Raw genomic sequence first — 226,783 nt, forward strand, 5'->3', positions numbered from 1 at the left:
GCTCCGGCGATCAGCCGCAGGAGGGTCGACTTGCCGGAGCCGTTCTCGCCGATGACGGCGGCCTTCTCGCCGGGCCGCAGGGTGAGGGAGACCTGGTCGAGCACGACGCGGTCGCCGTAGGCCTTGCCGACGCCGCTGAGGGCCAGCTGGGAGACGGGAACGGTGGCGCTGGGACGCATGGGATTCCTCGGGGTACGTGGGCCTTCTTCCTGACGCGGGGAACGCCTGACGGGCGGCTCCGCGAGGGCCGCGTCCGTCCGGCGTACCGGGAATCAGAGGAAGAAGTAGTGCACGTACATGGGAACAGCCTACCGCGAACCGGACCGTCTCGTCTTCTGGATGGTCAGGAAGGCCGCGCGCCGGGGCGGCCGGCGCCCGACGGCCGATGACCGGCCGCCGGGCAGCGGGACGGCTCAGACCAGCGCGTTCTTGTAGAAGATGCTGGAGCGCCGGTCGCCCTCCACACCGGTCGCGAAGCCGAGGAAGAGGCGGGCCTCGCCCGCGTCGGTGCGGTAGACCGCCAGGCCCTCGGGCTCGCGGTGGTGCAGCGTGGATCCGGCCTTGGTGAGGACCGGCCCCTGCTTCACGGTGCCCGTGTTGATGTCGATGCTGGTGAGGTAGGAGTTGCCGTCACCCACGGGGGTGCCGGGCTCGGGGTAGGCATCGCCGGTCAGGTAGTACATGTACGAGCCGTAGAGGGTGTAGCCCTGGGGAGTTCCGGGGATCGCCGGCTGCGCGAAGTCGACCAGCGGCGAGCCGAAGTCCCTCGTCTGGAAGGCGGAGAGGGGGTACACGGCGATGCGCTTCCCGGCGCTGGTGTGATACCGCACGATCATGCGCTGGTAGACGGGGTCGACGGAACACGTGTACTCGGTGGCCCCGGAGATCGGCCGGTAGGCGGCCGAGGCGGCCGGAGAGGCCAGGGTGGTGTTGGCCTTGTACGTGATGGGCGCCAGCGCGGTGCCGTACCCCTTGGTGTTCGCGGCGCACTCGATCCACAGCTCGGTGCCGGAACCGCTCGGCAGCGCGGCGAAGGCGACCCCGTGGCCGAAGCCGTCGAGGTGCATGTACGAAATGTAGTTTCCGTCGAAGTCCATCTTGTTGATGCACAGGTCGCCGTCGGCCTCGGAGCTTCCGCTCCGCTTGGTCGCCACGAACAGGAACTTGTTCTCCCAGTCGAAGGCGAAACTCTGCTGGACCCGCGCGCCGTGCGTGTCCTTGGACCGGAACAGGTCGTGCGACGGCTGCGTGAGATCGAACCGCTTGGTGGCGGCCACGGCGGCGGAGGCGGACGGCGCACCGACGCCGAGCCCGAGCGCCGCGAGCGAGGCGCCGGCGCCGGCGCGTATGAGGCCGCGGCGGGAGAGGGGGAAGCCGGAGGTGTGGTTCATGGGGGGACTCCAGAGCCATGGTGCGGATGCGGAACACGTGATGCTACTTGTGTCCGGCCGAGGTGACGGACCCGGCCCCGATGGGCAGTTGTGCGTTCGACACGCACGAACACGGAGTGCCGCGATCCGGTTGACGCCGTGCGACGGGCGGCGTGGAGGCCCTTGTGGGAATCCGAGTCGTCGGGTGCGGCTGTATGCGGGCTTTGTGGCTGGTTATGATCGGCGCCTGTCGCTCGCGCGATCCCGCCCCGACGCATCCCGAGGACCGATGTCTCCCATATCCGAAGGCACCCCAGGGCCGTCGAAGGCCCGAAGACGGCGCACTGTGCGCCTGCGTACGATGCTCATATGGCTCGCGGTCGTCCCCACCGTGGCCATGGGCACCCAGGTGGCGGTGACCGCCGAACGGCTGCTGGTACAGGCCGACCACCTGCGCGACGACCTGGCCGCCAGCAAGCGGATCGGTGAGCCGCTGTTCCGGCTCATGGCCGAGCTGCAGGCCGAACGGAAGATGACCGCCGCACGGTGGGCGGGCGCCCCCGTCCGCGACGCCGACCTGCGCGAGCGCAGGGCGGCCACCGACAAGGCCGTGGCCGAATTCCGCCGGCTCTCGGCGGACGCCGACGGCAGTCCGGAGTCCGGGCGGACCGCGGAACACCTCCAGGACGTCAAGACCCGCCTCGACCAGCTGACCTCCCACCGCTCGCGCGCGGACGCGCGCAGCGGCGTGGCCGCGCAGGCGATGGCGTACTACGACGAGGTCATCGACGGCATCACCGGCCTCTACCAGGGGGCTTTCGGCCACGCCGAGGACGCCGGGCTCCAGCAGGCGAGCCGCCCGGTCATCGCGATGCTCTCCGCCTCCGAGATGCTGGCCCGCCAGGACACGATCCTCACGCTGGCCGGTCCGTCCAGGGAGCTGACGCCCGCCGCTTTCGGCGAGTTCCTGAACGACGCCGGGGCGCACCGGCACCTGTACGACACGTGGGTCGTGCCGTACCTGCCGCCCGAGGACAAGCAGACGTACGAGCGCATCACCGCCTCGGACGCCTGGAAGGTGAAACTCCGCGTCGAGAACGCGGTCATCGCCCAGCACAAGATCACCGATTCCGGGATGAAACTGCCGGCGGACGTCGCGGACTGGCCGGCCGCGCACCAGGCGTTCTCGGCGCAACTGGCCGAACTCAGCGCCCAGCGCTCGCGCGACCTGCTGGCGCAGGCCGACAGGAAGGCCGCCGAGCTGGAGAGCGACGTCTTCTGGCTGGTCGGCGGCAGCTCCGGCGCGCTGTTGCTGGTCATCGCCGTCGTCGTGGTCACCACCCGTTCGGTGCTGCGCCGGCTGCGGCGCCTGCACGAGCGCACCGTGGCCATCGCCGAGGAGACACTGCCGGACGTCGTCGCCCGGCTGCACCGCGGCCAGAGCGTCGATGACGACGCCCTGCCGGCGGTGAGCGGGGACCGGGACGAGGTCGGGCAGGTCAGTGACGCGTTCGCCCGCGTCGTCGCGGTGTCCGTCGACGGCCACCGGCAGCTCGCGGCCGAACGGCACGGCTTCGGCATGTTCGCCTCCGGCATCGCCTCGCGCACCGGGAACCTGGTCAGCCGCCAGCTGAGCCTCACCGAGGATATCCAGGACACCTTCGGGCACGACGAGGCGCTGCTCGCCGAGTTGATGCGGTCCGACCAGCTGACCGTCGGCATGCGGCGGCAGGTCGAGAACCTGCTCATCCTGTCGGGCGGCGAGATCCCCGACCCGCACACCGAGCCGATGCGGGTCGCCGACCTGCTGCGCGAGGCGGCGGCGGAGGTCGAGGACTTCCGGCGGATCGAACGGCACGCGCTCGACGAGGCGAGCGTCGAACCGAGCGTCATCAGCCAGATCAGCCACCTGCTGGCGGAGCTGCTGGACAACGCCACCCGGTTCTCCCCGCCGAGGTCGAAGGTGGTCATCCGGGCCGAACTGCTCCCGGACGGGCTGTCCGTGGAGATCGAGGACCGCGGGCCGCGCGTGGGCGAGGCCGGCTACGAGGAGATGAACCGGCGCCTGCACACGGCGCCGCCCTACTCCGAACTCGCCGAGAACGCCCACCGGCTGGGCCTCTTCGTGGTCGGCCACCTGGCCGACCAGTTGGGGGCCACGGTCACGCTGCGGCGTTCGGTGTACGGGGGCACCTCGGCGGTCGTCGTACTGCCGGGCGACCTGCTGGCGCGGACGGCCGCTCCGGCCCCGTCCCCCGCCCGCGAGTCCGCCGCACCCGCGCCCGCCCCCGTCCCCGTACGGCGGGCCGCGCCCGAGCGGGTACCGCACCCGGCCGGCACCGAGCGGCCGGAGCCGTCCCCCGCACCCGCGTTGGCGCAGCGCACGCCCGCGCCGCGGCCCGCGACCGCGACCGCGACCACGGCAGGGGCCGGGGCCGGCGGGACCCGCCCGGCGCTGCCGGAACGCGTCCCGCAGACGCACATGACCAGGCAGTTGCGCGCACCGCGAGCACCCGAGCCGGAGCCGGGCCCCGGCACGGACACCCCCGAAGAGGTCGCCGACGCCTGGGCGGACTACGAAGAGGGGACGCAGAAGGTGGAAGCCGAGCTCAGACAGGAACAGGACCAGCGATGACGACGACCCCCAACTCCCCGACCTCCAGCACCGCGGCGTCGAACGACGCGATCTTCAGCGTCCTGGACAACCATCTGAGCCGGATCGCCGGCATCCAGGGAGCGGTGCTCCTCTCCAACGACGGGATCCCGCTGACCGCCTACCTCCTCGACCGGGACCAGTCGGAGCGCATGGCGGCCGCGGCCTCCGGGATCGCCGCCACGATGAAGGCGATGTCCCGGGAGGTGGACGGCGGCCGCGTGATCCGCCAGCTGGTCGAGATGGACGACCGCTATCTCTGCGTCGTCGGGTGCGGGGAGGGCAGCACCCTCCTCGTGGTGACCTCCCGCAAGGCCCGCCTCGGCGAGCTGGGCGGCGAGGCCGTACGGACCGCGCAGGCGCTCGGCGAATGGCTGGGTACGCCCGAGCGTACCCAGGCGCCGACGCCGTAATGCCCGAGCCCGAGATGCCGGAACCCGAGATGCCGGAGCCCGGTCACTCCGAGCCCACAGGGTCCGAGTCCGCAGGGTCCGAGTCCGCAGGGCTCGGACCCGAGGCGCCGCAGCGCGGCGGCCGGCGTACCCGGTTGTACGCGCTGACGGACGGCCGGACCGCCGCACCGCACACGGTTCTCACCATGGACACCACGATCACGGCGGCCGTCGGCGCGGAGGCCCAGGGCGCGCTGCCCACCGAATGGCAGGCCGTCCTCGCCATGTGCGCCCGCCCGGGCGGGCTGGCGGTCGCCGAGATCGCGGCGCGGATGCGGATCCGGCTCACCCCGATGACGCTGCTGCTCGGCGAACTCGCGGACCGCGGGCTGATCCACCACCGGCCGCCCCTGCAGGGGGCGGAGACCACCAACGTCCACATGCTCATGAGAATCAGGGACAACCTTGCCCGGATATGATGGATACGACCCGTCTGCCGCCGCTCCTGCCGGACAGGCGTCGCCTGTCAAGATCCTCATCGCGGGAGGCTTCGGCGTCGGCAAGACGACCCTGGTCGAAACGATCTCCGAGATCGAACCGCTGCGTACGGAGGAGCGGCTGACCGCGGCCGGAGTGGGCGTCGACGACCTCGACGGCATCGAGTCCAAGGCGCTCACCACCGTGGCGATGGACTTCGGCCGGCTCACCCTCACCGACGCCGAGGTCGTCCTCTACCTCTTCGGCACTCCGGGCCAGGAGCGCTTCTGGTTCATGTGGGACGACCTGCTGGCCGGCGCCCTCGGTGCGCTCGTCCTGGTCGACACGCGGCGCCTGGACCGCAGTTTCCCGGCCATCGACTTCTTCGAGAGCCGCGGGCTGCCGTTCGTGGTGGGCGCGAACTGCTTCCACGGCGAACAGCCCTACACCGCCGAGGAGATCGCCGCCGCCCTGCACCTGCGGGACCCGGCCACGCCCGTCCTCCTGCTCGACGCCCGGGCCCGTGCCGACGTACGCGACGCCCTCCTCGCCCTCCTCGACCTGCTGATCACCGCGGCGGACGCGGCGTAGGGGTCAGGACGCCACCTCCACCCGCGCGCGGGCGCCGGCCCCCTGCAGTACGGCCCGCCGGCGCCGGGACGGCATGCCCAGCGTCGGGTTGGCGACGCCCCAGGCCGCGCCCTTGCAGATCAGTTCCTTGTACACGGCGGCCACACGGCCCGTCAGGGCCCGCTCGACCGACCGGTCGTCGGCCGTGACGAACTGGATCAGGCCCTCCTTGCGGCCGAGCGAGACGCACTGCTGGAAGTAGCGGATGGGAACGCGGGGGACCTTGACACCGGCGAGCCGGGCCGCGATGGCGTCGGCGGCCTGCCAGGCCATGGGGACGCCCGAGGCGCAGGACATGCGCAGCGGCTTGTCGCCGGGGCCGGTCGCCACCGCCGCGTCGCCCACGGCGTACACGTCGGGGTGGGAGACCGAGCGCATCGTGCTGTCGACGACGATCCGGCCGCGGTCGCCGAGCTCCAGGGTGCTGGCCGCCGCGATCGGGTGGACGGCGAAGCCGGTGGTCCAGACCGTGGCCGCGGAGGGGATGGTCCGGCCGTCGGCGGTGGTGACGGCGTCCGCCTCCACCGCGTCGACCGCGGCGTGTTCGTGGACGGTGATGCCGAGCCCGTCCACCACCTTGCGCAGGTGCGTGCGGCCCTTCTCGGAGAGCCAGTCGCCGAGGGCGCCGCGGATGGCCAGGGCGACGTCGAGGTCCGGGCGGGCCTCGGCGATCTCGGTGGCGGCCTCCAGGCCGGTCAGGCCGCCGCCGACCACGACCACGGGCCGGCCGGCGTGCAGGGCGGCCAGGCGGTCGCGCAGGCGCAGGGCGCCGGGGCGGCTGGAGACCTCGTGGGCGTGTTCGGCGGTCCCGGTGACGTCTCCGGGGTTCCAGCCGCTGCCGAGGGCGTAGACCAGCGTGTCGTACGCCAGCTCCTTGTGCCCGGAGCCGTTCGCGGCCGTGACCGTGACCGTCCTGCGGTCCGCGTCCACGGCGGTGACCTTCGCGATCTCCAGGACCACCCCGGTCCCCGCGAACATCTCGGCGAACGGCCGGGGGCTGAGGTCCTGGCCGGCGGCGAGCTGGTGCAGCCGGACGCGCTCGACGAAGTCGGGCTCGGGGTTGACCAGGGTGATGCTGACGTCCTCCTGGTGGAGCCGCTTGGCGAGGCGGCCGGCGGCGGCGGCGCCGGTGTAGCCGGCTCCGAGGACGACGATGCGGTGCTCCATGTGCCTGCTCCTGTCTGGGCGGGGCTGCCGGTGTCCGGCGTGGTCTCGCCCCTTGAACCGGGCAGCCCCGCGATTCCTGACAGGATCGGAAAGTGACCTGCGTCACACCCCCTCAGAGGGTGTGGAGCGGCCCCTCCCCGTGGTCCGCACGGGCCCACAGCTCGGTCGCGCGGACGAGCTTGTCCGGGTTGACCTGGCTGCGGATCGCGACGATGCCCTCCTCGGTGACCTCCAGGCAGGTGATGGTGACGACCCGGCCGTCCACGACCGCCACGAAGGCGGGCCCGCCGTTGGCGGTCGTGGCGTACACCTCGGGCACACCGCCGACCAGGGCCCGCTTGGCCTTGCCGGGCTTGAACAGGCCGCGCAGGAACGTGGCGACCGCGAGCGCGCCCTCGAACGCCTTCGCGCGGGCCGGAACCTTCCCGCCGCCGTCGCCGACCGCGATCGCGTTCTCGGTGAGCAGGCGTACGAGGGGTTCGGTACGGCCGCTGGTGGCCGCGGCCAGGAACTCCTCGACGATCCTGCGCGCGGCGGCCTCGTCGATCTCGGTGCGCGCCCTGCCGTCCGCGATGTGCTTCTTGGCCCGGTGGTAGGTCTGCTGGCTGGCCGCCTCGGTGATGTCCAGGATCCCGGCGATCTCGCGGTGCGGGTAGTCGAAGGCCTCGCGCAGCACGTACACCGCCCGCTCGCCCGGCGAGAGGCGCTCCAGCAGGACGAGGACGGCGTACGACACCGACTCCCGCTGTTCCGCGGTGTCGGCCGGGCCGAGCATCGGGTCCCCGGTGAGCAGCGGTTCGGGGAGCCACTGGCCGACGTACGTCTCGCGCCGGGCGCGTGCCGAAGTGAGCATGTTGAGGCAGAGGTTGGTGAGGACCTTCGTCAGCCAGGCCTCCGGAACCTCGATGCGCGGGACGTCGGCCGCCTGCCAGCGCAGGAACGTCTCCTGCACGGCGTCCTCCGCCTCGCTCGCCGAACCGAGCAGCCGGTAGGCGATCGCCTCCAGCCGGGGCCTGGCGGTCTCGAACCGGTCCACGTCACTCATGATCAGGGCCATGACCGCGATCCTAGGCGCAGGCGCCGTCGCGCGCGTCCCCGCGTGGCATGGGTGGTTTCCACATTCCCCGCGCGGTAACTGTAGTGACGCACCACATGTGCCGCTGACCTGGGCGTTCCTATGGTGTGGCGACACGGAAACGTCCCCGCACCCTCCGGAAGTGGTACTCATGGCCGCCTCTGCCACACCCTCCCCAACGCCCGGCTCCATCAGGCGCGTCGTCGCCGCGAGCCTGGTCGGGACCACCATCGAGTGGTACGACTTCTTCCTCTACGGCTCCGCCGCCGCGCTCGTCTTCAACACCCTCTTCTTCCCCACCGCCGACCCGCTCGTCGGCACGCTGATCGCGTTCGTCACCTATGCCATCGGGTTCCTCGCCCGGCCCCTGGGCGGGGTGGTCTTCGGGCACTTCGGGGACAAGCTCGGCCGGAAGAAACTGCTGGTCGTCAGCCTGCTGCTGATGGGTGGTTCGACCTTCGCGATGGGGCTGCTGCCCACGTACGAGTCGATCGGCGTCGGCGCGCCCGTGCTGCTGACCGTGCTGCGGCTGGTGCAGGGGTTCGCGCTCGGCGGGGAGTGGGGCGGGGCCGTGCTGATCGTCGCCGAGCACGGGGGCGAGCGGCACCGGGGGTTCTGGGCGTCGTGGCCGCAAGCCGGGGCTCCCGGCGGGAACCTGCTGGCCACCGGTGTGCTGGCGCTGCTGGCGGCCGTACAGTCCGACGCGGCGTTCCTGGCCTGGGGCTGGCGGATCCCGTTCCTGCTGTCCGGGCTGCTGGTACTGGTGGGGCTGTGGATCCGGCTGTCGGTGGCGGAGTCGCCGGTCTTCCTCGCCGCACGGGCCAAGGCGGAGGCCGAGGCGGCGCAGGGCGTGAGGGAACGGCCGCCCGTGGTCGAGGTGCTGCGCCGCAGCCGGCGCGAGGTGCTCACCGCCATCGGCACCCGGTTCGGCGAGAACATCTCCTACTACGTCATCACCTCCTTCCTCCTCGTGTACGTCACCGTGCACCTGGGCCTGCCCAAGAGCACCGCCCTGAACGCCGTCCTCATCGGCTCCGCCGTCCACTTCGTCACCATCCCGGCCTGGGGCGCCCTCTCCGACCGGATCGGCCGGCGGACGGTCACCCTCATCGGCTCGGTCGGCATGGCCGTGTGGGCCTTCGTCTTCTTCGCGCTGCTGGACACCAGGTCCTTCGCGGTCATCACCCTCGCCGTCACCGCGGGACTGCTGCTGCACGGGGCGATGTACGGCCCCCAGGCGGCCTTCATCTCGGAGATGTTCGACACCAAGGTCCGCTACTCGGGCGCCTCCATGGGCTCCCAGCTGGCGTCGGTCATCGCCGGGGCGCTCGCCCCGATCATCGCCGTCGAGCTGCTGAAGGACTACGACTCCTCGCTGCCGGTGTCCGTGTACCTGTGCTTCGCCGCGCTGGTCACCACCCTCACCGTGTACTTCGCCCGCGAGACCCGGGGGCGGGACCTCGCCGCCGCCTCTCCCGGTGTCCGGGTCGTCGGCTAGCGTCGAGGCGGCACCCGTGGGCGACCGGGCCCGAACTCCCGGTCCGGTCCCGTCCCGTCGCGAAGGAGAACACTGGTGGTCACCCCGTACGGCGGTGGCGGCGGCGCCGACCCGGCGGTGGCCGGGCGGCTGCTGCGGCTGCTCGACCTGCTCGCCCAGGGCGGCGGCACCGAGGAGTTCGCCCGGCCCGCCGCCGAGGCCCGCGCCGCCGGGGCCCCGGCCGAGGAGCTGGCGCTGCTGGCGAGGGCCACCGACGCCGCGCTCGGGGTGCACCGCGCGCTGGGCCAGCACCGGCGCCGCGAGGCCGAGCTGGAGGCGCTGTTCGACACCGCCGGCGACCTCGCGGCCCTGCGCGACCTGGACTCCGTACTGCGCGCGATCGTCCGGCGCGCCCGCAAGCTGCTGCGCACCGACGTCGCCTATCTGACGCTGCACGACCCGGTGGCCGGGGACACGTACATGCGGGTCACGGAGGGGTCGGTGTCGGCCGCGTTCCAGCAGCTGCGCCTGGCCATGGGCGACGGGCTGGGCGGGCTGGTCGCGCAGACCGCCCGCCCGTACGCGAGCACCGACTACCGCACGGACACCCGGTTCCGGCACGTGGCGGCCATCGACAAGGGGGTGGACGAGGAGGGCCTGTGCGCGATCCTCGGTGTTCCCCTGAGCCTGGGCACCCGGGTCATCGGGGTGCTGTTCGCCGCCGACCGGTCGCCGCGCGACTTCGCGCCCGACGCCATCGCGCTGCTGGCCTCCCTCGCCGACCACGCGGCGATCGCCATCGACAGCGCCCGGCGGCTGGAGGAGACCCGGGCGGCACTCGCCGAGCTCGACGCCGCCAACCGTACGGCCCGCGCGCACAGTTCGGCGATCGCGCGGGCCGCCGAGACCCACGACCGGCTCACCGACCTTGTCCTGCGCGGCGGCGGGGTGGCCGAGGTGGCGCGGGAGATCGCCTCGGTCCTCGGCGGCCGCCTGGTGGTGCACGACGCCGACGGCGCGGAGCTGGCCCGGGTGGGTCCCCACGGGGGCGGCCGCCCGGGGGCCGGGGAGGACGTCTCCGCCCATCCGCCGTCGGCCGAGGCGGTCGCCGCCTCGCGCGGCGGCGGGCGTGCCGTGTGCGTCGAGGGCGGGGTGTGGGTCTGCGCGGTCCTGGCGGGGCCGGAGCTGCTCGGCGCCATGGCGCTGACCGGCCGTGCGGACCTGGGCGACGCGGACCGCCGGCTGTTCGAACGCGCGGGTCTGGTCACGGCGTTGCTGCTGCTGATGCGCCGGTCGGTCGCGGAGGCCGAGGACCGGGTACGGGGCGAGCTCCTCGACGATCTCCTCACGCCACCCGTCGGCACGCCGCCCGTCGGCACGCCGGACGGAGGCGGCGACGGCGCGGGCGGCGCCGGGCTCGGGCTGCGTGCCCGGCGGCTCGGCGTCGACCTGGGCCGGCCGACGTGCGTCCTGGTCCTGCGCTGCGATCCCGCCGCCCGCGCCCGGCTGGTCACCGAGGCCGCCCGGCAGGCCCGTGCGCTCGGCGGACTGGCCGGACCGCACGGCGGCCACGTCGTGCTCCTCGCGCCGTGCACCGACCCGGGCCCCCTGGCCGTCGCGCTCGCCGAGGACCTGGGGCGGGCGGTCGGCGCCCGTGTCACGGCCGGCTCGGCCGGTCCCGCCGCCGGACCCGGACAGATCCCCGCGGTGTACGCCGAGGCCGTGCGGTGCGCGGAGGCGCTGCACACCCTGGGCCGGGCCGGCGAGGGCGCCGCCCTGCCCGACCTCGGTTTCGTCGGGGTGCTGCTCGGCGACCGGACGGACATCCACGGCTACGTGACGCGGGTCCTGGGCCCGGTCATCGACTACGACACCGCGCGCGGGACGGAGCTGCTGCGCACCCTGGACGCGTACTACGCCCAGGGCGGCAGCCTGTCGCTGGCCAAGGACGCGCTGCACGTCCACGTCAACACGGTGGCGCAGCGGCTGGAGCGGGTGGCCCTGCTGCTCGGCCGGGACTGGAACGCCCCCGGCCGCGCCCTGGAGAACCAGCTCGCGCTGCGCCTGCACCGGCTGCTGACGCCGTAGCCGCGGAGGCCGGGCGGGGACCGGGCCGGAACCGGGCGGGAACCGGGCGGGAACCGGGCGGGGGTTCAGCCGCGCCGATGGGCCGTGAGCAGCAGGTACTCCCAGTCCATGGCGCCGTCCGCGGCCATGTGCTCGCGCGCGAGGTCGGCGAGGTCGCGGTCCAGTGCGGCGACCTTGTCGGGGTCGTCGGCGACGGCGCGGTACACGGCGATGGTGGGACCGTAGGTGGCCTTGAAGAACTCGCGGAAGTCCTCGGCTCCCGAGAACCGCTCCACGCGTACGGTCCGCCGGCGCGCGTCGATGTCGATGACGCGGTCGCCGAGCAGCGTGGCGACGTGTTCCTCGTCGCCCCACAGCGGCGGCGGCTGGGCGCCGGGCGGGGGCGGCGGCGCGTACGGCTTCATGGTGGCGAACATCCGGCCGATGAACCCCTGCGGCGTCCAGTTGGCCAGCCCGATCGTGCCGCCGGCGCGGCAGACGCGGACGAGTTCGTCCGCGGCCCGCTGGTGGTGCGGCGCGAACATGATCCCGACGCAGGACATGACGACGTCGAACTCCCCGTCCGCGAACGGCAGTGCCTCGGCGTCGGCCTCCCGCCAGTCGAGCCGGGCGCCGCGCACCTTGGCGATCTCCCGGCCGACGTCGATCAGTTCGGGCGTCAGGTCGGAGGCCACGACGTCGGCGCCGGCCAGGGCGGCGGGGATCGCGGCGTTCCCCGAGCCGGCGCCGATGTCCAGCACGCGGTCCCCGCGCTGCACGCCGGAGGCCTCGACGAGCTCGGCCCCCAGTCCCGGGATGACGTGCGACGCCACGGACGGGTAGTCGCCGAGCGCCCACATGGCGCGGTGCTTGGACTTCAGGACACGGTCGGCCGCGGCCTCGTCGGCGGAGGCGGTGGGGTCGGTCATGCCAGCCATCATGCGTCGCGGCCACCGGCGTGCCCGGCGCGCCGCGTCCGGCGTGTCGCGTCCGGCATGTCGCGTCCGGCATGTCGCGTGACGAGGAGGTTGTGGCGTTTGGCTGGTTCTGGTGCGTGCACGATAGATGCCTTGGGCATGTAATGGCCTTGGCAGACGGAACCATCGCATTTCGAGGTGCCTCATGACAGAAGCCGTTGCCTTTCCCCAGAGCCGCAGCTGTCCCTACCACCCGCCCACCGCCTACCAGCCCTTGCGCGAGACCCGCCCCCTCTCCCGCGTCAGCCTCTTCGACGGCCGCTCGGTGTGGGTGGTGACCGGACACGCCGAGGCGCGCGCCCTGCTGTCGGACCAGAGACTGTCCACCAACCGGGAGAACGCGGCGTTCCCCGCCGCCTCCCCGCGCTTCAAGGCCCTGACGAACCGCCGGACGGCCCTGCTCGGTCTGGACGACCCCGAGCACAACGTCCAGCGCCGCATGCTGATCCCCAGCTTCTCCGTGAAACGGACGGCCGCCCTGCGCCCCCGCATCCAGGAGACCGTGGACCGGCTGATCGACGACATGGTGGCCAAGGGCCCGCGGGCGGAGCTGGTCAGCGCCTTCGCCCTGCCCGTGCCGTCCTCCGTGATCTGCGCACTGCTCGGGGTGCCGTACGAGGACCACGACCACTTCGAGGAACTGTCCCGGCGCCTGCTGCGCGGTCCGGAGGCCGCCGACGTCGGCGACGCGCGCAGGCGCCTGGACGCCTACCTGGGATCCCTGATCGAGCGCAAGCGTGCGGAACCGGGTGACGGCCTGCTGGACGAGCTGATCGCGGAGCGGCTGGAGACCGGCGAGATCGGCCTCGAGGAACTGGTCGCCGTCGCCCTGGTCCTGCTGGTCGCGGGGCACGAGACCACCGCGAACATGATCTCGCTCGGTACGTTCACCCTGCTGCGCCATCCGGAACAGCTGGCCGAGCTGCGGGCGGACCCGTCCCTGATGCCGGCGGCCGTCGAGGAGCTGATGCGCTTCCTGTCGATCGCCGACGGGATGCTGCGGGTGGCGACCGAGGACATCGAGGTGGGCGGGACGGTCATCGCCAAGGACGACGGGGTGGTCTTCACGACGTCCGTCATCAACCGCGACGAGGACGTCTATCCGGAACCGGACACCCTGGACTGGCACCGGTCGGCCCGCCACCACGTGGCGTTCGGCTTCGGCATCCACCAGTGCCTGGGGCAGAACCTGGCCCGCGCCGAGATGGAGATCGCGCTGGGCACCCTCTTCGCGCGCCTTCCCGGACTGCGGCTGGCCGCACCGGCGGAGGAGATCCCGTTCAAGCCCGGGGACAGCATCCAGGGGATGGTCGAGCTCCCCGTGACGTGGTGAGCGCGAGGGGCCCGGCGGACGCGCGGGACGCCGTACGGATCGCGATCGACCGGGAGCGGTGCATCGGCGCGGGGCAGTGCGCGCTGACCGCACCCGAGGTGTTCACGCAGGACGACGACGGGCTCAGTGCGCTGGTGCCGGGGCGGGAGGACGGCGGGGGCAGTGCCCTCGTCCGGGAGGCGGCGCGCGCCTGCCCGGTGGCGGCGATCGCCGTCAGCGCGCCCTGAGCACTGCCCACCGGCCCCTGACCACTGATCCCGTGTCCGGGGCGGGGTGCGGCCGTCACGGCCCCGCCCCGCCCGGTGCCGTGTCCGGGGCGGCGAAGGCCCCCGCGCGGGCGGCCGCGGCCGCCGCCGCGGCCGCCCGGCGCGGCAGCCCCGGGTCGGGGTCGTCGCGCAGCAGGAGCAGCAGGTGGTAGAGCGGCGCCGTCGCGGTGACCAGCAGCGCGTGGGCGTCGGTGGCGGCGTCGAGGTCACCGCGCGCGACCGCGCGGGAGACGACCGCCGCGCACCGCTCGTACCGGTCGGCCCAGAAGCGGGCGAGCGCCCCGGCGGCCTCCGGCGACCGGAACGACGCGGCGATCAGCGCCGCGGTCACCGACGGACCGGCGGCCAGGGCGTCGTAGACCTCCTGGTTCAGCGCGGTCAGGTCACCCTCCAGGGAACCGGTGTCGGGCGGGGTCCACGTGTCGTCGGCCGCCGCCGCGTCCAGTACGTCGGCCAGCAGTCCGCCCACGTCCCGCCAGCGCCGGTAGACGGTGGTGCGGTGCACTCCGGCGCGCTCGGCGACCGCGTCCACGGTCAGCGCGTCGTACCCGCCCTCGACGAGCAGCACGCCCACCGCGTCGAGGACCTGGGCCCGGACCCGGGCACTGCGGCCACCGGTCCGGCGCCGGGCGGGAGCCCCGCTCGGCGGCCCGGCCGACGGTTCGACAGGTGGTTCGACAGGTGGTTCGGCAGGTGGTTCGGCAGGTGGTTCGGCAGGTGGTTCGAAATGACCACTTGCAGGGGTCGATGTATCCATGGCACGATTCTAACGCAACATCCGTCGCGTTAACCCTCTCGAAGGAGTCCCCCGTGCTCATCGACCGTCACACCGCCCGCACCGCCCCCTCCCCCACCCCCTCCGCACGAAAGAAGCCGCATGCCTGCGCAGCTCACCGCTCTTGACGTCACCAAGTCCTACAACGGCCGCCTCGTCCTCGACTCCGTCTCCTGCACCGTCCCCCCGGGCGGGCGCCTGGGCATCGTCGGCGAGAACGGCTCCGGCAAGTCCACCCTGCTCCGGCTGCTGGCCGGCGCCGAGCGCCCCGACCAGGGCCAGGTCGTCGTCCGCGCCGACGGCGGCATCGGCCACCTCGCGCAGGAGGAGACCCTCCCCGCCCACCTGACCGTCCAGCAGGTCATCGACCGGGCGCTGGGCGAACTGCGCTCCATGGAACGGCGGATGCGCCACCTCGAGGCGCAGATGGCCGAGGGCGACACCACCGTCCTCGACGCCTACGCCGACCTGCTCACCGCCTTCGAACTGCGCGGCGGCTACGAGGCCGACGCCCGCGTCGAGCGGGCCCTGCACGGCCTCGGCCTCATCGACCTGCCCCGCGACCGCGTCGCGGCCGGCCTCTCCGGCGGCGAACAGGTCCGGCTGCGCCTGGCCGCGCTGCTCGCGGCCGCTCCCGAGGTCCTGCTCCTCGACGAACCGACCAACCACCTCGACGACGCCGCGCTGACCTGGCTCGAGGACCACCTGCGCACCCGCCGCGGCACCACCGTGGCCGTCTCCCACGACCGTGTGTTCCTGGACCGGGTCACCACCGACCTGCTGGAGGTCGACGGCGATCTGCACCGGGCCGTGCGCTACGGCAACGGCTACGCGGGCTACCTCGCCGAACGCGCCGCCGACCGGCGCCGCCGCGCCGAGGCCCATGCCGCCTGGCGGGACGAGGTGGCGCGGCTGCGCGAGAGCGCCGCCACCACCGCGCGCCGGGTGGCGCCCGGCCGGACCATGAAGGACGGCAACAAGATGGCGTACGACCGCGCCGCCGGACGCGTCCAGCAGTCCCTGGCGAGCCGGGTCCGCAACGCCGAGGAGCGGCTGACGCGCCTGCTCGCCGCCCCCGTGCCCGCCCCGGCCGAACCGCTGCGCTTCGCCCCCGCCCTGCACACCCCGCTCCCGCGGCCGGGGGACGGCCGGCCCTCCTCGCGCGCGCTGATCGAGGCGGACGCCGTCGAGGTCGCCGGGCGGCTCGCGCCGGTCGGTCTGACCCTGCGGGCGGGCGACCGGCTGCTGGTCGACGGACCCAACGGGGCGGGCAAGAGCACCCTGCTGAACATCCTGGCGGGCACGGCGGACCCCACGCACGGCCAGGTCGTACGGCGCGGCCGGACCGGCCTGCTCGCGCAGCAGACCGACGTGGGCCCGGCCGGACGCACGGTGCTCGAGGCGTACGCCCACGGCCGCGCCGGGACGCCCGAGGAGCACACCGAACGGCTGCTGTCCCTGGGCCTGTTCGCCCGGGACCGGCTCGACGTACCCGTCGGCGCGCTCTCCGCCGGGCAGCGGCAGCGCCTCGCCCTCGCCCGCCTGGTGAGCGAACCGCTCGACGTGCTGCTGCTCGACGAACCGACGAACCACCTCTCCCTGGCACTGGCCGAGGAACTGGAGGCCGCGCTCGCCGAGTTCCCCGGTGCGGTGGTCCTCGTCAGCCACGACCGGCTGCTGCGGGAGCGCTGGACGGGCGACCGGCTCACCCTGCGGGCCGCGACCGCCGCCCTGGTCCCGGCGACGGCCTGACCCGCCCGCTGCCCACGGTCACCCAGCCCTTCCGTCCCTCCGCTCATCGCCCCACCCGCGCAACGACGCCCCGGCACGTCGACCCACCGATACGTCGACGTGCCGCCCGAAAGGAACCACGTGCCCCGCACCACCCACTCCACCCACCCCACCGACCCCGCTCTGCGCACCTTCCCCGTCCCCGACCCCGCCTCCGGCCCGTACGCCCTGGCCGCCGGCCCCGACGGCGCCCTGTGGTGCACCCTCGTCCACGCGGGCCGCATCGCCCGGATCACCCCCGACGGGGAGGTGACGGAGTTCGCCCTGGACTCCCCCGACTGCGGGCCCTCCCTCATCACGCCCGGTCCCGACGGTGCCCTGTGGTTCACGCGGATGCGGGACCACCGCATCGGCCGGATCACCACCGACGGCCGGTCCCGTTCGTACGAGCTGCCCACGCCCGGCACCGGACCGTACGGCATCGCCGCCGGGCCGGACGGGGCCCTGTGGTTCACCCAGCTGCACAGCGACCGGATCGGCCGGATCACCACCGACGGCGAGGTCAGCGAGTTCCCGCTGCCCGTCGAAGGCGCCTTCCCGTCCTTCATCGTGGCGGGCGGCGACGGCGCGCTGTGGTTCACGCTCAACCAGGCCGGCGCCGTCGGCCGGATCACGGTCGACGGGGAGGTGACCGTGATCACGCTGCCGACGCCGGGTGCCGCGCCCGTGGGCCTGACGGCCGGCCCGGACGGCGCCCTGTGGTGCGCCGAGATCGGTGCGGGCCGGATCGCCAGGATCACGCCGGACGGCGAGGTCACCGAGTTCCCCCTGTCCGACCCCGGCTGCCGGCCGCACGCCGTCGCCGCCGGGCCGGACGGGGCCGTGTGGTTCACCGAGTGGGCCGCCGGCCGGGTCGGGCGCGTCGACGCGGGCGGGGAGGTCACCGAGTACGCGCTGCCCGACCCGGGCTGCGAGCCGCACGGCCTGGCCTTCGGGCCGGACGGGGCGCTGTACACGGCGCTGGAGCGGGGCGGGATCGCCCGGCTGGAACTGCGGTAGCGGGGTGAGCGGCGGGTCGGGCGAGTAAAATGGCCGGACGCTGACGATGGTGCCGGGGCCCGTACCGAAGGGGTACGGGCCCCGGCCCGTTCCGGGCGCCGGAAGCACCGGGACAAGGAAGGTTTCTCCATGAACGCACGGCACGAGTTCGCGCTGCCGGAAACGGTCACTCCAGGGCTGCCGCCCGTGGAGTCCTTCGCCGAGCTCGGGCTGCCCGCGGACCTCGTGGAGCGGATGGCCGCCCTGGACGTGACGAAGCCCTTCCCCGTCCAGGCAGCGACCCTCCCCAACGCGCTGGCCGGCCGGGACGTCCTCGGCCGCGCGCGCACCGGCTCCGGCAAGACCCTCGCCTTCGGGCTGGCGCTGCTCGTCCGTACGGCGGGACGGCGCGCGGAGGCGAAGCGGCCGCTGGCGCTGGTCCTCGTACCGACGCGCGAGCTGGCCCAGCAGGTCTCCGACGCGCTCACGCCGTACGCGGACCTGCTGAAGCTGCGGCTGGCGACGGTGGTCGGCGGGCTGTCGATCGGGCGGCAGTCGTCGGCGCTGAAGGCGGGTGCCGAGGTGGTCGTCGCGACCCCCGGACGCCTCGCCGACCTGGTCTCGCGCCGGGACTGCCACCTGGACCAGGTGCGGATCACCGTGCTCGACGAGGCCGACCAGATGTGCGACCTGGGCTTCCTGCCGCAGGTCACGGAGGTCCTGGACCAGGTGCGCCCCGACGGCCAGCGCCTGCTGTTCTCGGCCACCCTGGACCGCAACGTCGACCACCTGGTGCGGCACTACCTCACCGACCCGGTGGTCGCGACGGTCGACCGGGCGGCGGGCGCGGTCGCCACCATGGAGCACCATGTGCTGCACGTGCACGGCGCCGACAAGTACGCCACCGCCACCGAGATCGCGGCGCGCGACGGCCGGGTGCTGATGTTCTTCGACACCAAGCACGCCGTCGACCAGTTCACCCGGCACCTGCGGGGCAGCGGGGTGCGGGCGGCCGCGCTGCACAGCGGCAAGTCCCAGCCGCAGCGCTCGCACACCCTCGACCAGTTCAAGAACGGTCAGATCACGGTCCTCGTCGCGACGAACGTCGCCGCGCGCGGCATCCACGTCGACGCCCTCGACCTGGTCGTGAACGTGGACCCGCCGGCCGACCCCAAGGACTACCTGCACCGCGGCGGCCGCACCGCGCGCGCCGGCGAGTCGGGCCGGGTGGTCACCCTGGTCACCCACGGCCAGCGGCGGGACGTGAACAAGCTGATGTCGGACGCCGGCATCCGGCCCGTCGTCACCCAGGTGCGCTCGGGCGAGGCCGGGCTGACCCGGATCACCGGCGCGCGGAAGCCGCCGGGCGTCCCGCTGCCCGGCAGCACCGCTCCGGCGGGGAACGGGGCCAAGGCCGAGGGCCGGGCGTTCCAGGGCCTCGGCACCGGCTCGGGCCGCCCCAAGGAATCCCGCAAGTCCGCGGAGGCCCGCAAACTCGCCGAGGCCCGCAGGGCCGCCCGCGTCCGCCGGGGCGGGTAACGGCGTCCGCCGGGGCGGGTAGCGACGTTCGCCCCGCTGGGCGCCGGGCGGGCCGGCACCTCACTGCGGTCCGACCTGGCATGATCGTCCGGCACAGGTGTCGAGGAGGGGCGGGGACGGCCGTGGAGCATGACAGCGAGACGCAACGGGCGGTCAACGCCCTGCTGGCGCTCGTCGAGCCGGAGGACGCGGCCCGGCTGCGGGAGCGTACCGGGGTCGGGGCGCCCGGGGAGGGCATGCCGGATCGGTGGGCCGCCGGCCGGCAGATCGGACACACCGGCGTGCCGGCCTCCGCGTACCTGTGGATGCTGGAGAAGGACGACCCCGAGATCAACACGCTGGTGTACCGGACGGACCGGGCCGGGCGGGCGGTCCGGCGGGACATCCGGCGCGGGCTGCCCTTCGCCCCCGGCGCGCGCGGACAGCTGGCCGTCTCCCGGGACGTGCTCCTCTGGTCCGAGCCGGAGGGGCTGCGGGACTTCGGGCCGGACGGTGTGGTTCCGGCACTGCGGCGGGCGACGACGATGCGTCAGGGCCGGGCGGCGGCCGACGCGGTCCAGCGCGCGGACTGGGAGCGGGTCGTGGCGGCCGACGCCGAACAGGCTCTGCCGGGGTACGCGCGCTGGGCGCTGGCGCTGCGCATCGACTGCCCGGACGAGCTGCGGAAACGGTTCTCCGGCCATCCCGGCTTCGCGCACAAGATGCGGTGGGGCGGCATCGTCGACGGCCCGGCGACGTACGCCCTCACCTCGCGGCCGGCCCGCGACGTGCTGGCCCTGCTGGAGGCCGGGCGCTGGGCGTTCCCGGCCCGGCTGCCGCAGGCCCAGGAGGTGCTGCGGCCCCTGGTGCACGGCTCGCTCGGCACCGGCACGGAGGCCTGGGCGGTCCTGGCGCAGCTGCTGCCGACGTTCACCGGGACCGTGCCCGAACTGATCGTGACGGCGGGCGCGATCGCGTAACGCGCCCCGCGCGCCGGGCCGGTGCGGGAGGCACGGAAGGGGGCGGAGCGGCTGGATTCGAACCAGCGTGTCCCGGATCTGGAGTCCGGCGCGACTGCCTCTGCGCTACGGCTCCGCCCTTGCCGGTGATCCTACGGCGAAACTCCTTCGCCCGGTGTCAGCGGCCCCTGGTAACCATGAGTGCGTACGGAGGGGGTGGCTCAGGAGATGGCGTACGGGGAGCGCGGCGGCGGGCCGGCGCGCCACGTGGTGGATCTCGCGGACCGGCGCGCGCTGGAGCGGTGGCGGCCCGCCGATCCCGCGGTCGTGGAGCGGGCACGGCAGCTGAAGGAGGCGGCGCTGCTGGACTTCGGTCTGAGCGGCTCCGCGGTGGCGTCCTGGCTGTACGCCAAGTGCCGGCACCAGATACCGACCACCGCGGTGGACACCGCGGCGGTGGTGGCGAGCGGCGACGGCAGCTGCCTGCTGCTCTACAACCCGGACTTCTTCGTCGGTCTGGGCCTGGACGGCGTGAAGTTCGTGCTGTTCCACGAGGCGCGGCACCTCGTCCACCGCCACCTGTTCGTCGAGCCGGAGCTGCGCGCGGACCCGGTGTTCACGCTCGCCGCCGAAGTCTCCATCAACCACGTGGCGATGGCCCGGCTGGGCCGCACGGGCCTGCCGCTGCTCGACGGCGAGCCCACGGGTATCGATCCGCACGCCGTCCACGCGGCGTACGAGGAGGACCTGCGGGCGCACGGTCTGGAACCGCTGGAGTACGCCGAGTTCATCGCCACCGACATGTCGGTGTACGGCGAGCTGAAGCGGATGGCGCACCCGCCGGTGCCGCCGCCGGTGTGCGTCCGTCTCGCGGACCTCGCGATCCCGGCGGACCAGCGGACCGTCGACACGACCGTCTCCTCGGTCCTGCTGAACTCGCTGCTGGCGGCCCGCCGCGGGCACGCGGTCGCCGAGCAGGAGCTGAACGACCTGCTGGAACGGACCGACGGGGCCACCGAGCGGGTCTCGCGGCTGTGGGACCTGCTGGGCGCCGGTCTGCTGCGCGGGCAGACGGCGCGCACCGGCCGTGTCGACTGGTGGCAGCGCTGGCTGGTCGACGTCCTGGGGTCGAAGCTGCGCGAGGGCGAGCGGCTGGTGTACCCGAAGAAGCGCGGGGCGCTGCTGGCCGCGCTCGGGCTCGACCCGATGCTGTCGCGGCGCGGTCCGGTGCGGCAGCGGGTGCTGGTCATCGCGTACGACACCTCGGGCTCGATGCCGCAGCACGTCGTGACCTGGCTGACCGAACTGGTGGGCTCCATCGACGGGGTGGAGGCGCACTGGCTGTCGTTCGACGGCGTGGTGATGCCGTTCGTGCCGGGCGAGCGGGTCCTCGGCGGGGGCGGTACGAGCTTCCAGGCCGTCGCCGACTACGTCGAGGGGCGCACGGCCGTCGACGGGCGGCCCTTCGAGACGTCCGCGGACGCCGTGGTGGTCCTCACCGACGGATACGCCCCGCACATCACGCCCGCCGAGCCCGACAAGTGGATCTGGCTCATCACCGAGGGCGGCGACGACTGGCCCGAGGCCCACACTCCCCCGATGGCCTGCCACCGGGTCACGACAGGATCGACATGAGCGGGATGACCGAGATGGCCGGGACGACCGGGACGACCGGGACGGCTGGGACGACCGGGAAAAACACCATGACGGCGGAGCCGGCTGCGGCCGTGGCCGCGGCGGCCGTCCGGGAGTGGCGGGCCAATGCCACGTATCCGCGGCCACCGGACGGCTGGACGGGGGTGTCCCGGCTGGAGTCGTTCATCGACGCGATGATCGACATGGGGCAGACCGGCCAGGTCTTCGGCGAGCACGGCATCGGCAAGACCTCCACGTTCTTCTCCCACGTCGCCGAGGCCTACCCGCACGCCGAGCTGGTCCTCGTACCGGCGGCGAACCTCACGCCGGACGACCTGCTGGCCAACGCCCCGGTGCGGGACGCGGAGACCGGCCGGCTCGTGCTGCGCCAGCTGGTGATGGGCCGGCTGAAGCCCGGCCGGCCGTTCGTCCTGCTCATCGACGATTCGCTGCAGGCGGGCGAGTCGATCCAGTCGCAGCTGATGCAGGTCGCCTGCAACTGGACGCTGGGCGAGTACGACCTGCGGGCGCTCGGCTGCATCGGGGTGTTCCTGACGGACAACGAGTCGCTGGCGGAGACGGCGGCGCGGCGCAGCGATCTGGCGATCCTGGACCGGATGGTGACCCTGCGGATCACCGCCAACGACACGGCCTGGCGGCTGAAGCTGGCCGCCGCGTACCCCACCTGGGACCTGAACGGGGTGTACACGCTGTGGGCCTCGCTGGGGCCTCACTTGCGCGAACTGCTCTCGCCGCGCACGCTCGAGCACATCCTGGCGAACGCCCGGGAGGGGTTCCCGCTGCGCTGGGCGCTGCCCCTGGTCAACGGGGAGCGGCTGCGGCTGGCCGAGCCCCGGGCCGACGGCCGGCCGGGGCCGGACCGGACCACCGAGATCCTGGACCGGATCGCGCGGGAGCTGGGCGTACCCAACCCGGCCTCCATCCCCGACCCGGTCCGCCGGGTGGTGCGCGCGGCGCTGCGCAACCGCTGGAGCGTGCTCCTCCAGGGCCCGCCGGGATGCGGGAAGACCGAGTTGGTGCGGCAGACCGTCCGGGAGGGACTCCAGGGGCGTGAACCGCTGTACTTCTCGCTGCCCGTGACCAATGTCGAGGACCTGTGCGCACCGGTCCCGGCCGCCGACGGGTCGCTGGACAACCTGCTGGCCGCCCCGTTCACCGCGCCGGGGCCGAAGGCGATCGTGTGGGACGAGTACAACCGGCCCAAGGACAAGGCGGCGTTCGCCAAGCTGATGGAGATCACGCAGGAGTGGTCGCTGGCGGGGCAGCCGATCGAGGGGCTGCGCGCGCAGATCGCCGTACAGAATCCGCCGTACCACCTGGGCCGCAAGCTGCTGGTGTCGCGCAACAACATCGCGCAGGCGACGCGGTTCACGGCCTCGCTGACGGTGGAGCCGCAGGACATCCCGGCGAACGAGTGGCTGATCGCCAGGTACGGGCCGGTCGCCGAGACGGTGCTGGAGTGGTGGAAGCACGACATCGACGAGGAAGGCCGGGCCTGGGTCACCAAGCGCACGATCGAGCGGCTGGTGAAGCTGCATCTGCGCGGCCTGCCGCTGGAGATGGGCCTGGTCTATCTCGGGGACGGTGAGTACGCGCCGGTGTCGCTGACCGCGCTGATCGACCGGCTCGAGGACCGGCCGGTGACGGGGCTGCGGGAGCTGGCCGGACAGGTGGACGTGTGGGAGCGGCGGCTGCGCCGGGCGGCACAGGGGTCGGTGGAGGGCGGTGACGCCAGTGACGTGGTGCACCAGGTCATCGCCAACGCCGAGCTGTCCCAGCTGAAGAAACACCGCAAGGAGGTGGCCCGGCTGGTGGCGCTGCTGCCGCCGAAGCTGCGCTCGACGTACCTGGTGGGGGCGTCCGAGCAGCACCAGCGGTTCTGGATCGGGATATTCACCGGCCTGGCGAAGGGCTGAGGCCCGGGCCGCCCGGCTCCCGGGGCGTGGGGGGTGCCGTGCGGTGGACGCTGCGTACGGCGGCGACGTCGGCCGCGAGCGCCGGCATCGGCAGGTGCGCACTGAGCGCGTCGAGGCGGTGCCGCACGCTGGTGGCGATGCCCCGGCCCAGGACGTAGCGGGTCGGGGTCGCGGCGCCGGGGGCGGCGTCGAGGATCCGGTGGGCCTCGCGGCTGCGCATGCCGGTGTGGGCGAGCACCAGGTGGGTCAGCCGGTGTTCCCGCCCGGCGAGTGCGGTCCCGATGGCGGTCGCGGCGGCGGTGTCGATGCGGTTGTCCGCGGCCCCGAGGGTACCGGCGGCGCGGACCCGGCCGAGGTCGAGGAGTTCGACGCCCGCGTCGGCCGCGGCGGCCACCAGCCGGGCGGCGGCTTCGGGCCCGATGCCGTTGCTGGCCACGGAGAGGCGGGCGGTCCGCCCGTACGGCGCCCGCCGCAGCGCGTCGGCGAGCAGCAGCGCGCCCGCGTCGCCCAGTCCGGCGGCGGAGGTGTACAGCTCGCCGACCGCTCCGGCTGCGATCAGGGCGGCCAGGGGGGCGGCCCCGGCCCGGCCGAGCGGGTTGCCGCCGAGGAAGAGCCGCTCGACGCGCCGGCCGGCGGCGGCCGCGGTGAGCAGCGCCTCGGCCAGCACGGCGGCCCCGGCCGGGTCCAGGCCGGTCTGGACCAGGTCGAGGGTGCGCAGCTCGGAGGCGGCGGCGATGAGTTCGGCGGCGGCGTGACCGCCGCCCGTGCCGAGGGGGTTGCGCTTGAGCCAGACGCCGGTCACGACGTGCTCCGAGGCCAGCAGGCTGCCGGCGATCCGGCAGGCGCCACCGGCGGTGATGCCGTTGCACCCGAGGTAGAGGGTCTCGACGCCCGTGCCGGCGGTCCTGTCGGCGACGGTGGCCGCCCCGTCGTCGCCGAGGCCGTCCGTACCGAGCAGCAGGTGCCGTACGGGCGTGGGGCCCCGGCGGCCGCCGTCGCGCAGTGCTTCGGCGATCAGGGTGGCGCCTTCGGGGCCGAGGGCCTGCTTGCAGAGGTCGAGCCGGCCGTCGGGCAGGGCGGTGCCGGCCGGGAAGTCCAGGCGGCGGTCGGTGGCGCCGCCGCCGCGCAGCCAGCCGAGGAGCGGGCCGAGGTCGGCGAGGGAGCGGGGCAGGACGTCGGGCACGCCGGCGAACCCCGCCACCGGCCCGGTCCCGGCCGACTGCTCGGGCGCCGGCCCCGGCACCGTTTGGTTCAGCGGCACTGTCTCGTGCAGCGGCAGCGCCCGGTTCAGGGGTTCGGGCGCGGGTCGCGGCGACCGCTCCCGCGGCTGTCCGTCGCTCACCATGCCGCCTCCTGGTAGTCCTTGAGGAAGACGCCCGCGACCGGATCGCCCGCCTCGCCGCGCACGATGGGGTCGTACACGCGGGCGGCGCCGTCGACGATGTCCAGCGGTGTGCGGAAGCCCGCGGCGGCGATCCGGTTCTTCGTCGGCACGGGGTTCTCGTCGGTGATCCAGCCTGTGTCGACGCTGCACATGTGGACGCCGTGCAGGGCGAGCTCGGGGCCGCTGGTGCGGGTGAGCATGTTGAGCGCGGCCTTGGCCATGTTGGTGTGCGGGTGCCCGGACATCTTGCGGCGCACCGCGAACCGGCCCTCCACCGCCGTCACATTGACGACGTAGCGGTTCGGGCGGGGCGAGGCGAGCAGCAGCGGGAGCAGCCGGTCGACGAGGAGGGCAGGGGCGAGCGCGTTGACGAGCTGGGTCTCCAGCAGTTCGGCGGGGTCCAGCTCGCCGATCCGGGCCGACCAGGAGTTGGCGGGCGCGAGATCGGGCAGCAGGCCCGCCTCGTCCGTCTCGCTGTCGTCGAGGACGAGGGCGAGCGCGCCGCCGGTGGCGCCCGCCTCCAGGGCCCGCATGGGGGTGTAGCCGGGCGCCCGCCAGACCCGGCCGGGAAGCTCCGCGCGCTCACCGGCGGCGAGCAGCGCGTACGACTCGGGCGGGCGGCGGACGGTCTGGGCGGCGTTGTTGACGAGGATGTCGAGGGGTTCGCCCTCGTCGCGCAGGCGTTCGCAGAGGCCGAGGACCTGCCGGGGGTCGCGCAGGTCGACGGCGATGACGGTGAGCCGGTCCAGCCACGCGGCGCTGCCGGGCGCGGCCCGGAACCGGGCGAGGGTGTCCTGCGGGAAGCGGCTGGTGACCAGGAGCTCGGCGCCGTCGCGGAGCATCATCAGCGCGAGCTGGAAGCCGATCTTCACCCGGGCGCCCGTGAGCAGGGCACGGCGGCCGGAGAGGTCGGTGCTCAGCGCCCGGCGGGTGGTGTTGTCGGCGGCGCAGTCCGGACACATCAGGTGGTAGAAGGCGTCGACCTGTTGGTAGAGCGACTTGCACACGTAGCAACGCCGGGGACGTATGAGGACCCCGCCCGTGCCGGAGGTCTCCAGGGGAGCGTCCTCGCGGCGGGCGAGCGCGCCGGTGGCGGTGGCGGCCAGGACCGCCGCGTCGGCGGTGGCGACGGCGCCCTGGCGGTTCTTCCGGCGGCGCTGGCGGCCGTCCTGGGCGAAGGAGGCCGCGACCCGTTCGGCACGCAGCCGGGTCGGGTCGTCCACGGGCAGGGCGCGCAGTCTGCCGACGGTCCGGTGGAAGGCCGCCAGTTCCTCGTCGCTGATGGGCTCAGCCCCGGCGTGCCCTTCCGCCACTCCTGCCACTCCCCCGCCGCTTTCCTGTGGTGGTCCCGGCCGGAATCGAACCGGCGTCCCCCTCCCGAGCAGGGAGGCGCGTCTGCCTCTGCGCTACGGGACCACGCCCTGTACTGCCCGGACGGCCGGATTCGAACCGGCGTACCCTCTCTGGCAAAGAGGTGCGCCTGCCTCTGCGCTACGTCCGGGCATTGCGGAGATCCTATTACTCCAGCGGCGTTCCGCTGTCCGGCGCGGTCAGGGAACCCGCCGTGGGCGAGGCGTCCCCCTCCGTCACGCGCGGTGCGTCACCCGCCGTGCCTCACGCCGAACCCCTCACGCCATAGTGGTGATCACTCGGGCGGATTCAGCTCGGACACGTAGGACACGTACCAGACGGGGGAGTTCCTTCATGCGCATCAACCGGAGCCGTGCAGCGGCCGTCGCCGGCATCGTCGGGGTGGCCTTGGCCCTGACCGCCTGTGACGGCGACGACACGAGCGGGGCGGTCAAGACGCCCACGGCGAGCCCGAGCACGGGCACATCGGCGGCCTCCGGCACGCCCCCGACGCCGGCCGCCGGCCCGAGCGGCTCCCCCGTCGCGTCGACCGGCACCGGCCACCCGGCGACCGCCGGCCCGTCGCAGGCGGCTCCGGACAGCAAGGCGACGAACGGCGGCGGGGACGGGACCACGGACGACAGCTACGCGTACACCCACCCCTGCTCCGCTCGGAACCTCACGGTCCAGGTCACCTCACCGCAGGGCTTCCCGACCACCACGCGCGTCATCGCGGTGACCAACAACGGCTCCACCACCTGCGGCCTCGACTTCCATCCCGCCGTCGGCTTCAGCGCCAAGGACACCGCCCTCGGCATCCAGGCGACCCCGCCGAGCGGCCTGGGCGGCGCACCGGCGCACCCGGTTCGGCCCGGGGCCACCACCTACGCGGCCGTGGACCTCAACCCCTCGGGCGGCCAGGGCCCCGTCGCCGACGAGATCAACATCCTGGCCGATCCGAACCACATGCCGAACGCGGACTCCGTCAGCCTTCCGCTCGCCACCCCGGGCGCGGTCGCCCGCCCGAAGGTCGGGCTCTACCACTTCACCGCACGCGACTCCCTCAACACCCTCTGACCTCGTCGTCAACTGCTGCCCTTCCGGCTGTCCATGACCGTGGGGGGACACGGGGCGCGCCCCCGTGTCCCCCCACGCCGTCCGCCCCGCCGAGCGGGCCGGCCTACCTCCCGGTCAGGGTGGATTCGAGAACGGCTATTTCTCCTGTCACTTCTGATGCCTCCTCGCTGCGACCCATGGAATTCAGCTGCTCCCTGAACGAGGTCAGCGATGCGACGAGAACTTCCTCACGGCCCGCTTGCAGTTCGCACAGGCGGCGTGCGGCACTGACGGATTCGGCCCGCAAACGCAGTGCCGTCTCGGGCCGGTCGGCGAATTCCTTGCTGTATTCGATGAGGTCGACGGCCAGCCGAGGCAGGTAGGCCAGCGGACTGACCTGCGAGAGCACCCGGTAGGCAGCGACGCGCTGACGGACCATCGGCTGCTCCGACCCCAGGAGGAGGACCCTGGCGCGCAGCACCGCATCGTGATTGATATTCGCCGAGTGATTCATGACCGAAATTCTGAAACCCCGACAGCACTCGAACAAGGCCGAAATGATGTGCTGTTCACCCTACGAAAAAGCCGTCAGACCTGTCATGATGGATACGTCTTACTCCCCTGCCCTGGGCTCACCGTCGGCCCGCGCCTCCAGCAAACGGGTCCGCAGCCGGGCGATCAGCTCCTCGTCGACCCCGAGGTGGCGGGTGGCGTAGTCGTGCACCGAGCCGTAGGTGCTGGTCAGATCGGCGAGGAAGAGCCGGATGACCTCCTCGGGCGCCCGGCCGTACGCGGGCCAGCGCAGGATCCGCGTCGGATTGGCGGCCTTCCAGTCGGCCACCAGGCGTTCGGTCGCCAGCTCGGTGAGGGCGAAGTCGGCGGCGATCTGGTCCTCGTCGACACCCAGCAGGGCGAGCACGAGGGCGGCGAGCAGGCCGGTGCGGTCCTTGCCCGACGCACAGTGGAAGACCTGCGGCTCTTCGGAGTCGGCGATCACGCGCAGAGCTTCCCGGAGCTCCACGGCGCCGTCGAGCGCCACTTCCGCGAACCGGTCCGCGAGGAAACGCCAGGGGTCCAGGTCGGGGTCGATCTCCGCCTGGTCGTACGGACGGTGCTCCACGCTGAGGTTGACGTACTCCTGGCCCTCGGCCTCGGGCACCCGGCCCTTCGCCTCGATCTCCCAGGGGTAGCGCAGGTCGATGACGGTACGGACGCCGAGCGCGCGGAAGCGGTCCCAGTCGCCGTCGGCCACGGCGGCGGCATCGCGGTCGGCGGTGGCGGTGAGCTTGGCGAGGGAGTCGGACCGGTAGAGCCTTCCCCAGCGCACGGTCAGGCCGTCGGCGGTCCGATATCCGCCGAGGTCACGGAAGTTGTGCAGGCGCTCGAACGCTATGTGTCGTATCACCGGCCCACTGTACGAAGCCATGGAACGGGCCGTCGTGCTGCGTACCGCCCGCCCTCAGTCCTGGGCGCGCGAGGTGACCGGTGCGTCGGTCCGGTCGCCGAGGAACTCGTACCACCGCCGCTGCAGGCACAGGTAGCGGGTGTCCGCCTCGACCAGGTCGAGGAAGGAGTCCACGGTGTCGGCCAGGCGCTGGGTCAGGCCGGCGTCGGCCAGTCCTCCCTCCTCGGTGAAGGCGTGGTGGGCACCCGCCAGGCTGAACATGTCGGGGTAGACGCGGGCGCCGAGGTGCTCCAGCGGAATCCGCAGCGCCCACAGGCCACGGTTGCCGCCGACCAGCGACGGGGACGCCGACACCAGCAGGGTCTGCTTGTCCTTGAACGGCTGGGGCCGCAGCCGCGACACCCAGTCGACCGCGTTCTTGACCACGCCCGGCACGGAGGCGTTGTACTCCGGCGACGCGATCACCAGCGCCTGGGCCGCCTCGATCCGCTCGCTCAGCGCCCTGGCACCGGGAGGCGGCCCCTCCTCGGACTCGGCGTCGCCGTCGTACGGGGGCATGGGGAACTCTCCGAGATCCGCCACGTCCACCAGGGCCCCGGCGCCGGTCACGATCCGCGCGACCAGCGAGGCCAGCTGGGCGTTGACCGAGCCCGTGCGGGCGGAGCCCGCCAGGACGAAGACGCGCAGGGAGGCACGGCTCTCCTCGGCGCCGGGAGCTGCCGGATCGTGCGGGAAGTGGTCGGCGGAGGTCGAATCCACTGGCATCTCCTTGGCAGCACGGGGAGTGGTTCGCGCCGACTGTACGGGCCACCGCGCCCGAGCGGTCGGCGGCCCGGCGCGGCGGGCCGGGACATCACCCCGGTGACCGATCGTCGAGGGAGCAGGGCAGCTGCGCGTGGTCCTCCTGGGCGTGGCTGTTCACGGGCGCGAGGAGCCGCACGACCGCGTGGCGGAGCTCGGTCATCCGGGTGGCCTGTTCTCTGAGGAGGACCTCCAGTCGGGGGAAGGGGTGGTCGCAGTGCCGCTCCCCCGGGGCGGGGTGCCGTGGTTGGCGTTTGTCCCGCCCGATGCGGGCCTGGGCGCGGTGGAGTTCGGTGAGGACCTCCCGGAAGGCGGTGGTGACGGTGGTCTGCGACACCTGACGGGTGCGCAGGTCGTGGTCGATCCGGTCGAGTCCCCGGCCCGCCCGGGAGAGCGCGTGGATCACCGGGGTGAGACTGAACGAGGAGCGTTCGTGCTCCAGCCGGTGCTCGGTCTCGCGGAAGCGGAAGACGAGGGAGTCCAGGTGCCGCTGCTCCAGGGTGATCCGGTGGAGGGCCCGGTCCAGTGGCTGTGCGCTTCGGGAGCCGGCCGTGGCGCCGTGCAGCGGGCGGAGGTTGCTCAGGCCGGTCACCGTGTCCAGGGATGCGTCCATGGTGCGCAGGAGCTCGGCGTGGTGGTCCCGCAGGAGCTGCTCGAGCCGCTCCTCGGGCGGGGTGCTGTCACTCATGACGGTGTTCCTCCTCGTCACGCTGGTCGTCGGTGCCGTGGGGGCGGGCGGTGCCGTGGGTGCTGTGGGTGTCGTCGGCGCTGTGGGTGTCGTCGACGGCCTCGGGGGGTGCCGTGTCCTCGCGACCGCCGTCCGGGCAGGGGGTGTCGAGGCCGAGGAGCGTGACCAGGCGGGTGCGGGCCCGCCGGTAGTTCTGCCGGACGGCCGCGGGGGTCTTGCCGAGGGTGCGGCTGATCTCTTCGTGCGTGAAACCGTCCATGGCCCAGGCCATGACGTCCCGCTCGGCGGGCGGCAGCCGGCGCAGCGCGTCGATGACCCGCTGCTGGCTCTCGCCGACCAGCACCTCGGCCACGGGGCACGTGCCTCCCGGCCGGTCGGGTACCGGGTCGCAGGGCGTGATGCGCCGGTCGTTCTGCCGCCAGTAGCAGCGCAGGGCGGTGGTGCGCAGCCAGGCGCGGGGGTGTTCCAGCGTGCGCCAGGTATCGGGCAGCAGTTTGGTGAAGGCCTCGTGCGCGGCATCGGCGGCCTCGTAGGGCGAAGCGCCCAGGTGCATCAGGAACACCGACACCGCGTTCATCTCGCGCCGGTAGAAGACCTCGAAGTCGTCGCCCGGGTACGGCAGGACGGGGCGGGCCCGCTGCCGGGGCCGCGGATGGCCGACGGGCGCCGGGGACTCGGTCATGGTCATCACTCCCCGCCCGTGCCGACGACGATCTCGACCTCACGGTCGGCCGTCCGCTCGGTCAGCCTGCTGCCGGGCGGCAGGGACCGGATCCGCGCGGACAGTCCGTGCTGGTCCAGTTCGGCGCGCCGCACGGCAGCGCGCGCCTTGATCCACCGGTAGCCGAGGCGTAACAGGCACACCAGTGCCGTCCCCACCCCTGCTGCCGCAGCCGTCGTCGTCGTTGCCGGGTCCACTGCCGCTCCTCTTGCCGCGCGGCGCGCCGGGCGCCGCATGTGCCGGTTGTTCTGCCTCTAAAAGCAGCCGGCCGCCCCGGATGTGACATGAGCTCACCCGTTCGGGTGACGGCGGGCCCCGCGGGGCCGTTTTCCACAGGCCGACACGCGATGGAGTCGATCCACTACACTCCGTGATCGAGCGCGGCGTTTCCGTACACGCCGCTCCGACCCTGGGGAGGGGCCGTGCAGATCACCATCTCCGTCCACCGTGAGGCGCCCGATCCGGCGGACGGACCGGGAGCCGCCGACAGCACGGACGAGCTCCGGGGCTGGCTGGACACCCAACCCGCGTTGCGCGGGCGCGTGCACCGGGCGGCCGACCCGGTGCCCGAGCCAGGGGCGATGGGGCTGGCCGGGGACGCGCTCCTGGCCCTTCTCGCACCGGGGGGCGTCGCGACGGTCCTGGCGGGCGCGCTGATCGCGTGGGTGCAGACGCGCAAGAGCAGCCGAACCGTGGTCATCACCCGGCCCGACGGCACCGAGATCACCTTGACGACCTCTCAGGTCGCCGCGATGGACGGCGCGCAGACCGAGGAGCTGATGCGGCACATCGCCGCAGGGCTCGATCCGACACCGGCCCCGGCAGCGGTGCCGGCCCCGGCCCCGGCACCGGAGCCCGCGTCCGTCCCGACCGTGGAAGGTGGCGGGGAGCGGCGTCCGCCGGCCGGCCCGCCCACGTCATGAGTGCCCGGGAGCAGCCGGCGGCGGTGTCGTCCGGGACCGGTCTCGCCTCGCCCGGAGCGCGCGCCGTGCTGGTGGGCACCGGCGGCCATGCGCCCGGCTCCACTCTGCCGGCGCTTCCCAGTGTGACCACGACGCTCGACGACCTGGGCCGGGTGCTGCACGAGGTGTGCGGCATGCCGGAGGCCGCCATCTGCCGGGTGCCCTCCGAGGCGGGGGCGGCGATGGTGCTCGCCGCCGTGGAGGAGGCCGTCGCGCAGGCCACCGGTGTGGTGCTGTTCGCGTACGTGGGTCATGGGCTGCTGGGTCCGGGGGACGAGCTCTACCTGGCGACGCACGGGTGTCCGGCACCGGACCGGGTCGCGTCAGCCGTTCCCTACCGCACGGTCCGCGATCTCCTCGGCGGGGCGCGGGCCGGCAGCGCCGTCCTCCTCGACTGCTGCTTCTCCGGTCGTGCGACGGTGGCGGCGGGCGCCCGGACCGGTGATCCGTTCGTCTCGGCCGGGCCGCGCGGCAGCTTCCTGCTCGCCTCGGCTTCGTACTTCTCGCTCTCCTTCGCTCCCGTGGGCGAACGGCACACGCTGTTCGGCGGCCGGCTGCTGCGCGTGCTGGAGGAAGGGGATCCGACCGGGCCGCCGCTGCTGACCCTGGACGGCCTGCACACCTGTCTGGACCGCGCGGCAGGTGACGACTCCGGCCGCCCGCACCGGCAGAGCGACGGCACCCTGAGCCGGCTCGTCGTCGCCCCCAACCGTGCGTACCGGCCGGGCGCCGTCCCCGGTGCCGAGCCGCCCGCCGACGTGCCGTGCCCGTACCCGGGCATGGGTCCGTTCCGGCCACAGGACAGCGACTGGTTCTTCGGGCGCGAGGAGGCCACCCGACGGCTGCTGCGGCTGGTGCGCGATCCGGCCGGCCGCACCCGTCCGGTGCTCCTGGTCGGGGCCTCGGGGGCGGGGAAGTCCTCGCTGCTGCGGGCCGGCCTGCTGGCGCAGGCCGCGCACGGGCACGCCGGCGACCACGAAGGGGAGCCGGCGGAAGAGGGCGGGGGCGGGGAGGGAACGTGGCCCGCGCTGCTCCTGCCGGCTCCGGGGCCCCATCCGATGCGCGCCCTCGCCCGGTTGTGGTCGCAGGCCACCGGACGGGAGGAGGCGGAGGTGGCACGGGCGCTCGGCGAGGGGCGTTTCCCGTCGCCGCTGCCCGGGCGGCCCGCGTGCCGACTGCTGGTGGTCGACCAGTTCGAGGAGGTGTTCACCCGCTGCGAGGACACCGCCGAGCGGGCCGCCCTGATCCGCCTGCTCTGCGCGCAGGATCAGGAGCAACGCGCCGGTCAGGCCTCCCGCCCCCGGATCGTCCTGGCCGTGCGCGCCGACCACTACGGCAACTGCCTGGGCCACCCGGGGCTGAGAGCGGCCCTCGACGCCACGGGGCCGCTGAACCTGCCCCCGCTGGGCCGCGGTGAGCTCCGTGCCGTCATCGAGCGTCCCGCCGCGCTCGCGGGCCTGGTCCTCCAGGACGGCCTCGCCGACCGCGTCCTCGACGACCTCAGCCGGTCCGCCGCCGTCGGTCCGGGGGAGCGGGAACACGGGGAGACCGCCCTGCCGTTCCTGGCGCACGCGCTGCACGAGACCTTCCGCAATCGCTCCGGCGCCGTGCTCACCCTGGCCGGCTACGAGGCGACCGGCGGGATCTGGCGCTCGGTCACCACCACGTTCGGGCAGCTGTACGACGGCCTGGACGAGGCCGGCCGGCGCGCGGCGCGGGAACTGCTGCTGCGCATGGTGCACCTGACCGCCGACGGCGAAGCCGTGCCGCGCCCGGTCGTCATGGCCGAGCTGCTGGCGGGACGTGATCCGCGGGACCAGGAGCGGTTCCGGCTCGTCTGCGACCGGCTCGCCGCCGCCCGGCTGGTCATCGTGGACCACGACCGCGTACGGATCGCGCACGAGGCCCTGCTGCGTGCCTGCTCGCTGCTGCGCTCGTGGATCCTCGAGGCCCGGGCCGAGCTGATCGCGCACCAGCAGCTCGCGGACGCCGCCGCGCAGTGGGAACACCACGGCCGCTCCGCGCACTACCTGTTCACCGGCGCCCGGCTCGCGGCGCTGCGGCCCGCGCCGGACGGAAAGGCGGAGCCACCGCCGGCCGGCACCACCACCGGTATCGCCTTCACCGCCCTGGAGAGCGACTTCGTCCGCGCCTGCGTCCGTCTGGACCGGCGGATCCGGATGCGACGGGCCCTGATCACCAGCGCCGTCGTGGCGCTGGCCCTGCTCCTCACGGTGGCGGGAACGGTCGCCCTCCAGCAGGGCGCCCGGGCCCGTGAGCGAGCGGCGGAGCTGGCCTCGCAGCGGATCGCGGCGCAGGCCGACGCCCTGCGCGCCGAGGATCCCGCGGCGGCGCTGGACATGAGCCTGGCCGCGTACCGCAGGGCGTCGACGGCCGAGGCCCGGGCGAGTCTGGTGCGCTCGGCGATGACGCCGGTCCCGGTGTCCCTGCCGGGCCACCGGGACAAGGTCCTCTCCCTGGCCTACCGCCCGGACGGCACCGCCCTGGCCAGCGTCTCGCGCGACGACACCCTGCGCCTGTGGGACACCCGTGACCCCTACCGCCCCGTCCCCGGTGCGGTGCTGCGCACCGGGCGGGGCGGAGCCGTCTGGGGTCCGGGCGGCCAGCATCTGGCCGTGGCCACGGCCGAGGGCCTGTCCGTCTGGTCGGTCGAGGACGTGCACGCACCTCGCCTGATCGTCCGTCAGCAGAGGGACGTGGGCCGGATCCATCCCCCGGTCGGCAGCCGGGACGGCCGCACCATGGCCGTGCCGGTGGACCGCGGACGGGTGCTGCTGTGGGACCTGACCGATCCGGCGGCGCCGGCCCTGACCACGCTGCAGGTGTCCGGCCGCGGGCACCACGCCATCGCGGCCGCTTTCCATCCCGACGGCCGGACGCTCGCCGTCGCCGTGACCGACGACACCGCCGTCGCCCCGAAGGGCGACTCCCTCCAGCTGTGGGACATCGCGGCCCCGGGTGGTCCGCGGCCGCGCGGCCGTCTCGACGATCAGACGCTGCTGTCGACCGCCTTCCATCCGGACGGAACCCTGCTGGCGGCGGGCAGCATCACAGGAGGCGTGCGGCTGTTCGACACCTCCGACCCGGACCGCTTCAAGGAGGTGACCGGCAGCCTGCCCACCCGGGCCCCCGTGCACCCGCAGCTCGCCTACTCCCCCGACGGCAGCCACCTCGCGGCGTCCTCCGTCGACGGCCGTGCCCGCCTGCTGCGCCAGGACCGCACACCCGACGCGCTCGGTGCCGGCGTGCCGCTGCCGGGCACCGGCACGCTGTTGTCCCTGGTCTACCGGCCGGACGGGCGCGGGATCGCCACGGGCGGCTCCGACGGCACGATCCGCCTGTGGCACCCACCCGCGCGTACCCTCCCCGAGCGGATCGGGGTGTCCCGGCGCGGCCCCGCGAACGCCTTCGCCGACCACGGGCGGCTGCTGGCGACGGATACGGACACGACCGGCGCGGTCTGGCGGCTGCCCGAGACCGGCAGGCCTCGGAAGGTGGCGACCCTGCCCCCGCCCTGGATCGTGCCCCGCTTCCTCCCGGGCCGGGACGCTCTGCTGACGCAGGACGGGACGCGTACCAGGATCGCGCTGTGGAACCTCGCGGACGGCACACTGCGCGCAGGGGCGGTGTTCACGGTGGGCGGCAGGCCCGCGGTCAGCCGGGACGGCCGGGTGCTCGCGGTCCAGGACCGCGCGAAGGGGCCGCTCGTGCTCTGGGACATCACCGATCTGGACAGCCCGCGGCGGCTCGCCGAGATCCCCGCCGGTGAGGACCCGGGGATGACGCCGGCGTTCGTGAGGGCCGACACGCTGGCCCTCATGTCGGAGAAGTCCACCCAGCTGTGGGACGTCTCCGACCCGCGCCGGCCGCGGCGCGGCGCGGAGGTGAGGGGCACCCCGTCGAGCATCTTCCCCGCCGAACGGGCCGATGACCAGGCGGTGCTCGTCACCGCGCCCGACAGCACGCAGCGGGACCCGTTCGCACCGCCGCGCTTCGCCGCCCAGCCCCTGCACGGTCCCGGCACCGCACCCCCGGCCACGGCCACCACCACGCCCGCGCCCACAGCCGCCGCGGCGGCGGGCGCGGGTACCTCGACAGCGGGCGCAGGTGCCGCCACCGACATCACCGGTGACCCGCTCCACCTGGCGATGGCGTCCCGGCGGGTGATGGCCACACTGTCGGAATCCGGGGAGCCGTCCCTGTGGGCTCTGGGCGGCCGACCGGGCAAGGCGGCACTCCAGGGCTCCCTGAGCAAACTCGACGGCCTCACCGGACATGGCAGGGCGGGCCTGATCGCCGCGTGGGACAACGAGGCCGGCGGCCGCGACCTCGCCGTATGGCGGATCACCGACACGCCACCCCACGGTCCGGTCGACAGCCGACTCGTCTACCACGTCACCGCTCTCACCGACGGCATCCTCGGCTTCTCGGTCGCCCAGTTCGACCCGACGGGCACCACGCTCGCGCTGTACACGGGTACGGATCTCCTCGAAGGCCTCGGTGCCCGCACGGCCTTCCTGCCCACCGACCCCGGCCGGCTCGCCCGGTCGCTGTGCGCCACCCGGCCCGGTCCCGCACCGCGGGACACCTGGCGCACCGTCTTCCCCGACCTTCCCTACACGGACCCCTGCCCCTGAACACCCGTCCAGCGGGCCTCATCGCCCTTCCCCATTGTCGTTCCTCTTCGCCGTTCCTCTTCGCCCCCCGGGCCGGAAATCCGTGGAAGTGGCCCGCCGGGGTGGGGGAAGATACCGATTCCGGTCGGTGTGCGGCGGCTCCTGCGAAGCAGCGGTTTCATTTTAAGTTGACTCAGTGGCACGACGGCAGCAAGTATGGAGTCGTACGCACCGGTCACGGCCCATGTTTGAGCCTGAGTACCGGCCCGTATCCCGAGGCGCGATTCACTTCATGCGAAAGCATGGGGTGACCCGTCCCCAGGGGACGGTGTACGTCGGCGGGGAGGATGGCACGGGGGTCCGTCCTCCCCGCCGACGCGCGTTCGCCGGGCCTGCGGGACAATCGCCTTGTGACCGGGGCGAATCGGGAAGAGGCGAGAGGTGCGCGAGCCGTGAGCGAGACCGAAGGACAGCGGCTTGCCGACCGACTGGAGTACCTCTTCACGCACGTGCAGCCACTCGGGCGGCGTCACACCCTCCAGGAAGTGGTGGACGGCATCAAGTCCGTCGAGGAGCCCGGCGGTACCTCCCTGTCCGTGGGGCGCCTGTCCATGCTGATGAACGGCAAGGCCCCGAACCCGACGCTCGGGACACTGCGGGCACTGGCCGACTTCTTCGGGGTGCCCGTCGGTTACTTCGTCGACGACGCCGTAGCCGACCAGACGATGGCGCAACTCGCCTTGATCTCCGCGATGCGCTGCAACGACGTCCGCGCCGTCGCCCTGCGGGCCGCCGCTGTCGCCACGCTCTCCGCCCAAGGCCTGGACGTCGTCCGCGGGCTGGTGGAGAAGATCGGCCGGGCGCCCCGCGGGCCGGGTGGAACCGGGGAGCCACACGGTTAGAATGCCCCGGTCGATCGCCGGTGCAGGGAGGCAGGGTTCGCGATGGATGACGCATCCTGGGCCGAGTTCAGCGCCCGGTGCTCGGCCATCCTCGACGGTCTGCCGCTCTCCCCGGCCCGGCCGCTGACCATCGACACCCTGCGCGAGGCGATCGAGCAGCAACGCGGGAGGCCGATGGTGCTCTCCCCGCTCCCCCCGCAGGCGGGGACGACCGCCGGGCTGTGCGGGCTGTGGATCGGCCTCGGCAGCGCCGACCACATCTTCTACGAGTCGTCGACGAGCCCACTGCATCAGAAGCACATCATCCTGCACGAGATCGCGCACCTGCTCCTGGACCACGGCACCGTGGCCGACGGCCAGGGCGGCGGCTCCTGGAGTGCGGGAGTGGCCGGCCTCTTCCCCGGGCTCGACCCGGCGATGGTGCGCAGGCTGCTCGCCCGCGGCCGTACCGACTACACCGAACTGCAGGAGCGCCAGGCCGAACTCATGGCCACCCTGATCCACCAGCGGGCGGCGGCACGGCCGCACCGGTGCGGCGGGGACCGCCCGGCCGGGCACGTGGGGCACGTCCTCGAACGGCTCGCCCACGCCTTCGGCGCCGGGGCGGGAAGCGGTGCCGGAAACAGGAACGGGAACGGGAACGGGAACGGAGCCCGCAAGGGCTGAAGCCGTCCCCCGTGGGCAACGCGCACCGGCCGGAGCCGACGGTCCGTCGGCTCCGGCCGGTGGGTGAGCGGTCCCGAGGCCCCTGGGCACTCGCGCAGGTGGCAGGGGGTCCCGGGCCGCGGCGCGGTGCGAGGGTCAGCTGTTGGCGGAGAGGTTGCCCGACAGCACCGGGATGTTGTCCAGGATGTGCGAGAGGGACTCGTCGCCCTTGGCCTGGGTGGAGTTCTCGACGCACTGCTGGTTCATCGGGTTGGACAGGACGTTGACGTCCTGGACACCGACGTTGGCGATGAGCGCGAACAGCGACTGGGCGTTGACCTTCACCGGCAGACCAATGCACGGCTTGTTGGCGGAGCCCTGGATCAGGCTGGCCTGGGGGCTCATGGCGCCGGCGGTCTTCTGGTTGCCGTAGATCTGGTGCGCGCCGTTGCCGTTGACGGTGTTGACCCCGTTGTCGTTGCCGATGGCCATCGCCGGCGCGGCCATAGCGGCCCCGGCGCCCACCACAGCGGCAGTGGCAGCAGCGGTCGCCATGATCTTCTTGAGCATCATTGATCCTTTTAGTCGCCTGAGAACCCCGAATGGGCGCCCTGACCAACTGCCCGGCCCCCGCCTGGTTCCGCCGGTTCACTCCAACAGCCCTGTGGAGCAGCCCGTGAGGGTGGTGGTCAGGGCGCCGGACGGACGGCCGTGTGGACGAGCACCGCCAGCACCTCGGCGGTGATCGCGCTCTCGTTCCGCTCGAACTCGGGCCCGGTCAGCTGCCGCTGATCCGCCGGCAGGCCGGTCAGCACCGGGGTGTGCAGATGACCGCCGGGCAGGTGCGGGGCGAGTTCGCCCCGCAGCAGGTTGGACCGGTACGCCACTTCGTTCGACAGGTATCCGCCGCCCCCGCCCGCCACGGCCCGCGCACCCGGGGTCGGGCCGTCCGCCCGGTCCACCGGAGCGGTGGCGCCCGCGGGGATCTCGGTGACGGCGGTGTTCAGGAGCACCGGGTACGGCGTCTGCACGGCGGCGGTCACGGCGTCGGCCGGGAGCGTCGTACGGATGAACTCCGGCCCCGGAGCCAGGCCCGGCGCGGTCACGGGACGTTCACGCGTACCCCCCGACAGGGCACCGGTGTTGTCGGGGTAGGGGTCGGCCGAACGGGACCGGCCCGCCCACGCCTCCAGGGTGAACATGCCCGGGTAGCCCTGGCTGACGGTGGTGATGACGTCCGCCGCGCCCCGGCCCCGCCCCTGGTCCTGGCCATGCCCCTGCATGCGGGGCGCGAAGGCGCGTTCCACGATGCCGGCGTCGAAGTCCCCGTAGCGGACCGGCAGGACGACCGCCCGGATCTCGGCGCCACTGCCGTCGGCGAGGGTGACCCGACGGCCGTTGAGCTGGAGGGCGGCGGAACCGGAGGGGTTGGCCCGGCGCAGCTCGGCGTCCAGCCCGAAGGGGTCGAAGCCGCTGATGAACACGCGCCGTACGTCCGGCCGGGCGCCGAAGTCGTTGTCCACCAGCCCCCGGGAGGCGTCCTCGAAGCGGGCGCGCAGGGCCTGCCGGTCGACGCCGAACCGGGGCTCCCAGCGGGCGAGTTGCGTGGTCATCGCGAGCCGGGTCCAGTACAGCGGCCGGTCGTCCCCGGCCGGGAGGTCGCCCCCGGGCCGCTGCCCCTGGGCCCGGCGGACGGCCGCCGACCACAGCGACTCGCCCCAGTCGGTGACGAGGTGCGCCGCCTCGGCCGCGTCGCGGGCGCCGCACAGCGCGGCCGGGAAGCGGCGTACGAAGTCACCGAACCCGCCCCGCTCGGTCAGGGCGGTGGTGCGGGGGTCCGCCAGGCGCGCCTGCTCCGCGTCCAGCGGTACGGAGGGCCGGGTGCGGCAGGCGGCACCGGCCGCACCGGCGCCGGCATCCGAACCGGAACCGGCGTGGGCCGGGGAGGTCACTGCGAGGGGGAGGACCAGGGCGAGGAGGGCCGCGGCGGATGCCGCGCGCCGTAAGATCATCATGCGATGTGACATTACATAGCGTCGCGAATCCCCACCAGAACGCGTTCAGGCCTTCCGCCGCCGGGCCGACGGCGGCGGAGCGGGAGCCCGATCGGACGCGGGCCGGTGAGGCGTCGGACGGCGCCGTGCGGGGTGCGGGCCTACGCTGGATCCGGAGTCTTGTCACGAGGCGACGGGAGGCCCCGCCATGAGGGGTACGCAGCGTCGGTGGCGCAGGGCAGCGGTGGCGGCCGCGGCCTGCGGCCTCCTGGCCGTACCGGTGTCGGCGGGCGCGGCGTACGGGGACGGCGGCGCGACCGGCACGGGCCCGACCGGCACCGGCCCCGTCGCCGCGGCGACACCGTCCACCGGGACCGACTTCCCGCGGCTCACGCCCGCCATCGCCCGGCAGCTGGACGACGCCATCCGCAAGGTAATGCGCGAGGCGAACGTGCCTGGCGTGACGGCCGGGATCTGGATACCGGGCAAGGGCACCTACGTCCGCAGCTTCGGCATCGCCGACAAGGCGACGGGGCAGCCGATGACCGACAATCTGAACATCCGCATCGGCAGCGAGACCAAGACCTTCACCGTCACCGCCCTGCTCGAACTGGTCGACCAGCACAAGGTGGGACTGGACGACCCGATCGGCAAGTACGTCAGCGGGGTCCCCAACGGCGACAAGATCACGCTGCGCCAGCTGGCGGGCATGCGCAGCGGGCTGTTCAACTACTCCATGGACGAGGGCTTCTTCAAGGCACTGACGTCGGATCCGCGGCGCCCGTTCACCCCGCAGGAGCTGCTGGGCTACTCCTTCGAGCACCCCGTACTGTTCGCGCCGGGTGAGAAGTTCGACTACAGCAACACCAACCTCATCCTGCTCGGCCTCGTGATCGAGAAGGTCACCGGCCGACCCCTCCATGAGGTCATCGGGAAGGACGTCGTCCGGCGCGCCGGGCTGTCGCACACCCTCTTCCCGACCGGTGCGGAGTTCCCCGCGCCGCACGCACAGGGCTACACGAACCAGACCGCCACGGGGAAGGTCGAGAACTCCACGGACTGGAACCCGTCCTGGGGCTGGGCGGCCGGCGCCATGATCTCCGACCTGACGGACCTGCGCAGCTGGGCCCGCACCCTGGCCACCGGCACCCTGCTGACACCCCAGACGCAGGCCGAGCGCCTGAAGACCGCGCCGACCGGCGTGGCCGGCGCCGGCTACGGGCTCGGCATCTTCAACGTCCAGGGCTGGATCGGGCACAACGGTTCGCTGCCCGGATACGAAACGCTGACGCTCTACTTCCCGTCGGCGCGGGCCACGCTGGTCGTGCTCCTGAACACGGACATCCTGCACGACGGGATCGAGCCGAGCACCTTGTTCGGACAGGCCATCACCCAGATCGTGAGCCCGAACCACGTGTTCAACCTGCCGGCGGCGACCCCGACTCCGAAGTCCTGACCGCGGGGGCGGGACCGGCCCGCCCGGCGGCGGGCGCGGGCCCCGGCCCGGCACCGTGGCGGTGCAGGACGATCAGCAGCCGCCAGACGTCCCCCGCCACCGCGCCCGGCTCGGCCGGCGTACCCAGCGCACCCGGCTCGGCCGACGCACCCGGCGCACCCGGCGCACCCGGCGTGCCGCCGATCAGGCCGTGGCTCCAGTCCGCCAGTACGCCGGTGAAGGTGGCCGCGACGGCGGAGGCGATCAGGTCGGGCGCGGCCCCGCCGGCGGCGGTGCGTTCGGCCAGGCTCCGCGCGCGCAGTTCCCGGTGCAGGGTGTCGCCGAGCGGCCCGCCGCCACCGGGGTGCAGCAGGGTCCGGTACAGGTCGGCGTGGGTGGCCGCGCCCTCGAAGAAGGCGGTCAGGGCGGGCGGTGGGGCCGCCGGATCGGGGACGCCCCGCCAGGCGTGAAGGGCGTCCACCGCCTCGCGCACGATGCCGGCGCACGTGTCCACGGCCAGGTCCTGGACGTCGGTGTAGTGCAGGTAGAACGTGGCCCGCGCGAGGCCCGCGCGACGCACCAGCATGCTGACGGTGATCTCCCGCAGCGGCCGCTGCGCGCACTCGGCCAGCAGCGCCTCGTGCAGCCGGGCCCGGGTCCGCAGGGTCCGGGGGTCGCCGGGCGGGCGGGGGCTCACCCGGCGACCAGGACGGCGGCCAGGGCGAGCGCGCCGGGCAAGGCCTGGGCCAGCAGGATCCGGCGGTTGGCCGTGAGGCCGCCGTACACACCGGCCACCACGACGCAGAGCAGGAAGAAGACCTGGACGCGGTACCCGGTGGGATCGGCGGCGATCAGACCCCAGACCAGGCCGGCGGCGAGGAAGCCGTTGTAGAGCCCCTGGTTGGCGGCCAGCGGTGCGGTCGCGCGGGCCAGGTCGGCGTCGAACCCGGACAGGGCGCGCCCCGGGGCCCGCTCCCACAGGAACACCTCCAGGACCAGGAAATAGCAGTGCAGCAGCGCCACCAGGGCGACGAGCACGATCGCGACGATCTCCATGTGCACTCTCCGATTTTTTGGACGGGTGTACAGAATACATGGACAGGTGTCCAGAAAAAGCCGCACGCATTGACGGGTCCCGGACAAGATTGGTTGAGTGGCTGAGCCACTGAGCCACCATCGGTCACCTGAGAGGGATCCCGTGGAGACGCTGCCCCGCGAGACCATCGTCGACGTCCTGGAGGGCCGGCTGCGTGAGGACATCCTCGCGGGCCGGCACCCGGCCGGGAGCCTGCTGCCGCCCGAGCGAGAGCTCGCCGACGGCTACGGCGTCACCCGCACCACCCTCAAGCACGCCTTCGGCCGGCTGGTCCAGGCCGGTCTGCTGGAGACCCGGCACGGGGTCGGCACCCGGGTGCGGGACTTCGCGCGGCTCGGGGGCGCCGATCTGCTGCCCATGCTGGTGCGGCACAGCCCCGACTGGATCGGTGAGATCTTCGAAGTACGGCGCAGCATCGGTGCGTTGATCGCGGAGCGGGCCGCCGCCCGGGCCACGGCGAAGGACCGGACCGCGCTCGCCGAACTCCTCGCCCGCGTACGGGAGTCGGAGGGCGGGGACGCCGTGCAGCTCGCCGACGCCGAGGTGCACCGCGCCCTGGCCCGCGCCACCGGCAACCGGGTCTACGTCCTGCTGACCAACACCCTCTTCAACGCCTACCTGCCCGTACGCGCCGCGCTCGTGGGACCGTTCGCCGACCCGGAGGCCGCCCACGCCCGGCTCGCCCCGGTCGTCGAGGCCGTCCGCGCGGGCGACCGGGCCGCCGCGCACACCGCCGCCGACGCCTATCTGACCGCCACCGAACGGATCATGCTGGAGGGACTCGCGTGAGCGCGCGCGGTACGCGGTTCCGGGAGACCATGCTCGGCACGCTCCACCTCGACGGCGAGGACCGGGCCCGCCCCCTGCGCCTGGACCTGCGCGCGACGGCCGACCGACCGCTGCGCCCGGCCGGCTCCACCGAGGCCACGCTGACGGGCCGGGTACGCGTACGGGGGTGGGCCGACGACCCGCACGCCGCGGGCACGCTGGAGATCTCACCGCTGGCCCGGCGCCGGATCCGCTACCGGCTCGCCTTCACGGCCGCGGGGCGGCCCGTGACCCTCGACGGCTGGAAGTCGGTCGACCCGCTGCGGCCCCTGCGCTCGATGACCGTCCTGCCCTTCACCCTGTACGGCGGGGACGCCGCCCCGGTCGGCTCCGGCACCCTCCGCTTCCCCCTCACCACCCAGCTCCTGCCGTTCCTGGCGAGTTTCCGCTTCCCCCGGCACGGCGAGCGGGGCGGGGGCCCGGGCCGGGACCGGCGGGCGGTGGACACGACCGGCGCCCTCGCGCCCCGCTGGGCGGGCGAGCCGGGCCGTACCGAGGTCTGGTACACGACCGCCACCGACCCCGCCACCGGCAGCGGGATCTGGCTCCACCACGAGCTGGTCTCCCCCGCCGACGGGACCGCGCCCTACGCGCACGGCTGGGTGGCCCACTTCCCCGCCGACGGCCCGGTCACCCACGCCCGGTTCGGCCCCGGGCCCTGGCGGCCCGGTCCCGGCGCCGACGGCTTCGCCGCCGGGGACGTCACCGTCCGGCCCGGCCGGCTGACCGGCAGAGCGGCCGGCTTCTCCTGGGACCTGGCCGAACGCGCCGAGGACGGCCCGCTGTTCACGTTCCCGCGCTGGTCCTGGCGGCACCCGCTGCTGCCCGCGGCGCAGATGCTGCCGGCCGCCCGCGCACGGTACGACGGCACGCTCCACCACCCGGGCGGCACGCTGGAGCTGAGCGCGGCGCCCGGCGCCTCCGCGCGGATCTACGGCCACGGCAACGCCCGCCGCTGGGGATGGCTGCACGCGGACCTCGGCGGCGGTGACGTCCTGGAGGTGGTCGCCGCCGTCTCCACCCGGCCCGGGCTGCGGGCGCTGCCGCCCCTGGTCTTCCTGCGGCTGCGCCACCGGGGCCGGACCTGGCCGCGCCGCGCCGAGCGCGCCGCCGTCGGCTGGGCGGGGGCGGGCCGCTTCCGCGCCCGACTCGGCGTGCCCGTCTGGACGGTGACCGGCCGCGCCGGCCTGCGGCGGATCCGGGTCCGGGTCACCCTGCCCGCCGAGCGCACCCTCGCGCTCGACTACGCCGACCCCGACGGCTCCCCCGCGGTGTGCCGCAACAGCGAACGGGCGGACGCGGTCGTGGAGTACGAGCGATGGTGGGGCCGCTGGCGGCCGGAGGCGAGCTGGACCCTGAACGGCACCGCGCACGCGGAGGTGGGCGACCGATGACCACCGCCCTCGCGCCGCTGGTCGCCGCCCTGTTGGCCGACCCCGGTGACCCCGGTGGCCCCGGTGATCCCGGCGGCCACGGCCGGCCCGGCGACCCCCGCGATCCGGACGGCGCGCGGTGGCCGGCGCGCGTACCGGCCCGGCTGGACGCCGTCCTGCGCACGCTGCCGCCGCCCGCGCGGGCCGGCGTACGGGTCGCGGCCCTGGCCGTGGACGGGTACGCGCTCGCCCGGACCGGCCGGCCGCTCGCGGGGCTGGCGCCCGCGGAGCGGGAGGAGGTCATGACGGCCCTCGGTGCCCGGCCGCGGCTGGCTCCGCTGCTGGACCTGCTGAAGGTCCCGGTCCTGCTGGCCGCGGGTACCGAGCGGATGCTGGAGCGGCCGCGGGCCGTACGGGCGCCGCTCGCGCCGCCCGATCCCCCGCTGGACTGCGTCCCCGCCACCGAGTGGCCCACCCGCAGCCGCGCCGACGCGATCGTGATCGGCTCCGGCGCGGGCGGCGCCGTCGCGGCGCGCACCCTGGCCCGGGCCGGCCTGCGCGTGGTGGTGCTGGAGGAGGGCCACCACCACACCACGGCCTCCTTCGGCCGGCGCACCCCCCTGGACCGGTTCGGCGCGCTCTACCGGGACGGCGGCGGCACCGTCGCCCTGGGCCGGCCGCCGCTGCTGCTGCCCACGGGGCGGGCCGTCGGCGGGACCACCGTCGTCAACTCCGGTACCTGCTACCGGACTCCGGACCATGTGCTGGAGCGCTGGCGCGCCACGTACGGCTGCGCGTTCACCGAGGGCTTCGCGGAGCACCTGGACGAGGTCGAGCGCACCCTGCGGGTGGCCACCCAGCCGCTGGACGTGCTCGGCAACAACGGGCTGCTGGCCCTGGCCGGGGCCCGGGAGCTGGGCTGGCGGGCCGCGCCGCTGCGCCGCAACGCGCCCGGCTGCAAGGGTTCCTGCCAGTGCGTGGTGGGCTGTCCGACCGGGGCCAAGCAGAGCGTGCAGCTGTCGGTGCTCCCCGACGCGTGCGCGGCGGGCGCCCGGATCGTCACCGGCGCCCGGGTCCTGCGCATCCTGGTTGACCCGGACCGGCCGGGCGGTGCGGCGGCCGCCGGGGTACGGGTGCGCCGGACGGACGGCAGCGAGCTGGAGGTCCTCGGCCCGCTGGTCGTGGTCGCGGCCGGGGCCCTGCAGTCGCCGTCGCTGCTGCGCCGCTCGGGGCTGGGCGGCCATCCGCGGCTCGGGCGCAACCTCAGCGTGCACCCGGCGACCAGTGTGGCCGGGCGGTTCACGCGGGAGGTGACGGCCTGGGAGGGCGTGCTGCAGAGCGTCGGGGTGGAGGAGTTGCACGACCGGGGGATCCTGCTGGAGGCCACCGCCACGCCGCCGGGCATGGGCAGTTTCGTCCTGCCGGGCCTGGGCCGGGAGCTGCGGGCCGAACTGGAGGGGGCCGGGCACCTGGCCACGCTGGGGGCGATGATCGCCGACCGGCCCTCGGGCCGGGTGCTGGGACGCGGGCGCACCCTGATCCGCTACGACCTCGACGACCGGGACGCCGGGCGGCTGCTGGGCGCCGTACGGGCGATGGGGCGGGTGCTGTTCGCCGCGGGTGCGCAGGAGGTGCTGACCGGCATCGCGCGGGCGCCGCGCGCCCGTTCCCCGCGCGAGCTGGACGACGTACTGGGCCGGACGACCGCGCGCGACCTGCACCTGTCGGCCTACCACCCGACGGGCACGGTGGCGGGCGGCGCGGATCCGCGGCGGTTCCCGGCCGACGGGCGGGGGTGGCTGCGCGGGGTGCGGGGGGTGCTGGTGGCGGACGGGTCGCTGCTGCCCGGCTGTCCGGAGGTGAACCCGCAGCTGAGCATCATGGCGGCGGCCCTGGCCGTCACGACGGACGCGGCGGCGCGGTGACGGTGCCGACGGGGTGGGCGGCCGGGGAGGGCAGCGAGGTCAGGGCGTCGGGGTGGCGGCGCAGGGCGAGAAGGGCGGCGATGTAGGCGAGGTCGAACACGCTGCACAGGAGGCCGAGTCCCAGGATGAAGCCGGATCCCTCCAGGACGCCGAACAGCAGCGTGGGGGCGAGGGTGCCGAGCCATTTGGCGACGGCGATGGTCAGGCTCTGGCCGCGCGTCCCGCGGCGGGCCAGCAGCATGGCGATGAACAGCCCGGACATGAGGAGGTTCTGCAGGAAGGCGGAGTAGCGCACGGCGTCGTGTCCGCCGAAGTGGGCCAGGAAGAGCAGCTGGACGGCGTACGCGGAGCCGAACAGCACCACGCTGCCGGCCGCGAACCGGGCCCGGGTGACGAAGGCGGGGAACTCCGCGCGGCCGTGGCGCAGGAAGGTGTGGATGATGACGACGTCGGCCAGCGCCCAGACCACGTTGACGGCTCCCTGCGCGGAGAGTCCCTGGCTGAGCTCGCGGACGGAGTAGATCGACTCCCAGGCGAAGTTGAGCGCGAGCGCGGCGACCGGCATCGCGTAGGTCCGCTGCACGAGGCCGACGCGGATCGACTCGACGTACACGATCGTCCAGGCCAGCCCGCTCACGACGGTGAGGAACAGCTCCACGCGCACCCTCCGGGGGTCGGCGGGGACGGCGCCGCCCGGGTCGGGCGGCCGCGGTCCACCGGGTTCACCCCATCATCCACAGGCCGGGGCGGGAGCGGGAGACGTGAGCCGCCGCGCCAGCACGCGCGCGAAGCGCAGCGCGGCGTCCTCGCCGAATCCGAGGTTGAGCGAGGGCTCGCAGAGTTCCATCTCCAGCACCATCGGCGTGCCGTCGGGGCCGCGGACGAGGTCGACCCGTCCGGAGACGAGGGGCAGCTCGAGACCCAGGTGCGCCGTCGCCGCGGCCAGGGCGGCCGCGGCGACGGCCCGCTCGTCCTCGTCGGCGGCGTGCGCCGTACGGAAGTCGAGCGTGGGGACGTGGACCGTGCCGTCGGGCATGAGCATCGCGCCCTTGCGGATGGCGTGGCTGTAGACGCCGTCGAAGAAGGTCAGGTCGCTCTCGCCGTACTGGTCGACGGAGGTCACATAGGGCTGGAGGATGACGTGGCTGCCGTCGGCGTGCAGTCGGGCGATGTGCCGGGCCGCCTCGTCCACCAGCGGCCTGGCGAAGCGCTGGACGTCCTTGGAATAGCAGCCGTCGGTCGGCTTGACGACGAATTCGGCGGCCTGCGGGTGTGCGGCGAGGAAGTCCCGCAGCGCCGGCGGCACGGCGGCGCCCGGCCCGATGACCGTGGTGGGGATCACCGGTACGCCGTGGTCCGCGAGGTCGGTCAGGTAGCGCTTGTCGAGGGCCCATCGCACCAGCGGCAGCTCGGGGACGAGCCGCGTCACGGCGGACACCCGCTCGCAGAAGGCCAGGAATGCGGCCTGGCGCTGCGCCCAGGTCCACGGGGAGCGCAGGACGACGGCTTCGTAGCGCGACCAGTCGACGGCCGGGTCCTCCCAACGGCACACCTCGGTACGGAGGCCGAGGCCGGCGCATGCCTCCAGCAAGGGGGGCATGTCGTGGTCGATGGGGAGGCTCACGGCGTCGGTGACCAAGGCGAGGGTACCCATGGGGCGCGTCCAATCCGGGGAGGAGGGTGGGGTCAGTGTGGTGCTCGCAGGTGTGCGTCTACCAGGGCACGACGTCTCCCATGTGCACGTAGCCGCCGGTGGGGCCGTCCTCACCGAGGAGGGCCATGGCGACGCTCGTCGCCGCGCCCTCGGGGATCTCGAGATCGCCCGCGCCCTCGTTCATGTCGGTCCTGGTGTATCCGGGGTGGACGGCGTTCACCTTGACCGGCGTCTCGCGCAGTTCGTAGGCGAGGTGCACGGTCCAGGAGTTCAGCGCGCTCTTGGAGGCGCTGTAGGCCGGCAGCGACTTGAACATGGGGCTGTACGCGTACGAGCCCGGATCGCTGTGGGTGGTGAGGGAGGCGAGGAGGCTGGAGACGTTGACGATGCGGCCGGCCGGCGACTTGCGGATCAGCGGCAGGAAGGCGCGGGTCACCTCGACCGTACCGAACAGGTTGGTGTCGAACGTCTCCCGCCACTGGCTGAGCGGCTGCTCCGACGGCTGCCTGCCGTACTCCTCGATGCGGATGCCCGCGTTGTTGATGAGGATGTCGAGGCGGCCGTGGCGGGCCTCGACGGCGGCTGCCGCGGCGGCGATGCCGGCGGTGCTGGTGATGTCGAGCACCAGGGGCTCGACGTTCAGGCCGGCGCCGCGCAGGACGGTCGCGGCCTGGTGGACCGCGTCCTGGTCGCGGCCGCTGAGGAGCACCAGGACGCCCCTCTCGGCGAGCTGACGTGCGATCTCCAGGCCCATGCCGCGGTTGGCGCCGGTGACGAGGGCTGTTCTGGGGGGCTGCCCGTACAAGTCGTCAATCTCCGTCTCAGGGAAGTGCGGAAGACCGCGGAGGGTTACGGACGCGTGGTCTCAGGACAGACGCGTGGTTTCAGGTCAGGAGCGTGAGGAACTTCGCGACGGGTGGCCCGAAGCGGTCGGTGTCGACGAGGAACGCGTCATGGCCGGCCGGGGACTCCACCGGCACGAACGCGACGTCGGCGCCGCCGGCGGCGAGCCCCTCGGCGATCTCCCGCTGCTGGTGGAGCGGGAAGAGGACGTCGGAGTGCGCGCCCATCACCAGGGCCCTCTCGACGCGCAGGCGCGACAGCTCCGCGCCGCCGCGGTCACCGAGGTCGAACTGGTCCATGGAATGGCTGAGGTAGAGGTAGCTGTTGGGGTCGAAGCGGTGCGAGAAGCGCCGGGCGTGGAACTCCAGGTAGTGCTCGACCTCGAACTCCAGGCCGAAGGGCCCCTCGTCGGCCCCGCTGCGTGCGGGCACGCGTGTCCGGCCGAACCGGCTCTCCCATTCCCCGGCCGAGCGGTACGTCATCATGCCCAGCTTGCGAGCCGTGAGCATGCCGCGCCGGGGGTAGTTCTCCTCGTCGTAACAGCCGCCGTGCCACTGCGGATCGGACCGGATCGCCTCGCGCTGGAGCGAGCGCACGGCGATCGCGTACGGCAGCGCGTGGACGGCCGAGGAGAGGCTGATGTGGGCGCGCGCCAGCCCGGGATGCCGGGAGAGCAGGGCCAGCGCGGTCATTCCGCCCATGGACGTGCCCACCACACAGGCCAGGCGGGTGATGCCGAGCGCCCGTACGGTGTGGGCCGCGGCGTCGGCGATGTCCTCGATCGACAGTTCCGGGAACCCGAGCCGGTAGGGCTCGCCGGTGGCCGGATCCGGCGAGGCCGGGCCGGTGGACCCCTTGCAGCTGCCCAGCGAGTTGACGCAGATCACGTGCCAGAGATCGGTGTCGACGGGCTTGCCCGGGCCCACCATCTCCTCCCACCAGCCCGGTGCGGGATCCGCCTCGTGCGAGGTGGCGTGCGCGTCGGGCGAGAGGCCCGTGAGGAGGAGGATGCCGTTGTCGCGTTCCGCGTTGAGCCGCCCGAACGTCTCGTAGGCGATGCGCGCCCCGTACAGGACGCCGCCGCGTTTCATCGGAAAGCCGTCGGGCAGGCCGATGTGGCGGGAGGCCGGGGGGATGAATTCCCTCATGCGCCTGTTCCCGTCGCGCTAGTGGGCGGGGGCGGCGTCCAGCGAGGCCAGCCACGCGTCATCGGATCCCTCGTTCACCCCGTCGAACAGGAAGGTCGACAGGTAGCGCTCGCCGGTGTCGGGCAGCATGGCGAGCAGGACGCTGCCCTCCGGCGCCTCCTGCGCGACGCGGAGCGCCGTGGCCAGCGTGGCTCCGGCGGAGATGCCCGCGAGGATGCCCTCCTCGGCGGCGAGCCGGCGGGCGGTGTCGCGGGCCACGACCTCGTCCATGGTCACCAGGTCGTCGATGACGCTCCGGTCGAGCACGCTGGGGACGAAGTTGGGGGCCAGGCCCTGTATCTGGTGCGGCTGCCATTCCTGGCCGGCGAGTACGGCGGCGTTGCCGGGTTCGAGGGCGACGACGCGGACGTCGGGGCGCGCGAGTTTGAGCATCTGGCCGACGCCGGTCAGTGTGCCCGTGGTGCCGAATCCGGTGACGAAGTAGTCCAGGCGCCTGCCGGCGAAGTCGCCGAGGATCTCCGCTGCCGTGGTCTCGCGGTGGTACGCGGGATTGGCCGGGTTGTCGAACTGCCGGGCCCGGAACCAGCCGTGCCTGGCCGCCAGTTCGTCGGCGATCCGGTTGCCGCCGGCGCTGCCCAGGGCGCTGGGGAAGAGGATCACCTTTCCGCCGTAGGCGCGGATCAGCTTGCGCCGCTCGACCGAATAGGAGTCGCCCATGACGGCGACGAACCGGTAGCCGCGGGCCGCGGCCACCATCGCCAGGGCGATGCCCACGTTGCCGGAGGTGCACTCGGCGATGGTGTCGCCGGGCCCCAGCAGTCCCTTCGCCTCGGCGTCGAGGATCACGGAGAGCGCGAGACGGTCCTTGACGGAGCCGCCGGGGTTGAAGGACTCGACCTTCACGTAGACGCTGGTGTGCTCGGGCGCCATCCGCTGCAGTTTCACGATGGGCGTACGGCCGACGGTGCCGAGGATGCTGTCATACAGAGGCATGGGGGAAGGTTCCTTCGTAGGCGAATGCGGCGGGACCGGTCATGAGGATGTGGCTGCCGTCGTCCGGCCAGTCGATGTGCAGTTCGCCGCCGGGCAGGACGACGCTGACGCTGCGGTCGACGCGGCCCCGCCGCATCAGCACCGCCGCCGCGGCGCACGCGCCGCTTCCGCAGGCCAGGGTCTCGCCGGCGCCGTACTCGTGGACGCGCAGCCGGATGCGGTCGCGGGATTCCACCTGCGCGAACCCCACGTTGACCGTGGGCGGGAGGAGACCCGATTCCCGGACCGCCGGGCCCAGGTGGGCGACGGGGGCGGTGGCCGTGTCGTCGACCTCGATCACCGCGTGCGGATTGCCGAGGGAGACCGCGGCGAGACGTACCCGTGTCCCGTCGGGCAGGTCGGCTTCGTACAGGTCCTGTTCGCGGTCGGCACCGGACAGGGGGATGCTGTCGGGCGTGAACCGCGGTACGTCCAGGGCGATGCGGTACGTGTGGGCGTCCAGCATGTCGACCGTGTGGGTGCCGCTGGGGCTGTCGAGGGCGAACCGGGGGCCCTTCGTCAGGCCCGCGCGCACGGCCCAGGCGGCGACGCAGCGTGCGCCGTTTCCGCACTGCTGCGAGCGCGAGCCGTCGGCGGTCCAGATGTCGAACGAGGCGACGGCCTGCGCACTGCGCGGCTGCTTGACGCCGAGGATCAGGTCGCAGCCGACGCCCCGGTGGCGGTCGGCCAGCGCACGGCACAGCCGCGGCGAGGGATCGGGCGCGTCGCGCAGGTCGAGCACCACGAAGTCGTTCCCGGCGCCGTGCATCTTGCTGAAGGCGAGCGCGCTCACCGCCGTGCCCGGGCGGCGTCGAACGCGGGGGCGACCATGTCGAGGATGATCGAGACGGCCCTCTCGCCGTCCTCGCTGTCCGCCGGCGCGTTGAACTCCGCGAGTTCGACGCCGATCAGCCGCTCCGCGGGAATCGCCTCGAAGATGGCCCGGATCTGCGCCGGCAGCATGCCGTCGGGAACCGTGTAGTCGGCCGGCACTGATCCCGGGTCGAGCACGTCCCAGTCGATGTGGACCCATACGGGTGCCGCGCCGACCGCGTCGAGCACGGCCTGTGCCGTGGCCTGCGCCGGCGGGATGACCCGGACGCCGGCGGTGCGGATGAGCTCGCGTTCGGAGTCCTCCATGTCGCGCGAACCGACGAGTACGGCCTGCTCGGGGCGGAGTCCGCCGCCGTGGCCGCTGTCCCACAGACCGCAGGCGCCGGAGAGGACCATGCCGCCGAGGTATCCCGTCTCGGTGGTGTCCGGGGTGTGGAAGTCACCGTGCCCGTCGATGTAGAGCACGACGGCATCGGGGTGTTCGCGCGCCACCACAGGCAGCGTGGCGAGGCTGGCCGAGCAGGTGTTGGCGATCATGACGGTGAGGTGGTCGCCCTTGACGCTCTCGGTGACGGCCTCGCCCAGTGCGACCAGCGTGTCGCGGGCCTGGGGAAGGCTGACGCTCCAGTCGTCGTCGGCCGGCGGGGCCGGCGTTCCGATGTAGCGCCCCTTCAGTCCGTAGCGATCCTCCAGGGCCCGTGCGGTGCGCGCCGCGCCCTCGATCATCCAGGCGGCCCGGTCGGCGACGCGGCCCTGGGAGACGATCAGGTCGATCATCGGTGGGAATTCCCCTCTCGTGTGAATACGGCCGCGACTGCGTGCTCGCGGTTTCTGCGGAAAACGTGCCGGCCAGGGCCGAGGACCGGCTAGGCGCCGCGGAAGACGAAGGGGCAGGTTTCCGCCCGTTCCCTGTTCTCTTCCACGAGTCCGTACTGGGCCCATTCGAGTGCGCCGGTGCCGTAGGAACCGAGTTGCACCGCGTGCGGAGCGCCGTCGTAGTGGCCTATGCGCTTGCGAATGTTGGCGCGCACCTTGCGGCCGCTGGGCGTGTCCCCGGCGAAAACGTCGAACCGCTCGCGCGGGTTGACGACAAGGATGAAGTTCCGGCCGAGATTGCGGCTGCGCCGCACCCGGTGGGCCGGGCTGCTCATGTTGACGAACAGCGGCATTCCGTGGAAGCACATGGACCAGGATTCGGAGTCCGGGTTCTTGTCCACTCCGTCGGGCCACGGTCCTGGATCCACCGCGTGCAGATCCTGGAGGACCTGCCAGCCGAACGCATGGTAATCCTCGACGGATTCCGCGGTCACGGCCTGCGGGGAGAACACGACGACGAGTGGATAGGCCGTGTCCAGCGCGCCGTCCCAGGTCCTCGACAGCTCGACGTACTCCCCCAGCCCCTGGCCGAGGTGGCCGATCCCGTCCCTTCCACCGTCCTCCACGAAGACGAATTTCAGAAGGTTCTTGCGAAAAGCGTTCCTGGAGAATACGCAGGGAAATCCGGGGTCCGTGAGGCGGAGCTCCACCTCCGCGAACGCGTCCTTGTACCAGCCGGCCGTACCGGCGGCGGCGAGCGCCTGGTCCACCAGTGCGGCGCCGCCCTCCGAGCGGTTCACTGCCCGTCACGCTCCTCGAGGGCCTCGGCGAACCTCAGCCACTGCGAGGCGTACTGCCGGGCCAGGCTCCCCACCAGCGACTCGCAGTGCGCGGGCACCGCGCCGGTCAGTCCCGACCACTCCGCCGCCGCGTTGTGCTGGAGCAGCCTCAGCAGTTCCCGGCCCTCCTCCCGCAGCCGCAGCGACGGGTCGCCGCGCAGGGTCGCCAGGACCAGGCCCGTCGGCTGCTGCACGGAGCGCTCCGTACGGCCCCGCGCCGCGGGACGGCTCAGCGTCACCGGCTGCCGGCGCCGCGCCGGAGAGGGTGCGGGGACGCCCGCGCCCCCGGCCTGCGCCCCGGCACCGGGCAGCGACGGCATACCGGCCGACGGCGGTGTGTCCGACGGCGGCTGACCGGCACGTACGCGTTTGAGCACGTCGCTCGCGGTCGCGGGCGAGATGCCCGCCTGCCGGGCGACCTCGCGCAGCGAGGCACCCGGGTTCTCGGCGATCACCCGGGCCGCCCGCCACCGCCCTTCGGCCGCGTTCACCGGACGGGCACGGCCGTCCCGGCCCACCCGCGCGTCCAACTGCGGCGCGGCGTCAGTTGAACAGGCACGAATTCCGGCGACCGCCTTGGCGCTGAGGCCGGAGACCCGCGCGATGGCCCGGTCGGACAATTCGGGGTGCGAAGCGATCACCCGGGCGGCTCCCGCCCGCCTTTCCTTCAGGGAAAGCGGCAGACCGTGTGCCACATTCGCCTCGACGGCGCGCAGGAAAGCCTCTTCGTCCGAGCCCTCGAAGAATTCGACCGCGATGGTCTCCTCCCCCCGGGCCAGGGCCGCCAGCAGCCGGTGCCGGCCATCGACCACGACCAGATCCGAACGCCGGACCAGAATCGGCGGCAGGCCCTCCTCGACCGACGCCAGACGCGCCACGTGTTCCTCGTTCACCCGCTCGGCCCGCGGGGACTCACCCAGCATCAGCGCGGAAATCCGCACGATCCCCGTGTTCGGACAACCGGGCCCGACGACCGGGAAAGACCCCATCCCTCCCTCGACATCGCCGTACTCCGACACTGACCTCTCAGCAGCTGTTCGCTGCATCATTCCCCCGTGCAAGTCACAACGGCATGAACACGAAACCCGAAACGCGGCGGCAACCGGATCACGGCGCCGGCCCCGCATCCCCCATCGGGCCGCCACCATGATCCGCGGACCCCCGCAATCTTGTCGAGCCGTACCGGACCCCGAACACTGTGATGAACACCGCTCTGACGTGCTCAAACGCACCGGAAGAGCGACTTCCGTAATAGCGCGCCACAGGTGTCGCTCAGACCTTCGTGCGCACGTCGGCGCCGGCGTGCGCGGAGCGGTCGGGGACCCGGAAGGCGAACGCGGGAAGGAAGAGCTGGGTGGCGGGGCCGACCAGGACCGCGTACAGGACGGTGCCGATCCCCACGGTGCCGCCGAGGGCCCAGCCGGCGGCGAGGACCGAGATCTCCAGCCCGGTACGGATCAGCCTCAGGGACCCGCCCGTCAGCGCGGCCGCCCCCGTCATCAGGCCGTCGCGGGGCCCCGGTCCCAGGCGTGCCCCGACGTAGACGGCGATGGACAGCCCGTTCAGCAGAACGCCGGCCGTCAGCAGGCCGATGCGCGCCGGCAGCCCCAGGTCCTCGGGGATCAGGGCCAGGCCGAGGTCGGAGGCGCACGCGAGGACGACGATGTTGGCGAAGGTGCCGAGCGTGGGACGTTGCCTGAGGGGCCACCACGCGAGCAGCACGATCACCCCGACCACCGCGCTGATCGTGCCGAAGCTCAGCGAGGAATGGTGCTGGAGACCCTCGTACAGCACGCTCCACGGGTTGACGCCCAGCGCGGCCCGGACCATGAGGGACATGCTGAACCCGTACAGGGCCAGCCCCACGAGGAGCTGGGTGACCCGCCGCAACGGCCGGACGCCGAGCGGCAGATAGGCCAGCGGCGGTGCGGCGTCCCCGGCCTCGTGTCGACGCGGCCCCGCGGTGGTGGCGATTCCCATGTGTGCTCCTCCGGCCTCCGGCGGTGCGCAGAGCTGTGCACCTGGTGCGCAGTCTGTAGAGTCGGCGCGAAGGATTGGCTGGCCAATTGAGCGAGAGTGGTATGAGAATCCCGACGGTTCCATTCAAGGTGGCCAGGTGAACCAGACCACACGCCGGCTCAGTGGGCGCCAACTGGCTGCTCTGCTGCCCGACTTGAGCGGCGTCCGGCCCGCCTACCGGCACCTGTCGGAGGCGATCGCCGCTCTCGTCCTGGACGGGCAGGTGGCCCTCCACCTCAGGCTCCCCGCCGAGCGGGCCCTCGCGGAGGCCCTCGGACTCAGCAGGCCGACCGTCACCGCCGCGTACGACCTCCTGCGCGCGAGCGGGTACGCCCGCAGCCGACAGGGCTCGGGCACGTGGACCGCCCTGCCGGAGGAGGTGGTACCGCGTCAGGTCACCCGGGCGCTCCCGGCCCCCGAGTCCGCCATGGACCTGGCCAGGGCGGCCCCCTGCCTGCCCGCGCAGGTCCTGGACGAGGCCCTCGGCCGCGTGGCGCCCCAACTGGTCCTGCACACGCGGACGTCCGGCTACCACCCCTACGGCCTGCCCGGGCTCAGGGCGGCCGTCGCCGAGCGGTTCACCCGGCGCGGGCTGCCGACCGTGCCCGAGCAGATCCTGATCACCGCGGGTGCCCAGCACGCGCTCACCCTCGTCCTCGGGCTGCTGACCGCGCCGGGCGACCGCGTCCTGGTCGAGAACCCCTCGTACCCCAACGCCCTCGAGGCCGTCCGCCGGGCCCGGCTGCGCACCGTGTCCGTCCCCGTGGCGGACCACGGCTGGGACGGCGAGCTCATGGAGGCCACGCTCCGCCAGGCGATGCCGCGACTGGCCTTCCTCATCCCGGACTTCCACAACCCCACCGGGCTCGTGATGCCCGCGGACGTCCGGGCCCGGGTGCTGCGCGCGGCCCGGGACACCGGCACCTGGCTGGTGATCGACGAGACCACGGCCGAGCTGGCCCTGGACGTCCCGGCGCCCGTACCGTTCGCCTCCCTCGCCGTGCCGGGCGGCGCGGGCCGGGTGATCACCATCGGTTCCATGAGCAAGACCCACTGGGGCGGGTTGCGGATCGGCTGGCTGCGCGCGCCCTCCCAGCTCGTGACGGAACTCGCCGGCCAGCGGGTCGCCACCGATCTGGGCGGTTCCGTCCTGGACCAGTTGCTCGCCCACGACCTGCTCCAGGGCGCCGAGGACCTGCTCCCGGCGCTCCTGGAACGGACGCGCGCGCAGCGCGCCGCCCTGGCCGCGGCCCTGGAGGAGCAGCTCCCCCAGTGGTCCTGGCGGCTGCCGCCCGGCGGGCTCTCGCTCTGGGTCGACATCGGCCGGCCCGTCGCGGCGAGCCTCGCCGAGCGCTGTCTGGAACACGGCGTACGGATCGAGGGCGGCGCCTGCTTCACGACGGATCCGGGTGTGCTGGAGAACCGTCTGCGCATTCCGTACACGATGCCGCCCGCCACTCTGCGGGAGGCCGTCAGGCGGCTGGCAGCCGCCCAGGCGCAGGGGCGGAAGGCTCCGCCGGCCGGCCGCCGGCCGCACTGGGTGGTGTGACCGGGCCCGGTACGCGGGCCTCCGCCCGCCCCGCCGGACTCCGCAGGGCCTCGGGCCACTCGGGCGGCGCCGCGGGCCGCGGGGCCAGCACGAACGCCGCCCGGCCCGAGGGGGCGCACACGCTCCGGTCGTCCCCGTCGGGGCCGGGCCCGTATCCGAGCACGGTCGTGCAGAAGGCGGCGTACGCCTCCAGGGCGTCCGGAGCCAGGTGGAGGGTGAACCGGGCCGGCGCCCCCGCGGTGTCCGCGGGCGCACCGGCGGTGTCGGCGGGCGCGGACCGGTCGGCCGGTGCGACCCAGGCGTGTCCGGTGGGCAGTGCGCCGGGGTCGTGTCCGGCCAGCGGCAGCAGCGTGTGGAGCACGCCGCCCGTCCCGTCGACGACCGGCTCCCCCTGAGGGGACCGGGTGACCCGCGCTCCGGCGGCCCGTGCGGCCCGTACCGTCGCGCCGACGTCCGGGCACAGCAGCGCCAGGTGCGCGACGCCTTCCCCGTGGCGGGAGACGAATCCGCGGGTGGCCCACCCGGAGGTGACCACCAGGTGGAGGCCGCCCCGGCGCAGCAGCACCGAACTCCGGTCGACCTCCACGGAGTCGGCCACCCGCTCGTACCCCAGGGCGGAGACGAGGTGGTGGACCAGGGGCACCTTGTCGGTGGCGTACAGCTCGACGTGGGACAGGGCGTGCGCGGTCATGCGGTGGATCCTTCTGGGATGGCGTGCCGTCGGCGTCCGCGCGTCACGTGGTGACCAGCTCTGCCGCGTATTCACGTTCACGTGTGGTCTCGGTGGTCGTCGTGGCGATACGTCTCGTGACGCTGCGCAGGATCGGCGGTGTCATGACCGAGGTGACGACCGCGACCAGGACGACGACGGTGTACGAGGCGGTGCTGAGCACCCCGATGCCCAGGCCGACCGAGGCCAGCACGATCTCGACGACACCGCGCGCGTTCAGTCCCGCGCCGATGGCCAGGGCCTCGTCGTGGCCGAGCCGGCCCATGCGGGCACCCAGGTAGCCGCCGGCGAGTTTGGCCCCGACGGCGACGGCCAGCGTGACCAGCGCCGCCACGAGCACCCCGGGGTCGGCCAGTGCGGACAGGTCGACCTGGAGTCCGGCCGTCGCCAGGAAGAGGGGTGCGAGGACCGCCATGACGAAGGGCCGCAGCGCCTCCAGGTACCGTCGGCATCCCGGTCCGAGCGAGCCGATGACGATGCCGCACAGGAAGGCGCCGAGGATGGGTTCCATCTTCAGGGCGTGGGTTCCGGCCGCGGCGAGCACCATCAGCACCACCACGACGGCCATGCCCAGGTCCGTGCCGTTCGCGGCGCCCTCGACCGGGCGGAGCAGTCGGCCGATGAGCGGCCGGGCCAGGAACGCCGCCACGGCCAGCACGATCAGCAGGTAGCCGACGGACTCGGCGACGACGCCGGCCCGGAGGCCGCCCGTCGCCATGGCGGAGACGACCGAGAGCATCAGCCAGCCCAGGATGTCGCTCACCGCGGCGGCGCCGATGATCACCTGGCCGACGTTGCGGTGCAGGAGCCTCATGTCGATGAGGATCTTCGCGATGACGGGGAGGGCGCTGACGGCGATGGCCACGCCGATGAAGAGCGCGAAGGTGGGCCGGTCCGCGTTCTCGCCCGTCATGGACGCGGGCAGCAGGAAGCCGAGACCGATGCCCAGCGCCATCGGCAGGAACACGCTGCCCACGCTCACCCAGGTGATCGCCGCACGCTTGCGGGCCAGCAGGCCCAGGTCGATGTGGGCGCCGGTGACGCCCACGAGCAGGAGCACGCCCAGCTGGGCGACGGCACCGAGGAGGTGCATCTGCTCGGGGTTCCTCGGCAGCAGGAAGCCGGACACCGCCGGGGCCAGGTTCCCCAGCAGGGACGGACCCAGGAGGATGCCGGCGAGCAGTTCGCCGACCACCGCCGGCAGCGACACGCGCAGCGCGAGCCGGCCCAGACCGGTCGCGAGGATCAGCAGGGCGCCGATCTGCAGGAGCAGGACGAGGAGGTGGTCGTGGCTGATACCGGGTACGGGCGCCGTGGCCAGCACCATGAGCTTCCTTTCTCCGCCGGCCCGCGCGGGGCGCGCGGGCCGGGCAACGGTCAGCGGGTGTAGAGGCCCTGTTCTTCCATCGCCCGCAGGGCCCGGTAGTCGCGTTCGACGTCCCGCGGGTCGTCCGCGCAGAGGTAGACGTACCCGGGCGAACTGATCAGATCGCAGGTGTCGGGGAGGTAGCCGCCCGGGACGACCGCGTGGGTGAGGTGGACCAGGGTGGGCAGCGCACGCATGCGCTCGGTCCAGTCCAGGGGCTTGGCGATGCCCCCCACCGGGTTGATCAGCGCGACGTTGCGCAGCGCCCCGGACCAGGTGACGGACGCGTCGTCGAACTCCGCCAGCCGCGACGGCCGCAGCAGCGTGTCGGCCAGCAGGCCGGTCTGCGAGACGCCCGCGCAGTGCTCCACCACCGCGGGCGCGGTGCCGCCGCCGAGGCGGGCGCCGGTCTCGATGAGGACGGGCCCGCGGGCGGTCATCATCACCTCGGTGTGGGCCGCGCCGGACACCACTCCCAGGGCGTCCAGGGCCGCGGTGACGAAGCCCAGCAGCGGCGCCGCCTCGGCCGAGCCGAGCGGCACCGGCTCCTCGTAGTCGTACACGGGGAAGCCGTCGGTACCGGTCCGCTTGGTGTAGCGCCACAGCTCCGCGAAGCGGTGCGTCCCCTCGTGCGAGACGGTGTTGGCGTAGTACTCGACGCCGTGCACGCGCTCCTGGAGGAGAGCGACGGTGTTGCGCTCTCCGAAGAGGTTGTCGGCGGCGAGGACCGCCTTGCAGGCGTCACCGACCTCCTGCGCGGTGCGGCAGAACCGTACGTTGTCGGTGCCGGCGCTGCTCGGCGGCTTGACGACGGCCTCGTCCAGGCCGGCCCCGGTGAACCAGCGGACCGCCTCGTCCGCGTCGTCGAACGGCCTGCCGCGCGGGACGGCCACGCCGGCGGCGGCCGCGGTGTCCGCCATCAGCTGCTTGTCGCGGCGCGCGGTGAGCGTCTCGTACCGGTTGCCGGGCAGCCCCATGAGGTGGGTGAGGGTGTCGGCCAGGGTCACGCCCGACTCGGTGCCCGCCACGACCCGGTCCACTCCCATGGCCGTGAGCCGGCCCGCGAGCTCGACGGGATCACCACTGCCGTCGAGCAGGGCCTCGTAGTGCCCGGCCTCGAACGACCGGAGGTAGTACTCCGGCATCCACGGCGCGGACTGCACGTGGACGCAGACCCCGCCGCGTTCGCGGAGGGCGGAGACCAGGGCCCGTCCGGTGGAGTAGCCGTCGATCACTGCGATCTTCATCAGTACGTCCTTCCTGGTGCGTCGTCCGTCACGCGGACGCCACGGCCTCGCGGGTGCCGCCGGTCTCACCGGTCTCGCCGGTCTCAGCGGTCTCGTAGAAGGAGCAGGCGACCCGTGCCCCGCCGGACATGCTCACGACGCCGACCTCGGGGTTGGTGCTGCCCCGGACCAGGCAGCCGTTGTAGCCGTCGGCTCCGGTGACCCGCGGGTCGGTGAGGAACACCCCCCAGTTCAGGAAGAGGTCCTGGGTCCCGTCGCCCTCGTCGGCGGGGAAGACCTCCGGGACGGGCCGGATGCGCTCCTGGACCACGTACGGGCCGTCCAAGGCCGCCGTGAGCTGGGCCCGCCACTCCTCGGGGCCGACGGTCCAGCCCGGCACGATGCCGCTGCCGCCGTGCAGCAGGGTCGGCTTCAGGATGAGGTCCTGCTGGTGCTCGACGGCGTACGGCAGGAGGGCCACCTCCTGCCCCGCGCGGTCCGTGGCGGTGGCCCGGACGTGCCGGGTCCAGGGCAGGAAACGGTCGATGCAGGCCCGCTCCTCGGCGGTGAAGGCCGGGCGGTTGCGGTCGTCGGAGAGCATGGCGAGGGCGCCCTTGTTGCCGTACAGCTCCGCGTCGAGGCGGCTGAACATGCCGACCCGGCCCTCCTCGAAGGCGCGCAGCAACGGCTCGACGGCGGCCGCGTCGGCCGGTGTGGCGATCTCCTCGACGAGGAAGAAGCGGTAGATGACGTCGATGGCCCGGCCGGCCACCTCCAGGCGGTCCCCGCGCTCGGTGACCTGGCCGACGTGGCAGGGCACGGCGTCGATTCCCACGGCGTCGAACAGCGCGGCCATCACCCGCAGGCGCGGTTCGTAGGAGAGGAAGCTCTCCGGCCAGTCGACCAGCGCGACCACGGGCCGCTCACCGGTGTTCATGTGTGCGGCGCACTCGGCGTACAGCGTCTTGACGATGCCGTCGAAGGTGTCCACGTAGCCCAGGTTCCGCTCGGCGACGAAGTCGGCCAGGGCCGGGTGGCGGAGCATGGCACGGTTGATGCCCGCGTTCTCGAAACCGCCCAGGGCACTGGTGATGTTGAGTTCGAGCAGCTTGAAGCCGTCGGCGCCGCGGTAGAGGTCGGAGCGGGCGAGCGGCATGAGCGGCTGGCCCGCCGTCGCGGCGCGGCGGACGATGTCGACCTGGGTGTCGGTCATCCCGACGCCGCGGGCCAGCGCGTCGATCTCGCCGTCGAAGAGCCGCTCGGGCAGTTCGGTCAGCAGCCGGTGGATCGTGAGGAGATCGGTGGCGACGTCGCGGCGCTCGGCGGCCGAGAGGAAGACCGGCGAGGCGAGGAAGCGGCCCTGGTAGGCCACGGTGACGAGCTCGTCGGCCACCACGTGCTCGATGAGCGCGGCGGGAGCGGCCCCGGACCGCTCCAGCGCGTGGCGGTACTCGGCGCCGAGTCCCGACCGCCGGGCGTGCGGGGTGGTGAGCGGTTGCGTCATGGGAGGTTCACTTTCGGTCGGAGGGTACGGGCGCGCCGGCGTCAGCGGCTCGGTGCCGCCGGCCCGTGCGGGCGGGCGTGGGCGCGCGCCGGTCAGGTACGGGGGAACCGCTTGCGGACGCCGAGGGCCAGGAGGACCGCGACGACGGCCATCACGCCGACGCCGAGGGCGTAGACGGCGGGCGTGCCGTGGCTCTTGGAGATCACACCGGCCAGGCCGGCGCCGATCGGCAGGGCTCCCCAGGCGAAGAGCCGGTAGATGCTGTTGACACGGCCCTGGAGTTCCTTGGGGACCAGCGTCTGGCGCAGCACGACGGTCACGATGTTCCAGCTGACGGTGGCGCAGGCGCCCAGCGCGAGCGCGAACCCGACGGCCCAGGCGGAGGGGACCAGCCAGATGATCAGGTTGCTGCACCCGATCGCGGCGGCCACGCTCACCAGCGCCCATCCGTTGCCCATGCGCCGTACCAGCGGCGGCGACAGCTTGGCCGCGCCGATGGCACCCACGGCCTGGCAGGCGACCAGCACGCCGTATCCGACGTCGGACAGGCCCAGTTCGCGGTGTGCGTAGACGACGAGCACGGCCAGCGCGCCGGTGTAGACGAGGTTGATCGCTCCCGCGGTCAGCGCCAGGCTGCGCAGCAGCTGGTGGCGCAGCAGCCAGCGCAGGCCGGTGGCCATGTCGGCGAGGAGCCGCGGGCGGTCCGCCGGGGCGGGAACGGGGTCGCTGCCCGCGGGCAGGCGCAGGCGGGTCAGGAGGAGCGCCGAGGCGAAGAAGGTCGCCGCGTTGATGCCGAACGGGACGGCGGGGGCCAGCACGAACAGCGAGGAGCCGATCAGGGGTCCGACGAACTGGCTGCCGACCGTCTCGGAGCCCATGATGCGTCCGTTCGCGGCGACGAGGTGCTCCTCGGAGACCACGGACGGTACGAGGATCTGGGCCGCGTTCCGGAAGAACGTCTCACAGGTTCCGATGAGGAAGAAGCACACGTACAGGGCCCACAGGTTGCCCAGTCCCAGGGCGACCGACAGGACGAACGCGGAGATCACCAGCCCGCGGAAGAAGTCGATGCGCACCATGGCCCGGCGCCGGTCGACGCGGTCGACCAGGACGCCCGCCGGGATGCCGAACAGCGCGTAGGGCAGCGTCAGGGCCATGCTCACCCCGGCGATGAGCCGGGGGTCGTCGGTCAGCGTGCTGGCCATGAGGGGCGCGGCGGCCAGCGAGACGCCCTCGCCCACGGCCGAGGCCGACGTGGCCGTCCACAGTTTCGTGAACTGGGAGCCGAGCCGGGGACGCTGTGCCGCGCTGTCGGGTTTCGTCTCCGTGTCGAGCGAACCGTCGCTTCTCACGTGGTTCTCCTTGTCGGACGCGACGGTTGCCGCGTGGGTACGTACGGGCCGCGCACCGGCCGGGCGCCGGGCACGGGAGCCCGGGAGGTCCCGGGCCGCGGACTTCAGCCCAGGGGCAGAGACATCAGGCGGTCGAGGCACTGGCGGAGCTGCTCCAGCGAGACGAACTCGTCCGCGGTGTGCGCCTCGGTGATGAACCCCGGGCCGCACACGACGGTGGGGATCCCGCCGTGCCCCCAGATCAGGCCGGCCTCGGTGCCGAAGGGCACGAACTGCGGTTCCTCGTCCGGGCCGAAGGCGTCGCGCACGAAGGTGACGAAGGCGTGCTCCGGGTCGATGGCGAAGGAGGGGGTGTCGGAGAGCTGCTCGGCGCGGACGTCCGCGACCTCGGACTTCGCCCGCATGCCCGCGCGCACCTCACCGGTGGCGAGGGTGGCGATCTGAGCGGCGATGGCGTCGCAGTCATGGCCGGGGACGTTCCTGACCTCGAATTCCACGGAGCAGTCCTGCGGCACGATGTTGGGCTTCACTCCGCCTTCGATCCGGCCCACGTTGATCCACGAGTGGCCGATCTCGAAGCGGTCGTCGTGCGGGCCGTGCGCCCGGAACTCCTCGTTGAGCGTGGTCGCGCGGGCCACGACCGCGGCGGCGGCGGCGATCGGGTTGGGCATGAGCGGGGCCAGGGCGGCGTGCTTGGGCTCGCCGTCGAAGGTGATCCGGTGGTTCTGCTTGCCCTTGTGGCCGACGACCACCTTCAGGCCGGTCGGCTCGCCGACGATGCAGCCCTTGACCTTCCCCGCCCAGGTGCGCATCTCCTCGACGAGGCGGCGCGCTCCGACGCAGCCCACCTCTTCCTCGTACGTCAGCATCAGCGTGACGGGGGTGGTGAGGCGCTCGTGCTCGACGTTCGACAGGATGGCCAGGCAGCAGGCGAGGAAGCCCTTCATGTCGGACGTGCCGCGGCCGATGGCGACGGTGTCGGTGACGCGCAGGGTGAAGGGGTCCGCCGACCACGCCTGGCCCTCGACGGGTACGACGTCCGTGTGCCCCGACCAGACGACACCGCGCTCGCCGTCCACCGCGGGGCCCGCCGTCGCCACCAGATTGGCCTTGGTGCGTTCGTCGTTCCAGTGCAGCCGGCTGGTGATGCCGTTGCCGGAGAGCAGGTCCTGGACGTAGCCGATCAGTTCCAGGTTCGAACGGTGGCTGGTGGTGTCGAAGCCCACCAGCCGCTCGAGGATCTCGAGCACGGTGGTGTGGAGGTCGCCGCTGGAGGGGCGCAGGGGGATACCGGATGACATGCTGGCTCGCTTCACGGTCGGTTCGGTCGGGGAACGGCCCCGCAGGGCGGGCCGGCCCACGGGGCTCGGCCCGTGCGGGCGCAGCCGAGCGAGCGCCCGAACGGAAGGGGTGGTCCGGGCGCTTGCGGTGGGGGCGGGCCGGCTCCGGCGGCGTGGCGTGCCTGCCGCCGGAGCCGGTCGCTCAGTCTCCGGAGTGGGCGGACAGGCGGCTGTGGCCGACCTCCGGCAGCGACGGGGTCACCGGCTGCCCGCTCGTGGTCAGGCGCAGCAGGCGCCGCACGTGCTTCTCGTCGAGGTCCTTCGTCGTCGCCGAGTGCAGGACGCAGCGGTTGTCCCAGACCACGACGTCCAGCGGGCTCCACTTGTGCCGGTAGACGTAGCGCTCGCTCGTGATGTGCGCGATGAGCTCTTCGATCAGGGCCGTGCTCGCGGCCTCGTCCATGCCCTCGATACCGACCACGCTGCCGATGACGCGGGGCTGGATGAAGAGGCTCTCCCGGCCGGTGTCCGGGTGGCGGCGCACGAGCGGGTGGGTGATCTCCGGGGTCTGCTTGCGCTCCTCCGGGCCGATGTACTTCCAGCGGGCCCACGGGTCCTCGCGGTCCGGCGACCACCGGTACTGGTGGCGCACGCGCAGCGTCCGCAGGTACGCCTTGCGCTCCTCGGGCAGGTCCGCGAAGGCCCCTTCGGCGTTGGCGAAGAGGGTGTCGCCGCCGTCGCCGGGGATCTCCAGGCCGTGGAGCATGGTCGCGCTGCCCGGGACCAGCTTGTAGGAGTAGTCCGAGTGCCAGCCCTGGCCGGAGGTCTTCATCTCCTTGTTCCGGCCCAGCTCGTTCTGGTTCGAGAGGTAGGTGAGGGTCGGCTCTTCGGGGTGGCGCAGTTTGACGACGTGGTGCTCCTCGGGACGACCGAAGATCGTGCCGAACCTGGCGAACGTGCCGGCCTCGATGTCCTGGGCGCGGAAGACGAGGACCTTGTGGTCCAGGTAGGTCTCGTAGATCGCCCGCCCGTGCTCGCCGATCACCTCCGGGGTGATCGGCAGCTCCTTGACCTCTGCGACGAACGTCTCGGACAGCCGGGTCGCGACGACCGTGGAATCAGCAGCCACTTTTTTCCTTTTCCATCTCTGTATTGCTTTTCAGGTGTGATCGTTGCGCTGGGCCGGGTCCGGCCTCAGAAACGTTCCTTGCTGAGGAATACGCGATGCGAGTGCTCGGTGCGCTCGGAATGAGTCATGACGTAGCCGAGTCGCTCATAGAAAGCGATGTTGTCGACCATCTCGGCCCGGGTCCACAGGCGTACGCCCTTCATCCCCGCCGACTGCGCCATTTCCTCGACGAACGCCACCAGTTGCTTCCCGATCCCCTGCCCCTGGCAGGCGGGTCGCACCGCGAGATTCCGCAGGATCAGGTAGGGGTCGTCCGGCTCCACGGTCACCATGCCCAGGAGCCCGTCGGGCGCGTAGGCGACGTGGGAACGCCCGGCTGCCGCGACCTCGCGGTAGTCGAGGAGCAGGGGTGCCGGCGGTTCGTCGACCAGGCCGAGGTACTTTCCGTACGCCTCCCGCGCGATGTCTTCCATCTGCCCGCTGTCATGGGCCGCGGCCGGACGGAGTCCGGACAGCGGGCCGCGTGCGGTGGTCACCATGTCTGTCCCGTTCTGGACGAGGGCCAACGGTTCGCCGCCCGCCGGGTCAGGCGTCGCCCAGCGTCCGCGCCTCGCGGGTGCCGTCGAAGTAGCCGCTGGCGTAGACCTGCTCGCCGTGCACCGAGGCGACCTTCTCGTTGAAGTCGCTGCCCACGTCGTAGTTGAAGGTGACGCGCGGGTAGGCGAGCGCCTCGACGCGCTCCTTGTCGTACTGAGCGTCGACCGAGGAGAAGCGCAGGGCGTAGGCCAGGCGCGAGGGGATCGGGCCCTCGCCGAGCTGGACGCTGCGGTGCAGTACGTACTTGTCGAAGATGAGGGCGTCGCCGGGCTCGAACGAGTCCTCCACGGCGAAGTGGTCCAGCAGGCTCTTCATCTGGGGCGAGTTCAGCAGGCTGTTCTTGAGGTCGCTGAAGTCGTCGTAGCCGAGCTCGCGGCCGGCCTCGTCCTGGTTCTTCATGTACTCGGGCAGCAGGTTGATGTGCTGGTACACGAACTCGCCCGACAGCCGCTGCTTGGAGACGTACTTCATGCCGCCGCGCTGGCCGTCGGCGAGGATGTCGCACAGCGGCGTCCAGATGGTGAAGCCCGCGTCCTGGCGGCGCTGGAAGCCGAAGCTCTGGGTGCCGACGTGCCAGGGGAAGCCGGTGCTCTTGTTCTTCTCCAGCTCGAAGCCCAGGCCCTGGGTGAAGAAGAGCTGCAGGCCGGTGATCTTGTTCATCGCCTCGCGGAACGCGGGGTCGTTCATGAGGTCGAGGATCGTCGGGTCGTCATTGCCGATGTCGTACTTCAGCTTGCTGAAGCCCGAACCGTAGTTGTCGGACGGCGGCGCGATCTCCGAGGTGCTCAGCTTCCGCATGTGCTCGACGAGCTCCGGCGAGAAAATCTGCTTCAGTTTCAGGAATCCGTGCTCCTGGAAGCTCTGTACGTCTTCGTCAGTGACGGAAAATGCCGAGTTGATCATTCGAAAACTCCTGAGACGCGGTTGCCTGGCCGCCTGCCGGAATCCGCCCGGCCCATCACACGATGAGGGGGAACAGCGGCAGCGAGGAACAGCAGCGTGAACCACTGCTGGTCGAAATTTCTGGTCGACAAGAGGTGGAGGCCGTACGGCCCCCGACTCCCCCTTGGACTTCTTCAAGCTATCAACCGGTCACTCACGACCGGGAGGTCTCACCGCGCTTGAACACCATATTTTGCCAACGTAAAGAAACGGAAGGCGTCTTGGCAGCGGGCACCGGCGCGCCCGGAGGGCACGGCACTCTCACGCGCTCAGCGCGGAGCGGCCCCGTCACGCTCCTCGAGCGCCTCGGCGAACTTCAGCCACTGCGAGGCGTACCGGCGGGCGAGTCCTCCCACCAACGTCTCACAGTGCGCGGGCACCACACCGGTCAGTCCCGACCACTCCGCCGCCGCGTTGTGCTGGAGCAGCCTCAGCAGTTCCCGGCCCTCCTCCCGCAGCCGCAGCGACGGATCGCTGCGCAGCGTCGCCAGCACCACGCCCGTCGGCTGCTGCGCGGGCCGCTCGGTACGGCCCCGGACCTGACGGCCCGGCCCCGTGGCCGGCCTGCGGCGGACCGGCGCGGCGCCGGGCGGCGGCATGTCGGCCGGTGGCATGTCGGCCGGTGGCACGCCGACCAACGGCATGTCGGCCGGCGGCGGTGCGTCCGACGGTGGCTGACCGGCGCGCACCCGCTTGAGCACGTCGCTCGCGGTCGCCGGGGAGATACCGGCCTGCCGGGCGACCTCGCGCAGTGAAGCTCCCGGATGCTCGGCGATCACCCGAGCGGCCCGCCACCGCCCTTCGGCCGCGTTCACCGGACGCGTCCGCCCGTCCCGGCCCACCCGCGTGTTCAACTGCGGCACGGCAGCAGTTGAACACGTGCGGATGCCCGCCACCGCCTTCGCGCTCAGCCCCGAAACCCTCGCGATGGCCCGGTCGGACAGCTCGGGGTGCGAAGCGATCACCCGGGCGGCCCCTGCCCGCCGCTCCTTCAGCGAAAGCGGCAGACCGTGTGCCACGTTCGCCTCGACGGCGCGCAGGAACGCCTCTTCGTCGGAACCGTCGAAGAATTCGACCGCGATGGTCTCCTCGCCCCGGACCAGAGCCGCCAGCACGCGGTGCCGGCCGTCGACCACGAGGAGGTCCGAGCGCCGGACCAGGATCGGAGGCAGGCGGTCCTCCAGCGACGCCAGACGCGTCACGTGCTCCTCGTTCACCCGCTGGGCCCGCGGGGAGTCGCCCAGCAGCAGCGCGGAGATCCGCACGGTGCCGGTCCTCCCGCCACTGGCCCCGGCGAGCGGGAGCGCCCGCGCACCCCCCTCGAGATCGCCGTACTCGGGCATGGCCCACGCAGCAGCTGTTCGCTGCATCATTCCCCCGTGCAAGTGACAACGGTATGAACACAGCCCGAACTCGAGGCGGCGACCTGGTCTCGGCACCACCCCTGTTTCCCCCTGGGCCGCCCCCATGATCCGTGGCCTCCCGCAGCCTTGTCGAGCCGAACCATCACCCGAACACTGTGACGAATACCGCTCTGACGTGCTCAAACGTCCGCCCCACCGCTTACGAGCCGTCGGCCGTGATCCTCCCGGTCATCCAGTCGACGACGGCGTCGGGGAGGGACTGGCAGGCGGCCGCGTCGAACGCGGTGGCCGGGTCCAGGAGGAGGCGGGTGACGGTGCGGGCCGGCAGCCGGGGGCTGCGGGCCGCCATGCGGCGTACGGACTCGTCCGGGTCGTCGAGGAGGCGGACGGCCGCGGCGGGCGGGAGACGTTCGTCGGCGACGGCGCGGGCCCGGACCTCCCCGTCGGGGTCGCGGCTGAGGCGTTCGGCCAGCTCTGGGGTGGACTCCGGGTCGTCCAGGGCCAGTTGACGCATGCGCGGGCTGGGATCGGCGGCGTACCGCAGGAGGCCGGCGCGCGGGAAGTTGGGGTGGCCGCGGGGTCGTCGTGCAGGTCCACCACCCAGTCCAGGGCGCGGAAATGGGTCTGCGGGTCGTCCTCGACGGCGATGTCCGCCCGCTGCTCCTCGGTGAGGTCGGGGCGGACGGAGACCTCCCACCGCACGTCCGGGTCCGGGTCGCGGGCGAGGACGGCGACCAGGTCCGGCGGCAGGTGGGGGTTGCGGGCCAGGGCGCCGCGCTGGTCCGGGTCGCCGTCGCGGACGAGCGACTCGGCCAGATCGCGGGCCGGACGGCAGAACTCCAGTGCGCTGATGCCGAGTTGCTCGGCCGCGAAGACGGCGGCCGGCAGTGGATGGTCACCGTGGTAAGCCGTCAGCGCCTCGCCGCGGACGGCGGCCTCGGGGTCGGCGAGGAGGCGCCGGCGCGCCGGTTGGTCCAGCCGGTCCCAGCCGGCGGCACACACCCGCTCGCGCACCTGCTGCCGGGCGGCAGGACGTCGGGGGCCGGCCGCTCGTCGGCCTGCTCCAGCCCCGCCCGCCCCAGCAGTTCCTCACGGTTCTCCACCCAGCACGTCGCCATGGGGTCCCATCCTGCCGGACCCCGCGGCGGGCCGTTACGGCAGGTAGAGGGTGTACAGCAGCTTGTTCGGGACCGGCGGCGGGGTGCCCTGGAGCACCCCGGTCGTGGCGTTCGTGATGAGGGCCGCCTTGACCTGGGCCGGGCTGTCCGCCGGGCGGAAGGCCAGGTGGAGGGCGGCGGCGCCGGTGGTGTGGGCGGTGGCCATCGAGGTGCCGCTGAGGGTGGCGGTCGCGGTGTCGCCGGTGTGCCAGGCCGAGGGGATGCCGACGCCGGGGGCGAACAGGGCGACGCAGTTGCCGTAGTTCGAGGAGGAGGCCTTGCGGTCGGTACGGTCGGTCGCGCCGACGCTGATGACCTCGGGGACGCGGGCGGGCGAGGTGGTGCAGGCGCCGCCGGGCTGGGCGGAGCTGCCGGCGGAGGCGGTGTAGGTCACGCCGGAGGCGATGGAGTTGCGTACGGCGGCGTCGAGAACGGCGCTGGCGGAGCCGCCCAGGCTCATGTTGGCGACGGCCGGTTTGACGGCGTTGGCCGTCACCCAGTCGATGCCCGCGATCACGCCGGCGATGGTTCCCGAGCCCTGGCAGTTCAGGACCCGTACGGCGACCAGCCGGGCCTCCTTGGCCACGCCGTACGTCTTCCCGGCCGCGACACCGCCGACGTGGGTGCCGTGGCCGTTGCAGTCGTTGCCGTTCTGGCCGTCGCCGACGGTGTCGACACCGACGGAGGCACGGCCGCCGAACTCGCCGTGCGTGGTGCGCAGTCCGGTGTCGATGACGTAGACGTGCACGCCGGGGGCCGTGGTGCGGTAGGTGTACGTGGTCGACAGCGGCAGCCGGCGCTGGTCGATCCGGTCCAGCCCCCAGGGCGCGCCCGGTTGGGTGGCGCCGGCCCCGGCCGCCGCGGCCGCCCCGGTCGCGGTCACGGTCACGTCCGGGTGGACGGACGCGACCCGCGGATCGGCGGCGAGCCGCCGGGCCTGGTCGGACGTCATCCGGGCGGAGAACCCGCGCAGGGCGGAGCGGTAGACGTGGCCGACGTCGGCCGCGGCCTGACGGCGGACCAGTTCCCGTGCGAGGACGTGGGGGTCGGCGGCGGCCGCTCCCGCCCGGCCGTCCTTGAGCACCACGACCCAGCCGTGGGATGCGCCGGACGCGTCACGCGCGTCCGCCGCGGCGGCGGTCTGCGTGGCGGGCACGGGTGCGATCAGCAGGCCTGCGGCGAGCAGGGCGGCGGGTAACAGTGCGGCGGGTAACAGGCGTAAGGCTCTCATCCGTGGTGCACCTCGACCTTCGTCGACCGTGTGTGGGGTTGGCCGTACGCGCGCCAGGGTGCCGGGCGTGCCGCGCCCGCACAAGAGTGCGGCACGGGTCCCGTCGCGCGTCGGCCCGGGCGCCGCGCCGCGATCGCCGGCGGAGGGCACGGGGGCGAAGCCCCCGTGCGGTCGGCCGGGTCCGGCAGCGGTCCCTTTCCAACCGAAGACCGTCCCGGCCACGCGGGGGGGCCGGGGCGGCGCCGGGGGTTACGACGCGGCCGCCGCGGGAAGTCGGGCCGGCAGGGCCGCGAGGAGGCGGCGGGACTGGGTGGTCAGCTGGGACGTGCCGGCGCGGGCCGCGGCCGCGGCAAGGCCGGCCGGGACCGGCCCCGCCGGGGCGGCGCGTTCGGCGCAGTCCGCCGCCACCGCCAGCACCTCCCCCGTGCCCCTCGGCGCTCCCGTCGGCGCGTCCAGCAGCGCCGGGAGGGCCTGCGCCAGCACCGTCCACGTCGTGGCGTACGCCCCGGTGGCCGCCGCCGTACGCGCCGCGTCGGCGAGGCGGTTCGGCTTGACCGTGCCCAGGGAGAGGAGTTCCGCCACGTCCCGGCCCACCCGCCCCGCGTCGAGTTCGCCCCGCGCCGCCAGGTGCAGCAGGGCGTCGACCGCCGCCAGCCGGTCCTCGGCGTGCCGCGCGCCGAGGCCGGTGGCCACCACCAGGTGCAGCACCGGCCCCGCCGCGCCGCCGAGTTCGGCCAGCTGCGGCAGCGGCGCCGCGGCGCCGCGCTCGTCGTCCGTGGCGCACGAGGTCACCGCCTTCAGCAGCCAGGCCGCCTGCGTCTCGCGGTCCTCGGGGAGCACCGCCGGCGACAGCGCGCTGTGGCCGTTCCAGTGGTAGCAGCCGGTGTCGCCGTCGTGCGGGCGCCCCAGTGTGCGGAACACGGCGGGGAACTCCCGCTGGAGCGCGGGCCGTTCCCCCGTGTCGACGACGAGGTGGCGGGTGTCCGCGCCCGTGAGGTTCCACCAGTGGGTGGGAGCGCGCCGCGGGGCCGGTTCCCGCACCCGGCGGTGCGCGGACGCCGGCTCGCCGGCCGTGGTGGTGAGCCAGGCGGCCAGCCGCTCGCCCTCGCGCGTCCCGAGGGCGGCCGCCGACCCGGCGGCCGCCGGGTCCCGGCGTACCCGCAGCAGGGCCTGCGCGAAGTCCGCGGGCGCGGGCTCGGCGCCGGCCCGCCCGTACGCGGCGAGGCGGGCCACCAGATCGTCCGGCTCCAGGGTGCCCGTCTCCCAGGTGGGAGTGGCGAGCAGGTACGGCAGCGGCCCGGTCAGCAGCCGGTGCGCGGCCTCGCGCAGCCGGGCGGTGACGACCTCCTCCAGCGCGGAGTGCACGCAGTCCGGCCGGTTCGGGTTGCCGCGGCGGTGGTCATCGGGGACCAGGTCCGGCGCACGGACGCGGCCCAGTACGGCGGCGGCCACGACCTCCAGGCCGTGCAGCCGCTCCGGGGACGGATGCAACTCGCCGAGCCGGACAGGCCCGTTCCACCAGCGGTCGGCGAGCGCCGGGCCGAGGGCCGCGGCCAGGGCCGCCCGGTCCCGGTGACCGTGCCGGACCAGGGCGTCGAGGGCCCGCTCGAACTCGGTGACCGTCGGGTCCTGCGTCCTGATCAGCGCGGAGACGAGCTCGACGGTCTCGGCGACCGTGTCGGGGCCGGGGTGGAGCCGGCGGCGCGCCCCGGCGGGCGGCAGCGTCTCCTCGTACGGCCCCGGCTCCGCCGCGTCGGCCTGCGCGCCGAGGAGCTCGGCGGCGCGGACCCGGTGGACCGGGCTCAGCAGTTCGGCGCAGCCGGCCAGTTCCTCCCGGAGCGCGGCGTCGGCCGGGTCCAGGTGGGTGGCGGCCAGTTTCAGCGCCCGTTCCTGCAGGGCCGTGTCCTCGTGGCCGAAGACGGTGGCCACCACCGGCAGCAGTTCGGCGCGGGCGGCCGGTTCGCGCCGCAGCACCTTGCCCAGCAGGGTCAGCTGGGCGCGCACCAGCTTCTTCTCCGGGCGGAAGAGCGCCGCTCCGGACATGTCGGCGAGCTGCGCGACGGTGAGGTCGCCCGACGCGGCGAGCCGGGCCAGGATCTGCTGGGCGTGTCCGGCTACCGTCGAGGGCCCGTCGGCGGTCAGCGCGATCCAGTCGGCGGTCCGTTCCTTCTCCTCGGCCGGGGTCAGGCCGAGCCGCTGCAGGAGCAGCAGGTAGAACCGCAGCCGGGTCGGGCGGCCGCCGCGCAGCAGCCGGGAGGTGCAGCCGTCGATCAGGACCCGCCGCTCGACGAGGCCGTCCTCGGCGAGCCGGGTCAGCTCGTACGGCCAGTGGCCGGGGGCCTGCGGGTCGGCGTACCAGGAGAGGGCGGCGGCGGGTTCCGCCGTCTCGAACAGCCGCGGCAGCAGCTCCGCCACGTGCGGGTCCTCGCGCAGGGCGCGGGCGAGCGAACGCGAGGCGCCGGGGCGCCCGGTGGGGAGCAGGGACTGCGCCCAGCCGTGGACGAAGGCGTCGGTGGTGGGGGCGGGGCAGCCCGCGAGCAGGACGAGCTCCCGGATCAGCGCGAAGTCGGTCTCGGCGGTGGCGGCGCGGCCGGCGAGGCGGTGGGCGAGGTCGCCGAGCCAGGCGGGATCGCGGTCGGCGAGCAGGGGCAGCAGGGCGTCGGTGTACGGCGAGCGCCCGCCGCCGCGCAGGTCGCGGGCGCCGATCCAGTGGGCGGCGGCCGCGGCTCCGGTGTGGCAGCCGGCACCGGCCAGGAGCAGGCCTCCGCGGATCCGGTCGGCCTCGGCCCAGCGGGTCCAGTCCCAGCCGCGGATCTCGCGGCGCAGCGCGGTGAGTTCGCCGAGCAGCGCCCGCCGCGCGGGCCTGTCCAGGGGCTCGATCAGCCCGGGGATCAGGTCGCAGCGGCCCGCACGGACCGCGTCCAGGATCGCGTTCATCGCACCCCTCCGGAGGTGATCGCGGCGCGCCCGGCCATCCGGGCGGCGAGCGCGTGCTTGCAGGGGCCGCGCCGGCCCCGGTAGTCGGCCCACCACTGGCAGGTGCAGCTGAGGACACCGCCTGCCGACTCGCGGACCTGGTACGTCCGTTCACCGGAGACGACGCTCGTGGTCGAGCCGGCTCCCGTGCCGTCCGGGCGTACGGCACCGGCGGCGAGCAGCGCGCGGGCCGCGACGAGCCGCGGGTTGTGCCGCTCGGCACGCTCCGCGTCGTAGGGCAGCTCGCGGTGGTAGTAGGCGGCGTCTGCGATGTCGTAGCCGACGCGGCCGGCGGTGCCCAGACGGGCCAGGGCCGCACGGACCCGGGTGACGGGCAGCCCGGACTGTTCGGCGAGGTCGGCGGGGTCGATCCGCGGTTCCCAGGCGAGCAGGACGGAGATCAGGTCGGCGTCGGCGGCGGCCTCGTCGGTGGCGAGCGCCTCCAGGACGCCGCCCTCGCCGGAGAAGCCGCGGGCGGGGTCCGGGGAGAGGGTGAGGGTGAGCCGCATCCCGGGCAGGGTGACCTCCCAGGCGCAGGCGGTCGGCAGCCCGTCGGACCGGCCGCCGGCCCCACCGCCGCTCGCGGCGTTCGGGGCGTAGACGCGCAGGCCGGTGGCGTGCCGCAGCACCCGGTGGAGTGCGGCCAGCCGCTCGGGGCCGGGCAGGCACACCGCGCCGGGCACGGGCCGGGTGGTGGGCCGCAGGGTCCGGCCGGCGGGGACGGCCCACAGGGCGCCGCGGGCGGCCCCGCCGGAGCCGGTACGCGGCAGGGCGCGCAGGAACCGGACGGCCTCGGCGGCCGGCAGCTCGGCCCGCAGGTCGAAGCCGGCCGATATCACCTGGGCTTCGGCGAAGCCGCGCAGCCAGCGGTCGGGCAGCGGCACCTTCTTCTCGACGACGGGTCCGTCCAGGGTGGTCACGGCCATCTCGTCGGGGCCGACGCGCAGGTGCAGCGGCTCGTCGCCGGAGAGCCGGGACAGGGCCTCGCGCAGGGGGCTGTTGACGTCGACGTTGGTGGTGCCGTGCCCGGTGTCGGCGCCGTCCAGCCCGTCCTGGAGCACGTCGAGGCGGGCGTACACCCCGCAGCATCCGGAGAACGACTCGAACCGCAGGCGGTCGCCGTTGCCGGTCACCACCGGGTCCAGCGAGGCGCGCAGGGAGCGCTGGTAGTAGCGGGTGGCGGCCACGTCGGCGACGGCGAGCAGGCCCCGTGCGGCGGCCTGGGGGTACGTCAGGAAGCCGGCGAAGAACCGCGGATGCGGTTCTTCGCCGACGGGCGTCGTGCCCCCGGCGGTCTCGAGCCCGAGGAGCTGTCCGCCCCCGCCGGGGGTGAGTGTGGAAGGGCGTGCGTAGGCCAACGCCTGTACGGATCGCGTCATGGTCGAGACGCTAGGTCCCGGCACTGACAACGGCCCCCGGTGCGGCGGTGCGTGGCCCCCGCCGACGTGCCCGGGGGCGGCCGCCGTTCAGCCGCGGAACGCGCGCCGGTAGTCGCGCGGGGCGAGGCCCACGCGGCGGACGAAGGCCGGGCGCAGCGAGACGGCGGAGCCGAACCCGCAGTGGACGGCGATCTGTTCGACCGGCAGGTCGGTCTCCTCCAGCAGCTGCTGGGCGGCGAGGACACGCTGTTCCAGGAGCCAGCGCAGCGGGGGCATGCCCGTGTTGTCCACGAAGCGGCGGGCGAAGGTGCGTTCCGACATGTGGGCGGCGTCGGCCATGCGGCGTACCGTCCAGGGGGTGTCGAGGGCGGCCAGGACCTCGGCGCGGGCGCGGGCGAGCGGGTCGTCGGGACCGGTGTCCTCGGGGACCGGGGACGGGATGAACTGGGCCTGCCCGCCGGTCCGGAACGGTGCCGTGACCATGGTCCGGGCGATGGCGGCGGCGGCCTGCTGGCCGTGTGCGGAGCGGACGAGGTGGAGGCAGAGGTCGATGCCCGCGGCCACCCCGGCGGAGGTCCAGATCCCGCCGTCGCCGGTGAAGAGCACCTCGGGGCGGACGTCGATGTCGGGATAGGCGCGCGCGAGCCGGTCGGCCAGCGCCCAGTGCGTGGTGGCGGTACGGCCGGCGAGCAGTCCCGCCTCCGCCAGCACGAACGTTCCGGCGCACAGCGAGGCCACCGGGATGCCGCGCGCGTGCACGGCGCGCAGCGCGTCGAGCACGGCGGCGGGGCGGGGCGTGACGGGGTCGGTGGGGCCGGGGACGAGGACGAGGCCGCAGTCGAGGAGCGCGTCGAGGCCGTGGTCGGGTATGCGTTCCAGTCCCCCGCCCATGCTGACGCGGGCACCGTCGGGTCCGCAGACCCGCAGGTCGAAGGTGTTCCGGTCGGCCCAGACCTCGCCGATGACGGAGTAGTCGAAGGCCCGGACGCCGTCGAAGACCACGCAGCCCACGGTTCGGGTGTTCATGGCAGGAAATTATCGATCATCGGCGGCCGGCGCCGTCACGGCCCCCGGCCCGCTCCCCGCAGGCTTGGGGCCATGACGAACACCAGTGCATTCGATGCCCCGCTCACCCTCGACCGCGACGCCGTCCTCGTGGTGGTCGACGTACAGAAAGGATTCGACGACCACGGTTTCTGGGGGCGTCGGGACAATCCCGGTGCCGAGAAGAACATGGCCGCGATCGCCGAGGCGTGGCAGGCCGGTGGCCGGCCGGTGGTGATCGTGCAGCACCAGTCGGAGTCGGGCCCGCTGGAGCCGGGCACCCCGGGGTACGAGCTCAAGCCGGAGCTCGCCGGGATCCGCGCCGACCTGCACATCACCAAGACCGTCAACAGCGCCTTCTACGGCACCCCCGACCTGCACGCGTGGCTGTCCGGGCGCGGCGCGCGGCAGGTCGTGGTCATCGGCATCATGACGAACGTCTGCAACGAGTCGACCGCCCGGATGGCCGGCAACCTCGGTTACGACGCCGTCTTCCCGATCGACGCCATGCACACCTTCGACATGGCCGGCCCGGACGGGGTGACGCTGACCGCCGAGGAGCTGACCCGGGCCACGGCGGCCGCGCTGCACACCATGCGTTACGCGAAGGTGGTCACGACCGAGGCGGTGCTGGCCGCCGCGGGCGGTGGCGCCGCCTGACGATCGCCCGGGTGAGGACCGGCGGCAGCAGGTCCTTGCCCAGCTTGCGCCACCGCGCCGGAAGCGGGCGCGGTGCCCCGGCGGCCGGTGCGGGGGCCGGTGCGGGGGCGGACGCGGCGGCGGGGACGGGGGGCTCCGCCGCCGCGTGCCGCGAGACCGGCAGGGCGGGCGGGACGGCGTCCGCGCCGGCTATGCGGAGCAGCGGCTCCCCGGCGACCTCCTCGACGTACAGCTCCAGGTCCTCGCGGCCGGCGACCCAGGCCGCCAGCGACGTGCGCAGCGGCTCGGGGTCGTCCCAGGTGGCGTAGAGCTTGTTGCCGGTGATGCACAGGACGTGCAGGCCCTGGGTGGCGACCGCGCCCCAGATGGCGGCGGCGACCCCGGGGCAGTGCTCGGAGCGGTAGTCGTCGAAGGCCACGACGGCGCCGGGCGCGGCCACGGTCCGGGAGGCCGCGATGTCGCCGCGGACGTGCTCGTAGAGGTGCGAGGCGTCGATGTGCACGAAGCGGCAGGAGCCGGCGGCCACCCGTTCGGTGACGACGGAGGTCGGCGCCTGGATGATCACGGGCAGCGCGTCGTGGAAGGACAGGTAGTTCGCCTCGAAGGCCGGGCGGGTCAGGCTGGCGTAGGAACCGGTGGTCTCGGCCATGTTCGACGCGTCGGGGGCGTCCGCGCCGAAGAGGTCGCAGACGGTGAACGTCTCGCCGTCCCGGAGGTACTGCCCCAGGAAGATCGCGCTCTTGCCGAGGTACGCGCCGAGCTCGAGGAGGTCGCCCCGCCGGCCCGGGCCCGGGTTGCTGTTCTGCCGTTCGAGGAACCAGTCGAACATCAGCTGGTCCACGGCCCAGAACCAGCCCTCCACCTCTTCGAGCCGGGTGGGGGTGTTCTGGACGTTCTTCACCGCTTGCGACATGGGGCGCTGATCCTCCGGAAATGGTGTGGGATCGCCGTTGTTTTCTGGCCACTTCCTCCGTGGTGAGCGCGAAATCTACTCCGCCCGACGCCCTGCGGCCAGGGATTCCGCAATCTTGTCCGGGCCCGGTCCGGGCCCGGTCCGGTGCCGGGCCCACCGCGGGGCGGGCGGATTCGGGGCCGGCGGCCGCGGACCTCCGGTCCGCAGGGGGCTGGTGCTCAGGCTTTGCCGGCCCTATACCTTCTTATAACCAGGTTATGCGTTTCCTGCTACCGTCCAGGCGCGGACCGGCGCTGCGCAAGCACGCCGGTCCGACCACGTTCACCGTCACCCCGTTCACCGTCACCGCGTCACCGCACCGCCCCACCACCAGGGAGAAGAATGCGCCGCCCCACCCAGCCACGGATCGGGGAGCGGCCCGCGAGCCGGCTGACCGGTGTGGACGCCGTGCGCGGGCTGGCCGTGCTCGGCATGTTCGCCGTGCACGTCGGCCCCGACCCCGAACCCTCGGGCGCGCGCTACCTGGTCCTCGCGGCGGACGGCCGGGCACCCGCGCTCTTCACGCTGCTCGCCGGGTTCTCGCTCGCGCTCGCCCAGCGGCACGACGGCCCGCGCGGCGCGCGTCCGCTGCGGCCGCTGCTGATCCGCAGCGCCGTCCTCGCCGCGCTCGGCCTCTGGCTGGCCACGCTCTGGCCCGGCATCCTGGTGATCCTGGCGTTCTTCGCCCTCTACTTCCTGGCCGCGGAGCCGTTCACACGGCTGTCCACCCCGGTGCTCGCGGCCGTGGCCGCGGCGAGCGTGGTCGTCGGACCCGTGCTGTCGTTCGTGCTGGGGCCGCTGTTCGGGTACACCACGACGGGGCGCGGCGCCGTGCCGGAACTCGCGCACCTGACCAGCTGGTCGGGGGCCGGCGAGGTCCTGGAGCAGCTGCTGCTGTCGGGCGCGTACCCGGTGCTGACGTACCTGCCGTACGTGCTGGTGGGCATGGCCCTCGGCCGGCTGTGCGACCTGCGGGAGCCGTCGGTCGCGCCGCGGATGGCCGCCTGGGGCGCGGTGGCGGCGGTCGCCGCGTACGGCACCGCGTGGCTGGCGACCGAGGTCGGCGGCGGCCGCGAGCGGCTGCTGGCCACGATCGCCGAACGGCATCCGGAGGCGCTGGCGGCGGCGGATCCCGTACGGGCGGTGCTGGGGCGGCAGTTCGGCGCGATACCCAGCACCAGCTGGGACTGGCTGCTGATCGCCGATCCGTACAGCCAGACCCCGCTGGAGACGATCGGCAACGCGGGCGTGGGCTGTGCGCTGATCGGCCTGTGCGTGCTCGCCGCCCGGGCCCGGCTGGGCGCGGGGCTGCTGCGGCCGCTCGCCGCGCTGGGGGCGATGGCCCTGAGCGCGTACGTGGTGCACGCCCTGGTGCTGGCCGGGCCGGCCAACGGGGCGCACTCGTGGCGGGCGCTGGCCGCGTTCGCGGGCGTGGCACTGGTGGCGGCGTGGGCCTGGCAGCGGGCGCTGGCCGGGCGGCCGCTGGGCCGGGGCCCGGTGGAGTACGCACTGCGTCTGGCCACGCACGGCCGCGTCCGGCGGCCGGCCGCGGCGCGCGTCAGCCGCGGAGCGCCGGGGCGGCCGGCAGGTGGACGGTCATGATCAGGTCGCAGGGGCCGGTGCCGGCGCCCCGGTAGACGTGGGCGGCGTCGGCCTCGAAGGTGGCGGTGGCGCCGGCCGCCAGGGGGTGCTCGGTACCGTCGACCACGAGGATCATCCGGCCCGCGGTGACGTTGACGGTCTCCACCACACCGGCGGGATGCGGGTGACTGGGGTACTCCTCGCCCGGGTGCAGCCGCCAGCGCCACACCTCCACCGGAGCGGGCCCGGTCGTCGTGAGCATCAGCCGGGCCGAACCGCCGTGCGGGCCGGTCCACAGCGGGGTGACCGCATGCGCGTCGACGGTCTGGACCCGCCCCTCGCGCGGGCCCTCCATCAGCGCCGACACCGGCATGCCGAGGGTGTCGGCGAGCCGCACGAGGGTGGCCAGGTTGGGGTTGCCCTGCGCGTTCTCCAGGCTGACCAGCGCGCCCTTGCTGACCTGCGCGCGGGCGCCGAGCTGCTCCAGGGAGAGCCCGGCGCGGGTGCGCGCGTCGCGTACGTTGCGGGCCACCGCCTGCAGGGCCTCGGCCGTCCCGGTCACCCGTCCGCCTCTCCCGGTGCTCCCACTCCACGCGGCGACGTGTCGATGCGTGGAGGTATCGACGTGTCGACGTGTCTCCATGACCTACGTGGCCTGCATGGCCGACATGGCCTGCATGGCCTGCGTTTGCCTGCGCGGGTTGCACGCCGGTCGGTCCAGCGTACCGAAAGGTCACTCCAATGGACTGCCGAGGTCACCACGGTATACCGTGTGGGTCATTCCGTTGAACCGAGAGGGCTGCTGAGATGACCGTCTTCCATCTGTCCCCCGAGGTCGCCGAGGCCTTCCCCGGCACCCTGATCGCGCTCGTCACCGCCGAGGGCGTGCGCGGGGAACGGCCGTGGTCCGAGCCCGCGGCCGCGCTCGACGCGATGGAGGCGGAGGTGGCCGCCGGCAGCTGGCTGCCGGCCGACGAGCACGACCCGCGGCTCGCCTCATGGCACGCGGCCTACCGCGCCTTCGGTACCAACCCGCGCCGCGAGCGCCCCAGCGTCGACGCCCTCGGCCGCCGCCTCGCCCGCAAGGGCGCACTGCCGAGGATCAATCCGGCCGTGGACACCTACAACGCCGTCTCCGTACGGCACGGCCTGCCCGCCGGGGCCTTCGACCTGGACGCCGTCGCGGGGGACGTCACCATCCGGTTCGCCACCGGCGCCGGCACCGCGACCGAGGAGTTCACCCCGCTCGGCGAACCCGGCACGGTCGAGCACCCCCGGCCCGGCGAGGTCGTCTACGCCGACGCGGCCTCCGTCCTGACCCGGCACTGGAACCACCGCGACGCCCACCGCACCCGCGTCACTCCCGGCTCCGCACGGGTCGCCTTCCTGATGGAGACCGTCGACGCCGCGCGCGACGGGGACCTGCTGCGCGAGGCCGCCGGCCAGCTCCGGGACTGGATCGCCCCGCACGCCGACGACGTGCACGTCCGGTACCTGAGCCCCGCCCGGCCGCACACCACGGCCTGACCGCACCGCACGCTGCCCGGCGGGGCGGGGCGGGACGGGGACGGACCGGTTAATCGCTGGAGCGCCGCCGCACCGGATACCTACAGTGACCGGACACCCGACACCGAGCCGACAGAGCCGAGTTCCCCATGCGTACGCACTATCCCCGCACCCCGCACCTGCCCTGGTCCCCGGGTGCGTCGGCGGACGACGTACGGGCCGGTGATCTGGCCGGGCTGCTGGGCCGCGAGGTCGTGGTCACCGAGAAGCTCGACGGGGAGAACACCACCCTGTACGCCGACGGGCTGCACGCCCGCTCGCTCGACTCCGGCCACCATCCGTCGCGGGCCTGGGTCAAGGGGCTCCAGGGGCGGATCGGGGCCGGGATCCCGCACGGCCGGCGGATCTGCGGCGAGAACCTCTACGCCCGGCACTCCCTCGCGTACGAGGAACTCGACAGCTGGTTCTACGGGTTCTCCGTGTGGGACGGCGAGCACTGCCTGGACTGGGACCGCACGGTGCGCTTCCTGACCCGGCTCGGCGTACCCACGCCGCCCGTGCTGTGGCGCGGCGTCTTCGACGAGCGGGCGCTGCGCCGGCTGCGTCTGGACACCACCCGTCAGGAGGGGTACGTCGTACGGACCGTCGCCGGGTTCGAGCGCACCGCGTTCGGGCGGCACGTGGCCAAGTGGGTGCGCGGCGGACACGTCACGACGGACACGCACTGGATGTACGCCGCCGTCGTCGAGAACGGACTCGGGCCCGCGGCCCCGCTGTGGGCGGTGCGTTCCGGCGCGGCGCCCGACGTGTCCGGTCTGCTGGCCGCCGCCGGGTACGCCGACGCGGCGCGCCGGTGGCCGGACGGGGCCGTGGAGGCGGCCGTGGACGCGGACGCCGCGGCGGCCGGGGCCGAGGCCGCCGCGCGGCTCGACCTGCTCGGCCGCACGGGCGAGGCCCGGCTGGCGGGGGTACTGGCCGCCGCGCTGCACACGGCGCGCCGCGCGGAGCTGATGCCGCGGCTGGCCCCGGCCCTCGGGATGCCGCTGGCCCGGCGGGTGGCCGATCTGGTGGGGCTCCAGGGGCAGCTGCACCGGCCGTTCCCCGACGAGGAGCGGCGCGGGGGCCTGGTGCGGATGGCGGCGGCCGCCGATCCCGGCGTGCTGCACGCGGTCGCCGGGGCCGTGGCGGCGGTCCGCGAGGACCCGGCGGCGGCCGAGCAGGTGGCCTGGTCGGCCCTGCACGCCGAGGAGGCGGGACTGCTGGCCGGGGCCGCGGCCGGCGGGCCCCTGGAGCCACTGCGCGCCGCACTGCGCGCGTCGTTCACGGGGCAGGACGCCGGCGATGCGGCGGACCGCTGCTGGGCGGAGGCCCGGGAGGCGTACGCACGGGGCCGGATCACGACCCCCGAGGAGGCGGTGGCCGCGACCTGGCGGTGGCGGGACGGGGCGTTCCCCCGGCTCGTGCAGCTGGTCGGGCCGTCCGGGAGCGGCAAGAGCACTTTCGCCGAAGGCCTGGCAGCCCGCGAGCGCGTCTCGCTGGACGACCTGCGGGCGGCGCGCGGCGCGCGCTCCGACCAGAGCGCCAACGAGGCCGTCCTGCGCGCGGGGCTGCACCGGCTGGACACCGCGCTCGCGTCGGCCGCGGCCGACGGCGGCACGGTGGTGTGGGACGCCACGTCTCTCAACGACCGCCAGCGGGCCCTGGTGGGCGAGGTCGCCCGCAGGCGGGACGCGCTGGTCACGCACGCCGTCGTCGTCGTGGCCGAGGAGGAGCTGCGGCGGCGCAACACCACCCGCGCGCATCCGGTACCGGCCGACGTACTCACCACGCAGCTGCGCCGGTTCAGCCTGCCCTACCCCGGTCAGGCGCACCGCACCTGGTACGTCGGGGCGGACGGGGACATCAAGGACACGGCGGGTGCCCTGAAGGACGAGGACGCATGATGCGGACAGTGAGACGACGCGTCACGCGCACCATGGAAGGGACGCCTGATGCGGACCAGTGAACAGCTCTACCACCAGGTCCGCTGGGACGCCCGGTTCGACCCGGCCCGCTTCGTCCTGGGCCTGCACCAGCGCGGGGCCGCGCCCAAGCGCGTCCCGCTGCCGTCCTTCGTCCCGGGCGGCGACATCCCCTGGCACCGGGTGCTGTTCGTCGAGGCGGACGGCGAGCTGGTCTGGGACCGGGCGGCGGGCGTGGACCGGATCGACGAGACCGGGGCCGGGCGGGTGCGCGAACCCCGGCGGCTGCGGGCGCCCTTCTTCACCGCGCGGACCCCGCACGCCTGGGACGCGGCAGGCGGCGGCGCCTGGCGGCCGGCGGCACCGGTGGCGGGGACCGGGCCAGGGTCGAGGACCGGGTCCGGGTCAGGCGCCGGCCCGTCGACCGTCCGCGTCCTGACGTGGAACACCCTGTGGGACCGCTACGACGGGCACCTCATCGACACCGCCCGCCGCCGCCCGCTGCTGCTGGCGACCCTGGCGGCCGCCGACGCCGATGTGATCGCCCTTCAGGAGGTCGAGGCCGGGCTGCTCGCGATGCTGCTGCGCGAACCGTGGGTGCGGCAGGCGTACACGCTCGGCGGTGACGCGCGCGGACGGGACGTGGACGAGAGCGGCCTGTTGCTGCTCAGCCGGCTTCCCGTGCGGGAGGCCGGGGTGCACGTGCTGGGCCCGCACAAGGCGGTCGCGGCCGTCACCGTCGCGACGGCGGGCGGACCGCTGGTGGTCGCCGCCACCCATCTGACGAGCGACCACAGCGAGGACGGCGCCGGGCGCCGGCGGACCGAACTGGGCCGGCTGGCCGAGGGGCTGGCCGGGATCGAGGGCGACGTCGTCGTGGTCGGCGACTTCAACGACGGGCGCGGCGGGGCCGCGGGGCCGGCCGCGGTCCTGGGGCTGCGGGACGCCTGGAGCGAGGCGTACGGGGCGGACGACGCGACGCCGACCTTCGACCCGGGCGTCAATCCGCTGGCCGCGGTGTCCTCGCTGAGCGGCCGGTGCGCGCGGCTGGACCGGATCCTGCTGCGGACGGCCGACGGCGGCGACGGACCGGGGTCCTCCCGGATACGGGTGCTGCGGGCGGCGCTGCACGGGGACGCGCCGGCGACGGCGGACGGCCTGTACGTCTCGGACCACTTCGGGGTGGCGGCCGACCTGCTCCTCGACTCGACGGACACGGACGGGGCGACCGGGGCGACCGGGGCGGACGTGGCCGCCGGGGCCGCCGGGGCTGTCGCGACCTCGGAGGACCCGGTGACGGCGCGTACGGCGGTGGCGTGGATCCCGCCGGCCGAGCTGTGGCCGCCGGTCCAGGACCTGCGCCGGGAGCTCGACCCCCGGTTCGACCGGTGGCCGCCGCACGTGAACCTGCTCTTCGGCTTCGTACCGGAGTCCGCCTTCGAGCGCGCCGTCGCGCTGCTGGCCGAGGAGGCCGCCGGCACGCCCCCGTTCACCGCGCGGCTCGCGGGGGTGGACACCTTCGGGCACCGGGAGGACGCCACGGTGTGGCTGGACCCGGCGGCGGACGGCGCCGCAGCGGCATGGGCCGGACTGCGGCGGGCGCTGGCGCGGCGTTTCCCGCACTGCCGGGGACGGGCGGAAGGGTTCACCCCGCATCTGACGCTGGGGCGGACCCGGGACCCGCACGCGGCCGTCGCCGCCTGCGCGGCCCGGCTGGCCGGGCTCCCCCCGACGGCGCCGGTCGGCGAACTGGCCGTCCTGTCCCGGCGCGGTGACGAGCCGATGCGGGTACGGGCCACGGTGGCGCTCGGCACCGGCGAGGTCCGCTGGCTGCCGGACGCTCCGTCGGGTGCCGGTGCCGGTGCGGACGGTGATCACGCGGACGATGGTCGCGCGGACGCGGTGGCCCGGCGGGTGGCCGCCGCCCTGCCCGAGGGCGTGGTCGAGGTCGTCGGGTCCCGGCGGATGGGGTGCGCGCTGCCGGGGGCCGACCTGGACCTGGTCGCGGCGCTGCCGGGCGGGGCCGACCTGGCCGGCGTACGGGAACGGGTGGGCGCCGCGCTGCCGGAGGCCGTACGCGTACGGGAGGTGGTCGGCGCCCGGGTCCCGGGGCTGCGGTTCGCGGTCGGCGCCCTGGAGGTGGACCTGGTGGTGGTGCCCTGCGGCGCGGTCCCGCCCGGCGAGGCGGTGGCGCGGCGCGCGGAACTCGGCGAGGAGGCCGCCACGGCGCTGAGCGCGGTGAGCGACGCGGCGACGGTACGGGACGGAATCGGCGCGCGCGGGGCCGCGTTCGGGGCGCTGGCGCGCCGGGTGAAGGCGTGGGCGAAGGCCCGCGGGCTCGACTCGGCTCCGCACGGCGGGCTGCCGGGCGTGGCCTGGTCGGTCCTGGCGGCCCGGACGGTGCGCGAGGCGGATGACCTGACGGAGCCGGAGCTCCTGCGGCGGTTCTTCGCGACGTGGGCGGCGTGGGACTGGCGCGAGCCGGTCGCCCTCGTCCCGACGGGGCAGCCGCGGGCGGACGGGCCGGTGACGGTCATGACCCCCTCCGCCCCGGTGCGCAGTTGCACACGCCAGGTCGGTGCGGGCTTCCGGGACCTGCTGGTGCAGGAGTGCTACCGGGCGTGGGAGCTGCTGGAGGCGGACACGCCGTGGGCCGAGGTGCTCTCGCCGCCACCGCTGCACCGGCGGCATGCGGCGTGGGCCGTGGTGAGCGTACGCGCGGACGGGGAGCGGGAGTTCACCGCGGCCCTGGGCCGGGTGCGCGGGCGGGTACGGTCGTTGCTGTCCGTGTTGGAGGAGGCCGGCGTCGCGGACGCGCACGCCTGGCCGCGCGCCTTCGAAGCGGGGCCGTCGTCGGCCCGCTTCGCGATCGGCCTGGGCACGACGCCGCCGGACGCGCCCACCCTGTCCGCGCTCACGGCGCGCTGGTGCCGTGACGTCCCGGGCGTCGAGGTCACCTGGGCGGAGGGCGGCACGGTTCCGACCCTGCGGTAGCCGCCGGGGCACCACGGGCGAAGCCCGGCGCCGCGACGGCCGCGGGGCCACCGCCCACCCGCCACGGGCCACGGGCCGGAGCCCGGCGCCGCGGCGGCCGCGGGCCACCGCCGGCCCGTGGCGGGTGGGCGGCGGCCGCGGGCCACGCCCGGCACCCCACCGCCCCGGCGGCAACCGCGCCGCGGGCGGAACCCGGCACCACACCCGCCCCGCAGCAGCCGCGGCCGGGGCCCCTCCCCGCACACCAGGAGCCGTCGGCAGTCCGCGGTACCGGGCGGCCTTTCCCAGCCCGCCCGTCTCCCGGACGTCCCCGTGCATGCGCTCGAACGCCGATCAGCCCGGAACGGCCATCGCGCGGAACGGCCGTTGCCCGGGGACGGGAAGGTCCCCGGTCACACCTCGATGGTGATCTTCCCTGCCGTGTGACCGGCCTGGCTCAGTTCGAACGCCTCGGCCAGCCGGGCGAGCGGGAAGGTGGTGGCGACCGGGACCGTCAGCAGTCCCGCGTCGGCGAGCCGGCCCAGCTCGGCCAGGTCGCTGCCGACGGGCCGCACCCACATCCACTGGCCGCCCGCGCCGAGCACTCCGGGGTCGGCGATCGACGCGTGCCGGCCGCCCTCGCGCAGCACCGCGCGGGTGACGTCCAGGACCCCGCCGACGAAGTCGGCGACCACGCTCACCCCGTCCGGGGCCAGCGCGCGGACCCGGTCGGCGAGGCCGTCGCCGTACGCGACGGGCTCGGCGCCGAGTTCGCGCAGCCGGTCGTGGTTGCGCGGCGAGGCGGTGCCGATGACCCGCGCGCCGAGCGCCCGGGCGATCTGCACGCCGAGGGATCCGACGCCGCCCGCGGCGCCGTGCACGAGCACGGTGTCGTCCTTCCCCGTGCCCAGACGGGTCAGCAGCTGATACGCGGTGAGCCCGGCCAGCGGCAGCCCGGCGGCCTGGTCCCAGTCGAGGGAGGCGGGCTTGCGGGCGACGGCGCGCACGGGGACGGACACGAACTCGGCGAAGGTGCCGCCGTGCACGTAGTCCTTGCGCGCGTACGCGATGACCTCGTCGCCCTCCGCGAACTCGGGCGCGTCGATTCCGACCCGTTCGACCGTCCCGGCGACGTCCCAGCCGGGGACGACGGGGTAGACGACGTCCATCAGGGCGTCGAGCCCGCCCGACATGATCTTCCAGTCGACGGGGTTGACCGCGGCCCGCCTGACGCGGACGAGGACCTCGCCGGGCCCGAACTTGGGCAGCGGCAGCCGGGTCTCGGCGAGCACCTCCGTGCCGCCGTAGGTGTGGTACGCCATCGCCCGCATGGTCTCCTCGGACATGTGCCCGGCCTTCCGTCGTGAGCTCGAGGTGTCTGCCGGACCCCATCCCACCACGGCACACGGTGCGGGACGGTGATCCGGGCACGGTGGCGCCCGCCGGCGCGGACGGGTGGCGCAATCACGGCGGCCCTGGCGGCTACTAGGACAGCAGCTGTCCCCATTGCGCTGTACGGTCGGACGCGGTCCCGGCCGCGAGGGCAACGGTGGCCGGCCCGGGGTTTCGTTCGCTTGGGGAGTGGGTTGTCGTGGAGTTGTCGTGGGCGGATGTGTGCGGGCAGCGGATGGCGCGGCAGGGGCTGGCCGCCGCCTCGCCCGTGGGGACACCGGACGGGGCCGCGTCGGCGATGTGCGGGGCGCACGCGCAGGTGATGACGGCCGCTGAGATCTCGATCGCTCTGCGGTGCCCCGGGGCGACCCGCACCGACGTGCAGGACGCGCTGTGGTCGCAGCGGCGGCTGGTCAAGACGTTCGGGCCCCGTGGGACGGTCCACCTGCTACCGGCGTCCGAACTCGCCCTGTGGTGCGGGGCGTTGGCAGCGGTGCCGCGTACGGGCCAGCACGCCCCCCATGTGCGGCTGAGCCCCGAGCAGACCGACGAACTCGTTGCGGCGATCGGCACGGTCCTCCTGGAGGGGGAGCTGACCGTCGACGAGCTGAACGACGCCCTGGCAGACCGGGTGGGCGGGTGGGCGGTGGAACCGGTGGTGCCCGCGTTCCAGGAGATGTGGCCCAGGTGGCGGCAGATGGTCGAGACCGCCGGCCACCGGGGCGCACTGTGCTTCGGGCCGAACAAGGGCCGCAAGATCACCTACGCCAGCCCGGCGCGGTGGATCCCGGGCTTCGCGCCCGCCCCGCAGGCCGAAGCGGCCGCATGGCTGCTGCAGCGGTACTTGTCCGCCTACGGACCCGCGACACCGCAGCACTACGCCCGCTGGCTGGCCACCACCGCCGGCTGGGCGAAGGCCCGGTTCGACGCCGCCGACCTGACCGAGGTCCTGGTCGAGGGCGAACGCGCCTGGACCGCGAGCGGCGACGTCGAGCCAGGCCTGTCGCCCGCGGGCGTGCGGCTCCTGCCCTACTTCGATGCCTTCACCGTCGCCTCCCAGCCGCGGGAACTCCTCTTCCCGGGCGCGGCCTGGGACCGGGCCTTGTCGAAGGGGCAGGCCGGCAACTTCCCCGTGCTCCTCGTCGACGGGACCGTTGCCGGCGTGTGGCACCAGAAGAAGTCGGGTTCCAAGGTGGCGATCACCGTCGAACCGCTGACCCACCTCACCACGCGCCGGCTCGGGCAACTCGACGAACAGGTGGAACGCATCGCGGCGATCCAGCAAGCCCGCCCGACCTTGACCATCGGCTCCGTCAGCGTCGGAGCCCACGCCTGAGGTCACTCGTACTCCGTGCCGCCCTTGCGGGTCAGGTACGCCGGGCTGACCGCCTTCGCGATCGCGCGGCCGCCGACCACCGGGCTGTAGCGCTCCGTCGCCGGACGGATCACCACGCCCTCGCGCAGGTGGGTCTCGCGGCCGGAGACGGTTTCGCGGCCGGTCGCCAGTTCCAGGATCCGGTCGAGGTCGTACGGGCCCTCGAAGAGCCGTGGGACCAGCGGGAGTTCACCGTCCGTCAGCACCTGCGCCGGGTCCAGCCAGCGCACCTCGCCGTCGATCTCGACGGACACGTCGAAGACGGCGAACCCGGGCCCGGCCTGGGTCCGCGCGTCCGTCCCGTACGCCAGGTCCTGCACCCCCGCGCCGTACACCTCGCCGAAGACGCCGACCCGGGTCGCCCCCAGCCGCCCGGCCAGCCGGGCCGCGGCCGCCGGGACACCGTGGCCGCGTACGGCCCGCCAGTACAGGTTGCGCTCGTCCTCCTTCAGCGCGAGCCCCTTGCCGCCGAAGCCCTTGGAGGAGACCAGCACCCGCTCGTCCGCCACGACGTACGTCACCAGGCAGGCGGTGCCGTGCAGCTTCTCCGTCAGGACCACCGGCTCGCCGGGCTCGAAGATGTGCGGGTAGCGCTGGAGGTTCTCGATGTCCACCCACGGCAGCAGGTCGGGCGCGGACTCGACGTCGCCGCTCATGTTCGTCGGCACCGGCGGCGCCCACTTGGTGATGCCCAGCCGCTCGGCGAAGTCGGTGCCCTCCTTGGCCGCCACGGCCAGGTCCTCCGCGGCCAGCGCGGCCGGCCGGCAGACCAGCCCCTGCGACAGTTCACCGCGCAGCCGGACGGCCTTGACCCGGTCCGCGCCACTGCCGGCCAGCCGTCCCGTCAGGCCGAGTTCGGCTATCAGGTCCGCGGGCAGGACGGCCTGTTCGGGGATGTAGAGCGCGAAGTCGCCGGAGCGGTACGCGCCTTTGGCGACGACGGCGCGGTACAGGCCCACCTGGGCCAGCTCCAGCGCGTCGGCGTTGGGATGCTCATGGATCGTCAGTTCTTCGACGGTGACCTTCAACGTGGACATGGCAGGCCTCCTGCGGTGGTCGGGATCAAGGTGATCAAGGTGATCAACGTAGTCGGCGCCCACTCTCCGGCCTGTCATTTCCGCTGGTCCAGCGGTTAAAGAGGGGCTACCCTGACCCTCGCCCCGGGGCCCGCTGTCTCATGGACACCCGGCCGGCCCAGTACGTGACGATCATGAACCAGAAGAGCGCCGCCCCGACGCCGCCCAGCACGACCCGGTCGGCCGCCGGCACCGCGAACGCGGCCGTCACGAACAGGGCCACCGCGTACAGGCCCAGCAGCCCGGCCGCCAGCGCCATCGCCATGACCGGCCGGCAGCCCCGCGCGATCATCAGCATCGGCCGGCGCAACCGCGGCGGGATGCGGCGGCGTTGCCACAGTACCCACCCGCCCCACAGGCCCGCGACCAGCGCGGCGCCCGCCCACGGGACGGCGGCCGGGGCGTCCGGCACCACGGTGGCGACCAGGGCTATGGCGCTCCCGCCGAGCGTGAACCAGCGGGCGGAGGCGGCGACGCTCCAGGCCATGGTCTCCAGGTTGAACCGGGCGTGCCGGTCGTCGGCGTCGAGCGCCGCCGACTCCGCGAACCCCTCGGCGGCCCGCCGCCAGGCGCGCGGGCTGAACCGGCCGCGCTTGCGGTCCAGCAGCGCCAGGTTGTTGTGGGCCTCGCTGCTCTGCGGGTCCAGGCGCAGGGTGGTCTCGTAGGCCGCCCGGGCGGTGGCGTGGTCGCCGACCCGGTGTGCGGTGAGGCCGACCATGAAGTGCGCCGAGGCCTCCTGCGGGGCCAGTTCGACGCCCCGCCGGGCGGAGGTGTACGCGTCCTTGTGCAGCGCCCGGTTGGTGCTGCGCTCCAGGACGAGGGCGAGGGTGTGGTGGGACCCCCAGAACAGCGGGGCGAGTTCGACGCACCGCCGGGCCGAGGCGACGGCCTCGTGGAGCCGGCCGAGCCGGGAGAGGGTGTCGGCCCGGACCATCCAGGCGTACACGCTGTCCGGCTCGGCGCGCAGCGCCTCCTCGATCGTGGCCAGTGCGCCGGGCAGGTCCCGCAGCGACCGCCGGCAGCGGGCGAGCAGGACCAGCGCCCCGGCGTCGTCGGGGTGCTGGGCCAGGTGCTGCGAGGCGAGGGCCGCGGCCTCGTCGTGGCGGCCGAGGTCGTACAGCAGGTCGGCGCGCTCCAGGGCACTGCTCATGCCGGCCCGGACCCGGGTCGCACGGTCGCGGCGGCGGTCGGACCGGTCACAGCTTCCGCTTCTTCTTCAGGTAGGCGAGCAGATCGTCGTACATGCCGCCGTCGTTGGCGAACATCGCCACGTTGCGGGCGGCCGCGAACCAGGGCTCGCTGGAGGGGCGTACCTGCTTCGCCGCGCCCAGCAGATCCGCCATGTTGATCATGCGGACGGTGCCGGTGCGGGCGGAGTCGAGCAGCGCGGTCTCGGCGGCCGCCTCGCAGACGTACGCCAGGTCCGCGCCGGAGAAGTCCGCCGTCGCCTTGACCAGCTTGCCGAGGTCCACCGCCTCGATCGGACGGTCGCGCAGGTGGTAGCGGAGGATCGCCTCGCGGGCCGCGGCGTCGGGCGGCAGGACGAGCAGGGTGCGGTCGAGGCGGCCGGGGCGGCGCAGCGCGAGGTCCACGTCCCAGGGGACGTTGGTGGCGGCGAGCACGAACACGCCCTCGTCCTGCGCACTGTCGATGCCGTCGAGCTCGGTGAGCAGCTGGTTGACGACGTTGCGCAGGCCGGTGTGGTGCGTACGGCTGCGCTTGGCGCCGAGGGCGTCGAGCTCGTCGAGGAAGACGACGCAGGGCGCCTTCCGGCGGGCGGCGCGGAAGATCTCGTGGATGTTCTTCTCGGAGTTGCCGATCCACATGTCGAGGATGTCGGAGAGGGTGACCGACATGAAGCTGGCGCCGAGTTCGCCGGCGACGGCGCGGGCGATGAACGTCTTGCCGCAGCCGGGCGGGCCGTAGAGGAGCAGGCCGCCGCGCAGGCTCTTGCCGTAGAGCTTGCGCAGTTCCGGGTTGCGCATGGGGGCGAGGAAGGCGGCCTCGAGTCGGTCCTTGACCTCCTGCATGCCGCCGACGTCGGCGAGGCGTACGGCGCGGGAGCCGTCCCCGGGGGTCTCGATGTCCCAGGCGTCGGCATCGGTCTCGCCGCGGCCGTCGGCGCTGAGCGGCGCCTCGAGACCGGCGCGGGCGGCGGCGTCGTCGCGGCCGTCACCGTCGCCGTTGCCGTTGCCGTTGCCGTCGGTGGAGGACACGAAGCGGGGCTCGACGATGTGACCGACGTCCTGCTCGGCGGCGTCCCAGTCGAAGCGGGTGGGGGCGGGCGGGCCGTCGGTCCCGTCCGAGGCGGTCCCGTCCGGGGCCGTCCCGTCCGGGGCCGTCCCGTGCTCGGCGGTCCCGTGCTCGGCGGTCCCGTGCGCGTCGGGAGCGGAGGCCGGGGTCGCGGGCACGGTGGGTTCGGCGGGCGCACCGGGCTCGGCGGGCGCACCGACCCCGGCGGACGTCGCGGGCGCGGCGGGGGCCGTGGGTCCGCCCGCGTCAACGGCGGGGCCGGGGGCCTGCGCCGGCAGTCCCATCGCGCGCGCCATCAGCGCGCGGGCCTGGGAATCGCCGGGCGCGTGCTGGAGCGCGACCGCGGCCTCGGTCACGGCGGCGTCGTTCCGGCCTGCGGCGAGCAGCAGTTCGGCCAGGTGGAGCCGCAGCGGGACATCCTCGGGCGCGCCGGCGACGGCCGCGCGCATGCTCCGGATCAGGGGGGACTCGTCGGACATGGGCTCACCCTATGGAGTGAGCACCCGATTCCCGAAACGGGATCCCCGCTCCGGACCGGGGCGGGTCCGGCGGCCCGCCGACGGACCCGGCCGGCGCTGCCGACGCGGCCGCCGGACCGGCGTCCTCACCGCCCTATCCGTCGCCGAACGCCGCCCGGGTGTGCGGGCCGTAGACACCGGACGGGTCGCCCGTCAGGCTGCGGTCGCGCTGCAACTGGGCCACGCCGCGCTCGGTCTGCTCGTCGTAGACGCCGGTGGCCGACACGTACGTGAAGCCCTGGCCGAAGAGACGTTCCTGCAGGGCGCGTACCTGCGGCCCCCGGTCACCGCGCCGCAGGGTGCCGTCCGACGGCGGTGCGGCGGTGCCGGGCGCGGCGGTCTCCTTCGGCGGCCGCGAGCCCGCCCCCGCGGAGGCCGACGGCGTGGCCGCGGCGCCGCTGGCGCCTGCCGACTCGGCGGCCGACGACGACGGCTGCGGCGGCGTGGCCGTCGGCGTACCGGGGGCCGGGGCGGACTCCGCGCCCGCGCGCTGCCGCAGCGCCGGTACGGGTGCGGACCGCGGCGGCCCGGAGCGGCCCGGCGGGTCCTCGGGCTCCTGGAGCATCAGCAGCAGCCCGATCAGCAGGGCCGGCACGCCCGCCGTCAGCAGGGCGAGCACGGCGAACGGCGCGCGACCACCCCGCTCGTGCCCGCGTTCGCCGCCGGGCGTCCGCCCCGGCGCGGTCGCGTCGGGCACGGAATCGGGTACGGGTACGGCCGCCGCGGCACCCTCGGCGGCGGGCGCCCGCTCGCCCGGGGCCGGTCCGGGCCAGACCGGCGCCGTGGGCGGTGACGTACGGGCGGACGTGCCGACGTAGGGGCGTACGAACGGGCCGTCCTCGGGGACGGGCCCGTGCTCGGCGGGAGAGTGGGGCACGAGGGGCTCCAGGCGGGAAACGGAAGGAGGGCGGGGGCCGGCGCGGCGGTGCGGTGTCGGCCCCCGCCCGGCCGGTCAGGCCCTGCGGCGCCGTACGCCGAGGACCACGGCCGCTCCCGCGGCCGGCACGACCCCGGCAGCGGACGCCGGACCGCCGGCCGCACCGGGGGCCCCGCCCGCACTGCGGCCGGTCATGGCCGGGGCGCAGGGGGGACGGACGGAAGGGAACATGAGCAGGCGTCTTTCGGGTACGAAGCATGCGTACGTGTCGTCGGCGCACTCTTTCCCTCCACGAACACCCAGGTCAAGCCGGATGTCCGAACCACCCCATCCATCCGTTCCGTCCCGGTCGCGCGTGCCCCGACTCGGCCGCCGCGGGGAGCAGTTGGCAGGCCCCCGGTACCCCTGAGCGGAATCACTGCGGCACCCGACGCAGTGGCGTCACCCGTGAGCGTGACCGGATGCCCACGGGGCGTCGCCGGGTACGGCATGGTGGACGGATGCAGTTACGCCGTGCCCTGCCCCTCTCCCTCGTCGCACTCCTCGCGAGTGCCGGCTGTGTGTCCGTGGGCCCGCACGCGACCGGCCCCGCGCAGGGCTCCCGCCCGCCCGCCGGGGCTCCGGTGCTGCCCCTCGGCCGGCTGCCCGAGGAGCCGGACGGCGGCGCGGGCACGCCCGCCCCGCAGCCGTCGGATCCCCAGGACTCCGGGACACCGCCCGCCGCGGGCGCCGCACCCGCGGCACCGGACGCGCAGGGCCACGAGCGCGCCGCGCAGCCCGCCAAGCCCCGGCGGGCGCCGCGCAAGGCCACGCCCTCGCGGCCCCATCACCGTCCCGCCGCGCCCGCGCGGCCGCCGGCACCCGGGATGGACGCGTTGTGCGCGGCCGCGGAGGGCAACGTCCCGCCCGCCATCGTCGACCTGTGCGTCGGGCAGTACGGTCGGCCGTGACCGCAACAGGGCGGGCTTGACCCTCTCCCTGTGTCAGGGCCTCGACTGGGATTCATCATGTTCACCATCGGAGATTTCGCCCAACACGGCCGGGTGTCGGTCCGCATGCTGCGTCACTACGACGCACTCGGACTGCTGCGCCCCGCGCACGTGGACCCGTACAGCAACTACCGCTTCTACGAGGCCGAGCAACTCGCCCGGCTCAACCGCATCATCGCGCTCAAGGACCTCGGCTTCAGCCTCCAGCAGGTCGGGGAGGTCCTCGACGAGCAGGTGAGCGCGGCGGAGCTGCGCGGCATGCTGCGGCTGCGGCAAGTGGAGCTGGAGAGCGCCATGGCCGCCGCGGCGGAACGGCTGACCCGGGTCGAGGCGAGGCTCCGGACCATCGAGAGCGAGGGATCCATGTCCGACTACGACATCGTCGTCAAGAGCCTGCCGGCCGTCCGGCTGGCCGAGCTGACCGGTATCGCGGCGAGCTTCCGCGGCCAGGACATCGGGCCGGTCATCGGCCCGCTGTACGACGAGCTGTGCGCCCGCCTGGACGCGGCGGGCGTGACGCCTACCGGGCCCGGCCTGGCGTACTACGAGGACGCGGACGGCGCGGCGGGGGCCGGGCACGCGGAGAACGGGGACGCGGAGGACGGTGCGATCGTCGTGCACGCCGGTCTGCCGGTCGCCGCGCACGTCGCCGCCGCGGACCTCGGCGCAGGGGTACGCATCGTCACGCTGCCGGCGGTGGAGCGCGCTGCCACCGTCGTGCACCGGGGCGCGATGGACGACGTCCTGCCGACCGCGCAGGCGCTGGCTCGCTGGATCGACGCCCACGGGCACCGGTCCACGGGGTACGCGCGGGAGCTGGCGCTGGCCTGCCCGCCGGACCGGGGACAGTGGGTGACGGAGCTGCAGGAGCCGCTGGCCTGACGGAACGCCACGGCCGTCGGCCCGGAGGCTACGCGGACGGGCCGACGGCCGCCGCGGTCGCGGTGGCGGTCGCCGCCGCGGTCGCCGGGCGGCGCAGCCTGCGCAGGGCGTCGGCGCCGCGCCGGCGCAGTTCGGTGGGGGCCATGCGGGCCCGCTGACCGCCGCCCGCGATCAGGGCGTTCACCGGGGTCAGCGGGTCCGCCGCCATCGCCTTGGCCAGCAGCACACCGAGCACCAGCGGGACCAGCGCCACGGCCAGGGCCGAGCCGGCGGTGGTGACGTGCTGGAGGCGCGGGCTGCGGGCGCCGGCGGCGGAGGACTCGGTGTGCGTCATACCTCCATTGCAGCGGCTGGGGGGCGGCGGGGAATCGGACGAGGTACTCAGGCCGTTGGGCCTGACGTACTCAGATGCGCACGAGGGGCGGTGGGGTGATGACACAGGGCACGCCGGGACCGACCGGCCCGCACGGCCCGACCGCCGCGGCCGGGGCGTTCGAGCCTGCGACGGGTCAGGGGCCGCTGCCCGACCGGCGGGCGGGCGAGGTGCGCACCGCGTACCAGGGGCTGTTGCAGATCCGCCGCCTGGTCAACGCCGGAGCGTCCGAGACGGTTCCCGCGCCGTGGGAGGCGGCGCGGATGCCGCGCGCGGTGGCCCTCGCCCTGGAGGCCGCGGGCCTGCCGCCGTCGGCGGTGGACGCGGCGGGCCGGCGCACGGCCACCGGGTACGTCGTCGGGCCCGGCGAGGAGCCGGGTCGGGTCCGGGTGACCTGGGCCGGTCCGCCCGGTGGCGGGGCCGCCGCGGCGGAGCAGGAGCGGCTGACGGCCTGCTCCGAGGTCCTCTCCCGGCTGGGCTGGGAGTGCCTGCTGTACCGCGGTGCGCGCGGGCGCCGCTTCCTGGAGGTGGAGCCGCCCCGCCGGCCCTGAAATCCGCTGTCGCCGCGGGGCGGCGGTCGGGCAGGGTGGCCCCATGAGCGTGCTGGACATGTGGGCGGCCCGGGTCGGCGCCGGTGAGACCGTGGAGTTCCGGCCCTCGGGCGATTCGATGGTTCCGCTGGTCCGCAGCCGGCAACGGGTGGTCGTGGCCCCCGTGGACGCGGCGCGGCTGGAGGTCGGGGACATCGTCCTGGCGCGGGTCGCCGGCACGGTGTACCTGCACCTGGTGTCGGCGGTCGACGCCACCCGCCGACGGGTGCGGATCAGCAACAACCGGGGCCGGGTCAACGGCTGGGCCGGCCACGACCGGGTGTACGGCATCTGCGTGTCCGTCGAGGGCGTACGCCGCCCGGGCGCCGACACGAAGGTCCGGCGGCCGGTGGTCGGGACCGAGCCGCTGCGCACCGCCCGGCTCGGCCTCGTACCGCTGCGGGCCGCGCACGCCGACGCCATGGCGGTGGCCCTGGCCGACCCGGAGCTCCACACGTTCACGGGCGGCGAGCCGCTGCGCGCCCGCTACGCCCGCCTGGCGGCCGGCTCCCCCGACCCGGGGGCGTCGTGGTGCAACTGGGTCCTGTGGCTGGGCGCGGAGTCCCGCCCGGTGGGCACGGTCCAGGCCACGATCACCGCCGGCACGGCCGAGGTGGCCTGGGTCGTCGGCACCCCCTGGCAGGGCCGGGGCCTGGCCAAGGAGGCGGCCCTGGCGCTGACCGACTGGCTCGCGGCGCTGCCCGAGCTCTCCCCCGGCACGCTGATCGCCCATATCCACCCGGCCCACCGCGCGTCGGCGGCCGTCGCCGCGGCGTGCGGCCTCGCGCCGACGGCGCACCGCCACGAGGGCGAGATCCGCTGGGAACGGCGGCTGCGCGCGGACGCCCGTTAGGCGCTGTCCGGCGGACCAGGGTCGGACGGGCCGGACGGACCCAGGCCGTTTCCTCCGGATCACCTCGCTGACGAGATGAAGATGGCGGCGATGTGGAGTCCGGCGAGGGGGCCCATGGGTGCGGGCGGCAGAGGGGCGCTGTCCCCCGCGTTCCGCAGGTGGTGGCGCCTGCGCCATCCTGTCCGGCATGACGTTGATCCGTGCAGTGGCGATCGGCCTGCTCTGTGGGGGCCTGGGAGCGCTGGTCTTCGACCCCAGGGGCGAGGGCCTCCATCACGTGCGTCTTGCCGCGCTGATGGGGGTGCTGGTCGGCCAGCTGCTCACGGTTCCCCCTTCTCTGGTCTGTGGGCTCGTTCGGACGTATAAGTCGAAGCGGAGGCCGGCTCGTCCGTACGACTTCCCCATGGGTGCCCTGCTTCTGGCGTTCGGTGTGCTGGTGATGGCTCAGGCGCGGATCGTGGTGAACTGGCTGAGCATCAAGCCGACTCCCGGTGGCGTCGGCGATCCGGATGGGGAGGCGTCCATCGCGTTGCTGGCCGGCCTTTCCGGATGTCTGATGACTCTCGTCGGCCTGGCGCTGGTAGCGAACGCCCTCTGGACGGGTGCCCGGGCACGCCGCGAGCAGCCCTCTACAGAGGCACCTCAGGGCTAGGCCGGGTCCGCGAGCCGGTGGGCCAGGTCCAGGAGTTCCGGCAGGCGCAGCACCCGCCCGCCGGAACCCGGCAGGGGGACGTGGAGGGGCTCGGTCCAGCGGGTGGGGATGGCTCCAGGCCGTAGTACGCGCCCGCCAGGCCGCCGGTGACCGCGGCGACGGTGTCCGTGTCGCCGCCGAGGTCGATGGCGGCGCGCACGGCGTCCTCGTAACTGCCGGTGGTGCGCAGGGCCCACACGGCCGAACCGAGGCACGGCCAGACGGCGCCGTTGAACTCGGTCGCGAGGCCGGGGTGCCAGTGGGGGGCCAGGACGGTGGCGTAGCGCGCCCGGTGGCCGGGGTGGACGGCGTCGAGGACGTCCGGCAGGGCGGCGAGCGGATCGGCGTCCGCGAGCGTGACGCGGACGAGTTCGTGGAAGACGGCGGTGCCCTCCCAGGCGGCGCGGTCGCCGTGGGTGAGGGCGGCGAGGGTACGGGCGGCCGCCATGGTGGCCGTACGGCCGGCCGGGGCGAAGCGCACCGCCGAGGTGGTGGCCCGCATCAGCGAACCGTTGCCCGCGGCCCGCCGGTTGACCTGGAAGTGCACCGCGGCCGCCTGGTCCCAGGGCATGCCGCTGGTCAGGACGTCCTCGGTCTGCAGGCCGATGTCCTTGGGCGCGGAGGCCGCCCAGCGCCGGAAGCGGGCGAACACGTCGGGCGGGTCCAGCACGCCCCGCTCCAGCAGCGACTCGGCCACGAGGACGGCCATCTGTGTGTCGTCCGTGGCCTCGCCCGGCTCCCAGCCGCCGCCCCCGCACATCTCGCCACCGCCGCCGGGCGCGGGGAACCGCGCGGAGAGCGCCCCCGCCGGTCCGAACTCGAAGGGCGCGCCCAGCGCGTCACCCACCGCCGACCCGACGACGGCACCGGCGACCCGCCGCATCCGCTCCACCCACCCCATCCGTCACCCCCCTTCCGTAGGGAGCAGGCTAGTGCCGGCCGCCGGGCCGTGGGGCACTGTCGGCGGCCGCTGTTACCGTCGCCCCATGACGCACCGTGACCATCCCGCCCTCCAACTGCTGCGCACCCGCCGGGACCTCGCCAACCTTGCCGCGTACCCGTTCGGCTTCGACGTCGACCTCGACCGCCACGTCGAGGACGTGGAACTGGCCTCCGGCGCGCCCCTGGTGCCGATAGCCGGGGACGACGGCGGTGGCACGTACTTCGTCTGCGAGGGCGGCGAAGTCCTGCACGCCGACTCCGAGGGCGGGTACGGCCTGATCGGCGACAGCGTCGAGGAGGCACTGGAGCACCTCATCGGACTGCCGGGCCCGCTCTGGCGGGAGGACGTCGACGCCACGCTGGAGGGCGAGGCGCTGGCCGCGTACGTCGCGGAGGCGGACGAGGAGGTGCAGGAGTACTACGAGGGCTCGGTCGCCGAGGACCGCGCGGCGCTGCTGGCCGCGCTCGGCCTGCGGCAGCCGCACGTGGCGGAGCTGGCGGCCCGGCTGCACCGGACGTGGCTGCGGACGGAGCCGGAGTTCATGCTGCTCAACGCCGACGAGGGCGGCGTGTACCGGCTCACGGGCGGTGAGGCGCTGCCGACGCTGTGGGAGCGGGTCCTCGCACCCGGCCGCGCGGACCTCGCGGCGGTCCGCGCGGACGAGGGGGCCCGGGCGGAGGTCCTGGCGCACGGCCCGCGCCGGGCGGTCGTGCTGCACGCCGCGAACCAGGACCGCGCGGCCGGGGACCTGCCGCTGCTGCACGACGTGCTGGAACGGGACTGCGAGCTCGGTGCGGCCGGCGGTCTGCGGATGGCCGCCGTCCTGATCGGCGTGCTCGGCGGCCCGGCGGACCACGCCCGGCTGGTGGCGCTCGCGCGGCGGTCCCCGCTGCTCTCCGACGCCCTCGGCGAGCACGGCTTCCCGGGCACCGCCGCGGAGGTGGGTGCCTGGGCTGCCGCGCTCGACGCCGGGGAGGACGCCGGTGGACGTCCCGACGGGCCCGGGCCGGTGGGGCCGCGGGACCGGTCGGCGTTCGCGTGGGCCGCCCTGGCCGCCGCGCAGGGGCACGGCCCGCTGGTCCGGGGCGCCTTCCTGCGGCTGCTCGACGACGCGGGGCCGCGCGACGGCCGTCTCCTCGGGCTCCTGGCGACCGGGCTGGACGACCTCGGCGCCTACCGGCACGCGGCCCGCGCCCAGCGGCTGCACGCCTCGCTCCTGGACGAGCCGTGGGACCGCGGCGCGGCCCTGGCCGCACTGGCCCGGCTCCAGCGGCGGGCGGGCGACCCGGAGGCGGCCCTGGCGTCGCTGGACCAGGCCGTCCGCGTCCTCGACAACGGCCTGGGCCCGCACTTCCCGGCGCCCACGGTGCCCACGGCCGGCTGGCGCGACACACCGCTCGGCGCGCTCCTGGCCCGCGAACGCGCCCGCGTGACGGGCGAGGAGTGAGGGGCGAGGAGTGACGGGCGCCGCACGACCCACGGTCCTGGCCCCCACGGCACCCTGACGGCTGACGGTCGCCCGCGCCCGCGCCCCCGCCCGTGCCGGGCCGATGAGGGGCCGCGTGCGCCGGCGCGGTCCCGGGCCGCGCGCTCAGTCGGGGTGGCGCAGCAGCCGCAGGGCGTTGGCCACCACGAGCAGGGTGGAGCCCTCGTGCACGAGGACCGCCGGGCCGATGCCCAGGCCCAGGGCGGTGGCCGGGACCAGCACCGCCACGATGCCGAGGCTCAGCCACAGGTTCTGCCGGATGATCCGGCTCGCCCGGCGGCTCAGACCCGTGATGAACGGCAGGCGGCGCAGGTCGTCGGACATCAGCGCGATGTCCGCGGTCTCCAGCGCGACCGCCGACCCGGCGGCGCCCATCGCGACGCCCACCGTGGCCCCGGCCATCGCGGGCGCGTCGTTGACCCCGTCGCCGATCATCGCCGTACGGGAGCCGGCGCGCAGCCGGGCCACCTCGGCGACCTTGTCCTCGGGCAGCAGGCCGCCGTGGACCTCGTCCATGCCGACCTCGCGGCCCACGGCGTCGGCCACCCGCGGGTCGTCGCCGGAGAGCATCACCATGCGCGTGATGCCGAGCCGCCGCAGTTCCGCCACCGTGCCGGCGGCCTCCGGACGCGGTGCGTCCATCAGGGCGAGCGTGCCGAGGTGGCGGTCGCCGCGCCGGACGACCATCGTGGTGCGGCCGGCCGCGGAGAGCTCCTCCGTACGGGCGCGCAGCGTCTGCGGTACGGGCGGGCCGGCGAGCGTGCCGACGTAGGCCAGGCTGCCGATGTGGACGCGCTCCCCGTCGAGTTCGGCGGTGACGCCCCGCCCGACCAGGGCCTCCAGGCCGCTCGCCGTGGCCTCGGGTCCCGGCCGGTCGAGCAGGGCGGGGCCGTCGCGCACGACGGCCTGGGCGAGCGGGTGGTCGCTCAGGCGCTGGACGGCGATCGCGGTGCGCAGCAGTTCGTCGTGGCCGACGCCCTTGGCGGGCTCGATCTCGGTGAGGTGGGGACGGCCCTCGGTGAGCGTGCCGGTCTTGTCGAAGGCGAGGGTGGTCAGCCGGCCGAACTCCTCCAGCGGGGCACCGCCCTTGACCAGCACGCCCCCGCGCGCGGCCCGGCCGACGGCGCTGAGGACGGCGGCCGGCGTGGCGATGGCCAGGGCGCAGGGGCTGGCGGCCACGAGGACGGCCATCGCCCGGTAGAAGGTGTCGGTGAACGGCTCGCCGGTGAGGCTGCCGACGCCCAGCAGGACGGCGACCAGGGCGAGCACCGCCGGGACGAAGATCTTCTGGAACCGGTCGGTGAACGCCTGCGTCGGTGAGGTGCGCCGGTCGGCGTCCCGCACCATGCGGACCACGTGGGCGAGCGTGTTGTCGCGGGCGAGGCGGGTGACGACGACGTCCAGCGTGCCGGCGCCGTTGACCGTGCCCGCGAAGACCCGGTGGCCGGCGGCCACCCCGGCGGGGTCTGCGAGGGCTGCCGCCCGGTCGGCGACCGGGCCCTTGTCGGCGGGGACGCTCTCGCCCGTGATGGGCGACTGGTCGACGCTGGTCTCCCCGGCGGCGACGAAGCCGTCGGCGGGGATCCGGGTGTGGGGGCGGACGACGACCGTGTCGCCGATGACCAGCTCCTCGACCGGCACCTCCACCGTCACCGCACCCGCTCCCCCGCCGTCGCGCCGTACCAGGGCGGTACGGGGGGCCAGCTCGCCCAGGGCCTCGATGGAGCGCCGGGCGCGCCCGAGGGCGTACCCCTCCAGGGCATGACCGAGGCTGAACAGGACGAGCAGGATCGCGCCCTCCTCCCACCGGCCGATGGCGGCGGCGCCCGCGGCGGCGACCAGCATCAGGAAGTCGACCTCGAAACGGCCCCGGCGGACGGCGGCGAAGGCCTCGCGGACGGTGAAGAACCCGCCGAAGACGTAGGCGCTCATGAACAGCGCGAGGGGGAGCCCCCCGCCGCGGCCGGTGAGTTCCAGGACCAGTCCGGTGAGGTAGCCGGTGAGCGCCAGCAGGGCGGCGGACAGCTCGGCACGCTCGCCGAGGAAGCCGTGCGCGTGCCCGGAGTCACGCTCCGTCTCCCCGGGCTTCCGCGAGGAGGCGTTCGGCGGCCGGGAGGCCAGCTGCACCTGCCGGACGGCTCTGCGGCGGGACGGCGGCGGGGCGAGGGCGGCGCAGGAGGGGCAGGTGGCAGCGGACACGGGGGCGGATCCGGAGCGGTGTGCGGCGTGCTCGTTCGCAGCGTTCGCAGCGTTCGCTGCGTTCATAGCATTCATGACATCAACATATCAGCACATCCACATATGTACATCTGTAGACTGCCGCCCATGGAACTCCTGTCCGAGCCGGACGCCACGGCGGTCGCGGAAGTGATGCAGGGCCTCGCCTCGCCCGCCCGCATCCGGATCCTGGCCCGTCTGCTGCACTCTCCCTGCTCGGTCGGCGATCTCGCCGAGGACCTCGCCCTGAGCCAGCCGACGGTCTCCAACCATCTGCGCCTGCTGCGCCACCTCAGCCTGGTCACCGGCCGCCGCACGGGCCGCAGCGTGGTCTACGAGCTGCACGACGACCACGTCACCGCCCTGCTCCAGCAGGTCCTGGCCCACGTCCACCACGGCGAGGGCCCGGCAGCCTGAGCACGGAACCCCACGCACCCCACGCACCGCACGCAGCGCACGCGCGGGTGGGGCGCACCCGGCTCCGCCGGATGCGCCCCACCCTCAACCCTGACCCCGGGTTACGGCGCCCCGAAGGTCAGCGTCAGCCGCGGGGTGCCCTCGTTCGCCTGGGCCTCCGACGACCACAGCCACAGGGCGTCGGTCCCCCCGCTGGTCAGCGCCAGGTCGTACGACGTACCCAGCGCCGCCGCGAGGGGAGCCGTGGCGAGCCCCGTCGTGTGGACCGCCGAACCGTCCGGGACGCCCGCGAAGCCGCCGAGCGCCTGGGCGCCGACGTCCGGGCGGTTGGCGTACGTCGTCCCGTCCTCGGTCCACGCCCCGGTGACCGGGACCACCGAGACCGCGTCGGCCGTGCCCGCGCCGGCCATGGTGCTCGTCTTCACGCCGAGCGTGGCCGACTTCAGCACCGTCCCGGCGGGCGCGGCGGGCAGGTCGAAGCGCAGGTAGCTGGCGTAGAAGGAGCTGCCGCGCACCGCCAGCGAGCTGGACGTGCCGTAGTTGGTGCCCGGCGCGCCCGCGTTGGCGTACGTGTCCGCCGCGGCCGGTACCTCCAGCACGGTGTCGGCCGGGGCCTTGGCCAGGTTGAAGTGGTTCTGGACCTGGGCGGCGCTCAGGACCGTCGGGTAGACGGCCGTCTCGTCCAGCCGGCCGGACCAGAGCTCGGAGGCGGGCCGGTCGGGCCAGCCGCCGAGGCTGTCGCCGCCCGCGTGCCAGTAGCCGCTGTAGTTCTCGTGCCCGGTGACGTTCAGCGTGCCCTTCTGGACCCCGTCGACGTACAGGGTCATCCCGCCGGGGCCCTGGGTCGCGACGACGTGATGCCAGGCGTTGTCGTTGTAACGGGCGGTGCCCCCGGTGGTGATGGTGCGGGTGGCACCCGTGTAGACACCGAAGACCAGCCGGCCGTCATTGGTCATGTAGAGGTGCTTGTCGTACTGGCTGCTGCCGCGTTCCTGGTTGTTGCCGAACCCGAACAGCTTGCCGCCGCGGGTGGTGCCCGTCCGGAACCAGGTCTCGATCGTGTACGCGCCGCCCACCGTCGTACGGCGGTCGGCGTACACCCGGTTGTCGGTTCCGTTGAAGCCGATCGCCGTGCTCGCGCCGGTCACCGCGCCGGGCGTCTGGCGCAGCGCCGGGCCGTTGAAGTGCACGCCGCTCGCGTTGCCGTCGGAGGAGTCGGCGACGTACGGCAGGGCCGACTCGTCGTAGCGCCAGTACAGCTGGGCGCCGTCGGCCCGCACCTGGGCCGGATAGGCCTCGGGCGAGAGCGGCACGGTCACCGTCGCCGTCGCCGACAGGGCGCTGGTGTTGCCCGCCGCGTCCGTGGCCGTGACCCGGTAGGAGTAGGTCTGGCCGGGCGTGACCTGGGTGTCCGTCCAGGAGGCCTGCGGGCGCTTGAAGAACAGCGAGTCGGCGTTGACGGTGGCGACGGGGGTGGCCGCGCCGTTGCGGTAGATCCGGTACGTCAGCGTGCTGTCGTCCAGGTCGAGGCTGGTGCGCCAGCGGACCTGCACCTGGCCGGGCGTGACGCTGACGGCCCCGGCGAGCGGGACGGTCGGCGCGCCGGTGTCGCCGGTGGAGGCGAACCGGGTCAGGCTCTGCTGGGCGGCGCCGTTGACGGTGGTGAACTCGCCGCCCACCCACAGGTACTGCACCCCGGCCTTGGCGCCGACCGCCATCACGCGCGGGCCGATGCCCTCGCCGACGCCGTCGTTGGTGTCCGGGGCCCATCCGAGCTTTCCGGTGCCGCTGGTGGGCTGGGCCAGCAGGTGGTGGCGCTGGCCGTCGGGGAACTCGCCGACACTGGAGCAGTCGTGCGCGTGCGAGGCGCTGTAGAGCACGTTCTGGTGCGGCAGGACGGCCTGGGTCGCGCCCAGGCAGGTGTCGCGCCAGCGCTGGCCCAGGCCGGCCAGGTCGAGCGCGATCCGGCCGTCGAAGACGCCTCCGCCGGTGCCCTCGTTGGCGGTGTAGAAGCCGGTGGCGTCGGTGGCGATGTCCTTGACGACCGAGTTCGTCTCGATGAAGCCCGGGTAGGCCTTGGCGAGGGCGCCGCTGGTCGCGTCGACCACGGCGAGCGCGTGGCTGCTGGTGCCGTTGACGGTGAAGAAGTCGCCGCCGAGCAGGACGCGCGAGCCGTCGGGGGTGACCTCGACGGCCCGGCCGGGTTCGTCGGCGTCGGCGCGGAAGGGCCGCAGCGCGCCGTCGGCGGTGGCGACGGCCGCGAAGCGCCCGCGCGGCTGGCCGGCCACGCTCAGGAAGTCGCCGCCCGCGTAGACGGTGTCGTCGGTGACGGCGAGGGCCCGCACGGTGGCGGCGAAGGCGGGCCGGAAGGAGGCCTTCGGGGTGCAGGTGGCCACGTCGATGGCGGCGAGGCTGCTGACCGGCATGCCGTTGACGGCACCGAAGTAGCCGCCCGCGTAGAGGGTCTGCTTGTCGGGCGAGAGGGCCAGCGCGCGGACGGTGGCGGTGCCGCTGCCGACGGTGAAGGACAGCGTGCAGGACGTCGGTGCGCCGGTCGCGGCGTCCAGCGCCACGAAGTTGACCGCCTGCCGCTCGGTCCCGCCGGTGCCCGCGGGCGGCCGTACGGCGGAGAAGGTGCCGCCGGCGAAGACGGTGCCGCCCGCCTCGGCGAGCGCCCAGACGATGCCGTTGGGCTGCCAGGTGGCCAGCGCGTCGGCGGTGAAGGCCACCGGCGGCGTGACCGCGGCCGCCTGCGGTACGAGGCCGAGGCCGACGCTCGCGCCGAACCCGGCCAGCGACAGGGCGAGCGCGGCGGCGGCCGCGCGCGAAGTCCTGGACACGGATCTCCGTGTGGGTCTGCTCAATGAACCCCCCAGTGCAAGTGCAGTGGTTCTGCAACTCGATGTGTTCTGGCGCACCTTAGGGTCAAACCGGGATCAGGTCATCACACTTGACACATCGGTTGCCGAACCGTCGTAGGGCTCGGGCGGGACGCGGGACAGGTCGTCCTCCCGATCCCCGCGGGGCGCCTCACTTCGTCGAGCTGACCGGGTGAACGCTGACTGCCGGTCGGCGTGCCGCATCCGCGCTCCGCCGAAGCCGCCGCCGCAGCCTCGTGGCCACTGCCGACCGCGCGCTTGGCCTCGGGGCACCGCGCGACGCTCAATTCCGCCCCCACGGCTTGGCGGTGTCAGGGGACTCGCCCGGTGAGACGAGTCCTGTCTCGTAGGCGAGGACGACGGCCTGGGCCCGGTCGCGCAGGGCCAGTTTGGCGAAGATCCGGGCCACGTGGGTCTTCACTGTCGCCTCACTGAGCGTCAGTTCCTGTGCCAGTTCGGTATTGGAAAGACCCCGGCCCATGAGCGTCAGCACCTCGCGCTCGCGCGGCGTCAGCGCGGCCAGGTCTCGGTGGACGGCCGGGGTTGCGAGGCCCGAACCGGTTCTGGGGGCGCCAGAGGTGAAGCGCTCCACCAGGCGGCGGGTGATCGAGGGTGCGAGCAGGGCGTCACCGGTGTCGACCAGGCGTACGGCAGCGGCCAGATGCGCGGGGGTGACGTCCTTGAGCAGGAATCCGCTGGCTCCGGCGGCGAGGGCGGCGTAGACGTATTGGTCGAGGTCGAAGGTGGTCAGCATGATCACCCGGCAGCCCGGGGCCTGCGCGAGTATGCGGCGGGCGGCTTCCAGGCCGTCCATGGCGGGCATCCGGATGTCCATCAGTACGACGTCGGGCCGCAGCCTCCGCACGGCGGCAACGGCCTCGGCTCCGTCGCCGGCCTCGCCCACCACGTCGATGCCGCGGGCGGTCAGGATCAGGCGGAAGCCGGTGCGGACCAGTTCCTGGTCGTCGGCGATCACGACGCGAGGGGCGGGCTCGGTGCGCGTCGTCATGGCCGGTCCAGCGGGATCCGGGCGCGGACGCGGTAGCCGCCGCCGAGGCGGCGGCGGGCGTCCAGGTCGCCGCCGTAGACGGTGACCCGCTCCCGCAGGCCGAGCAGCCCGCGTCCCGTCCCGTCCGCCTGGCCCGGGACCGGCTCCTTCCGCGCGGGCAGGCTGCCCGACAGGACGCTCGGTCCGCTGTTCAGCACCTCGACGCGCAGGTAGTGGTCCGCGTATCGCACCGTCACCTCGGCTTTCGCCCCGTCCCCGTGTTTGAGGGCATTGGTCAGGGCCTCCTGGATGATCCGGTAGGCGGTGACGTCGATCCCGGTCGGCAGCGGGCGCGGCTCACCCGAGATGCGCATCTCCACGGGCAGGCCGGCAAAGGCGATCCGGTCGATCAGCGGGCTGAGCCGGCTCAGGCTCGGCTGCGGTGACAGGTCCGTACCGTAGGGCTCGTCGTCGCCGTTCTGCGCGGGTGCGAGCAGGCCGAGCAGGTGCCGCAGCTCGGTCATCGTGTTCCGCCCGGCGGTCTCGACGGCGCTCATCGCCGCCGCGGCCTCCTCGGGCATCGTGGCCAGCACCTCGCGGGCGGCCCCCGCCTGGACCACCATGAGGCTCACGTTGTGGCTGACGATGTCGTGGAGCTCGGCCGCGATCCTGGCCCGCTCGGCGTCGACCGCGGTCCGCGTCGCGCTCTCGCGCTCCCGCTCCAGCAGCCAGCCGCGCTCCTCGATGGCCGCCTGGTGCAGCCGCCGCGCCCGAACCACCGCCACGCACGAACACCCAGCGGCGCCAACTGCCGCCGCCAGGGCGATGACCAGCCAGATCGTCCCGGATCCCCACACCGGATCATCATCGCAGCTGCACGACGCGCCCCACATCACCCCCCGGATGCAGCTCCGTACATCCCCGGGATGACCTGCCCGGACGGATACACCCGGGGGGTGACGCCCCCTCCGCGGGCTCCGTCCTAGGTTTCGGGCCATGACAACAACTGATCACGGCAGTGCCCGGCACGTGGTGGTGCGGCTGGATGGCGTGCACAAGGAGTACGGCGACGCGAAGGCGCTGGACGGCCTGTCGCTGGAGATCAGGGCGGGGGACGCGGTCGCCGTGATGGGCCCTTCCGGCTGCGGCAAGTCCACCTTGCTCAACATGGTGGCCGGCCTGGACCGGCCGACCTCGGGCACGGTCGAGGTGCAGGGTCATGACCTCGGGAAACTGGACGAGACCGGCTTGGCGCTGTTCCGGCGGCGGCACGTCGGCATGATCTTCCAGTTCTTCAACCTCATCGACGATCTGCCCGCCCTGGACAATGTGGCGCTGGCCGCGCAGCTGACCGGCACCCCGGCCCGGCAGGCGCGCCGCCGTGCTCTGGAGCTCCTCGACGAACTCGGGGTCGCCGAACGACGGAACAGCTATCCGGCGACGCTCAGCGGCGGCGAGCGGCAACGGGTCGCCGTGGCCCGGGCCCTGATGAACCGTCCCGCGCTGCTGCTGGCCGACGAACCGACGGGCGCCCTCGACAGCCGCTCCGGGGAACAGGTGATGGACCTGCTGATCGACCTCAACCAGATCGGCCAGACCCTGTTGATCGTCACCCATGACCCGCAGCTGGCCACCCGCTGCGCCAGCCGGCTGATCGAAGTCGCCGACGGCCGGGTCGGCCGCGAAAGCGCGCTGGAGGCGACCGCGTGAGCGCCGTTTGGAGAGCCTCACGCGCGGCCGTCAGGCGCCGCCGGCTCCAGACCTTCGTCATCGGGCTCGTCGTCCTTTGCTCCACCACGACCGTCCTGCTCGCGCTGGGGCTGCTGGCCGCCGCCTCGGGCCCCTTCGAGAAGGCGTACGCCGAACAGCGCGGTGCCCATACGGTGGCGACCTTCGACACCACGAAGGTCTCGCAGGAGCAGCTGGCGCGGACCGCCCGGCAGCCCGGGGTGGAGGCCGCGGCCGGGCCCTTCGGGCAGGCCGTCCTCGACATCCCCGAGGACTGGCTCTGGACGGCGGGCGGCACCCTCACGGTGGTGGGCCGGGCCGATCCGGCGGGCCCCGTGGACCGGATCGAGCTGTTGGAAGGCCACTGGGCCACCGCGCCCGGCGAGATCGTCGTCAACTGGTCCGTCCAGGGCTCCCCCGGCCCGGAGCTGCTGGGCACCAGGCTGGAGAGCCCCGGAGGACCGACGCTGACGGTCGTCGGATTCGCCGCCAGCATGAGCAAGTCGGCGAGCGCCTGGGTCTCACCCGAGCAGATGGCCGCACTGCACCCGTCCTCCGCCCAGATGCTCTACCGCTTCACGGACTCCTCGACGGAGGCCCGGCTGAGCGCCGGGCTGGCCGGGGCCACCGTGGGGCTGCCCGAGGAATCGCTGACCGGCGCGCAGACCTACCTCGCCCTCAAACAGGCATTCTCCGCGCTGGCCGACTCCTATCTCCCGTTCATGACGCTCTTCGGCATCCTCGGCCTGCTGGTCTCCACCCTGATCGTCGGCAACGTGGTCAGCGGGGCGGTCGTCTCCGGGTACCGGCACATCGGGGTGCTCAAGGCCCTGGGCTTCACCCCGAACCAGGTCGTCGCCGTCTACCTGACCATGCTCTCCGTACCGGCCGTGGTGGGCTGCGTGCTGGGCACCCTGCTGGGCAACGTGCTGGCCGGGCCGATCCTGAGGGTCGCGTTCACCGGCATCGATGTGGGCCGGGCCTCGGTCGGCGACATCGGCCCGTGGGTGTCCGTGGTCTGCCTGGTGGGCATGCCCGCCCTCGCCCTGCTGGCCGCGCTGGTCCCCGCCCTGCGAGCCCACCGGCTGCCCGCTGCGCAGGCGATCAGCGCGGGCGGCGCACCGCGGACCGGGCGCGGGCTGCGCGTCCAGCGGGTGCTCGGCGCCACCCGGCTGCCGCGCCCGGTCAGTCTGGGCCTCGGCCAGCCGTTCGCCCGGCCCGCCCGCACGCTGCTGACCATGGCGGCCATCGTCCTCGGGGTCACCACGGTGACCCTGTCGACCGGACTGACCAGCACCATGGTGGCGTTCGGCAACGTCGGGCGGGAAGACGGAGGTGCCAGGATCCAGGTGGGGACGGGGGGGCCGGGCGACGACGGGACGCCTCCCCGGCTCAGTGACCCGCAGATCGAGGAACGGCTGCGCTCCCTCCCGGGTGCGGCGGGGGTGCGGGCCCGCGCGCTGGCCCAGGCGAGCATGACCGGGCAGACCCAGCCCGTCTTCGCCGACTTCTACCGCGGGGACGATTCCTCGTACGCCCACGTGATCGTCAAGGGCCGTGCGCCGGCGGCGGCGGGCGAGATCGTGGCCGGGCCGTCGTTCCTGACCCAGCGCGGGCTGAAGGTCGGTGACCGCGTCACCCTGCAGCTGAACGGCAGGCAGGTCTCGGCGACCGTCGTGGGTCAGCTCATCGACGGCAACGCCCGGGCCTTGGAGGCCTCCTGGCAGACCCTCGCCCAACTCGCACCGGGCGCCCATGCCACCGAGTACACGGTACGACTCGCCCCCGGCGCCGACGCTCGCGCCTACGCCGAGGCGGTCGAGGCGCTCGACCCGGGCCTGCACGCGTCGGTGGCGGACTCGGCGAACGCCGGCACCACCACCGTCGTCACCTTCTCCACGGTGTTCACGGTGCTGCTGACCCTCGTCGCGTCGCTCGGTGTCTTCAACACCGTCCTGCTGAACACGCGCGAGCGGCGCCGGGACCTCGGCATGCTCAAGTCGATCGGGATGACCCCCCGGCAGGTGGTGATGATGACGGTGACCTCGGTCGCCGGGCTGGGCGCGGTCGGCGGGCTGCTCGGCATCCCGCTCGGGATCGTGGCGCACCGCCTCGTCGTGGACAACGTCGGGGTGGTCGCCTTCCCCGAGTACATGAAGGACGTGTGGCACGCGCCGCAGCTGGCCACGATGCTCCTGGCGGGTGTGGCGATCGCCGTCCTCGGCGCCCTGGTCCCGGCCCGGTCGGCGGCCCGGATGACCATCGCCTCGGTGCTGCACACCGAGTAGATCCCCCGTCGGCACCAGCCTCTGGATCGGGGTCGGCGCAGGAAGCGGCCCGATCACGCGTGCGGTCTGCCAGTGGCGGGTCAAGCCACGCGGCCCGCCGCGGGCGATGGCGGGCCCCGCCCGGTCCCCGTCGGGACGGGGCCGGGCCCGCCGGCCCGTCAGCCGCGGCAGAGCAGCGCGGCCGGGGACGGGCGCGAGCCCACCCGTGTGGTGAAGGCGATGCCCGCCGCGTGCTCGGTGGGCAGGCACTGGCCCTTGTAGCGCCCGTACGCGTAGTCGGCCCCCGGCGCGCCCGCCGGGCGGTTGTCGCCGCGGTCGAACCAGACCGTGCGGCCGCCGCCCGGGAGCGCCGTGCGGGCCGGGGCGCACAGGGCGGCGGAGACCCGCTCGCCGCGCACGCTGTAGCCGATGAGGAACTGCCCCGCCGGACACTGGAACTTGGTGTAGCCGCTCGCCCAGTCACCGCCCGGCGGGACGTACGACTCGTCCCGGACGACCGTGTGTGCGCCGTCGGCGGCGCGCAGGTCGGAGGTGACGCACAGGCCGCGGCCGCCGGTGTGGCTCAGCCCCGCGAGCCGGGAGCCGTCCGGGCAGACGGCCTTGCGCGCGCCGTTGTCCCAGTCGCCGCCGGCTCGGGTCCGCAGGGAGGCGACGTGGTCGCGGTGGTCGGTGGTCAGCTGGTACCAGGAGGGCGTGGCCGGGACCTGCCCGGTGCGGCCGGGAGTGGTGACCAGGGCGTTCCAGGCCGGCGTACGCCAGTCCCCCGCGTCCAGGGCTCCGGAGCGGCGGCCGGCGGTGTCGTACCGCAGCAGCGCCCACGTGTCGCCCCCGGAGCCGCCCGGTCCGCCGCTCCAGCCGACCAGCGGCCAGTACGCGAAGTCGGCGTCGGCGCTGGTCAGGTAGTCGGTGAGGTTGCGGAACCAGGCGCGGGGCGCCGCGCCCTGCTCGTCGGCGCCGATGCCGAACTCGCTGACCCAGACGGGCGCGGTGAAGTGCGCCCCGGTCTCCGCGGAGACGAAGAACGCCTGGTCGCGCAGGACTTGGTGGAGCTGCTCGCGCGAGAGGTCCTGGTATCGGGGGTCGTGGGTCTCGCCCATGCCGGTCGCACCGCTGTGGTTCGGTCCGGTGTAGCCGTAGAAGTGGGCCGAGTAGACCAGCTTGTCGGAGACGACGAGGGTGTGGGAGAGGGTACGGGCCGGGGTGAGGGTGGGGCGGCCGTGCGGGAAGCCGTCGATGGGCAGGCCGGTCCAGTTGATGCCCTCGACGATCACCAGGAGGTCGGGATTGGCCTCGGTGAGGATGCGGTCGGCGGCCTCCTGCGCGGCGGCGTGCCAGTCGTGGTTGTCGCCCAGGCCCCAGTTGGGGTCGTTCCAGACGTCGCGGCGCACCTCGTTGTAGAGGTCGGCGCCGACCACGCGCGGGTTGGACCGGTAGCGGCGGGCGATGGCCACCCAGTCGTCGGCCCACTGCCGGGTGGACTGGCCGCTGCTGTTCCAGCGCTCGTTGCCGTCGAGGCCGCAGCACCAGCGGGTGGTGACGGTGTGGTTGTTGAGGATGACGGCGAATCCGTCGGCCGTGAGCGCCTCGACGACGGCGTCGAAGACCTGGAGCGGGGTCCGGCCGCGCAGCGCGGGGTTGGCGGCGACGGCCGCGTCGGGCACGGGGGCGGTGGTGCGCAGCATCTCGTTGGAGTAGGGCAGCCGGATGCTGTTGAGGCCGAGCGCGCGGAAGTCGGCGAGCAGGGCGGGCAGCGGAGCCCGGTCGAGGCCGATCGGTATGCCGTACGAGGGCTGGCCGGCGTGGTGGGTGGCCGGGTCGGCCGGGTCCCCCGAGCCGTTCCAGGAGCCCTGGGCGCCGTCCCAGTTGCCCGAGCGCAGGCGGAAGCGGTTGCCCTGGGCGTCGACGATGTGGCGGCCCCGGGTGGACAGCGGCGGGGTCCAGGCGGCGCTCGCCTCGCTCGCGCCGGCCACGGCCCCGTACGTGGGCGTCGCGGCGGCCGGTGCGGCCGGTGGTGGCCCCGGCACCGCGGCCGCGGGCGGGACCGCCAGGGCGAGGGCGACGGCGGCGAGCAGCAGTCCGCGCGCGGAGGTCGGTAAGGTCTTCATCGGGTACCTGTCGGGGTCCGGGCCGGGGGCCGTGGGATGAGGGCGAGGACAAGTTACCGGCCGGTTGCCCACGTCGGAAGCCATCCGGCGGCCCGCGGCGCCCGCTCCCCGCGAAAAGCCCTCCGCCGCGTCCCCGCGCGCTCTACCGTGCGGTGCAGGCGATGGGCGCGCGGGAGTGGGAGGGCGGGCGGATGGACCGGGAAGAGGACCTGCGACTGGCGGAGATCACACCGGAGATCTCCCGGCGGACGATGGCGCTGCTGCGGGAACTGGTGGGCCTGGAGCCTCCGGAGCGGGTGCCGGAGGGCGCCCTGGTGGCGGCCGACGCGATACTGGCAGAGCACGGCACGGACGGCCTGCGGGTCCTGGTGATGACCCTGGCGTCCTGGGCGACGGCGCAGATAGAGAACGTGGCCGAGCTGAGCGGGCGCAGCCACGAGGCGGTGCTGGATTCGATGGAACTGGCCTGCCTGGAGGCCGGCAACCCCGAGGAGTAGCGGTCCGGGGAAACCGGTGCGAGGACGTGGCGCACCGACCGGGACGGTCCGCCCGGTCGTCGGCGACACTGGGGTGAGGGGGGCTGTGGAGATCGGGTTCGTTCGATCGATCGGAGGCCGTCGTGAGCACACCTTCCCCCATCCGGATGGCTGCCGTCCTGTCCACCGAGCACCGGCGGCGCCTCATGGCGCTCGCGCGCGAGGTCAATGTCCGTGAGGGTGCGCTGCTCTTCGAGGAGGGCGCCCGGGCGGAGTCGTTCTGGATCGTGCGCTCCGGCACGGTGACGCTGCAGCTTCCGCTGCCCGGCCGGCGCCGCCCGGCGCCCATCGAGAACCTCGGACCCGGGGAGCTGGTGGGCTGGTCCTGGCTGTTCCCGCCGTACGTCTGCCAGCTCACCGCGGAGGCGATGACCCTCGTGCGCGCGTACGAATTCGATGCCGAGGCGGTCCGTATGCAGATGGACGCCGACCCGGCCTTCGGCTCGGCCCTGGGCCACTGGGTCGGCCGGGTCCTCGCCCACCGCCTCCAGCAGACCCGGATCCGCCTGCTGGACCTCTACGCCCCGCGCGTCAGCGCCACCCAGTAGGCCCTTCAGATCCGCCAGGAGCGGAGCTTGGCGGCCGCTTCGTACGCGTCGGCGCGCCCGGCGTCGAGGTCCCGCGCCAGGATGACGAGCTGGCCGTACGGCGCTTCGAGCCGCTCCTCGGCGGCGTGCATGTAGGCGATGGCGACCGCTGCGCCGAAGAGCGCGTTGCGGGCCGGGAGCGGGCGGAGCCGGATGATGGAGTGCATCAGCGCGGCCGCGCGCCAGGCGTTGTCGATGGTGGCGCCGAGCTGCGTGATCTTGACGCGGTGCCGGCCGACGGCGGCCGCCAGCGCCGAGAAGTCGTGCACCGAGGGCTGTTTGGGCAGCAGCTCGGCCTGCCGCTCCAGCAGCCAGCGGATGTCGATGAGCAGGTCCACGGTCAGCGGGTTCCGCTCGGCGCGTCCTCGGGGAACTCCTTGTCGAACGCGCCCGCCTGCTCCGCGACGAACGCGCGGAAGACCTCGGTGGCGCCGTCGAGGCGGGGGTCGCGGACCGCGTACTGCGCCGCCTCGGTGATCAGCGCCGACACCGTGGTGCCCTCGGCCCGCGCACGCCGCTTCAGCCGCTCGTGCAGTTCTTCGTCGACCCGGATCGTCACCTGCTTCGACATGCTCCGACCGTACCGCAGCCCCGGCGGCCCGGACAGGGGTCCGCCGGGCCGGCCGGCCCCGCTGACCTGCCGCGACCAACACCCGCCCGCTTCCCGTCCGTTCCCGCCCGCTTCCCGTCCGTTCGCATGCGCTCCCCGACCGACGCCGCCCGCTCCCGTCCACCCGCCCCCGCCCGCGCCCCGCCCGGTCCCGGTGCCTCCGGTTGAGTCCCGGCCGATTCGGCGGCGCGCTGCGGCACAGGTCAGCACCACCCGACCGGCTGCAACCTGCACTCGAACGGTCACGGTTGGTGACGGAAATTGACGCCGGGGGCGGGCGTTCATGGAGGAAGTGGGCAAGACTCATGTCCGCTATCCGAAACCACCACCTGGGGAGTGTTCGCAATGCGGTCCATCGCAAGGGGTCTGGGTCTCGCTTCCGCCGCCATGGCGCTCACCGCGCTCACGGCGCTGGCCGGCTCGGGGGTGGCGGGCGCCGCGCCCTCCGGCACCGAGAGCCTGTACGCGCCGTCCGCGCTCGTGCTCGCCATCACGGCGGGGGACGACCCCGACGAGGGTACGGCGCTGCGCGCGGTGACGCTCGTCTGCGCGCCGCGGCCGAGCGGCACGCACCCGGCGCCGGCCGCCGCCTGCGCCGAACTGCGGGCGGCCGACGCCGTGTTCGACACCATCACGATGCCGGCCACCGGGGTCCGCTGTTCGAAGGAATGGGATCCCATGACCGTCACGGCGGACGGGGTGTGGAACGGGCGCCGCGTGGCCTACACGCACACCTTCGGCAACCCGTGCGCCATGCGGCACGGCAGCGGGGCGCTCTTCCGCTTCTGACGGTCCCCGACCGTCGCTGACGGCCCCCGGCCGCTCCTGGCGGTCACGGACGGCCGCGCGGCACGCCGAAGGCCGCGCGGCCGTCCGGGTCTCAGCCCAGTTCGAGGCTGGTGACGCCGTACAGTCCGGCCAGGTCGACCTCGGGTGCGGGCCCGGTGTACATCCGGGCCGCCTCGAAGGTCGGGACCAGCCCGAGCTCCGCCATCAGGGCGGTCGCCGCCGGGTTGGCGTCGGGCACGTCCACGGCGACGGCGCCGCCCGGGGCGTCCTGCGCGAGCCGGTGCAGGAGGGCGGCCGCGATCCGCGGGGTGCCGGCGTAGAGGGGGCCCACGCGCCAGGCGGCGCTGCACGGCCGGATGACACCGAGGCCCTCGATCCGGCCGTCGCGGACGGCGGCGACCCCGGTCCGGCCGGGCAGACCGGTCCAGGCGGACAGGAACGCGTCGCGCGCCTCGGGGAAGAACCTCCGGTCGTACGCCGCCAGCACCCCGAAGGGCAGCGTGGCGGCGTCGACCAGCCGGACGCCCTCGGCGAGCGGGCCGGGGCCACCCTGCGGCACCCCTTCGTGGCGGACGTTGTTCCAGGCCCGGCGGAACCCGGACTTGCGGTAGTTGTCCTGCTGCTCCACCACTCCGTCGAGGCCGACGAGCCGCCCGTCGAGCCGCTCCATCCCGGCCCGCCAGAGCTGGATGCCGTACCCCTGGCCGCGGAAGGCGGGGCGGGCGATGTAGAAGCCGATGAAGCCGAAGCCGGCGCCGTAGCGGACGGCCGAGATGCAGGCGGCCGGCTCGCCGCCCCGCCGGCCGACGAGGAAGCCCCGCGGGTCGGCCACGGCGAAGGCCAGGCGGTCGGTGTCCCCCGGGTTCCAGCCCTCGTCCTCGGACCAGGCGCGGAACAGCTCCATGTCGGCGCCGCTCGCCCCCGCGATCTCGAACCGCGCGGAACCCACGGAACCCACCGAACCTGCCGAACCCACCGAGCCTGCCGATTCCGTCATGACAGGAGTTGTACCAGATCCTGTCCGTCCGTCAGGAGGCGTACGGGGAGGGCGGATCGGCGGGACCGGGGGGCTCGGCGGCCGGTCCGCAGATCACGTCGTCCAGTTCGATCGGCCGGGAGTCGAGCCGTACGTACGCGGTGTGCGTGTCGGTGTCGCCGCCGTGCCAGTGGGTGGTGACGGTGGCCCACCCGATCCGCGCCGACTGGGCGACGGTGACCTCGCCGATGGTGATGTCCTGCGGCGCGGTGCGGGCGCACAGGACGACGTCGGCGCCGGGGTTGCGCCGCTGTTTGTCCCTCAGGTGCCGCGAGACGTGGTGCCTGCGGGCGTGGGCGGAGGGGCCGTGGTCGCCGTAGAACCCGGTCAGGAACCGGCCGATCTGGGCTGCGGTGTGCCGCTGGGCGGCGACGGGGCCCTCGGCACGGACCGGCGGCGACGGGAGCAGGGTGAACAGGGACAGGAACAGGGCGGCGAGCCCCTGGGAAGAGATCCTCATGGCTCGGGTGTAACCGCCGGGCGGCTCCCGCCGGGCGGAGCGGCGCCCGGATCTCACTCCGGTGGGTGCCGGAATTCACCGCGGGAACGCCCTTCCCGCGCCGGCCGGGTGCCGTCGTCGTAAAGCGCTGGCCGCGCGGGCGGGCACCTCCGTAGGGTCGGCCCCATGGGGAAGCCGCTTGTCGTCGTGTTCAGTGGGGCTGGGATGTCCACGGATTCCGGGATCCCGGACTACCGGGGGCCGCAGGGCCTGTGGCGTCGGGAGCCCGACGCCGAGAAGCTCGTCACGTACGAGCACTACATGGCCGATACCGAGGTCCGGCGCCGGTCCTGGCTGATGCGCGCCGAGATCGGCGCGCTCGGGGCCCGGCCGAATGCCGCGCACCGGGCCGTCGCCGAGCTGGAGCGCGGCGGCACCCCCGTACGGGTGATCACGCAGAACGTGGACGGTCTGCAGCAGCTGGCCGGGATGCCCGCGCGCAAGGTGTTCGAGCTGCACGGGAGCGCCCGGGCGGTGGTGTGCACGCACTGCCACGTGCGCTCCGACATGGCGGACGCCCTCGCGCGGGTGGCCGCCGGGGAGCCGGATCCCGCCTGCACGGCGTGCGGCGGGATCCTGAAGGCGGCCACCGTGATGTTCGGCGAACGCCTGGACCCGGAGGTGCTGGCGCAGGCGGTGGCCGTCGCCAAGGGCTGCGACGTCTTCATCGCCGTCGGGACGACGCTGCAGGTGCAGCCCGCGGCCTCGCTGGCCGGGATGGCCGCCGAGCACGGCGCCCGCCTGATCATCGTGAACGCCGAGGAGACCCCGTACGACCCGCTGGCCGACGAGGTGATCCGGGAACCGATCGGCACGGCGCTCCCGAAGCTGCTGAGCCGGCTCGCCGGGCAGGACTGAGCGTACGGCGCCGCCGGACCGTGGGCGGCCCGGCGGCACCGTCAGGTGCGGGGGCCCCTCACGCGGCGTCCGCCGCCCTGCGCAGGGCGGCCACGTCCAGCCGCTGCATCGTGAGCATCGCCGCGCTCGCCCGGGCCGCGCGCTGCGGGTCCGGGTCGCTGATCAGGTCCAGCGCCTCCGTGGGGATGACCTGCCAGGACAGCCCGAACCGGTCCTTGACCCAGCCGCAGGCGACTTCCTGGCCGCCGTCCGCCGTCAGGACGTCCCAGTAGTGGTCGGCCTCCGCCTGGTCCGCGCAGTGGATCTGGAAGGAGACGGCCTCGGTGAAGCTGAACTCCGGACCGCCGTTGAGGGCGACGAACTTCTGTCCGTTGATCTCGAACTCCACGACCATCACGGAGCCGGGCTCACCGGGCCCCGCCTCGGTGTAGCGGCCGATCCGGCCGATCCGGCCGTCCTTGAACACCGAGACGTAGTAGTCGGCCGCCTCCTGCGCGTTGCCGTCGAACCACAGGCACGTGGTGAAACCGGTGCCGCTCATGTCTGCCTCCTGGCGAGTGGGTGTGCTCCTCGCCATACAGACCGGTCCCGGGCCCGAAATTCATCGGTGGGCCCGGGACCAGTGTGCGGATCACCCGTGTGGGTTACTTCGTGCCGAGCATCCGGTCGACGACCTTCTCGGCGGCGGTGCCGTCGTCGAAGCCGGCGAACTCCGCGCGGAACGCGGCGCGCGCCTCGGCGTACTCCGCGCCGACCGCGTCCGCGTCCTTCACGGCCGCGATCAGGCTCTCGGAGTCCCGCAGCAGCGGGCCGGGGGCCTTCTCCTCGTAGGCGAAGGTGAAGCCGCGCAGCGTGTCGCGGTAGTGCTCCAGGTCGTACGTGAAGAGCAGGATCGGCTTGCCGGTCAGCGTGTAGTCGCAGATCAGCGACGAGTAGTCGGAGATCAGGACGTCGGCGACGAGCAGCAGGTCGGTCGGGTCCGCCCAGCGCGTGACGTCGATGACGAAGCCGTCGCGGACGCCGTCACGGACCTGCTCCTTGACCCGGTGGTGGCCGCGGACCAGCAGCACGTGGTCCTCGCCCAGCTCGCGCCGGGCCGCGTCCAGGTCGATCTGGAGGTCGAGCTTGTAGCCGCCGCTCCAGCCCTCGCGGTTCTCGCGCCAGGTCGGGGCGTACAGGACGACCTTCTTGCCCTCGGGGACGCCCAGCCGGCGGCGGACCTCGGCGATCCGCTCGGCGTCCGGGTTCAGCAGCGCGTCGGTGCGCGGGCTGCCGACCTCCATGGTCTCGCCCTGGAAGCCGAGGGCGCGCTGGAGCACCGGGGTGGCGAAGGCGGACGGGGAGACCAGCACCGACCACTGGGCACTGTCGTGCTGCAGCGCGGTCAGGATCTCCGGGCTGGTGTAGTAGTCGTGGATGAAGTCGTGGCCGATCTGCTTGAGCGGCGTGCCGTGCCACGTCTGGACCACGAACTGGTCGTCGCGGCGGTGGAACTCTCGCGGGACGCTGTCGTTGGTGACGAAGTACTTGGCGCGGGCCAGCACCTCCCAGAACTCCAGGCTGCCGTACTGCACCGCGCGGGCGGTCGCGGGGACCTCGGCGCGGCCGTCGCGGACCAGCCAGATGTGCTCCAGCTTCTCGCCGCGGCGCAGCAGCTCCTCGTGGATGGCGCGCGGGGAGTCACCGGCGCCGTCGCCCTGGAAGGTGTCGAAGACGACCATGTCCTTCAGCGGCAGCTTGCGCTGCGCCGGGTACGTGATGTCGCGGGCGACGCGCTGCGCGTAGCGGGCGCGGTCGTGCGGGCTCTTCAGCTCGTCGGCTACCAGCGCCATGCGGTCGTAGAAGCGGGCCTCGACCCGCATCCGGCGGCCGGCGACGGTGAGGGCGGCCGGGCCGCTGCCGAGCGCCGGGGCGATCAGCTGGACCGGGGCGCCGCGGTCGACGCCGAGCAGGCCGGCGGTGGTGCCGCCCTGGGCGACCGGGCGCAGCGTGGGCCACCAGCGGCCGTGCGGCAGCGAGGTCCGGCCGGCGAAGGACTCGGGCAGCATCGGCTCGAAGCTCGCCTCGAAGCGGTCGCCCTCGCGGGTGGCGGGGTAGCTGAACTCCTCGCCGTGCCAGTTGTGCAGCACGAACTCGTACGGCTCGTCGGCCGGGGCGTGGAAGGTGCCCTTGAGGGTGAGGACGCCGTCCTTGGTGGTGACGGAGTCGACCAGCGGCGGCGAGGGCTGCATGGACAGGCAGAGCTGGCCGGTGTTGGTGCGCTTGGCGAACAGGGCGCGGGCGCCCTCGCCGGGGACCGGGACGACGAGGCCGGTGAAGCCGCCGCGCTCGTCGTGCGCGAGGTCGTAGGCGGTGCCGTCGGCGCGGACCACGGTCAGGTTCCACGGCTCGGGGAGCCACTCGCCGGGCTTGGCCTCGGCGTCCGGGACGGCGGCCAGGTCGGCGACGGGGACCTTGACGCTGAAGGGCACCCGGCCGCCGGCGGCGCCGGCGGAGGTCTCCAGCGGGAAGGTCAGGACGGTGCCGGTGGTCTGGTGCTCGGCGGAGAGCACGGCGCCGGGGCCGGGGGCGGCGGCCAGCTCACCGGTGATCTCCAGGACGCCGTCGGCGTCGGCGGTGACGTCGAGGGCGCGGGCGCGGACGACCTCCACCTTGATGGTGAGGGTGTTGGCGACGACCGGGACGACGCGGACGTCGGGGGCCACCCAGTGGGCGGGCGGGGTCAGGCCGCTGTCGTGGTCACCGCCCTTGAGGCGGGCGCGGTGCAGACCGCCGGCGCCGGTGACGGCGATGGAGGTGGTCCACACGCCGTCGTTCCACTTGCCGCCCTGCTGGAAGACCGACGGGTCGATGACGGCGCTGAAGCCGGCCCACTCGGCGTGGCGCAGGGCCAGGTGCGGGGCGTTGACGGTGGCCGTCGGGGAGGCGATGGTGCGGGCGGAGACGACCGAGCGGCGGCGCTTGCCCTTCTCGCGGAAGATCAGCATCTTGCGCGAGCCGAGGCGGCTCTCGGCGCCGAGGTGGCCGGGCAGGGCGTAGCCGCGCAGCAGCAGCTTGCCGCCGGCCCAGGCGGCCTGCTCGACGCGGCTGACGACGCGCAGCTCGCGGTTGCCGAGGGTGAGCACCTTGGCCGGGACGGGCGGGCGGCCCTGGAGGAAGGGGTAGTCCGCCTGCGGGCGGGCCAGGCCCTTGGCCGGGACGCTGTAGGAGAAGTCCTGCTGGTGCTCGAGGAGGGCGATGAAGTCCTCGACGCGGCCCTCGCGGGCGAGGAACGCCTTGAGGCGGTCGGCGACGGTCAGGTCGGACCACGGCTCGGTGCCGATCTCGCGGACCAGGCCGCCGACCTCGCGGACGAAGGCGTCGCGGAACTCCTGGCCGCCCTCGGGGACGTACTTGTAGATGAGCGGGAGCTCCTCGCTCAGCACGTTGTGGTCGTAGTCGCGCAGGTAGCGGACGTACTCGGCGCCCTGCTTGGCCTGGAGGGACTCACGGACCAGGCGCACCGAGGTGACGCGGTCGATGAGGGAGACCGGGTCGGTGGAGCGCTGGGTGATGGAGCGCTCACCGGTCTCGCGCACGCGCCAGTGGTAGACGACGTCGCTGAGGACGTCGACGCGGGTGGCGAAGTAGTGCGCGGGGATGGAGACGGGCGCGTCCTCGTAGAGGATGCCCTCGGGGTACTGGAAGCCGTGCTCGTCCCAGAAGGTGCGGCGGTAGACCTTGTTCCACGCGGTGCGGTCGGTGACCAGCGGCGCGAACTCGGAGATGTGGGTCTTGAGCCGGGTCTTGGCGAACGGCGCCTTGTGGCCCCAGGACTGGTTCATGCCGACGGAGCGGAAGCGCAGCACGTTGCCGCCGACGAAGTCCGAGCCGGTCTCGTCGAGGGTGTCGACCATCAGCTGGTAGGCGTTCTCCGGCATGGTGTCGTCGCTGTCGACGAAGGCCAGGTACTGGCTGTCCGGGGAGATGTGGCGGGCGCCGGTGTTGCGCGCGGCACCGAGGCCGGCGTTCTCCTGCATCACCAGCCGGAACCGCTTGTCACGCTCGGCGAACTTCTTGGCGATGACGGCGCTGGAGTCGGTGGAGCCGTCGTCCACCATGACGACTTCGAAGTCGTCGAAGGTCTGGGCGGCGATGGATTCCAGGCACTCGTCGAGGTAGAGCTCGACGTTGTAGACAGGGACGACGATGCTCAGGCGCGGGGGCATGGGGGTGGACTTCTCCAGCAGGTTCTCTAGCGATGATCAGCTAATTACAGCATCCTACTCTGTAACGGGATTATAAAATCCCCCCTTAACTGGACGAAGCGGTGCAGGTCACCGGGGCGGACGGCAAAGAATTCAGCCGCCCGCCACCTCTCAGTGTGACGGCGGTACGGGGTCCTCCGGTTCCCGTCTCAGACCTCGAGTTCGGCTTCGATCTTCTTCAGCTGGTGCCGGGCCATCGCCAGGTTGGCGCGCTTGTTGTCCAGGGCGAGGTAGAGGAAGAGGCCCTGGGTGCCGCGGCCGCGCAGCAGCCGGATCAGGTGGTACTGGGTACCGAGCGTGATCAGGATGTCCTCGATCTCGTCCTTGAGGCCCAGGTGCTCCATGGTGCGGACCTTGGCGCGCACCACGTCGGTGTTGCCCGCGGCGGCGACGGTGAGGTCGAGGTCCTTGCCGCCCCCGATCGTGCCCAGCGCCATGCCGCTGGTGTAGTCGACCAGGGCGGCGCCGATCACGCCCTCGATCGAGGTGGTGGCTTCCTTGAGGGAGGTGTCGACGTTGGCCATGAGGGTTTCCTCTCAGTGAACGTGAAGGTGAAGGTGAAGGTGAAGGTGAAGGTGAAGGTGATGTGCGGGTGGGGATCCGTGCGTGGACATCACGTACGGGAAGGACGCGGGCCCGGGGACCGCGGGCGGTGACCGCTCAGGCCCGGCCGCCCGGGCCGAACCGGCGCCCGAGGGTGTGATCGATGAGCTCGGCGATACGGAGACTGGAACGGCGGGCCTCCAGATGAAGGCGGCCGACGTTGGCGCGGGGTTCGGCGATCAGCGTCAGGACGGCCGTTTCACCGGCGGCGTAGGTGGCGACGTAGCCGCGCTCGCCGCGCACGAGCAGTTCGCGGAAGTCGCCCTGCCCGGTGCTGTCGCTGAGCCGCTGGGCCACCCCGAGTGCGGCGGCGGTCAGCGCGGCCACCGCCTCGGCCTCGGTGGCGGCGGTGTCCTGGGCGAGGACCAGGCCGTCGGCGCTGGCGGCGAGCGCCCCGGTGAGCTGGGGGACACGGGCCCGCAGCCGACGCAGTTCGGCGAGTATCTCGGCCTCGGCTTCGGCGGGAACCATGACGCTTGCACTCATGTCGGACTTCCTCCTCTCGGCTTGCCTGCGCTCGGTGAGCTGTCGCAGCGGGAGCCTCACAGGCTTGCCTCCAGTGCGTCGCGTAACCGGCGGAGCAGGGCCACGTCCGGGGGCTGGGTCTGGGTCATCCAGGCGGGCAGTTCGGTGGGGTCCGGCGCGGGGGCCGGCAGGTGCGGGGTCTCGACCAGGCCGGCGGCCGCCAGCCGCCGTACGTCGAGCACGGTGTGGAAGGCGGGCCGGCCCAGGGTCCAGGCCAGCGCGGCCGGGGTGCGGACGCCGTCCGCGTGGCGCAGCAGGACGCGCTGGCGGCTGGTGACGGTCTGGCCGGGGGCGGCCGGGCGGGGCACCACGGGCGCGGTGTCGAGCTGCGGATAGGGCCAGACCGCGTCCAGCAGCTCGCGGCGCCGCCGGGTCTCGCGCTCGACGGCTTCGGCGGGGACCGAGCGGACCGAGCCGATCCAGTGGGTGGCCCCGCGCCGGAAGCGGGAGGGGCCACTGCCCGGGGAGAGGGCGAAGAACGCCGCGTCGAAGATGGCCGCGATGTGGCAGATCTCCAGCTCTCCGCCGGCCAGCCCGCCGCTGTCGACGAGGAAGCGGGCCACCTGGCGGCGGGCGCCGGCGCGGTCCACGGCCTCGCGCCAGCGTTCGGGGGCCAGGCCGCCACCGGTGGTGAGGAGGACGTCGAGGCCGGGGGTGGCGGGACTCTCGGCGTGGACGATGCGGCCGTCCTCCAGGAAGAGCGTGCCCCGGTCGCGGAGCAGGGCGCCGGTGGCGCGCTCCGCGGCGAGTCTGGTCAGCAGCGGGGACACGGCGCCGCCCGGACCCGGCTGGGTGGGGATGGTCATCTGAGCACCAGGCCTTCCGCCAGGTCGCGGAGTCTGATCCGGGCGAGGGCGAGGTTGCCGTCGGCCCGGTCGAGCCACAGGTGCAGGAAGACGCTGCTGTCGAAGCTCGTCTCGACGAAACGCAGCACGTGGTAGCCCGAACGGGTGGTGACGATCAGGTCCTCGACGGGCGGGCCGGCTTCGGGCTGCCCCTCGGGGGCGCCGCCGCCGGACGGCGCGAACGACTCGTACTCGGCGGCCGCCCGGGCCAGCTCGGCGGTCTCGGCGGCGGTCGTCTCGTGGTCGCCCACCGGGGAGTCGCCTGCGGTGCCGAGCGCGAGTCCGCTGCTCCAGTCGACCAGGGCGGCTCCGCGGGCACCCGGCAGGGCCATGGCTTCGAGCAGGCATTCGTCGATCCCGGGCACGCGGGCTCCCCTCCCGGCCGTGTGTGCGTGGTGCACGGTCGCACGGCGCGACAGGGATGAACTTACTGAAGTTCCATAGTGCGGAAGGGTGTTCTGGCACTTTCCAATGGAACATGCGCGAATGTGATCACATGGTTGGCCTGTTTCACGAGGCCAAGGGCAAATGATCGGACAAGCGGAACGAACCGCCCTCCCGCTGGACGTAGCCCTCGTGGCTCAGTGTGCGCAGCAGGTGGTAGACGGTCGGCAGCGGGATGCCCGTGATCCGCGACAGCCGTTTGGCGGTCGCGCCGCCCTCGGCGTACATCGCCTCCACGAGGCGCAGTGCCCGCTGGACGGAGCCGATCAGCGTGGGTGCGCTGTCCTTGTGCGTGTGATCGGTGGCCATGGTGAGTCCCCCTGCTCCGTTCCGGGGCCCGTCAAACCCTCACTTTCGTTCCGGTGGCGCGGGCGGCCCGCGCGCGTCATGCCGAGGACGGGATCAGCTCGTTCCGGTCGCGCAGCCGTGTCAGGGCCGTCCGGGCGACCCGGCCGGCTTCCTCCCGTACGTCCTGCCGCGCCCGCGGTACGTCGTCCTCCGCACGCAGGACCACCTGCTGGCGCACGGTCACCACGACCCCGTCCGGGCCGTCGGCGTCGACCGTCCAGCCGCCGGTGTGCACCGAGAGGGGGGCGGGCGGCTCGGGGGTCTTGAAGACGACCTCGCCGGTCTCCGGCAGCCGCAGCGCGACCGTCGGCGCCGCTCCCGGCCACAGGGCGGCGTGGTCGAGGTGGTCCAGGACGGTGACCGCGGGGGCCCGGAAGCGGAGGGAGTCGGCGAAGGTGAACAGCATGCCGTCGAGCCGGCGGGGGCGGGCGGCGAGGGCGGCCAGCCGGCCGAGTTCGGCCCGGCTGTTGGTGTCGGTGGCGCGCAGCACCCAGGCGACGTCGTCGGGGCGGTCGTCGACGACCGTGAAGTCGTGCAGCAGGGTGACGCGGGAGCGGTCCGCGCCGAGCGCGTCGACGATCCAGGTACCGCCCATGGAGCGCAGCGGCGCCGCCGGGGTCTCCTGGCGGAATCCGATGCGGCGGGCGGCGGGGTCGAGGGCGCGGCGGGAGGTCCAGTGTCTGAGGGTGCCGTTGGCGGTGGCCCAGATCGCCAGCCGCTCCACGCGGGAGCCGTCGCCGCCGTCGCGGGTGTCGAGGCGGCGGACGTGCACGGTGGGCGGGAACAGCAGTGGCCACCGCTCGGCGTCCGCGAGCAGCCCGTACACGGTGGCGGCCGGGGCGTCGGCCGTGACCTGGTGGGAGGTGCGGTGGACCTGTTCGGTGGGCACGGTGGGCGGACCTTTCTCAGGGGCGGGCGCGGGGTGTCTCCCCCAGCGTCCGGCCGGGCGCTGGGGCCCGGCTTGAGGCGTCTTCGAAGGGCGCGCGATCGCCGGCGGGGACAGTGCGGACGACGGCGAGGGCCGACGAGAGGAGAGTGTCCGGATGACGACGGAGACGGCGAGCGCCCCCGCGGTGTGGTCCGCCGCGCTGCACACGGAGGTGCAGCAGTTCTACGCGCACCAGATGCAGCGCCTGGACCTGGGCGAGGCGGAGGCCTGGGCACTGACGTTCACCGAGGACGCCGTCTTCGACGTGCCGACGCTGCCCGAGCCGGTGCGCGGGCGCGCCGGGCTGGTGGCGTCGGCGTACGGGGCGCGGGCGGCGCTGGTCGCGGCGGGCGAGCGGCACCGGCACTTCCTGGGGATGCTGGACGTCCGGCCGCGTCCGGACGGCACGGTGGGGGTGCGCAGTTACGCGATCGTCTACGCCTCCCGGATCGGTGGCGCATCAAGGGTGCACCGGGTCTGTGTGTGCGAGGACGTGCTGGTGCGGGACGCGGACGGGATGCTGCGGGTGTCGGCGCGCCGGGTGACCCGCGACGACCTGCCGTGAACTCTCAGGCGTGACAGGCCGGCAGGCCCCCGTGGTAGTCGGCCATCTCCTGGAACAGCGCGGGGATGTCCAGCGGCCGGCCGGGCGCCGCGCCGTGCTCCTCGGCGTAGGCCCGGTGCAGGTTCGGTACGAGCCGCTCCGCGTCGAGGAGTCCGGCGTACGGGCCCGGGCCCATCGCCCGGGCCAGGCCCAGCGGGGTGAGCCGGGCCTGGACGCCGTCCCGGGCCAGTGCCCGCAGCCAGCGGAAGTAGTCCTCGTTGGCGTCGATCAGCTCGGGGCCGCCGACGGGGCCGTGGCCGGGGACCACGACGAGCGGGTCGAGGGCGCGCAGCCGGTGCATGGCGTCGAGGGAGCCGGTGACCGAACCCATCACGCAGAACGGGGTGATGCCGGACATCACCACGTCCCCGGTGAACAGGACCCGCTGCTCGGGCAGCCACACCACGGTGTCGTTGGTGGTGTGCGCGGCGGGGCCCAGGTGGAGCAGTTCGATGCGGACCCCGCCGGTGTGCAGGGTCAGGGTGTCGGTGAACGTGAGCTCGGGCAGGGCCACTTCGAGCTCGCCCCAGCACACGTCGGGCCACAGGCCGGTCAGTTGCAGGCCGGTCGCGATCATCTCGGCGCGGGCGCTCTCGTGGGCGACGACCACGGCTTCGGGGAAGTGGCTGTTGCCGAAGGTGTGGTCGCCGTGGAAGTGGGTGTTGACCAGGGTGCGCGGGGGCCGTCCGGCGCGGGCCAGCACCAGGTCCCGCAGTCGCCGGGCGCGGCTCTCGGTGGCGGCGGTGTCCACCAGGGTGCAGGCGCCGCCCGCGCCGACTACCAGGCCGGCGTTGTTCAGGCACCAGCCGCCGTGGGGCTGGACGAAGGCGTGCACCCCGTCGGCGACCTCGGTCAGCCGGCCCTCGGGTGCGGACGCGCTCACGCGGCCGTGCCCAGGTGCGGGCGGGTGAGGACCATGGCGCTCTGGAAGCCGCCGAAGCCGCTGCCGACGGTGAGCACGGTGTCGGTGCGGTGCTCGCGGGCGGTCAGCGGGGTGTAGTCGAGGTCGCAGTCGGGGTCGGGCTCGTGCAGGTTGGCGGTGGGCGGCACGGTGTTGTGCTCGATGGCCAGGGCGCAGGCGGCGACCTCCAGGGCGCCGATCGCGCCGAGGGAGTGCCCGATCATCGACTTGATGGAGCTGACCGGCACCTGCCGCGCGCGTTCGCCCAGGCTCCGTTTGAAGGCGGTGGTCTCGTGCTTGTCGTTCTGCTTGGTACCCGAGCCGTGGGCGTTGATGTAGTCGACGGCGGAGCGGTCCAGGCGGGCCTCGTCGAGGGCGGCGCGGATGGCGGCGGCCATCTCCACGCCGTCGGTCTTCAGCCCGGTCATGTGGTAGGCGTTGCTGCGCGAGGCGAAGCCGGAGATCTCGGCGTAGACGTGCGCGCCGCGGCGCCGGGCGCGCTGGAGCTCCTCCAGGACGACGACGGCGGCCCCCTCGCCGAGGACGAAGCCGTTGCGGGTGCGGTCGAAGGGGCGGGAGGCGGTGGCGGGGTCGTCGTTGCGCGGGCTGGTGGCCTTGATCGCGTCGAAGCAGGCCACCGTGATGGGCGAGATCGGTGCCTCGGTGGCGCCGGCGACCATGATGTCGGCGCTGCCCTCACGGACGAGTTCGACGGCGTGCCCGAGCGAGTCCAGGCCCGAGGTGCAGCCGGTGGAGACCAGCGCCACCGGCCCTTCGGCGCCGGCGGTACGGGCCACCTCGGCGGCCATGGAGCTGGGGACGAAGTAGTCGAAGAGCTGGGCGGCGGCCCGGGTGTGGTCCACGCTCCAGCGCGCGCCGAGCTCGCTGACCAGCGGGTACTGGGTGTCGAGCCCGGTGGTGCAGCCGACCGCGCTGCCGAGGGTGACCCCGGTGCGGTGCGGTGCGGCGGCGCCGGCCAGCCCGCTGTCGGCGAGCGCCTCGCGGGCGGCGGCGACGGCGAACTGCGCGGCCCGGTCCAGCCGGCCGGCCTCCTCGGCGCCGATGCCGTGCGCGGCCGGGTCGAAGTCGGCCTCGGCGGCGATCCGGGAGCGGTAGGAGGCGGCGTCGAAGAGGGTGATGCCGCGGGTGGCGGTCCGCCCGGCGGTCAGCAGGGCCCAGAAGTCCTTGACCCCGATCCCGCCCGGGGCCACCACTCCGATCCCGGTGATCACGACCCGTCTCATCGGCTGTCCTCACGGTTGTCCGGTTGTCCGCCTGACGCATCCGAAGCGTCCCCGAGGACGGTGGAGGAACGCTCGAACGCCTCAGCGGCGCCGGCCGGCCGCGGCGCCCACCGCGATCCCGAGGACGACCATCACCAGGTAGCTGTAGACCTCGTAGCCCTCGGGGGCGAGGAAACGCAGGAAGCCCATGAGGCGGATCCAGCCGAACCACTCGTGGAGCAGGCCGCTGGCGCCGCCCAGGGCGAGGACGAAGCCGACCACGCCCAGCAGGTCCCTCAGCGGGGCGGCGGACGACGAGGACGAGGCAGAAGAAGAGGAAGAAGAAGGGGTCATGCCGCGACGGTAGGCGGCGGTGCGGGGGCCGCGCGTCGTGCCAAAGGTGGCGGGGCGGACCGCGCTGTCGTACTTAAGTATCCGATGCGGGCGGGCGGCGGGGTGCGCGCGCGGGCCCGGCGTAGATTCCGGGGCATGCAACGGATCCACCGAACGCGCCGGGAGTGGGCCGCCGACATCGGTCTGTTCGTCTTCGCCGCCTGCTTCGCCGCCGTCTCCCTGCCGGCCATCCCCGGGGTGGACGAGCTGAGCCCGGGCTGGCGGATCGCCGACCAGGTGGCGGGGGCACTGGGGTGCGCGGCGGTGTTCCTGCGGCGGCGGTGGCCGGTGCCGCTGGCGGTGGCGCTGCTGCTGGCGGGCGGGGTGGCGCACTTCGTGACCGGGCCGGCGATGGTGGCGGTGTACACGGTGGCCGCGACGAGGCCGCGACGCACGACGGCGTGGGTGGCGGTCCTGGCCTTCGCCCCGCTGGTCTGGTTCGCCGGGGAACTGCCGTCGATGTCGCAGGAGCGGGTGGGCTCGTCCCTGACGTACTTCGCGCTGATGGCCGGGGCGCTCGGATGGGGCATGTACCGCCGCTCGCGCGAGCAGTTGCACGTCTCGCTGCGGGAACGGGCCGAGCAGCGGGTCCGGGAGGACATCGCGCGCGAGATGCACGACGTGCTGGGCCACCGGCTGTCGCTGCTGAGCGTGCACGCGGGGGCGCTGGAGTTCAACCCGGGGGCGCCGGAGGCGGAGATCGCGCGGGCGGCAGGGGTGATCCGGGAGAACGCTCACCTGGCGCTCCAGGACCTGCGGGAGGTGATCGGTGTCCTGCGGGCCCCGGCGGGCGGGGAGCGGCCGCAGCCGGGGCTGGCCGACCTCCCGCGGCTGGTGGCGGAGGGCCGGGAGGCGGGGACGCGGATCGACTGCGGGCCGCTGCCGCCGGGCACGCCCGCGCAGGGGACCGGGCGGACGGCGTACCGGATCGTGCAGGAGGCGCTGACGAACGCCCGGAAGCACGCGCCGGACGCGCCGGTCCGGGTGAGGGTGACGGGCGGACCGGAGGCGGGGCTGACCGTGCTGGTCACGAACACCGTGCCGGCCGCGCCGAAGGCGGGCGGGCCCGGCGGGCACGGGCTGAGCGGGCTCGCGGAGCGGGCGCGGCTGGCCGGCGGCCGGCTGGAATCGGGCCGGGCCGGTGAGGAGTTCCGGGTCAGCGCCTGGCTACCCTGGCATGCCGGACGAGAAGCGTGAGGGGTCTGGCGTGATCCGAGTACTGCTGGTGGACGACGACGCGATCGTACGGGCGGGGCTGCGGCTGATGCTGGGCGGCGCGGCGGACGTCGAGGTGGTCGGCGAGGCGGCGGACGGGGCGCAGGTGCCGGCGCTGGTCGAGGAGCGGTCGCCCGACGTGGTGCTGATGGACATCCGGATGCCGGGGGTCGACGGGCTGGCCGCCACCGAGGTGCTGCGGTCCCGGCCGGGTGCGCCCGAGGTGGTCGTGCTCACCACGTTCGACACGGACGAGCACGTGCTGCGCGCACTGCGGGCGGGAGCCGCCGGGTTCCTGCTCAAGGACACCCCGCCGCTGGAGATCGTGACGGCGCTGCGGAAGGTGGCGGCGGGCGAGCCGGTGCTGTCCCCGGCGGTGACGCGGCGGCTCATCCGCCGGGTCTCGGGGGATGAGCCGGCCGGGACCGCCCCGCGCGCCGCGTCGGCCCGGGCGCGGCTGGCGCTCCTGGCCGACCGGGAGCGGGAGGTCGCCCTGGCGGTGGGCCGGGGCCGCTCCAACGCGGAGATCGCCCGTGAGCTGTACCTCTCGCTGCCGACGGTGAAGACCCACGTCTCGCGGATCCTGACGAAGCTGGAGATGAACAACCGGGTCCAGATCGCCCTGCTGGTGCACGACGCGGACGAGGGCACCAGGGCGTGACGGCCGCCGTCGCGGGTCACCGCGCGGGGCGCTCCGGCAGCAGGCGTTCGGCCAGCGTGTCGATCAGGCCGTCGACCGGGTAGGGGTCGAGCAGGGCCGGGGCGGTGAGGTCGTCCACGATCAGGCCGAGCATGGCGAGATAGAGCAGGACGACGCCGTCGGCGTCCCCCGGCAGCCCGGCGTCCAGGTGGAAGCGGACGTTCGCCGCCAGCTCCAGGGACTGGAACCCGGTCAGTTCGGCCTGGAGTTCGGGCCGCCGGGTGCCCTCCAGACGCAGTTCCAGCATGGCGATGTGCACGCTGCGTTCGCGCCGCATCCGGGCCAGCAGGTCGCGCAGCAGAGCGGCGGTGTCCAGCGGCCCGGCCAGGGTGGCCGGATCGGGGACCAGGCGCTCGCGGGTGCGGTGCAGGATCTGTACGAGCAGCTGGTCGCGGTTGCGGAAGTAGTTCGAGGCGGTGCCGGTCGGTACGCCCGCCTCCGCGTCCACCGCGCGCAGCGTCAGGCCGCGCGAGCCTTCGCGGGCGAGGACTTCGATGGCGGCGTCGAGCAGCGCGGCGCGGCGCTCGGGGTTCTGGCGCATGGACCGAGAGTACTGCACCTGAAGTGCTTCGCGCGCACCCACCCTGCCGGATGACCCAGGACCACGGCGGCCATGGCCGCGCCGACGGCGTCGAGAGGGCGAGCATCAGCAGGGTCTCCTCGGTGGCGCAGGCCACCGAGGAGAGCGGATCGCCGCGGGTTCACCTGCCGGGCGGCGTGCCCTGCGCCGGGCCCGCCAGTTCCTCCGCCCGCTGTGCCAGCCACAGGTCGTGACGGGCACTCGGGGACTGCAGCAGCGAGCGCTCCAGCAGTCCCTCGATCCTGGTCAGCCGTTTGCGGGCGGCCGGCACCGAGATCCCGAGGGCGGCCGCCGCCGGGACCAGGTGCGCGTCGTGCCGCAGCCAGGCCCGCACCGTCTCCCGCGCCCCCGGCGGCGCGTCCGGCTCCGTCAGCGGCCGCAGCTGGCGCCGTGACCAGTCGGCGAGCGAGGGAGCGCGCAGGACGTCGTCCAGGCCCGGTGCCGTCCCCTGCGCCGCGCGGCCGCCCCGCGTCCCGGCGCTCGCCCCGCCGCCCGGGGTGAGCCGCAGGGCGAGCGAGAGCGCGGCCTGGTCGCCCAGGCGGGCCAGGTCGAGGTCCAGGACCCCCTCGATATGGCGCAGCCGGGTGGCGAGGGTGTTGCGGTGGATCTTGAGCAGCCGGGTGGCGTGGGAGGTGAAGTCGAGCCAGGCGTGCGCGGTGGCCCGCAGCTCCTGCCCGCCGGGGTCCTGCGGCCGCCGCGGCTCGTACGCGTGCAGCGGCGCGAGCAGTGCCGCGGCCCACCCCGCGCCCGCGCCGTGGGCGGCCAGCGCCAGCTCGGGCCCGGCGCCGAACCGGGCGTGCCGCTCGTCGCGGCCGCGGGCGACGGCCAGCGCGTGGAAGGCCTGGGTGTAGGAGGCGGGCGCGTCCCGCAGGTGCGCCTGCTCGCTCACCCCGACCGCGCAGTCGCGCCCGAGGCCCACCAGCGCCTGGGCGAGCGGGTCGTGGCCGGCGCCCGCGCCGGCCGGCCCGGTGGGCACGAACACGATGAGGTGGCGTACGTACACCGGGCAGCGCACGATCCAGGCGCGCCCGCCGGTCAGCTCGGCGCACGCCCGGGTGACCGCCGCCCGGTCGCCGGTGCGGCACTCCACGACGTACATCCGCATCGGGTCGGGCAGCGAGGGCGTGAGCACCTCGGCGATCTGGTGGGCGGTGGAGAGCCGGCCGTTCATCAGCAGGTGCAGCACCGCCTCACGAGCCCGGGACTCCGCCGTCGCCGCCCGCTCCGTGCGCCGCCCGGCCTCCTCCGCACGCAGCACGAGCGCGAGCGGCACGGCGGCGTCGGCGAGCAGGGCGGGCGCGCCGGGGTGGTACGGCCGTTCCAGTACGGCGGCCAGCGCGCGCCCCTCGTCGAGCGCGAACAGCAGCGCGGTGGCGCGGGCGCCCTCGACGACGGCCGACCGGACGCCGCGCGCGGCCAGTTCGGCGGCCGCCCGGGCCGCGAGCGCGGCCTCCGCCCCGCCGGGACGCGCGGCCGGGGTGCCGACCGGGGTGCCGGCCGGGGGCGCGTCCGGGAAGCCGGAGCCGCTCGCCGCTCCCCCGACGCCGTCCATGACCCCTACCCAGCCCTGGAGCCGGGCCGCGAGCCAGCGCAGGACCGCCTCGGAGCCGCCGGTGTGGGCGAGCCGGTGCAGCTTGAGGACGTCGTCCGAACGCGCCCACACGGGCCATGGGTTGGGGTGCGGCTCCACGGTGGTTGCCTCCGGTCCGTTCGTCGCGCGCGCCGCATTCAACCACCCGCCGCACACTGTGCGCTGTGATACCGGTCTCCCGCCGCCACTGGGCAGGACGAATCCTGCAACGGGTCCGGCACCCGCCTAGATTGAGCCACGAGCGGTCGGGTCCCGGTGCTCACGGGGGAGCACCGGGCCCCCTCCTCCGCCCGTCGCGGCGGGAGTGGACCAGGGAACCCGCGGGTACCTCCCCCAGGGGGTGGTGGCCGTGGAACGGACGAACCGGGACCAGGACACCGGGCAGGACGTCATGGTGACGGTGTATCCGCTCACCGTGGCCCTGGGCTGGAAGGCCAGGCAGCTGTGCGGCGACCGGTTCGCGCGCGTGGGCGTGCCGCTGCCGGAGGAGACGCGCGTCCACCGGATCTACCGCACCCGTCACTCGTGGGGCGAGGAGATCGCCTGCTCGGCCGCCGAGCTGCGGCAGTGGACCGAGGCGTTCGAGACCTGCACGGCGGGCCTGTCCCAGGCCCTGCTGCGCCTGCACCGCCGGCACGGTGGCACCCGGGAGGCCGAGATCGCCCTGGACCGGGGCACCGGGAGGTTCATACGGCCGGGCCCGCCCCTGGTGAGGCTGCCCGGCTGGTCGGCCCGCAATACCGTGCGGTCGGAGAAGGCCCAACGGGCCTACCTGGCCGAGGTGACGGCGGTGACCGAGGCCTACCGGCCGGTCGGGGAGGAGATCGAGCGCCGGGTGGAACGCAAGCGTGCCGCGCGGCGGGCCGTGGAGGCGGAACGCCGGCGGGCCGCCGAACGGCTGGCCGCCGCGGTCCGCCAGGTCGGCGCACAACCCGTGTGGTGCTGCGCCGTCGCGGCCGGTGCGGGCGCCGGCCCGGTCGTGGACGTACGCCGCTGCGACGTGGACCCCGGCGCCGGCGCGCGGGACGAGAGCCCGCTGACGGCGTACGAACTGGACGCGCGCCTGCGGGAACTGGTGGGCGAGCGGGCCGGGCGACGGGTCCGGTGGGACCGGGCGGCCTGCCTGCGGACCGAGGAGGACCTGGCCGCCCGGGGGGAGCGGCTGTCGTTCGTCTCCTGGTGGCAGACCGTCACCGGCGGCTGGTGGGAGACCCGTCTGACGTCCGGCGCGCCCGTGAGCGTCGTCCACGTCAGCTCGTACCCCACCGGCTACGGGGCGGGCGGACACGGTGGCGGCGGGCACAGCTGCGGCGGCGGCCACGGCTGCGGCGGGTTCTGAACGGCATCCCGGCCCCGCATCTGGACCTCGCCCCAGGACCACGTACCGGTCACATCCGGGCGGCCGCCGCCCTGATGGCCTCGCGGATACGGAAATACGTACCGCAGCGGCAGATGTTGGCGATGGCGTCGATGTCCTCGTCCGTCGGCTCGGGCGTCCGCTTCAGCAGCGCGACGGCCGCCATGATCTGGCCGGGCTGGCAGAACCCGCACTGGGCGACGTCCTGTTCGAGCCAGGCCTCCTGCACCGGGTGCAGCCGGTCGCCGTCCGCGAGGCCCTCGATGGTGGTCACCTCCCGGCCCGCGCAGGCCGAGACCGGCACCACGCACGGGCGGACGTCCACGCCGTCGAGGTGGCTGGTGCAGGCCTTGCAGACGTCCACCCCGCAGCCGTACTTGGGCCCGCGCACGCCCAGCAGGTCGCGCAGCACCCACAGCAGGGGCAGGTCGTCGGGGGCGTCCACGGTGACGCTGCGCCCGTTGACGGTGAAGGTGTGCGACGGCACGTGAACGGCTCCTGGGCTCGGGCGCGCTAGCGGGGGTAGGGGGTGAAGTCGACGTCGAAGTCGAGGGGGAAGCTGCGCGGCCGGGTCCCGGTGGCGCGGGCGTAGGCGTTGGCGATGGCCCCGACGGCGGCGGGGACGCCCAGCTCGCCGGCGCCGCCCGGTTCCTCGCTCGTCGCGGGCAGCACGAAGACCCGTACGTCGCGAGGGGTGTCCCGCTGCTGCGCCCAGTGGAACTGGCTGTAACTGCCCTCCAGCGGCAGCCCCTTGTCCAGGTGCAGCCCGGCCCGCAGGGTGGTGGAGATGGCGTCGGTGAGCCCGCCGATCATCTGGGCCTCCAGACCGCGCGGGTTGACCGGCCGGCCCACGTCCACGGCGATGACGGCCTTGGTGACGCGGACGTGCCGCGGGTCCCGGGTGTCGATCTCGACCAGGCAGGCGGTGCGGGACTTGTACTCGTCATGGAAGGCGATGCCCTGCGCGCAGCCCGCGGGCATGGGCCGTCCCCACTCCCCCTCCTGGGCCGCCTTGTCGAGGACCGCGCGCTGGGCGGCGGTCTTCAGGAAGGCGCGCCGGAAGGCGTACGGGTCCTTGCCGAGCCGCTGGGCCAGCTCGTCGACGACGATCTCCTCGGCGCCGCGGGTGTTGGCGGAGTACACCGAGCGCCAGGAGCCGGTGGGGATGCCGGTGGGGACCTCGGTGAGCGCCTGGGTGGTCAGGCCGAAGTGGTAGGGGGACTTCACCGTGGTCAGGAACAGGGTCTGGGCGAGGGTGGCGTTGCCGATGCCCAGCGGAAGGCTGGCGGCGGTGGCCGTGATGATCTCGCCGAGGCCGTGCCGGAAGTCGGTCTCGACGGCCGCGACCCGGTGCTCGAAGCTGAGCACCTCGCCGAGGGCGTAGGTGGCGCGGATCCGGTGGTGGGTGGCGGGACGCATCCGGCCGTGCCGGGTGTCGTCGACGCGGGTCCACATCAGCCGGACCGGGCGGCGGCAGGCCTTGGAGATCCGGGCGGCCTCCAGCGCGGCGTCGAAGAAGAGCCGCCGACCGAAGGAGCCGCCCGCCTGGACGACGTGCACGGTCACCTTGCTCAGCGGCAGCCCGAGTTCGGCGGCGATGGTCTCGCGGGCGACGATGGGCGACTTCAGGCCCGACCAGATCTCGGCCCGGTCGTCGCGGACGTCGGCGACGGCCGAGTTGGTCTCCAGCGGGGCGTGGCTGACGAAGGCGAAGTCGAACTCGGCGTCCACGTACGGGGTGAGCAGCGGCGGCACCAGCAGCGGCGGGACGGCCGCGCGCAGCTTCGTACGGATCTGCGCGTCGGAGAGGTGGTCGGCGGGGCCGGGGCCCCAGGTCACCTGGAGGGCCGCCCGGGCGTCGAGGGCCTGGCCGAAGGTCTCCGCGACGACGGCGACCCCCGTGGGGACGGTGACCACGTGCAGGACGCCGGGCATGGCCCGTACGGCGTCGGCGTTGCCGACGCTGCGCACGGTGCCGCCGAGCGTGGGCGGGCGGCGCAGGACGCACGGCTTGGCCCCGGGGACGTCGAGGTCGAGGGTGTACTCCAGGGCGCCGGTGACCATCGCGCGGGCGTCCACTCGGTTCACGGGTGTGCCCACGAGGGTGTGCCGGGCGGCCGGTTTGGGGGTGGTGCCGAGGGTGACGAGCAGGTCGGGGTCGGCGGCGGCCGCGGCGAGGCCGCCGTAGTCGGCGGTGCGCCCGTCGGGGGCGCGGACGGCGCCGCCGGCCGTGGACAGCGAGGAGGGCGCCACCTTCCAGCGGGCGGCGGCGGCCGCCACCAGGCGGGCCCGGGCGGTGGCGGCGGTCTGCCGGACCGGCCCGTACAGCGAGCGGATGGAGTTCGAGCTCCCGGTCAGCTGGTTGAAGAGCAACTCGGGGCGGGCATCGTCGAGTTCCACGTGCACGCGGTCCAGCGCGGTGTCGAGCTCCTCGGCGACGAGCATGGCGACGGCGGTGGTGAGGCCCTGGCCGACCTCTTCGCGCGGCAGCCGGAACCTGATGTTCCCGTCAGCCTCGACGGTGAGGACGAGCAGTCCCGCGGTGGGCGCCCCGGCCAGGATGAACAGGTCGCCGAGGTCGATCAGATCGGCGGGGGCGGGCAGGGACGGGATCGCGGCGGCGGCCGCCCGGGCCGGCTGCGGCACCAGGGCGTCGGCACCGGCGCGGGTGGCGACCGCGAGCGTGGGCGCGGCGACCAGGTAGGTGAGGAAGGTGCGCCGGCTCTGCCCTGTCATGCAACTCCCCGCCCGATCGGTTACCGGCACGTAGCGTAGCGATGACGGGGCGCCCGCGGAACCCTCGCGTCGCCTCGTCATCATGGGGGCCCGCGGTCCTCCGTTCGGGGGGCCTCGCGGTGACCGGCGTTGCCGTACGGCGCGGGTGGGGAAAGTCGTACGAGGTGCTCGCACGCCTCGCCCGTACGATCGACCGCCCCTCCCCGACGGTCCGGATCCGGCCACTCCTTCCGGTCGCCGCCGCCCCTCGCGCCCGCCCCGCGGCCCGGCTGGACCGTCCGCCCCGACGGACGGACGATGGAGGAGGCAAGGGAAGGAGGTGTGCGGACATGGCCCTGTACATGGACGTCCACACCGACATGAAGGGTGTCACCGCCGACCAGCTGGAGGCCGCCCACCGCGCGGACCTGGCGATCGAGGCCCAGGAGGGCGTGCACTTCAAGAACGCCTGGGCCGACCCCGAATCCGGCGTCGTCTACTGCCTCTCCGAGGCGCCCTCGGCCGACGCGGTCCAGCGCATCCACGAGCGCAGCGGACACCCCGCCGCCGAGATCCACCCGGTACCGCTCACGATCTAGCCATCCGGACGGTGACCTGAATCATTCGCACAGATCAGAGGGGATGGAAGTCCGTAGGCATATGCCGCGAGCAAGACCTTAACGGATGTTGCCAAACGCCTTACAGGCCGTCCCGGGCTGTGTCACAGTCGTAACCAAGTCCTTCCTTCAGACTTGGCCGTGCCGCGCCTGTATCGGAGTTCCCATGCCGTCCCATCTGTTCGCGGACCGTCCCGCGCAGCCGCCCGAGCCCGGGTCGGTGGACGCGCTGATCAAGCAGACGCGCAGGCTGCGCGGTGATGTGGACGCGGTGCGCCGCGACACCGTCGTGGACGACGACGACGCGCAGGGCCGCTGGCAGCGCGCGCTGTGCGATCTCGCCGTGCACCACCTCGACGACCTCGGCCAGCACCTCGGCCAGCTCAAGGAGGGCCTGCCGGCCGTCCCCGACATCGAGGAGCCCGCGCGGTCCGCGCCCGGGACGGGTGCCGAGCACCCGCAGACGAGGGTCGGCAGCGCCGAGTGGAACCTGCTCACGGACGAGGTCAGCTGGTCCGACGAGCTCTTCCTGATCTTCGGCCGCTCCCCCGAGATCGGCCCGCTCTCGCTCGACGAGCTGGGCTCCACCCTCTTCTCCGAGGACCAGCCGCTGCTGACGGCGATGGTGACGGCGTGCCTCGTCGACGGCAAGCCCATAGACGGGGAGTTCCGCATCGTCCGTGCCGACGGACGGGTGCGCACCCTGCACATGCGCGGCGAGCCGGTCCTCGACGCCGATGGCTGCACGGAGTCCATGTGGGCCGTGCTGCGCGACGTCAGCGAACTCCGGCGCAGTGAGCGGGCGGTGCGCGAGAGCGGGGACTCGCTCCAGCGCCAGCGCCAGATCGCCCTCACCGAGCACCGCATCGCGGTCGAGCTCCAGGAGGCCGTCCTGCCCCCGTGGCGCGGCTCCCTGCGCTTCCCCCGCGGCAGCAGCGGCACGCTGGACGTCGCCGCCCACTACCTCCCCTCGGCGTCGAGCGCGCTGATCGGCGGAGACTGGTACGACGCCCTCGAACTGCCCGACGGCAGCTCGCTGCTGACGGTCGGCGACCTCACGGGACACGGCGTCACCGCCACCTCCGGGATGGCGATGATGCTGGGCGCCCTGCGCGGCATGGCGATGGCCGGCATCGCGCCGGGCCCGCTGATGGGCTGGCTCAACCAGCTCCTGGAGACCTCCGTCCAGCCCGCCCTCGGCTCCGCCGTGTGCTGCCGCTACGACCCCGTGCGCCGCGTGCTCGCGTGGGCGCAGGCCGGTCACCCCGCCCCGCTCCTCTTCCGGCACGGCCAGGGCCGCTCCCTGCAGCCGCCGGAGGGCGTGCTGCTGGGCGCGACCTCCGGGGCGTCGTACGGTCAGGCCGAGGAGTGGCTGGAGGCGGGCGACGTGCTCGTACTGCACACCGACGGACTGACGCCGCGCAGCATCGAGTTCAGCCGGGCCGACGGGACGGAGCGGCTGCTGGCACTGGCGCCCCGGCTCTCCGCGATCCGGTCGGCGCAGGACGGTGTACGGATGGTCATCGAGGAGTTCGGCGAGACGGAGCGCGAGGACGACGCCTGCGTGCTCGTCGCCCGCATCGCAGGCTGACCCCCGGGCGCCGTGGCGCGTCCGGGGCGTACCCGTGGCTGTTCACGGGAGAGTTGACGGTTCGTTGACGGTCGGGTGAGTCGTGGGTTCGTCGGGTGAGTCGACGGTTCGGGGGCCGCGCCACGGGCGCGGCCTTCGCGTCGTCGTGGCTGGTTCTTCCGACGGAGGACGGGGGGTCCGCCCTCGCCGCTAGATCTCCGCGCCCCGCAGCCGGCCCGCCGGGCTCGTGGGCAGCGCCAGCTTGATCTCCTGGCGCAGGTCCTCGATCCGCGCGAAGCCCGCGTACTGGCCGGTGAGCCGGTACATCTCCCGCAGCCGGTCCCATGTGCGGTGCGAGGACGTCTCGTTCATCGAGACCAGCGCCAGCCGCGCGTAGCGGTCGGCCTGCTCGGGTTCGTCGGCGATGAAGCATGCCGACGCCAGCGAGATGTAGTCGAAGATCTGCGAGCGCTGGTGTCCGCCCGCCCGCAGCCGCAGCGCCTCCTTGGCGTGGCGCGCCGCGATCGGCGCCGCCGAGGGATCGTGGTCGGCGAGCGTACGGAAGGCCAGCGCCTGCATGCCGTGCAGGTCGGCGGCGTCGAAGTGCTGCATCCAGCACGGCGGCGGGACATCGCCCTTGTCCGAGACGAACAGCTCCTCGGCCTCGCCGAGCGTGCGCCGCATCGCCTGCCCCTTGCCCATCGCCGCCTGTGCCCACGCCTCGATGGTGTGCAGCATGGCGCGGGTCCGTGGCAGGGTCTGCTCGCCGGAACCGGACTGCGCGAGCTTCATCAGGTCCATCGCCTCGTGGGGCTTGCCCAGGTGCACCATCTGGCGGGCGGCCCGGGAGAGCGCCTCCCCGGCGCGCGGCCTGTCGCCGCCCTCCCGCGCGGCGTGCGCGGCGATCACGAAGTACTTCTGGGCGGTGGGTTCCAGGCCCACGTCGTGCGACATCCAGCCCGCCAGGACGGCCAGGTTGGCGGCCACACCCCACAGCCGGCGCTGGAGGTGGTCGGGGTGGCGGTAGGCGAGCATGCCGCCCACCTCGTTCAGCTGGCCCACCACGGCCTTGCGCTGGAGCCCGCCGCCGCGGGACGCGTCCCAGGCCCGGAAGACCTCCACGGAGCGTTCCAGGGCCTCGATCTCCTGGGAGCCGATGGGGGCCGCCTCGTAGCGGTCGTAGCCCGCGGGGTCGGCCTGGAAGTGATCGGCGAACCGTGGCGCCTCGGCGGCGCGGGCGGGTTCGGTGTGGAGCCAGTCGTACATGACGTTGCTGAGGGCGGAGCCGGCGGTGAGCACGGCGCCCGCGCCCATCAGACCGCGACGGTTGAGCATGAGGTCCATTCCCGTGAATTCGGTGAGGACCGCGGCTGTGCGTTCGGGCGCCCACGGCAGGCCGTCGGGGTTGTCCTTCGCCCCGTCCGCCTGCCGCTTGGAGGTGCGCCGCTGCCGTACGAACCCGAGGTCCTCGATGGTCACGACACGACCGAGCCGCTCGGTGAACAGGGCCGCGAGGACGGTGGGCACGGGTTCGCGCGGGGTCTCCCCCATGTCGATCCAGCGCCGCACCCGCGAGGTGTCGGTGGCCAGCTGGTGGTGGCCCATGGCCGCCGCCTGCCGGTTGACCATCCTCGCGAGTTCGCCCTTCGACCATCCCGCCAGGCCGAACAGGTCGTTCAGACGGGTGTTGGGTCCTTTGCTCACGTCAAGCCCCCAGGTTCTCGGCTGACTTGACAGTAGCCCGCCGTCAGATGCCGAGCGACTATTCGCCAGGGTTCGCCAGGGTTCGCCAGAGCCCGCTCCCTTCTCTGCCACCCACGCCAGGGTGTCAGGTAGGAATGCGCCTCCCCGCCCCGGTCATCCGGTGGCACTCCCCAGGGTGCCGGAACCGGTACCGGGCGGGCAGGTGTGGGCAATTCGTCGGCGCACGAAGGGAACCGCAACCGTCATGTACGCAGCATCGTCCTCCGTGTCCGCCCCCGTCCGGCCGCACCGCACCCTCCAGGCGGGCGGCGGCCCCTACCTCGACCCCGGCCGCGGCCCCGTACCGGCGCAGGGCGCCGTACGGGCGCGACGGCTGCCGGGAGCCACGGCGCTCACCCCGAGCGGCAGAATCGACCTGTCGGGGCCGCAGGGCGCGCAGTTGCGCACCGCGCTCGCCTCGGTCCAGCGGATCTGCCCGGAGTTCGCGCCCGTCCAGGTACTGCGCCGCAGCGGCCGGTCGGTCCTGCTGGTGGGGACGACCGGGCGGACGACCGCCGTCGCGAAGGTTTTACTGGACCACTCGCCGGAGTGGCGTGAGCGGTACCGGCACGAAATAGCTGCATACCGTGCGTTCGTCCGGCACCGTCCGCCGGTCCGGGTGCCGCGGCTTATCGCCGCGGATCCGGAGAACTGCACGCTGGTGGTGGAACGGATGGCGGGCAGGGTGGCGGCCCTGCAGCGGCATCCGGTGGAGGCCCCGCCGCGGCCGGACATCCGGGCGGCGCTGGGCGCGGTGTGCCGGGTCAACCAGTGGCGGCCGCCGGCGGAGCTGTTCGGCCGTCCGCTGGACTACGCCTCGCGGATCTCCCGGTACCACGAGCTGGGGCTGCTGACCGACCGGGACCTGGGCGACCTGCAGAAGCTGCTGCACGGGCTGGCGGCGGGCGGGGTGCCGTGGCAGTTCAACCACGGTGACGCGCTGCTGTCGAACCTGCTGCTGTCCCCCGCGGGGCCGGTGCTGCTCGACTGGGAGCACACGGGCTGGTACCTGCCCGGGTACGACCTGGCCACGCTGTGGACGGTCCTGGGCGACGCGCCGGCCGCCCGGAGCCAGATCAGCCGGCTGGCGCAGGCGGCGGGGCCCGCGGCCCGGGACGCGTTCCTGGTCAACCTGATGCTGGTACTGACCCGGGAGATCCGGATGTCCGAGACGGCGGTCCAGCGCTCCATGCTGGCCACCGCCCCGACGCAGCCGCTCCCGATCGGTGCCCTGTCGGCGGGCGAGGAGCAGCGTCTGCTGCTGCGCCGCCTGCACGACGACTGCGGGATGGCCCGCAGAGCCGTCCGGGCGGCGGTCGGTACCCGCTGACCGACGTCCGGACATCATCCCCACCCCCCATGGTCGCTGAGCCCCGGGCATCCCACCGCCCGGGGTTCAGCGGTGTCCGGGGAAGGCCGCATGGGGAGGACTGTCCGGGGACGACTGTCCGGGGACGACTTTCCGGGCACGGCTGTCCGGGAACGGCGGGCGTTTCCGTATGCCTTGACATCCCATGATCCCGCGAACACCTTTTCTGACTCAGCATCAGACAGCGTCGCGCCCCCTCTCGCCGCCCCCTAGTCCGCTGGAGCCCGCCCATGTCCGCAAGCCCCGCCCCTTCCGCCCCCCTCTCCCCCTCCCCGCCCTCGCGCCGTACGGTCCTCGCCGGGACCGGCGCCGGGGTGCTCGCCGCCGGGCTGCCGGCCCTCGCGGCCCGGGCACACGCGGCCGGGACCCCCTCGCTGGGCGAGTACGACGTGGTCGTGGTCGGGTCGGGGGCCGCCGGGATGACCGCCGCGCTGACGGCCGCCCACCGGGGGCTGAGCGTGCTGGTGGTCGAGAAGGCGCCGACGTTCGGTGGTTCGGCCGCGCGGTCGGGCGCCGGGATCTGGCTGCCGAACAACAGCGTGCTGCGGGCGGCGGGGGTGCCCGACACCCCGGAGAAGGCGGCCACGTACCTGGCGGCGGTGGTCGGGAGCGAGATACCGGCGGACCGGCAGCGGGCGTTCCTGGCGAACGGGCCGCGCATGCTCGACTTCGTGATGGCGAACAGTCCGCTGCGGTTCCGCTTCATGGAGGGCTACAGCGACTACTACGACCTGCCGGGCGGGCTGCCGAACGGGCGTTCCATCGAGCCGGACCAGCTGGACGGCAACGTCCTGGGCGCGGAGCTGGCCCGGCTGAACCCCGCGTACATGCCGGTACCGGCCGGGATGGTGGTGTTCTCCGCCGACTACAAGTGGCTGACCCTGGCCGCGGTGAGCGCGAAGGGCCTGGCCGTGTCGACGGAGTGCCTGGCGCGGGGTGCGGCGGCGGCGCTGCGCGGCGAGAAGCCGCTGACCATGGGGCAGGCGCTGGCGGCGGGCCTGCGGGCCGGTCTGCAGCGGGCCGGGGTGCCGCTGTGGCTGCGCAGTCCGCTGGTGGACCTGGTCCTGGAGGGCGGGCCCGTGACGGGGGTGGTGGTGGAGAAGGACGGCGAGCGGGGCGTCGTACGGGCCCGCAAGGGCGTGGTCGTCGGCTCGGGCGGCTTCGAGCACAACGCGGCGATGCGGGCGCAGTACCAGCAGCAGCCGATCGGCACGCAGTGGACGGTGGGGGCCAAGGAGAACACCGGTGACGGCATCCGGGCCGGTCAGCGGGCCGGGGCGGCGCTGGGGCTGATGGACGACGCGTGGTGGGGGCCGGCGATCCCGCTGCCGGAGGAGCCGTACTTCTGTCTGGCCGAACGGACCCTGCCGGGCGGGCTGATCGTGAACGCCGCCGGGGCCCGGTTCGTCAACGAGGCGGCGCCCTACAGCGATGTGGTGCACGTGATGTACGAGAAGGACCGCGGCGCGCCGGGGTCGCACATCCCGGCCTGGCTGATCGTCGATCAGAACTACCGCAGCAAGTACCTGTTCAAGGACGTGCCGCCGGCGTTCGTCCTCCCGGACGCGTGGTACGCGTCGGGGGCCGTGAAGAAGGCGTGGACGTGGGACGCGCTGGCCGGGCAGATCGGGGTGCCGGCCGGGGCGCTGCGGGCCACGCTGAACCGTTTCAACGCGCAGGCGTGGGACGGGAGGGACGCGGACTTCCGGCGCGGCGACGCGCCGTACGACCACTACTACACGGACCCGAACGTGCACCCGAACTCGTGCCTGGCGCCGGTGTGGGCGCCGCCGTTCTACGCCTTCCGCATCGTCCCCGGGGATCTGGGCACGAAGGGCGGCATCGTGACGGACGCGCGGGCGCGGGCGCTGCGGCCGGACGGCTCGGTGATCCGCGGCCTGTACGCGGCGGGCAACGCGAGCGCGGCCGTGATGGGCCGCAGCTACGCGGGGGCGGGGTCGACGATCGGGCCCGCGATGACGTTCGGCTACGTGGCGGCGAACGACATCGCGGACACCCCGTAGGCCCCGGCGCCCGTTCAGCCCTGCTGGAAGAGCTCGGCCGGGAGGGGCTTCAGCAGCGCGTAGAGGTCGTCGGTGATGGGCCGGTCCCAGCTGGCGATGGTGACCAGCACGTTGTCGCTGCGGTCGAACTGCACGCAGCTGATCCGGCTCTCGGAGAGCTTGATCTTGCGGACGATGAGGAGGTTGTCCCCCTGCATCACCGGGCAGTCCTCGGTGCCGGTGACCTCGACGTCCTCGTCGTTCTCGAGGGCGTCGAGGAGCTGGGCCACCTCGAAGGGGATCTGCTTGTCGGCGAGCTCCCGGGCCGGGGAGCCCTCGGGGAGATTGCCGATGATCATCGCGGGGCCGCGTCCGCCGAAGAGGTCGTAGCGGAGGAAGACACCCTGGCAGCTGCCGTCGGGGGCGGGCAGCAGCCCGGCCCCGAGATTGCCCGGCCAGTCCCCCGGGTCCATGGCCAGGACATCGAAGTCCGGGCCGGCGGGTGTGGCGGCGCGGTGGCGGCGGAGGAAGGACATGTCGCCATGGTACGTGCCCCGGCACCCTTTCCGGCCGGTGGGCCCCGCTCCCCCGGGCGCCGTCCGCCGCCCGCCGCGCCCCGCGGGCTGCGCCGGGGCGGCACCGGGTGCGCCGGCTCCGGTACGGCCGTCCGGGCGCCCGCCGCGGGGCGCCGGCCGGGGCGGGGCCGGGCGGCGGGGGTCAGACGGCCCGGCGGGCGGCCAGGTCGCGCAGGACGGCGACGGCCTCGACCGCGCGTTCGACGGGCACGAACAGGTGGTCGTGGTGGTATCCGGCGATCACGTTGCAGCTCAGCCCGTGGGCGGCGAGCTCGGTGGCGAAGGCTCCGGTCAGGCCGACGGCGTCGAGGGCGGAGTGGACGCGCAGAGTGATCCAGCCCGCCACATAGTCGTACGCCAGTGCGGCCGCGTCCGCCTCCTCCTCGCGCAGGACGAGGGTGAGGCCCTCGGCCTCCTGGACGGTCACGACCGGACGCACACCGGCGGGGACCGCGCCCCCGGGGACGGTGCAGAAGACGTACCGGCCCTCGTTCAACTCCGGGCGCATGCCGCTGATGAGTGTGTCCAGGTCGCTCTCGCCGCTCATGGGGGCACCCTACCGGCCCTCCCGATATGACCGTTTCGCACCCCGCGGTGGCGGTGCCCACCGGGGCGGCGGCTCCGCGCCCGGTGGTGCGCCACGTCGACGAGCGCGTCGGAGTGCGTCCCGAGGGCTAGGTCAGGTCGAACTCGCCGCCGCGGGCGTTCAGGACGAACGCCCGCCACTCGTCCGGCGCGAAGATCAGCGAGGGGCTCTCGGGGCGTTCGCTGTTGCGCATCGCGATGAACCCCTCGACAAAGGCGATCTGGACATCGCCCGCTCCCCGGCTGCTCGACTGCCAGTCCGCCCCGCTGAGATCGAGGTCGGGCTTGTTCCAGCCTGCGAGGGGCTGCGAAGTCATGCTCTCGGCCACGTGCGTGCTCCTCCCGGTTCCGTCGTCCGGGGGCCAGGTTAACCATGCGCCCCGGACGACCGACAGGGCCCCTTCCGGGCCGGACGCCCCGCCTCACGCGGGCGGTTCGGCGCCCACCAGCCACATGGCGAAGAACTGCGCCCCGCCGCCGTACGCGTGTCCCAACGCCCGCCGCGCGTCCGGGATCTGGTGCTCGCCGGCCAGGCCGCGCACCTGGAGGGCCGCTTCGGCGAAGCGGATCATGCCGGAGGCGCCGATGGGGTTGGTGGAGAGCACACCACCCGAAGGGTTGACCGGAAGATCGCCGTCGAGCTCGGTGACGCCCGACTCGGTGAGCTTCCAGCCCTCGCCCTCCTCGGCGAACCCCAGGTTCTCCAGCCACATCGGCTCGTACCAGGAGAACGGCACGTACATCTCCACCGCGTCGATCTGGCGGCGCGGATCGGTGATGCCGGCCTGCCGGTAGACGTCGGCCGCGCAGTCCTTGCCCGCCTGCGGGGAGACGAAGTCCTTGCCCGCGAAGAGGGTCGGCTCGCTGCGCATCGCGCCACCGTGCACCCAGGCCGGCGGCCGCGGTGAACGCGCCGCGCCCGCCCGGTCGGTGAGGATCATCGCGCAGGCGCCGTCGGAGGAGGGGCAGGTCTCGGAGTACCGGATCGGGTCCCACAGCATCGGCGAGGCCTGGACCTTCTCCAGGGTGATGTCGTGCTCGTGCAGGTGCGCGTACGGGTTCTTCAGCGCGTTGCGCCGGTCCTTGTACGCCACCAGCGAGCCCACCGTGTCCGGCGCGCCGGTGCGCCGCATGTAGGCGCGCACGTGCGGGGCGAAGAAGCCGCCGGCGCCCGCGAGCAGCGGCTGCTGGAACGGCACCGGCAGGGACAGGCCCCACATGGCGTTGGACTCGGACTGCTTCTCGAAGGCGAGGGTCAGGACGGTGCCGTGGACGCGGGCCGCGACCAGGTTCGCGGCGACCAGGGCGGTGGAGCCGCCGACGCTGCCGGCGGTGTGCACGCGCAGCATCGGTTTGCCGACCGCACCGAGGGCGTCGGCCAGGTACAGCTCCGGCATCATGACGCCCTCGAAGAAGTCGGGGGCCTTGCCGATGACGACGGCGTCGATGTCCGCCCAGGTCAGCTCGGCGTCGGCGAGGGCGCGTACGGCGGCCTCCCGGACGAGTCCCGCGATCGAGACGTCGTGGCGGGCGGCGACGTGCTTGGTCTGGCCGACACCGACGACGGCCACCGCCTCTTTGGATGCCTTGGATGCCTTGGATGTCATGGATGTCACGGCCGTGCTCATGAGTCCCCCTCCAGGACGGCGACCAGGTTCTGCTGCAGGCAGGGGCCGGACGTGGCGTGGGCGAGGGCCCGGTCGGACTCGCCGCGGTGGATCCGGGCGGCGGCCTCGCCGATGCGGATCAGGCCGGCCGCCATGACGGGGTTGGCGGCCAGCGCGCCGCCCGAGGGGTTCACCACGACCGTGCCGTCCAGGCCGAGGGCCCTGCGCAGCACGACCTCCTGCGAGGAGAACGGGGCGTGCAGCTCGGCCGTGTCGACGGGGCGGTCGAAGGCGCCGGCGTGCTCGGCGGCGAGCCGGGTGGACGGGGAGTCGGTGAGGTCGCGCAGGCCCAGGCCGTGGGCCTCGATGCGGTGGTCGATGCCGGTGATCCAGGCCGGGCGGGCGCACAGCCGCCGGGCCTCGTCGCCCGCCGCGAGCACGACGGCGGCCGCGCCGTCGCCGATGGGCGGGCAGTCGCCCGTACGCAGCGGCCGGACCTGGTGGTCGCCCTGCGGTACGGCGCCGCGCAGCTGGGCGTGCGGGTTGGCCGCGGCGGCGGCCCGGCTGCGGGCGCCGATCGCGGCCAGGGCGCTCTCGTCGGTGGCGCCCGTGTCGATGAGCGCGCGGGCCTGGAGGGCGGCGAGGGCCACCGAGTCGGGCCACAGGGGGGCGAGGTAGTAGGGGTCGAGCTGGCGGGTGAGGACGTCGCGCACGGGTCCCGGTGAGGACTTTCCGTAGGCGTAGACGAGCGCGGTGTCGGCCTCGCCGGTCTGGATCTTGACCCAGGCCTCGTACAGGGCCCAGGCGCCGTCCATCTCGACGTGCGACTCGGAGATGGGCGGCCAGGCACCGACCCCGTCGAGGGTCATGGTGAAGGAGAAGGCGCGGCCGGCCAGGTAGTCGGAGGAGCCGGAGCAGGTGAAGCCGATCTCGCCGGCCTTGAGCCCGGTGGCGGCCAGGACCTGGTGCAGGACCGGCATGACCATCTCGACTTCGCTGAGTTCGTCGGTGCGGCGCAGGTGGTCGCTCTGTGCGAAGGCGACGACCGCGACGTCACGCGTGCCCTTGCCGGGTGCCATCACAGCAGCTCCTTGTACGTGTCGTACGCGGCGTCCGGTTCGCCGGTGGGCCGGTAGTGGTCGGGGTGGCGGCCGCCCTCGGTCCATACCGGTTCGACGCGCAGGCCCATGCGGACCTGGTCGTAGGGGATGCCGCCGATCCGGCCGTGCAGCGCGAGGCCGGCGCCGTCGAGGGCGATGTGCGCGTAGACGTAGGGCACCTCGATGTCGAGGTTCTTCGCCTTGATGTTGACGATGCAGTACGTGGTGACCGTGCCGGCCGGGCCGACCTCGACCTGGTCGGTGGTGGCGACGCCGCAGGTGGGGCAGGCGCCGCGGGGCGGGACGTAGACCTTGTGACAGGCGGGGCAGCGCTCCCCGACGGTGCGGCGGTCGGCGAGGGCGTTGATGTACGCCGTCTGGGCCCGCCCGGGGCTGTACGTGTAGTCGAGCCGGGCCTCGGCGACGATGCCGGTGACGGGGTCGGCGAAGACGCCGTCGTGGGGGGTGGCGGCGGGCGGGCCGGCGTCCTCGCCGGGGCAGGGCTCGAAGCAGGCGATGTCGGTGATGGCGCCGGTGCGCTCGGCGGCCCAGCGCACGCGCACCCGCATACCGGTGCGTACGGCGTCGGGGCCGGGGGCGTCGAGGGCGTGCAGCAGGGCGGTGTCGGCGCCGTCGAGCCGTACGAGCACCCAGGCGAAGGGGGTGGACAGCGGCTGGTTCGGGCGGGGGTGGTCGTTCCACGCCCAGGTGGTGACCGTGCCCGTGGCGGCGACCTCGACCAGGTCGCGGATCTCCTCGGCGGTGACCGGGTCGTACTCGGCGGGCGGGACCATCACGGTGCCGTCGGAGCAGGTGACGCCGAGGACGACGCGTTCGCGCAGGCCGGTGAGGAAGGCGCTCTGCACGGGCCCGAGGGAGCGGGTGAAGGGGAATTCGACGACGAGGGGTGCGCGCAGCACGTCGGGGGTGGGCGCGGCTGTCATGGGCGGCTCTCCGGTTCTCCGGGTCGGGCGCGGATGCTGCGGGTCGGGCGCGGACGCTGCGGGGCGGGCGCGGACGCTGCTGGGGGCGGGATCGGACGCCGCGGGGCGGGATCGGACGCTGATGTTCCGGTCAGGCCCGGCGGTAGACCGGCGGGCGCTTCTCCGCGAAGGCGCGGGCGCCCTCCTTGGCGTCGGCGGTGTCGAAGACCGGCCAGCCCCGGGTGAGTTCGGCGGCCAGCCCCTCGGCCTCGGTCAGCTCGGCGGTCTCGTAGACCGACGCCTTGACGGCCTCGACCGCGAGCGGCCCGCAGGCGTTGATCTGCTCGGCGATCTCCAGGGCCTTCGCCAGGGCGGTGCCGTCGGGGACGACCCGGCCGACCAGCCCGATCCCGGCCGCCTCGGCGGCGGTGTAGGGGCGGCCGGTGAGCAGCATCTCCAGGGCGTGGGTGCGCGGGATCTGGCGGGGCAGCCGGACGGTGGAGCCGCCGATGGGGAAGAGACCGCGCCGGACCTCGAAGAGCCCGAAGGTGGCGCTCTCGGCGGCGACCCGGATGTCGGTGCCCTGGAGGATCTCGGTACCGCCGGCCACGCAGTAGCCCTCGACGGCGGCGATCACGGGTTTGCGGGGGCGGTGGTGCCGCAGCATCGCCTTCCAGTGCAGGTCGGGGTCGGCCCGCAGGCGGTCGCGGTAGTGGTCGCCGTCCATGCCCTTGCCCGCGAGGGCCTTGAGGTCCATGCCGGCGCAGAAGTCGCCGCCCGCGCCGGTGAGCACCACCGAGCGGATCGCGTCGTCCGCGTCCGCCTCCAGCCAGCCGTCGTGGAGCCCTACCAGCAGGGGCAGCGAGAGCGCGTTCTTCGCCTCGGGCCTGTTCATGGTGAGCACCAGCGTCGCGCCGTGGCGTTCCACGGTCAGGTGTTCCGTCCCACCCATTGCCGTCCTCCCGTCTCAAGACCTAGAACAGGTTGCAGGAGGGGCCGGTGCAGTTCAATAGTTTTCTGACAGTCAGTCAGATTTCTTGGCCGGCTGCCTTCCCTGTTGTGCCGGGCGGCGCTCTAATGACCGCCACTGGTTGCCGGGGCTCAGGTCAGGAGGAACGGTGGAGTACAACCTTGCCGACCTTTTCGAGTCGGTCGTCGACGTGGTCGCGGACCGCGAGGCGCTCGTGTACGTGGACCACCCCGGGAGCGGCGCCGAGCGCCGGCTGACGTACGGGCAGTTGGACGAGGCGGCGAACCGGATCGCGCACCACCTGCTCGGCAGCGGCCTGAAGGCCGGCGAGCACCTGGGGCTGCACCTCTACAACGGCATCGAGTACCTCCAGACCGTCCTGGCCTGCCTGAAGGCCCGCCTGGTCCCGGTGAACGTCAACTACCGGTACGTGGAGGAGGAACTGGTCTACCTCTACAACGACGCCGACCTCGCGGCCCTGGTCTTCGACGGGGAGTTCACCGAGCGGGTCGCGGCGGCGCTGCCGCGGACGCCGAGGCTGCGGCACCTGGTCCGGGTGGGCGCGGCCCCGTCCGGCGCCACGGAGCCGACGATCGCCCCGGTGGCGTACGCGGAGGCGGAGGCCGCCGGCTCCCCGGAGCGGGGGTTCGCCGCGCGCTCCGCGGACGACCTGTTCATCATCTACACCGGCGGTACGACGGGCATGCCCAAGGGCGTGATGTGGCGCCAGGAGGACCTGTTCTTCGCGGGCCTGTTCGGCGGCGACCCCTCGGGCGAGCCGGTGAAGCGGCCGGAGGAACTGGCCGAGCGGGTCGCGGCGGGCGGGGCCGGCCTGACCTTCTTCCCCGCTCCCCCGCTCATGCACGGCACGTCCACCCTGACCTCGTTCGTCGCCTTCCACTACGGGCAGCGCGTGGTGATCCACCGCAAGTACGCGCCCGAGGAGGTGCTCCGCACGATCGCCAAGGAGAAGGTGTCCAGCGTGTCGCTGGTGGGCGACGCGATGCTGCGGCCGCTGATCGACGCGCTGAACGGCCCGCTGCGGGGCACCGACCTGTCGTCGCTGTTCAGCGTCTCCTCCTCCGGCGCCATCATGTCGGACACGGTGCGGGCCGAGTTCCAGCGCCTGGTGCCGAACGCGCTGCTGCTCAACAACTTCGGCTCCTCCGAGTCCGGGTCCAACGGCCGGGCCACCGACGACTCGGGCCCGGAGAAGGGCTTCCGGCTGCTGGTCAACGACCGTACCCAGGTGGTGGATCCCGTCACCCACGAGCCGGTGGCGGTCGGTGAGGTGGGCCGTCTCGCCCAGCGCGGCCACGTGCCGCTCGGCTACTACAACGACGCGGCGAAGACGGCGGAGACCTTCTTCCGGCGCGGCGAGGAGCGGTGGGTCCTGCTGGGCGACATGGCCACGGTGGACCAGGAGGGCATCGTCACGGTGCTGGGGCGCGGGTCGCAGTGCATCAACACCGGTGGCGAGAAGGTCTACCCGGAAGAGGTCGAGCAGGCGCTGAAGTCGCATCCCGACGTGTACGACGCGCTGGTGGCCGGGGTCCCGGACCCGCAGTGGGGCAGCCACGTGGCGGCGGTGGTGCAGGTCCGGGCGGGCGCCGCGGCGCCCACCCTGGACGAGATCCAGTCCCACTGCCGCAGCCGGCTCGCGGGCTACAAGATCCCCCGCCAGCTGGTGATCGCCCCGGCGATCCAGCGCTCGCCGAGCGGCAAGGCGGACTACCGCTGGGCGAAGTCGGTCGCGACGGCGGCGGACGGCACCGGGACGGACCCCGGCACGGGAACGGACGCGGGCACCGGAACGGACGCCGGCACCCGATAATCGGGCGACAGGGGTCCGGCCGGCCGTACAGAATGCGTCCCATGCCGGACTTCCTCACCAAGCCCACCCTGCGCGGCGAGCGCGTCGTCCTGCGTCCGCTCACGGCGGACGACGTGCCCGCGCTGCTGCCCGCCTTCGCGGACCCGGAGGCCGCCCGGTTGACGGGCAGTCACACCGAGTTCGATGAAACCCGGTTGCAGTCCTGGTACGGCAGCCGCCAGGACCAGGACGACCGCCTCGACCTCGCGGTCGTCGACCGCGCCACCGGAGCGGTCGTCGGCGAGGTGGTCCTCAACCTGTGGGACCCCGACAACGAGAGCTGCAGCTTCCGCATCCTGCTGGTCCCGGACGGCCGCGGCCGTGGCCTGGGCACGGAGGCCACCCGCCTGATCGTCGGCCACGGCTTCGAGACGCTGGGCCTGCACCGCATCTCGCTGGAGGTGTACGCCTTCAACCCGCGCGCCCGGCGCGCCTACGAGAAGGCCGGCTTCCGCACCGAGGGCGTGCTGCGCGACGCGCTGCTGTGGGAGGGCGAACGGGTGGACGCCACCGTGATGTCGATCCTGGCCCCCGAATGGCGGGCCCAGCAGGCACGGGACTGACCCTACGCGCGCGGCCTGGCGCGCACGTGCATCCGCTCGCCCTGGCGGCCGAAGAGGCTGAGCAGCTCGACGGGGCGGCCGTCCGCGCTGGTGAACCAGTGCGGCAGGCGGGTGTCGAACTCGGCGACCTCGCCGGGGCCGAGGACCAGGTCGTGCTCGGCCAGCACCAGGCGCAGCCGGCCGTCCAGGACGTACAGCCACTCGTAGCCCTCGTGCGTGCGCGGGTCCGGTTCGCTCCCCCGGTCGGTGATGATCATCTTGTACGCCTGGAGGGGCCCGGGGGTGCGCGACAGCGGGACGAAGACGCCGCCGCTCGGCATGGGGCGGGGCGTCATCCTGACCCGGGGATCGCCGACCTCGGGCGCGCCGACCAGGTCGTCCAAGGGGACGCGGTAGGCACTGGCGAGCGGCAGCAGCAGCTCCAGGCTGGGGCGGCGCTGGCCGGACTCCAGGCGGGAGAGCGTGCTCTTGGAGATCCCGGTCGTCTCCGAGAGCGCGGCCAGGGTGAGACCGCGCTGGGCGCGCAGCCGGCGCAGCCGGGGGCCGACGTCGTCGAGGACCGCCTGGTAGGGCAGAGGGGTGTCGTCCATGGGGGCATTCCACCGCGCCGTCCCGGAAACAGCAACAAGAGTTGTCGCCCGTGCTCGCCCGGTGCACGCTCACCGGCATGAACGCACACAGCGCACACGGACACGCAGAGGCACACGGCCACGGCCTGCACGGCACCGGGCACGGGCACGGGCACGACCACGCCACCGACCTCGACTGGGAGGTCATGGGCACCCAGCTGGAGACCGGCGCCGAGCTCCAGCTGCCGGAGCTGCACCGGACGGCCGCCCGGCTGCGGGAGCGACTGGCCGCCTCCGGTACGGACGTCCGGCGGATCCTCGACATCGGCAGCGGACCGGGGGTGATGACCTGCGTGCTCGCCGAGGCCTTCCCGGACGCCGAGGTGGTGGCCGTCGACGGCACCCCCGCCCTGCTGGAGCGCACCCTGGCCCGAGCCGAGCGGCTGGGCCTCGGCGGCCGGGTGAGCGTCCGGCACGCGGATCTGCCCGAGGGACTGGGCGCTCTGGAGGCGGCCGACCTCATCTGGAGCAGCAGGACCGTGCACCACCTCGGCGATCAGCAGGCCGCCCTGACCGCGCTGGCCGCCGCCCTGCGCCCCGGCGGGCTGCTCGCCGTGGCGGAGGCCGGGCTGCCGATGCGGTTCCTGCCGCGTGACATCGGTATCGGCCGGCCGGGGCTGCAGGCCCGGCTCGACGCCGTACTGGAGCACTGGTTCGAGATCATGCGGACGGAACTGCCGGGCAGCACCGCCGTGGTCGAGGACTGGCCCGCGATGCTCCGCCGCGCCGGGCTCACCGGGGTCGGCGCCGCCACCTCGCTCCTCGACCTGCCGGCGCCGCTGGGCGAGGAGGGCCGCGCGTTCGTGCACGCCCAGCTGACCCGGCTGCGGGAGGTGGCGGCCGACCTGCTGGACGAGGACGACCGCACCACGCTCGACGTCCTGCTCGATCCGGCCGCGCCGGACGGTCTGCTGCGCCGCCCCGACGCCTTCCTCCTGTCCGCCGGCACCGTGTTCACGGGCGTACGGGACGCACGGTGACACCGCGGCCCGGCCGGGCGCAGCGGTCCGCCCCCGCGGTCCCGGTCCCGGTACCGGCACCGGGTCCCGGGGCCGCACGGCCGGCCCGCTCCGTCCGGTGGGCGCTGGCCGGTCTGTCGCTGTCCGTACTGCTCCCCTCGCTCGGCACCAGCATCGCCAACGTCGCTCTGCCCACCCTGGCGGAGGGGTTCGGCGCCTCCTTCCAGGCGGTCCAGTGGGTCGTGCTCGCCCATCTCCTCGCCGTCACCACGCTGATCGTCGGCGTCGGCCGGCTCGGTGACCTCACCGGCCGCCGCCGGCTGCTGCTGGGCGGGATCGCCCTGTTCACGGTGGCCTCGGTGCTGTGCGGCCTGGCACCGACGCTGGGGGCGCTGATCGCCGCCCGCGCGGCCCAGGGCCTCGGGGCGGCCGTGATGCTGGCGCTCACCATGGCGTTCGTCGCGGACACGGTGCCGAAGGAACGCACCGGCCACGCCATGGGACTGCTCGGCACCACGTCGGCGATCGGGACCGCCCTGGGTCCCTCCCTCGGCGGCGTGCTGCTCTCCGTCTCCGACTGGCGGGCGGTCTTCCTGGTCCTGGCGCCGCCGGGCGTGCTGGCGTACCTGCTCCTGCGGCGGCACCTGCCCGCCGACCGGCGGCTGCCGGGGGCCGGGCGGGCCCGCTTCGACCACGCGGGCACACTGCTGCTCGCGCTGACGCTCGCCGCGTACGCGCTGGCCATGACCCTGGGGCGGGGCGGATTCGGGGCGCTGAACGTGGCCCTGCTGGCGGCTGCCGCGCTCGGGGCGGGCGTGTTCGTACGGGTGGAGGGGCGGGTGGCCGCGCCGCTGGTGCGGCCTTCGACGGTCCGGGAGCCGGCCCTGGCGGCGGGCCTGGTCATGAGCGCACTCGTCTCGACGGTGATGATGGCGACGCTGGTGGTCGGCCCCTTCCACCTCTCGCGGGCGCTGGGTCTCCAGGAGGCGCTGGTCGGGCTGGTCCTGACGGCCGGTCCGCTGGTCGCCGCCCTGACCGGGATGCCGGCCGGGCGGATCGCGGACCGGTTCGGGGCCTCCCGCACGACCGTGGCGGGGCTGGCCGGGATGGCGGCGGGCTGCTCTGCGCTGGCCGTGGTGCCGCTCTCGCTCGGCGTCGTCGGCTATCTGGTGCCCCTCGTGGTCACCACGGCCGGGTACGCGGTGTTCCAGACGGCGAACAGCACCGCCGTGATGACCGGGGTCCCGGCCGACCGCCGGGGCGTCGTCTCCGCGCTGCTCAACCTCTCGCGCAACCTGGGGCTCCTCACGGGTGCGTCGGCCCTGGGCGCGGTGTTCGCGTACGCGTCGGCGGCCACCGACGTGACGGCGGCGGGCCCGGAGGCCGTGGCCACGGGCATGCGGACGACGTTCGCCGTCGCGGCGGCGCTGATCGTGCTCGCGCTGGGCGTGGCGGCGTACGGTGCGCGCAGGGTGTCCGTCCCTGCGAGCGAGGAGTGATGCGACCGTGGCGGAAGAGAAGGCAGTGAACGTCGGTCCGGCCGGTATCGAGATGGCGTACGAGCGCCTCGGTGATCCGGCGGCCCCGCCCGTCCTGCTGGTCATGGGGATCGGGGCGCAGCTGAACGGCTGGCCCGACGGGTTCTGCGCCGAGCTCGTCGCGCGCGGCGTGCAGCCCGTCCGGTTCGACAACCGCGACTGCGGGCTGTCGTCGCACTTCCGCCACGCCCCGGAGCCCGACCTGCGGGCGGCGCTCCTGGGCGACACCTCCTCGGCGTCGTACACGTTGTCGGACATGGCCGCCGACACGGTCGGCCTGATGGACGCGCTCGGGCTGGACAGCGCCCACCTCGTCGGCGCCTCGCTGGGCGGGGCCATCGCGCAGACGGCGGCGATCGAGCACCCGGGGCGGGTGCGGTCGCTGACGTCGGTGATGTCCTCCACGGGGGATCCGGCGGTGGGGCGGGCCACGCCGGAGACGCTCGGCGCGTTCGCCGGGCCGCCGCCGATGAACCGTCAGGAGGTCATCGACCAGGTGGTGCGGATCTCCCGGGCGTTCGCCTCGCCGGGCTACCCGTTCGAGGAGGCCGAGGTCGCCGACCGCGCGGCGCGCTCGCACGACCGGGCGTACGACCCCCGCGGGGTGACCCGGCAGGCGGTGGCCTCCCTCGCCTCGGGCGACCGCACGGCGGGGCTGCGCGCACTCGGCGTACCGACCCTGGTGATCCACGGGGCCGACGACCCGATGTGCGACGTCAGCGGCGGCCGCGCCACGGCGGCGGCGGTCCCCGGGGCGGAGCTGGCGGTGATCCCGGGCATGGGGCACAACCTCCCGCGCGCCCTGTGGCCCGAACTCGCCGCCCTGATCACGGGGCTGGTCCACCGCGTGGAGGCCGCCCGCCCGTCGGCCCGGGCCCGCTGACGGCCCGGCCCGGGCACGCGGACCACCGCCCGTGGACCGGACCACCGCCCGCGCGCCCAGGTCCGGCCCCGCCCGGATCCCGGCCGCTCGCCGTCTCCCGGCCCGCCGCCGGATCCCGGCCGCTCCCGGGATCCCGGCCGCCGCCGGCTCCCGCCCCCGCGGGTTCCGGCCCCCGCGGGTTCCGGCGCGGAGCGGTCGGGCGGCGGCTGCGGAGCGGTCAGGCGGCGGCTGCGGCCAGGAACCGTTCCACCCGCGCGGTGAACCACGCCGGGTCGTCCACCCACGGGAAGTGCGCCGCGCCCGGCTGGACGTCCACCGCGCCCCGGGGGAGGAGCCCGGCGAGTTCCGCCGCGAGCGCGGGAGGCGGGTTGCCGTCCAGTTCCCCGGCCAGCACCAGCACCGGCGCCGCGAGGTCCCGCAGGGCCGCGCGGGTCGCGGCCGGGTCCAGGGCCTGCTGGTCGGCGTACGCGGCGGCCGCCGCCGGCCGTCCCTGGCGGTCGCCCGCGGCCGCGTGCGCCCGGGCCGTCTCGTCCCATCGCCCATAGAAGAGCGGCATCGCCGCCTCCTCCTCGGCGACGCCGCCGCCTCCCGCCAGGAGGGTCTCGTACGCCGCTGTCGCCGCGTCGTACGGCTCGCGCCCCGCCCGCAGCCGGGCGGCCGCCAGCCGCTGGCCGGCCGTCACCGTCAGGCCCACCGCCCACGCGGTCGGCGTGACCAGCGCCAGGCGCCGCACCCGTCCGGGGTGCGCCGCCGCGTACAGCAGTGCGAGGTTGCCCGCCGCCGAGTGCGCGAGCAGGTCCAGCCGCTCCAGGCCCAGGTGCGCCCGCAGGGCCTCCACGTCCGCGACCTGCCGGTCCACCCGGTACGTGGCCGCGTCGGCCGGTACAGCCGAGCCGCCCGTTCCGCGCAGGTCCAGCAGGATCAGGCGGCGGCCGGCGGCCAGTCCACCGAGGTCGCCGAGGTACTCGGAGGCGCGCATCGGGCCGCCCGGCAGGCAGACCAGCGGCTCACCCTCTCCCCTGACGTGGTAGGCGAGTTCGGTTCCGTCGTACGTGGTGAACGCGGTGCGCGCGCCGGAGATCGTCATGGGCCCATCAAGCAGTCACCGGTTCCGCCTCCGCAATTGAATTACGCCCCGATCTCCGGCACGCTACCGAATGATCGGTCGGGACGCCTTGCGGACATCGCGGACATCGCGAGCGTCGCGGGCATCGACGGCATCAGGAACTCCGGCACCATCAGGGGCCACCCATCCGGACGAGGTGATGCACGTGCTGGCGCAAGACACCGGTGAGCAGCTGACGCGCGAGGAGCTGCGGGAGGTGCAGCTCACCCGGCTGCGGCAGACCCTGCACCGGGCCTACACCCATGTCCCCCACTACCGGCGGGCCTTCGACGAGGCGGGCGTGCACCCGGACGACTGCCGCTCCCTCGCCGACCTCGCCCGCTTCCCCTTCACCACCAAGGCCGACCTGCGGGCCAACTACCCCTTCGGCATGTTCGCCGTCCCCCGCGAGGAGGTCCGCCGGATCCACGCCTCCAGCGGTACGACCGGGCAGCCCACGGTCGTCGGCTACACCGACCGCGATCTGGCCACCTGGGCCGACGTCGTCGCCCGTTCGATCCGCGCGGCCGGCGGCCGGCCGGGCCAGATCGTGCACGTCGCGTACGGGTACGGCCTGTTCACCGGCGGCCTCGGTGCCCACTACGGCGCCGAGCGGCTGGGCTGTACGGTCGTCCCCGCGTCCGGCGGGATGACGGACCGCCAGGTCCGGCTGATCCAGGACTTCCGCCCCGAGGTCATCATGGTGACCCCGTCGTACATGCTCACCCTCCTGGACGAGATGGAGCGCCAGGGCATCGACCCGCGCGGCACCTCCCTGCGCACCGGCATCTTCGGCGCCGAGCCGTGGACCGAGGAGATGCGCCGGGAGATCGAGGAGCGCCTGGGCATCGACGCGGTGGACATCTACGGGCTGTCGGAGGTGATGGGCCCCGGTGTGGCGCAGGAATTCGCGGCCACCAAGGACGGGCTGCACGTGTGGGAGGACCACTTCCTCCCCGAGGTCGTCGACCCGTTCACCGGCGAGGTGCTGCCGGACGGCGAGCTCGGCGAGCTGGTCTTCACCTCCCTCACCAAGGAGGCGATGCCCGTCGTGCGCTACCGCACCCGCGATCTGACCCGGCTGCTGCCGGGGACGGCGCGGCCGGCCTTCCGGCGGATGGAGAAGGTGACCGGCCGCAGCGACGACATGATCATCCTGCGCGGGGTCAACCTCTACCCGACCCAGATCGAGGAGATCCTGCTGCGGACGGCCTCGGTCGCCCCGCACTTCCAGCTCCTCCTGACCCGGGAGGGGCGGATGGACGCCCTGACCGTGCGGGCGGAGGCGCGCCCGCGGGCCGGGGCCGCCGAACGGGCGGCGGCCGCGGAGTCGGTGGCCCGCGCCGTGAAGGAGGGGATCGGGGTCTCGGTCGGCGTGGAGATCGTCGATCCGCAGACCCTGGAGCGCTCGGTCGGGAAGATCAGGCGCATCGTCGACCTGCGCGGCTGACACCGGGACCGCGCACGCAGAACCACCCCTTCGGGCCGATTTGCTGTATTTCGTCGCAGATTCGGCGCGCTCCCCGGGTAGTGGATCACATGTGACCTCGACGCTCCGGACGCTGCACGACCGGCTCCAGGCCTCGCCCGCCGGGCTGGCCTGGAGCCGCGGCCGGGAGATGGAGCTCATGCACCGGGCGATGGGGTTCGCGGCGCTCGGCTTCCTCACCCTCGTCCCGCTGCTGATCGTCGTCGCGGCCGCCGCACCGGGCAGCGGCGAGGGCTTCGGCCGCTGGCTGGGGCAGGCGCTCGGGGTGTCGGCGTCCTCCCGGATCCGGGTGGAGATGCTGTTCGGGGCGGCCGACCAGGCCCTGGAACGCACCACCGCCTTCGGTCTGGCCGCCCTGGCCGTCTTCGGCCTGACGTTCGGTTCGGCCGTGCAGACCGGCTACGAAAAGGTGTGGGACCTGCCCACCGCCCGGTGGCACACGATGTGGCGGCACGTCGTGTGGCTCGCGCTGCTGGTCTGCTACCTGGGGCTGCTGGTCATCATCCCGTCCCCGTCCACGGACGTCATCGGATCCGTCCTCGGCACGTGCGGCGACCTCGTCGGCACCTGCGTGTTCTTCTGGGGCTCCCAGCGGCTGCTGCTCGGCGGCCGGGTCCGCTGGCGCGCCCTGCTGCCGGGGGCGGTGGCCACCAGCCTCGGCCTGCTGGGCCTGCGCATCTTCTCCCAGCTGGTGTTCTCCCCGCTGATCGCGACGAACGCCGTCACCTACGGCCCCTTCGGCACCCTCCTGGTCGTCCAGTCCTGGCTGGTCGGCGTCGGCTTCGTGACGTACGGCGGCGCGCTGGTGGGCCGCCTGGTCCACGAACACCTCACCCTGCGACGACTGCGCGCGAACGGCGTACTGCCACCGGAGCCGCCCGGATACCAAACGGGATGTTGACAGATCTCCCACCCGCCTGCATCAGTTGCCCGAGCAACCTCGTGTCACCGCAGGCTACTTGGGAGGTACGTTGCAGTTCCGCACCCGCCCTGCCCTCCGCCGCGCCCTGGTCACCGGCGCCGTCCTGATCGCCACGGCGGCGGCCCTGCCCCAGGGCGCCGCATCGGCGACGTCCGCCGGGTCGGCCGTACCGACGGCGTCGGCCGCGTCGACCCCGCCGACCGCGTCGGACGGACGGCTGTCGGCCGTCATCCGCTACACCGAGCACGGCATCCCGCACATACTCGCCGCCGACTACGCCCGCCTGGGGTTCGGCACCGGCTGGGCGCAGGCCGCCGACCAGATATGCGTGCTCGCCGACGGTTTCGTGACCCTCTCCGGCGAGCGCTCACGCTGGTTCGGCCCCGACGCGACGCCCGACGGCTCGCTGTCCTCGGCCACCCGGAACCTCTCCAGCGACCTGTACTTCAAGGGGGTGCGCGAGGCGGGCACCGTCGAGCAGCTGCTCGCCACACCCGCGCCCGCCGGTCCGGGCAAGGAGGTCAAGGAGCTGATGCGCGGCTGGGCCGCCGGCTACAACGCCTGGCTGGCCCAGAACAAGATCACCGACCCGGCGTGCAAGGGCGCCGGCTGGGTGCGCCCGGTCACGGTGGCGGACGTCGCCGCCCGCGCGTTCGCCGTCTCCGTGCTCGGCGGACAGGGCCGCGGCATCGAGGGGATCACCGCCGCCCGGCCGCCGGGGACGGCCGCGGGCACGAGAGCCCCGCACCAGGACATCGATCCGGGCGCCGCCGCCGAAGCGGCACGGGAGTTCTTCGACACCACGCGCTACGACAGGGGCTCCAACGCGGTCGCGTTCGGCGGCACCACGTCCCGGACCGGCAGCGGCCTGCTGCTCGGCAACCCCCACTACCCCTGGCAGGGCGGCCGCCGCTTCTGGCAGTCGCAGCAGACCATACCCGGCGAGCTCAACGTCTCCGGTGGCTCGCTGCTGGGCACCACCGTGGTCAACATCGGCTTCAACGAGAAGGTGGCGTGGAGCCACACCGTGGCGACCGGTACGCCCGTCAGCCTGCACCAGCTCACCCTCGACCCGGCCGATCCGACCGTCTACCTCGTCGACGGCACGCCGGAGCGGATGACCCGGCGGACGGTCACCGTCCCGGTCGCGGGCGGCGGCGCTCCCGTCACCAGCAGCCAGTGGTGGACCCGCTTCGGGCCCGTCGTCACCGGCCTCGGCCCCGGTCTGCCGCTGCCCTGGACCAGCACCACGGCGTACGCGCTGAACGACCCCAACGCCCGGAACCTGCGCGGCTCCGACACCGCCCTGGCGATGGGCAGGGCCCGCTCGGTGGCCGGCGTCCAGGACGCGCTGCGGCGCACCCAGGGCCTGCCGTGGGTGAACACGATCGCGGCGGACGCGGCCGGCGGCACCCTCTTCACGCAGTCCCAGGTGCTCCCCCGGATCACCGACGAACTGGCCGCCCGCTGCTCCACCCCGCTGGGCCGGGCCACCTACCCCGCCTCCGGCCTCGCGGTGCTGGACGGCGCGCGCGGCGACTGCGCGCCCGGCTCGGACCCGGACGCGGTGCAGCCGGGCGTGTTCGGCCCGGCGAAGGCGCCGACGCTGCGCGACGCGCCGTACGCCGAGAACTCCAACGACAGCGCCTGGCTGGCCCACGCCGAGAGGCCGCTGACCGGGTACGAGCGGATCTGGGGCACCATCGGTACACCGCGCTCGCTGCGTACGCGCGGCGCGCTCGAGGACGTGGCGGCGATGGCGGCCCGGGGCCGGCTGACGGTGGCCGACCTGCAGGAACAGCAGTTCGCCAACCGGGTCCCGGCCGCTGATCTGGCGGTTGCCGACGCGGCGGCGGCCTGCGCGGCGCTGCCCGGCGGCCGGGCGGAGGCGAGCGACGGCAGCGCGGTGGACGTCTCGGCGGCCTGCCCGGTCCTGGCCGGCTGGGACCGCCGCGCCGACACCGGCAGCCGGGGCGCGCTGCTCTTCGACCGGTTCTGGCGCCGGCTGACGGCGACGACCCCGGCCAGGGACCTGTGGCGGGTGCCGTTCTCGGCCGCCGACCCGGTGTGCACGCCGCACACCCTGAACCAGGCCTCCCCCGGGCTCGCGCGGGCCCTGGCGGACACGGTCGCGGAGCTGCGGGCGGCCGGTGTCCCGCTGGACGCGCCCCTGGGTGAGCACCAGTTCGTGGTGCGCGGCGGGCAGCGCATCCCGGTGGGTGGCGGTACGGAGGCGCTCGGCGTCTGGAACAAGATCGAGGCGCCGTGGAACGCGGCCGCCGGCGGCTACCCGGAGGTCGCCCACGGCACGAGCCACGTGCAGGCGGTCGGCTGGGACGGCGGCCGCTGCCCGGTGGCGCGCACGCTGCTGACGTACAGCCAGTCTGCCAACCCGAACTCGCCGTACTTCGCCGACCAGACCCGGCTGTTCTCCGGCGAGCGCTGGGTCACGTCCCGCTTCTGCGAGCGGGACATCCTCACCTCGCCCGCACTGAAGGTGGTCCGGGCGCGCGAACGCCGCTGATCCGCTGCGGTACCCGTGGCCCGTCCGGCGCCCCCGTGACGCGTCGGACGGGCCGCGCGGGCGTCAGCAGACGACGGTGCGGGCGTACACCAGCGGGTGGTTGTAGGGAACCATGAGCGCCCGGCCGTTGGTCATGGTGTAGCAGGAGGACTTCCGGCCGCTCTTAAAGACGACCTGGACCTTCATCGTCCTGCCGCAGCTGTTCTCCAGGTACACGACCCCGCCGCCACCGCCCGGGGCGGGACTGACGTCGCGCTGGACGCACGCGGGCGCCGTTCCGCCCGCCGCGTGCGCGGTGCCGGCGAGGGTGAGGGGTGCGGCCACCGCGAGCGCCGCCACGGCGGCGGCCGCCGCCCTACGGGTCCTCGGGGTCTTCAGGGTCTTCGGGGTGTTCGGCATGCTGGTGAACCCTTCGGTCGGTCGTCCGGCACGGACGTGCCGGATTCGAACGGGTCCCAGCCTGTCGGCGCGAGTGTGACGAAACCTTGTCGAAGGCTTGAAATCCCTGGTCGGGCCGGAATCAGGGGCTGACCGCGAGGAAGAGGTAGGCGGCGAGGATCACCAGGTGGACGCCGCCCTGGAGGAGGGTGGCGCGGCCCGGGACGATGGTGAGCGCGCCGACCACGACGGTGAGCGCGAGCAGCACCATGTGGATCGGGCCGAGCCCGAGCACCAGCGGGCCGGAGAGCCAGATGGTGGCCAGGGCGATCACCGGGATGGTCAGGCCGATGCTGGCGATGGCGGAGCCGTAGGCGAGGTTGAGGCTGGTCTGGACCCGGTTGCGGCGGGCGGCGCGCACGGCGGCGAGGGTCTCGGGCAGCAGGACGAGCAGCGCGATGATCACGCCGACGACGGCCTGCGGCAGGCCTGCGTCGGCGACACCGGCCTCGATGCTGGGCGAGACGGCCTTGGCGTCGCCGACGACGGCGACGAGGGCGACCAGCAGCAGACCGAGACTGAGGAGGGCGGCGCGGGCGGTCGGCGGCTCGGCGTGCTCCTCGGCCCCCGCTTTCCCGGCCCCGGCGTTCGCGGCCCCGGTGTCTTCGGCCGGGGTCGCGCCGCCCTGCGGGCGGGCGTCCTGGCCCCGGGTGTCCACGGGGAGGAAGTAGTCGCGGTGACGGACCGTCTGGACGGCGATGAAAAGGCCGTACAGGGCGAGCGAGGCGACGGCGGCGAAGGCCAGCTGGTCGGTGGAGAACTCGGGTCCGGGCTTGGTGGTGGTGAAGGTCGGCAGGACGAGGCTGAGGGTGGCGAGGGTCGCCACGGTGGCCAGGGCCGCGCCGGACCCTTCGGCGTTGAAGACGGCGACCCGGTTGCGCAGGGCACCGACGAGCAGGGACAGGCCCACGATGCCGTTGCAGGTGATCATGACGGCGGCGAAGACGGTGTCCCGGGCCAGGGAGGCGGTCTTGTCGCCGCCGCCGGCCATCAGCGTGACGATGAGGGCGACTTCGATGATGGTGACGGCCACCGCGAGGACGAGGGAGCCGAACGGTTCGCCGACGCGGTGCGCGACGACCTCGGCGTGGTGGACGGCCGCCAGCACGGCGCCGCCCAGGCACAGGGCGACCAGGGCCACCGCGAACCCCGGCAGGTCCCGGCCCCAGCTCAGCACCAGCGCGAAGAACGCCACCACGGGGACCACGAGGGTCCAGTCGGTCATCGGGGATCTGCGGGTCGCCGTACTCATGTCTGCGAGGCTGCCAGAAGAGCCCCGGCGGTGCGGCGCAAGGCGCGCCGCCGGGGCCCTCACGTGGGACTTCTCACACGATGTCGTGACGAACGGCGCGTATCGCGCAGGAATGTGTCACGCAGGGACGTATCGCGCGGCGCACGGGCCGCGCGACACCCCCGGCTCACATCGCCCGGTCGTGGCCCTCCCAGTACGGCTCGCGCAGCCGCCGCTTGTACAGCTTGCCGTTGGGGTCGCGCGGCATGGCCGCGATGAAGTCGACCGTCCGGGGCCGTTTGTAGCCCGCCAGCCGCTGGGCGCAGTGGTCGAGGAGCGCGGCGGCCAGCTCCTCGTCCGCCGCCCGGCCCTCGGCGGGTTCGACGACCGCCTTGACCTCCTCCCCCCAGTCGGGGTGCGGGATGCCGAAGACGGCGGCGTCGGCGACGGCGGGGTGGGTCAGCAGCGCGGACTCGATCTCGGCGGGATAGATGTTGACGCCGCCCGAGATGATCATGTCGATCTTGCGGTCGCGGAGGAACAGGTAGCCCTCCTCGTCCAGGAGTCCGAGGTCGCCGACCGTGAAGAAGTCCCCGATGCGGTTCCTGCGCGTCTTGCCCTCGTCCTTGTGGTAGCTGAAGCCGCCGGTGTTCATCTTCATGTAGACGGTGCCGAGTTCACCGGCGCGCAGCCGGTTGCCGTCGTCGTCGTAGACGGCCAGCTCGCTGATGGGCCAGGCCCTGCCGACCGTGCCGGGCTTCTTCAGCCAGTCCTCGGCGGTGGCGAAGGCACCACCGCCCTCGCTGGCCGCGTAGTACTCCTCGACGCAGTGGCCCCACCACTCGATCATCGCCCGTTTGACGTGGTCGGGGCAGGGCGCGGCGCCGTGGATGGCGTGCCGCATGGAGGAGACGTCGTACGCCCGCCGGGTGGCCTCCGGGAGGGCGAGCAGGCGGTGGAACTGGGTGGGCACCATGTGCGTGTGCGTGCACCGGTGGGTGTCGATCAGCCGGAGCATCTCCTCGGGCGTCCACTTGTCCATCAGCACCAGCGGGTGGCCGATGTGCAGCGAGGCGCCCGCGAACTGCAGTACGGCCGTGTGGTAGAGCGGTGAGCAGACCAGGTGGACGTTGTCGTCGAAGGGGCGGATCCCGAAGATGCCGAGGAATCCGCCCAGATGCGTCTCCTCGGGCAGCTTGCCGGGCAGCGGGCGGCGGATGCCGCGGGGGCGGCCGGTGGTGCCGGAGGTGTAGTTCATGACCCAGCCCAGGGTCCGGTCGCCGGGGGCGGTCGCGGGCTGTCCGGCGAGGAGTTCGGCGTACGGGCGGAAGCCGGCGACGGCTCCGACGGCGTACCGGGCGCCGGCGGGCAGCGCCGCCTCGTCGGCCGCGGCGGTGGCGGCCTCGGCGTAGCGCTCGTGCGCGATGAGGACCTTGGCGCCGGAGTCGGAGACGATCCAGGCGATCTCCGGGCCCACGAGGTGGTGGTTGACGGGCACGAGGTAGAAGCCGGCCTGGGAGGCGGCGAGGTAGGCGGTGAAGAACTCGACGCCGTTGGGCAGGACGACGGCGAAGGCGTCGCCGCGCTCCAGGCCGGCCGCGCGCAGACCGTGGACGAGCTGGTTGACGGCGGCGTGGAGGCGCCCGGCGGACCACCGCTCTCCGTCCGGAGCGGTGAGCACGATCCGGTCGGGGGCCGCGGTGGCCTGGGCCCAGAAGCCTCCCGCGGACGGCGGGCGGGGGGACCCGGAGGGCTGCGGGTCGGGCTGGTCGGGCTGGTCGGACTCGGGCACGGGCTCGCTCCTCAGCTTCGTCCGGCGATGCGGTTGATGCGGTCGATGGCCTTCTCGAACCCGGCGGTCAGCTCGTCGAAGACGGCCTGGACGCTGCGTTCGCTGTTCATCCGGCCGACGATCTGGCCCACGGGGGTGCCCAGCAGCGGCAGTACCTCGTACTTCTGGATCCGGGAGACGGCCTCGGCGACGAGCAGGCCCTGGAGCGGCATGGGCAGGGCGCCGGGGCCGTCCGGGTCGTCCCAGGCGTCGGTCCACTCGGTGCGCAGCTGGCGGGCGGGCTTGCCGGTGAGGGCGCGGGAGCGGACGGTGTCCCCGGAACCGGCGGCGAGCAGCTTGTCGGTGAGGGCGCGCGAGTGCAGGTCGGCCTCGGTGGTGGTGAGCCACAGGGAGCCGAGCCAGACGCCCTGGGCACCGAGGGCGAGGCCGGCGGCGATCTGCTCGCCGCTGCCGATGCCGCCGGCGGCCAGGACCGGGAGCGGGGCGACGGCCTCGGCGATCTCAGGGACGAGGACCATGGTGGCGATGTCGCCGGTGTGGCCGCCGGCCTCGTAGCCCTGGGCGACGACGATGTCGATGCCGGCGGCGGCGTGGCGGCGGGCGTGTGTGGCGCTGCCGGCGAGGGCGGCGACGAGGACGCCGTGGTCGTGGGCGCGGGCGATGACGTCGGCGGGCGGCGAACCGAGGGCGTTGGCCAGGAGTTTGATGGGGTAGTCGAAGGCCACGTCGAGCTGGCTGCGGGCGACCTGTTCCATCCAGCCGGTGATGCGCCAGCCGGAGCTCTCGCCCTCGGCGAGTTCCGGGACGGCGTGCTTGGCGAGGGTGTCGCGGACGAACGCCCGGTGCCCGGCGGGGATCATCGCCTCGATCTCGGCCTCGGTGACGCCGTCGACGGCCTTCTTGGCGGGCATGACGACGTCGAGCCCGTAGGGCTTGCCGTCGGTGTGCTCCTGCATCCAGTCCAGGTCGCGGGCGAGGTCGTCGGGGGCGGTGTAGCGGACCGCGCCGAGGACTCCGAAGCCGCCCGCCCGGGTGATGGCGGCGGCGACCGCCGGGAAGGGCGTGAAGCCGAAGATGGCGTGCTCGACTCCCAGTTTCTTGCTCAGCTCCGTCTCCATGGGCGGCATGGTGCCGCAGCCCGGCGACGAGAGGAAGAGATTTTCTGATGCTGTGTCAGATTCTTTGCGGGGTCCGCCGGGCGGGGAGTGCGGGGCGGGCGGGCAGATAGTGGATAGCGTGCTGGGCGGCGGACAGGAGGGCTGGACATGGGAGAGGTCACGGGGGTACGGGGCACGGGCCTGACGCGCAGGAGGCTGGGGGCGCGGCTGCTCGCGCTCGGCGGGGTGCTCGTGCTGCACGCGGCACTGCCCGGCGCCGCGGGGGCGGCGGGCCGTGGGTTCGGCGGCGGGAGCGGCGGGGGCGGCGCGACCCGGCACGGGATCGGGAACGGGACCGGCGCGGCGGGCGGCGCGGCCGAGCGGCGGGCGTTGCAGGGGCTGCGGCTGCGGTACGGGTCGGCGCGGCAGGCCGGGCTGCTGGAGCGGCAGTTGGAGGCCACCGCCGAACAGGCCCGGCGGTTCCTGGGGCCTTCGCCCCAGTACCCCTACTACGCGGGTGCCGTGGTGCTCGCCGGGCGCGGGCGGACGGTCGCGCTGCACCGGGCGATGGGCGACGCCGTGCGGTACGCGGACTACGACGGGCGGACGGACCGGGCGCGGGAGTTCCCCGCGGCGGAGCGGATCGCGATGGCCGAGGACACGGTCTTCGACCTGGCCTCGCTGACGAAGCTGTTCACGTCGGTGCTGGCGGTGCAGCAGATGGAGCGGGGGCGGCTGGAACTGGAGGCGCCGGTACGCCGCTACCTGCCCGAGTTCACCGGCGGCGGCAAGGGACTGATCACGGTACGGCAGCTGCTGACGCACACCTCGGGGCTGCGGTCGTGGGCGCCGTTCTATCAGCAGCCGTCACGGGAGGGACAGTTGCGCCTGCTGTGGTCGGTGCAGGCCCAGGACACCCCCGGCACGGTCTACCGCTACTCCGATCTGAACCTGATCGCTCTTCAGCTGCTCCTTGAACGGATCACCGCTCGCACCTTGGATGTGCTGCTCCACGACGAGATCACCGCTCCGCTCGGGATGCACCGCACACGCTACAACCCACCGCTCTCGTGGCGCCGGGTGACGGCCGCCACCGAGGTGCAGCGCCCCCCGTGGTCGGGCCTGGACCGCGGCCTGGTGTGGGGCGAGGTCCACGACGAGAACGCGTACTCCCTCGGCGGGGTCGCCGGCCACGCCGGTGTCTTCGGCACCGCCTGGGACCTCGCCGTCCTGGCCCGGACCCTGCTCGACGGCGGCGCCTACGCCGGCCGCCGGATCCTGCGCCCGGCCTCCGTCGAGCTGCTCTTCACCGACTTCAACACGGCCTTCCCCGGCGACGACCACGGCCTGGGCTTCGAGCTCTACCAGCACTGGTACATGGGCGCGATGGCCACCCCGCACTCCGCCGGGCACACCGGCTTCACCGGCACCTCGCTCGTCCTGGACCCCTCCACCGACTCCTTCCTCGTCCTGCTGGGCAACTCCGTCCACCCCGTACGCACCTGGCGGGCCGGCAGCGCGCCCCGCGTGGCCGTCGGCAACGCCTTCGCCCGCGCCGTCCCGGTGCGCACCCGGCACGGCGGTCCGGCCTGGTTCTCGGGCATCACCCCGGGCGCCTCCGGCACCCTGGCGCTGCCCCCGCTCACCCCTGCCACCGCGCAGGCGAGGCTGCGCTGCGCGGTGTGGTGGGACACGGTCCCCGGCGAGGGCGCGTTCCATCTGGAGTCCTCCCCGGACGGCACCTCCTGGCAGCCGCTGCCCTTCACCACCGTGCGCACGTCGGGCGGCAGCCCCGAGTCCTGGCCCGACGGCACGGCCGGCGGCTGGTCGGGCCGGATCTGGCACCGGCTGGAGGCCCCGCTCCCCGCCCGCCCCGGCGCCCCCGTGCACCTGCGCCTGCGGCACGCGGCCACCGGCCGGTACGTCGGCCGGGGCGTCTACGTGGACGTCATCCGCGTCTCGGAACCGGGCTGCCTGCTCTTCTCCGAGGACCGCCCTGCCGACGCCGCCCGCGTCACGGCCACCGGCTGGACCCGCTCCTGCGACTGAACCGCTCCCCCCGGCGACCCCCGGGCGCCGCCGGGGGGAGCGTCACCGCCCCAAGGCCGCCATCGCCGCGTTGTGCCCGGGCACCCCACTGACGCCGCCGCCGCGCACCGCACCCGCCCCGCACAGCAGGACGTCGGGGTGCGCGGTCTCCACGCCCCACCGCCCGCCGCCCTCGCCCGCGTACGGCCAGGACAGGTCCCCGTGGAAGATGTGGCCGCCGGGCAGCCGCAGGTCGCGCTCCAGGTCCAGCGGGGTCTTGGCCTCGATGCACGGCCGGCCGTCGCCGTCCATGGCCAGGCAGTCGGTGAGCGGCTCGGCCAGATGCGCGTCGAGCTGGGCGAGGGTGGCGGTCAGCAGGACCTCGCGGGTCTCCTCGTTGGCCTTCTCGAACAGCCGGGCCGGGGTGTGCAGGCCGAAGAGCGTCAGCGTGTGGTAGCCCTGCGCGGCCAGTTCCGGACCCAGGATGCCGGGATCGGTCAGCGAATGGCAGTAGATCTCCGAGGGCGGGACGGCGGGCAGCTCGCCCTCGGCCGCCTGGGCGTACGCGCGCGCGAGTTCGGCGTACCCCTCGGCGATGTGGAAGGTGCCGGCGAAGGCCTCGCGGGGGTCCACCGAGGGGTCGCGCAGCTTCGGCAGCCGCCGCAGCAGCATGTTCACCTTCAGCTGGGCTCCCTCGGCGGGCGGCTGCGGCGCGGGCTCGCCCAGCAGCGCGGCCAGCGTCCGCGGCGAGGCGTTGACCAGGACCTTGCGGGCAGCCACCCGCCCCTCCCCCGTCGCCGTACGGAAGGTCACCTCGGCGGGCCCGCCGGCGGCCTCGGTGTGGATGCCGATCGCCTCGTGCCCGGTGAAGATCTCGGCCCCGGCTCCGCGCGCGGCGGCCGCCAGCGCGTCGGTCAGGGCGCCCATGCCGCCGACCGGCACGTCCCAGTCGCCCGTGCCGCCGCCGATGACGTGGTAGAGGAAGCAGCGGTTCTGCACCAGGGAGGGATCGTGGGCGTCGGCGAAGGTGCCGATCAGGCCGTCCGTCAGGACCACGCCCCGCACCAGGTCGTCCTCGAAGGAGCGCTCCACGGCCACGCCCAGCGGCTCCTCGAACAGCATCCGCCAGGCCGCCTCGTCGTCGATCCGCGCCCGCAGCTCCGCCCGCGTCGGCAGCGGCTCGGTGAGGGTCGGGAAGACCCGCTCCGCCACCCGGCCCGTCGTCCCGTAGAAGGCGCGCCAGCGCTCGTACTCCCGCTCCGAGCCCGTCAGGCGCGCGAACGACTCCCGGGTGCGCGCCTCGCCGCCGCCCACCAGCAGCCCGGTCGGGCGGCCGGCCCGCTCGGCCGGGGTGTAGGAGGAGACGGTGCGCTTGCGGACGGCGAATCCGAGCCCCAGGTCCCGCACGATCTTCGCCGGCAGCAGCGAGACCAGGTAGGAGTAGCGCGAGAGCCGGGCGTCGACGCCCGGGAAGGGCCGGGTGGAGATCGCGGCGCCGCCGGTGTGCCCGAGGCGTTCGAGCACCAGGACCGACCGCCCGGCTCTCGCCAGATAGGCCGCGGCGACCAGGCCGTTGTGTCCCCCTCCCACGATCACCGCGTCGTACACGTCCTGCTGGAACCCACCGGTGTCGGTCATGGCTCCTGCCTAGCACACCTGGCCGAGGCGCTCCAGGCAGTGGGCCTCGTCGACGTGCGCGGCGACCGTGTCGGGGTGCTCGTCGCCCAGGGTCCGCTCCCGCACCCCGGCGATCTCCCGGTACAGCGGCAACGCCTCGTGCCAGCGCTCCAGCCGGCCGAGCCCCACGGCCAGCTCGCGCCGGCTGACGAGGGTGTCGGGGTGTTCGGCGCCGAGCACCTTCGCGCGCAGCGCGCCGACCTGGCGGGCCTCGGCCACCGCCTCCTCCCAGCGCTCCATCCGGCCGAGGTTGACGCCGAGGACGTGCCGGGCGCGCAGGGTCTCGGGGTCGGAGGCGCCGTACGCGCGGGTGCGGTCGCGCACGAGCGAGCGGAACAGGTCGTACGCCTGCGCGCTGCGCCCGAGCCGGCCCAGCGCGATCCCCACCTCGTAGCGGGCGGCGAGGGTGTCGGGGTGGTCGCGGCCCAGGGCGCGCTCGCGGGCGGCGGCGATGTCCCGGTAGCCGACGAGCGCCTCCTGCCAGCGCCCGAGCTGGCCCAGGGTGTAGGCGACCTCGTACCGGGTGAGGAGGGTGTCGGGGTGCTCGGCGCCCAGGAGCGCGGCGCGGGCGGAGTGGACCTCGGCGGCGATCCGGTGGGCGTCGCGGACCCGGCCCTGACGGCTGAGGTTGCAGGCCATGTTGTGGCGGCAGCGCAGGGTGTCGGGGTGGTCGGCGCCCATGACCCGCTCGCGGACGGCCAGGACGGCCCGGTAGGCCTCGTGCGCCTCCTGGTGGCGGCCGAGCCGGTCCAGGACGTACGCCGCCTCCTGGCGCGCGGCGAGGGTGTCGGGGTGGTCGGGGCCCAGGAGCGCGGCGCGGCCCTCGGCGACCTCGGTGTGCGCGGTGAGCGCGTCCGGGAGCCGGCCGGTGCGGGTGAGGGTGAAGGCGAGGGTGGCGTCGGCCGCCAGGTCCTGGCCCGGGTCCGCGGCCGGGCCGTCCGGCGGGAGCACCACGCCGTACGCCAGGGTGCGCGGATCCGGAACGGCCGGCGCGGCGGCGGGCGCGGCGGCCGGGTGGCCGCGTACGGCGGTCCAGGAGCCGGTGAGCACCGTCCACGCGCCGCTCGCCGGGCGGGCGGCCGGGCCCGCCTTGCGCCCGGCGGTCATGCCCAGGGCCCACGCGGGCAGCGCCGGCAGGGTCCCGGCCGGCGCCGCGTACGAGCCGCGCCGGGCGCCGACGAGGCGCTGGTGCAGCGTACGGGCGTCGCGGGGCCGGTCCTCGGGCCGCTTGGCGAGCAGGTCGAGGACGATCTGTTCGAAGGAGGCGGGCAGCTCGGGGCGGTGCGCGCGCAGCGGGACGGGAGCGGTGTCACGGTGGCCGACGAGCACCGACCAGGAGTCGCCGTCGAAGGGCGGGGTGCCGGTGGCCAGTTCGTACAGGACGCAGCCCAGGGAGTACAGGTCGCTGCTGTGGTCGACCTCGCCGCCCGCGATCTGCTCGGGCGACATGTAGTGCGGGGTGCCCATGGCCATGCCGCCGCCGGTGAGCTTGGACGTGAAGCCGATGTCGTGGGCGAGGCGGGCGATGCCGAAGTCGCAGATCTTCACCGTGCCGTCGACGACCCGCATGATGTTGGCGGGCTTGAGGTCGCGGTGGACCACGCCCTGCTGGTGGGTGTAGGCCAGGGCGGCGGCGACCTGCTCGGCGATGTCGACGACGTCGTCCACGGGCAGCGGCCGGGCGTTGTTCTCCTCCAGCAGCTGGCTGAGATTGCGCCCTTCCAGGAACTCCATGACCAGGTAGAGCGGGCCGCCGGCGGCGCTGTCGTCGCCGAAGTCGTGGACGACGGTGACCCCGCGGTGCTGGAGGGAGGCGGCGACGCGCGCCTCGCGGCGGAAGCGCTCGCGCAGCACCTGGGTGAAGTGCGCGTCCTGTTCCGGCCCCAGCGGCTTGAGGCATTTGACGGCGACCTGACGGCCGAGCGACTCGTCACGGGCCCGCCACACCTCGCCCATGCCGCCGCGACCGATCAGGTCGAGCGACCGGTACCGGCCATGGATCAGTCTGCTCTCCGCCATCTCGTGGTGCCGCCCCCGTTGTCGTGCTGTGCCCTCCCCGGCCCGTCCAGTATGGCCGCCGATCTGCGCAGTGTGTACGCCGACGGGCGGCTTGCGGAGCCCATACGACGCATCGCTTTCAAGATGTGACCTGGCGGGAGCTGCCAGCGCAGACGTGCGGGAACGGTGCGCAGCAGGCGTCCGGTGAGGCGCAGGCGGCGGGTGACGGCGCGCGGGGCGGGTGCGGGGCGTCCGTACAGCTGGTGGGCGTACGCGGGCAGCGATCCGTAGGCGAGGTCCGCGAGCGGCCGCCACAGCAGGTTTCGGCCAGGGACGAGCAGGCGCGGGGTGGGCGGACTGCGCAGGAAATCGTCGACGGCGTGGGCGTCCGGGCCGGCGGCGAGCTCGGGGCGGATCTTCTCGAAGTAGGCGGCGAGCTGGGCGGTGTCGGCGGGGACGGTGGCCGGGTCGAGTCCGACGAGGCGGGCGTTCTCGCGGTTCTCGTCGACGTAGGCGTCGGCCTGGGCGGGAGTGAGGGGGACACCGGAGCGGCGCAGGACGTGCAGGAAGGAGTCGATCTGCGCGCAGTGCACCCACAGCAGCAGCTCGGGGTCGTCGACGGGGAAGCGCGCGCCGGTGGCGGGGTCGGTGGCGGTCAGGGTCCGGTGGATCCTGCGGACACGGGCGCCGGCGCGTTCGGCCGCCTCGGTGGTGCCGTAGGTGATGGTGCCGACGAAGTCGGCGGTGCGCAGCAGCCTGCCCCACGCGTCGCTGCGGAAGTCGGAGTTCTCCATGACGCCGCGGACCGCGCGGGGGTGCAGGGCCTGGAGGTAGAGCGCGCGGACGCCGGCGATCCACATCATCGGGTCGCCGTGGCACTGCCAGGTCACGGACCGCGGTCCGTAGAGGCCGGGGTCCGGCGTCGTGTCCATCCGCGTCACTCCCCTGCTGTGCGGTGCCGTCCCGGCCCGCCCGGACCGCCCGGACCGCCCTGTGCGTCGTGCTGGGCATACCCGGGCGGGCGGGGTTTCAGGCGGGGGTCTCCAGGTGGCCGAGGTCGTTCCAGCGCTGGAGGGCGGGGTGGCCGTGGGACCAGCCCAGGACGCAGAGGGCGGTGGGGGCGAGGTCGAGCTGGGCGGCGAAGGAGATGTCGGCGCCCAGCCAGCGGGCGGCGAGCGCCCGCAGGAAGTGGGCGTGGGCGAAGAGCAGCGCGTCCTCGTCGCCGGCGCGGGCCCAGGCCACCACCCGGTCGGCGCGGGCGGATACGTCGGCGAGGCTCTCGCCGCCGGGTACGCCGTCGCGCCACAGGTCCCAGTCGGGCCGGTCGGCCAGGATCTGCGCGGTGGTCAGGCCCTCGTACGCGCCGTAGTCGAACTCCATGAGCGCGTCCCAGGCGGTGGCCTCGTCCGCGAACCCGGCGAGCCGGCAGGTCTCGGCAGCGCGCACCAGCGGGCTGGTGCGGACCCGGGCGCCGGGCAGGCCGTCCCAGGGCGCGCGGCGCAGCCGCTCGCCGAGCAGGACGGCGCTGTTACGGCCGCTGTCGAGCAGCGGCCGGTCGGTGCGGCCGGTGTGGCGGCCGGAGCGGGACCAGTCGGTCTCCCCGTGGCGGACCAGCAGCACGCGCGGTCCGGCGGCGGGCGGGGACGGGGACGGGGACGGGGGCATCAGCTCGGTTCCTCGTCTGTGTCGTGGGCGACGGTGTAGGTCGGCCGGGCCTGGACTGCCGTGTAGATACGGGCCATGTACTCACCGAGCATGCCCAGGCAGAAGAGCTGCACGGCGCCGAAGAACAGTACCGTGATGATCAAGGAGGTCCAGCCGGGCAGGGTCCGGCCCATGGTGTACACGGTGACGGTCCAGACGAGGAACGCGAAGCAGACGACGAGGGCGAGGGCGCCGATCGCCGTCGCCAGGCGCAGGGGGGCGGCCGAGAAGCCGGTGACGCTGTCCAGGGCCAGCAGGACCATCTTGCGTACGGGGTACTTGGTGGCGCCGGCCACCCGCTCCTCGCGCCGGTAGGTGATCTGGCCGCTGGGGAAGCCCAGCCAGGGGATGAGCAGCCGGTAGACCTGCCGCTGGTCGGGGAGGGTCTTGAGGGTCTCCACGACGGCGCGGGAGAGCAGCCGGAAGTCGCCGACCTGGGCGGGGACGTGGGCCCCGACCAGCCGGCGCATGAGCCAGTAGTAGGCGGCGGCGGTCCGGCGCTTGAAGACGCTGTCGGTGGAGCGGTCGGCGCGGACGCCGTACACGATGTCCAGGCCGTCCGCCCGGGCGAGCGCGAGCATCTCGGGGATGACTTCCGGCGGGTCCTGGAGGTCGGCGTCGATGCTGACCACGTAGGAGCCACGGGCCCGGTGCAGCCCGGCGGTGAGGGCCGCCTGGTGGCCGCTGTTTCGCCGGAGGGTCACGACGCGCAGCTGGGGCCAGAGCGCGCGCAGGTCCTCCAGCAGCCGGGCGGTCGCGTCGGTCGAGCCGTCGTCGACGGCCAGGACCTCGTACGGTTCGCCGCACCCGTCCAGGGTCGGCCGGAGCCGCGCCGTCAGCGCGGTCAGGGCCTCCTCCTCGTTGAACATGGGGACGACGATCGACAACGTGACCGGTCCCCGGTGGGGGTCGTCGTGCACAGCAGTCATCATGCGGGAGCCACCGGGTGGCGGCATGTCGGCAGGCCGTGCGGGGCCGGAGCCTTCTCCGGCCCCGCACGGCCGGACAGGACAGGCCCTAGACCAGCACGCCGGAGAAGAACATCGCTCCCAGCAGGGCGTACTGGACGGCGCACAGGGCCAGCAGCACGGCCTGCACCCATCGCGGCATGCGCACGACCAGGATGAGCCCGACGAACATCTGGGCGTGGTTGCGGTACCACGACATCTGCGCGCCGGCGACGAACGGGATGAGGAAGACGCCGACCGTCAGGAGCAGGGCGGCCCACTGCTCGACCTCCAGGCGGCGGTGCCGGACCAGCTGGACCACGGCCGTCGCCACGACGAGCAGGACGAAGAGGACGTTCAGCCAGAGCTGGGTGTGGTGCGCGGCGAGGGCGTTCTCCACCAGCGGGGGCAGCTCCCCCTTGGGCCGGTACCACTCGCTGAACGGGACGCCGTAGGCCTTCGCCATCGCGGAGAAGGGCTCGTGCAGGCCGCCCTGCTTGTAGCTGGACTCCTGGATGATCTCGTACGCGTCCCACTTGCCGGTCGCCTGCCACATCAGCCATTTGGCCCACAGGACGCCGCAGCCGGCGATGACCGCCGACCCCACGCCCTTCGCGCACCGCACCGGCCAGGGGTCCTTCCGCCAGGCGAAGAGCACGCTGGCCAGCAGCATGCCGACGGCGACGGCGCCGACGAGATGGCAGGCGGTGGCCACGAACCCGCCGGCGGCGGCGATGCCCCAGGACCCGCGCTTGACCCCGACGACGCAGACGAGCAGGGCCAGCGTGCCGGTGGCGATCGGGAAGATCGCGTGGAAGTAGATGCCGCCGGGGAAGACCGTCCCGATGGCGAGGGTGAGGCCGGTGGCCCAGGTGAGCCGGCCGCCGAGCAGCCACCACAGCACCGCGAACATGCCGAACAGGGCCACTTCGGTGACGACCACGGCGGATATCTCGTACGACAGCCCGGTGGCGGAGAACGCCCGGACGAGCATGGGGTACCCGGGGAACCAGGCGACGTTCCCGCACATGACGTCGGGGAAGTCCGCGTAGCGCTCCCGGCACCAGAACATCTCGTAGCCGGTCCTGGCGATCGACAGGTAGTGCTCGGAGTCCCAGCGCCGGCGTCCACCCGTGGACCAGTAGGCCACGCCGGACCCGTCACCGGCGACGGACGCCTTGGCGATCATCCAGGTGATCAGGTTCGAGACGAGCCAGGCGACGGCCGGAGGCAGCAGGAACCGACGCCGGTCACGGCGGCGTACGGACGCGGGCGATTCGATCATCGCCTCAGTCTGTCGAACGCCCCACGGAAATGCACACCCGGCCCCCTCCGGCGGTGTGCCGGAGTGTGACCGGGATTGCTGGTCGCCCGACCTCCTGCTGCCGGGTCAGGCGACGACGGCCGCGTAGTGATCGGCGTATGCCTGAAGGCGGGGAGCGAGTTCCCCGTCCGTGCCAGCGGAGTGGAGCCGCATCCACAGCTCGTTCTCCACGACGAAGCGGTATGCGAACTCCTCGAAGGAACCGGCGCACCGTATCAGCGAGCCGGCGGCAGCCTCCCGGAACTCATCCGCCCGCTCCCCGGCCCACCAAGCCTCGGCGGACTCCAGCTCCAGGTGCGAGCACACCACGAACGCCTCCCCCGAGGGTCGCAGGTACAGGTACCAGATGACGCAGTCCTGCTGGTCCCGCATGAACCGCACGAGACGGGCACCCTCCTCGGCCGGGCTGCGCAGCGCCGCGGACAGATCGGTCCAGCAGGCCGTCACCGACACCTCGTCGAAGGCGCGGCAGAGTCGCTCGCTGCCGTAGAACGCGGCGAAGTCCGAAGGCATCGCGAGCCCGACCGCCGCCAGCTCCCGTTCGAGGGCCGCCAGGTGTGCCGCGTGCTCCGACGGCCCGGTGCTCCCACCGCCCATCCACCCGAACCCACCGTCGAGTCCCACAGCGTCCAGCGGCGGCAGGCTGTCCATGGGGTAGACCTCGTAGGTGGAGTCGCAGGGTCGGAACCGGCCCAGGTCGGTGGCGCACCAGCCGGTGGGAAAGCGGACGGACGCGGCGTCGGACACGGCAACGGACACGGGAACCCCTCGTGATGAGTACGGATCGGCGGTACGCATCCATCCTGTCGCTCACCACTGACAACGGTCGGCACCGCCGACCCGCGGGTGCTCGGCACCTGGACCAGCGAACAGCCGATCGGCGGTCTCGGCCCGGTACGCAGTTCCAGCCGCACCACCCAGGCGTGGTCGTTTCCAAGAATCGCGGACCCGTAGTCACACGAAGTCAGCGGCGGACGCGGGGCATGCCCAGGCCGATCCAGGAGATGATCTCGCGCTGGATCTCGTTGTTGCCGCCGCCGAAGGTGAAGATGACGGCGCTGCGGTAGCCGCGCTCGAGTTCGCCGTGCAGGACCGCGCCGGCCGAGCCGTCCTTGAGGGGCCCCGCCGCGCCGACGACCTCCATCAGCCACGCGTACGCGTCCCGGCGCGCCTCGGAGCCGTAGACCTTCACCGCGGAGGCGTCCTGCGGGGTGAGGGTGCCGTCCTGGACGGCACCCACCATCTGCCAGTTGAGCAGCTTCATCGCGTCGAGGCGGGCGTGGACGCGGGCCAGGCGGCCACGGACCCAGCCGAGGTCGATGACGCGGCGGCCGTCGGCGAGCTTGGTGCTCGCCGCCCAGCGCTGGACGTCGTGGAAGGCGCGGATGGCCATGGTGCCGTGGGCGGCGAGGGTGACGCGCTCGTGGTTGAGCTGGTTGGTGATCAGGCGCCAGCCCTTGTTCTCCTGGCCGACCCGGCGGCTCGCCGGGACACGGATGTCCTCGTAGTAGCTGGCGGTGGTGTCGTGCGAGGCCAGGGTGTTGATGATCGTGCACGAGTATCCGGGGTCGGAGGTGGGCACCAGGAGCATCGTGATGCCCTTGTGCGCGGGCGCGTCCGGGTCGGTGCGGACGGCGAGCCAGACCCAGTCGGCCGTGTCGCCGTTGGTGGTCCAGATCTTCTGCCCGTTGACCACGTACGTGCCGCTCTCCTCGTCGCCCTCGCGCACGGCCTTGCACTTGAGGGCGGCGAGGTCGGTCCCGGCGTCCGGCTCGCTGTAGCCGATCGCGAAGTCGATCTCGCCGGAGAGGATGCGGGGCAGGAAGTACGACTTCTGCTCGTCCGTGCCGAACTGCATGAGGGTCGGCCCGACGGTGTTCAGGGCCATGAGCGGCAGCGGTACGACGGCCTGCGCGGCCTCGTCGAAGAAGATGAACTGGTCCATCGGCGTCATACCGCGCCCGCCGTACTCCACGGGCCAGCCCACGCCGAGCCAGCCGTCGGCGCCGAGCCGGCGGATGGTGTCCCGGTAGAACCGCTTCTGGGCGGCGGGGTCGCCGTACCGGGCGTGGACGTCCTCGGGCACCAGCTCGGCGAAGTAGGCACGCAGCGCGGCGCGCAACTGCTGCTGCTCAGGCGTGTATTCGAGGTGCACGGCCCCTCCGGGAGTCTCGCGGTCCGTCGCGTCGCTGGCGGAGGGCAGATTAGAACCTGTTCCAAGAATCCGGAAGGGGCGGGGCACGGCCGGCCCGGCCCGGCCCCGTTCAGGCGTACACGAACACCGCGTCGAACCACACCAGGTCGCGTTCCTCGTCCAGCAGGAACCGTCCGTCGGCGGTCGCGTTCACCTCGGTCTGCGGGCCCGGCGCGAGGACCCGTACGTCGTACGACGCGCTGTGCAGCCACCGCGCTCCCGCCGGTACGGACGCGCGCAGCGGCTCGGGGACGTCGGTCAGGGCCGCCGGTTCGAAGGGCTCCTGGCGATCGCGGCCGGCGGCCAGGGCGGCCGCCACCGCACCCTTCGGCAGCCGGGCCGACCCGACCAGCCGGATCCGGGAGTCCGGCCCGGGCACGAGCGTCCGCTTGCCGGCCCCGTCGACGTCGTACCCGAGCCAGTGCGGCTCGGAGAGCTCCCCGAGGACCCCGAACCGCCGGCGCAGCGGCTCGGGGTCGGTCCGCACCCGCAGGTGGTCCTTGTTCACGCCGTCCCGGCCGCTGTCCGTACCCGCCGCGCATCCGGCCGCGCCGCCGGACAGCAGGAGCACCAGTCCGCCCAGCAGCACCGGTATCTCACGTCGCCCGTAGGCCCCGCGCCCGTGCCCCATCTCCCGTCAGCCCCCCTCGACCCCGTCCTCGGTTCCGGCCCCGGACGGCCTCAGTTCAAGGCCGAGAGCATAGCCGCGGCCGTCGCCGCCATCGCCGTGCGGGCCGCCGTCAGGTACGGGCGGGGGTCGGCCGGGGTCAGGTGGGTGCGGATGGCCTCGGTCATCGCCACGTTCAGAGCCGTACCGATGTTCACCTTCCGGATGCCGCCGGCGACGGCCGCGGCCAGCTCCGCGTCCGGCAGCCCGGAGGAGCCGTGCAGGACCAGCGGCACGTCCACGGTCTTGGCCAGCCGGGCCAGCAGGGCGTGGTCCAGGGCGGCGGTGCGGGTGGTCATCGCGTGGGTGCTGCCGATCGCCACGGCCAGCGCGTCCACCCCGGAGTCGGTGACGAAGCGGCGCGCCTCGTCCGGGTCGGTCCGCGCGCCCGGTGCGTGCGGGTCCAGCGGGGCGGCCCCGTTCTTGCCGCCCACCTCGCCCAGCTCGGCCTCGATCCACAGTCCGTTGGCGTGCGCCCAGTCGGCGGCGGAGCGGGTGGTCTCCAGGTTCTCGCCGTACGGCAGGTGCGCCGCGTCGTACATCACCGAGCCGAAGCCCGCGTCGGCGGCCTGGCGCAGCAGGTCCGGGCTCTTGACGTGGTCCAGGTGGAGGCCGACGGGGACGGCGGCCGCCTCGGCGCAGGCGGCCGCGGCACGCGCCATCGGCAGCAGCTGCCCGCCGCGGAACTTCACGGCGTTCTCGCTCAGCTGGAGGACCACCGGCAATCCGGTGCGCTCCGCGCCGGTGACGACGGCCTCGGCGTGCTCCAGGGTGATGATGTTGAACGCGGCGACGGCGCGCCCGGCGGCGACCGCCTCCAGGACGAGGTCACCGGTGCGGACCAGGCTCATCGGACCGCCTCCTCACCCGCGCCGAGGATCACCGAGCGCGTCAGGTGCCGCGGCCGGTCGGGGTCCAGTTGCTGCCGGGCGGCGACGGCCACCGCCAGCCGGTGGACGCGTACCAGCTCGGCCAGCGGATCCAGCCGCCCGCCCACCCAATGGGCGCCGGTCGCGCGCACCTGCTCGGCCAGCCCCTCGGGCGCCGCGTCGACCGCCCAGGTGACGGTGCCGGGTCCGGAGACGCTGATGGGGCCGTGCCGGTATTCCATCGCCGGGTAGGACTCCGACCAGGACAGCGAGGCCTCGCGCATCTTCAGCGCGGCCTCGTGGGCGAGGCCGACGCTCCAGCCGCGGCCGAGGAAGGTGAACTGCCCGCAGTCCTCCAGCCCCGCGGGCAGCGGCTCGGCGAGCGCGGCGCGTCCGTCGTCGGCGACCGCGGCCGTGTGCGCGCCGACGTGGGCGCGCAGCAGGGTGAGCGCGGTGGTGGCGAACCGGGTCTGTACGACGGACTCCTCGTCGGCGAAGTCGAGGACGACGAGGTCGTCGGCGAGGCCCGTCACCGGGGTGGCGGGGTCGGCCGTGACGGCCGTACTGCGGACGCCGGCGTCGCGCAGTCCGGCCAGCAGGTCCAGGACCTCGGTGGTCGTACCGGAGCGGGTGAGGGCGAGGACCCGGTCGTAGCGGCGGTGGCGGGGGAACTCGGAGGCGGGGAAGGCGTCGGTCTCGCCGTGGCCGGCGTCCTCGCGGAGCGCGGCGGCCGCCTGGGCCATGTAGTACGAGGTGCCGCAGCCGACGATGGCGGTGCGCTCCCCGGGCTGCGGAAGCACGGTCCGCCGGGCCGGGGCCAGTTCGGCGGCCCGTTCCCAGCAGGCGGGTTGTGTGCTCAGCTCGTACGCGACATGACTCATGCCGGCTCCCTGTGCGAGTGCGGTGGGGTGCTTCGGGCGTGCGGTGCGTTTTCCTGCGAATTATCGAGGAGTTTCACGCAACTTCAAGCATCCCGGGGAGGATCGGCCCGGCGGATGTCGCGCGTAATGTCATGCGTACGGTCATACGTACGAGCTGGGAGGACCGAACGTCATGTCGCTGTCGCGGGAGGCGCGCTGGCAGGCGCTGCTGGGTCTGCTGGTGGACCGGGGCCGGCTGGAGGTCGACGCGGCGGCGGCCGAGCTCGGCGTGTCGGCGGCCACGATCCGCCGCGACCTCGACCAGCTGGCCGAGCAGCAGATGCTGGTGCGCACCCGGGGCGGAGCGGTGCTGCACGGGGTGAGTTACGAACTGCCGCTGCGCTACCGCACCTCGCGCCGGGCCGCGGAGAAGCGCCGCATCAGCGAGGCGGTGGCCGATCTCGTCGACCCCGGCGAGGTGGTCGGCCTGACCGGGGGCACCACGACCACCGAGGTGGCCCGCGCCCTGGCGGCCCGCGCGGACCTGGCGGACCTGGCACCGCCGGCGCTGACGGTGGTGACGAACGCCCTGAACATCGCGGGCGAGCTGGCGGTCCGCCCGCAGTTCAAGATCGTCCTCACGGGGGGTGTCGCCCGGCCCCAGTCCTTCGAGCTGACGGGCCCGCTGGCGATGGGCGTCCTGGACCAGATCACGGTGGACACGGCGGTCCTCGGCGTCGACGGCTTCGAGCCCGGGGACGGTGCGGCCACCCGCCACGAGGACGAGGCGGCGGTCAACCGCCTGCTGTGCGCGCGGGCCCGCCGGGTCGTCGTGGCCACGGACTCCAGCAAACTGGGCGTCAGGGCGTTCGCCCGCATCTGCCCCACGAGGACGGTGGACGTCCTGGTCACGGACCGCGGCCTGACCGATGCCGGAGCGGCGGCGTTCGAGGGGGCGGGGGTGGAGGTGGTGAGGGTGTAGGGCGATCAGCGCCCGAAGCCCGGCTCCGGCGGACGCCGATGCCCCTCGTCCCCTTCACGTTGGGCGTTGGAGGGGTTCCGGGGTCATCCCGTCAGTCCTTAACTGTCCTTCCGTGCCGGGCCGGCCTGTCAAGAGCGCTCCTTCGTCGCGTCGCTGCGCGATTCCGCTTCGCTCCACTCCTGACAGGCCGTCCCGTCCCGGAAAGACAAGGACTGTCGGGACGCCCCCGAAAGAACGGGAGGTCGGGGCTTTCCCATGCCCGGGGGTTCCAAGAGCCTGCCCAGTGGCCCGGCCAGTCCGTCCCCCCAGCGGCAGGTGCGGAAGCCACCGAAGGCAAGGGGCGCGCCGGATCGCTACGCGCTTCGGCCGGCATAGCGGGTGCGGCCCGCCTGTGGCGGGACATAGGCCGCCTCGGATTGCCGCTGGCTGCTCCCTCAGGCGTCTGATCCCCGTCTGGCGATATGCGGCGGGCAGTCAGTGGGAGTGCCAGCCCGGGAGCGGCCACCATAGTGGGGCAATCCAGGCATTCTGTGGGCTCTGGAGAGGCTCTCGGGCGGAGTGGATCAGATGACCTCCCGCCAGTGCCAACATCCCGCACCTTTCGCCCCCGGAAGGCTCCCGAGGGGGCTTGGGGGGATCCCGGAGGACTCGGGGCTCCTGCAATGGCCTTCCCAGCCCCAAACCGGGCCGCAGACGCGTGATCGCAGGAGCGCGTAGCGATCGATGGCGGCCTATGTCCGGCCACGGCCGGGCCGGGGCCGCTGAGACGGCAGGAGCGCGTAGCGATCGGGCGCGCCCCTTGCCTTCGGTGGCTTCCGCACCTGGCGTGGACGGGAAACGGACTGGCCGGGCCACTGGGCGGGCCTTGGAACCCCTCGCCTTGGTGGAGTGCCGACCTCCCGTTCTTTCGGGGGCGTCCCGACAGTCCTTGTCTTTCCGGGACGGGACGGCCTGTCAGGAGTGGAGCGAAGCGGAATCGCGAAGCGACGCGACGAAGGAGCGCTCTTGACAGGCCGGCACGGCACGGAAGGACAGTGAGGACTGACGGGATGACCCCGGAACCCCCACAACGCCCAACGTCAAGGGGACAAGGGGCATCACCGCCCGCCGAAGCCCAACCCCCGGCCCCGCTCAGTGCGTCGGCAGCCGTTCCGCCGCCGCTCTCAGCGCTTCCAGTACCGGTGCGATCAGCGGGTGCGTCTGCGCTCCCCTGCGGGTCGTCGCGAAGACCCGGCGCGTGGCCAAGGGGCCCGTCACCGGGCGGATCTGGACTTCCTTGAGGTCCATGCCGCGCAGCGCCGACCGCGGGACCAGTGCCACCCCCGCGCCCGCGCCCGCCAGGGCGACCACCGCGCGGAAGTCGTCCGACGAGTGGACGAACCGGGGCTGGAAGCCCGCCAGTTCGCAGGCGAGCAGAGTCACGTCGTGACACGGATTGCCCGGGTACTGCCCGATCCACTCGCTGTCCGCCAGCTCCGCCAGCGAGACCTCGGGCAGCGACGCCAAGGGATGCCCCACGGGCAGCACGGCGTCGAACGGTTCGGCGTACAGCGGGACCACCGACAGGCGGGCGTCGTCCGAACCGGGACCGCCCCGGTACTCGACCGCCAGCGCGACGTCCGCCTCGCCGTCCAGCAGCATCCGCAGGCTCTGGTCGCCCTCCGCGTCGCGGACCCGCAGCCGCAGGCCCGGGTGGTCCAGCGCCAGCCGGGCGATCGCCGGGGCGAGGACCTCGGCGATGCCCGTGGCGAAGGCCGCCACGGTGACCTCGCCCGCGGCGCCGCCCGCGTACGCCGCGAGTTCCGCCTCCGCCCGCTCCAGCTGGGCCAGCACCTCGTGGGCGTGGCCCAGCAGGATCTCCCCGGCCGCGGTGAGCCGTACCCCGCGGCCGCTGCGGGTGAGCAGTACGTGCCCGGTCTCCTGCTCCAGCGCGGCGAGCTGCTGGGAGACGGCGGAGGGGGTGAGGTACAGGGCTGCGGCCGCGGCGGTCACCGTACGGTGGTCCGCCACGGCCCGCAGGATGCGCAGCCGGCGGGGGTCGATCACCCCGCCATTGTCTCAGCCTGCGGTCGTGCCCAGTGCCGCGCGGGCGTCGACGAAGGCGGCGACCGCCCGCTCCACGTCCGCCGTCGAGTGCGCGGCCGACAGCTGGACGCGGATGCGCGCCTGGCCCATCGGGACCACGGGGTAGGAGAAGCCGATCACGTACACGCCGCGCTCCAGCAGCAGTTCGGCCATCCGGCCCGCCTCCGCCGCGTCACCGATCATGACCGGGGCGATGGGGTGGTCGCCGGGCAGGATCTCGAAGCCGGCCTCGGTCATCTTCGTGCGGAACAGCTTGGTGTTGGCCGCGAGCTGCTCGCGCAGGTCGCCGGCCGACTCCAGCAGGTCGAGAACCTTCAGCGAGGCCGCCGCGATGACCGGCGCGAGGGAGTTGGAGAACAGGTACGGGCGCGAGCGCTGGCGCAGCAGCTCGACGATCTCCGCGCGCGCGGCGACGTAGCCGCCGGAGGCGCCGCCGAGGGCCTTGCCGAGGGTGCCGGTGATGATGTCGACGCGGTCCATGACACCGTGCAGCTCGGGCGTACCGCGCCCGCCGGGGCCGGTGAAGCCGACGGCGTGCGAGTCGTCGACCATGACCATGGCGTCGTAGCGGTCGGCGAGGTCGCAGATCTCCTGGAGCGGGGCGACGTAGCCGTCCATGGAGAAGACGCCGTCGGTGACGATCAGCTTGCGCCGGGCGCCGCCGTCGACGGCCTCCTTGAGCTGCTGCTCCAGGTCGGCCATGTCGCGGTTGGCGTAGCGGAAGCGGCGGGCCTTGGAGAGGCGGATGCCGTCGATGATCGAGGCGTGGTTGAGGGCGTCGGAGATGACCGCGTCCTCGGGGCCGAGGAGGGTCTCGAAGACGCCGCCGTTGGCGTCGAAGCAGGAGGAGTAGAGGATCGTGTCCTCCTGGCCGAGGAACGCCGACAGGCGCGCCTCGAGCTCCTTGTGGACCTCCTGGGTGCCGCAGATGAAGCGGACGGACGCCATGCCGTAGCCCCAGCGGTCCAGCGCCTCCTTGGCGGCGGCGACGACCTCGGGGTGGTCGGCCAGGCCCAGGTAGTTGTTGGCGCAGAAGTTGAGGACCTGGCCGGGGGTGCCACCCGCGGTCACGGCGACGGCCGCGCTCTGCGGGGTGCCGATGACGCGCTCGGGCTTGTGCAGACCGGCTGCGCGGATCTCGTCGAGGGTGCTGCGCAGGTCATCGCGTACGGACTCGAACATGGGCTTCGCTTTCTCCTTGTGCGGCGGTGCGGCCGGAGGCCAGGAGGGAGAGGGAGGGAGGGGACTGCGTACGGAGGTGGGGCCGGGCCCCGCGGAGGGGGGAGGGTGGTGCGGGGCCCGGCCGGGACAGGTGGTCGGGGGCGACCACGGGAAGGGGGTCCGGCCGAGCGGGCCGGACGGCCCCCTACGCCGTCGTCCAGTCCAGGATGATCTTGCCGCTGCGGGCCGTGGCGGCCTCGTCGAAGGCGGCCTCGAAGTCGCGGTGCGAGTAGCGGCCGGTGATGACCGGGCTGAGGTCGAGGCCGCCCTCCAGCAGCACCGTCATCGCGTACCAGGTCTCGAACATCTCGCGGCCGTAGATGCCCTTGATGGTGATCATCGACGTGACGACCTTCGCCCAGTCGACGGGGAACTCCTTCGCCGGCAGGCCCAGCATGGCGATGCGGCCGCCGTGCGTCATGTTGTCGATCATGTCGCGCATGGCCTCGGCGCGGCCGGACATCTCCAGGCCGATGTCGAAGCCCTCGCGCAGGCCGAGCTGGGCCTGGGCGTCGGCGATGGTGGCGTGGGAGACGTCCAGTGCCAGGGTGGCACCGGCCTTGCGGGCCAGCTCCAGGCGCTCGGGGCTGACGTCGGTGATGACGACGTTGCGGGCGCCGGCGTGCTTGGCCACGGCGGCGGCCATGATGCCGATCGGGCCGGCGCCGGTGATCAGTACGTCCTCACCGACGAGCGGGAAGGACAGGGCGGTGTGCACGGCGTTGCCGAACGGGTCGAAGATCGCGGCCACGTCGAGGTCCACCTGGGTGCGGTGCACCCAGACGTTCTGGGCGGGCAGGACGACGTACTCGGCGAACGCGCCGTCCCGGCCGACGCCGAGGCCGACGGTGCTGCGGCACAGGTGACGGCGTCCGGCCAGGCAGTTGCGGCACTTGCCGCAGACCAGGTGGCCCTCGCCGCTGACCAGCGCGCCGGTCTCGATGTCCCGGACGTCCGCGCCGACCGCGGCGACCTCGCCGACGAACTCGTGGCCGAGGACCAGCGGGGTCTTGACCGCGCCCTGCGCCCAGCCGTCCCACGCGCGGATGTGGAGGTCCGTTCCGCAGATGCCGGTGCGCAGCACCTTGATGAGCACGTCGCCGGGGCCGTATTCGGGCTCGGGCACGTCCATGAGCCACAGTCCGGGCTCGGCCTTGTGCTTGACGAGTGCCTTCATGGGTGGCTCCAGGCATGGGAGGGGCGCGCGCGACCAGGGGTGCCGGTGCGACGCGTCGGACGGGGACCAATGTGCCGAGAGCTGCAGTGATCAGTCCATCGAGGATTTCTTAAGCGGGTCGACAGCGCAGCTTCACGCCTATGCTCCTCACGTGCCCCGGACAGCGGCTGGGGCATGGATCGAGCCACGCCGGGACGAGGACCGGTGCGGCCGGGTCCGGATCCAGGGGTCGGGCAGGGATGGGGAGGTGGCGTCGTGCCGAGTCTGCGCAGTCGTGCGCTGTCGGCCGCGCTGATCGCGGCGGGGCGGCGAAGACGGTTCGCGAGTGCCGAGGCGGTGCGGGCGAAGGTGGCGCAGTCCGCGCGCCGGCCGGCCTCGCACCTGCCGCCGCGCTCGCTCGGGAAGGTCGCGGACGTCTCGCGTACGTTCGTGGGGGCGTGGCCGGTGTACGACGCCCAGCCGCGCGGCGGCGAGCCGGCGGCGCGGGTGCTGTACGTGCACGGCGGCGGTTTCATCGACGAGCTGGTGCGGCCGCACTGGTCGCTGATACGGACGCTGGTGACCGAGGCCCGGGCGCACTGTGTGGTTCCGGCGTACATCCTGGCGCCGCGCGGTACCGCCGACCGGACGGTCCCGGTCGCCACGGACCTGCTGAGCGGGCTGATCGCGGGCGGCGGGGCCGGGGGCACGATCCTGATCGGGGACTCGGCGGGTGCGGGGCTCGCGCTGGCGGCGGCACAGCGGCTGCGGGACCGGACGGGGGCGCAGCCTTCGCGGATCGTGCTGATCTCGCCGTGGCTGGACGTGTCGATGAGCCATCCGGACCAGGCGGCGATCGAGCCGGAGGACCCGATGCTGGCGCGGCCGGGGCTGCTGGAGGCGGGCCGGCTGTACGCGGGCACGCTGGCCGCGGACGACCCGCGCGTGAGCCCGCTGCACGGCACGTTCGCGGGGCTGGCGCCGATCACGGTGTTCACGGGCACGCGGGACGTGCTGACGACGGACAGCCGCGAGCTGCTACGGCGGGCGCGGGCGGACGGGGTCGAGGTGGAGTACCACGAGGAGACCGGGCTGCCGCACGTGTACCCGCTGCTGCCGGTACCGGAGGGACGGGCGGCGCGGGAGCGGATCGTGGGCATCGTCCGGTCGACGGCGGCGGAGTGAGGGCGGGCCGGGGGGCGCGGCGGCGGCAGATTGAGGTCTGGCCGGGGGCGCAGCGGCCGCGACCGGCCGGCTGACCGATTTTTCGGTCAGCCGGGATCGCCCTGACTGAATTTTCGGGCAGGACGCAGGGGCGACCCACGGCCTGACTGAATCTTCGGTCAGGCCACGCACGACATCAGCGAGCTCACCGGCGCGCTGCGGTAGGCGGCCCAGTACGCCTCGTCGCGCACCTCGCAGGCGGGCGGGGTGCGGGCGGGCTGCCAGCCGATCGTCGTGAAGCCGGCGTCGACGGCGGCCTCCGCGAAGTCGGCGTGCGCCCACTCGCGGAACTCGAACGGTTCGGGTGCGCCGTTGACGAACTGTGCCCGCAGCAGGGGTGCGTCCTCGTCGCCGTCCCGGAGCCGGTCGAGGATGCGGACCCCGTAGGGGGACCAGTCGACCAGTGGGAAGGCTCCCGGGTTCGGGACGATCGCCAGCAGCCGGCCGCCGGGGCGCAGGTTGGTGCGGATCGCCCGGAACATCGTGTGCAGGGTGGTCCGGTCGTGCGCGTGGTTGAACAGGTAGACGGCGGTGGCCAGGTCGAAGGGGCCGAGCCTGGGCATCCCGGCCGCCGCGTCCGCGACCACGTACTCGATGGCCTCGGCCCCGGCGTCGTCGCCGGGGTGGGCCCTGGCCCGGCGAATGCGTTCGGGACAGTTGTCGACGCCCACGGCCCGGCGGGCTCCGCCGCTCGCCAGCAGACGAGTGGTGTGCCCGTGGCGGCACGCGAGATCGAGGGTGTCGAGCCCTTTCACGCCGCCGAGGGCGTCGAGGGCCATACGGAGGGTGAACTTGTCGGCGGCCGTGAACCCCGCCGTGCTCGTCGCCGTGTCGTACTGCTGTTGCATACGGCGAGCCTCCCCCAGCGGCCGCCGGGAGGCCGCCGGAGCGGCCGGCCGTCCCCCGGACGAGGGACGCGTTCGGGTCAGTCCGTACGGCGTACGGGGCGGTGGCCGGCGGCCACCGGCGGGGCGGAGGAACTGGTGGCGGGGGTCCGGCGGCGTCGGCCGGGGCGGGCCCGGCGGCGTCGGCCGGGGCGTGCGCACCGGCGCGTACGCGGGCCCGGGCTCCGGGTGGGGGCGTCCCGGCGACTAGACCGCCGAGCCGTCGGACGTCCGGCATGCGGGCCGTGGCGACCTTGGCGCATGCTGTCTGTGTGACGGGCAGACCGGACGAGCCGGCGCTGGTACTCGCCCGGGCCACGGTCGACGCGGTCGAAGCCGTCGACGGGTTCGCGGGCGGTGTCTATCTGCCCTCCGGGACCCCGGGGCTGCTGAGGCTGGCCGTACTGACGGGACTGCCGGGAACGCTGTTCCGTCCCTGGTGGCGTATGCACGCCAACCGCCCCTTCCCCGTCGCCGAGGTCCACCGCACGGGACAGCCCGTCCACCTGCCCGACGCGGAGGCCGCCATGCGGCGCTTCCCGCAGCTCATGGCCGGCCTGCCGTATCCGTTCGGTTCCCTGTTCGAGCCGCTGGTGGCCGGCCGCGCGCGGTTCGGGGTGCTCATGGTGCTGCGGCCGGCCACGCCCGGCCGTCCCGTGGGCCCGTCGGACCGGCAGCGGCTGCACGGCATAGCCACCCGGCTGGCACGGACCCTGGACCGGCTCTCGGCCGAGGGCGTCCGCGTGGCCTGGGACGAGGACCCCCTGTGCTTCCAGCTCCCGCTGAGCGCCCCGGCCCCGCCCCTACCCCCGCCCCTGACATCGCTCACGCCCGTGACGTGGAACGCGGACGAGGCGCCCCCGGCGGCGCTGACCGCCGGCTGGGACGCCGAGGACGTCTTCGGCATCCGGACGGCGGCCGGCCTGCTCGCCGCCGAGCAGGAGGTGCACGCGGCCCGGCGCCCGTCCGCCCGCGCCCAGCCCGTGCGCGCCCAGCCCGTGCGCGCCCGGACGGCTCGCACCCTGCCCGTGCGCGGCGTCCCCGGGGAGGCCCGGGCCCTGGAGCTCGTGCCCGCCGCCGGTCACCACGTGAGCGGGGCGGTGCTGCGGTCCCGGTCCGACGACGCCACCGACCGGCTGCCGCAGGCGCTGGTCGGGCTCGACCGGCTCGGCCGGGTCGTCTTCGCCAACCGCAGCGCCGTCGACCTGCTCGGCGGTCCCCTGACCGGCCGGGTGCTGTGGCAGGAGCTGCCCTGGCTCGGCGGTCCCGCGCACGAGGACCACTTCCGGGCCGCGTTCATGTCCGGTGACGCCGTGACGTTTCTGGCCCGCCACCCCTCCGGCGCCTGGCAGTCGGTCACCCTGCACGCCGACCGGACCGGCGTGACGGTCCAGCTGTCTCCCGCCGAGCAGCCGGTGTACGCGCCGGAGTCGGTGATGCGGCCCGGCGGGGGCCTCGGCTCCCCCGCCGACCGGGCGACGGCGCTGTACCGGCCGGTCGCGCTCGCCATCGCGCTGACGGAGGCCGTCACGGCCCGCCAGGTGTCGGCGGTGGTCACCGAGGAGCTGCTGCCCGCCTTCGGCGGCCGTCAGCTCGCGATCTACCTGCTCGGCGAGCAGCACCTCCATCTCGCCTGGGAGACGGGCTTCCCCACCGGCTTCCTGGACCGCTTCGACGGGGTGGGCCTGGACGTACGGCTGCCGGGCGTCGAGACGCTGACGACCGGCCGGCCGATCTTCTTCGAGTCCATGGAGCAGCTGGCCGACGCCTACCCGGGCATCCCGCTCGACGCCCACGTGGGCGCCCGCGCGTTCCTGCCGCTGATCGCCTCGGGCCGGCCGGTGGGGTCCTGCATCCTCGGGTTCGACGCCCCGCGCGGGTTCAGCCCGGAGGAGCGTACGGTCCTCACGGCGCTCGCCGGGCTGATCGCGCAGGCGCTGGAGCGGGCGCAGCGCTACGACACCGAGTCGGCCCTCGCCCGCGGACTGCAGTCGGCGCTGCTGCCGCGCCGGCTGCCGGTGCACGAGAAGGTCGAGACGGTCGGCCGGTACCTGCCGGGCACGGAGGGCATGGACGTGGGCGGCGACTGGTACGACGTCATCGAGACCAGGGACGGCCTGCTGGTCCTGGTCATCGGGGACGTCCAGGGCCACGGGGTGGCGGCGGCCGCGACGATGGGCCAGCTGCGCAGCGCCGTACGGGCCTTCGCCTTGAGCGGGAACACTCCGCAGCAGGTGGTGTCGGGGACGAACCAGCTGCTGATCGACCTCGATCCGGGCCAGTTCGCGAGCTGCTGCTACGTACTCCTCGACCCGGTGACGGGGCGGGCGCAGGCGGTACGGGCCGGTCACCCCCAGCCGTTGCTGCGGGCCCCGGACGGCACGGCCGACGTACTGGACCTGCCGGGCGGGGTGGTGCTGGGGGTGGACGGGGAGGCGGTGTACCCGGTCACCGAGCTGCTGCTGGAGCCGGGTTCGGTGCTGGCGCTGTACACCGACGGGCTGGTGGAGCAGCCGGGGATCGACATCGACCTGGGCGTGGAGAACCTTCGCAAGGTGCTCGTCGACGCCGGGCCGGGCCGGCTGGCGGAGACGGCGGACCGCCTGATCAGCGAGGCCGGGCAGGCCACCGACCGCCCCGACGACATCGCGCTGCTGCTGGCGGCGCGACCCGTCGCGACGGCCCGGCCCCGCTGACGTACGGCCCGCTGACGTACGGCCCCCTACGCTCCCTTGCCGCCAGCCTTCCGAGGAGGCGTCACCTGCGCAGGCCGTCGATGAGTTCCGGAGCGACCTGGGGCGCCGTGCGCGGGGTCTTCGGCTTCTCCGGAGCGGGGGCGGGGGCGGGCGCGGCGGTCCCGCACAGGGCCTGGTCGGTCAGCTTCTGCAGCGCCGCGTCGGCGGGGTGCGGAATCATCTTCATCTGGTCGTCGAAGCGCTGGTACTTCATCAGGTTGTAGCCGATGCTGACCTGCCGCCGGCCGTCCGCGCTGGAGTACGACTCCGTGCCGGCACCGAAGACGGCCCCGTTGTGACCCCAGGCGGGGCCGCACGAGGTGTCCACGGAGAAGATGCCGAGGCCGTAGTTCATGATGAGCGTGCCGTCCGGGGCCTTCACGGGCCACGTCGTCCGCATCTCGCGGAGCTGGGCGGCGGGAAGCAGGCCGCCGCCCATCAGCTGGCGGTAGAAGCTGTTGAGGTCCTGCGTGGTGGAGATCAGCGCGCCCGCGGTGCCGGCCCACGTCATGTTGTACTCACTGTAGTCACGCGGCGGGTCGATCAGGCCGAACCAGTTGTCGTACATCTTGGCGTGCGGGCCCTTGATCTTCGCGGCCGCGCCCGGGAAGTAGGTGTCACGCAGCCCGGCCTTTCGGATCACGTCGCGGGTGATGACCTGCTCGGGGTCCTGGCCGGTGACCTTGCGCAGCAGTTCGCCGAGCAGGATGTAGTTGGTGTTCGAGTACGCCCAGTCGGTGCCGGGTTCGAAGTACTGCGGCAGGGCCACGCCGAAGTTGACGAGCTCGGTGGGCGTGATCGTGCGGTGGCGCTCGTCGTCCAGGCTGCTGGTGCTGCCGGCCTTCAGGGAGGGGAAGGCTTCCCCGATGTAGTCGGCTATGCCGCTGGTGTGGTTCATCACCATACGTACGGTGATCTTGCGGCCGCGCTCGCCGGGGACCAGTTCGGGCAAGTAGTCCCCGATGGGCCGGTCGAGGCCGATGCGGCCCTTCGCGCTCTGCTGGAGGACGGCGACGGCCGTGAAGGACTTGGTGACGCTTCCGACGCGGTGCCGCAGGTCCGGGCGGGTGGGCCGCTGGGTGACGACGTCGGCGAAACCCGCGGCGCCGTTCCACCGCGCGCCGCCGTCACGTGCGGCGGCGTAGACGCCGTAGACCCCGGCGTCGTGGACGGCGCGCAGGCTCGCGTCGAGCGCCTTGCGCTCCAGGCCGCCGGCGGCCCCGGCGGTGAACGTGCCGGACGTCGCGGAGTCGGCGGCCGGGGCCGTGGCGGCCGAGGCGGCCGGGGCGGCGGCGGTCAGCAGGGCGAGGACGACGGTGGCCGCGGCGGCGGCGTGGCGGACGCGGCGCCCCGCGCGCGGGGTCCGCTGCCGGCGGGCGGGGTCTTCAGAGCTGTCGGCGTGGTCGAGTCGGTCGGGGTGCGTGGGGTGCACCTGCGGCTCCTGTAGGTCGGCCCGTTGGGGCGTCAAATGATCTTCAACACCTCAATTCTCGGGACGCCGCGTGAGCGGCCCATCGTCCCGGAGGACGATCCGGGCGCCGTCACGCATCAGTCCGAAGGAGTAGAAATTTCACATGACGCCCCGTCACAATCCGCATGTTTCAACCCCGATGGAACGGTCAGACGCAGTCCGTCCCAGCAATTCCGGCTTCGTTCCGGTTCACATCACTTCAGTTCACTCGACCGAGAGGATGCGCGATGAGCGACGTGGCACGGCTCCCGGGAGCCGTCCTCCAGCACTGGCAGTGGCAGTCGGGGGCGGCCTGCCGCGCCCTGGGCCCCGGCCGCTTCTTCCACCCGGCGGGCGAGCGCGGCGAGGACCGCGAGGGGCGCGACGAGGCGGCCAAGCGCGTCTGCGCGCGCTGCCCGGTCCGGCAGGCCTGCCTGGACCACGCGCTGCGCACGCGTGAGCCGTACGGCGTGTGGGGCGGGCTGACCGAGGAGGAACGCAGGGCCCTGTCCCGTCGGCCGGGACGGTCGGGCCCGCCCCGGCACCGCACGCCGCCCACGCCGTGAGCCCGGTCCGGCTCATGCGGCCCTCCGCGAGGCGTGCTGACCTGCTGACGTGCCGGACGCGGGCGGGCGGTCCCCCGCGAGCGCCGGGGCGCCCGGGACCGCCGAGGTCCCGGGCGCCCCGGCCCGTGTGCGCGGTTCCGTGTACGCGGTTCCGTGTACGCGGTTCCGTGTACGCGGGTCCGTGTACGCGGGTCCGTGCGCGTGGGTCACCCCACCGGCACCCGCTCGGTCTCGGGCCGGGCCGCCCGGGGCTCGCCGCCGTGCACCCGCGGTGTCAGCGGCCACCACAGGGAGCGGCCGAGCAGCGCGGCCAGGGCCGGCACCAGCACGATGGACAGGAGCAGGGCGGACAGCATGATCCCGACCGCCGTGGCGAAACCGGTCTGCTGGGTCCCGGCGTGCGGGCTCACCGCCAGGCTGCCGAAGGAGGCGGCGAGCACCAGTCCGGCCGTCGCGATCGCCGGGGCGGTGTGCCGTACGGCGCGGGCCACGGCCGCACGGGCCGGGCCGGGCCGTTCCATCTCCTCCCGCAGCCGGTCGCTGATCAGGATGTTGTAGTCGGTGCCCAGCGCCACCACGAACAGGAACAGCACCAGCGGAAGCGTGAAGTCCACGCCCGGCCGCTCCAGCACGTGCTGGAAGACCAGTGCTGACGCACCCAGGGTGGCCGCGAAGCCGAGCCCGACGGCGAGCATCAGCACCACCGGTGCGAGCAGGCTGCGCAGCAGCACCAGCAGGATGACGGCGATCAGCGCCGCCGCCACCGGGAAGATGACCCTGAGGTCCTTGTCGACCGCCACCGCGATGTCCGCGAACACCGACGCCGTTCCGCCGACATGGGCCTGCGTCCCCGTCGGCAGGTTCGCCCGTACCGTCTCCCGGACGGGTCCGGAGACCAGGTCACGGGCCTGCTGTCCGCCGGACTCCACGGTCAGCAGCAGGTCGATCCTGGCCGCCTTCCCGTCCCCGCTCAGCACGGTCGGGGCGACCTGGCCCACCCCCGGCACGCGGGCCAGCGCCTGAGCCAGTCCGGCGACGCGCTCCGCGCCGAGCGGAGCGCCGTCCTTCGTGCTGACGAGCACGCTCGTCGGGTCGGAGGCACCGGCGGGCAGGGCCCTGGAGATCTCCGCGGCCGTCTTTGCCGCGGCGGTCCGCTCACCGCCCGCGCCGGACTGGCCGTAGTCCATGCGGATCCCGGCCAGACCCGCCGTCAGCGCGCCGAGCAGCACCAGCGATGCCAGGACGAGCGCCACGGGACGCCGGGCCGTCAGCCGGCCGAGGCGGCCCGCCGCCCCCTCGCGCGGCACGCGCTCGAGGGCGCGCGACGGCCAGAACATCCTCCGGCCCGTCACGGCCAGCAGCGCCGGCATCAGCGTGAGGCTGCCCAGGAGCATCACCAGTACCGACACCGCGATCGCCGGGCCCAGCACCCGGAACTGTCCGAAGGAGGCGATCCCGAGAGTGGCGAAGGCGGCGACGATCGTCAGGGCCGCCGACGTGACCGCCGTGCCGACCCGGCCGGCGACCTCGGTGGCCGCCTCGCGTCCGCCCTGCCCGGGGTGGCTCCGCAGCTGTTCGCGGAAGCGGAAGAGCAGGAAGAGGAAGTAGTCGACGCCGATGCCCATCAGTACGACGTTGATCAGCCCGGGGGTGGACGGGGCCAGCCGGATACCGCAGGCGATCGAGGCCACGACCACCGCGCCGGCGGCCGCGCCGCCGATGACCGACACCGCGAGGAGCGGCAGCAGCGCCGCGAACACGCTGCGGAACACCAGGACGTGGAGCAGCACGATCAGACCCAGCACCACCGCGCCGACGACCGCCGACCGGGTCTTCTCGGCGTCGGCGTCGTCCACCGCGGCGGCGAGGCCACCCGTGAACCCGGTGCGCAGGCCCGCCTCCTGGAACGCGGCCCTCGCGCGCTCCCGGAACTCCTTGTACGTGCCCTGCACGCCGGGATCCTGCGGATTGCCCTTCAGTTCCACGGACAGCAGCCGGAAGGACCGGTCCGGGGCCGTCATGCCGGCGCTGACCCGGGGGATCTGGGAGTGGTCCTCCATGAAGGGCGGGTCGTCCTCGTTCCTGGGCATGACGACCTCCTGCCGGGCCAGGCGCCGTGACACCTCCTCGATGCTGCGCTCGTCGGACGCGGCGAGCGCCGCCCCGTCCTCGCGCGCCACCAGGACCGTCAGCGGGTTGGAGTCCGGCCGGGCCCCGAAGCTCTCCTCGGAGATCCGCAGCGCTGCCGCCGAGTCGTAGGACGGGGGCAGGAAGCCGTCGTTGCCGGGCTGGGTGGCGCGGAAGACGAGCATCTGGCCCAGGATCGTCAGACCGATGCCCAGCACGGCCCAGAGGGCGATCACCTTCCATGGGTTCCTCGTCGAGCATCCCGTCAGGGCGCGGATCACTGTTCTCCTCCGGTTGGTCATCAGTGGGGGGGGACGGTCGGTGGGGGGGTCGGTGGGGTCACCGGGCCGGGGTCGCCCGGCCGGTATCCAGACCATCAGCGGCCGGGCGGGAAAACGTCCTGGTGGAGGAGGATTCCGCGGCAGGGACCACAGTCCGGGGTCCGGCCCCGACCAGGACCCTGGTCCTGGTCGGGGCCGGACCGGAGGGTCGATGTCCGAGGTGCGCCCCGGTGTGAGAATGGGGCCACGAGGGCAGCCCGACGGCGGTCCGTGGGAAAGGGGCCGAACGATGGGCACGCGCGCCGAGAGGCTGACGTGGTCGCGCAACGACGCGCTGGTGGCGGTCGGGGCGGCCGCCGTGGACCTCACGGGCTTCGCCCTCGGCACCCAGTTCGAGGGCGTTCCCCTGGAAGTCGCGGCAGCCTTCCTCGTGGTGGCCTCGTCACTCGCCCTGCTGGCCCGTCGCCGTCACCCGGTGGTGACGCTCGCGGCGGTCCTGCTGCTGGGCGTCGTGGTGAACCTGAGCGCCCCGGTGCCCCCGCACTTCGGCCTCACCCCGACCGTCGCCCTCTACTCGGTCGCCGTGGCCTGCCGGATGCCCGTGCTGGTGGGGGCCGCCCTCGTGACGGCGCCACTGACCAGCCTGGGCCAGGGCGGACTGCCCTTCGACTCCGGCTTCGCGCTCCTCGCCAACACGGGCGCCACCCTGCTCGTCGTCACCGCCGGCCTGGTGGTCAGACGCTGGCAGCGGGAGGCCGCGGCCAAGCGGGTCCTGCTCGCGGAGCGGGCGGTGGCCGAGGAGCGCCGCCGCATCGCGCGGGAGCTGCACGACATCGTCGCCCACCACATCACCACCATGCAGCTCATGGCCGGCGGTGCCCGGGCCAACCTCGGCCACGACCCCGAGGCCGCCCGCGAGGCCCTGGTCACCCTGGAGGGCTCCGGCCGGCTGGCCCTCGGGGAGATGCGGCAACTGCTCGACGTGCTGCGGGCCGGCGAGGAACCGGAGACCGTACCGCCGGCCCCGCAGCCGGGGGCCGGGGACCTGGAGCGGATCGTCACGGAGTCCCGGCTCGCCGGGACGGACACCGAGTTCACCGTGAGCGGCCCGCCCCGACCGCTGCCGCCCACCGTCGGGCTGACGGTGTTCCGGGTCGTACAGGAGGCCCTGACCAACGCCCGGAAGCACGCCGGGAACGCGCCCGCCCGGGTCCGGCTGACGTACCGTCCGGACGAGGTCGCCGTGGAGGTCCGCAACGAGTGCCCCGGCGACGGCGACGGCCGGCGCACGCCCGCCCGGCACGGCGGGTACGGCCTGATCGGCATGCGGGAACGCGTCGCCCTGCACGGCGGCACCCTGGAGGCGGCACCCCGCGAGGACGGCGGCTTCCTGGTCGCGGCCCGCCTCCCCGTGCCGGCGGCCCCCGAACCCGCCGAGGACCCGCGGCAGCCGGTCCACGCGCCGGACCCGTCCCACCCGATCCACGCGCCTCACACGTCCCGAGAGGAACACCGCCGATGATCCGCGTGCTCATCGCCGACGACCAGCCGCTGGTACGGCGCGGCCTGGCCCTGATCCTGGCGCCCGACCCGGGGATCGAGGTGGTCGGCGAGGCCGCGGACGGAGCCGAGGCCGTGGCCCTGGCCCAACAGCTCCTCCCCGACGTGGTGGTCATGGACATCCGGATGCCCGTGCTCGACGGAGTGGCCGCCACCGGGCGACTGGCCGAGGTCCGGCCACGGTCCCGGGTCCTCGCGCTGAGCACCTTCGACATGGACGAGTACGTCGTCGCCGCCCTGCGTGCCGGCGCCTACGGCTTCCTGCCCAAGGACGTCTCACCCGAGGAGCTGATCGCGGCCGTCCGTACCGTCCACACCGGCGAGGCCGCCGTCGCACCGAGGCTGCTGACCCGGCTGATCTCGACCTACGTACGGTCGGCCCCGCGCGAGCCCCGGCCCGCCCCGACGACGCCCGCCGGACTCACCCCGCGCGAGGTGGAGATCTGGCGCCTGCTCGCCTGCGGCCTGGACAACGCCGGCATAGCCGCGGAACTGGACATCAGCGTCTCCACGGTCAAGAACCACATCACGGCCGTCTTCGGCAAGCTCGGCGTACGCGACCGGGCCCAGGCGGTGATCGCCGCGTACGAGACGGGGCTGGTGCAGGCCGAGCGACGGAGCCCTTGACCACCGGGCGCTCGAGCTCACCTCGGCTGCCCGGCCCCGGCGGACCGGACCGTCACCACGTCCAGGACGTCACGACCCCTGCCGCACACCCACCGCTGCCGCACACCCACTGCGCTGGTCCGTGACAGGGAGGGTCGCTCTGGCGATGTTACACGTGTAACATCGCGGCAACCTCAGCGCCGCGCGGCCGCGGCCGCACCGCCCCTTTCGAATCGAGGCGACGATGACCCAGACCCTTCCCCCCGGGCTCGACCTGAGCTGGCCGCCCCCGCCCTTCCGAGCGCCGGGCGCCGCGCGGACCGACCCGGCGGGGACCCGGTTCTTCGACGGGCTGACCTACGCCACCACGCCCGGATACCGGCCTCGCCTGCTCGACGTCCACGTGCCCGCCTCCGCCGAGGGCCCGGTGCCGGCCGTGGTCTGGATCCACGGCGGCGGCTGGCTGGACGGCGACCGCCGCTACCCGCCGCCGACCGTGCCCGTCGAGCTGCTGCACGACTCGGTGCTGCGCGCCGGACTCGCGCTGGTCGGCATCGACTACCGGCACAGCCTGGAAGCGCCGTTCCCGGCCCAGCTGCACGACGTGAAGGCCGCCATCCGTTACGTCCGCCACTTCGCCGGCGTCCTCGGCGTCGACCCGGACCGGATAGGGGTGTGGGGCGAGTCGGCCGGCGGCCACCTGGCCGCGCTCGCCGGGCTGGTCCGTCCGGACGGCGACCAGGGCATGGCCCTGGAGGGCACCGAGGGGGTGCCGGACGGCGACAGCGGCGTCGTGGCCGTCGTCGACTGGTACGGCGTCTCCGAGATCGCCCCGCTGCTCGCGCACCCCCTGCCGCCCGCCCCGCCCGGCACGGAGTTCCCGAACCCGTTCGAGGCGCTGCTCGGCGGCGCCCCCGAGGAGCGCGAGGGGCTCGCCCGCACCGCCAGCCCGGTCAGCTACGCGGGCCCCGCCGTCCCGCCGCCGTTCCTGCTGATCCACGGCACGGCGGACGGCCTGGTGCCCTACAGCCAGAGCGAGGTCCTGGCGAGCGCCCTGAAGGGCGCCGGCGGCGACGTCACCCTCCGTCCGGTCGACGGCGCGGACCACATCTTCCTCGGCGCCCCGGACGTCACCCCCATCGTCGCCGAGAGCGTCGCCTTCCTCGCCGGCCGGCTTCGCCAGGCTGATAGTTACACGCGTCAGCACGCATAGTCCGAGGCCGGCCGGTGCGCCGGACGGCCCCGGAACCATCACACCGGCGGCGCCTGACGCGTGTCGGCGGCTCCCGTCGGTGCCCGCGTGCCACGCTCGGGGCTCATGAGGGAACCCGGCCACCCGCTCACGCTCAGCATGGTCGTCCTGACCGCGTCGACCGGTCTGATCGAGGCGGTCAGCCTGCTGGCCCTGGGACCGGTGTTCACCGCGATGCAGACGGGGAACGTCCTGTTCCTCTCGTTCGGGGCCGCCGGTGCGCGCGGCCTGCCCGCGCTCTGCCCCGCCGTCTCCCTCCTCGCCTTCGCCGTCGGTGCGGTGTGCGGGGCGCGCGTGGAGGCCCGGTACGCGGCACGGGGCCGGCGGTGGGTCGTCCTCGGGCTGCTCGGCGAGGCGGTCCTGATCGCCGGCGCGGCCGCCGTCGGCTGGGGGCTGACCGCCCGGTTCGGGTCGCCCACGCCCCGGCACCTGGCGGTGACCGCCCTGCTGGCCTTCGCGATGGGCCTGCGCAACGTCACGGCCATGCGGGTCGGCGTACCCGGGGTGCCGACGACGCTGGTGACCCGTACCCTGACCGCGCTCGTGGGCTCGTTCCTCGGTCACGACACCACGTTCGGGCGCGGTGCGGCGGCCTGGGTGCCGCGCGCGGCCGCCCTGCTGGCGATGTTCACGGGCGGGCTGACCGGCGCGCTGCTGGTCGGGGCCGGCTGGACGGTGAACTGGCTGCTCGTCCCGCCGCTGGCGCTGGTCCTGCTGGTCGCCGCCGTCCGCCTCGCCTTCCCGGCCCTGGGCCCGCGCCCCGCGTGACGTCGCCGCCCGGCGGCCCCGGCGCGGTCCGCCGCGGACACCGGCGCCTGCTAGTGCGCCCCCGCTCCGCTCCGGGCCAGCGCGAACACCCCGGCCACGATCAGGGCCACGCCCAGCAGCTGCGGGGCCAGCCACCACCCCGCGCGCAGCCGTTCCTCGTACAGCAGGACGCCCAGCAGCAGGCTCACGCCCGCGTCGCCGAGGGTCAGTGCGGGCTGCGAGGCCACCAGCGGGCCGCCCTGCATGGCGTGTTCGAGCAGCAGCAGCGCGCAGATCCCGGCCGCCCCGAACGCGTACGTCTGCCAGCTCGTCAGGAACCCGCCGAGTCCCCGCTCGTCGAGGATGTGCATGGACGACTTCATCAGGGCCGCCGTGAGCGCGTAGCAGATGGCGGTGGCCGCGCCCAGGCACCCGGCGCGGGCCCGGCCGGGCGACCGCCGCAGCCCCGCGAGCGTCAGCGCCAGGACGGCTCCGGCGCACGCCGCGAGCGCCGGCACCCAGCGGTCCAGGGGTACGTGCGTACGGTTGCCCGTGGGCGAGGCGGCCACCAGCGCCACGCCCAGCCCGGCCACCACCCCCGCCACGGCCAGCCACAGGGCACCCGGCAGCCGTTGCCGCGTCAGCAGCGAGGCGATCAGCAGCGCGAGCGGCAGTTCGAGGACGAACAGCGGCTGGACGAGGGCCAGCGGCCCGGTGGCCAGCGCCACCGCCTGCCCCACCCCCGCGGCGATCACCGCGAGGATCCCGGCGAGCCAGACCGGCCGCCGCAGCAGATCGAGGACCAGCCCGGGGCGGAACCCCTCGGACTGCGGCACGGTCAGCGCGGCCCGCCGCTGGAGCACCGTGGCGAACGCGTTGCTGAGCGCGGCGAACAGCGCGCAGAGGACCGGCACGACGAAGCCCATGCGCCGATCCTCGGCCCCGGCCGACCACCCGGTCCGCCGGGGACCGGCACGCCCCGCGCCATTCGCCCGTACGGCCCCGCGCCCCGTGTCGTCCGGCCGGGCCCCGGTCGGGCGAAAGTCCGGCCGCGGGCGTGGCCGGGCGGCCGCCCGGTGGTACCTCGTGGGAATGCAGCCGCCCCCGGTGTCACCCCTCCTGCGCACGGCCGCGGCCTACACGTGGCGCCTGATCGTCGTGGCCGTCGGCGTGTACGGGGTCTTCGTCGTGCTGGGCCGGTTCCACGAGATCGGCGTGGCGCTCTTCCTCGGGCTGGTCGTCACGGCACTGGTGCGGCCGCTCACCGATGTGGTGGCGCGCGGGCTGCCGCGTCCGACGGCCGTGGCCGTCTCCCTGGTCGGCTCGATCGCGCTCGTCCTCGGGGTGCTGGCCCTGGTGGGCGAGGCGGTGGCGGGCGAGAGCACGACGCTGGCGCGGGAGTTCCGGGACGGCCTGGACCGCATCGAGCGGTGGCTGGAGCAGCCGCCGCTGCGGCTCAACCCGCAGGCGCTGACCGATCTGCAGGCCAGGCTCGGGCAGTGGCTCTCCAGCCACCGCTCCACGCTGGTCAGTACGGCGGTCAGCGGTGCGAGCCATCTGGTCGAGGTGCTGACGGTGCTGGCGCTGGCGCTGTTCTCCTCGGTGTTCTTCATCCACTCCGGCGACCGGATGTGGGCGTGGTTCTGCGACCAGTTGCCGCGCAGGGCGGCGCGCGGGCGCTGGGAGGTGGCGGGCCGTGCGGCGTGGCGGACGTTCACCGGCTACACGCACGGCATCGTGCTGGTCGCGGCGACGAACGCCGTGCTGGTCGGCATCGCCCTGTACGTCCTGGGCGTCCCGCTGGCCGTGCCGCTGGCCCTGCTGGAGTTCTTCGCGGCGTTCATCCCGCTGATCGGCTCGCCCGTGGCGCTGGCGGTGGCGGCGGTGGTCGCCCTGGCCTCGAAGGGACCGGTGATCGCGCTGATCGTCGTCGCGCTGATCGTGGTCATCGGGCAGATCGAGGGGCATCTGCTGCATCCGCTGGTGATGAGCTGGGCGGTACGGCTGCACCCGCTGGTCGTGGCGATCTCGGTGGTCGCGGGGGCGGTGGCGGCGGGCGTGGTCGGCGCGGTGGTCGCCGTACCGCTGGTGTCGGTGTGCTGGTCCGTCGTGACGGCGCTGCGCGAGGCCCGCCGGGCGGAGGCCGCCGCGACGCCGGACGCCCCGGACCCCGGCCCCGGCTCGACGTGAACCGGCGCCCCGGGACACGGACTACCGGCCCGGCGGCTCCGGGAAGCCGCTGGGCCAGTCGGTCGGGAACCCCGAGGGGAACGCGCCCGGCGGAGGCGTGGGGAAGCCCGAGGGGAATTCCGTGGGGAAGTCCGTGGGGAAACCGGTGGGCGGGCCCGAACGGCGGGGTTCCGCCGGCCACGTCGGCAGTCGCGGCGCGTCGTGGTCCCCGGCCCGGTCGGTGCCCGTCACGTACAGGACGGCGAAGGCGACGGCCCCGGCCGCCAGCAGTCCGCAGACGGTGCCCACCACACCCAGGGTGAGCGCCGTCCTCCCGCGACCGGGCGGCAGCGCGGTGGCCCGGTCCGGCCGGCCCTCGGGGTAGCGGACCGTCACGGCGTCGCCGGGCACGGTCGTGGCCGCCCCGCCCACCTCCTCGAACCGGTGCGTGCGCCCGTCGGGGGTGGTGAACTCGTACACGTGCCGGTGGGTACGGGAGGAGCCCGCCGACCCCTGGGCGCGGCGGGTGACGACGTATCCGCCCACGCACCGCCCCTCGGCCTCGATCCCACTGCTCCAGGCCGCCTCGACCCGCCGCACCCGGACGACCGTCCAGGTCATCACCAGGGCGCAGAAGACGAGGATCAGCGCGGGAACGATCAGCGGCAGAAGGATCATGATCAGACGATATGCCAGAGCCCGGACGCGTCCCACCGATTACCGGACAGGCCCGTCACCGCGTGCCCGGTGTGGGCGACAACTCCCTTTCTCCGCAAGAGGGTTGCTGCCTAGACTGGCGTTTCCGCAGGTGCTGGTCCGTGGAGCGGGGGACGACATGGGCGCAGGCGCGCTGCCGCGCGAGTACCGCATCAAGGCCGGTCGCATGACCGTGCTCTACCTCGCCGTCGGGCTGGGCACGCCCGCCGCGCTGCTGCCCGTATGGACCGGCGAGGACATCCCGGGCTGGGTGAAACTGCTGGTCACGGCGCTGCTGCTGGCCCTCTTCGGCTGGCTGCTGTTCGCCGCCAGGCGCTGCGCCACCTCCGTGGACCTGAAGGGCATCCGGGTGCGCGGGTTCATCGGGCAGCGCCGGCTGGCCTGGGCGGAGATCCAGGACATCCGGGCCGTCCCCAACCCGGCGGCGGCCATGCAGCAGAACGCGCCGGGCGTCATCACGTACGCCTACGGCCCCGCGGGCAGGCGCGTGCTGCTCATGTACGTCGACGACCTGCACGTCGCCGTCGAGCGCGAGGTCGAGCTGATCCGGGGTGCGTGGACGGAGCTGCGGGGCGCGGACTGGCGGCCGGACCCCGAGGCGGCACGGCGGATCGGCCGTCAGAACGCCCGGGACGGCGGGGCGTTGCTCGCCGTGTTCTGGGCGATCGGCGCGATGTTCGCGTTCCTGATCCTGTTCCTCGCGCTGCTGCTCAGCGGAACCGCCGACCTGCCGTCCTGGCCGCTGTTCGTGGTCCCGGTGGTGGTCTTCCTCGCGGTCTGGCTGGGTTCGTACCTGCGCAACCACGACAGCGACCGCGACCGCTAGGTGTATCCGACCTTGCCGGTGGTGCTCCTTGACTCGGCGGCCGCGTTCACCGGGAGCCCTGGGATCTCGGGGCCCCCGCGTGAGCGGTTGTGCGTGGCGTCAGCGTGCGAACTTTTCGATGGCCGCCGGGGTGACGGGGGTGAAGAAGTTGACGAGGTTGCCGTCGGGGTCGCGGAACAGCAGCGACCGGTTGCCCCAGGGCATCGTGGTCGGCTCGTTGACGAAGTCGGTGACGAAGCCGGTCAGGTTCTGGTGAACGCGGTCCACGTCGTCGACGAGGAACTCGGTGATGACGCTGTGGTTGTCCGCCGGGCGGGCAGAGCCCGGGGCGAACAGCGGGACCGTGCGGGTGCCGGCGATCGCGAGGGTGGCGCCCGCGGTCTTGAGTTCGGCGAAGTCCTCGGTGGCCCACGTCGCCCGCGCCCCGGTGGCTCGCTCGTAGAAGTCGACGAGGCGCGCGACGTCGCTGGTGATGATGCGGATCGAGACGAAGTCCATGGGAATCTCCTTGGCTGTGCTGGAGGCGTGCGCTTCGCAGGCTAGGAGAAATAGTGGACAGAATCGGTCCTGTATTCGCTCTAGGCTGGGAACATGCCTCGACCGACCCGCCGCGTGCTGACACTGCTGGAGCTGCTGCAGTCGGGCGGCACCCGGACTGTGGCCGAGCTCGCAGACCGGCTCGGCGTCGAAGGGCGCACTGTGCGGCGGTATGTGGACCAGCTGATCGACCTGGACGTGCCCGTGGAATCGGTGCGCGGCCGCTATGGCGGGTACCGGCTCGCCCCCGGGTACCGCTTGCCTCCGCTCATGCTCAGCGACGACGAGGCGCTGGCCGTGCTGCTCGGCCTGGCCGCCGGCAGCCGGGCAGGGTTGACGACGGAGCACACGGCGAACGAGACGGCGTCAGCGAAGATCCGGCGGGTGCTGCCCAAGCACATCGCCCGCCGACTCGACACACTCCTGGAATCCCTCGCCTTCACGGAACAGCCCGGAGAGTTCGACACCCCGGACGCCGGGGTCCTGCTCACCATCGCCGATGCGGTGCGCCACCGCCGACCGGTCTCGATCCGCTACACCGACCGCGACGGACGGCGCAGCGAACGCACACTGCACGCGTACGGGATCGTCACCCATTCGGGCCGGTGGTACGTCACGGGCACGGACCCCCAGGTCGGCGAGGACCGAACCTTCCGGCTCGATCGCATCGCGGACGCGAGGACCCTGCCCGGCTCATTCGAAGCGCCGGCGGGTCCCGGTCCGGCACAGCGGGTGTTGTCGGGGTTCGCCACGGCCGAGTACCAGCATGAGGTGACCTTGCGGATCCACGGGACGGTCGAGCAGATCCGCGCCCGTCTTCCCGCCAGCGTCGCGAATCTGGAGGAGTACGAGCCCGCGGCAGGCCAGGACCGGACGGCCGAGCGCTGGTTGCGCGTCGGGCTACGGGCCGAGCGGCTCGACTGGTTGCCTCCGGTTCTGGCCTCACTCGACCGGCCGTTCGTCATAGAGGGCCCCGATGAACTGCGCGACCTCGTCATCGCGCTCGCCGATCGCCTCGCGTCCCACGCCCGCCGAGCCTGACAGCGAGGAACCAATGTCAGGGGACGGCACAGCGGGCAACGGGCGGGAACGGCGAAGGCCCCGCACCGGGTCGCGGTGCGGGGCCGACTGTTGCCGGCTGGTGCCGGCGGCGGATCAGTTCCGCGGATCAGTTCCGCGGATCAGCTGCGCCGACGCGATCACCAGGTGCCGGGCAGGGTCTGCCAGCTCAGGAAGCCGTTCTCGAAGCCTCCGTCGGGGCGGCCCTTGAAGGTGAACGCTCCGGTCGCGCCGCTGTGGTAGTTGTACATGCTCAGGACGTCGTCGCGGCCGTCGCCGTCCGCGTCGCCCGAGACCGGGTAACCGGCGTTGGAGGCGTACCAGTTCTCGTCCGGGGTCTCCCAGCTGCGCACCGCGTCGCCGACGGTGCCGTCCGGCTTGGCGAGCAGGGTGGAGAGCGAGGCCTGCCCGTTGCCGTGGTCGTACATCAGCGCGGCGTCGGCGCGGCCGTCGCCGTTGTAGTCGCCGATCGTGAATTTGGTGCGCGGGTACTCCCACTGCTCCTTGGTCTGCGTCCACGACTTCACCGGGGCGGCGAAGCCGCCGCCCGCCTGGCCCTGGAAGGTGAACATCGCCACGCCGCCGGCCGAGTAGCCGTACAGCGCGAGGATGTCGTCGCGGCCGTCGCCGTTGGTGTCACCGGCCCGGAAGCTGGCGTTGAAGATCCACCAGTTGCCGGCGGCCACCTTCCAGCTGGCGACGGCCGAGTTGAAGGTGCCGTCGGGCTTGGAGGTCCAGGTGTGGGTGCCGGCCGATCCGTTGCCGTAGTCGTAGACCATGGCGATGTCGGAACGCTTGTCGCCGTTGAAGTCACCGGCCAGGAAGATGCCCTTGGACCAGTCGAAGTTGCCCACGGCGGCCGTCAGGCCCTTGACGGGCGTGAAGGTGCCGTTGGCGTTGGACAGGAACGACCACAGCGCGTTGCTGCCGTCGGCGTAGCCGAAGACGGCGCCGATGTCGTCACGGCCGTCACCGTTGAAGTCGCCGGTGACCCACTTGGAGCGGCTGTAGGCGAAGCTGCCCTTGCCGCTCGTCCACCGGGCCGTCGGCTCCTCGAAGCCGCCGTCGGGGCGGGCGTCGAGGACCCACAGGGCGGTGGTGTCGGCCCCGTAGTCGTAGACGGTGGCCAGGTCGGCGCGGCCGTCACCGTTGAAGTCGCCCGACAGGTCGGTGCGCTGGTTCGCGGTGCGGTCGTCGGCCTTGTGCTCGACGGTGGAGCCCGTCGTGCGGTTGTGCCGGATGTAGCCGTTCTGGAAGTCCTCCCGGGGTCCGCCGGCGACCTCGTACTCGTCGGACGTCGGGTAGCCCAGGGCGCTCTTCTCACCGCCGAGCTCGATCCACTTCTTACGGATCGACCCGAACACCGACCAGGCGCCCTTGGCCTTGGTCCAGTAGATCGAGCCGGTGGCGGCGGTGTCGGAGCGCTTGCGGAAGTGGTTGAAGCGGCCCACGTTGTCGGCGACGTTGGTCTCGTCGGTCACCGGGTAGCCCAGGTAGCTCGCCGGGCCGCCGAGGGCGGTGTACTTGTCGTACACGCCGCCGTGCACCGACCAAGCGCTGGTCTCCGGCGACCAGTAGATGCCGCCCTTGCCGCCAACGGGCGAGTAGAACGTGGAGAAGCGGCCGACGCCGTCGAAGGTCGGGGTCTCGTCGGAGGTCGGGTACCCGATGATGCCCTTCTCCGCGCCCAGCGCCATCCACTTGGCGCGGATGCCGCCCCACACCACCCAGGCCCCGCTGCTCGGGTGCCAGTAGATGGAGCCGTTGTCGCTGGTCTGGCCTTCACCGCGCAGGTGGACGAACCGGCCCACGCCGTCACTGGTGACCTGGATGTCGGAGGACGGCTTCCCCAGGGCCGTGCCGCCCTTGGCCAGGAACTTGGCCAGGATCGGACCGCACAGGGAGTGCTTCTTGTTGGCGGCCGCCGCGGAGGTGAACTCCTGGCACTCGGACCAGGAGGTGCCGCCGAGCACGAGCTGGCGGCCGGCGCCGAACGCCGAGCCGGCGACCGGGGCCCGGCCGGGGAACTCGGTGATCCGGCCGTCGCCGTCACGCGCGTACAGGTCGGCGAAGCCGTCGGCCTCGAAGTCGCCGTTGGTCGTCAGGTTCGGGTACGCCGCGCCGGTGAAGCCGGTGCCGATGGACGTGGCCCGCGCCGCCGGGTCGGCGTACACGGTCAGGTCGGCGACGGTGGGAGAGGTCGCGTCGGCGGTCTTGCGGCTGGTGTACTGGTGGATCTTGCCGGAGACGGTGTCCCGGGCCCAGATCTCCGGCAGGCCGTCGCCGTTGAGGTCGCCGGGCGCCAGGAGCGTCATGTTCTTCCAGTCGGCGTTGCCGAGCAGGATGGGCTCGTTGATGGCGTCCAGGTAGCCCACCGGCGAGCCGAGGTACAGCCAGAGCTGGTCACCGGACTTCACCAGGAGGTCGGGATTGTCGGCGTCGGTGATCTCCGGCTTGTCGTCGTCGTTGTTGACGCTGCCGATGGAGAGCACCTGGTCGGCCTGGGACCAGTGGTCGTCGACCTCGGGGTTGCCGACCTGGAGCTCCAGGCGGTCGCTCTGGTCGTCGAGCAGGCTGCCGTCACCCCGGTTGGGGTAGACGTACAGCTTCTTGCGTTCGGCGTCGTCGAAGGCCGGCCGCAGGGTGACCAGGTCCTCGTAGAAGTCCTCGTTCCAGCTGCCGCGGTGGGTCAGCGAGGTGACGTTGGCGAAGGAGTCGGCGTCGTCGAGGCGGCGCGAGACGTCGAAGCCGCCGTCGCCCTTGCCGGGGTGCATCCACAGCTTGCCGGAACCGGGGTCGACGCTCCACATGTCCACGTGGCCGTCGCCATTGAGGTCGCCCGGCTTGTCACGGGTGGGCCGGCGCTTGGTGTAGAAGAGGTACTCCTTGATCTCCGACTGGTTGCCGGAGGGGTCGAAGCTGCGCACGAACAGACGCTGCGGCCCGGTCGTGTTGGCCTTGTAGGAGACCTCGACGGAGCCGCCCGGGGTGGTGGTGCGCACCTCCTGCACCTTGGGCTCGGTGTCGGTCCACCAGCGGTAGCCGGCGACGTCCTTCACCGTGTTGGCGCCGAAGACGAACTTGCCGGTGGTGCCGGCGACCGCCATCTTCGCCGGGTCGTCCACGCTCTCGAGGAAGACGGGCGACGACACGGTCGGCCGCTGGTCGGGCCTGGTGCGGTCCATGGTGAACTGGCACTGGCCGGCCCAGGGACCGGGCGCGGCGATCTTGTCGCTGGTGCGTACGTCCCACTTGTAGGTGCCGTCGAGGTTGCCGGCCGGGATCCGCAGCTCGGCGATGTTGCCGTTGGCGGCCTTCACCTCGGTCTTGACCGGGGCGGCGCCGTCCTTCCAGTAGTGGAACTCGGCGTAGAGGGTGTTGTCCTCCTTGTCCGTGACCCGGGCGCGCAGGACGACGTAGTCGGTGGTGCCGATCACGCCACCGGTGCAGGGCACGGACGGGTCCGTGGAGCGGTCCTTGGGCGCCGGCGGAGGCGTGTTGAACTTGATCGAGATCCGGGCGCTGTTGGGGTCGAGCTTGCGCCAGGAGACGTCGACGGTGTCCTTGGCGGCCTTGAGGCCGAAGGTCCAGGTGCCCCAGTGCTTCTTGGCGGCGTCCGCGACGGCCGACTTCACGTTGAGCTCGATGAGGTCGCCGTCGCCGGGGCAGTTGCGCCCGCCGTAGGACTGGCCGGTGGCGTCCACCATCCGCGCCCAGCCGGGCTGGCTGTTCCAGGTGGTGGACTTGGAGATGGTGCCGGTGTCCCAGACCTGGATGTCACCGGACTTGCAGCTCCAGGAGCCCGCCGACTTCTGCTTGATGCGGAGGGTGGACTCCAGGATCTGCTTGTCCCAGTACTCCTTCATGCCGACCTGGAAGAAGGTCTTGGCACAGACGACCTGGTTGCCGTTGGAGGCGTCCTTGGCGCAGCCGACGCGGGCGTCCTTGCTGAGCGTGCCGCCGTTCCAGTAGTTCGTACTGGCCGACGAGGGGAAGGCGTTGTGCTTGTAGGCGATCGTCCACGCCGTCTTCCAGGCGTCCCAGGTCGGGTCGATGACCACGGGGTACGTGGTGTCGGGCGCCGTGAGCAGGCTCTTGTCGGGCGTCAGGGTGAGCTTCTCGCCCGCCAGCTTCACGCCGAGGTCGGCCTGCTTGGTGCCGTCGGTGATGCCGTCGACGGGAGCCGCGGGGGCGGGAGTCGCGGGGGCGGCGGCGGGGGCCGTCGCGGGCGCCTCGGCCGCGGCGCTGTCCGAGGGCGCCGACCGCAGGGACTTGGCGGCGGGGGCGGAAGCGGCCGGCGCCTTGGCGGCGGGGGCGGGGGCGGAAGCGGCCGGCGCCTTGGCGGCGGGGGCGGGGGCGGAAGCGGCCGGCGCCTTGGCGGCGGGGTCCTTCGCGGCCTGGGCCTTCTCGCCGCTCGCGTCCCACATCTGGGGCTTGGCGGAGCCGAACACGGTCTGCCCGGCCGGGTCGACGGCGCGCAGCTGGCCGTCGGCCTCGGCGCGTATGTCGAGCCCCTGGGCCTTGAGGCCGAAGTCGATGCGGGCGAGCGCGGGGTTGGCCGCGGCCTCGCGCGTCTTGACGACCAGCGCGTGGGCGAAGCTGTCGACCTGCGCGGTGACCCTCAGGTCCACTCCGGGCAGCACCTCGCGGTACAGGGCGCTGTTGCCCTCGACCACGGGCGCGGGGAGCGGCTTCGGCCAGGACAGTGAAACGTTCCTGCCGTTCTTCGACATGACGGCGAGAGGGGCGTCACCGCCGCCGGAAAAGGCCAGCCCGATGTCCGTCGCCTTCGGCGAGAGGGTTCCGTTCTTCGCCTTTTCGAGGGTGGTGTCCACCGGAATCAGGCTGCCGCCCCGGCGTACCCGTACGGGCACCAGAGCGCGTTCCGCCGTCATGGTTCCGTCAGGATTGGCCCACACCTCCTCCATCTCGGTGCGCTGGCCGACGACCTCGACCGGCTTGCCGGTCCGCTTCGCCTCGGCCGAGGCCTTGATTGCCTCGTTCGCGGGGGACGCGGCTTCCTTACCGGGGGTATTCCCGTTGGACCCGGCCGCCAGGGCCACGGGGGCGGTCCCGATCAGGCCGGCGGTCAGCACCAGACTGGTGACCAGGGCCGATGCCCTCCAGCGGGGCGGCGGAGCAGTGGCGCGCAGGCGCGCCAGCGGTGGTCTCACGAATGTTCCTCGGGAGTCGGCCCGCGTCCATGGAGAGCACTTCCGGCACGCGGGTGTCTTTTCGGTCGGCTGAGCCTCTCACAGCAATCCGGCCATTCCCCGAAATCGGAATTCGCAATTCCGTATCACCGTATACCTATGTCCCGTTTTCCGGCTGTCTGTACGGTGAAATCACTGAACCCCAACGGCGTTTCTGAAAGCCGTTCGGCAGCGTGTATCTTCGATTCGCGCACGAGCCGTTATGGGATTCTTTTGCGTCGCCGCTGTCGATCCGCCGGTGACGCGCGCCGCCCTTCCGGGAAACGCCCCGGAAGGGCCTTCGGACATCCCTACGCGCCGGGCAGCACGCCGTTCGGCAGGTACTCCGGCAGCGGCGTCGGCCGGTTGCGGTCCAGGGCGTCGCGGACCATGTCCCACAGCGGGTCCGACGCGGTGGTGCCCAGGCGGGCCGCCACGTCCTTGCGCAGGGTGGGCAGCAGGGCGTAGAGGCGATCGCCGGGGCAGGCGGTCTGGTTGAAGTCGCGGTGGCCGTAGATCTCCGACGGGGGCAGGCCGTACTGGCGGCAGATGTGGGCGCACAGGTCGGCCAGCGCGGCGTACTGCGCGGCCGGCGGCTCCTCGGTGCTGTACGTGCCCTCGTTCTCGATGCCGATCGAGACGTTGTTCTGGCCGATGCAGTGCGCGGAGCGGACCTGATGGCCACCGGTACGCAGTTCGGCCAGGCTGTTGTGGCGCCCTTCCATGACGAAGGCGCCGCGGCTGACCGTGAAGTGCTGGCCGGTGTCGATCCAGCCCTGGGCGTCCATGTGGAACGTCTGGATCGCGCGGGCGAGGGCGTGGGCGCGCTTCTGGGAGTAGTCCGTGACGTTCGCCGTCGCCGTGTGGTGCACGACGATCCGCCGCGGGGGTGTGGCGAGGACGACGACGGGCTCGGACGGCTGCCGGGCGCCCCACGTCTCGCAGGCGGCGATCTGCGGGCCGGTGCGGGCCCGGGCGGAGCCGGCCCCGGCGAGCGGCAGCGCGGCTCCCGCGGCGAGGGCGAGGGTACCGGCGACCACCCCCCGCCGTGTGAGCAGAGGGGACTGCGGGGCTGGTGGGGTCTGCGGCCGCGCGTACGACGTCATGAAGTGACCGTTTCCGTTGGGAGGGGGACGCCCATTGAACGAGGCGGACGGCCCGCGGGGCACGCAGACGCTCCGAGGGGGCGGCCAGGCAGACCACTTCGGGGGACACCCCCGGATCCGTCCGGCGGGCGCCGACGGGGCATCCGGATCCGACGGGGCATCAGGTCATCCGTCCCGGACTCTTGACTGTGTTACCGCGAGTAGGGATCCTCGTCGCAATATTCGCGCGGGACATGACAATCAAGCCACCGCTCCGGGTCCTCGACCGCGCCGTCCGCCGACCGAAGACATGAGTGATGACCGTGACCCGACCCGCACACCCGCATCCGTACGGCAGGCGCAGGCAACTCGCCGTCCTGTCGCTGCTCTTCGCCCTCGTGGCCCTCACCCTGGGCCCGACGCCCGGCGCCGCCGCCGACCCCGGCTGGTGGAACCCGCCCGCGCGGCCCGCGACGGACTCCCAGATCAACGTCACCGGTGAGCCGTTCAAGGGCACCGACGCCCAGGGACGGGTCCGCGGCTTCGTCGACGCCCACGACCACATCATGTCCAACGAGGCCTTCGGCGGCCGCCTGATCTGCGGCAAGGCGTTCTCCGAGCAGGGCATCGCCGACGCCCTCAAGGACTGTCCCGAGCACTACCCGGACGGCTCGCTGGCGATCTTCGACTTCATCACCAAGGGCGGTGACGGCAAGCACGACCCGGACGGCTGGCCGACGTTCAAGGACTGGCCCGCCCACGACTCGCTGACGCACCAGCAGAACTACTACGCCTGGATCGAGCGGGCCTGGCGCGGCGGCCAGCGGGTCCTCGTCAACGACCTCGTCACCAACGGGGTGATCTGCTCGGTCTACTTCTTCAAGGACCGCAGCTGCGACGAGATGACCTCCATCCGTCTGCAGGCGCAGAAGACCTACGAGATGCAGGCCTACATCGACAAGATCTACGGCGGCCCGGGCAAGGGCTTCTTCCGGATCGTCACCGACTCCGCGCAGGCCCGGCAGGTCATCGAGCAGGGCAAACTCGCCGTGGTCCTGGGCGTGGAGACCTCCGAGCCCTTCGGCTGCAAGCAGATCCTCGACATCGCGCAGTGCAGCAGGGCCGACATCGACCGCGGTCTCGACGAGCTGTACAACCTCGGCGTGCGCAGCATGTTCCTGTGCCACAAGTTCGACAACGCCCTGTGCGGGGTCCGCTTCGACAGCGGCGCCCTCGGCACGGCGATCAACGTGGGCCAGTTCCTGTCGACCGGCACCTTCTGGAAGACGGAGGTCTGCGCCGGCCCGCAGGCCGACAACCCGATCGGCCTCGCGGCGGCGCCGCAGGCCCAGCAGCACCTGCCGGCGGGCGTGAGCGTCCCGTCGTACGCCGCCGACGCGCGGTGCAACACGCGCGGTCTCACCGAACTCGGCGAGTACGCCGTACGCGGCATGATGAAACGCAAGATGATGCTCGAGATCGACCACATGAGCGTCAAGGCCGCCGGCCGGGCCTTCGACATCATGGAGTCGGAGTCGTACCCGGGCGTGCTCTCCTCGCACAGCTGGATGGACCACGACTGGACCGAGCGGCTCTACAAGCTCGGCGGGTTCGCCGCCCAGTACATGAACGGCGCCGAGGCGTTCAGCGCGGAGGCCAAGCGCACGGACGCGCTGCGCGAGAAGTACGACGTCGGCTACGGCTACGGCACCGACATGAACGGGGTCGGCGGCTGGCCCGGCCCGCGCGGCGCCGACGCCCCGAACCCGGTGAAGTACCCCTTCCGCAGCGTCGACGGCGGCTCCGTCATCGACCGGCAGACCACCGGGCAGCGCACCTGGGACCTCAACACCGACGGCGCCTCGCACTACGGCCTGGTGCCGGACTGGATCGAGGACGTCCGGCAGGTCGGCGGCCAGGGAGTGGTGGACGACCTGTTCCGGGGCGCGGAGTCCTACCTGCGGACCTGGGGCTCCTCCGAGAAGCACAAGGCCGGCGTGAACCTGGCGGCGGGCGCGGCCGCGTCGGCCAGCTCGGCGGAGTGGAACCCCTTCGTCAGCTACGCGCCCGGCCGGGCCGTGGACGGCGACACCGGCACCCGCTGGGCGAGCGACTGGAGCGACGACCAGTGGCTCCAGCTCGACCTCGGGTCGCCGCAGCTGGTCAAGCGGGTCACCCTCGACTGGGAGCGCGCGTACGGCAAGGGCTACCGCGTGGAGGTGTCCTCCGACGGCTCGACCTGGCGGACCGCGTGGTCCACGACCGCCGGTGACGGCGGTCTGGACACGGCACGCTTCGCCGGTGTCCCGGCCCGCTACGTCCGCGTCCACGGACTGCAACGCGGCACCCAGTGGGGCTACTCGCTGCACGAGGTCGGCGTCTACAGCAGCTGACCGGCCACGCACCACTGGCACACATGTGCGCCGTCCGGCCCGGGTCCGTCCCGGGCCGGACGGCGCACGCGCAACCACGGGGGGACAGACCTATGGCACGGATGCCTTCGGCCGAGCGGCGCCGGCAGCTGACCGAGGCGGCGATCCGCGCGATGACCCGGGACGGGGTCCCGCGCACCACCACCCGGTCGATCGCCGCCGAGGCGGGCGTGTCGCTGAGCGTCTTCCACTACTGCTTCGACTCCAAGCAGGAACTGCTCGAATCGGTCATGACGACGATCACCGAGCACTACATCGCGGTGGTGACGGAGGCGATCCGGCCCCGCGCCACGGTCCGGGAGACCATCAGGGCCGGCTTCCAGGCGTACTGGGACCATGTGGCCGCCCACCCCGGCGAGCACATGCTCACCTACGAGCTCACGCAGTACGCGCTGCGCCAGCCGGGGTTCGGGCACCTGGCCCGGCGGCAGTACGAGCTGTACGCCGAGATCTACGAGGCGCTGATCGAGCAGCTCGCCGCCAGCATGGAGCTGGACCCGAGCGTCAAGGTGCCCGTCCTGGCCCGCTACCTGGCCGCGATGACGGACGGGCTGACCCTGAACTTCCTGGTGGCCGGGGACGCGGGCGCCGCCGCGGACATCCTCGACCTGATCGCCGACCACGTCGCGGACCTGTTCCGCGCCGACACCTGACCGAAGCGGTTCCGGCCACGGCCCCGGCCCCGATCCGCCGGACAGACACTAGCCGCGCGCGTCGACCACCGGGCGCAGCTTGCCGCTGGCCGGGCTGCGGTCCAGCGCCGACCCGTCCACCGCCTCGGCCACCAGGTCCAGCAGCCGCTCCGACACCGCCGAGCGCAGCTCCGGGTAGCCGGCCAGGAGGGCCTCGCGCAGCGCCTCGGGAGCGGCGGGGCCGATGGCGCCGGCCCGTTCCACGCGGACGGTGAGCCGCTCGCGGGTGTCGTGCCCGGTGAGCCGGATCTGGAGCTCGCCGGTGTAGCCCGCCTCCTCGGCCAGGGCCACGAAGCGCCGGTGGTTCAGGAAGTACGTCGCCACCCGCATCACGTCGCCGAGCCGGCCGAGCAGCTCGAAGCGCGGGGCGTGGCTGCCGCAGGGGCAGCGCCCGGGAACGGCGCGGCCGAGGTCGCCGATGACGTAGCGGCCCAGGTGCTGGCCGCGCCGGGCGTGCGTGGTGAACACCAGCCGGCCCGTCTCCCCCGGCGCCACCGGCCGGTCGGCCCCGGTGTCGAGGATCTCCAGGGTGTGCAGGTCGGCGTGGAGGTGGTGGACGCCGCCGGAGCTCTCGGTGCACTGGTAGCCGAGCGGGCCCAGGTCGGTGCTGCCGTAGGTGATCGAGCGCACGACCTCGATGCCGAAGGTGTCCTTCAGGACGCGCTGCTGCTCGTCGGTGAAGCGCTCGCCGCCGTAGAAGACCTTCTTCAGGCCGCCGTACGCGCGGAAGGCGTCGGCCTCCTCGTGCAGCAGCTGCCACAGGTAGGAGGGCATCCCGAAGAGGGTGTCGGCGCCGTGGTCGATCACGGCCCGGGCGGTGGCCCGGTGGTCGGGGCCCGCAGCCAGGGGCAGTTGCACGCCGCCCAGGCGCTCCAGGATGGAGAAGAAGCTGATGAAGCTGCCGTACATGCCGCCGCAGTAGAAGAGGTTGGCGGTGCGGTCCCCCACCGGGTCGTAGCCGGCGGCGAGCAGGCCGCGGGCGGCGGCGTGCATCTGGGTGTCGTAGTCGTCGTAACTGAAGAGGGACAGGGCCGGATCGCCGGTGCTGCCGCCGCTGCGGAAGTACAGCTCGGCGTCGGCACGCGTGACGTGCCGGTTGAGTTCCTGCACCTCCTCCTTGCCCAGCAGCGGCCCGGTGGGCGCGGGCAGGACGACGGGGCGTGCCAGGTCGTCCAGGCAGGCGGTGGTGGCGAAGCGGGCGGGGTCGGCCTGGACGGCGACGCGGCGGCTGTAGCGCTGGAGGGCGTAGACGCCGTCGTGCGGCTCGCCGGCGTAGCTCGCGAGCATGGCGCCCAGCGGGGTGACGCGGGTGACGCCGGCGGCCAGGACGGTGCGGGAGAGTTCGGCGACGTCGGTGGGGCTGCCGGCGAGCCCCGCGGTCTGGAGGTAGCGGCGCATGGGGCGCAGCGTGGCGATCAGCCGTTCGCGCGGCAGCGGCTTGACCCACACGCTGCGGTGGAGCGGGGAGGCGGTGAGCGCCGGCCGGGTGTCGGCCATGACCCGCCAGGAACCGTCGGCGGCGGCGAACACCCGGGTCAGGCCGAGGTGTTCCTCCAGCCGGGCGACCAGCTCGGTGGTGGTCAGCTCGGCCTCCTCGGCCGGGCCGGGCCCGGGGTCGCCGGGCGCGGGCACGGCCGGCGGCCGGGTGGCCAGCACCTCGGCGAAGCGGGCGGCGAAGGCGAAGACGGCCTCCTCGTCCGCGGTGTCGAGGTAGACGACCTGCGGGCTGGAGCAGGCCTGCTGCTCGAACCGGCACACGTCGTCGGCCAGGGCCTCCAGCGCGGCCGGGTCCTGCCAGGCGTCGGCCGTCAGGTACGCGAAGGAGATCCGGTGTCCCCACTCCACCAGGCGGCAGCCCGGGGGCACATGGGCGGCGACGCCCTCCACCGCGCTCTCGCCGCCCCAGACGGCGACGGCGTCGGCGGGCGCGCACATCAGGCGCAGCCAGTCCTGCCGGGCGGAGGAGAAGCGCAGCACGATGACGCGGGCGGCGACGGCGCCGGTGGGATCCAGCGCGGCCAGTTCGGCCAGCAGGGCCCCGGGCAGCAGGCTGTCGGCGCCGCTGGTCTTGAGGATGTTGACGTTCCCGGCGAGCAGGCCCTCGACGATGCTGAGCGGGGCGACGGTGACGGCGTTGCCCGGGGCGATGTGCGCGACCAGACCGACGGGTGCCCAGGCCTCGTACACGCTCTCGCGGGCATCGGGGCGGTTCAGCCGGCCGGGGGCGGTGGTGCCCAGTTCGCGGCGCAGCTTGCGGGTGAGTTCCGTGCGGCTCAGGAAGGTGCCGAGTTCGGTGAGGACGGCAGGGTCCTCGCCCTCGGGCAGGTGGCGGGCGAGCCGGGCGCGCACCGGGTGCTCCGGGTCGCACAGGGCGGTGCCCAGGGCGTCGCAGGCGGCCAGCAGCGTCTCGGTCTCCAGCGGGGTGGCGAGCGCGGCCTCGACGAGGGCGGGCAGCCCGGCCAGGCGGTGCCCGGCCTCCTCGTCGCCGATGAAGGCGCCCTGCCAGTAGTGCGGCGCACCGGCGGCGGGCTCGGGCACGGGCACGGGGATGACGGCGGTACTCAGATCGGTGGGGGTCACGTCGGGGGTGATGAGGTCGGTGGTGATGAGGTCGGACACGGTCAGGACAGTCCCTTCAGCAGTTCGGCGGCGGCCACCGCGCAGCTCCGGTTGCGGCTCACCCCGGCGCGGCCGTGGACGGTGAACCACGGCGTGCCCAGCTCGCAGCCGCACTCCTCGCCCGGGTACAGGGAGGCGAGGTCGCCCATGACGACGCTCTGCGCCGGTACGGAGGTGATGTAGGGCGAGACGAGGTGCAGGTAGCCCTGCTCCCCGTGGGGCAGCGGCTCCAGGGTGCGCGTGGAGCGGATGGTGACGCGGGACCAGACGGGCGCGTGCAGGCGGTGATGGTCGCACTCGATGTACGGGATGCAGTGCTCGACGGAGCCGAAGGTGTCCCGGATCCGTTCCCCGGGGATGCCCAGCTGCTCGGTGACCCGGGCGTACAGCTCCTCCTTGCCGATGCGCCGGTCGGCGTGGCCCTTCCAGCCGCCGCCGAGGACCACGAGCGAGCCCTCGGGCAGCCGCAGGGGCGGCAGCCCCATGGCCCGCATGCGTTCCAGGGTGAAGAAGAGGAAGGCGGGGAAGCCGAGGATGCGCACGGGGGCGTCGTCCTCGGCGAAGCGGCGCAGGGCGGCGACACAGCCGAAGGGGTCGAACTCGTGCTCGCCGCCGGTGTGGCGCAGGGCGTACGTGACGCTGCGGGCCGGGGCGAAGTCGCACAGGTAGTTGTCGGTGAAGGAGGTGCCGAGGTTGAGGTCGGGCGCCGGCTCGTAGCTGTAGAGCAGGTAGTTGACCTCCTGCTCGGGGGTGATCCAGCCGTTGCGCTCGAAAATCCGGGCGACCATGCGCTGCGCGGAGCGGATGGTCCAGGTGTCGAAGAACATCTGCGACTTCTGGCCGGTGGTGCCCGAGGAGGTCAGGTGCAGGTCGACCTCGTCGCGCGGGATGGAGAGCACCTCGTGGCGCTTGAAGAAGTTCGCGTGGACGAGCGGGGTGCGGTACGGCCGCGCGGGCGGCGTGGCCTCGTACAGCGAGCGGAAGAACGGCGAGCGCGCGGTGTGCCAGGCGTTGATCTCCGCCATGGCCGCGTCGAACAGCTCGTCGGCCTCGGGGCCGTGGGCGTACGGGTCGGTCAGGTCGCACAGGCGCTGCACGTGCGGCAGGAGGGCGGGGTCGGGTACGCCGACCGGGGCGAGATGGGGGTTCATGAGGCAACCTCGAGTGTGGGCAGGTAGGTCGACGCCCAGGCCGACAGGTAACAGTCCAGGTAGGGCTGGAGGGGCGGTTCGACGGCGACGCCGCGGAAGTCGATCTGCTCGGTGGAGCGGGAGAGGACCACGTAGTCGTGGAAGCCGTCGCCGTCGCCGTCCGCGCGCATGGCCGGGTAGAGGGCCCCGGCGACGAAGCCCTGGGCCAGGAAGGCCGCGAGCGCGCCGTGGTGCGCGAGCGGGACCAGTGCCTCCACATAGCTCGCGCCGGCCCGGGTCAGGGTCCTGGTGACGATGTCGAGGTGGGCGGCGGCCGCGGCGGGGTCGGGGTGGACGGCGAGCAGGGAGCAGTACCCGCCGGTGCGGTTGAGGTGGGCGAAGACCTCGAACCGGCCGTCCTCGGGGGTGAGCAGCACGTTCGGCGTGTGCAGCGGGTAGAACCAGCCGCCGGCGTCGGGGAAGCGCTCGCGCAGGCGGCGGCGGACGAAGGCGGGGGCCTCGATCATCTCCAGCCGCTCGGCGGGGTCCGCGTCCGCGACGGCCGGTGCCGGGGCGGCCGGGGCCGGGGCGGCGGTGGGGCGCACGTCGCGGTAGCTGACGCCGAGGCAGCTCCCGGCGGTCCGCAGCAGCGGCAGCAGCGGAGCGGGGACCTCGGGCACCGGGACGCGGCGGTCCAGTACGCCGTCGGCGTGGCGGGCGTACAGGGCGAGGCTCTCGCGGCTGCTGAGGTCGACCGCGTTGGGCAGGATCCCCAGCGGGCGGAAGCCGTTGCGCGCGACGACGCGCTGTGGGCCGGGACTGACGGTGCGCACGGTGGCGTACACCGAGTCCAGGCGTCCGGTGTCGAGCATCCGGGCGCACAGCACCCCGGTCAGGGCGGCGGCCAGGCCCCCGGAGCGGTGCTCGGGGTGCACGGCGAGCCCTTCCAGGCGGCCGATACGGCTGCCCGGCTCACCGTGGACGGCGGCGGACGCGGCGAGCGCGCCGGTGTCCCGGCGGCGGGCGACGAGCCACAGGGAGTGCGGGTCCTCGATGAGCCGGGCCATGACGGCGGGGTCGGTGCCGAGGGCGGCGGGGTAGTGGGGGCCGTAGACGGCGTAGTAGAGCTGGCGCAGCTCGGCGATGTCCGCGGCGGCGGCCGGCGCGATCCTGACGTCCGGTCCGTTCACGCTCCGCGGGGCGCTCATCGCTCACCTCCGCGGGACCGGCCCAGGAGGGCCAGGGCGCAGGCGGCCGGGAGGAGACCGGCGGCCTGGATCAGGCACAGCGTCTGCGCGGACAGGTGGTCGCCGGCCAGGCCGAACAGGAGCGAGGCCACCGGGAAGGAGGCCCCCAGCACGGCCTGCATCACGGCGAAGAAGCCGGGTTTGTCGGCGGCGGGCACCAGCCGCTGGAACAGGGCCACGAACCGGACCCCGATCACACCGACGCACCAGCCGGCCACGGCCAGGCCGCCGGCGATGACCAGCCGGTCGGCGACCAGGCCCGGCAGGGCCAGGGCGAGGGCCATCAGGCCCAGGCAGTACGCACCGGTCACGGTGGGCCGCCCCGGCACCCGGGCGCCGGTGACGGACCCGATCAGCGTGCCGGTGCCGAGGGCCGCCTCCAGGAGGGCCACCGTGGAGCCGCCGTCGCCCAGGACGGACCGGGTGTAGAGGGGGATGACGACGAAGACGGCGGTGGTGAAGAGGTTGGCGGCGGTGAAGCAGACCAGGATCCGCCGGACGTACGGGAGTTCGCCGAGGATACGGCGCAGCGTGCGCCGCTCGGTGACGCCGGACCCGCCCGGCTCGCCCCGGCCCTCGGCGCCCGGCGCCCCGGCCGTCGTACGGAACCGCGTGCCGGCGATGAGCAGCGCGGCGCCGAGGTAGGCGGCCGCGCAGCCGGCGGCGAGTCCGCTCACCCCCGCCCGGTCGACGATCACGGCGCCGAGGAGCGCCCCGCCGAGGCCCGCGAGGGACTGGGTGGAGAGTTCGAATCCGGTGGCGGTCTCGATATCCGCGTCGTCGACGAGTTCGGGCACCGAGGTGGTCAGGCAGGGGTCGAAGAAGGCCTGGCAGGTGGCCAGCGCCAGGGCCGCGGCGTAGACGGCGGCCAGCGGCAGCTCGCTCAGCTGGGCCCACCCGGCCAGGGCGCCGGCGGCGGCGCCGGCCAGCGCGGCGGCCGTCCGCAGGACCGAGCGGTGGGCCGTGCGGGCGACCGCTCGGGCCACGACCGGGGCCAGCGCCACGGCGGGCAGCGTGCTGACGGCCATGAACAGCCCGGAGGCCAGGCCGCGTCCGCCGTCGACGGCGTAGGCGACGAGCCACCAGGAGACGCCGACCTGGAACATGCGCACGGCGGCCTGGGTGAGGACCTGGCCCAGCCAGACGGTGCCGAAGGCACGGTTGCGCAGGACCAGCGGCAGCCGGCGGGCACCGCCGCCGTCGGGGCCACCGGTGGCGGGGGCCGCGGACGCCGCATGCGCCGTGGATCCGGCGCCGGCCGGGGTGGCGGGAGGGGCCGTCGCCTCGTTCGCCTCGGGGGCGGCAGGGGTGGCGGTCACGTCGTCGGCCTCTCGTCCAGGACCCGGATCAGCTTGCCCGAGCGCGGGTTGACGGCGAGGTCGCGGTGGCGCGCCCATTCCACCGCCGGCGGGTGGACGAAGCCGGCGCGGACGCTGTCCGGGTACAGCGGCCGGGCGGTCTCCAGTTCGGTCACGACCGCCCGGGCGAGTGCCTCCAGACCGGCCGGATCGTCCTGGTCGGCGGGGGCGGTGGCCAGCCGCAGCACCAGCCCGTCGCGGCCGTCCCAGCGGCGTACGACCAGCTGGGTGCCCACGATCCGGCCGGCGGCGTCGGCGGCGGCCACCGCGTCCTGCGCGTCCTGGGAGTACAGCGACACCGGGCCCACGCGGACGCCCTCCTCGGCGCGGCCGAGGATGCGGAAGTGGCCGGCCGCGGGGTCGGTCCATTCGGCGCGGTCGCCGGCGGGGTAGCGGAGGATGGGCATCAGGCGGCGGAACAGGCTGGTCACGACGACCCGTCCGGGTCGCCCGGGTTCCGTGATGGGCTCCCCGGTGGTGTCGTCGAGGATCTCGACGACGGAGTACGGGGTGAAGGCCCGGTGCACCCGGGCGTCGGGTCCGGGCACGGGGCGGCCGAGCAGGCCGGCGTCCACGCTGGCGTACCCGAGGGAGCGGGCCTCGGCGCGCGGGAACGCCGCGGCCAGCAGACGCCGTTGGTCGGCGAAGAGGGCCTCGCCGCCGAAGAGGAGCAGCTCGACGGAGTCGAGGCGGAGGCCGGCGGCGATCACGTGTTCGGCGAGCCGGCACAGGGTGGTGGGGGTGCCGGCCACGGCCTGGGCGGCGAAGTCCCGCAGGGTGGGGACCGTCGACTCCAGGGGTGCGGCGCCGCCGATGGGCAGCCGGACGTTGTCCACGGGCGCGTGGGCGAGGGAGTCGAGGACGAACAGGAAGCTGGCGTACAGCTCGCCCGCGTAGAACAGGTCGGCGACGCGGTGCCCCGGGCGCAGGCCCGCGTCCATCAGCCCCTGGCCGAAGGCGGTCACGAAGGTGCGCCATTCGTCGCGGGTGTAGACGGAGAACTTGGGGGCTCCGGTGGTGCCGCCGGTCTTGTAGACGGTGGCCTCGGCCAGTGGGCCGGTCAGGACGCGGTTGCCGTGCAGGGTGTTGGCCGCCCAGAAGGCGCTCTGGTCGACGACCGGGAGGTCGGTCAGGCGGTCGGTGTCCGGTGGCAGGGACGCGTAGAGGTCGCGGTAGAAGGGCGAGTGGTGGCGGGCGAAACGTATGAGGTCCGATAGCTGATGAGCGGACATGGGCCTTTGCCTAGGGATGTCGGTACGGGGCAGGAGTCACCGCGCGGCGGCATGGCCGGGCCAGGTCTTTCGCCGCCTGCGGGATGGTGTCGGTGTACGGGGGAACCCCCGCGCCCCCGCTTCCTCGACGCGCGCCGAAGCTGACGCGCAGTCACGATCATCGGACATCATCCTGCCAATCGCAAAATCAGCCGAATATCTTCCGGCCATCGTGGCCGATATCGAAGATTCTTGCGCAATCAACTAATTCCCCGCCCGGACCGGCACTCCGGCCGGCACGTCGCCAGCACTCCGCCGGCACTCCGCCGGCACCCGGCCCGCGACGCGGCGCCGGCCGTACTGGTCCCCGGCCGCGCGCTCCCCTACCGTCACCATCAGACGTACGCAGCCGCAGCAGCCACACCGGGCGCCATGCTCCGCACCGTGCCCGTCGAGCCCACCAGGAGATGCCATGAGCATGCTGATCAACAGCCCCGGGACCGTGGTCGCCGACGCGTTGCGCGGGATGGCGGCGGCCCATCCGGACCTGGACGTGGACGTGGAACGGCGCGTCGTCGCACGCCGCGACGCGCGCGGCAGCGGGCGGGTCGCGCTGGTGTCCGGCGGCGGGTCGGGGCACGAGCCGCTGCACGCCGGGTTCGTGGGGTACGGGATGCTGTCGGCGGCGTGTCCCGGGGAGGTGTTCACCTCGCCCGTGCCCGATCAGATGGTGCGGGCGGCGGCCGCCGTGGACGGCGGGCAGGGGGTGCTGTTCGTCGTGAAGAACTACACGGGGGACGTCCTCAACTTCCAGATGGCCGCGGAGCTCGCCGAGGAGGACGGGATCCGGATCGAGAGCGTCCTGGTCGACGACGACGTGGCCGTGACCGACAGCCTGTACACGGCGGGGCGGCGCGGGACCGGGGCCACGCTGTTCGTGGAGCGGATCGCCGGGGCGGCGGCCGAGGAGGGGGCGCCGCTGGAGCGGGTGGCGGCGCTCGCGCGGCGGGTCGACGAGGCCTCGCGCAGCTTCGGGGTGGCGCTGAGCGCGTGCACCACGCCGGCGAAGGGCAGCCCGACCTTCGAACTCCCCGACGGCCAGCTGGAGCTGGGCATCGGCATCCACGGGGAGCCGGGGCGGGAGCGGCGCCCGATGATGACGGCGGCGCAGATCGCGGAGGTCGCGGTGGGGGCCGTACTGGAGGACCTGCCGGACCCGGCGCCGGCGGGCGGGCCGGTGCTCGCGCTGGTGAACGGGATGGGGGCGACGCCGCTGCTGGAACTGTACGGATTCCACGCGGAGGTGGCGCGGGTGCTGGCGGAGCGCGGGGTGCCGGTGGCGCGGACGCTGGTCGGAAACTACGTCACCTCGCTGGACATGGCCGGGTGTTCGGTGACGTTGTGCCGGGCCGACGAGGAGTTGCTGCGGCTGTGGGACGCGCCCGTGCAGACCGCGGCCCTGCGGTGGGGCCGCTGACCGTAGGGTGGCCCCGGCGGCAGGACACGACGACGGTGACGACGTGAGGAGACCGGGTGCGTGACGCGGAGTTCTTCCGGCGCTGGATGGCGGCCGCGGCCGCCTCGGTGGCCCGGGAGGCGGACCGGCTGACGGAGCTGGACTCCCCCATCGGCGACGCCGACCACGGCAGCAATCTGCTGCGCGGCTTCACGGCGGTGCGGGGCGAACTGGAGGACCACGACGCGGCCGGCACGCCGGGCGAGGTGCTGCAACGGGCCGGGCGGACCCTGATCTCCACGGTGGGCGGCGCGTCCGGTCCGCTGTACGGGACGCTGCTGCGCCGCACGGGCAAGGAGCTCGGCACGGCGGCGGAGGTCTCCGACGAGGACCTGCGCGGGGCGCTGGACGCCGGGGTGGCCGCGGTGGCCCAGCTGGGCGGGGCGGCGCCCGGCGACAAGACGATGCTGGACGCGCTGGTGCCGGGGGTGGCGGCGCTGGGTACGTCGTACCGGGCCGCCTGCGACGCGGCGGAGAGCGGCGCGCTGGCGACCGTACCGATGCTGGCGCGCAAGGGGCGGGCCAGCTACCTGGGTGAGCGGAGCATCGGGCACCAGGACCCGGGGGCGACGTCGTCGGCGCTGCTGCTGCGGGCGCTGGCCACGGTGGCGGAGGAGGACGCGTGAGCATGGTGGGCGTGGTGCTGGTCTCGCACAGCGCGCGGGTGGCGGAATCGGTGGCCGAACTGGCCCGCGGCCTGGCGGCGGGCGGCCCCGCGGCCCCGGTCGCGGCGATCGCCCCGGCGGGCGGCACGCCGGACGGCGGCCTCGGTACGAGCGCGGACGCGATCCTGGCGGCGGCCCGTGCGGTGGACGGGGGCGCGGGCGTGGCCCTGCTGGCGGACCTGGGCAGCGCGGTCCTGACGGTGAAGACCCTCCTGGCGGAGGACGAACTCCCGCCGCACTCCCGCCTCCTGGACGCGCCGTTCGTGGAGGGCGCGGTGGCCGCGGTGGTGGCGGCGTCCGCGGGCGCCGACCTGGACGCGGTCGCGACGGCGGCGGCGGAGGCGTACGCCTACCGCAAGATCTGACCCGCGCGGCCGGAACCCGCTCCGCCGCTCCCCGGTGACCTGGGAGGGGCGGGGTGGGGCGGAAAGGGCCGGGCGGGAGATCGACGACAGGCCCTAGGCTCGCGGGATGATCACACCTGTGTACCCGCCGAAGCCCGTGCCCGGTGACCGGGTCGCCGTCATCTCGCCCTCCGCCGGGCTGCCGGGGCTCTTCCCGCTCCCCTACGAACTCGGACTGCGGCGCCTGCGCGAGGAGTTCGGGCTGGAGCCCGTGGAGTATCCGACGACCCGGAAGATGGGGGCCACCGCCCGCGAGCGGGCCGACGACATCCACGCCGCGTTCACCGACCCCTCCATCGCGGCCGTCTTCTCCAGCATCGGCGGCGACGACCAGATCACCGTCCTCCCCCTGCTCGACGCCGACCTGATCCGGTCCCACCCCAAGCCGTTCTTCGGGTTCAGCGACAACACCAACCTGCTGGTGTTCCTCGACGCCCTCGGCATCGTCGGCTTCCACGGCTGCAGCGTCATGACCGCGCTCGGCCGCCCCCACCGCCTCCACCCGCACACCGCCGAGTCGCTGCGGGCCGCCCTCTTCACCCCCGGCCCCTACGAGCTGCGCCCCGCCGAGCGCTACGGCGACACCGACCGCGACTGGGCCGACCCCGCTACCTTCACGGCCGAGCCCGACGCCCAGCCGGCTGCCGGCTGGACCTGGCACGGGCCCGAGCGCGTCGTCGAGGGCCGCGCGTGGGGCGGCAACGTGGAGATCCTGGCCTGGCTGCTGATGGCCGACCGCGGCATCGCGCGCGAGAGCGAGGCGTACGCCGGCCGCGTGCTGTTCCTGGAGACCTCCGAGGAGCTGCCGGCCGCCGAGGAGGTGTTCCGGATCCTGCGCTGCATGGGCGAGCGGGGCCTGCTGCGGCAGTTCCCCGCGCTGCTCATGGGCCGTCCCAAGGCCTGGTCCCTCGACCGCCGCAACGACGACGAGGCCAAGGCCCGGTACGCCGCCGAGCAGCGCGAGGCCGTCCTGCGCGCCCTGGCCGCGTACGCCCCGGACGCCGTCGCCGTCTTCGACGTGGACCTCGGGCACACCGACCCGCAGCTGGTCATCCCGTACGGCGGCACGGTCCGCGTCGACGCCCCGGCCCGCCGGATCACCGTCACCTACTGACCCGGCTGACCTGCCGCCGGGCCCGCGCCGTCAGCGGCCGCGGAGCTGGTCCATCTCCCGGCGCTCGCGCTTCGTCGGGCGGCCCGCCCCGCGGTCGCGCAGGCCCACCGCCTCCGCCTCGATCCGGGTCGGGGGCGGCGGGCTGTTGTCGACGAAGCACTCCGCCGCGACCGGCGCGCCCACC

At 73.9% G+C, this 226,783-nt stretch carries 195 protein-coding genes, 3 tRNA genes and 1 pseudogene (2 of these 199 running past the window's edge); 77 read left to right on the top strand and 122 right to left on the bottom strand.

What is annotated here, in order from left to right; genetic code table 11:
• On the bottom strand, positions 1-179 hold the 5' portion of the coding sequence (locus ACZ6KO_RS19700; protein WP_469305269.1) for an ABC-F family ATP-binding cassette domain-containing protein. The gene continues 1,480 nt to the left of window position 1, outside the view; the window shows 179 of its 1,659 coding nt (coding positions 1-179); it begins with the start codon at positions 177-179; its stop codon lies beyond the left edge, outside the window.
• Between the two features lie 234 nt (positions 180-413).
• A complete protein-coding gene (locus ACZ6KO_RS19705) occupies positions 414-1,391 on the bottom strand; it encodes a phage baseplate protein (RefSeq protein WP_469305270.1) in 978 nt (325 codons plus the stop codon).
• A gap of 325 nt (positions 1,392-1,716) precedes the next feature.
• On the opposite strand from ACZ6KO_RS19705, the gene ACZ6KO_RS19710 reads away from it, so the two are divergent.
• The 4 genes from ACZ6KO_RS19710 to ACZ6KO_RS19725 are packed head-to-tail and all read left to right on the top strand — an operon-like array spanning position 1,717 to position 5,483.
• Positions 1,717-4,005 (top strand): sensor histidine kinase, encoded by a 2,289-nt coding sequence (locus ACZ6KO_RS19710; protein WP_469305271.1) that lies wholly within the window; start codon positions 1,717-1,719, stop codon positions 4,003-4,005.
• Entirely contained in the window at positions 4,002-4,436 is a 435-nt protein-coding gene (locus ACZ6KO_RS19715; protein ID WP_469305272.1) for a roadblock/LC7 domain-containing protein, read from the top strand. The genes ACZ6KO_RS19710 and ACZ6KO_RS19715 overlap by 4 nt, the downstream gene beginning before the upstream one ends.
• Positions 4,437-4,465: 29 nt before the next feature.
• Positions 4,466-4,894, top strand: coding sequence for a DUF742 domain-containing protein (locus ACZ6KO_RS19720; RefSeq protein ID WP_469305707.1), 429 nt, complete (start codon positions 4,466-4,468; stop codon positions 4,892-4,894).
• Positions 4,881-5,483 carry a GTP-binding protein gene (locus tag ACZ6KO_RS19725; protein WP_469305273.1) on the top strand — a complete coding sequence of 201 codons (603 nt, stop codon included), beginning with the start codon at positions 4,881-4,883 and terminating at the stop codon, positions 5,481-5,483. The genes ACZ6KO_RS19720 and ACZ6KO_RS19725 overlap by 14 nt, the downstream gene beginning before the upstream one ends.
• A 3-nt stretch (positions 5,484-5,486) precedes the next feature.
• Here the strand turns inward: ACZ6KO_RS19725 and ACZ6KO_RS19730 are convergent, their stop codons facing one another.
• Together ACZ6KO_RS19730 and sigJ are read right to left on the bottom strand one after the other, a co-directional pair.
• Positions 5,487-6,689: an NAD(P)/FAD-dependent oxidoreductase gene (locus ACZ6KO_RS19730; protein ID WP_469305274.1), complete on the bottom strand. Its 1,203-nt coding sequence runs from the start codon at positions 6,687-6,689 to the stop codon at positions 5,487-5,489.
• A gap of 112 nt (positions 6,690-6,801) precedes the next feature.
• Positions 6,802-7,746: an RNA polymerase sigma factor SigJ gene (gene sigJ, locus ACZ6KO_RS19735; protein WP_469305275.1), complete on the bottom strand. Its 945-nt coding sequence runs from the start codon at positions 7,744-7,746 to the stop codon at positions 6,802-6,804.
• Between the two features lie 169 nt (positions 7,747-7,915).
• On the opposite strand from sigJ, the gene ACZ6KO_RS19740 reads away from it, so the two are divergent.
• Entirely contained in the window at positions 7,916-9,262 is a 1,347-nt protein-coding gene (locus ACZ6KO_RS19740) for an MFS transporter (protein ID WP_469305276.1), read from the top strand.
• A gap of 75 nt (positions 9,263-9,337) precedes the next feature.
• Positions 9,338-11,329 carry a helix-turn-helix domain-containing protein gene (locus tag ACZ6KO_RS19745; RefSeq protein ID WP_469305277.1) on the top strand — a complete coding sequence of 664 codons (1,992 nt, stop codon included), beginning with the start codon at positions 9,338-9,340 and terminating at the stop codon, positions 11,327-11,329.
• A 65-nt stretch (positions 11,330-11,394) separates the two neighbouring features.
• Here ACZ6KO_RS19745 and ACZ6KO_RS19750 read toward each other — a convergent pair whose 3' ends face one another.
• Complete coding sequence (locus ACZ6KO_RS19750; RefSeq protein ID WP_469305278.1) at positions 11,395-12,237, bottom strand: class I SAM-dependent methyltransferase; 843 nt, start codon at positions 12,235-12,237, stop codon at positions 11,395-11,397.
• 193 nt (positions 12,238-12,430) lie between these two features.
• On the opposite strand from ACZ6KO_RS19750, the gene ACZ6KO_RS19755 reads away from it, so the two are divergent.
• On the top strand, positions 12,431-13,618 hold the full coding sequence (locus tag ACZ6KO_RS19755) for a cytochrome P450 (RefSeq protein ID WP_469305279.1): 1,188 nt from the start codon (positions 12,431-12,433) through the stop codon (positions 13,616-13,618).
• Complete coding sequence (locus ACZ6KO_RS19760) at positions 13,615-13,845, top strand: ferredoxin (protein WP_469305280.1); 231 nt, start codon at positions 13,615-13,617, stop codon at positions 13,843-13,845. The genes ACZ6KO_RS19755 and ACZ6KO_RS19760 overlap by 4 nt, the downstream gene beginning before the upstream one ends.
• A 55-nt stretch (positions 13,846-13,900) precedes the next feature.
• Here ACZ6KO_RS19760 and ACZ6KO_RS19765 read toward each other — a convergent pair whose 3' ends face one another.
• Positions 13,901-14,641, bottom strand: a complete 741-nt coding sequence (locus ACZ6KO_RS19765; protein WP_469305281.1) for a TetR/AcrR family transcriptional regulator — start codon at positions 14,639-14,641, stop codon at positions 13,901-13,903.
• Positions 14,642-14,761: 120 nt separating this feature from the next.
• Here ACZ6KO_RS19765 and ACZ6KO_RS19770 point away from each other — a divergent pair, with 120 nt between their 5' ends.
• The 4 genes from ACZ6KO_RS19770 (at position 14,762) to ACZ6KO_RS19785 (ending at position 19,926) form a co-directional block, all read left to right on the top strand.
• Complete coding sequence (locus ACZ6KO_RS19770; RefSeq protein WP_469305282.1) at positions 14,762-16,411, top strand: ABC-F family ATP-binding cassette domain-containing protein; 1,650 nt, start codon at positions 14,762-14,764, stop codon at positions 16,409-16,411.
• Positions 16,412-16,531: 120 nt separating this feature from the next.
• The gene (locus tag ACZ6KO_RS19775; RefSeq protein WP_469305283.1) at positions 16,532-17,449 is read left to right on the top strand and encodes a Vgb family protein; all 918 of its coding nucleotides are present in this window, start codon (positions 16,532-16,534) and stop codon (positions 17,447-17,449) included.
• A 129-nt stretch (positions 17,450-17,578) separates the two neighbouring features.
• On the top strand, positions 17,579-18,967 hold the full coding sequence (locus ACZ6KO_RS19780) for a DEAD/DEAH box helicase (RefSeq protein ID WP_469305284.1): 1,389 nt from the start codon (positions 17,579-17,581) through the stop codon (positions 18,965-18,967).
• A gap of 122 nt (positions 18,968-19,089) precedes the next feature.
• The gene (locus tag ACZ6KO_RS19785; protein ID WP_469305285.1) at positions 19,090-19,926 is read left to right on the top strand and encodes a hypothetical protein; all 837 of its coding nucleotides are present in this window, start codon (positions 19,090-19,092) and stop codon (positions 19,924-19,926) included.
• A 41-nt stretch (positions 19,927-19,967) separates the two neighbouring features.
• On the opposite strand, the gene ACZ6KO_RS19790 is transcribed toward ACZ6KO_RS19785, so the two are convergent.
• Positions 19,968-20,043 (bottom strand) — tRNA-Trp (locus ACZ6KO_RS19790).
• A 90-nt stretch (positions 20,044-20,133) separates the two neighbouring features.
• On the opposite strand from ACZ6KO_RS19790, the gene ACZ6KO_RS19795 reads away from it, so the two are divergent.
• Together ACZ6KO_RS19795 and ACZ6KO_RS19800 are read left to right on the top strand one after the other, a co-directional pair.
• Positions 20,134-21,540, top strand: coding sequence for a vWA domain-containing protein (locus tag ACZ6KO_RS19795; protein WP_469305708.1), 1,407 nt, complete (start codon positions 20,134-20,136; stop codon positions 21,538-21,540).
• Between the two features lie 5 nt (positions 21,541-21,545).
• The gene (locus ACZ6KO_RS19800; RefSeq protein ID WP_469305709.1) at positions 21,546-23,477 is read left to right on the top strand and encodes an AAA family ATPase; all 1,932 of its coding nucleotides are present in this window, start codon (positions 21,546-21,548) and stop codon (positions 23,475-23,477) included.
• Here ACZ6KO_RS19800 and ACZ6KO_RS19805 read toward each other — a convergent pair.
• The 4 genes from ACZ6KO_RS19805 to ACZ6KO_RS19820 all read right to left on the bottom strand — a co-directional run bounded on the left by ACZ6KO_RS19805 (position 23,455) and on the right by ACZ6KO_RS19820 (position 26,362).
• Positions 23,455-24,822 carry a leucine-rich repeat domain-containing protein gene (locus ACZ6KO_RS19805; RefSeq protein WP_469305286.1) on the bottom strand — a complete coding sequence of 456 codons (1,368 nt, stop codon included), beginning with the start codon at positions 24,820-24,822 and terminating at the stop codon, positions 23,455-23,457. The genes ACZ6KO_RS19800 and ACZ6KO_RS19805 overlap by 23 nt on opposite strands.
• Positions 24,816-26,183 (bottom strand): SDR family NAD(P)-dependent oxidoreductase, encoded by a 1,368-nt coding sequence (locus ACZ6KO_RS19810; protein WP_469305287.1) that lies wholly within the window; start codon positions 26,181-26,183, stop codon positions 24,816-24,818. The genes ACZ6KO_RS19805 and ACZ6KO_RS19810 overlap by 7 nt, the downstream gene beginning before the upstream one ends.
• 18 nt (positions 26,184-26,201) lie before the next feature.
• Positions 26,202-26,277: transfer RNA gene (locus tag ACZ6KO_RS19815), tRNA-Ser, on the bottom strand.
• Positions 26,278-26,290: 13 nt separating this feature from the next.
• Positions 26,291-26,362 (bottom strand) — tRNA-Gly (locus tag ACZ6KO_RS19820).
• Positions 26,363-26,565: 203 nt separating this feature from the next.
• Between ACZ6KO_RS19820 and ACZ6KO_RS19825 the strand changes: the two genes are divergently transcribed.
• Entirely contained in the window at positions 26,566-27,288 is a 723-nt protein-coding gene (locus tag ACZ6KO_RS19825) for a DUF4232 domain-containing protein (RefSeq protein WP_469305288.1), read from the top strand.
• A gap of 103 nt (positions 27,289-27,391) precedes the next feature.
• On the opposite strand, the gene ACZ6KO_RS19830 is transcribed toward ACZ6KO_RS19825, so the two are convergent.
• The 6 genes from ACZ6KO_RS19830 to ACZ6KO_RS19855 form a co-directional block, all read right to left on the bottom strand.
• Positions 27,392-27,781, bottom strand: a complete 390-nt coding sequence (locus ACZ6KO_RS19830) for a hypothetical protein (protein ID WP_469305289.1) — start codon at positions 27,779-27,781, stop codon at positions 27,392-27,394.
• 99 nt (positions 27,782-27,880) lie between these two features.
• A complete protein-coding gene (locus tag ACZ6KO_RS19835) occupies positions 27,881-28,672 on the bottom strand; it encodes a tyrosine-protein phosphatase (protein ID WP_469305290.1) in 792 nt (263 codons plus the stop codon).
• Between the two features lie 54 nt (positions 28,673-28,726).
• Positions 28,727-29,359, bottom strand: a complete 633-nt coding sequence (locus tag ACZ6KO_RS19840; RefSeq protein WP_469305710.1) for an NADPH-dependent FMN reductase — start codon at positions 29,357-29,359, stop codon at positions 28,727-28,729.
• Positions 29,360-29,525: 166 nt separating this feature from the next.
• A complete protein-coding gene (locus tag ACZ6KO_RS19845; protein WP_469305291.1) occupies positions 29,526-30,161 on the bottom strand; it encodes a hypothetical protein in 636 nt (211 codons plus the stop codon).
• Positions 30,154-30,843, bottom strand: a complete 690-nt coding sequence (locus ACZ6KO_RS19850; RefSeq protein WP_469305292.1) for an RNA polymerase sigma factor — start codon at positions 30,841-30,843, stop codon at positions 30,154-30,156. The genes ACZ6KO_RS19845 and ACZ6KO_RS19850 overlap by 8 nt, the downstream gene beginning before the upstream one ends.
• A gap of 5 nt (positions 30,844-30,848) precedes the next feature.
• Positions 30,849-31,079: a hypothetical protein gene (locus ACZ6KO_RS19855; protein ID WP_469305293.1), complete on the bottom strand. Its 231-nt coding sequence runs from the start codon at positions 31,077-31,079 to the stop codon at positions 30,849-30,851.
• A 225-nt stretch (positions 31,080-31,304) separates the two neighbouring features.
• Between ACZ6KO_RS19855 and ACZ6KO_RS19860 the strand changes: the two genes are divergently transcribed.
• The 4 genes from ACZ6KO_RS19860 (at position 31,305) to ACZ6KO_RS19875 (ending at position 38,049) form a co-directional block, all read left to right on the top strand.
• Positions 31,305-31,805, top strand: a complete 501-nt coding sequence (locus ACZ6KO_RS19860; protein ID WP_469305294.1) for an effector-associated constant component EACC1 — start codon at positions 31,305-31,307, stop codon at positions 31,803-31,805.
• On the top strand, positions 31,802-36,502 hold the full coding sequence (locus ACZ6KO_RS19865) for a caspase, EACC1-associated type (RefSeq protein WP_469305295.1): 4,701 nt from the start codon (positions 31,802-31,804) through the stop codon (positions 36,500-36,502). The genes ACZ6KO_RS19860 and ACZ6KO_RS19865 overlap by 4 nt, the downstream gene beginning before the upstream one ends.
• Before the next feature lie 431 nt (positions 36,503-36,933).
• Positions 36,934-37,383 (top strand): helix-turn-helix domain-containing protein, encoded by a 450-nt coding sequence (locus tag ACZ6KO_RS19870; protein ID WP_469305296.1) that lies wholly within the window; start codon positions 36,934-36,936, stop codon positions 37,381-37,383.
• A 42-nt stretch (positions 37,384-37,425) separates the two neighbouring features.
• Positions 37,426-38,049, top strand: a complete 624-nt coding sequence (locus ACZ6KO_RS19875; protein ID WP_469305297.1) for a hypothetical protein — start codon at positions 37,426-37,428, stop codon at positions 38,047-38,049.
• A 135-nt stretch (positions 38,050-38,184) separates the two neighbouring features.
• Here the strand turns inward: ACZ6KO_RS19875 and ACZ6KO_RS19880 are convergent, their stop codons facing one another.
• Together ACZ6KO_RS19880 and ACZ6KO_RS19885 are read right to left on the bottom strand one after the other, a co-directional pair.
• Positions 38,185-38,598 (bottom strand): rodlin, encoded by a 414-nt coding sequence (locus tag ACZ6KO_RS19880; protein WP_469305298.1) that lies wholly within the window; start codon positions 38,596-38,598, stop codon positions 38,185-38,187.
• A gap of 119 nt (positions 38,599-38,717) precedes the next feature.
• Positions 38,718-40,043: a pyroglutamyl peptidase gene (locus tag ACZ6KO_RS19885; protein WP_469305299.1), complete on the bottom strand. Its 1,326-nt coding sequence runs from the start codon at positions 40,041-40,043 to the stop codon at positions 38,718-38,720.
• Positions 40,044-40,230: 187 nt separating this feature from the next.
• On the opposite strand from ACZ6KO_RS19885, the gene ACZ6KO_RS19890 reads away from it, so the two are divergent.
• Positions 40,231-41,478 carry a serine hydrolase domain-containing protein gene (locus ACZ6KO_RS19890; RefSeq protein WP_469305300.1) on the top strand — a complete coding sequence of 416 codons (1,248 nt, stop codon included), beginning with the start codon at positions 40,231-40,233 and terminating at the stop codon, positions 41,476-41,478.
• Here ACZ6KO_RS19890 and ACZ6KO_RS19895 read toward each other — a convergent pair.
• Together ACZ6KO_RS19895 and ACZ6KO_RS19900 are read right to left on the bottom strand one after the other, a co-directional pair.
• Positions 41,441-42,154: a TetR/AcrR family transcriptional regulator gene (locus ACZ6KO_RS19895; protein WP_469305301.1), complete on the bottom strand. Its 714-nt coding sequence runs from the start codon at positions 42,152-42,154 to the stop codon at positions 41,441-41,443. The two genes, ACZ6KO_RS19890 and ACZ6KO_RS19895, sit on opposite strands and share 38 nt — an antisense overlap.
• On the bottom strand, positions 42,151-42,513 hold the full coding sequence (locus ACZ6KO_RS19900) for a DUF1304 domain-containing protein (RefSeq protein ID WP_469305302.1): 363 nt from the start codon (positions 42,511-42,513) through the stop codon (positions 42,151-42,153). The genes ACZ6KO_RS19895 and ACZ6KO_RS19900 overlap by 4 nt, the downstream gene beginning before the upstream one ends.
• A 142-nt stretch (positions 42,514-42,655) precedes the next feature.
• On the opposite strand from ACZ6KO_RS19900, the gene ACZ6KO_RS19905 reads away from it, so the two are divergent.
• From ACZ6KO_RS19905 to ACZ6KO_RS19915, 3 genes are read left to right on the top strand one after another with little or no spacing between them, the layout of a single operon-like run.
• Positions 42,656-43,342: a FadR/GntR family transcriptional regulator gene (locus tag ACZ6KO_RS19905; RefSeq protein ID WP_469305303.1), complete on the top strand. Its 687-nt coding sequence runs from the start codon at positions 42,656-42,658 to the stop codon at positions 43,340-43,342.
• Complete coding sequence (locus ACZ6KO_RS19910) at positions 43,339-44,775, top strand: hypothetical protein (protein ID WP_469305304.1); 1,437 nt, start codon at positions 43,339-43,341, stop codon at positions 44,773-44,775. The genes ACZ6KO_RS19905 and ACZ6KO_RS19910 overlap by 4 nt, the downstream gene beginning before the upstream one ends.
• Positions 44,772-46,679 (top strand): GMC family oxidoreductase, encoded by a 1,908-nt coding sequence (locus ACZ6KO_RS19915; protein WP_469305305.1) that lies wholly within the window; start codon positions 44,772-44,774, stop codon positions 46,677-46,679. The genes ACZ6KO_RS19910 and ACZ6KO_RS19915 overlap by 4 nt, the downstream gene beginning before the upstream one ends.
• Here ACZ6KO_RS19915 and ACZ6KO_RS19920 read toward each other — a convergent pair.
• The 10 genes from ACZ6KO_RS19920 to yczE form a co-directional block, all read right to left on the bottom strand.
• Complete coding sequence (locus ACZ6KO_RS19920; protein ID WP_469305306.1) at positions 46,654-47,337, bottom strand: transmembrane-type terpene cyclase; 684 nt, start codon at positions 47,335-47,337, stop codon at positions 46,654-46,656. The genes ACZ6KO_RS19915 and ACZ6KO_RS19920 overlap by 26 nt on opposite strands.
• Positions 47,338-47,409: 72 nt before the next feature.
• Positions 47,410-48,333 (bottom strand): ATP-grasp domain-containing protein, encoded by a 924-nt coding sequence (locus ACZ6KO_RS19925; protein ID WP_469305307.1) that lies wholly within the window; start codon positions 48,331-48,333, stop codon positions 47,410-47,412.
• 58 nt (positions 48,334-48,391) lie between these two features.
• Positions 48,392-49,138, bottom strand: a complete 747-nt coding sequence (locus ACZ6KO_RS19930) for an SDR family oxidoreductase (RefSeq protein WP_469305308.1) — start codon at positions 49,136-49,138, stop codon at positions 48,392-48,394.
• Positions 49,139-49,217: 79 nt separating this feature from the next.
• Positions 49,218-50,324, bottom strand: coding sequence for a homoserine O-acetyltransferase MetX (metX, locus tag ACZ6KO_RS19935; protein ID WP_469305309.1), 1,107 nt, complete (start codon positions 50,322-50,324; stop codon positions 49,218-49,220).
• Between the two features lie 18 nt (positions 50,325-50,342).
• Positions 50,343-51,317, bottom strand: a complete 975-nt coding sequence (cysK, locus tag ACZ6KO_RS19940; RefSeq protein ID WP_469305310.1) for a cysteine synthase A — start codon at positions 51,315-51,317, stop codon at positions 50,343-50,345.
• Positions 51,304-52,149, bottom strand: coding sequence for a diaminopimelate epimerase (dapF, locus tag ACZ6KO_RS19945; RefSeq protein ID WP_469305311.1), 846 nt, complete (start codon positions 52,147-52,149; stop codon positions 51,304-51,306). The genes cysK and dapF overlap by 14 nt, the downstream gene beginning before the upstream one ends.
• On the bottom strand, positions 52,146-52,967 hold the full coding sequence (locus ACZ6KO_RS19950; protein WP_469305312.1) for an arginase family protein: 822 nt from the start codon (positions 52,965-52,967) through the stop codon (positions 52,146-52,148). The genes dapF and ACZ6KO_RS19950 overlap by 4 nt, the downstream gene beginning before the upstream one ends.
• 89 nt (positions 52,968-53,056) lie before the next feature.
• Complete coding sequence (locus ACZ6KO_RS19955; protein WP_469305313.1) at positions 53,057-53,806, bottom strand: YqcI/YcgG family protein; 750 nt, start codon at positions 53,804-53,806, stop codon at positions 53,057-53,059.
• Positions 53,803-54,786: a transcriptional regulator gene (locus ACZ6KO_RS19960; RefSeq protein WP_469305314.1), complete on the bottom strand. Its 984-nt coding sequence runs from the start codon at positions 54,784-54,786 to the stop codon at positions 53,803-53,805. Before ACZ6KO_RS19960 ends, ACZ6KO_RS19955 begins: the two co-directional genes overlap by 4 nt.
• Positions 54,787-55,117: 331 nt before the next feature.
• Positions 55,118-55,825 carry a membrane protein YczE gene (gene yczE / locus ACZ6KO_RS19965; protein ID WP_469305315.1) on the bottom strand — a complete coding sequence of 236 codons (708 nt, stop codon included), beginning with the start codon at positions 55,823-55,825 and terminating at the stop codon, positions 55,118-55,120.
• A 136-nt stretch (positions 55,826-55,961) separates the two neighbouring features.
• On the opposite strand from yczE, the gene yczR reads away from it, so the two are divergent.
• Entirely contained in the window at positions 55,962-57,413 is a 1,452-nt protein-coding gene (gene yczR / locus ACZ6KO_RS19970; RefSeq protein ID WP_469305316.1) for a MocR-like transcription factor YczR, read from the top strand.
• On the opposite strand, the gene ACZ6KO_RS19975 is transcribed toward yczR, so the two are convergent.
• The 16 genes from ACZ6KO_RS19975 to ACZ6KO_RS20050 all read right to left on the bottom strand — a co-directional run bounded on the left by ACZ6KO_RS19975 (position 57,337) and on the right by ACZ6KO_RS20050 (position 76,672).
• On the bottom strand, positions 57,337-58,104 hold the full coding sequence (locus tag ACZ6KO_RS19975) for a VOC family protein (RefSeq protein ID WP_469305317.1): 768 nt from the start codon (positions 58,102-58,104) through the stop codon (positions 57,337-57,339). The two genes, yczR and ACZ6KO_RS19975, sit on opposite strands and share 77 nt — an antisense overlap.
• A gap of 43 nt (positions 58,105-58,147) precedes the next feature.
• Positions 58,148-59,470, bottom strand: coding sequence for a cation:proton antiporter (locus ACZ6KO_RS19980; RefSeq protein WP_469305318.1), 1,323 nt, complete (start codon positions 59,468-59,470; stop codon positions 58,148-58,150).
• 50 nt (positions 59,471-59,520) lie between these two features.
• The gene (locus ACZ6KO_RS19985) at positions 59,521-60,756 is read right to left on the bottom strand and encodes a hypothetical protein (RefSeq protein ID WP_469305319.1); all 1,236 of its coding nucleotides are present in this window, start codon (positions 60,754-60,756) and stop codon (positions 59,521-59,523) included.
• Positions 60,757-60,784: 28 nt separating this feature from the next.
• A complete protein-coding gene (locus ACZ6KO_RS19990) occupies positions 60,785-62,239 on the bottom strand; it encodes a hypothetical protein (protein WP_469305320.1) in 1,455 nt (484 codons plus the stop codon).
• Positions 62,240-62,331: 92 nt separating this feature from the next.
• Positions 62,332-63,591: an MFS transporter gene (locus ACZ6KO_RS19995; protein WP_469305321.1), complete on the bottom strand. Its 1,260-nt coding sequence runs from the start codon at positions 63,589-63,591 to the stop codon at positions 62,332-62,334.
• A 104-nt stretch (positions 63,592-63,695) separates the two neighbouring features.
• Complete coding sequence (gene argE / locus ACZ6KO_RS20000) at positions 63,696-64,892, bottom strand: acetylornithine deacetylase (protein WP_469305322.1); 1,197 nt, start codon at positions 64,890-64,892, stop codon at positions 63,696-63,698.
• 181 nt (positions 64,893-65,073) lie between these two features.
• Entirely contained in the window at positions 65,074-66,000 is a 927-nt protein-coding gene (locus ACZ6KO_RS20005) for a TauD/TfdA dioxygenase family protein (RefSeq protein ID WP_469305323.1), read from the bottom strand.
• Positions 66,001-66,065: 65 nt separating this feature from the next.
• Entirely contained in the window at positions 66,066-66,539 is a 474-nt protein-coding gene (locus ACZ6KO_RS20010) for a GNAT family N-acetyltransferase (RefSeq protein ID WP_469305324.1), read from the bottom strand.
• Between the two features lie 46 nt (positions 66,540-66,585).
• Positions 66,586-67,500, bottom strand: a complete 915-nt coding sequence (locus ACZ6KO_RS20015) for a phytanoyl-CoA dioxygenase family protein (protein WP_469305325.1) — start codon at positions 67,498-67,500, stop codon at positions 66,586-66,588.
• A gap of 308 nt (positions 67,501-67,808) precedes the next feature.
• Positions 67,809-68,804 (bottom strand): transcriptional regulator, encoded by a 996-nt coding sequence (locus ACZ6KO_RS20020; protein WP_469305326.1) that lies wholly within the window; start codon positions 68,802-68,804, stop codon positions 67,809-67,811.
• Between the two features lie 298 nt (positions 68,805-69,102).
• Positions 69,103-69,417 carry a hypothetical protein gene (locus tag ACZ6KO_RS20025; RefSeq protein WP_469305327.1) on the bottom strand — a complete coding sequence of 105 codons (315 nt, stop codon included), beginning with the start codon at positions 69,415-69,417 and terminating at the stop codon, positions 69,103-69,105.
• Positions 69,418-69,814: 397 nt separating this feature from the next.
• A complete protein-coding gene (locus ACZ6KO_RS20030) occupies positions 69,815-70,021 on the bottom strand; it encodes a hypothetical protein (RefSeq protein WP_469305328.1) in 207 nt (68 codons plus the stop codon).
• A gap of 34 nt (positions 70,022-70,055) precedes the next feature.
• A complete protein-coding gene (locus tag ACZ6KO_RS20035; protein ID WP_469305329.1) occupies positions 70,056-71,291 on the bottom strand; it encodes a S8 family peptidase in 1,236 nt (411 codons plus the stop codon).
• A 249-nt stretch (positions 71,292-71,540) separates the two neighbouring features.
• On the bottom strand, positions 71,541-74,228 hold the full coding sequence (locus tag ACZ6KO_RS20040) for a DUF7824 domain-containing protein (RefSeq protein WP_469305330.1): 2,688 nt from the start codon (positions 74,226-74,228) through the stop codon (positions 71,541-71,543).
• Complete coding sequence (locus tag ACZ6KO_RS20045) at positions 74,225-75,646, bottom strand: SWIM zinc finger family protein (protein ID WP_469305331.1); 1,422 nt, start codon at positions 75,644-75,646, stop codon at positions 74,225-74,227. Before ACZ6KO_RS20045 ends, ACZ6KO_RS20040 begins: the two co-directional genes overlap by 4 nt.
• A gap of 87 nt (positions 75,647-75,733) precedes the next feature.
• On the bottom strand, positions 75,734-76,672 hold the full coding sequence (locus ACZ6KO_RS20050; RefSeq protein ID WP_469305332.1) for a GlxA family transcriptional regulator: 939 nt from the start codon (positions 76,670-76,672) through the stop codon (positions 75,734-75,736).
• A gap of 72 nt (positions 76,673-76,744) precedes the next feature.
• Between ACZ6KO_RS20050 and ACZ6KO_RS20055 the strand changes: the two genes are divergently transcribed.
• Complete coding sequence (locus tag ACZ6KO_RS20055; protein ID WP_469305333.1) at positions 76,745-77,350, top strand: cysteine hydrolase family protein; 606 nt, start codon at positions 76,745-76,747, stop codon at positions 77,348-77,350.
• On the opposite strand, the gene ACZ6KO_RS20060 is transcribed toward ACZ6KO_RS20055, so the two are convergent.
• The gene (locus ACZ6KO_RS20060) at positions 77,304-78,263 is read right to left on the bottom strand and encodes a class I SAM-dependent methyltransferase (protein ID WP_469305334.1); all 960 of its coding nucleotides are present in this window, start codon (positions 78,261-78,263) and stop codon (positions 77,304-77,306) included. The two genes, ACZ6KO_RS20055 and ACZ6KO_RS20060, sit on opposite strands and share 47 nt — an antisense overlap.
• Positions 78,264-78,644: 381 nt before the next feature.
• Between ACZ6KO_RS20060 and ACZ6KO_RS20065 the strand changes: the two genes are divergently transcribed.
• The gene (locus ACZ6KO_RS20065; RefSeq protein WP_469305335.1) at positions 78,645-79,904 is read left to right on the top strand and encodes a heparan-alpha-glucosaminide N-acetyltransferase domain-containing protein; all 1,260 of its coding nucleotides are present in this window, start codon (positions 78,645-78,647) and stop codon (positions 79,902-79,904) included.
• On the opposite strand, the gene ACZ6KO_RS20070 is transcribed toward ACZ6KO_RS20065, so the two are convergent.
• Positions 79,861-80,445, bottom strand: coding sequence for a helix-turn-helix domain-containing protein (locus ACZ6KO_RS20070; protein WP_469305336.1), 585 nt, complete (start codon positions 80,443-80,445; stop codon positions 79,861-79,863). The genes ACZ6KO_RS20065 and ACZ6KO_RS20070 overlap by 44 nt on opposite strands.
• Before the next feature lie 245 nt (positions 80,446-80,690).
• Between ACZ6KO_RS20070 and ACZ6KO_RS20075 the strand changes: the two genes are divergently transcribed.
• The 3 genes from ACZ6KO_RS20075 (at position 80,691) to ACZ6KO_RS20085 (ending at position 86,344) form a co-directional block, all read left to right on the top strand.
• Positions 80,691-81,410 carry a B3/B4 domain-containing protein gene (locus tag ACZ6KO_RS20075; protein ID WP_469305337.1) on the top strand — a complete coding sequence of 240 codons (720 nt, stop codon included), beginning with the start codon at positions 80,691-80,693 and terminating at the stop codon, positions 81,408-81,410.
• A gap of 128 nt (positions 81,411-81,538) precedes the next feature.
• Positions 81,539-83,332: an RNA ligase family protein gene (locus ACZ6KO_RS20080; protein ID WP_469305338.1), complete on the top strand. Its 1,794-nt coding sequence runs from the start codon at positions 81,539-81,541 to the stop codon at positions 83,330-83,332.
• Positions 83,333-83,380: 48 nt separating this feature from the next.
• On the top strand, positions 83,381-86,344 hold the full coding sequence (locus ACZ6KO_RS20085; RefSeq protein WP_469305339.1) for a poly(A) polymerase: 2,964 nt from the start codon (positions 83,381-83,383) through the stop codon (positions 86,342-86,344).
• Positions 86,345-86,736: 392 nt separating this feature from the next.
• Here ACZ6KO_RS20085 and ACZ6KO_RS20090 read toward each other — a convergent pair whose 3' ends face one another.
• Positions 86,737-87,654: an NADP-dependent oxidoreductase gene (locus tag ACZ6KO_RS20090; RefSeq protein WP_469305711.1), complete on the bottom strand. Its 918-nt coding sequence runs from the start codon at positions 87,652-87,654 to the stop codon at positions 86,737-86,739.
• A 260-nt stretch (positions 87,655-87,914) separates the two neighbouring features.
• On the opposite strand from ACZ6KO_RS20090, the gene ACZ6KO_RS20095 reads away from it, so the two are divergent.
• Complete coding sequence (locus ACZ6KO_RS20095) at positions 87,915-89,051, top strand: winged helix DNA-binding domain-containing protein (protein ID WP_469305340.1); 1,137 nt, start codon at positions 87,915-87,917, stop codon at positions 89,049-89,051.
• 2 nt (positions 89,052-89,053) lie between these two features.
• Here the strand turns inward: ACZ6KO_RS20095 and ACZ6KO_RS20100 are convergent, their stop codons facing one another.
• The 4 genes from ACZ6KO_RS20100 to ACZ6KO_RS20115 all read right to left on the bottom strand — a co-directional run bounded on the left by ACZ6KO_RS20100 (position 89,054) and on the right by ACZ6KO_RS20115 (position 93,814).
• A complete protein-coding gene (locus tag ACZ6KO_RS20100; RefSeq protein ID WP_469305341.1) occupies positions 89,054-90,127 on the bottom strand; it encodes an RNA ligase (ATP) in 1,074 nt (357 codons plus the stop codon).
• Positions 90,128-90,233: 106 nt separating this feature from the next.
• Positions 90,234-91,316: a tetratricopeptide repeat protein gene (locus ACZ6KO_RS20105; protein WP_469305342.1), complete on the bottom strand. Its 1,083-nt coding sequence runs from the start codon at positions 91,314-91,316 to the stop codon at positions 90,234-90,236.
• 46 nt (positions 91,317-91,362) lie between these two features.
• On the bottom strand, positions 91,363-92,898 hold the full coding sequence (locus ACZ6KO_RS20110) for an ATP-binding protein (protein WP_469305343.1): 1,536 nt from the start codon (positions 92,896-92,898) through the stop codon (positions 91,363-91,365).
• Between the two features lie 133 nt (positions 92,899-93,031).
• Complete coding sequence (locus ACZ6KO_RS20115; protein WP_469305344.1) at positions 93,032-93,814, bottom strand: peptidoglycan-binding domain-containing protein; 783 nt, start codon at positions 93,812-93,814, stop codon at positions 93,032-93,034.
• Between the two features lie 500 nt (positions 93,815-94,314).
• Here ACZ6KO_RS20115 and ACZ6KO_RS20120 point away from each other — a divergent pair, with 500 nt between their 5' ends.
• Complete coding sequence (locus ACZ6KO_RS20120; RefSeq protein ID WP_469305345.1) at positions 94,315-94,764, top strand: hypothetical protein; 450 nt, start codon at positions 94,315-94,317, stop codon at positions 94,762-94,764.
• Between the two features lie 57 nt (positions 94,765-94,821).
• The gene (locus tag ACZ6KO_RS20125) at positions 94,822-95,685 is read left to right on the top strand and encodes a MerR family transcriptional regulator (protein WP_469305346.1); all 864 of its coding nucleotides are present in this window, start codon (positions 94,822-94,824) and stop codon (positions 95,683-95,685) included.
• 28 nt (positions 95,686-95,713) lie between these two features.
• On the opposite strand, the gene ACZ6KO_RS20130 is transcribed toward ACZ6KO_RS20125, so the two are convergent.
• Positions 95,714-96,019: a hypothetical protein gene (locus ACZ6KO_RS20130; protein WP_469305347.1), complete on the bottom strand. Its 306-nt coding sequence runs from the start codon at positions 96,017-96,019 to the stop codon at positions 95,714-95,716.
• A 98-nt stretch (positions 96,020-96,117) separates the two neighbouring features.
• Here ACZ6KO_RS20130 and ACZ6KO_RS20135 point away from each other — a divergent pair, with 98 nt between their 5' ends.
• From ACZ6KO_RS20135 to ACZ6KO_RS20145, 3 genes are all read left to right on the top strand, one after another.
• Positions 96,118-96,609 (top strand): hypothetical protein, encoded by a 492-nt coding sequence (locus ACZ6KO_RS20135; protein WP_469305348.1) that lies wholly within the window; start codon positions 96,118-96,120, stop codon positions 96,607-96,609.
• A gap of 388 nt (positions 96,610-96,997) precedes the next feature.
• The gene (locus tag ACZ6KO_RS20140) at positions 96,998-97,501 is read left to right on the top strand and encodes a GNAT family N-acetyltransferase (RefSeq protein ID WP_469305712.1); all 504 of its coding nucleotides are present in this window, start codon (positions 96,998-97,000) and stop codon (positions 97,499-97,501) included.
• A 187-nt stretch (positions 97,502-97,688) separates the two neighbouring features.
• Complete coding sequence (locus ACZ6KO_RS20145; protein WP_469305349.1) at positions 97,689-98,153, top strand: hypothetical protein; 465 nt, start codon at positions 97,689-97,691, stop codon at positions 98,151-98,153.
• Here the strand turns inward: ACZ6KO_RS20145 and ACZ6KO_RS20150 are convergent.
• A pseudogene (locus tag ACZ6KO_RS20150) lies at positions 98,150-99,084 on the bottom strand (ADP-ribosylglycohydrolase family protein). The gene ACZ6KO_RS20145 and the pseudogene ACZ6KO_RS20150 sit on opposite strands and share 4 nt — an antisense overlap.
• 94 nt (positions 99,085-99,178) lie before the next feature.
• Here ACZ6KO_RS20150 and ACZ6KO_RS20155 point away from each other — a divergent pair.
• Complete coding sequence (locus ACZ6KO_RS20155) at positions 99,179-100,582, top strand: hypothetical protein (RefSeq protein ID WP_469305350.1); 1,404 nt, start codon at positions 99,179-99,181, stop codon at positions 100,580-100,582.
• A gap of 144 nt (positions 100,583-100,726) precedes the next feature.
• Here ACZ6KO_RS20155 and ACZ6KO_RS20160 read toward each other — a convergent pair whose 3' ends face one another.
• Complete coding sequence (locus tag ACZ6KO_RS20160) at positions 100,727-102,886, bottom strand: heavy metal translocating P-type ATPase (protein WP_469305351.1); 2,160 nt, start codon at positions 102,884-102,886, stop codon at positions 100,727-100,729.
• Positions 102,887-102,946: 60 nt separating this feature from the next.
• Here ACZ6KO_RS20160 and ACZ6KO_RS20165 point away from each other — a divergent pair, with 60 nt between their 5' ends.
• Positions 102,947-103,255 (top strand): ArsR/SmtB family transcription factor, encoded by a 309-nt coding sequence (locus ACZ6KO_RS20165; RefSeq protein WP_469305352.1) that lies wholly within the window; start codon positions 102,947-102,949, stop codon positions 103,253-103,255.
• A gap of 101 nt (positions 103,256-103,356) precedes the next feature.
• Here ACZ6KO_RS20165 and ACZ6KO_RS20170 read toward each other — a convergent pair whose 3' ends face one another.
• The 3 genes from ACZ6KO_RS20170 to ACZ6KO_RS20180 form a co-directional block, all read right to left on the bottom strand.
• Entirely contained in the window at positions 103,357-106,095 is a 2,739-nt protein-coding gene (locus ACZ6KO_RS20170) for a LamG-like jellyroll fold domain-containing protein (RefSeq protein ID WP_469305353.1), read from the bottom strand.
• Between the two features lie 322 nt (positions 106,096-106,417).
• Complete coding sequence (locus ACZ6KO_RS20175; RefSeq protein WP_469305354.1) at positions 106,418-107,143, bottom strand: response regulator; 726 nt, start codon at positions 107,141-107,143, stop codon at positions 106,418-106,420.
• Entirely contained in the window at positions 107,140-107,907 is a 768-nt protein-coding gene (locus tag ACZ6KO_RS20180; protein WP_469305355.1) for a sensor histidine kinase, read from the bottom strand. Before ACZ6KO_RS20180 ends, ACZ6KO_RS20175 begins: the two co-directional genes overlap by 4 nt.
• Before the next feature lie 211 nt (positions 107,908-108,118).
• On the opposite strand from ACZ6KO_RS20180, the gene ACZ6KO_RS20185 reads away from it, so the two are divergent.
• On the top strand, positions 108,119-108,832 hold the full coding sequence (locus ACZ6KO_RS20185; RefSeq protein ID WP_469305356.1) for an ABC transporter ATP-binding protein: 714 nt from the start codon (positions 108,119-108,121) through the stop codon (positions 108,830-108,832).
• Positions 108,829-111,138 (top strand): ABC transporter permease, encoded by a 2,310-nt coding sequence (locus tag ACZ6KO_RS20190; protein WP_469305357.1) that lies wholly within the window; start codon positions 108,829-108,831, stop codon positions 111,136-111,138. Before ACZ6KO_RS20185 ends, ACZ6KO_RS20190 begins: the two co-directional genes overlap by 4 nt.
• A 158-nt stretch (positions 111,139-111,296) precedes the next feature.
• On the opposite strand, the gene ACZ6KO_RS20195 is transcribed toward ACZ6KO_RS20190, so the two are convergent.
• The gene (locus tag ACZ6KO_RS20195; protein WP_469305358.1) at positions 111,297-113,243 is read right to left on the bottom strand and encodes a glycoside hydrolase family 5 protein; all 1,947 of its coding nucleotides are present in this window, start codon (positions 113,241-113,243) and stop codon (positions 111,297-111,299) included.
• A gap of 161 nt (positions 113,244-113,404) precedes the next feature.
• Here ACZ6KO_RS20195 and ACZ6KO_RS20200 point away from each other — a divergent pair, with 161 nt between their 5' ends.
• Both ACZ6KO_RS20200 and ACZ6KO_RS20205 read left to right on the top strand, forming a co-directional pair.
• Positions 113,405-113,740, top strand: coding sequence for a hypothetical protein (locus ACZ6KO_RS20200; RefSeq protein WP_469305359.1), 336 nt, complete (start codon positions 113,405-113,407; stop codon positions 113,738-113,740).
• Between the two features lie 122 nt (positions 113,741-113,862).
• The gene (locus ACZ6KO_RS20205) at positions 113,863-114,327 is read left to right on the top strand and encodes a cyclic nucleotide-binding domain-containing protein (protein ID WP_469305360.1); all 465 of its coding nucleotides are present in this window, start codon (positions 113,863-113,865) and stop codon (positions 114,325-114,327) included.
• A gap of 5 nt (positions 114,328-114,332) precedes the next feature.
• Here the strand turns inward: ACZ6KO_RS20205 and ACZ6KO_RS20210 are convergent, their stop codons facing one another.
• Positions 114,333-114,704 carry a toxin Doc gene (locus ACZ6KO_RS20210; RefSeq protein WP_469305361.1) on the bottom strand — a complete coding sequence of 124 codons (372 nt, stop codon included), beginning with the start codon at positions 114,702-114,704 and terminating at the stop codon, positions 114,333-114,335.
• 2 nt (positions 114,705-114,706) lie between these two features.
• A complete protein-coding gene (locus ACZ6KO_RS20215) occupies positions 114,707-114,937 on the bottom strand; it encodes a YlcI/YnfO family protein (RefSeq protein WP_469305362.1) in 231 nt (76 codons plus the stop codon).
• Between the two features lie 384 nt (positions 114,938-115,321).
• Between ACZ6KO_RS20215 and ACZ6KO_RS20220 the strand changes: the two genes are divergently transcribed.
• The gene (locus ACZ6KO_RS20220) at positions 115,322-115,765 is read left to right on the top strand and encodes an SSI family serine proteinase inhibitor (protein WP_469305363.1); all 444 of its coding nucleotides are present in this window, start codon (positions 115,322-115,324) and stop codon (positions 115,763-115,765) included.
• A 91-nt stretch (positions 115,766-115,856) separates the two neighbouring features.
• On the opposite strand, the gene ACZ6KO_RS20225 is transcribed toward ACZ6KO_RS20220, so the two are convergent.
• The gene (locus tag ACZ6KO_RS20225) at positions 115,857-116,669 is read right to left on the bottom strand and encodes a GNAT family N-acetyltransferase (RefSeq protein ID WP_469305713.1); all 813 of its coding nucleotides are present in this window, start codon (positions 116,667-116,669) and stop codon (positions 115,857-115,859) included.
• Between the two features lie 124 nt (positions 116,670-116,793).
• Positions 116,794-117,261: a hypothetical protein gene (locus tag ACZ6KO_RS20230; protein WP_469305364.1), complete on the bottom strand. Its 468-nt coding sequence runs from the start codon at positions 117,259-117,261 to the stop codon at positions 116,794-116,796.
• 165 nt (positions 117,262-117,426) lie between these two features.
• Between ACZ6KO_RS20230 and ACZ6KO_RS20235 the strand changes: the two genes are divergently transcribed.
• Complete coding sequence (locus tag ACZ6KO_RS20235) at positions 117,427-118,158, top strand: SIR2 family NAD-dependent protein deacylase (RefSeq protein WP_469305365.1); 732 nt, start codon at positions 117,427-117,429, stop codon at positions 118,156-118,158.
• A gap of 58 nt (positions 118,159-118,216) precedes the next feature.
• Here ACZ6KO_RS20235 and ACZ6KO_RS20240 read toward each other — a convergent pair whose 3' ends face one another.
• The 8 genes from ACZ6KO_RS20240 to ACZ6KO_RS20275 all read right to left on the bottom strand — a co-directional run bounded on the left by ACZ6KO_RS20240 (position 118,217) and on the right by ACZ6KO_RS20275 (position 126,059).
• Positions 118,217-118,699 (bottom strand): VOC family protein, encoded by a 483-nt coding sequence (locus ACZ6KO_RS20240; RefSeq protein WP_469305366.1) that lies wholly within the window; start codon positions 118,697-118,699, stop codon positions 118,217-118,219.
• 103 nt (positions 118,700-118,802) lie between these two features.
• Positions 118,803-122,366, bottom strand: a complete 3,564-nt coding sequence (locus ACZ6KO_RS20245; protein WP_469305367.1) for a bifunctional glycosyltransferase/CDP-glycerol:glycerophosphate glycerophosphotransferase — start codon at positions 122,364-122,366, stop codon at positions 118,803-118,805.
• A gap of 188 nt (positions 122,367-122,554) precedes the next feature.
• Positions 122,555-122,929: a hypothetical protein gene (locus ACZ6KO_RS20250; protein ID WP_401446626.1), complete on the bottom strand. Its 375-nt coding sequence runs from the start codon at positions 122,927-122,929 to the stop codon at positions 122,555-122,557.
• A 136-nt stretch (positions 122,930-123,065) separates the two neighbouring features.
• The gene (locus ACZ6KO_RS20255; protein WP_401446623.1) at positions 123,066-123,494 is read right to left on the bottom strand and encodes a roadblock/LC7 domain-containing protein; all 429 of its coding nucleotides are present in this window, start codon (positions 123,492-123,494) and stop codon (positions 123,066-123,068) included.
• Positions 123,495-123,550: 56 nt separating this feature from the next.
• Positions 123,551-124,339, bottom strand: a complete 789-nt coding sequence (locus ACZ6KO_RS20260; protein WP_469305368.1) for a transcriptional regulator — start codon at positions 124,337-124,339, stop codon at positions 123,551-123,553.
• Positions 124,336-124,743, bottom strand: coding sequence for a hypothetical protein (locus tag ACZ6KO_RS20265; protein WP_469305369.1), 408 nt, complete (start codon positions 124,741-124,743; stop codon positions 124,336-124,338). The genes ACZ6KO_RS20260 and ACZ6KO_RS20265 overlap by 4 nt, the downstream gene beginning before the upstream one ends.
• A gap of 145 nt (positions 124,744-124,888) precedes the next feature.
• Complete coding sequence (locus ACZ6KO_RS20270; protein WP_469305370.1) at positions 124,889-125,131, bottom strand: helix-turn-helix domain-containing protein; 243 nt, start codon at positions 125,129-125,131, stop codon at positions 124,889-124,891.
• Between the two features lie 76 nt (positions 125,132-125,207).
• Positions 125,208-126,059 (bottom strand): aromatase/cyclase, encoded by an 852-nt coding sequence (locus ACZ6KO_RS20275; RefSeq protein ID WP_469305371.1) that lies wholly within the window; start codon positions 126,057-126,059, stop codon positions 125,208-125,210.
• 154 nt (positions 126,060-126,213) lie between these two features.
• On the opposite strand from ACZ6KO_RS20275, the gene ACZ6KO_RS20280 reads away from it, so the two are divergent.
• A complete protein-coding gene (locus tag ACZ6KO_RS20280; RefSeq protein ID WP_469305372.1) occupies positions 126,214-126,663 on the top strand; it encodes a nuclear transport factor 2 family protein in 450 nt (149 codons plus the stop codon).
• Positions 126,664-126,667: 4 nt separating this feature from the next.
• Here ACZ6KO_RS20280 and ACZ6KO_RS20285 read toward each other — a convergent pair whose 3' ends face one another.
• The 3 genes from ACZ6KO_RS20285 to ACZ6KO_RS20295 form a co-directional block, all read right to left on the bottom strand.
• Positions 126,668-127,585: an MBL fold metallo-hydrolase gene (locus tag ACZ6KO_RS20285; RefSeq protein ID WP_469305373.1), complete on the bottom strand. Its 918-nt coding sequence runs from the start codon at positions 127,583-127,585 to the stop codon at positions 126,668-126,670.
• On the bottom strand, positions 127,582-128,847 hold the full coding sequence (locus ACZ6KO_RS20290) for a beta-ketoacyl-[acyl-carrier-protein] synthase family protein (protein ID WP_469305374.1): 1,266 nt from the start codon (positions 128,845-128,847) through the stop codon (positions 127,582-127,584). The genes ACZ6KO_RS20285 and ACZ6KO_RS20290 overlap by 4 nt, the downstream gene beginning before the upstream one ends.
• An 81-nt stretch (positions 128,848-128,928) precedes the next feature.
• Positions 128,929-129,180, bottom strand: a complete 252-nt coding sequence (locus ACZ6KO_RS20295) for a hypothetical protein (protein WP_469305375.1) — start codon at positions 129,178-129,180, stop codon at positions 128,929-128,931.
• A 135-nt stretch (positions 129,181-129,315) separates the two neighbouring features.
• Between ACZ6KO_RS20295 and ACZ6KO_RS20300 the strand changes: the two genes are divergently transcribed.
• Positions 129,316-130,416, top strand: a complete 1,101-nt coding sequence (locus ACZ6KO_RS20300; protein WP_469305376.1) for a sensor histidine kinase — start codon at positions 129,316-129,318, stop codon at positions 130,414-130,416.
• Positions 130,397-131,095 carry a response regulator transcription factor gene (locus ACZ6KO_RS20305; RefSeq protein ID WP_469305377.1) on the top strand — a complete coding sequence of 233 codons (699 nt, stop codon included), beginning with the start codon at positions 130,397-130,399 and terminating at the stop codon, positions 131,093-131,095. Before ACZ6KO_RS20300 ends, ACZ6KO_RS20305 begins: the two co-directional genes overlap by 20 nt.
• 16 nt (positions 131,096-131,111) lie before the next feature.
• Here ACZ6KO_RS20305 and ACZ6KO_RS20310 read toward each other — a convergent pair whose 3' ends face one another.
• Both ACZ6KO_RS20310 and ACZ6KO_RS20315 read right to left on the bottom strand, forming a co-directional pair.
• Entirely contained in the window at positions 131,112-131,675 is a 564-nt protein-coding gene (locus ACZ6KO_RS20310) for a TetR/AcrR family transcriptional regulator (protein WP_469305378.1), read from the bottom strand.
• Positions 131,676-131,835: 160 nt separating this feature from the next.
• The gene (locus ACZ6KO_RS20315; protein WP_469305379.1) at positions 131,836-133,377 is read right to left on the bottom strand and encodes a helix-turn-helix domain-containing protein; all 1,542 of its coding nucleotides are present in this window, start codon (positions 133,375-133,377) and stop codon (positions 131,836-131,838) included.
• 277 nt (positions 133,378-133,654) lie between these two features.
• Between ACZ6KO_RS20315 and ACZ6KO_RS20320 the strand changes: the two genes are divergently transcribed.
• Positions 133,655-134,644 carry a hypothetical protein gene (locus ACZ6KO_RS20320; RefSeq protein WP_469305380.1) on the top strand — a complete coding sequence of 330 codons (990 nt, stop codon included), beginning with the start codon at positions 133,655-133,657 and terminating at the stop codon, positions 134,642-134,644.
• A 49-nt stretch (positions 134,645-134,693) separates the two neighbouring features.
• On the opposite strand, the gene ACZ6KO_RS20325 is transcribed toward ACZ6KO_RS20320, so the two are convergent.
• The gene (locus ACZ6KO_RS20325; RefSeq protein ID WP_401446580.1) at positions 134,694-135,149 is read right to left on the bottom strand and encodes a (2Fe-2S)-binding protein; all 456 of its coding nucleotides are present in this window, start codon (positions 135,147-135,149) and stop codon (positions 134,694-134,696) included.
• 26 nt (positions 135,150-135,175) lie between these two features.
• Positions 135,176-137,398, bottom strand: a complete 2,223-nt coding sequence (locus ACZ6KO_RS20330) for a xanthine dehydrogenase family protein molybdopterin-binding subunit (protein WP_469305381.1) — start codon at positions 137,396-137,398, stop codon at positions 135,176-135,178.
• Between the two features lie 329 nt (positions 137,399-137,727).
• Between ACZ6KO_RS20330 and ACZ6KO_RS20335 the strand changes: the two genes are divergently transcribed.
• Both ACZ6KO_RS20335 and ACZ6KO_RS20340 read left to right on the top strand, forming a co-directional pair.
• Positions 137,728-137,976: an SCO4226 family nickel-binding protein gene (locus tag ACZ6KO_RS20335; RefSeq protein ID WP_401446574.1), complete on the top strand. Its 249-nt coding sequence runs from the start codon at positions 137,728-137,730 to the stop codon at positions 137,974-137,976.
• 184 nt (positions 137,977-138,160) lie between these two features.
• Positions 138,161-139,585, top strand: a complete 1,425-nt coding sequence (locus ACZ6KO_RS20340; RefSeq protein ID WP_469305382.1) for a PP2C family protein-serine/threonine phosphatase — start codon at positions 138,161-138,163, stop codon at positions 139,583-139,585.
• Between the two features lie 189 nt (positions 139,586-139,774).
• On the opposite strand, the gene ACZ6KO_RS20345 is transcribed toward ACZ6KO_RS20340, so the two are convergent.
• A complete protein-coding gene (locus ACZ6KO_RS20345) occupies positions 139,775-141,268 on the bottom strand; it encodes a DNA-binding protein NsdB (RefSeq protein ID WP_469305383.1) in 1,494 nt (497 codons plus the stop codon).
• A 244-nt stretch (positions 141,269-141,512) separates the two neighbouring features.
• Between ACZ6KO_RS20345 and ACZ6KO_RS20350 the strand changes: the two genes are divergently transcribed.
• Entirely contained in the window at positions 141,513-142,637 is a 1,125-nt protein-coding gene (locus tag ACZ6KO_RS20350) for an aminoglycoside phosphotransferase family protein (RefSeq protein WP_469305384.1), read from the top strand.
• 269 nt (positions 142,638-142,906) lie between these two features.
• The gene (gene kstD / locus ACZ6KO_RS20355) at positions 142,907-144,700 is read left to right on the top strand and encodes a 3-oxosteroid 1-dehydrogenase (RefSeq protein WP_469305385.1); all 1,794 of its coding nucleotides are present in this window, start codon (positions 142,907-142,909) and stop codon (positions 144,698-144,700) included.
• A 14-nt stretch (positions 144,701-144,714) separates the two neighbouring features.
• Here kstD and ACZ6KO_RS20360 read toward each other — a convergent pair whose 3' ends face one another.
• The 7 genes from ACZ6KO_RS20360 to ACZ6KO_RS20390 form a co-directional block, all read right to left on the bottom strand.
• A complete protein-coding gene (locus tag ACZ6KO_RS20360; RefSeq protein ID WP_401446560.1) occupies positions 144,715-145,215 on the bottom strand; it encodes a hypothetical protein in 501 nt (166 codons plus the stop codon).
• Positions 145,216-145,396: 181 nt separating this feature from the next.
• The gene (locus ACZ6KO_RS20365) at positions 145,397-145,801 is read right to left on the bottom strand and encodes an ACT domain-containing protein (RefSeq protein WP_469305386.1); all 405 of its coding nucleotides are present in this window, start codon (positions 145,799-145,801) and stop codon (positions 145,397-145,399) included.
• A 127-nt stretch (positions 145,802-145,928) separates the two neighbouring features.
• On the bottom strand, positions 145,929-146,156 hold the full coding sequence (locus tag ACZ6KO_RS20370) for a DUF397 domain-containing protein (protein ID WP_401446554.1): 228 nt from the start codon (positions 146,154-146,156) through the stop codon (positions 145,929-145,931).
• A gap of 105 nt (positions 146,157-146,261) precedes the next feature.
• Positions 146,262-147,446, bottom strand: coding sequence for a thiolase domain-containing protein (locus ACZ6KO_RS20375; RefSeq protein WP_469305387.1), 1,185 nt, complete (start codon positions 147,444-147,446; stop codon positions 146,262-146,264).
• A 17-nt stretch (positions 147,447-147,463) separates the two neighbouring features.
• Entirely contained in the window at positions 147,464-148,525 is a 1,062-nt protein-coding gene (locus ACZ6KO_RS20380) for a thiolase domain-containing protein (protein WP_469305388.1), read from the bottom strand.
• Entirely contained in the window at positions 148,525-149,490 is a 966-nt protein-coding gene (locus ACZ6KO_RS20385) for a Zn-ribbon domain-containing OB-fold protein (RefSeq protein ID WP_469305389.1), read from the bottom strand. The genes ACZ6KO_RS20380 and ACZ6KO_RS20385 overlap by 1 nt, the downstream gene beginning before the upstream one ends.
• A 130-nt stretch (positions 149,491-149,620) precedes the next feature.
• On the bottom strand, positions 149,621-150,421 hold the full coding sequence (locus ACZ6KO_RS20390) for a crotonase/enoyl-CoA hydratase family protein (RefSeq protein ID WP_469305390.1): 801 nt from the start codon (positions 150,419-150,421) through the stop codon (positions 149,621-149,623).
• Positions 150,422-150,587: 166 nt separating this feature from the next.
• Between ACZ6KO_RS20390 and ACZ6KO_RS20395 the strand changes: the two genes are divergently transcribed.
• Together ACZ6KO_RS20395 and ACZ6KO_RS20400 are read left to right on the top strand one after the other, a co-directional pair.
• A complete protein-coding gene (locus ACZ6KO_RS20395) occupies positions 150,588-152,273 on the top strand; it encodes an acyl-CoA synthetase (RefSeq protein ID WP_469305391.1) in 1,686 nt (561 codons plus the stop codon).
• A 41-nt stretch (positions 152,274-152,314) separates the two neighbouring features.
• Entirely contained in the window at positions 152,315-152,875 is a 561-nt protein-coding gene (locus ACZ6KO_RS20400; RefSeq protein WP_469305392.1) for a GNAT family N-acetyltransferase, read from the top strand.
• A 2-nt stretch (positions 152,876-152,877) separates the two neighbouring features.
• Here the strand turns inward: ACZ6KO_RS20400 and ACZ6KO_RS20405 are convergent, their stop codons facing one another.
• Positions 152,878-153,465 (bottom strand): helix-turn-helix domain-containing protein, encoded by a 588-nt coding sequence (locus ACZ6KO_RS20405; RefSeq protein WP_469305393.1) that lies wholly within the window; start codon positions 153,463-153,465, stop codon positions 152,878-152,880.
• Positions 153,466-153,542: 77 nt separating this feature from the next.
• On the opposite strand from ACZ6KO_RS20405, the gene ACZ6KO_RS20410 reads away from it, so the two are divergent.
• From ACZ6KO_RS20410 to ACZ6KO_RS20420, 3 genes are read left to right on the top strand one after another with little or no spacing between them, the layout of a single operon-like run.
• A complete protein-coding gene (locus tag ACZ6KO_RS20410) occupies positions 153,543-154,484 on the top strand; it encodes a class I SAM-dependent methyltransferase (protein WP_469305394.1) in 942 nt (313 codons plus the stop codon).
• On the top strand, positions 154,481-155,962 hold the full coding sequence (locus ACZ6KO_RS20415; protein ID WP_469305395.1) for an MFS transporter: 1,482 nt from the start codon (positions 154,481-154,483) through the stop codon (positions 155,960-155,962). The genes ACZ6KO_RS20410 and ACZ6KO_RS20415 overlap by 4 nt, the downstream gene beginning before the upstream one ends.
• Positions 155,963-155,969: 7 nt before the next feature.
• On the top strand, positions 155,970-156,884 hold the full coding sequence (locus ACZ6KO_RS20420) for an alpha/beta fold hydrolase (RefSeq protein WP_469305396.1): 915 nt from the start codon (positions 155,970-155,972) through the stop codon (positions 156,882-156,884).
• Between the two features lie 217 nt (positions 156,885-157,101).
• On the opposite strand, the gene ACZ6KO_RS20425 is transcribed toward ACZ6KO_RS20420, so the two are convergent.
• On the bottom strand, positions 157,102-157,971 hold the full coding sequence (locus tag ACZ6KO_RS20425; RefSeq protein WP_469305397.1) for an alpha/beta fold hydrolase: 870 nt from the start codon (positions 157,969-157,971) through the stop codon (positions 157,102-157,104).
• Positions 157,972-158,149: 178 nt separating this feature from the next.
• Between ACZ6KO_RS20425 and paaK the strand changes: the two genes are divergently transcribed.
• The 3 genes from paaK to ACZ6KO_RS20440 all read left to right on the top strand — a co-directional run bounded on the left by paaK (position 158,150) and on the right by ACZ6KO_RS20440 (position 162,924).
• Entirely contained in the window at positions 158,150-159,439 is a 1,290-nt protein-coding gene (paaK, locus tag ACZ6KO_RS20430; RefSeq protein WP_469305714.1) for a phenylacetate--CoA ligase PaaK, read from the top strand.
• Between the two features lie 91 nt (positions 159,440-159,530).
• On the top strand, positions 159,531-160,379 hold the full coding sequence (locus tag ACZ6KO_RS20435) for a YhjD/YihY/BrkB family envelope integrity protein (protein ID WP_469305398.1): 849 nt from the start codon (positions 159,531-159,533) through the stop codon (positions 160,377-160,379).
• Between the two features lie 70 nt (positions 160,380-160,449).
• The gene (locus ACZ6KO_RS20440; RefSeq protein WP_469305399.1) at positions 160,450-162,924 is read left to right on the top strand and encodes a penicillin acylase family protein; all 2,475 of its coding nucleotides are present in this window, start codon (positions 160,450-160,452) and stop codon (positions 162,922-162,924) included.
• A gap of 63 nt (positions 162,925-162,987) precedes the next feature.
• Here ACZ6KO_RS20440 and ACZ6KO_RS20445 read toward each other — a convergent pair whose 3' ends face one another.
• The 4 genes from ACZ6KO_RS20445 to ACZ6KO_RS20460 form a co-directional block, all read right to left on the bottom strand.
• On the bottom strand, positions 162,988-163,323 hold the full coding sequence (locus tag ACZ6KO_RS20445; RefSeq protein ID WP_469305400.1) for a beta-Ig-H3/fasciclin: 336 nt from the start codon (positions 163,321-163,323) through the stop codon (positions 162,988-162,990).
• Positions 163,324-163,444: 121 nt separating this feature from the next.
• Positions 163,445-164,614: a calcium:cation antiporter gene (locus ACZ6KO_RS20450; protein WP_469305401.1), complete on the bottom strand. Its 1,170-nt coding sequence runs from the start codon at positions 164,612-164,614 to the stop codon at positions 163,445-163,447.
• Positions 164,615-164,780: 166 nt separating this feature from the next.
• Positions 164,781-166,385, bottom strand: coding sequence for an acyl-CoA synthetase (locus tag ACZ6KO_RS20455; protein WP_469305402.1), 1,605 nt, complete (start codon positions 166,383-166,385; stop codon positions 164,781-164,783).
• Between the two features lie 11 nt (positions 166,386-166,396).
• Complete coding sequence (locus ACZ6KO_RS20460) at positions 166,397-167,503, bottom strand: NAD(P)H-dependent flavin oxidoreductase (protein ID WP_469305403.1); 1,107 nt, start codon at positions 167,501-167,503, stop codon at positions 166,397-166,399.
• 147 nt (positions 167,504-167,650) lie between these two features.
• Between ACZ6KO_RS20460 and ACZ6KO_RS20465 the strand changes: the two genes are divergently transcribed.
• On the top strand, positions 167,651-169,531 hold the full coding sequence (locus ACZ6KO_RS20465; RefSeq protein WP_469305404.1) for a serine hydrolase domain-containing protein: 1,881 nt from the start codon (positions 167,651-167,653) through the stop codon (positions 169,529-169,531).
• Between the two features lie 42 nt (positions 169,532-169,573).
• Here ACZ6KO_RS20465 and ACZ6KO_RS20470 read toward each other — a convergent pair whose 3' ends face one another.
• From ACZ6KO_RS20470 to ACZ6KO_RS20520, 11 genes are all read right to left on the bottom strand, one after another.
• Positions 169,574-171,148, bottom strand: a complete 1,575-nt coding sequence (locus ACZ6KO_RS20470; protein WP_469305405.1) for a phytoene desaturase family protein — start codon at positions 171,146-171,148, stop codon at positions 169,574-169,576.
• Between the two features lie 9 nt (positions 171,149-171,157).
• Entirely contained in the window at positions 171,158-173,206 is a 2,049-nt protein-coding gene (locus tag ACZ6KO_RS20475) for a protein kinase domain-containing protein (RefSeq protein WP_469305406.1), read from the bottom strand.
• Positions 173,188-174,117, bottom strand: a complete 930-nt coding sequence (locus ACZ6KO_RS20480) for an oxygenase MpaB family protein (RefSeq protein ID WP_469305407.1) — start codon at positions 174,115-174,117, stop codon at positions 173,188-173,190. Before ACZ6KO_RS20480 ends, ACZ6KO_RS20475 begins: the two co-directional genes overlap by 19 nt.
• 97 nt (positions 174,118-174,214) lie before the next feature.
• Entirely contained in the window at positions 174,215-174,850 is a 636-nt protein-coding gene (locus ACZ6KO_RS20485) for a histidine phosphatase family protein (protein WP_469305408.1), read from the bottom strand.
• Positions 174,850-175,818: a glycosyltransferase family 2 protein gene (locus tag ACZ6KO_RS20490; protein WP_469305715.1), complete on the bottom strand. Its 969-nt coding sequence runs from the start codon at positions 175,816-175,818 to the stop codon at positions 174,850-174,852. Before ACZ6KO_RS20490 ends, ACZ6KO_RS20485 begins: the two co-directional genes overlap by 1 nt.
• A gap of 88 nt (positions 175,819-175,906) precedes the next feature.
• The gene (locus ACZ6KO_RS20495) at positions 175,907-177,121 is read right to left on the bottom strand and encodes a hypothetical protein (RefSeq protein ID WP_469305409.1); all 1,215 of its coding nucleotides are present in this window, start codon (positions 177,119-177,121) and stop codon (positions 175,907-175,909) included.
• A gap of 105 nt (positions 177,122-177,226) precedes the next feature.
• Positions 177,227-177,919: a hypothetical protein gene (locus ACZ6KO_RS20500; RefSeq protein ID WP_469305410.1), complete on the bottom strand. Its 693-nt coding sequence runs from the start codon at positions 177,917-177,919 to the stop codon at positions 177,227-177,229.
• A gap of 205 nt (positions 177,920-178,124) precedes the next feature.
• Positions 178,125-179,315, bottom strand: coding sequence for an acyl-CoA dehydrogenase family protein (locus tag ACZ6KO_RS20505; protein WP_469305411.1), 1,191 nt, complete (start codon positions 179,313-179,315; stop codon positions 178,125-178,127).
• A 109-nt stretch (positions 179,316-179,424) separates the two neighbouring features.
• Complete coding sequence (locus ACZ6KO_RS20510; protein ID WP_469305412.1) at positions 179,425-179,985, bottom strand: hypothetical protein; 561 nt, start codon at positions 179,983-179,985, stop codon at positions 179,425-179,427.
• 50 nt (positions 179,986-180,035) lie between these two features.
• Positions 180,036-180,872, bottom strand: a complete 837-nt coding sequence (locus tag ACZ6KO_RS20515; RefSeq protein WP_469305413.1) for a class II fructose-bisphosphate aldolase — start codon at positions 180,870-180,872, stop codon at positions 180,036-180,038.
• Positions 180,869-181,771 (bottom strand): SIS domain-containing protein, encoded by a 903-nt coding sequence (locus ACZ6KO_RS20520; RefSeq protein ID WP_469305414.1) that lies wholly within the window; start codon positions 181,769-181,771, stop codon positions 180,869-180,871. The genes ACZ6KO_RS20515 and ACZ6KO_RS20520 overlap by 4 nt, the downstream gene beginning before the upstream one ends.
• 178 nt (positions 181,772-181,949) lie before the next feature.
• Here ACZ6KO_RS20520 and ACZ6KO_RS20525 point away from each other — a divergent pair, with 178 nt between their 5' ends.
• The gene (locus tag ACZ6KO_RS20525) at positions 181,950-182,732 is read left to right on the top strand and encodes a DeoR/GlpR family DNA-binding transcription regulator (protein ID WP_469305716.1); all 783 of its coding nucleotides are present in this window, start codon (positions 181,950-181,952) and stop codon (positions 182,730-182,732) included.
• 1,131 nt (positions 182,733-183,863) lie between these two features.
• Here the strand turns inward: ACZ6KO_RS20525 and ACZ6KO_RS20530 are convergent.
• The 3 genes from ACZ6KO_RS20530 to tdh form a co-directional block, all read right to left on the bottom strand.
• On the bottom strand, positions 183,864-184,778 hold the full coding sequence (locus ACZ6KO_RS20530; protein ID WP_401446478.1) for a LysR family transcriptional regulator: 915 nt from the start codon (positions 184,776-184,778) through the stop codon (positions 183,864-183,866).
• Between the two features lie 12 nt (positions 184,779-184,790).
• Positions 184,791-185,999, bottom strand: coding sequence for a glycine C-acetyltransferase (locus ACZ6KO_RS20535; protein WP_469305415.1), 1,209 nt, complete (start codon positions 185,997-185,999; stop codon positions 184,791-184,793).
• 184 nt (positions 186,000-186,183) lie between these two features.
• Positions 186,184-187,215, bottom strand: a complete 1,032-nt coding sequence (tdh, locus tag ACZ6KO_RS20540; RefSeq protein WP_401446472.1) for an L-threonine 3-dehydrogenase — start codon at positions 187,213-187,215, stop codon at positions 186,184-186,186.
• A 255-nt stretch (positions 187,216-187,470) separates the two neighbouring features.
• Here tdh and ACZ6KO_RS20545 point away from each other — a divergent pair, with 255 nt between their 5' ends.
• Positions 187,471-188,379 (top strand): alpha/beta hydrolase fold domain-containing protein, encoded by a 909-nt coding sequence (locus ACZ6KO_RS20545; protein WP_469305416.1) that lies wholly within the window; start codon positions 187,471-187,473, stop codon positions 188,377-188,379.
• A gap of 158 nt (positions 188,380-188,537) precedes the next feature.
• On the opposite strand, the gene ACZ6KO_RS20550 is transcribed toward ACZ6KO_RS20545, so the two are convergent.
• The gene (locus ACZ6KO_RS20550) at positions 188,538-189,266 is read right to left on the bottom strand and encodes a class I SAM-dependent methyltransferase (RefSeq protein ID WP_469305417.1); all 729 of its coding nucleotides are present in this window, start codon (positions 189,264-189,266) and stop codon (positions 188,538-188,540) included.
• A 272-nt stretch (positions 189,267-189,538) separates the two neighbouring features.
• Between ACZ6KO_RS20550 and ACZ6KO_RS20555 the strand changes: the two genes are divergently transcribed.
• Positions 189,539-191,998 carry a SpoIIE family protein phosphatase gene (locus ACZ6KO_RS20555; protein ID WP_469305418.1) on the top strand — a complete coding sequence of 820 codons (2,460 nt, stop codon included), beginning with the start codon at positions 189,539-189,541 and terminating at the stop codon, positions 191,996-191,998.
• Positions 191,999-192,059: 61 nt separating this feature from the next.
• Here ACZ6KO_RS20555 and ACZ6KO_RS20560 read toward each other — a convergent pair whose 3' ends face one another.
• The gene (locus ACZ6KO_RS20560) at positions 192,060-193,469 is read right to left on the bottom strand and encodes a serine hydrolase domain-containing protein (RefSeq protein ID WP_469305419.1); all 1,410 of its coding nucleotides are present in this window, start codon (positions 193,467-193,469) and stop codon (positions 192,060-192,062) included.
• Between the two features lie 266 nt (positions 193,470-193,735).
• Between ACZ6KO_RS20560 and ACZ6KO_RS20565 the strand changes: the two genes are divergently transcribed.
• The gene (locus ACZ6KO_RS20565; RefSeq protein WP_469305420.1) at positions 193,736-194,053 is read left to right on the top strand and encodes a WhiB family transcriptional regulator; all 318 of its coding nucleotides are present in this window, start codon (positions 193,736-193,738) and stop codon (positions 194,051-194,053) included.
• Positions 194,054-194,259: 206 nt separating this feature from the next.
• Here ACZ6KO_RS20565 and ACZ6KO_RS20570 read toward each other — a convergent pair whose 3' ends face one another.
• Positions 194,260-196,416 carry an MMPL family transporter gene (locus ACZ6KO_RS20570; protein ID WP_469305421.1) on the bottom strand — a complete coding sequence of 719 codons (2,157 nt, stop codon included), beginning with the start codon at positions 196,414-196,416 and terminating at the stop codon, positions 194,260-194,262.
• A gap of 334 nt (positions 196,417-196,750) precedes the next feature.
• Here ACZ6KO_RS20570 and ACZ6KO_RS20575 point away from each other — a divergent pair, with 334 nt between their 5' ends.
• The 4 genes from ACZ6KO_RS20575 (at position 196,751) to ACZ6KO_RS20590 (ending at position 200,647) form a co-directional block, all read left to right on the top strand.
• Positions 196,751-197,983 (top strand): sensor histidine kinase, encoded by a 1,233-nt coding sequence (locus ACZ6KO_RS20575; RefSeq protein ID WP_469305422.1) that lies wholly within the window; start codon positions 196,751-196,753, stop codon positions 197,981-197,983.
• Positions 197,980-198,648, top strand: a complete 669-nt coding sequence (locus tag ACZ6KO_RS20580; RefSeq protein ID WP_469305423.1) for a response regulator — start codon at positions 197,980-197,982, stop codon at positions 198,646-198,648. The genes ACZ6KO_RS20575 and ACZ6KO_RS20580 overlap by 4 nt, the downstream gene beginning before the upstream one ends.
• Positions 198,649-198,871: 223 nt before the next feature.
• Positions 198,872-199,840, top strand: coding sequence for an alpha/beta hydrolase fold domain-containing protein (locus tag ACZ6KO_RS20585; protein ID WP_469305424.1), 969 nt, complete (start codon positions 198,872-198,874; stop codon positions 199,838-199,840).
• Positions 199,841-199,945: 105 nt separating this feature from the next.
• A complete protein-coding gene (locus ACZ6KO_RS20590) occupies positions 199,946-200,647 on the top strand; it encodes a YoaK family protein (protein ID WP_469305425.1) in 702 nt (233 codons plus the stop codon).
• Between the two features lie 50 nt (positions 200,648-200,697).
• Here ACZ6KO_RS20590 and ACZ6KO_RS20595 read toward each other — a convergent pair whose 3' ends face one another.
• Positions 200,698-201,552, bottom strand: coding sequence for a DMT family transporter (locus tag ACZ6KO_RS20595; protein WP_469305426.1), 855 nt, complete (start codon positions 201,550-201,552; stop codon positions 200,698-200,700).
• A gap of 166 nt (positions 201,553-201,718) precedes the next feature.
• Here ACZ6KO_RS20595 and ACZ6KO_RS20600 point away from each other — a divergent pair, with 166 nt between their 5' ends.
• Positions 201,719-202,816 carry an AI-2E family transporter gene (locus tag ACZ6KO_RS20600; RefSeq protein ID WP_469305427.1) on the top strand — a complete coding sequence of 366 codons (1,098 nt, stop codon included), beginning with the start codon at positions 201,719-201,721 and terminating at the stop codon, positions 202,814-202,816.
• A gap of 21 nt (positions 202,817-202,837) precedes the next feature.
• Here ACZ6KO_RS20600 and ACZ6KO_RS20605 read toward each other — a convergent pair whose 3' ends face one another.
• Positions 202,838-203,473, bottom strand: coding sequence for a DUF3592 domain-containing protein (locus ACZ6KO_RS20605; RefSeq protein ID WP_469305428.1), 636 nt, complete (start codon positions 203,471-203,473; stop codon positions 202,838-202,840).
• Positions 203,474-203,630: 157 nt separating this feature from the next.
• On the opposite strand from ACZ6KO_RS20605, the gene ACZ6KO_RS20610 reads away from it, so the two are divergent.
• On the top strand, positions 203,631-204,338 hold the full coding sequence (locus ACZ6KO_RS20610) for a PH domain-containing protein (RefSeq protein ID WP_469305429.1): 708 nt from the start codon (positions 203,631-203,633) through the stop codon (positions 204,336-204,338).
• Positions 204,339-204,437: 99 nt separating this feature from the next.
• On the opposite strand, the gene ACZ6KO_RS20615 is transcribed toward ACZ6KO_RS20610, so the two are convergent.
• On the bottom strand, positions 204,438-204,836 hold the full coding sequence (locus tag ACZ6KO_RS20615; protein ID WP_153547069.1) for a VOC family protein: 399 nt from the start codon (positions 204,834-204,836) through the stop codon (positions 204,438-204,440).
• Positions 204,837-204,929: 93 nt separating this feature from the next.
• Between ACZ6KO_RS20615 and ACZ6KO_RS20620 the strand changes: the two genes are divergently transcribed.
• Positions 204,930-205,916 carry a helix-turn-helix transcriptional regulator gene (locus ACZ6KO_RS20620; protein ID WP_469305430.1) on the top strand — a complete coding sequence of 329 codons (987 nt, stop codon included), beginning with the start codon at positions 204,930-204,932 and terminating at the stop codon, positions 205,914-205,916.
• Positions 205,917-206,074: 158 nt separating this feature from the next.
• Here ACZ6KO_RS20620 and ACZ6KO_RS20625 read toward each other — a convergent pair whose 3' ends face one another.
• Together ACZ6KO_RS20625 and ACZ6KO_RS20630 are read right to left on the bottom strand one after the other, a co-directional pair.
• Positions 206,075-211,108 (bottom strand): FG-GAP-like repeat-containing protein, encoded by a 5,034-nt coding sequence (locus tag ACZ6KO_RS20625; RefSeq protein WP_469305431.1) that lies wholly within the window; start codon positions 211,106-211,108, stop codon positions 206,075-206,077.
• 329 nt (positions 211,109-211,437) lie between these two features.
• Entirely contained in the window at positions 211,438-212,166 is a 729-nt protein-coding gene (locus tag ACZ6KO_RS20630; protein ID WP_469305432.1) for a peptidoglycan recognition protein family protein, read from the bottom strand.
• A 362-nt stretch (positions 212,167-212,528) separates the two neighbouring features.
• Between ACZ6KO_RS20630 and ACZ6KO_RS20635 the strand changes: the two genes are divergently transcribed.
• Together ACZ6KO_RS20635 and ACZ6KO_RS20640 are read left to right on the top strand one after the other, a co-directional pair.
• Positions 212,529-214,604, top strand: a complete 2,076-nt coding sequence (locus ACZ6KO_RS20635; protein WP_469305433.1) for a galactose-binding domain-containing protein — start codon at positions 212,529-212,531, stop codon at positions 214,602-214,604.
• A gap of 92 nt (positions 214,605-214,696) precedes the next feature.
• Complete coding sequence (locus ACZ6KO_RS20640) at positions 214,697-215,296, top strand: TetR/AcrR family transcriptional regulator (protein WP_469305434.1); 600 nt, start codon at positions 214,697-214,699, stop codon at positions 215,294-215,296.
• Positions 215,297-215,344: 48 nt separating this feature from the next.
• On the opposite strand, the gene ACZ6KO_RS20645 is transcribed toward ACZ6KO_RS20640, so the two are convergent.
• From ACZ6KO_RS20645 to ACZ6KO_RS20665, 5 genes are read right to left on the bottom strand one after another with little or no spacing between them, the layout of a single operon-like run.
• Positions 215,345-217,954: an acyl-CoA reductase gene (locus ACZ6KO_RS20645; protein WP_469305435.1), complete on the bottom strand. Its 2,610-nt coding sequence runs from the start codon at positions 217,952-217,954 to the stop codon at positions 215,345-215,347.
• Positions 217,955-217,956: 2 nt separating this feature from the next.
• A complete protein-coding gene (locus ACZ6KO_RS20650) occupies positions 217,957-219,105 on the bottom strand; it encodes a LuxE/PaaK family acyltransferase (RefSeq protein WP_469305436.1) in 1,149 nt (382 codons plus the stop codon).
• A complete protein-coding gene (locus tag ACZ6KO_RS20655; RefSeq protein ID WP_469305437.1) occupies positions 219,102-220,292 on the bottom strand; it encodes a GNAT family N-acetyltransferase in 1,191 nt (396 codons plus the stop codon). The genes ACZ6KO_RS20650 and ACZ6KO_RS20655 overlap by 4 nt, the downstream gene beginning before the upstream one ends.
• Positions 220,289-221,650, bottom strand: coding sequence for an MFS transporter (locus ACZ6KO_RS20660; RefSeq protein ID WP_469305438.1), 1,362 nt, complete (start codon positions 221,648-221,650; stop codon positions 220,289-220,291). Before ACZ6KO_RS20660 ends, ACZ6KO_RS20655 begins: the two co-directional genes overlap by 4 nt.
• Positions 221,647-222,921, bottom strand: a complete 1,275-nt coding sequence (locus ACZ6KO_RS20665; protein ID WP_469305439.1) for a phenylacetate--CoA ligase family protein — start codon at positions 222,919-222,921, stop codon at positions 221,647-221,649. Before ACZ6KO_RS20665 ends, ACZ6KO_RS20660 begins: the two co-directional genes overlap by 4 nt.
• 451 nt (positions 222,922-223,372) lie before the next feature.
• Here ACZ6KO_RS20665 and dhaK point away from each other — a divergent pair, with 451 nt between their 5' ends.
• The 4 genes from dhaK (at position 223,373) to ACZ6KO_RS20685 (ending at position 226,599) form a co-directional block, all read left to right on the top strand.
• Positions 223,373-224,377, top strand: a complete 1,005-nt coding sequence (dhaK, locus tag ACZ6KO_RS20670) for a dihydroxyacetone kinase subunit DhaK (protein WP_469305440.1) — start codon at positions 223,373-223,375, stop codon at positions 224,375-224,377.
• Positions 224,378-224,433: 56 nt separating this feature from the next.
• Entirely contained in the window at positions 224,434-225,042 is a 609-nt protein-coding gene (dhaL, locus tag ACZ6KO_RS20675; RefSeq protein ID WP_469305441.1) for a dihydroxyacetone kinase subunit DhaL, read from the top strand.
• A 2-nt stretch (positions 225,043-225,044) separates the two neighbouring features.
• A complete protein-coding gene (locus tag ACZ6KO_RS20680; RefSeq protein ID WP_469305717.1) occupies positions 225,045-225,446 on the top strand; it encodes a PTS-dependent dihydroxyacetone kinase phosphotransferase subunit DhaM in 402 nt (133 codons plus the stop codon).
• 106 nt (positions 225,447-225,552) lie between these two features.
• A complete protein-coding gene (locus tag ACZ6KO_RS20685; protein ID WP_469305442.1) occupies positions 225,553-226,599 on the top strand; it encodes a S66 family peptidase in 1,047 nt (348 codons plus the stop codon).
• 30 nt (positions 226,600-226,629) lie between these two features.
• On the opposite strand, the gene ACZ6KO_RS20690 is transcribed toward ACZ6KO_RS20685, so the two are convergent.
• A protein-coding gene (locus tag ACZ6KO_RS20690) for an RNA-binding S4 domain-containing protein (protein ID WP_469305443.1) crosses the window boundary here: on the bottom strand, positions 226,630-226,783 show its 3' portion. 230 nt of this gene lie beyond the right edge of the window; only the last 154 of its 384 coding nucleotides appear in the window; the start codon falls outside the window, past its right edge; it ends in the stop codon at positions 226,630-226,632.

Source organism: Streptomyces sp. NPDC042102 (assembly GCF_055582305.1).

Coding starts and splice junctions, on each gene's coding strand:
- ACZ6KO_RS19990 (WP_469305320.1), bottom strand. CDS start 62,239: ATGACGCAACCGCTCACCACCCCGCACGCCCGGCGGTCGGGACTCGGC.
- ACZ6KO_RS20605 (WP_469305428.1), bottom strand. CDS start 203,473: ATGATCCTTCTGCCGCTGATCGTTCCCGCGCTGATCCTCGTCTTCTGC.
- ACZ6KO_RS20665 (WP_469305439.1), bottom strand. CDS start 222,921: ATGTCCGCTCATCAGCTATCGGACCTCATACGTTTCGCCCGCCACCAC.
- ACZ6KO_RS20260 (WP_469305368.1), bottom strand. CDS start 124,339: ATGACCATCCCCACCCAGCCGGGTCCGGGCGGCGCCGTGTCCCCGCTG.
- dhaK (WP_469305440.1), top strand. CDS start 223,373: ATGAGCATGCTGATCAACAGCCCCGGGACCGTGGTCGCCGACGCGTTG.
- ACZ6KO_RS19740 (WP_469305276.1), top strand. CDS start 7,916: ATGGCCGCCTCTGCCACACCCTCCCCAACGCCCGGCTCCATCAGGCGC.
- ACZ6KO_RS20385 (WP_469305389.1), bottom strand. CDS start 149,490: ATGACAGCCGCGCCCACCCCCGACGTGCTGCGCGCACCCCTCGTCGTC.
- ACZ6KO_RS20520 (WP_469305414.1), bottom strand. CDS start 181,771: ATGAGTCATGTCGCGTACGAGCTGAGCACACAACCCGCCTGCTGGGAA.
- ACZ6KO_RS20600 (WP_469305427.1), top strand. CDS start 201,719: ATGCAGCCGCCCCCGGTGTCACCCCTCCTGCGCACGGCCGCGGCCTAC.
- ACZ6KO_RS19900 (WP_469305302.1), bottom strand. CDS start 42,513: ATGGAGATCGTCGCGATCGTGCTCGTCGCCCTGGTGGCGCTGCTGCAC.
- ACZ6KO_RS20185 (WP_469305356.1), top strand. CDS start 108,119: ATGACAACAACTGATCACGGCAGTGCCCGGCACGTGGTGGTGCGGCTG.
- ACZ6KO_RS20480 (WP_469305407.1), bottom strand. CDS start 174,117: ATGGACACGACGCCGGACCCCGGCCTCTACGGACCGCGGTCCGTGACC.
- ACZ6KO_RS20045 (WP_469305331.1), bottom strand. CDS start 75,646: ATGACGCGATCCGTACAGGCGTTGGCCTACGCACGCCCTTCCACACTC.
- ACZ6KO_RS19720 (WP_469305707.1), top strand. CDS start 4,466: ATGCCGGAGCCCGGTCACTCCGAGCCCACAGGGTCCGAGTCCGCAGGG.
- ACZ6KO_RS19975 (WP_469305317.1), bottom strand. CDS start 58,104: ATGACCGCGCACGCCCTGTCCCACGTCGAGCTGTACGCCACCGACAAG.
- ACZ6KO_RS20590 (WP_469305425.1), top strand. CDS start 199,946: ATGAGGGAACCCGGCCACCCGCTCACGCTCAGCATGGTCGTCCTGACC.
- ACZ6KO_RS20125 (WP_469305346.1), top strand. CDS start 94,822: ATGTTCACCATCGGAGATTTCGCCCAACACGGCCGGGTGTCGGTCCGC.
- ACZ6KO_RS20040 (WP_469305330.1), bottom strand. CDS start 74,228: ATGAACGCGATCCTGGACGCGGTCCGTGCGGGCCGCTGCGACCTGATC.
- ACZ6KO_RS20650 (WP_469305436.1), bottom strand. CDS start 219,105: ATGAACCCCCATCTCGCCCCGGTCGGCGTACCCGACCCCGCCCTCCTG.
- ACZ6KO_RS20375 (WP_469305387.1), bottom strand. CDS start 147,446: ATGACATCCAAGGCATCCAAGGCATCCAAAGAGGCGGTGGCCGTCGTC.
- ACZ6KO_RS20110 (WP_469305343.1), bottom strand. CDS start 92,898: ATGTCCGACGAGTCCCCCCTGATCCGGAGCATGCGCGCGGCCGTCGCC.
- cysK (WP_469305310.1), bottom strand. CDS start 51,317: ATGCCTCTGTATGACAGCATCCTCGGCACCGTCGGCCGTACGCCCATC.
- ACZ6KO_RS19925 (WP_469305307.1), bottom strand. CDS start 48,333: ATGGGTACCCTCGCCTTGGTCACCGACGCCGTGAGCCTCCCCATCGAC.
- tdh (WP_401446472.1), bottom strand. CDS start 187,215: ATGAAGGCACTCGTCAAGCACAAGGCCGAGCCCGGACTGTGGCTCATG.
- ACZ6KO_RS20555 (WP_469305418.1), top strand. CDS start 189,539: ATGCGGGCCGTGGCGACCTTGGCGCATGCTGTCTGTGTGACGGGCAGA.
- ACZ6KO_RS20305 (WP_469305377.1), top strand. CDS start 130,397: ATGCCGGACGAGAAGCGTGAGGGGTCTGGCGTGATCCGAGTACTGCTG.
- ACZ6KO_RS20075 (WP_469305337.1), top strand. CDS start 80,691: ATGACCGTCTTCCATCTGTCCCCCGAGGTCGCCGAGGCCTTCCCCGGC.
- ACZ6KO_RS20495 (WP_469305409.1), bottom strand. CDS start 177,121: ATGATCGAATCGCCCGCGTCCGTACGCCGCCGTGACCGGCGTCGGTTC.
- ACZ6KO_RS20405 (WP_469305393.1), bottom strand. CDS start 153,465: ATGGACGACACCCCTCTGCCCTACCAGGCGGTCCTCGACGACGTCGGC.
- ACZ6KO_RS19755 (WP_469305279.1), top strand. CDS start 12,431: ATGACAGAAGCCGTTGCCTTTCCCCAGAGCCGCAGCTGTCCCTACCAC.
- ACZ6KO_RS20030 (WP_469305328.1), bottom strand. CDS start 70,021: ATGGCGACGTGCTGGGTGGAGAACCGTGAGGAACTGCTGGGGCGGGCG.
- ACZ6KO_RS20300 (WP_469305376.1), top strand. CDS start 129,316: ATGCAACGGATCCACCGAACGCGCCGGGAGTGGGCCGCCGACATCGGT.
- ACZ6KO_RS20255 (WP_401446623.1), bottom strand. CDS start 123,494: ATGAGTGCAAGCGTCATGGTTCCCGCCGAAGCCGAGGCCGAGATACTC.
- ACZ6KO_RS20490 (WP_469305715.1), bottom strand. CDS start 175,818: ATGACTGCTGTGCACGACGACCCCCACCGGGGACCGGTCACGTTGTCG.
- ACZ6KO_RS20485 (WP_469305408.1), bottom strand. CDS start 174,850: ATGCCCCCGTCCCCGTCCCCGTCCCCGCCCGCCGCCGGACCGCGCGTG.
- ACZ6KO_RS20580 (WP_469305423.1), top strand. CDS start 197,980: ATGATCCGCGTGCTCATCGCCGACGACCAGCCGCTGGTACGGCGCGGC.
- ACZ6KO_RS20015 (WP_469305325.1), bottom strand. CDS start 67,500: ATGATCAACTCGGCATTTTCCGTCACTGACGAAGACGTACAGAGCTTC.
- ACZ6KO_RS20575 (WP_469305422.1), top strand. CDS start 196,751: ATGGGCACGCGCGCCGAGAGGCTGACGTGGTCGCGCAACGACGCGCTG.
- ACZ6KO_RS19865 (WP_469305295.1), top strand. CDS start 31,802: ATGAGTGCCCGGGAGCAGCCGGCGGCGGTGTCGTCCGGGACCGGTCTC.
- ACZ6KO_RS19885 (WP_469305299.1), bottom strand. CDS start 40,043: ATGATGATCTTACGGCGCGCGGCATCCGCCGCGGCCCTCCTCGCCCTG.
- ACZ6KO_RS20425 (WP_469305397.1), bottom strand. CDS start 157,971: ATGACGATCTCCGGCGCGCGCACCGCGTTCACCACGTACGACGGAACC.
- ACZ6KO_RS19830 (WP_469305289.1), bottom strand. CDS start 27,781: ATGAATCACTCGGCGAATATCAATCACGATGCGGTGCTGCGCGCCAGG.
- ACZ6KO_RS20225 (WP_469305713.1), bottom strand. CDS start 116,669: ATGGAGCTGTTCCGCGCCTGGTCCGAGGACGAGGGCTGGAACCCGGGG.
- ACZ6KO_RS19845 (WP_469305291.1), bottom strand. CDS start 30,161: ATGAGTGACAGCACCCCGCCCGAGGAGCGGCTCGAGCAGCTCCTGCGG.
- ACZ6KO_RS19850 (WP_469305292.1), bottom strand. CDS start 30,843: ATGACCGAGTCCCCGGCGCCCGTCGGCCATCCGCGGCCCCGGCAGCGG.
- ACZ6KO_RS20635 (WP_469305433.1), top strand. CDS start 212,529: ATGACCGTGACCCGACCCGCACACCCGCATCCGTACGGCAGGCGCAGG.
- ACZ6KO_RS19890 (WP_469305300.1), top strand. CDS start 40,231: ATGAGGGGTACGCAGCGTCGGTGGCGCAGGGCAGCGGTGGCGGCCGCG.
- ACZ6KO_RS20370 (WP_401446554.1), bottom strand. CDS start 146,156: ATGACTTCGCAGCCCCTCGCAGGCTGGAACAAGCCCGACCTCGATCTC.
- ACZ6KO_RS20360 (WP_401446560.1), bottom strand. CDS start 145,215: ATGTCCTTCCTCCGCCGCCACCGCGCCGCCACACCCGCCGGCCCGGAC.
- ACZ6KO_RS20130 (WP_469305347.1), bottom strand. CDS start 96,019: ATGACGCACACCGAGTCCTCCGCCGCCGGCGCCCGCAGCCCGCGCCTC.
- ACZ6KO_RS19805 (WP_469305286.1), bottom strand. CDS start 24,822: ATGGTGAGCGACGGACAGCCGCGGGAGCGGTCGCCGCGACCCGCGCCC.
- ACZ6KO_RS20585 (WP_469305424.1), top strand. CDS start 198,872: ATGACCCAGACCCTTCCCCCCGGGCTCGACCTGAGCTGGCCGCCCCCG.
- ACZ6KO_RS20465 (WP_469305404.1), top strand. CDS start 167,651: ATGGGAGAGGTCACGGGGGTACGGGGCACGGGCCTGACGCGCAGGAGG.
- ACZ6KO_RS19985 (WP_469305319.1), bottom strand. CDS start 60,756: ATGAAGATCGCAGTGATCGACGGCTACTCCACCGGACGGGCCCTGGTC.
- yczE (WP_469305315.1), bottom strand. CDS start 55,825: ATGGGAATCGCCACCACCGCGGGGCCGCGTCGACACGAGGCCGGGGAC.
- ACZ6KO_RS20010 (WP_469305324.1), bottom strand. CDS start 66,539: ATGGTGACCACCGCACGCGGCCCGCTGTCCGGACTCCGTCCGGCCGCG.
- ACZ6KO_RS20280 (WP_469305372.1), top strand. CDS start 126,214: ATGACGACGGAGACGGCGAGCGCCCCCGCGGTGTGGTCCGCCGCGCTG.
- ACZ6KO_RS20200 (WP_469305359.1), top strand. CDS start 113,405: ATGGGCGCGCGGGAGTGGGAGGGCGGGCGGATGGACCGGGAAGAGGAC.
- ACZ6KO_RS19825 (WP_469305288.1), top strand. CDS start 26,566: ATGCGCATCAACCGGAGCCGTGCAGCGGCCGTCGCCGGCATCGTCGGG.
- ACZ6KO_RS19795 (WP_469305708.1), top strand. CDS start 20,134: ATGGCGTACGGGGAGCGCGGCGGCGGGCCGGCGCGCCACGTGGTGGAT.
- ACZ6KO_RS20295 (WP_469305375.1), bottom strand. CDS start 129,180: ATGACCCCTTCTTCTTCCTCTTCTTCTGCCTCGTCCTCGTCGTCCGCC.
- ACZ6KO_RS20065 (WP_469305335.1), top strand. CDS start 78,645: ATGCGCCGCCCCACCCAGCCACGGATCGGGGAGCGGCCCGCGAGCCGG.
- ACZ6KO_RS20215 (WP_469305362.1), bottom strand. CDS start 114,937: ATGTCGAAGCAGGTGACGATCCGGGTCGACGAAGAACTGCACGAGCGG.
- ACZ6KO_RS20400 (WP_469305392.1), top strand. CDS start 152,315: ATGCCGGACTTCCTCACCAAGCCCACCCTGCGCGGCGAGCGCGTCGTC.
- ACZ6KO_RS20035 (WP_469305329.1), bottom strand. CDS start 71,291: ATGAGAGCCTTACGCCTGTTACCCGCCGCACTGTTACCCGCCGCCCTG.
- ACZ6KO_RS19880 (WP_469305298.1), bottom strand. CDS start 38,598: ATGCTCAAGAAGATCATGGCGACCGCTGCTGCCACTGCCGCTGTGGTG.
- ACZ6KO_RS20390 (WP_469305390.1), bottom strand. CDS start 150,421: ATGGGTGGGACGGAACACCTGACCGTGGAACGCCACGGCGCGACGCTG.
- ACZ6KO_RS19980 (WP_469305318.1), bottom strand. CDS start 59,470: ATGGTGCTGGCCACGGCGCCCGTACCCGGTATCAGCCACGACCACCTC.
- ACZ6KO_RS19875 (WP_469305297.1), top strand. CDS start 37,426: ATGGATGACGCATCCTGGGCCGAGTTCAGCGCCCGGTGCTCGGCCATC.
- ACZ6KO_RS20565 (WP_469305420.1), top strand. CDS start 193,736: ATGAGCGACGTGGCACGGCTCCCGGGAGCCGTCCTCCAGCACTGGCAG.
- ACZ6KO_RS20055 (WP_469305333.1), top strand. CDS start 76,745: ATGACGAACACCAGTGCATTCGATGCCCCGCTCACCCTCGACCGCGAC.
- ACZ6KO_RS20060 (WP_469305334.1), bottom strand. CDS start 78,263: ATGTCGCAAGCGGTGAAGAACGTCCAGAACACCCCCACCCGGCTCGAA.
- ACZ6KO_RS20595 (WP_469305426.1), bottom strand. CDS start 201,552: ATGGGCTTCGTCGTGCCGGTCCTCTGCGCGCTGTTCGCCGCGCTCAGC.
- ACZ6KO_RS20620 (WP_469305430.1), top strand. CDS start 204,930: ATGCCTCGACCGACCCGCCGCGTGCTGACACTGCTGGAGCTGCTGCAG.
- ACZ6KO_RS20615 (WP_153547069.1), bottom strand. CDS start 204,836: ATGGACTTCGTCTCGATCCGCATCATCACCAGCGACGTCGCGCGCCTC.
- ACZ6KO_RS20270 (WP_469305370.1), bottom strand. CDS start 125,131: ATGGCCACCGATCACACGCACAAGGACAGCGCACCCACGCTGATCGGC.
- ACZ6KO_RS20640 (WP_469305434.1), top strand. CDS start 214,697: ATGGCACGGATGCCTTCGGCCGAGCGGCGCCGGCAGCTGACCGAGGCG.
- ACZ6KO_RS20100 (WP_469305341.1), bottom strand. CDS start 90,127: ATGTCCACGTTGAAGGTCACCGTCGAAGAACTGACGATCCATGAGCAT.
- ACZ6KO_RS20475 (WP_469305406.1), bottom strand. CDS start 173,206: ATGGCGGAGAGCAGACTGATCCATGGCCGGTACCGGTCGCTCGACCTG.
- ACZ6KO_RS20310 (WP_469305378.1), bottom strand. CDS start 131,675: ATGCGCCAGAACCCCGAGCGCCGCGCCGCGCTGCTCGACGCCGCCATC.
- ACZ6KO_RS20340 (WP_469305382.1), top strand. CDS start 138,161: ATGCCGTCCCATCTGTTCGCGGACCGTCCCGCGCAGCCGCCCGAGCCC.
- ACZ6KO_RS20240 (WP_469305366.1), bottom strand. CDS start 118,699: ATGAGCGGCACCGGTTTCACCACGTGCCTGTGGTTCGACGGCAACGCG.
- ACZ6KO_RS20195 (WP_469305358.1), bottom strand. CDS start 113,243: ATGAAGACCTTACCGACCTCCGCGCGCGGACTGCTGCTCGCCGCCGTC.
- ACZ6KO_RS20050 (WP_469305332.1), bottom strand. CDS start 76,672: ATGAACACCCGAACCGTGGGCTGCGTGGTCTTCGACGGCGTCCGGGCC.
- ACZ6KO_RS20145 (WP_469305349.1), top strand. CDS start 97,689: ATGACGTTGATCCGTGCAGTGGCGATCGGCCTGCTCTGTGGGGGCCTG.
- ACZ6KO_RS19800 (WP_469305709.1), top strand. CDS start 21,546: ATGACCGAGATGGCCGGGACGACCGGGACGACCGGGACGGCTGGGACG.
- ACZ6KO_RS20350 (WP_469305384.1), top strand. CDS start 141,513: ATGTACGCAGCATCGTCCTCCGTGTCCGCCCCCGTCCGGCCGCACCGC.
- ACZ6KO_RS19765 (WP_469305281.1), bottom strand. CDS start 14,641: ATGGATACATCGACCCCTGCAAGTGGTCATTTCGAACCACCTGCCGAA.
- ACZ6KO_RS20290 (WP_469305374.1), bottom strand. CDS start 128,847: ATGAGACGGGTCGTGATCACCGGGATCGGAGTGGTGGCCCCGGGCGGG.
- ACZ6KO_RS20510 (WP_469305412.1), bottom strand. CDS start 179,985: ATGGGGCACGGGCGCGGGGCCTACGGGCGACGTGAGATACCGGTGCTG.
- ACZ6KO_RS20335 (WP_401446574.1), top strand. CDS start 137,728: ATGGCCCTGTACATGGACGTCCACACCGACATGAAGGGTGTCACCGCC.
- ACZ6KO_RS20120 (WP_469305345.1), top strand. CDS start 94,315: ATGCAGTTACGCCGTGCCCTGCCCCTCTCCCTCGTCGCACTCCTCGCG.
- ACZ6KO_RS20460 (WP_469305403.1), bottom strand. CDS start 167,503: ATGGAGACGGAGCTGAGCAAGAAACTGGGAGTCGAGCACGCCATCTTC.
- ACZ6KO_RS19715 (WP_469305272.1), top strand. CDS start 4,002: ATGACGACGACCCCCAACTCCCCGACCTCCAGCACCGCGGCGTCGAAC.
- ACZ6KO_RS20165 (WP_469305352.1), top strand. CDS start 102,947: ATGGAACTCCTGTCCGAGCCGGACGCCACGGCGGTCGCGGAAGTGATG.
- ACZ6KO_RS20410 (WP_469305394.1), top strand. CDS start 153,543: ATGAACGCACACAGCGCACACGGACACGCAGAGGCACACGGCCACGGC.
- ACZ6KO_RS20080 (WP_469305338.1), top strand. CDS start 81,539: ATGCGTACGCACTATCCCCGCACCCCGCACCTGCCCTGGTCCCCGGGT.
- ACZ6KO_RS20685 (WP_469305442.1), top strand. CDS start 225,553: ATGATCACACCTGTGTACCCGCCGAAGCCCGTGCCCGGTGACCGGGTC.
- ACZ6KO_RS20155 (WP_469305350.1), top strand. CDS start 99,179: ATGACGCACCGTGACCATCCCGCCCTCCAACTGCTGCGCACCCGCCGG.
- ACZ6KO_RS20160 (WP_469305351.1), bottom strand. CDS start 102,886: ATGAACGCAGCGAACGCTGCGAACGCTGCGAACGAGCACGCCGCACAC.
- ACZ6KO_RS20535 (WP_469305415.1), bottom strand. CDS start 185,999: ATGTTCGAGTCCGTACGCGATGACCTGCGCAGCACCCTCGACGAGATC.
- ACZ6KO_RS20220 (WP_469305363.1), top strand. CDS start 115,322: ATGCGGTCCATCGCAAGGGGTCTGGGTCTCGCTTCCGCCGCCATGGCG.
- ACZ6KO_RS20365 (WP_469305386.1), bottom strand. CDS start 145,801: ATGAGCGGCGAGAGCGACCTGGACACACTCATCAGCGGCATGCGCCCG.
- ACZ6KO_RS20610 (WP_469305429.1), top strand. CDS start 203,631: ATGGGCGCAGGCGCGCTGCCGCGCGAGTACCGCATCAAGGCCGGTCGC.
- paaK (WP_469305714.1), top strand. CDS start 158,150: ATGCACGTGCTGGCGCAAGACACCGGTGAGCAGCTGACGCGCGAGGAG.
- ACZ6KO_RS20245 (WP_469305367.1), bottom strand. CDS start 122,366: ATGCCCCCGCGCCTGAGCATCGTCGTCCCTGTCTACAACGTCGAGCTC.
- ACZ6KO_RS20450 (WP_469305401.1), bottom strand. CDS start 164,614: ATGAGTACGGCGACCCGCAGATCCCCGATGACCGACTGGACCCTCGTG.
- kstD (WP_469305385.1), top strand. CDS start 142,907: ATGTCCGCAAGCCCCGCCCCTTCCGCCCCCCTCTCCCCCTCCCCGCCC.
- ACZ6KO_RS20025 (WP_469305327.1), bottom strand. CDS start 69,417: ATGCGTCAACTGGCCCTGGACGACCCGGAGTCCACCCCAGAGCTGGCC.
- ACZ6KO_RS19950 (WP_469305312.1), bottom strand. CDS start 52,967: ATGATCGACCTGATCGTCTCCCAGGGCCGCGTCGCCGACCGGGCCGCC.
- ACZ6KO_RS20085 (WP_469305339.1), top strand. CDS start 83,381: ATGCGGACCAGTGAACAGCTCTACCACCAGGTCCGCTGGGACGCCCGG.
- ACZ6KO_RS20330 (WP_469305381.1), bottom strand. CDS start 137,398: ATGACAGGGCAGAGCCGGCGCACCTTCCTCACCTACCTGGTCGCCGCG.
- ACZ6KO_RS20680 (WP_469305717.1), top strand. CDS start 225,045: ATGGTGGGCGTGGTGCTGGTCTCGCACAGCGCGCGGGTGGCGGAATCG.
- ACZ6KO_RS19770 (WP_469305282.1), top strand. CDS start 14,762: ATGCCTGCGCAGCTCACCGCTCTTGACGTCACCAAGTCCTACAACGGC.
- ACZ6KO_RS20515 (WP_469305413.1), bottom strand. CDS start 180,872: ATGAGCCTGGTCCGCACCGGTGACCTCGTCCTGGAGGCGGTCGCCGCC.
- ACZ6KO_RS20230 (WP_469305364.1), bottom strand. CDS start 117,261: ATGAGGATCTCTTCCCAGGGGCTCGCCGCCCTGTTCCTGTCCCTGTTC.
- ACZ6KO_RS19750 (WP_469305278.1), bottom strand. CDS start 12,237: ATGACCGACCCCACCGCCTCCGCCGACGAGGCCGCGGCCGACCGTGTC.
- argE (WP_469305322.1), bottom strand. CDS start 64,892: ATGTCATCCGGTATCCCCCTGCGCCCCTCCAGCGGCGACCTCCACACC.
- ACZ6KO_RS19780 (WP_469305284.1), top strand. CDS start 17,579: ATGAACGCACGGCACGAGTTCGCGCTGCCGGAAACGGTCACTCCAGGG.
- sigJ (WP_469305275.1), bottom strand. CDS start 7,746: ATGGCCCTGATCATGAGTGACGTGGACCGGTTCGAGACCGCCAGGCCC.
- ACZ6KO_RS19730 (WP_469305274.1), bottom strand. CDS start 6,689: ATGGAGCACCGCATCGTCGTCCTCGGAGCCGGCTACACCGGCGCCGCC.
- ACZ6KO_RS20655 (WP_469305437.1), bottom strand. CDS start 220,292: ATGAGCGCCCCGCGGAGCGTGAACGGACCGGACGTCAGGATCGCGCCG.
- ACZ6KO_RS20380 (WP_469305388.1), bottom strand. CDS start 148,525: ATGGCACCCGGCAAGGGCACGCGTGACGTCGCGGTCGTCGCCTTCGCA.
- ACZ6KO_RS20470 (WP_469305405.1), bottom strand. CDS start 171,148: ATGACCGACACCGGTGGGTTCCAGCAGGACGTGTACGACGCGGTGATC.
- ACZ6KO_RS20105 (WP_469305342.1), bottom strand. CDS start 91,316: ATGAGCAGTGCCCTGGAGCGCGCCGACCTGCTGTACGACCTCGGCCGC.
- ACZ6KO_RS20175 (WP_469305354.1), bottom strand. CDS start 107,143: ATGACGACGCGCACCGAGCCCGCCCCTCGCGTCGTGATCGCCGACGAC.
- ACZ6KO_RS20235 (WP_469305365.1), top strand. CDS start 117,427: ATGGGGAAGCCGCTTGTCGTCGTGTTCAGTGGGGCTGGGATGTCCACG.
- ACZ6KO_RS20445 (WP_469305400.1), bottom strand. CDS start 163,323: ATGCCGAACACCCCGAAGACCCTGAAGACCCCGAGGACCCGTAGGGCG.
- ACZ6KO_RS20135 (WP_469305348.1), top strand. CDS start 96,118: ATGACACAGGGCACGCCGGGACCGACCGGCCCGCACGGCCCGACCGCC.
- metX (WP_469305309.1), bottom strand. CDS start 50,324: ATGAGGGAATTCATCCCCCCGGCCTCCCGCCACATCGGCCTGCCCGAC.
- ACZ6KO_RS20550 (WP_469305417.1), bottom strand. CDS start 189,266: ATGCAACAGCAGTACGACACGGCGACGAGCACGGCGGGGTTCACGGCC.
- ACZ6KO_RS19705 (WP_469305270.1), bottom strand. CDS start 1,391: ATGAACCACACCTCCGGCTTCCCCCTCTCCCGCCGCGGCCTCATACGC.
- ACZ6KO_RS20090 (WP_469305711.1), bottom strand. CDS start 87,654: ATGCGGGCGATGGCGTACCACACCTACGGCGGCACGGAGGTGCTCGCC.
- ACZ6KO_RS20250 (WP_401446626.1), bottom strand. CDS start 122,929: ATGGCCAACGTCGACACCTCCCTCAAGGAAGCCACCACCTCGATCGAG.
- ACZ6KO_RS19915 (WP_469305305.1), top strand. CDS start 44,772: ATGACCACCGCCCTCGCGCCGCTGGTCGCCGCCCTGTTGGCCGACCCC.